Annotated in this window: 179 protein-coding genes and 3 CRISPR repeat arrays (1 of these 182 cut by a window edge); of the genes, 104 read left to right on the plus strand and 75 right to left on the minus strand. The window is 68.7% G+C overall.

The genetic code is table 11. The features are described 5' to 3' along the window. Positions 1–9 carry the 3' end of a DUF885 family protein gene (locus PW843_03760; protein ID MDE1145719.1) on the plus strand. It extends 1,818 nt beyond the left edge of the window, so 9 of the gene's 1,827 nt are visible here — the last part of the coding sequence; its start codon lies off the left edge, out of view; the stop codon is at positions 7–9. A gap of 118 nt (positions 10–127) precedes the next feature. Then, positions 128–1,576 carry a hypothetical protein gene (locus PW843_03765; protein ID MDE1145720.1) on the plus strand — a complete coding sequence of 483 codons (1,449 nt, stop codon included), beginning with the start codon at positions 128–130 and terminating at the stop codon, positions 1,574–1,576. An 89-nt stretch (positions 1,577–1,665) separates the two neighbouring features. Here PW843_03765 and PW843_03770 read toward each other — a convergent pair whose 3' ends face one another. Continuing rightward, complete coding sequence (locus PW843_03770; protein ID MDE1145721.1) at positions 1,666–3,357, minus strand: methyl-accepting chemotaxis protein; 1,692 nt, start codon at positions 3,355–3,357, stop codon at positions 1,666–1,668. A 469-nt stretch (positions 3,358–3,826) separates the two neighbouring features. Between PW843_03770 and PW843_03775 the strand changes: the two genes are divergently transcribed. The 7 genes from PW843_03775 (at position 3,827) to PW843_03805 (ending at position 11,765) form a co-directional block, all read left to right on the plus strand. After that, positions 3,827–5,143 carry a proline--tRNA ligase gene (locus PW843_03775; protein ID MDE1145722.1) on the plus strand — a complete coding sequence of 439 codons (1,317 nt, stop codon included), beginning with the start codon at positions 3,827–3,829 and terminating at the stop codon, positions 5,141–5,143. Positions 5,144–5,248: 105 nt separating this feature from the next. Further along, on the plus strand, positions 5,249–6,529 hold the full coding sequence (locus PW843_03780) for a lipoprotein-releasing ABC transporter permease subunit (protein ID MDE1145723.1): 1,281 nt from the start codon (positions 5,249–5,251) through the stop codon (positions 6,527–6,529). After that, the gene (locus PW843_03785; protein ID MDE1145724.1) at positions 6,522–7,265 is read left to right on the plus strand and encodes an ABC transporter ATP-binding protein; all 744 of its coding nucleotides are present in this window, start codon (positions 6,522–6,524) and stop codon (positions 7,263–7,265) included. The genes PW843_03780 and PW843_03785 overlap by 8 nt, the downstream gene beginning before the upstream one ends. Next, complete coding sequence (locus tag PW843_03790) at positions 7,262–8,170, plus strand: hypothetical protein (GenBank protein ID MDE1145725.1); 909 nt, start codon at positions 7,262–7,264, stop codon at positions 8,168–8,170. Before PW843_03785 ends, PW843_03790 begins: the two co-directional genes overlap by 4 nt. Before the next feature lie 132 nt (positions 8,171–8,302). After that, positions 8,303–9,268 (plus strand): retropepsin-like aspartic protease, encoded by a 966-nt coding sequence (locus tag PW843_03795; GenBank protein MDE1145726.1) that lies wholly within the window; start codon positions 8,303–8,305, stop codon positions 9,266–9,268. Positions 9,269–9,309: 41 nt separating this feature from the next. Beyond that, on the plus strand, positions 9,310–10,332 hold the full coding sequence (locus PW843_03800; GenBank protein ID MDE1145727.1) for an aspartyl protease family protein: 1,023 nt from the start codon (positions 9,310–9,312) through the stop codon (positions 10,330–10,332). A gap of 134 nt (positions 10,333–10,466) precedes the next feature. Next, positions 10,467–11,765 carry an MFS transporter gene (locus PW843_03805; GenBank protein ID MDE1145728.1) on the plus strand — a complete coding sequence of 433 codons (1,299 nt, stop codon included), beginning with the start codon at positions 10,467–10,469 and terminating at the stop codon, positions 11,763–11,765. 5 nt (positions 11,766–11,770) lie between these two features. On the opposite strand, the gene PW843_03810 is transcribed toward PW843_03805, so the two are convergent. From PW843_03810 to PW843_03835, 6 genes are all read right to left on the minus strand, one after another. Next, entirely contained in the window at positions 11,771–12,052 is a 282-nt protein-coding gene (locus PW843_03810; protein ID MDE1145729.1) for an XRE family transcriptional regulator, read from the minus strand. Between the two features lie 123 nt (positions 12,053–12,175). Beyond that, positions 12,176–12,820 carry a class I SAM-dependent methyltransferase gene (locus PW843_03815; GenBank protein ID MDE1145730.1) on the minus strand — a complete coding sequence of 215 codons (645 nt, stop codon included), beginning with the start codon at positions 12,818–12,820 and terminating at the stop codon, positions 12,176–12,178. Between the two features lie 7 nt (positions 12,821–12,827). Beyond that, positions 12,828–14,228 carry a HAMP domain-containing sensor histidine kinase gene (locus tag PW843_03820; GenBank protein MDE1145731.1) on the minus strand — a complete coding sequence of 467 codons (1,401 nt, stop codon included), beginning with the start codon at positions 14,226–14,228 and terminating at the stop codon, positions 12,828–12,830. Beyond that, positions 14,213–14,887, minus strand: a complete 675-nt coding sequence (locus PW843_03825) for a response regulator transcription factor (protein MDE1145732.1) — start codon at positions 14,885–14,887, stop codon at positions 14,213–14,215. Before PW843_03825 ends, PW843_03820 begins: the two co-directional genes overlap by 16 nt. 228 nt (positions 14,888–15,115) lie before the next feature. Then, the gene (locus tag PW843_03830; protein ID MDE1145733.1) at positions 15,116–16,609 is read right to left on the minus strand and encodes a Do family serine endopeptidase; all 1,494 of its coding nucleotides are present in this window, start codon (positions 16,607–16,609) and stop codon (positions 15,116–15,118) included. 131 nt (positions 16,610–16,740) lie between these two features. Further along, positions 16,741–17,484 (minus strand): DUF2076 domain-containing protein, encoded by a 744-nt coding sequence (locus PW843_03835; protein ID MDE1145734.1) that lies wholly within the window; start codon positions 17,482–17,484, stop codon positions 16,741–16,743. Positions 17,485–17,696: 212 nt separating this feature from the next. On the opposite strand from PW843_03835, the gene PW843_03840 reads away from it, so the two are divergent. The 5 genes from PW843_03840 (at position 17,697) to PW843_03860 (ending at position 23,927) form a co-directional block, all read left to right on the plus strand. Then, complete coding sequence (locus tag PW843_03840) at positions 17,697–18,473, plus strand: RluA family pseudouridine synthase (protein MDE1145735.1); 777 nt, start codon at positions 17,697–17,699, stop codon at positions 18,471–18,473. Between the two features lie 887 nt (positions 18,474–19,360). Beyond that, positions 19,361–20,389 carry a glycosyltransferase family 2 protein gene (locus PW843_03845; protein ID MDE1145736.1) on the plus strand — a complete coding sequence of 343 codons (1,029 nt, stop codon included), beginning with the start codon at positions 19,361–19,363 and terminating at the stop codon, positions 20,387–20,389. A 5-nt stretch (positions 20,390–20,394) separates the two neighbouring features. Next, entirely contained in the window at positions 20,395–22,122 is a 1,728-nt protein-coding gene (locus PW843_03850) for a hypothetical protein (GenBank protein ID MDE1145737.1), read from the plus strand. A gap of 35 nt (positions 22,123–22,157) precedes the next feature. Beyond that, positions 22,158–22,673: a molybdopterin-guanine dinucleotide biosynthesis protein B gene (mobB, locus tag PW843_03855; GenBank protein ID MDE1145738.1), complete on the plus strand. Its 516-nt coding sequence runs from the start codon at positions 22,158–22,160 to the stop codon at positions 22,671–22,673. A gap of 15 nt (positions 22,674–22,688) precedes the next feature. Beyond that, positions 22,689–23,927 (plus strand): molybdopterin molybdotransferase MoeA, encoded by a 1,239-nt coding sequence (locus PW843_03860; GenBank protein MDE1145739.1) that lies wholly within the window; start codon positions 22,689–22,691, stop codon positions 23,925–23,927. Positions 23,928–23,929: 2 nt separating this feature from the next. Here PW843_03860 and PW843_03865 read toward each other — a convergent pair whose 3' ends face one another. The 6 genes from PW843_03865 to hexR all read right to left on the minus strand — a co-directional run bounded on the left by PW843_03865 (position 23,930) and on the right by hexR (position 29,021). Beyond that, entirely contained in the window at positions 23,930–24,268 is a 339-nt protein-coding gene (locus PW843_03865; GenBank protein ID MDE1145740.1) for a hypothetical protein, read from the minus strand. Further along, complete coding sequence (locus PW843_03870; protein MDE1145741.1) at positions 24,265–25,308, minus strand: M4 family metallopeptidase; 1,044 nt, start codon at positions 25,306–25,308, stop codon at positions 24,265–24,267. Before PW843_03870 ends, PW843_03865 begins: the two co-directional genes overlap by 4 nt. A gap of 139 nt (positions 25,309–25,447) precedes the next feature. Next, on the minus strand, positions 25,448–26,053 hold the full coding sequence (mobA, locus tag PW843_03875; protein MDE1145742.1) for a molybdenum cofactor guanylyltransferase MobA: 606 nt from the start codon (positions 26,051–26,053) through the stop codon (positions 25,448–25,450). Positions 26,054–26,065: 12 nt separating this feature from the next. Next, positions 26,066–27,355, minus strand: a complete 1,290-nt coding sequence (locus PW843_03880; GenBank protein MDE1145743.1) for a glycerate kinase — start codon at positions 27,353–27,355, stop codon at positions 26,066–26,068. Continuing rightward, positions 27,352–28,083, minus strand: a complete 732-nt coding sequence (locus PW843_03885) for a YbhB/YbcL family Raf kinase inhibitor-like protein (GenBank protein MDE1145744.1) — start codon at positions 28,081–28,083, stop codon at positions 27,352–27,354. Before PW843_03885 ends, PW843_03880 begins: the two co-directional genes overlap by 4 nt. A 95-nt stretch (positions 28,084–28,178) precedes the next feature. Then, positions 28,179–29,021, minus strand: coding sequence for a transcriptional regulator HexR (gene hexR / locus PW843_03890; protein ID MDE1145745.1), 843 nt, complete (start codon positions 29,019–29,021; stop codon positions 28,179–28,181). A gap of 711 nt (positions 29,022–29,732) precedes the next feature. On the opposite strand from hexR, the gene PW843_03895 reads away from it, so the two are divergent. From PW843_03895 to PW843_03920, 6 genes are all read left to right on the plus strand, one after another. Next, positions 29,733–30,065 (plus strand): hypothetical protein, encoded by a 333-nt coding sequence (locus PW843_03895; GenBank protein MDE1145746.1) that lies wholly within the window; start codon positions 29,733–29,735, stop codon positions 30,063–30,065. A 204-nt stretch (positions 30,066–30,269) separates the two neighbouring features. Beyond that, positions 30,270–31,340 carry a radical SAM protein gene (locus PW843_03900; GenBank protein ID MDE1145747.1) on the plus strand — a complete coding sequence of 357 codons (1,071 nt, stop codon included), beginning with the start codon at positions 30,270–30,272 and terminating at the stop codon, positions 31,338–31,340. Then, on the plus strand, positions 31,324–32,544 hold the full coding sequence (locus PW843_03905) for a radical SAM protein (protein MDE1145748.1): 1,221 nt from the start codon (positions 31,324–31,326) through the stop codon (positions 32,542–32,544). The genes PW843_03900 and PW843_03905 overlap by 17 nt, the downstream gene beginning before the upstream one ends. Next, on the plus strand, positions 32,528–34,492 hold the full coding sequence (locus PW843_03910) for a RiPP maturation radical SAM C-methyltransferase (GenBank protein ID MDE1145749.1): 1,965 nt from the start codon (positions 32,528–32,530) through the stop codon (positions 34,490–34,492). The genes PW843_03905 and PW843_03910 overlap by 17 nt, the downstream gene beginning before the upstream one ends. Before the next feature lie 10 nt (positions 34,493–34,502). Beyond that, positions 34,503–35,735, plus strand: coding sequence for a radical SAM protein (locus tag PW843_03915; protein ID MDE1145750.1), 1,233 nt, complete (start codon positions 34,503–34,505; stop codon positions 35,733–35,735). A gap of 215 nt (positions 35,736–35,950) precedes the next feature. Further along, positions 35,951–36,736 (plus strand): retropepsin-like aspartic protease, encoded by a 786-nt coding sequence (locus PW843_03920; GenBank protein MDE1145751.1) that lies wholly within the window; start codon positions 35,951–35,953, stop codon positions 36,734–36,736. Positions 36,737–36,808: 72 nt separating this feature from the next. Here PW843_03920 and PW843_03925 read toward each other — a convergent pair whose 3' ends face one another. Genes PW843_03925 through PW843_03955 form a run of 7 tightly spaced genes read right to left on the minus strand, consistent with a single transcriptional unit; the run spans position 36,809 to position 57,437 of the window. Beyond that, on the minus strand, positions 36,809–37,054 hold the full coding sequence (locus tag PW843_03925; GenBank protein MDE1145752.1) for a hypothetical protein: 246 nt from the start codon (positions 37,052–37,054) through the stop codon (positions 36,809–36,811). Positions 37,055–37,073: 19 nt separating this feature from the next. Then, the gene (locus PW843_03930) at positions 37,074–40,943 is read right to left on the minus strand and encodes an amino acid adenylation domain-containing protein (protein MDE1145753.1); all 3,870 of its coding nucleotides are present in this window, start codon (positions 40,941–40,943) and stop codon (positions 37,074–37,076) included. Further along, positions 40,936–45,606, minus strand: a complete 4,671-nt coding sequence (locus PW843_03935; GenBank protein ID MDE1145754.1) for a beta-ketoacyl synthase N-terminal-like domain-containing protein — start codon at positions 45,604–45,606, stop codon at positions 40,936–40,938. The genes PW843_03930 and PW843_03935 overlap by 8 nt, the downstream gene beginning before the upstream one ends. Next, on the minus strand, positions 45,603–50,015 hold the full coding sequence (locus PW843_03940; protein MDE1145755.1) for an amino acid adenylation domain-containing protein: 4,413 nt from the start codon (positions 50,013–50,015) through the stop codon (positions 45,603–45,605). The genes PW843_03935 and PW843_03940 overlap by 4 nt, the downstream gene beginning before the upstream one ends. Then, the gene (locus PW843_03945; protein ID MDE1145756.1) at positions 50,005–53,451 is read right to left on the minus strand and encodes an amino acid adenylation domain-containing protein; all 3,447 of its coding nucleotides are present in this window, start codon (positions 53,449–53,451) and stop codon (positions 50,005–50,007) included. Before PW843_03945 ends, PW843_03940 begins: the two co-directional genes overlap by 11 nt. A gap of 4 nt (positions 53,452–53,455) precedes the next feature. After that, positions 53,456–57,199 (minus strand): AMP-binding protein, encoded by a 3,744-nt coding sequence (locus PW843_03950; GenBank protein ID MDE1145757.1) that lies wholly within the window; start codon positions 57,197–57,199, stop codon positions 53,456–53,458. A gap of 40 nt (positions 57,200–57,239) precedes the next feature. Continuing rightward, complete coding sequence (locus PW843_03955; GenBank protein MDE1145758.1) at positions 57,240–57,437, minus strand: MbtH family NRPS accessory protein; 198 nt, start codon at positions 57,435–57,437, stop codon at positions 57,240–57,242. A 216-nt stretch (positions 57,438–57,653) separates the two neighbouring features. Here PW843_03955 and PW843_03960 point away from each other — a divergent pair, with 216 nt between their 5' ends. From PW843_03960 to PW843_04005, 10 genes are all read left to right on the plus strand, one after another. After that, a complete protein-coding gene (locus tag PW843_03960) occupies positions 57,654–57,941 on the plus strand; it encodes a hypothetical protein (protein MDE1145759.1) in 288 nt (95 codons plus the stop codon). Positions 57,942–58,147: 206 nt separating this feature from the next. Then, positions 58,148–59,251 carry a 2,3-diaminopropionate biosynthesis protein SbnA gene (sbnA, locus tag PW843_03965; protein MDE1145760.1) on the plus strand — a complete coding sequence of 368 codons (1,104 nt, stop codon included), beginning with the start codon at positions 58,148–58,150 and terminating at the stop codon, positions 59,249–59,251. After that, positions 59,244–60,284, plus strand: coding sequence for a 2,3-diaminopropionate biosynthesis protein SbnB (sbnB, locus tag PW843_03970; GenBank protein MDE1145761.1), 1,041 nt, complete (start codon positions 59,244–59,246; stop codon positions 60,282–60,284). The genes sbnA and sbnB overlap by 8 nt, the downstream gene beginning before the upstream one ends. Then, a complete protein-coding gene (locus tag PW843_03975) occupies positions 60,284–61,573 on the plus strand; it encodes a pyridoxal-phosphate dependent enzyme (protein MDE1145762.1) in 1,290 nt (429 codons plus the stop codon). The genes sbnB and PW843_03975 overlap by 1 nt, the downstream gene beginning before the upstream one ends. Before the next feature lie 5 nt (positions 61,574–61,578). After that, positions 61,579–63,462 carry an asparagine synthase (glutamine-hydrolyzing) gene (gene asnB / locus PW843_03980; GenBank protein MDE1145763.1) on the plus strand — a complete coding sequence of 628 codons (1,884 nt, stop codon included), beginning with the start codon at positions 61,579–61,581 and terminating at the stop codon, positions 63,460–63,462. 4 nt (positions 63,463–63,466) lie between these two features. After that, on the plus strand, positions 63,467–64,141 hold the full coding sequence (locus PW843_03985) for a hypothetical protein (protein ID MDE1145764.1): 675 nt from the start codon (positions 63,467–63,469) through the stop codon (positions 64,139–64,141). 26 nt (positions 64,142–64,167) lie between these two features. Continuing rightward, the gene (locus tag PW843_03990) at positions 64,168–65,076 is read left to right on the plus strand and encodes a 3-hydroxyacyl-CoA dehydrogenase family protein (GenBank protein MDE1145765.1); all 909 of its coding nucleotides are present in this window, start codon (positions 64,168–64,170) and stop codon (positions 65,074–65,076) included. A 55-nt stretch (positions 65,077–65,131) separates the two neighbouring features. Beyond that, positions 65,132–65,404, plus strand: a complete 273-nt coding sequence (locus PW843_03995) for an acyl carrier protein (protein MDE1145766.1) — start codon at positions 65,132–65,134, stop codon at positions 65,402–65,404. Positions 65,405–65,406: 2 nt separating this feature from the next. Continuing rightward, on the plus strand, positions 65,407–66,582 hold the full coding sequence (locus tag PW843_04000; GenBank protein MDE1145767.1) for an acyl-CoA dehydrogenase family protein: 1,176 nt from the start codon (positions 65,407–65,409) through the stop codon (positions 66,580–66,582). After that, complete coding sequence (locus tag PW843_04005; protein ID MDE1145768.1) at positions 66,579–67,775, plus strand: hypothetical protein; 1,197 nt, start codon at positions 66,579–66,581, stop codon at positions 67,773–67,775. Before PW843_04000 ends, PW843_04005 begins: the two co-directional genes overlap by 4 nt. Positions 67,776–67,987: 212 nt before the next feature. On the opposite strand, the gene PW843_04010 is transcribed toward PW843_04005, so the two are convergent. Further along, positions 67,988–68,566 carry a methylated-DNA--[protein]-cysteine S-methyltransferase gene (locus PW843_04010; GenBank protein ID MDE1145769.1) on the minus strand — a complete coding sequence of 193 codons (579 nt, stop codon included), beginning with the start codon at positions 68,564–68,566 and terminating at the stop codon, positions 67,988–67,990. A gap of 354 nt (positions 68,567–68,920) precedes the next feature. Here PW843_04010 and cas3 point away from each other — a divergent pair, with 354 nt between their 5' ends. The 9 genes from cas3 (at position 68,921) to cas2e (ending at position 80,874) form a co-directional block, all read left to right on the plus strand. After that, positions 68,921–71,638 (plus strand): CRISPR-associated helicase Cas3', encoded by a 2,718-nt coding sequence (cas3, locus tag PW843_04015; GenBank protein ID MDE1145770.1) that lies wholly within the window; start codon positions 68,921–68,923, stop codon positions 71,636–71,638. Between the two features lie 61 nt (positions 71,639–71,699). Then, a CRISPR array of direct repeats spans positions 71,700–72,094; the repeat unit is 28 nt; unit sequence CGGTTCAGCCCCGCATACGCGGGGAAGA. A 153-nt stretch (positions 72,095–72,247) separates the two neighbouring features. Continuing rightward, complete coding sequence (locus tag PW843_04020) at positions 72,248–73,447, plus strand: IS256 family transposase (GenBank protein ID MDE1145771.1); 1,200 nt, start codon at positions 72,248–72,250, stop codon at positions 73,445–73,447. Between the two features lie 50 nt (positions 73,448–73,497). Next, a CRISPR array of direct repeats spans positions 73,498–74,503; the repeat unit is 28 nt; unit sequence GGTTCAGCCCCGCATACGCGGGGAAGAC. Between the two features lie 225 nt (positions 74,504–74,728). Continuing rightward, positions 74,729–76,333 (plus strand): type I-E CRISPR-associated protein Cse1/CasA, encoded by a 1,605-nt coding sequence (gene casA, locus PW843_04025; protein ID MDE1145772.1) that lies wholly within the window; start codon positions 74,729–74,731, stop codon positions 76,331–76,333. A 35-nt stretch (positions 76,334–76,368) separates the two neighbouring features. Continuing rightward, positions 76,369–77,064: a type I-E CRISPR-associated protein Cse2/CasB gene (locus tag PW843_04030; protein MDE1145773.1), complete on the plus strand. Its 696-nt coding sequence runs from the start codon at positions 76,369–76,371 to the stop codon at positions 77,062–77,064. A gap of 2 nt (positions 77,065–77,066) precedes the next feature. Continuing rightward, on the plus strand, positions 77,067–78,149 hold the full coding sequence (gene cas7e / locus PW843_04035) for a type I-E CRISPR-associated protein Cas7/Cse4/CasC (protein MDE1145774.1): 1,083 nt from the start codon (positions 77,067–77,069) through the stop codon (positions 78,147–78,149). A 3-nt stretch (positions 78,150–78,152) separates the two neighbouring features. Further along, positions 78,153–78,980 (plus strand): type I-E CRISPR-associated protein Cas5/CasD, encoded by an 828-nt coding sequence (gene cas5e / locus PW843_04040; protein MDE1145775.1) that lies wholly within the window; start codon positions 78,153–78,155, stop codon positions 78,978–78,980. Further along, positions 78,977–79,642 (plus strand): type I-E CRISPR-associated protein Cas6/Cse3/CasE, encoded by a 666-nt coding sequence (gene cas6e, locus PW843_04045; GenBank protein MDE1145776.1) that lies wholly within the window; start codon positions 78,977–78,979, stop codon positions 79,640–79,642. Before cas5e ends, cas6e begins: the two co-directional genes overlap by 4 nt. A 7-nt stretch (positions 79,643–79,649) precedes the next feature. Then, the gene (cas1e, locus tag PW843_04050; protein MDE1145777.1) at positions 79,650–80,591 is read left to right on the plus strand and encodes a type I-E CRISPR-associated endonuclease Cas1e; all 942 of its coding nucleotides are present in this window, start codon (positions 79,650–79,652) and stop codon (positions 80,589–80,591) included. Further along, a complete protein-coding gene (gene cas2e, locus PW843_04055) occupies positions 80,572–80,874 on the plus strand; it encodes a type I-E CRISPR-associated endoribonuclease Cas2e (GenBank protein MDE1145778.1) in 303 nt (100 codons plus the stop codon). The genes cas1e and cas2e overlap by 20 nt, the downstream gene beginning before the upstream one ends. A 79-nt stretch (positions 80,875–80,953) precedes the next feature. Continuing rightward, positions 80,954–82,267: direct repeats of the CRISPR family, unit length 28 nt; unit sequence GTGTTCCCCGCAGGCGCGGGGCTGAACC. 126 nt (positions 82,268–82,393) lie between these two features. Here the strand turns inward: cas2e and PW843_04060 are convergent. Then, the gene (locus PW843_04060; GenBank protein ID MDE1145779.1) at positions 82,394–83,833 is read right to left on the minus strand and encodes an amidohydrolase family protein; all 1,440 of its coding nucleotides are present in this window, start codon (positions 83,831–83,833) and stop codon (positions 82,394–82,396) included. 395 nt (positions 83,834–84,228) lie between these two features. Between PW843_04060 and PW843_04065 the strand changes: the two genes are divergently transcribed. Further along, on the plus strand, positions 84,229–86,571 hold the full coding sequence (locus PW843_04065) for a TonB-dependent receptor (GenBank protein MDE1145780.1): 2,343 nt from the start codon (positions 84,229–84,231) through the stop codon (positions 86,569–86,571). A gap of 136 nt (positions 86,572–86,707) precedes the next feature. Here the strand turns inward: PW843_04065 and PW843_04070 are convergent, their stop codons facing one another. Next, positions 86,708–87,940, minus strand: coding sequence for a lipase family protein (locus PW843_04070; protein ID MDE1145781.1), 1,233 nt, complete (start codon positions 87,938–87,940; stop codon positions 86,708–86,710). 271 nt (positions 87,941–88,211) lie between these two features. Between PW843_04070 and PW843_04075 the strand changes: the two genes are divergently transcribed. Continuing rightward, on the plus strand, positions 88,212–89,423 hold the full coding sequence (locus tag PW843_04075) for an MFS transporter (GenBank protein ID MDE1145782.1): 1,212 nt from the start codon (positions 88,212–88,214) through the stop codon (positions 89,421–89,423). 147 nt (positions 89,424–89,570) lie between these two features. Here the strand turns inward: PW843_04075 and PW843_04080 are convergent, their stop codons facing one another. Next, the gene (locus PW843_04080) at positions 89,571–90,290 is read right to left on the minus strand and encodes an SDR family NAD(P)-dependent oxidoreductase (protein MDE1145783.1); all 720 of its coding nucleotides are present in this window, start codon (positions 90,288–90,290) and stop codon (positions 89,571–89,573) included. A gap of 136 nt (positions 90,291–90,426) precedes the next feature. Between PW843_04080 and PW843_04085 the strand changes: the two genes are divergently transcribed. From PW843_04085 to PW843_04095, 3 genes are read left to right on the plus strand one after another with little or no spacing between them, the layout of a single operon-like run. After that, positions 90,427–91,263: a DUF1445 domain-containing protein gene (locus PW843_04085; GenBank protein MDE1145784.1), complete on the plus strand. Its 837-nt coding sequence runs from the start codon at positions 90,427–90,429 to the stop codon at positions 91,261–91,263. A 2-nt stretch (positions 91,264–91,265) separates the two neighbouring features. Continuing rightward, positions 91,266–92,123 (plus strand): phytanoyl-CoA dioxygenase family protein, encoded by an 858-nt coding sequence (locus tag PW843_04090; protein MDE1145785.1) that lies wholly within the window; start codon positions 91,266–91,268, stop codon positions 92,121–92,123. Next, positions 92,124–92,927: an SDR family NAD(P)-dependent oxidoreductase gene (locus PW843_04095; protein ID MDE1145786.1), complete on the plus strand. Its 804-nt coding sequence runs from the start codon at positions 92,124–92,126 to the stop codon at positions 92,925–92,927. 283 nt (positions 92,928–93,210) lie between these two features. Here the strand turns inward: PW843_04095 and PW843_04100 are convergent, their stop codons facing one another. Continuing rightward, positions 93,211–94,665, minus strand: coding sequence for a glutamine synthetase family protein (locus tag PW843_04100; protein MDE1145787.1), 1,455 nt, complete (start codon positions 94,663–94,665; stop codon positions 93,211–93,213). Next, the gene (locus tag PW843_04105; protein MDE1145788.1) at positions 94,665–95,987 is read right to left on the minus strand and encodes an aromatic ring-hydroxylating dioxygenase subunit alpha; all 1,323 of its coding nucleotides are present in this window, start codon (positions 95,985–95,987) and stop codon (positions 94,665–94,667) included. The genes PW843_04100 and PW843_04105 overlap by 1 nt, the downstream gene beginning before the upstream one ends. Before the next feature lie 293 nt (positions 95,988–96,280). Between PW843_04105 and PW843_04110 the strand changes: the two genes are divergently transcribed. Further along, a complete protein-coding gene (locus PW843_04110; protein ID MDE1145789.1) occupies positions 96,281–96,883 on the plus strand; it encodes a TIGR00730 family Rossman fold protein in 603 nt (200 codons plus the stop codon). A gap of 168 nt (positions 96,884–97,051) precedes the next feature. On the opposite strand, the gene PW843_04115 is transcribed toward PW843_04110, so the two are convergent. The 4 genes from PW843_04115 to PW843_04130 all read right to left on the minus strand — a co-directional run bounded on the left by PW843_04115 (position 97,052) and on the right by PW843_04130 (position 101,117). Next, on the minus strand, positions 97,052–98,524 hold the full coding sequence (locus PW843_04115; GenBank protein ID MDE1145790.1) for an aldehyde dehydrogenase family protein: 1,473 nt from the start codon (positions 98,522–98,524) through the stop codon (positions 97,052–97,054). Then, complete coding sequence (locus PW843_04120; protein MDE1145791.1) at positions 98,521–98,937, minus strand: DUF3830 family protein; 417 nt, start codon at positions 98,935–98,937, stop codon at positions 98,521–98,523. The genes PW843_04115 and PW843_04120 overlap by 4 nt, the downstream gene beginning before the upstream one ends. Before the next feature lie 14 nt (positions 98,938–98,951). After that, positions 98,952–100,148 (minus strand): cystathionine beta-lyase, encoded by a 1,197-nt coding sequence (gene metC, locus PW843_04125; GenBank protein MDE1145792.1) that lies wholly within the window; start codon positions 100,146–100,148, stop codon positions 98,952–98,954. A gap of 186 nt (positions 100,149–100,334) precedes the next feature. Next, positions 100,335–101,117, minus strand: a complete 783-nt coding sequence (locus PW843_04130) for an SDR family NAD(P)-dependent oxidoreductase (GenBank protein MDE1145793.1) — start codon at positions 101,115–101,117, stop codon at positions 100,335–100,337. 245 nt (positions 101,118–101,362) lie between these two features. Between PW843_04130 and PW843_04135 the strand changes: the two genes are divergently transcribed. The 5 genes from PW843_04135 to PW843_04155 all read left to right on the plus strand — a co-directional run bounded on the left by PW843_04135 (position 101,363) and on the right by PW843_04155 (position 107,874). After that, positions 101,363–102,598 (plus strand): FAD-dependent oxidoreductase, encoded by a 1,236-nt coding sequence (locus tag PW843_04135; protein ID MDE1145794.1) that lies wholly within the window; start codon positions 101,363–101,365, stop codon positions 102,596–102,598. A gap of 10 nt (positions 102,599–102,608) precedes the next feature. Then, a complete protein-coding gene (locus PW843_04140; protein MDE1145795.1) occupies positions 102,609–102,911 on the plus strand; it encodes a 2Fe-2S iron-sulfur cluster-binding protein in 303 nt (100 codons plus the stop codon). Positions 102,912–103,113: 202 nt separating this feature from the next. Beyond that, positions 103,114–104,121: a 2-oxoglutarate and iron-dependent oxygenase domain-containing protein gene (locus tag PW843_04145; GenBank protein ID MDE1145796.1), complete on the plus strand. Its 1,008-nt coding sequence runs from the start codon at positions 103,114–103,116 to the stop codon at positions 104,119–104,121. Next, positions 104,105–106,216, plus strand: a complete 2,112-nt coding sequence (locus PW843_04150; protein ID MDE1145797.1) for a hydantoinase/oxoprolinase family protein — start codon at positions 104,105–104,107, stop codon at positions 106,214–106,216. The genes PW843_04145 and PW843_04150 overlap by 17 nt, the downstream gene beginning before the upstream one ends. Further along, positions 106,213–107,874, plus strand: coding sequence for a hydantoinase B/oxoprolinase family protein (locus PW843_04155; GenBank protein MDE1145798.1), 1,662 nt, complete (start codon positions 106,213–106,215; stop codon positions 107,872–107,874). Before PW843_04150 ends, PW843_04155 begins: the two co-directional genes overlap by 4 nt. Positions 107,875–107,899: 25 nt before the next feature. Here the strand turns inward: PW843_04155 and PW843_04160 are convergent, their stop codons facing one another. Next, on the minus strand, positions 107,900–108,874 hold the full coding sequence (locus PW843_04160) for a LysR family transcriptional regulator (protein ID MDE1145799.1): 975 nt from the start codon (positions 108,872–108,874) through the stop codon (positions 107,900–107,902). Positions 108,875–109,047: 173 nt separating this feature from the next. Here PW843_04160 and PW843_04165 point away from each other — a divergent pair, with 173 nt between their 5' ends. The 5 genes from PW843_04165 (at position 109,048) to PW843_04185 (ending at position 113,524) form a co-directional block, all read left to right on the plus strand. Continuing rightward, a complete protein-coding gene (locus PW843_04165) occupies positions 109,048–109,839 on the plus strand; it encodes an SDR family NAD(P)-dependent oxidoreductase (GenBank protein ID MDE1145800.1) in 792 nt (263 codons plus the stop codon). Further along, positions 109,817–111,397, plus strand: coding sequence for an allantoinase AllB (gene allB / locus PW843_04170; GenBank protein ID MDE1145801.1), 1,581 nt, complete (start codon positions 109,817–109,819; stop codon positions 111,395–111,397). The genes PW843_04165 and allB overlap by 23 nt, the downstream gene beginning before the upstream one ends. A gap of 212 nt (positions 111,398–111,609) precedes the next feature. Next, positions 111,610–112,173 carry a peroxiredoxin gene (locus tag PW843_04175; GenBank protein MDE1145802.1) on the plus strand — a complete coding sequence of 188 codons (564 nt, stop codon included), beginning with the start codon at positions 111,610–111,612 and terminating at the stop codon, positions 112,171–112,173. 162 nt (positions 112,174–112,335) lie between these two features. Beyond that, positions 112,336–112,899, plus strand: a complete 564-nt coding sequence (locus tag PW843_04180) for a sigma-70 family RNA polymerase sigma factor (protein MDE1145803.1) — start codon at positions 112,336–112,338, stop codon at positions 112,897–112,899. Further along, on the plus strand, positions 112,892–113,524 hold the full coding sequence (locus PW843_04185; protein MDE1145804.1) for a hypothetical protein: 633 nt from the start codon (positions 112,892–112,894) through the stop codon (positions 113,522–113,524). The genes PW843_04180 and PW843_04185 overlap by 8 nt, the downstream gene beginning before the upstream one ends. A 31-nt stretch (positions 113,525–113,555) precedes the next feature. Here the strand turns inward: PW843_04185 and PW843_04190 are convergent, their stop codons facing one another. From PW843_04190 to PW843_04240, 11 genes are all read right to left on the minus strand, one after another. Beyond that, a complete protein-coding gene (locus PW843_04190; GenBank protein ID MDE1145805.1) occupies positions 113,556–114,059 on the minus strand; it encodes a LuxR C-terminal-related transcriptional regulator in 504 nt (167 codons plus the stop codon). Positions 114,060–114,297: 238 nt separating this feature from the next. Continuing rightward, positions 114,298–114,741: a hypothetical protein gene (locus PW843_04195; GenBank protein MDE1145806.1), complete on the minus strand. Its 444-nt coding sequence runs from the start codon at positions 114,739–114,741 to the stop codon at positions 114,298–114,300. Between the two features lie 13 nt (positions 114,742–114,754). After that, on the minus strand, positions 114,755–118,030 hold the full coding sequence (locus PW843_04200; protein MDE1145807.1) for a winged helix-turn-helix domain-containing protein: 3,276 nt from the start codon (positions 118,028–118,030) through the stop codon (positions 114,755–114,757). 130 nt (positions 118,031–118,160) lie between these two features. Continuing rightward, positions 118,161–119,018, minus strand: a complete 858-nt coding sequence (locus PW843_04205; GenBank protein MDE1145808.1) for a glycosyltransferase family A protein — start codon at positions 119,016–119,018, stop codon at positions 118,161–118,163. A gap of 26 nt (positions 119,019–119,044) precedes the next feature. Next, positions 119,045–119,971: a hypothetical protein gene (locus tag PW843_04210; GenBank protein MDE1145809.1), complete on the minus strand. Its 927-nt coding sequence runs from the start codon at positions 119,969–119,971 to the stop codon at positions 119,045–119,047. A gap of 23 nt (positions 119,972–119,994) precedes the next feature. Continuing rightward, a complete protein-coding gene (locus PW843_04215; GenBank protein ID MDE1145810.1) occupies positions 119,995–121,203 on the minus strand; it encodes a hypothetical protein in 1,209 nt (402 codons plus the stop codon). Continuing rightward, positions 121,200–122,135, minus strand: coding sequence for a glycosyltransferase family 2 protein (locus PW843_04220; GenBank protein MDE1145811.1), 936 nt, complete (start codon positions 122,133–122,135; stop codon positions 121,200–121,202). Before PW843_04220 ends, PW843_04215 begins: the two co-directional genes overlap by 4 nt. Further along, positions 122,132–123,313 (minus strand): hypothetical protein, encoded by a 1,182-nt coding sequence (locus tag PW843_04225; protein ID MDE1145812.1) that lies wholly within the window; start codon positions 123,311–123,313, stop codon positions 122,132–122,134. The genes PW843_04220 and PW843_04225 overlap by 4 nt, the downstream gene beginning before the upstream one ends. Next, complete coding sequence (locus PW843_04230) at positions 123,306–124,109, minus strand: hypothetical protein (GenBank protein ID MDE1145813.1); 804 nt, start codon at positions 124,107–124,109, stop codon at positions 123,306–123,308. Before PW843_04230 ends, PW843_04225 begins: the two co-directional genes overlap by 8 nt. A 599-nt stretch (positions 124,110–124,708) precedes the next feature. Then, positions 124,709–125,692 (minus strand): hypothetical protein, encoded by a 984-nt coding sequence (locus PW843_04235; protein MDE1145814.1) that lies wholly within the window; start codon positions 125,690–125,692, stop codon positions 124,709–124,711. Positions 125,693–125,975: 283 nt separating this feature from the next. Beyond that, complete coding sequence (locus PW843_04240) at positions 125,976–128,534, minus strand: excinuclease ABC subunit UvrA (protein MDE1145815.1); 2,559 nt, start codon at positions 128,532–128,534, stop codon at positions 125,976–125,978. 165 nt (positions 128,535–128,699) lie between these two features. Between PW843_04240 and PW843_04245 the strand changes: the two genes are divergently transcribed. The 3 genes from PW843_04245 to PW843_04255 all read left to right on the plus strand — a co-directional run bounded on the left by PW843_04245 (position 128,700) and on the right by PW843_04255 (position 133,000). Beyond that, on the plus strand, positions 128,700–129,230 hold the full coding sequence (locus PW843_04245; GenBank protein ID MDE1145816.1) for a sigma-70 family RNA polymerase sigma factor: 531 nt from the start codon (positions 128,700–128,702) through the stop codon (positions 129,228–129,230). Between the two features lie 135 nt (positions 129,231–129,365). Further along, a complete protein-coding gene (locus PW843_04250; GenBank protein MDE1145817.1) occupies positions 129,366–130,340 on the plus strand; it encodes a FecR domain-containing protein in 975 nt (324 codons plus the stop codon). 194 nt (positions 130,341–130,534) lie between these two features. Further along, the gene (locus tag PW843_04255; GenBank protein ID MDE1145818.1) at positions 130,535–133,000 is read left to right on the plus strand and encodes a TonB-dependent siderophore receptor; all 2,466 of its coding nucleotides are present in this window, start codon (positions 130,535–130,537) and stop codon (positions 132,998–133,000) included. Positions 133,001–133,022: 22 nt separating this feature from the next. Here PW843_04255 and PW843_04260 read toward each other — a convergent pair whose 3' ends face one another. Then, positions 133,023–133,517: a RidA family protein gene (locus tag PW843_04260; protein ID MDE1145819.1), complete on the minus strand. Its 495-nt coding sequence runs from the start codon at positions 133,515–133,517 to the stop codon at positions 133,023–133,025. Between the two features lie 25 nt (positions 133,518–133,542). Further along, complete coding sequence (locus tag PW843_04265; GenBank protein MDE1145820.1) at positions 133,543–135,132, minus strand: FAD-dependent oxidoreductase; 1,590 nt, start codon at positions 135,130–135,132, stop codon at positions 133,543–133,545. Between the two features lie 343 nt (positions 135,133–135,475). Between PW843_04265 and PW843_04270 the strand changes: the two genes are divergently transcribed. Beyond that, positions 135,476–137,890, plus strand: coding sequence for a TonB-dependent receptor (locus PW843_04270; protein ID MDE1145821.1), 2,415 nt, complete (start codon positions 135,476–135,478; stop codon positions 137,888–137,890). Here PW843_04270 and PW843_04275 read toward each other — a convergent pair. Continuing rightward, entirely contained in the window at positions 137,887–138,837 is a 951-nt protein-coding gene (locus PW843_04275; protein ID MDE1145822.1) for a zinc-binding alcohol dehydrogenase family protein, read from the minus strand. The genes PW843_04270 and PW843_04275 overlap by 4 nt on opposite strands. Before the next feature lie 110 nt (positions 138,838–138,947). Further along, positions 138,948–140,141, minus strand: a complete 1,194-nt coding sequence (locus PW843_04280; GenBank protein ID MDE1145823.1) for a cupin domain-containing protein — start codon at positions 140,139–140,141, stop codon at positions 138,948–138,950. Positions 140,142–140,280: 139 nt separating this feature from the next. Here PW843_04280 and PW843_04285 point away from each other — a divergent pair, with 139 nt between their 5' ends. Continuing rightward, positions 140,281–141,135, plus strand: a complete 855-nt coding sequence (locus PW843_04285; protein ID MDE1145824.1) for a LysR family transcriptional regulator — start codon at positions 140,281–140,283, stop codon at positions 141,133–141,135. Between the two features lie 134 nt (positions 141,136–141,269). Then, on the plus strand, positions 141,270–141,557 hold the full coding sequence (locus tag PW843_04290) for a hypothetical protein (protein ID MDE1145825.1): 288 nt from the start codon (positions 141,270–141,272) through the stop codon (positions 141,555–141,557). Positions 141,558–141,640: 83 nt separating this feature from the next. Here the strand turns inward: PW843_04290 and PW843_04295 are convergent, their stop codons facing one another. From PW843_04295 to PW843_04310, 4 genes are all read right to left on the minus strand, one after another. Beyond that, a complete protein-coding gene (locus PW843_04295) occupies positions 141,641–143,515 on the minus strand; it encodes a peptidase M61 (protein MDE1145826.1) in 1,875 nt (624 codons plus the stop codon). A gap of 108 nt (positions 143,516–143,623) precedes the next feature. Further along, complete coding sequence (locus PW843_04300) at positions 143,624–144,676, minus strand: NAD(P)-dependent alcohol dehydrogenase (protein MDE1145827.1); 1,053 nt, start codon at positions 144,674–144,676, stop codon at positions 143,624–143,626. Between the two features lie 266 nt (positions 144,677–144,942). Continuing rightward, positions 144,943–145,866: a LysR family transcriptional regulator gene (locus tag PW843_04305; protein ID MDE1145828.1), complete on the minus strand. Its 924-nt coding sequence runs from the start codon at positions 145,864–145,866 to the stop codon at positions 144,943–144,945. A gap of 68 nt (positions 145,867–145,934) precedes the next feature. Beyond that, positions 145,935–146,948, minus strand: a complete 1,014-nt coding sequence (locus PW843_04310; protein ID MDE1145829.1) for a LacI family DNA-binding transcriptional regulator — start codon at positions 146,946–146,948, stop codon at positions 145,935–145,937. Positions 146,949–147,056: 108 nt separating this feature from the next. On the opposite strand from PW843_04310, the gene PW843_04315 reads away from it, so the two are divergent. From PW843_04315 to PW843_04360, 10 genes are all read left to right on the plus strand, one after another. Next, positions 147,057–148,169: a Gfo/Idh/MocA family oxidoreductase gene (locus PW843_04315; protein ID MDE1145830.1), complete on the plus strand. Its 1,113-nt coding sequence runs from the start codon at positions 147,057–147,059 to the stop codon at positions 148,167–148,169. Positions 148,170–148,185: 16 nt separating this feature from the next. Next, positions 148,186–149,247, plus strand: a complete 1,062-nt coding sequence (locus PW843_04320) for a sugar phosphate isomerase/epimerase (GenBank protein ID MDE1145831.1) — start codon at positions 148,186–148,188, stop codon at positions 149,245–149,247. A 37-nt stretch (positions 149,248–149,284) separates the two neighbouring features. Beyond that, positions 149,285–150,262, plus strand: coding sequence for a sugar phosphate isomerase/epimerase (locus PW843_04325; protein ID MDE1145832.1), 978 nt, complete (start codon positions 149,285–149,287; stop codon positions 150,260–150,262). A 60-nt stretch (positions 150,263–150,322) separates the two neighbouring features. After that, positions 150,323–150,952 carry a glutathione S-transferase N-terminal domain-containing protein gene (locus PW843_04330; GenBank protein MDE1145833.1) on the plus strand — a complete coding sequence of 210 codons (630 nt, stop codon included), beginning with the start codon at positions 150,323–150,325 and terminating at the stop codon, positions 150,950–150,952. A 93-nt stretch (positions 150,953–151,045) separates the two neighbouring features. Then, positions 151,046–151,984, plus strand: coding sequence for a DUF2268 domain-containing putative Zn-dependent protease (locus PW843_04335; GenBank protein ID MDE1145834.1), 939 nt, complete (start codon positions 151,046–151,048; stop codon positions 151,982–151,984). A gap of 98 nt (positions 151,985–152,082) precedes the next feature. Continuing rightward, positions 152,083–153,540 (plus strand): efflux transporter outer membrane subunit, encoded by a 1,458-nt coding sequence (locus PW843_04340; protein ID MDE1145835.1) that lies wholly within the window; start codon positions 152,083–152,085, stop codon positions 153,538–153,540. Between the two features lie 2 nt (positions 153,541–153,542). Further along, positions 153,543–154,736, plus strand: a complete 1,194-nt coding sequence (locus PW843_04345; GenBank protein ID MDE1145836.1) for an efflux RND transporter periplasmic adaptor subunit — start codon at positions 153,543–153,545, stop codon at positions 154,734–154,736. Beyond that, positions 154,733–157,870, plus strand: a complete 3,138-nt coding sequence (locus PW843_04350) for an efflux RND transporter permease subunit (GenBank protein ID MDE1145837.1) — start codon at positions 154,733–154,735, stop codon at positions 157,868–157,870. The genes PW843_04345 and PW843_04350 overlap by 4 nt, the downstream gene beginning before the upstream one ends. 162 nt (positions 157,871–158,032) lie before the next feature. Beyond that, the gene (locus tag PW843_04355) at positions 158,033–158,716 is read left to right on the plus strand and encodes a response regulator transcription factor (GenBank protein ID MDE1145838.1); all 684 of its coding nucleotides are present in this window, start codon (positions 158,033–158,035) and stop codon (positions 158,714–158,716) included. 1 nt (position 158,717) lies between these two features. Further along, positions 158,718–160,088 (plus strand): ATP-binding protein, encoded by a 1,371-nt coding sequence (locus PW843_04360; protein MDE1145839.1) that lies wholly within the window; start codon positions 158,718–158,720, stop codon positions 160,086–160,088. A 121-nt stretch (positions 160,089–160,209) separates the two neighbouring features. Here PW843_04360 and PW843_04365 read toward each other — a convergent pair whose 3' ends face one another. Then, on the minus strand, positions 160,210–160,926 hold the full coding sequence (locus PW843_04365) for a DJ-1/PfpI family protein (GenBank protein ID MDE1145840.1): 717 nt from the start codon (positions 160,924–160,926) through the stop codon (positions 160,210–160,212). A 100-nt stretch (positions 160,927–161,026) separates the two neighbouring features. Here PW843_04365 and PW843_04370 point away from each other — a divergent pair, with 100 nt between their 5' ends. Further along, the gene (locus tag PW843_04370) at positions 161,027–161,980 is read left to right on the plus strand and encodes a GlxA family transcriptional regulator (protein ID MDE1145841.1); all 954 of its coding nucleotides are present in this window, start codon (positions 161,027–161,029) and stop codon (positions 161,978–161,980) included. Positions 161,981–162,121: 141 nt separating this feature from the next. Here PW843_04370 and PW843_04375 read toward each other — a convergent pair whose 3' ends face one another. The 3 genes from PW843_04375 to PW843_04385 all read right to left on the minus strand — a co-directional run bounded on the left by PW843_04375 (position 162,122) and on the right by PW843_04385 (position 166,115). Beyond that, complete coding sequence (locus PW843_04375) at positions 162,122–163,576, minus strand: aldehyde dehydrogenase family protein (GenBank protein MDE1145842.1); 1,455 nt, start codon at positions 163,574–163,576, stop codon at positions 162,122–162,124. Between the two features lie 5 nt (positions 163,577–163,581). Further along, positions 163,582–164,967, minus strand: coding sequence for an MFS transporter (locus PW843_04380; protein MDE1145843.1), 1,386 nt, complete (start codon positions 164,965–164,967; stop codon positions 163,582–163,584). A gap of 230 nt (positions 164,968–165,197) precedes the next feature. Beyond that, positions 165,198–166,115, minus strand: coding sequence for a LysR family transcriptional regulator (locus PW843_04385; GenBank protein ID MDE1145844.1), 918 nt, complete (start codon positions 166,113–166,115; stop codon positions 165,198–165,200). A gap of 194 nt (positions 166,116–166,309) precedes the next feature. On the opposite strand from PW843_04385, the gene PW843_04390 reads away from it, so the two are divergent. The 8 genes from PW843_04390 (at position 166,310) to PW843_04425 (ending at position 176,074) form a co-directional block, all read left to right on the plus strand. Further along, positions 166,310–166,681: a winged helix-turn-helix domain-containing protein gene (locus tag PW843_04390; protein ID MDE1145845.1), complete on the plus strand. Its 372-nt coding sequence runs from the start codon at positions 166,310–166,312 to the stop codon at positions 166,679–166,681. Next, the gene (locus PW843_04395) at positions 166,678–167,397 is read left to right on the plus strand and encodes a M24 family metallopeptidase (protein MDE1145846.1); all 720 of its coding nucleotides are present in this window, start codon (positions 166,678–166,680) and stop codon (positions 167,395–167,397) included. Before PW843_04390 ends, PW843_04395 begins: the two co-directional genes overlap by 4 nt. A 155-nt stretch (positions 167,398–167,552) precedes the next feature. Beyond that, complete coding sequence (locus tag PW843_04400) at positions 167,553–169,502, plus strand: methyl-accepting chemotaxis protein (GenBank protein MDE1145847.1); 1,950 nt, start codon at positions 167,553–167,555, stop codon at positions 169,500–169,502. Positions 169,503–169,759: 257 nt separating this feature from the next. Next, complete coding sequence (locus tag PW843_04405) at positions 169,760–171,841, plus strand: methyl-accepting chemotaxis protein (protein MDE1145848.1); 2,082 nt, start codon at positions 169,760–169,762, stop codon at positions 171,839–171,841. A gap of 171 nt (positions 171,842–172,012) precedes the next feature. Beyond that, positions 172,013–172,684, plus strand: a complete 672-nt coding sequence (locus tag PW843_04410; GenBank protein ID MDE1145849.1) for a hypothetical protein — start codon at positions 172,013–172,015, stop codon at positions 172,682–172,684. Next, complete coding sequence (locus PW843_04415; GenBank protein MDE1145850.1) at positions 172,590–174,089, plus strand: S9 family peptidase; 1,500 nt, start codon at positions 172,590–172,592, stop codon at positions 174,087–174,089. Before PW843_04410 ends, PW843_04415 begins: the two co-directional genes overlap by 95 nt. A 261-nt stretch (positions 174,090–174,350) precedes the next feature. Beyond that, positions 174,351–175,076: a glycosyl hydrolase family 28-related protein gene (locus PW843_04420; GenBank protein ID MDE1145851.1), complete on the plus strand. Its 726-nt coding sequence runs from the start codon at positions 174,351–174,353 to the stop codon at positions 175,074–175,076. Further along, positions 175,040–176,074, plus strand: coding sequence for a hypothetical protein (locus PW843_04425; protein ID MDE1145852.1), 1,035 nt, complete (start codon positions 175,040–175,042; stop codon positions 176,072–176,074). The genes PW843_04420 and PW843_04425 overlap by 37 nt, the downstream gene beginning before the upstream one ends. Before the next feature lie 56 nt (positions 176,075–176,130). On the opposite strand, the gene PW843_04430 is transcribed toward PW843_04425, so the two are convergent. After that, on the minus strand, positions 176,131–177,354 hold the full coding sequence (locus PW843_04430; GenBank protein MDE1145853.1) for an MFS transporter: 1,224 nt from the start codon (positions 177,352–177,354) through the stop codon (positions 176,131–176,133). A gap of 246 nt (positions 177,355–177,600) precedes the next feature. Between PW843_04430 and PW843_04435 the strand changes: the two genes are divergently transcribed. Then, positions 177,601–178,212 carry a TetR/AcrR family transcriptional regulator gene (locus PW843_04435; protein ID MDE1145854.1) on the plus strand — a complete coding sequence of 204 codons (612 nt, stop codon included), beginning with the start codon at positions 177,601–177,603 and terminating at the stop codon, positions 178,210–178,212. 201 nt (positions 178,213–178,413) lie between these two features. Here the strand turns inward: PW843_04435 and PW843_04440 are convergent, their stop codons facing one another. The 3 genes from PW843_04440 to PW843_04450 all read right to left on the minus strand — a co-directional run bounded on the left by PW843_04440 (position 178,414) and on the right by PW843_04450 (position 183,375). Next, the gene (locus PW843_04440; GenBank protein ID MDE1145855.1) at positions 178,414–181,521 is read right to left on the minus strand and encodes an efflux RND transporter permease subunit; all 3,108 of its coding nucleotides are present in this window, start codon (positions 181,519–181,521) and stop codon (positions 178,414–178,416) included. Further along, positions 181,518–182,651, minus strand: coding sequence for an efflux RND transporter periplasmic adaptor subunit (locus PW843_04445; protein MDE1145856.1), 1,134 nt, complete (start codon positions 182,649–182,651; stop codon positions 181,518–181,520). The genes PW843_04440 and PW843_04445 overlap by 4 nt, the downstream gene beginning before the upstream one ends. A gap of 97 nt (positions 182,652–182,748) precedes the next feature. Continuing rightward, positions 182,749–183,375 (minus strand): TetR/AcrR family transcriptional regulator, encoded by a 627-nt coding sequence (locus tag PW843_04450; protein MDE1145857.1) that lies wholly within the window; start codon positions 183,373–183,375, stop codon positions 182,749–182,751. A 249-nt stretch (positions 183,376–183,624) separates the two neighbouring features. On the opposite strand from PW843_04450, the gene PW843_04455 reads away from it, so the two are divergent. Together PW843_04455 and PW843_04460 are read left to right on the plus strand one after the other, a co-directional pair. Further along, the gene (locus PW843_04455) at positions 183,625–185,103 is read left to right on the plus strand and encodes a TolC family protein (protein MDE1145858.1); all 1,479 of its coding nucleotides are present in this window, start codon (positions 183,625–183,627) and stop codon (positions 185,101–185,103) included. A 371-nt stretch (positions 185,104–185,474) separates the two neighbouring features. Then, positions 185,475–185,954 (plus strand): hypothetical protein, encoded by a 480-nt coding sequence (locus tag PW843_04460; GenBank protein ID MDE1145859.1) that lies wholly within the window; start codon positions 185,475–185,477, stop codon positions 185,952–185,954. Positions 185,955–185,977: 23 nt separating this feature from the next. Here the strand turns inward: PW843_04460 and PW843_04465 are convergent, their stop codons facing one another. The 5 genes from PW843_04465 to PW843_04485 form a co-directional block, all read right to left on the minus strand. Beyond that, the gene (locus PW843_04465) at positions 185,978–186,889 is read right to left on the minus strand and encodes an alpha/beta hydrolase (GenBank protein ID MDE1145860.1); all 912 of its coding nucleotides are present in this window, start codon (positions 186,887–186,889) and stop codon (positions 185,978–185,980) included. Positions 186,890–187,089: 200 nt separating this feature from the next. Beyond that, complete coding sequence (locus tag PW843_04470) at positions 187,090–188,628, minus strand: cation:proton antiporter (protein MDE1145861.1); 1,539 nt, start codon at positions 188,626–188,628, stop codon at positions 187,090–187,092. Between the two features lie 40 nt (positions 188,629–188,668). Continuing rightward, complete coding sequence (locus PW843_04475) at positions 188,669–189,037, minus strand: cupin domain-containing protein (GenBank protein ID MDE1145862.1); 369 nt, start codon at positions 189,035–189,037, stop codon at positions 188,669–188,671. Positions 189,038–189,054: 17 nt separating this feature from the next. Continuing rightward, complete coding sequence (locus PW843_04480; GenBank protein ID MDE1145863.1) at positions 189,055–189,339, minus strand: helix-turn-helix transcriptional regulator; 285 nt, start codon at positions 189,337–189,339, stop codon at positions 189,055–189,057. 19 nt (positions 189,340–189,358) lie between these two features. Continuing rightward, entirely contained in the window at positions 189,359–190,483 is a 1,125-nt protein-coding gene (locus tag PW843_04485) for an FAD-binding oxidoreductase (protein ID MDE1145864.1), read from the minus strand. 281 nt (positions 190,484–190,764) lie between these two features. Between PW843_04485 and PW843_04490 the strand changes: the two genes are divergently transcribed. The 4 genes from PW843_04490 to PW843_04505 all read left to right on the plus strand — a co-directional run bounded on the left by PW843_04490 (position 190,765) and on the right by PW843_04505 (position 196,633). Continuing rightward, on the plus strand, positions 190,765–192,978 hold the full coding sequence (locus PW843_04490; protein ID MDE1145865.1) for a TonB-dependent receptor: 2,214 nt from the start codon (positions 190,765–190,767) through the stop codon (positions 192,976–192,978). Positions 192,979–193,011: 33 nt separating this feature from the next. After that, positions 193,012–194,622 (plus strand): serine hydrolase, encoded by a 1,611-nt coding sequence (locus tag PW843_04495; protein MDE1145866.1) that lies wholly within the window; start codon positions 193,012–193,014, stop codon positions 194,620–194,622. Continuing rightward, positions 194,619–196,130 (plus strand): M81 family metallopeptidase, encoded by a 1,512-nt coding sequence (locus tag PW843_04500; GenBank protein ID MDE1145867.1) that lies wholly within the window; start codon positions 194,619–194,621, stop codon positions 196,128–196,130. Before PW843_04495 ends, PW843_04500 begins: the two co-directional genes overlap by 4 nt. A gap of 119 nt (positions 196,131–196,249) precedes the next feature. Then, on the plus strand, positions 196,250–196,633 hold the full coding sequence (locus tag PW843_04505; protein ID MDE1145868.1) for a VOC family protein: 384 nt from the start codon (positions 196,250–196,252) through the stop codon (positions 196,631–196,633). 86 nt (positions 196,634–196,719) lie between these two features. Here the strand turns inward: PW843_04505 and pyk are convergent, their stop codons facing one another. The 11 genes from pyk to PW843_04560 form a co-directional block, all read right to left on the minus strand. After that, the gene (gene pyk, locus PW843_04510) at positions 196,720–198,138 is read right to left on the minus strand and encodes a pyruvate kinase (GenBank protein ID MDE1145869.1); all 1,419 of its coding nucleotides are present in this window, start codon (positions 198,136–198,138) and stop codon (positions 196,720–196,722) included. Between the two features lie 210 nt (positions 198,139–198,348). Beyond that, complete coding sequence (gene fabI, locus PW843_04515; GenBank protein ID MDE1145870.1) at positions 198,349–199,140, minus strand: enoyl-ACP reductase FabI; 792 nt, start codon at positions 199,138–199,140, stop codon at positions 198,349–198,351. Beyond that, a complete protein-coding gene (locus PW843_04520) occupies positions 199,137–200,366 on the minus strand; it encodes an acetate/propionate family kinase (GenBank protein ID MDE1145871.1) in 1,230 nt (409 codons plus the stop codon). Before PW843_04520 ends, fabI begins: the two co-directional genes overlap by 4 nt. A 6-nt stretch (positions 200,367–200,372) precedes the next feature. Continuing rightward, positions 200,373–201,335 (minus strand): phosphate acetyltransferase, encoded by a 963-nt coding sequence (locus tag PW843_04525; GenBank protein MDE1145872.1) that lies wholly within the window; start codon positions 201,333–201,335, stop codon positions 200,373–200,375. A gap of 37 nt (positions 201,336–201,372) precedes the next feature. After that, the gene (locus tag PW843_04530; GenBank protein ID MDE1145873.1) at positions 201,373–201,840 is read right to left on the minus strand and encodes a hypothetical protein; all 468 of its coding nucleotides are present in this window, start codon (positions 201,838–201,840) and stop codon (positions 201,373–201,375) included. A gap of 42 nt (positions 201,841–201,882) precedes the next feature. Further along, the gene (locus tag PW843_04535; protein MDE1145874.1) at positions 201,883–204,183 is read right to left on the minus strand and encodes a DUF3141 domain-containing protein; all 2,301 of its coding nucleotides are present in this window, start codon (positions 204,181–204,183) and stop codon (positions 201,883–201,885) included. A 368-nt stretch (positions 204,184–204,551) separates the two neighbouring features. Then, positions 204,552–205,925, minus strand: a complete 1,374-nt coding sequence (locus PW843_04540; protein ID MDE1145875.1) for an efflux transporter outer membrane subunit — start codon at positions 205,923–205,925, stop codon at positions 204,552–204,554. Beyond that, positions 205,922–207,004 carry an HlyD family secretion protein gene (locus PW843_04545; GenBank protein ID MDE1145876.1) on the minus strand — a complete coding sequence of 361 codons (1,083 nt, stop codon included), beginning with the start codon at positions 207,002–207,004 and terminating at the stop codon, positions 205,922–205,924. The genes PW843_04540 and PW843_04545 overlap by 4 nt, the downstream gene beginning before the upstream one ends. Beyond that, a complete protein-coding gene (locus PW843_04550) occupies positions 207,001–208,626 on the minus strand; it encodes an MFS transporter (protein MDE1145877.1) in 1,626 nt (541 codons plus the stop codon). Before PW843_04550 ends, PW843_04545 begins: the two co-directional genes overlap by 4 nt. Next, a complete protein-coding gene (locus PW843_04555; protein MDE1145878.1) occupies positions 208,623–209,081 on the minus strand; it encodes an ester cyclase in 459 nt (152 codons plus the stop codon). Before PW843_04555 ends, PW843_04550 begins: the two co-directional genes overlap by 4 nt. Positions 209,082–209,381: 300 nt before the next feature. After that, the gene (locus tag PW843_04560; protein MDE1145879.1) at positions 209,382–211,148 is read right to left on the minus strand and encodes a hypothetical protein; all 1,767 of its coding nucleotides are present in this window, start codon (positions 211,146–211,148) and stop codon (positions 209,382–209,384) included. Between the two features lie 291 nt (positions 211,149–211,439). Between PW843_04560 and PW843_04565 the strand changes: the two genes are divergently transcribed. From PW843_04565 to PW843_04645, 17 genes are all read left to right on the plus strand, one after another. Beyond that, positions 211,440–212,633 (plus strand): NAD(P)/FAD-dependent oxidoreductase, encoded by a 1,194-nt coding sequence (locus PW843_04565; protein MDE1145880.1) that lies wholly within the window; start codon positions 211,440–211,442, stop codon positions 212,631–212,633. Between the two features lie 114 nt (positions 212,634–212,747). Beyond that, positions 212,748–213,269: a hypothetical protein gene (locus PW843_04570; protein MDE1145881.1), complete on the plus strand. Its 522-nt coding sequence runs from the start codon at positions 212,748–212,750 to the stop codon at positions 213,267–213,269. Between the two features lie 348 nt (positions 213,270–213,617). After that, entirely contained in the window at positions 213,618–214,334 is a 717-nt protein-coding gene (locus tag PW843_04575; GenBank protein MDE1145882.1) for a gluconate 2-dehydrogenase subunit 3 family protein, read from the plus strand. Between the two features lie 67 nt (positions 214,335–214,401). After that, positions 214,402–216,174, plus strand: coding sequence for a GMC family oxidoreductase (locus PW843_04580; GenBank protein ID MDE1145883.1), 1,773 nt, complete (start codon positions 214,402–214,404; stop codon positions 216,172–216,174). Between the two features lie 5 nt (positions 216,175–216,179). Continuing rightward, positions 216,180–217,484, plus strand: a complete 1,305-nt coding sequence (locus tag PW843_04585; GenBank protein MDE1145884.1) for a cytochrome c — start codon at positions 216,180–216,182, stop codon at positions 217,482–217,484. Between the two features lie 552 nt (positions 217,485–218,036). Next, on the plus strand, positions 218,037–219,749 hold the full coding sequence (locus tag PW843_04590; protein ID MDE1145885.1) for a GspE/PulE family protein: 1,713 nt from the start codon (positions 218,037–218,039) through the stop codon (positions 219,747–219,749). Beyond that, positions 219,746–220,960, plus strand: a complete 1,215-nt coding sequence (locus tag PW843_04595) for a type II secretion system F family protein (GenBank protein MDE1145886.1) — start codon at positions 219,746–219,748, stop codon at positions 220,958–220,960. The genes PW843_04590 and PW843_04595 overlap by 4 nt, the downstream gene beginning before the upstream one ends. After that, the gene (gene gspG, locus PW843_04600) at positions 220,944–221,396 is read left to right on the plus strand and encodes a type II secretion system major pseudopilin GspG (GenBank protein ID MDE1145887.1); all 453 of its coding nucleotides are present in this window, start codon (positions 220,944–220,946) and stop codon (positions 221,394–221,396) included. The genes PW843_04595 and gspG overlap by 17 nt, the downstream gene beginning before the upstream one ends. A gap of 11 nt (positions 221,397–221,407) precedes the next feature. Continuing rightward, positions 221,408–221,824 (plus strand): prepilin-type N-terminal cleavage/methylation domain-containing protein, encoded by a 417-nt coding sequence (locus tag PW843_04605; GenBank protein ID MDE1145888.1) that lies wholly within the window; start codon positions 221,408–221,410, stop codon positions 221,822–221,824. A 5-nt stretch (positions 221,825–221,829) separates the two neighbouring features. Next, the gene (locus PW843_04610) at positions 221,830–222,252 is read left to right on the plus strand and encodes a type II secretion system protein (GenBank protein MDE1145889.1); all 423 of its coding nucleotides are present in this window, start codon (positions 221,830–221,832) and stop codon (positions 222,250–222,252) included. Positions 222,253–222,278: 26 nt separating this feature from the next. Then, positions 222,279–222,950, plus strand: coding sequence for a prepilin-type N-terminal cleavage/methylation domain-containing protein (locus tag PW843_04615; protein MDE1145890.1), 672 nt, complete (start codon positions 222,279–222,281; stop codon positions 222,948–222,950). Beyond that, positions 222,950–223,951 carry a PilN domain-containing protein gene (locus PW843_04620; GenBank protein MDE1145891.1) on the plus strand — a complete coding sequence of 334 codons (1,002 nt, stop codon included), beginning with the start codon at positions 222,950–222,952 and terminating at the stop codon, positions 223,949–223,951. The genes PW843_04615 and PW843_04620 overlap by 1 nt, the downstream gene beginning before the upstream one ends. Positions 223,952–223,954: 3 nt before the next feature. After that, positions 223,955–224,581 carry a GspMb/PilO family protein gene (locus PW843_04625; protein MDE1145892.1) on the plus strand — a complete coding sequence of 209 codons (627 nt, stop codon included), beginning with the start codon at positions 223,955–223,957 and terminating at the stop codon, positions 224,579–224,581. Next, positions 224,547–225,254, plus strand: a complete 708-nt coding sequence (locus PW843_04630) for a hypothetical protein (GenBank protein MDE1145893.1) — start codon at positions 224,547–224,549, stop codon at positions 225,252–225,254. The genes PW843_04625 and PW843_04630 overlap by 35 nt, the downstream gene beginning before the upstream one ends. Beyond that, entirely contained in the window at positions 225,251–227,566 is a 2,316-nt protein-coding gene (gene gspD / locus PW843_04635) for a type II secretion system secretin GspD (GenBank protein MDE1145894.1), read from the plus strand. The genes PW843_04630 and gspD overlap by 4 nt, the downstream gene beginning before the upstream one ends. Before the next feature lie 9 nt (positions 227,567–227,575). Then, complete coding sequence (locus tag PW843_04640; protein MDE1145895.1) at positions 227,576–228,403, plus strand: hypothetical protein; 828 nt, start codon at positions 227,576–227,578, stop codon at positions 228,401–228,403. 8 nt (positions 228,404–228,411) lie between these two features. Next, entirely contained in the window at positions 228,412–229,188 is a 777-nt protein-coding gene (locus PW843_04645) for a prepilin peptidase (protein MDE1145896.1), read from the plus strand. A 4-nt stretch (positions 229,189–229,192) separates the two neighbouring features. Here PW843_04645 and PW843_04650 read toward each other — a convergent pair whose 3' ends face one another. Beyond that, the gene (locus PW843_04650) at positions 229,193–230,536 is read right to left on the minus strand and encodes an LLM class flavin-dependent oxidoreductase (GenBank protein ID MDE1145897.1); all 1,344 of its coding nucleotides are present in this window, start codon (positions 230,534–230,536) and stop codon (positions 229,193–229,195) included. Positions 230,537–230,686 lie beyond the last annotated feature (150 nt).

Here is a 230,686-nt window from a genome sequence, read left to right on the forward strand (position 1 = left end):
AAGGCCTGACCCTGCCCATTTGATGCAGGGGGTGCGCGCAAAAGTGCCAGCAAGGTTGGCCTAGCTGGTTCGTGAAAGCGGTGGGGACCTGATAGTCCCCGCCGTTTTCGTTTCCCCGAGTTACCCGATGCGCTCACCTGTCCATCTGTTCCTGGCCACGGCCCTTGCCCTGCCGGTTGCCACTTTTTCCATTCCTTCCGCATGGGCTCAAGCCGCCCCGCCAGTTGCTGCCCCCGCCGATGGCACCGCCGCCCAGGCCGTGTCGGACGAGGCGGACAAGCCCCAGGGTGTCGCCGGGATATATGTATGGGACGGGCGGCGGCGGAAGGGTGAGTCCCGGCCGTCCGACGTTTCCGGCGGCACATCCGATGGTGATGGCGCCACCAACGTCACCATCAAATCCACCACGCCGGAAATCAGTGGTGTCGTCGTGCGGGGGGCTGGAACGACCTATACGATGTTCGGCAGCCACATCAGCCTGAACGGTGACAGCGCCGGCGCCGTCCCCCGGCTGGGGGCGGGAGCCGTGATTGAGGATGGCGCCACCCTGGTCGTGCATCGGGGGGACATAACCACCGAAGGGCTGATCCGGCCCGCCGTCCTGGTCGGTGCGCACGGCGTGCTGAGGGTCAATGGTGCCACGCTGACGGCCAGGGGCGGCAAGTTGCCGGCCGGTTACCAACCGCGCGACGGCGTCGCCGCGGCCCAGCCGCCGGCCGACCTGCATATCGGCGGCACCGCCCGGACCGTTCTGCTGGGCGCCGGTTCTCAAAGTTATTTCGATCACACCATACTGGTGGCTAACGGTTGGGGCGCCCTGTCGACCGAGGATGCGGGCGGTCCCACCTATATCGAGGCGACGGACTGCACCATCCAGGTCGGTGGTCCCGGATACGGTCTTTATCTGGCGGACCAGGGCCGGGCGATGCTGACGCATACCAGCATCAACGCCCAGACCTATGGCGCGGTGATGGCCGGCGCGTCGGCGATGGCTTTCGATGACGTCACGGTCAATGCGTCGGGCAACGCCATCCTGGTGCGCGGCGGTGCGGCGGACGGGGTGCCCACCTTGACCGTCAAGGGCGGCACGCTGGAATCGGGGCGCGAGGCCATCCTGCTGCAGGGGGCCAACCTGATCCTGAGTTTGGATGGCGCCACCTTGAAACCCTGGAATGGCGTGCTGTTGCACACGGTCGCGGCACCCGGCGCCCTGGCGGGGGCGCCACACGTGGTCGCCGCCGCTGATCGGGAGGGCGCCGCCGTTCCCGGTGTCACCGTCCTGCTGACCCACATGATCGTGAAGGGCGACATCGTGCATGAGGATACCGCCCGGCCCATGATGGTGCAGATGCAGGACACCATCCTGAAAGGCCGTATCCAGGCCGCCAGCCTGCGGTTGGGGCCAGGGGCCCGCTGGGTGGCCACGGGCGATTCGGCGGTCACCTTGCTGGGCACCATTCCGGAAGGCGGCCTTGACGTGGCCACCGGCATCACCGTCACCGCGACCAGCGCGGATGGCAGCGTGCCCAAGGGCACCTACAAGGCGACCAGCGGCGGCACGCTGATCGTCCATTGACGCGAAAGAAGAACGGCCCGGAACACAGGGCGTGTCCCGGGCCGTAAATCATGACAGTTTGACATCAATTCCGGCGAACCGGTCGGCCCTTAGGCCGCGCGGGCGTCCACCAGGAACTGTTCCACCAGGCCGCGCATCTTCTCGGCCTCGCGGGCCATGGAGGTGGAGGCGGTCAGCACGTCGTGGGCGGAATGGCCCGTCTCATCCGCGGCGGTGGAAACGCCCTGGATGTTGCGGGTGACGTCGTCGGCGCCGGCGGCCGCCTGCTGCACGTTGCGGGCGATCTCCTGCGTCGCCGCACCCTGTTCCTCCACGGCGGAGGCGATGGTGGTGGCGATGCTGTTGATGTTCTCGATGGTGCCGGAAATGGCGCCGATGGCGCTGACCGCCTCGCGCGTGGCTTCCTGGACCTGGGCGATCTGGGTGCTGATCTCCTCGGTCGCCTTGGAGGTCTGGTTGGCCAGGCTCTTCACTTCCGACGCCACGACGGCGAAGCCCTTGCCGGCCTCGCCAGCGCGCGCCGCCTCGATGGTGGCGTTCAGCGCCAGCAGGTTGGTCTGGCTGGCGATGTTGGTGATCAGGCCCACGATCTCGCCGATCTTCTGGGTGGTCTGCTCCAGCCCGGCGACGATGGCGCCGGTGTGGGTGGCCTGGCGCACGGCGTCGCCGGCGACGGTGGCCGACTGCGCCACCTGGCGGCTGATCTCCTGAATGGAGGAGCTGAGCTCTTCCGCGGCGGCGGCGACCGTCTGCACGTTGGCCGAGGCCTCGGTGGCGGCGGCGGCGACGGCGGCGGACTGGCGGGTGGTCTGCTCGGCAGAGGACGACAGCGAGCTGGCGGTGGCCTGCATCTCCGTCGCGGCCGAGGCCACGGCGCCGATGACGTTGGCGGCCTGGGTGTCGAAGGCGCCGGTCAGGTTGTCCAGGGCCGTGGCGCGGGCGACGCGGGCCTTCTGTTCCTTTTCCTGCTCGGTGCGCAGGCGTTCGGTCTCGCGGGCGTTGTCACGGAAGACCAGGGCGGTCTTGGCGATGTCGCCAACCTCGTCACTGCGCTCCACGCCAAAGACCTCGATGTCCAGGCGGCCGTGGGCCAGGTCCTGCAGGTTGTGCACGATGCGGTTGATGGGGGTTACCAGGCCGCGGCGGGCGATCAGCATGCCGACGACGATGCCGACGACGATGCCGACGATGGCGACGATGGCGATCATCCAGGTCAGGTCGCGCGCCACGGACTGTGCTTCCTGGGCGACGGTGGTGCCATCATTGTCCAGCGCGTCCTGCAACACCTTGATCTTGGCGGACAGGGTGTTGGACACGGTGCGGGATTGCGCCACCTCATCCAGGATTTCCTGGCGGGCGGCCTCATTCTTCAGATCCGCATGCTTGCGGCTGGTCGCCATGGTGGAGGCGAATTCCTTCTTGTACAGCTCGAAAGACGCCTTCACCTCGGCCAGCATGGGCTGGTACTTGGGCTCCGCCTGCTTTTCCAGCATATCCGCGAACTTGCCGAATTCAACCACGCGGCCTTCCGTGTTCTTCGCCACCTCGTCCGTGTCCGCCGGGTTGGCGGCCATGCGGTATTCGCCGCGGTTCATGTAAATGACGTTGGCGTTCAGCTGCGCCGCCTGATGCAGGTTGCTGCCCATCACATCCAGGCGGTGCGTCGCGACCGACAGTTTCGACATGCCGATGTAACCGGCGATGCCGATGGCGACGGCGACGAGCGCCATGACGAGAATGACAAGGTTGATCTTGGTTATGATCTTGGCGTTGGCCAGCATGATGGCGGTCCTTTGGCGACGGGCTATCCCGACCTGATAACAGCGATTGGTTAAGGGCGCGTAAAAACCACGGCAGAATTTCGCCCGTCAACGCGCGCAGCCCGGCGATTATTGCTGGGCAGGTATAATCTCGACCTTTAGTTAATTTGCGCCAGCTTGGTTACTGGTGCAAAAAATGGAACTTTATGACCGGGCGACGAAATAACAGATCTTGCTGTTAACATTACTGCGATCGGAAGCTTTCCCATGGCGGGGATGGGAAAGTGCATCGCTTTCAATTTAAGAAACGACCGGAAATACACCGAATAGAATGTGGGTGGATTATGGTTAGGTAGGCCGTGTCGCCGAACGGGGATGCGGGCCGCGCCCTTTTCCGCCCGGTCCGCCACTGGCATGGACAGGGGTGCCGTCATTGCCTAAAGTCGCCGCTCCATTTCCGGATTTCAGTATAAGGCGACGGGTCCCCGCGATGCGCTCCTCCCAGTTCTTCCTGCCCACCCTGAAGGAAACCCCGGCGGAGGCGCAGATCGCCTCGCACCGGCTGATGCTGCGCGCCGGCATGATCCGGCAGACCAGCGCCGGCATCTATGCCTGGTTGCCGCTGGGCTGGAAGGTCCTGCGCAAGATCTCGCAGATCGTGCGGGAGGAGCAGGACGCCGCCGGCGCCCAGGAACTGCTGATGCCGACCATCCAGTCGGCGGATCTGTGGCGCCAGTCGGGCCGCTATGACGATTACGGCAAGGAGATGCTGCGCATCACCGACCGCCACGACCGTGAATTGCTGTACGGTCCCACGAACGAGGAGATGATCACCGACATCTTCAAGACGTTCGTGCGCAGCTACAAGGATCTGCCGAAGAACCTGTACCACATCCAGTGGAAGTTCCGGGACGAGATCCGCCCCCGCTTCGGCATCATGCGCGGCCGTGAATTCCTGATGAAGGACAACTACTCCTTCGACCTGGATGCGGAGGGCGCCAAGCTGTCCTACCGTAAGATGTTCCTGGCCTATCTGCGCACCTTCGCCCGCATGGGCCTGAAGGCGATCCCGATGCGCGCCGACACCGGCCCCATCGGCGGCGACCTGTCCCACGAGTTCATCATCCTGGCGGAAACCGGCGAAAGCGGCGTGTTCTGCCACAAGGATTGGCTGGAACTGGACGTGCTGCAGAACGCGCCCGAGGCGGGCAGCGACCTGAAGGACTTCTTCGCCAAGTACACCAGCGTCTACGCCGCGACGGATGAGAAGCACGACGCCGCCACCTGCGAGGTGCCGGAAGACCAGCTGGTGTCCGCGCGCGGCATCGAGGTCGGGCACATCTTCTATTTCGGCACCAAGTACTCCAAGCCCATGGGGGCGGTGGTGACCGGCCCGGACGGCGAGTCGGTGGCGGTGGAGATGGGCAGCTATGGCATCGGCGTGTCGCGCCTGATGGGCGCCATCATCGAATCCAGCCATGACGACAACGGCATCATCTGGCCGGACGCGGTGGCGCCCTTCCAGGTCGGCCTGATCAACCTGAAGGCCGATGACGCCGCCTGCACCACGCTGTGCGACGACCTGTACGCCAAGCTGAACGCCGCCGGCGTGGAGACGCTGTACGACGACCGCAATGAGCGGCCGGGCGCCAAGTTCGCCGACATGGACCTGATCGGCCTGCCGTGGCAACTGACCGTCGGCCCGCGCGGCCTGAAGACCGGCGTGGTCGAACTGAAGCGCCGCGCCACCGGTGAGAAGCGCGAGTTGTCGGTCGAGGCAGCACTGGCCGAACTGATCAAGGCCTGACGCCCGAAAAAAGGGCGCGTCCATCCGCGGATGGACGCGCCTTTATTCCGCCCAGAATTGCGCGCATTGCCCTAACTTCCATCCCCTGGCCGCCGGTCCCCCCGCATGATCTTTTCCGCCTTCGAACGCATGGTCGCGATGCGCTATCTCCGGGCGCGCCGGCAGGAGGGGTTCATCTCCGTCATCGCCGGCTTCTCCCTGCTGGGCATCGGCCTGGGGGTCGCGACCCTCATCATCGTCATGTCGGTGATGAACGGCTTCCGGACGGAGTTGCTGGGGCGGGTGCTGGGGCTGTACAGCCATCTTGAGGTGCAGTCCCTGCTGGGCCCGTTGCCGGAGAACGACGCGGTGGGCCAGCGCTTGCTGCAGCTGCCGGGGGTCACCGCCATCATGCCGACGGTGGAGGGCCAGGCCCTGATCACCCAGGACGGCACGGCCACCGGCGCCTATGTCCACGGCATCACGCCGGCGGACTTCAAGCGCCGGCCCATCGTCTCCACCCACATCATCGAAGGGGCGGCGGAGGCCTTCGGTGCGGCCACCGGCGCCACGGGGGACGAGGCCAACCTGGGCGACGGCATCGCCATCGGCAGCCGCATGGCCCGGCGCCTGAACCTGCATGTGGGCGACCAGTTGCGCCTGGTCAGCCCGCGCTTCAACCAGACGGCCTTCGGCTCCATCCCCCGCGCCCGCACCTACCCCATCGCCGCCATCTTCGATGTCGGCATGTACGACGTGGACAACAGCCTGGTGTTCATGCCGCTGGCGGCGGCGCAGACTTTCTTCGGCGTGGCCAACGGCTACACCTCGCTGGAGGTGTTCGTGCAGGACCCCACGCACATCGACCCGTACCTGAAGGCGGCGACCCAGGCGGCGGGGCAGGAATACCGCATCTTCGATTGGCGCCAGCGTAGTGCTGCCTTTGTCAGCGCCATCGACGTGGAACGCAACGTCATGTTCCTGATCCTGTCGCTGATCATCCTGGTGGCGGCGTTCAACGTCATCAGCAGCATGATCATGCTGGTGAAGGACAAGGGGCGCGACATCGCCATCCTGCGCACCATGGGCGCCAGCCGGGGCATGGTGCTGCGGGTGTTCTTCCTGACGGGTGCCAGCATCGGCACCGTCGGCACCCTGTTCGGCGTCATCCTGGGCGTGCTGTTCACCCGCAACATCGAGGCTATCCGCCAGTTCATCCAGGCCATCATCGGCCGCGACCTGTTCAACGCCGAGATTTACTTCTTCACCCAGATCCCGGCCAAGCTGGATTGGGTGGAGGTGGCGCAGGTCGGTTTCATGGCGCTGGCCCTGTCCTTCGCCGCCACCATCTACCCCTCCTGGCGGGCCGCCCGCCTCGACCCGGTTGAGGCCCTGCGTTATGAGTGAGACGTCCGTGCTGAGCCCTGCCGTCCCCGCATCGTCTGTAGGTGAGACCGTCCTGGAACTGTCCGGCGTCGTCCGCCGCTTTCAGCAGGCGGGGGCGGTGCTTGAGGTGCTGAAGGGCGCGGCCTGCGCCGTCCGCCGGGGGGAGATCGTGGCCCTGGTCGGGCCCAGCGGTGCCGGCAAATCCACCCTGCTGCACATCGCCGGCTTGCTGGAACGCGCCGACGGCGGCGTCATCCGCATCGACGGCCGCGACGCCGCCAAGCTGGACGATGCCGGCCGCACCGCCCTGCGGCGCGAGACCATCGGTTTCGTCTATCAGTTCCACCACCTGCTGCCGGAATTCAGCGCGGAGGAGAACATCGTCCTGCCGCAGATGATCGCCGGCGCATCCAAGGCCGCCGCCCGTGCCCGTGCCCAGGAACTGCTGGGCCTCGTGGGCCTGTCCGCCCGCGGCAGCCACCGTCCGGCCCGCCTGTCGGGCGGGGAGCAGCAGCGCGTGGCCATCGCCCGCGCGCTGGCCAACAAGCCCCGCCTGCTGATCGCGGACGAACCCACGGGCAATCTGGACCACCACACCTCCGACGATGTCTTCGCCCTGCTGACCGGCCTGGTGCGGGGCAGCGGTGCCGGCCGTGAGGGCTTCGGCGCCCTGGTCGCCACCCATAATCTGGACCTGGCGGCGCGCATGGACCGGGTGATCGAGTTGCGCGACGGATTGCTGGTGGACCGGCCTTGAGCCAAGTCCGGATCGACCTGCCGCCCGGCTTCGATCCGGATGCCGCCTGGCGCTACCACGGCCGTGACTGGTACCGCGACCGCGCCGCCCCGGCGGAGCGGGTGGCGGGACATGCCTTGACCAAAGCCCTGGCATTCGACGGCCATCCCTACCTGCTGACCCTGACCGCGTCCGGCCCCACCATGGTGATGGGCATCGACAGCGATGATCCCCTGATCGTGGCCCGGGCCGAACGGGTGGCCTTGCGCATGCTGGGCCTGACGCCGGCCCTGGCCGACGCCGCGACGGGGTTGGAGGCGCGCGCCGACCATGATGCGGAGACGGCGCGCCTGATCGGCAACCGTCGCGGCTATCGCCCGCCGCTGTCATCCACGGTGTTCGAGGCGCTGGCCTGGGCCATCATCGGCCAGCAGATCAACCTGACCTTCGCGTCCGACCTGCGCCGCCAGCTGATCCTGCTGGCCGGGCGCCCGCATCCCTCCGGCATGGTGGCGCATCCGGACGCGGCGGCGGTGGCGGTGATGGATCCGGAGGCGCTGACCGCCCGGCGGTTTTCCCGCTCCAAAGCGCGCTACCTGATCGACGCCGCCAAGGCTGCGGCGGAGGGGCGGCTGGACCTGGACGCCCTGGAGCGGCTGGACACCGACCCGGCCGGCGAGGCGGATGCGGAGGCGGCCCTGCTGGCGCTGCGCGGCATCGGCCCCTGGACCGCCAATTATGTGCTGATGCGGGGATGCGGCCTGCCGGACCGGGTGCCGGTGGGTGATGCCGGCCTGGCGGCGGCGTTGCAGCGTTTCCACGGCATGGACCGGCGCCCGAGTCCCGATGAGCAGGCGGCGCTGATGCGGCCCCATGCCCCGTGGCGCAGCCTGGCCACCGCCCATTTGTGGGCCAGCCTGGGCTGAGCGGAACGGGTCGATCTGACCATCCGGTCAATTTCGCCGCACTTTGGAATTGTAACCGGCGCGCGCTTGCAGGGTTTCGGGCGGCCTTGCACTATAAGGTCCAACGGTTCAACCCAAAGGGGCCTTGGCGCCATGCGTTCCACTCTTTTCGCGGCGGGTTTCCTGGGGTTGGCATCCCTCCTTCCGGTCGGTGCCGCCTTGGCTGGTGTTGCCGATTGCCGCCCCAACCCGGTGGGCGAACTGCCGGTTCACCTTGAGCATGGCCTACCCATCGCCGAGGGCGTGCTGGACGGCAAGCCGGTGCGGGCGTTGGTCGATACCGGTTCGGCCCGGCACATGGTGTCGCTGGCGGCGGCGGAACGGCTGGGGCTGGATTTCCAGAAACGGTTGGCCCCCGGCGTCAATCTGGGGCAGGGGGATTGGGTCAAGGCCGGCAGCATGCAGGCCGACCTGAAAGTGGGGCCGTGGGAAGGCCACCGCTTGCGGTTGCAGGTGGTGGACGCCGGTGATTTTGGCGCCGGGGTGGACATGGTGCTGGGTCAGGACATGTTCGTGCAGACGGACGTGGAATTGGACCTGGCCAACGGCGTCATCCGTTTCTTCAAGCCCGAAGGTTGTGAGGGCGTGCCGCTCGCCTATTGGTCCAAGACCTATGCCGAGGCAACCTCACGGTCCCGGGCCTTTGGCGGTTTTTCCTTGAGCCGGGTGCTGGTGACGCTGAACGGCCTGGATTTCTGGGCGCGGCTGGACACGGGCGTGACCGCCAGCGCGGTGCAGACACGCCTGGCCCACCGTGTCGATGTGCGGGAGGATGCGCCCGGGTCGGCGCCCGGACCCCTGCGGCATGACATCGGCCGCACGCCGGTACCCACCTGGATCGGTACCTTCGATACGTTGGCCGTGGGGGATGAGACCATCCGCAACGCCCGCCTGTCCGTGGGCGATTACTACAATCTGGGTGTCAGCCGCGATGGCAGCCTGAACATGGTGCTGGGCATGGATTTCATCCTGTCGCACCGCATCTACATCGCCAACAGCCAGGATAAGATCTATTTCACCAATGTTTCCAAGCCGGTATTCACGCCGTCGGGGACGTGAATCCGGACTTTTCATTTCGAATAGGCTGATTGGGGGGCCATATGCGGGGTTGGGTTGGGCGTGCCTGCGGGCGCGGGTTGCTGGCGCTGGTGGGGCTGGGCATGGGGACGGCCTGGGCGGGGGCCGAGGATTGCCACCTGAACAAGGTGGCCGAACTGCCCATCCGGCTGGAACAGAACCAACCCATCGTCGAGGGCAGCATCAACGGCAAGCCCATCCGCGCCCTGCTGGATACCGGTTCCTACCGGACCGTCCTGACCAGTGCCGGTGCGCAGCGCCTGGGCCTGGACGTGACCAAGCATTACTCGGCGGGCAAGGCCGTTGGCGTCGGCGGTGAGGTGGGCATCGGTTCCACGCCGGTGGATGAGTTGGTGGTCGGCAGTTGGAAGATGAAGGATCTGAAACTTCAGGTCATCGGCACCGGCAATGTCGGGCCGGGGGTGGAACTGATCCTGGGGCAGGACATCTTCAGCCAAAGCGATATCGAGCTGGACTTCGCCGGCGGCATGGTCCGCTTCTTCAAGCCGGAGGGCTGCGACGGCGTTCCCCTGGCCTATTGGGCGCGAACCTATGCCGAGGCGGTGATGCGCATGCCCGAAGGCGGCCGTCGCACATCCACCGAGCTGCGGGTCGCGCTCAACAGCTACGGGTTCTGGGCCAAGCTGGACACGGGCGCCACCGCCAGCAGCGTGCAGCTTCGCGCCGCCCATCACGCCGGGGTGCACGAGGACGATCCTGGCGTGGTTCCCAGTGGGGCCAGCCACGGCGTGGGGGCCAAGAGCATTCCAACCTGGGCGGGGACCTTCAATACCTTCACCATCGGGGATGAAACGGTGCGCAATGTGAAGATCCGCTTTGGCGACTTTTCCGCCGGCGACGATCCCGAGCGCGAAGGCAATCACGACATGCTGTTGGGGGCGGACTTCATCAAGACGCACCGCATCTACATCGCCAGCAGCCAGAACAAGATCTTCTTCACCAACGTCGGCCATCCGATCTTCGCCGCCGTGCCCAAGGCGCCGACCCCCAGCGCCGAACCGGCGGCGGAGGGGGCCCAGGACTGATCGTTTCGGTTCCCGGCCATACGCTTCAGGCGGAAAACAACCGCCGGTGACTGGTGGCCCGCCGCCCGCCGTGGCAGGGTGGCGGCCGCGCAGCCTTCTGCCGCTGCGCCGGGCATGAACGGCTGGACGGAACGATGACTCAGGATGTGATGGCGGCGGCGACACCCCGGGACCGCTGGTCCCAGGTCATGACGGTGGTGCGGGTCGCCAGCGGCAACTTCCTGGAAATGTACGACTTCATGGTGTTCGGCTATTTCGCCGGCGCCATCGGCCAGGCCTATTTCCCGGGCGAAAGCGATACGGCGCGCCTGTTGGCCAGCCTGGCCACCTTCGGTGTCGGTTTCCTGATGCGGCCCATCGGCGCCCTGCTGCTGGGCGCCTATATCGACCGCAAGGGCCGGCGGGTGGGCCTGCTGCTGACCCTGGGCCTCATGTCCATCGGCACCATCACCGTGGCGGTGATGCCCGGCTACGCCACCATCGGCCTGCTGTCGCCGCTGCTGGTCTTGCTGGGCCGCCTGGTCCAGGGCCTGTCGGCGGGGGTGGAACTGGGCGGCGTCTCCGTCTACCTGTCGGAAATCGCCACGCCGGGCAACAAGGGTTTCTATGTCAGCTGGCAATCGGGCAGCCAGCAGGTGGCGGTGATGGTGGCGGCGTTGATCGGCGTGGCGCTGACCTTCTGGCTGCCGCCGGACACCATGCAAGCCTGGGGCTGGCGCATCCCGCTGGTGGTGGGCTGCCTGATCGTGCCCTTCCTGTTCCAGATCCGCCGTTCGCTCCAGGAAACCGAAAGCTTCAAGGCCCGTCGGCATCATCCGACGGTGACGGAGATCTTCCGTTCGCTGGCCGCCAACTGGGGCGTGGTGCTGACCGGCGTGGGCCTGGTGATGATGACCACCGTGTCCTTCTACTTCATCACCGCCTACACCCCGACCTTCGGCCGCAAGGCCCTGCACCTGACCGACATGGACAGCCTGCTGGTGACCCTGGCGGTGGGGGCCAGCAACCTGGTGCTGCTGCCCCTGTCCGGCGCCTTGTCCGACCGGGTCGGCCGCCGGCCCCTGCTGGTGGCCTGCACCGTGCTGGCGCTGGCCACGGCCTATCCGGCGCTGTCCTGGCTGGCCTCGGCCCCCAGCTTCGGCCGCCTGCTGGTGGTGGAACTGTGGCTGTCGCTGCTGTACGCCAGCTACAACGGCGCCATGGTCGTCTATCTCACGGAAATCGTGCCGGTGGCGGTGCGCACCTCGGGATTCTCCCTGGCCTACAGCCTGGCGACGGCCGCCGGCGGCTTCACCCCCTTCATCAGCACCTACCTGGTGGACAGCAGCCACGACGCCGCCATGCCGGGATTGTGGCTATCCGCCGCCGCCCTGTGCGGCCTGATCGCCGTGCCGGTCAGCGTGCGCTACGCCAAACGGCATGCGGAGGGGTAGGGGACTCAGGCCGTTTCCAGGATATTCATCTCAATGCGCAAACCGGCGGCGCTGGCCATGTTGACCAGCGCATCCAACGCGAACAGGTCGATTTTCCCCCGGATGAGATCCGAGATGCGCGGCTGGGTCACACCGAAGACCTTGGCGGCTTCCGTTTGGGTCATGCCCTGGCGGACGATGTGGTCCTTCAGCGCCATGGCCAACCTGGAACGAAGCCTCATGTTCTCCGCCTCCGCCGGGGTGTCTTCGATTGCGTCCCAGACGCTGGAGAAGCGTTGCGTGGTCATGTCCGTTTGCCTTTCCGGTTCTTGGCCTTACGCCGTTTGATCTGTTCAACGAGAGCGCTGTAGCGGTTCTTCGCGATCTCGACATCCGCCGGATTGGTCTTCTGGGTCTTTTTCTGAAGGCGTCTATACAGAATTTTGTATAATTCGGCAAGGCCGCGCCCGCGCCAGCCACACCGTGCGCCGGCCGCAGTCCGGATCCTCCGCCCGGTATTCGACGACATCGAAACCGTGGGTGTGCAACAGGGTGCGATATTCCGCCGGATCCAGGCTGGCGTGGTACAGCGCCTCGCCGGCGTAGGACCCCATGGCCTCGCCGTGGCGGGGGCCGGCGGTGAACATCAGGGGCGCGCCGGGTTGGGCGTGGCGTTGGAAGACCGGGAACATGGCCCGCTGGGCGTCGAAATCCAGGTGGAAGAAGCTGTCCCAGGCCAGGATGCCGGCGAAACGGGTTCCCAAATCCAGGCCGCGCATGTCGCCCACGCGCCAGTCCTGATCGGGCATGCGGGCGCGGGCGAGGTCAACCAGGGCGGGGGCGGCGTCCACGCCGGTGACGGCGCGGCCCTGCGCCCCCAGATAGGCCGCGATGGGTTGTCCACCGCCGCAGCCGAGGTCCAGGATGGCGCCGCCGGGCGGGGCCAGGGCCAGGAAACGGTCCAGCCAGGGGCGTTCCATCAGTGGGCGGCGGCCGTGTTCCGCCTGCCGGTCGGCCTCCCACGCCAGGCCGTGGCGTTGGTACAGCGCGATGATGCCCGTCCGGTCGTCGCCCATGGTCCCCTCACGCCAGCGGCAGCAGCAATTCCGCCTTCAGGCCCGGGTTGTTGTCGTCCAGCACCAGGGTGCCGCCATGGCGCTGGGCCACCGCATCCACCAGGCTGAGGCCCAGGCCGCTGCCGGGGTGGGCCTGGTCGCGTTCCAGCCGGAAGAAACGCTCGCGCACCCGGGCGCGGTCTTCCACCGGGATGCCGGGGCCGGTATCGGCCACCGTCACCCGCACCTGGCCGGGGCCGCCGGGCGCCACGGTCAGGGTCACGCGGCCGCCTTCGGGTGTGTACTTCAGGGCGTTGTCCAGCAGGTTGACCAGGGCCTGGGACAACAGCTGGCCGTTGCCCTGCACCGTGGCGGCGGCCTCGGTCGCCGTGACCGACACCGTGAAGGCGATGCCCTGGGCCTCGGCCACGGCCTCATACAACTCACCGGAACTTTCCGCCAACTGGTCCAGGCGGACGGGGGCGATGGGCAAGCTGCCGCCGGACTCGACCTCCGCGATGGCCAGCAGGGCGCGGAAGGTGGCCAGCAGGTGGTCCACCTCCTCGATCGCGGCCTCCAGCACCTCACGCGGGTTTTCCACCGTGTCGTGCATCAGGGCCAGTTCCAGCCGGGTGCGCAGGCGCGTCAGGGGGGTGCGGAGATCGTGGGCGATGCCTTGGCTGACATGGCGGATGCCGGCCACCAACGCCTCGATCCGGTCCAGCATGGCGTTCAGGGTGTGGGCCAACTGGTCGAACTCATCCCCGCTGCCGGTCAGGGGCACGCGGCTGACCAGCATGCCCTCGCGGATGGCCTCTGCCGTGCGGGTCACACCATCCAGGCGGCGCAGCCAGACGCGGCTCATGGCCAGGCCGCCGGTCAGGCCCAGCACCAGGGTCAGGCCCATGCTCCAGCCGATGACGCGCTCCAGCCGCTCGCGCAGCACATGCACCTCGCCCAGGTCGCGGCCCACCAGGACATGGTATCCACCGGGCAGGGCCGCGATCAGGGCGCGCACGTCGCCGGGGCGGATGGCGCCGGTCTTGGGGTCCTTCACCGGCAGGTTGACCCAGCCGGGCCCTTCCGCGCCCTTGGGCCAGAACTGGTTGCCGGCCAGGGTGGAGCTGTTGGGGCTGGACAGGATGTAGAGGGCCGAGGCGTTGCCCATGCCGCGCTCGTTCACCGCCTCCGCCAGGCCGGCCATGCCGCCGGCGCGATAGCGGTCGGCCAGCAATTGCATGTCCTCGCGGATGGCGGTGTCGGCCTGGCCCGCCAGAAAGCCGGCGGTGGACCAATAGATCAGCCACAGCACCAGCAGGACCGAGCCGACGAACAGGCCCAGATAGACCAGGGCGAAGCGAAAGGTGGTGGCGCGCAGCAACCGGCCGAGGGAGCGGTGCCGGCCGGCCGCCTTCAGGGACGCAGGCAATATCCGGCCCCCCGCACCGTCTGGATCAGGGGCGGCTCAAAACCCTTGTCCACCTTCTGGCGCAGCCGGGCGATGTGCACGTCGATGACGTTGGTCTGGGGATCGAAGTGATAGTCCCACACCTGTTCCAGCAGCATGGTGCGGGTCACCACGCTGCCGGCGTTGCGCATCAGGCATTCCAGCAGCTGGAACTCACGCGGCAGCAGATCGATGGTCTTGCCGGCACGCTTCACCGTGCGCGCCAGCAGATCCATTTCCAGATCCGCCGCCACCAGCTTGGTGGCCTGGGTCTGGGGGGCCGCGCGGCGGCGGCCCAGGCTTTCCAGCCGGGCCAGCAACTCGGAAAAGGCGTAGGGCTTGGTCAGGTAGTCGTCGCCGCCGGCGCGCAGGCCGGTCACCCTGTCCTCCACGCTGCCCAGCGCGCTCAGCACCAGCACGGGCGTGTCGTTGCCGGCGGCGCGCAGCAGGCTGACCAGGGACAGGCCATCCCGCCCCGGCAGCATGCGGTCCACCACCAGGGCGTCGTAATGCTCCGCCCCCGCCAGGTACAGCCCTTGCGTCCCGTCGGGCGCATGATCGACCGCGTGCCCCGCCTCTTTCAGGCCTTTCAGCATGTAGGCGGCGGCCTGGGCGTCGTCCTCGATGACTAGGATCTTCATGGGGCAAACCCTGGGTTGGGGGCTGCCGGCGGCGTGGGACATTCCCCGCGTCGCCGGAGGCCGGGCGACTGCCGGCCCGGGCCGGGAGGCCCGTGAGCCAAGCCGCCGGAGGGCGGCGCCCGGCGCCTGAGGGCCATGATAATAAAGGCCGGGCGGGGGGTGACCCGCCGCCCGGCCCTTTTCGTCCTGGGGGAAATCCCCCGGGCGAGGGGCCCGGGGAAAGAGGCATCAGCCCTTGGGCGTGATGGGTAGGGGCAGGAACATCTGCTGGTCGGCGCGCTTGACCAGCAACAGGATGGACTTGTGATTGTCCTTCTTGGCCTTTTCGATCTGGGCGGTGATGTCGGCGGGGGTTTTCGCCGGCTCATTGTTCACGCTGGCAATGATGTCGCCGGGGCGCAGGCCCAGATCGTCCTTGCCGGGATCGACGATGACCACGCCCTGGGCGTCGCCGTCCAGGCCCAGCTTCTCGCGGGTGCGGTCGTCCAGCTTGCTCAGCTTCATGCCCAGCACGGTGGTGTCGCCGCCGCCCTTGCCGTCCGGCGAGGCCGAAGCGACGGGGCTGTCCTTGTCCTGGTTGGGCGCCTCGCCCAGCTTGACCGACACGGTGATGACCTTGCCGGCGCGCAGCACGCCCAGGTCCACGGTCTTGCCCGGTTCGATGCCGGCGACGTTGCGGGCCAGGTCGCGCTGGTTGTCGATGGCCTTGCCGTTGATGCTCTGCACCACATCGCCCTGCTTCAGGCCACCCTTTTCCGCCGGGCTCTTGGGCGAGACGGCGTTGATGATGGCGCCCTTGGGCTCCTTCAGGCCCAGGCTGTCGGCGATGTCCTGGGTCACGGCCTGCAGGGTGACGCCCAGATAGCCGCGCTCGATATGGCCGGTGGCCTTCAGCTTTTCGATCACCGGCTTGGCGACGTTGGATGGGATGGCGAAGCCGATGCCGACCGAGCCGCCGGTGGGCGAGAAGATGGCGGTGTTGATGCCGATGACCTCGCCATTGGCGTTGAAGGTCGGGCCGCCGGAATTGCCCTTGTTGATCGAGGCGTCGATCTGCAGGAAATCGTTCAGGTTGGCGGGGTCGATGTCACGGCTGCGGGCCGAGACGATGCCGGCGGTGACGGTGCCACCCAGGCCGAAGGGGTTGCCCACGGCCACCACCCAGTCACCGGGGCGCATCTTGTCGCTGTCGCCGAAGGACAAGGCCTGCAGCGGCTTCTTGGTCTCGACCTTCAGCAGCGCCAGGTCCGAGCGTTCGTCCTGGCCCACGATCTTGGCCGGCACGTCGTCGGCCTGGTCCTGGAAGTGGACCTTCACCTCGTCAGCACCCTCGATGACGTGGCGGTTGGTGACGATGTAGCCGCTGGGGTCGATGACGAAGCCGGAACCCAGGGCGGATTCGACGCGCGGCCGGCCGTTGCTGCCCCGGCCGCCGGGGACGGCGTCATCGGGGAAGCCGAAGTGGCGCATCATGTCCTGCAGTTCCTGCGGGACCTGCGGGGCGGTCACCTTGTGCGCGGCGGTGATGGTCACCACCGCCGGTGCCACCTTCTCCACCAGGTCGGCGAAGCTGGGCAGGGCCGCCGGGCTGGCGGCGCGCGCGGTTTCGGCGGCCGGCGGGGCCACCAGGGCGGTGCCGGTCATCAGGCCGATGGCCAGCAGCGACATGGCCAGGCGGGGAAGGCGCTTCTTGGCGGGGGTGGTGGTGGGCAGGGAGGTCATTCTTGAGCTCGCTTTCACGTCTTCTTTGTCTTTAGGCCCGGTCGCGGGACTTTAGCGGGATTAAAAGGTATTTGTCAGGGAATTGGGGCCGTATTGCGGTTCCGGCCCCGAAAAGCCGTACAGGCGGGCGTTCAGGTGTCGATGGAGCCGTCATCGAAACCGCCGTCATCGAAGGAATTGTCGGTCTGGTAGTCGGCGTCCTGGTAGCCGCCATCCTGGCGACCCTGGTCGAAGGAAGTGCGGTCAGTACTACCGCCGCCTTCGTTGATGATGGTCTCATTCACCGTGGTGTTGTTGACGACGGTCTCATCGATGCGGTCACCGCCGCCGCCCCAAGGGCTGCCGCCGAAGCCGCCCCCCAGGCCCCCGCCATGGCCGCCACGGAACAGCGACTCAACCGCGTCGGCCGCCAGCACGCCGCCGGCGACGCCGGCCATGGTCTCAAACATGCCGCGCATGAAGCTGCGCGGCTGGGCATAGACGGGCGGGGCGCCGTAGGCCGGCTGGCCATAAGCGGGCGGTTGCTGGCCGTAGGCCTGCTGCTGTCCATAGGGCGGCTGGGGCTGCGGCTGATAGGATTGCTGCCCCCACGGGCCGTTGGACTGGCCGCTTGCCGATTGATCGGAACCGCGGAAGGGTGGCGGTGCCGCGGTGCTGCTGCGGGCGTTTTCCTGCAGGTCGGCCAGCCGCCGCTGGGCATCGACCAGGGCCTCCTGCTGGGCCAGCAGCGCCTGGGCCATGATGTAGGGCAGGGTGGGCTGGCGCGACAGGGCGTCGCCGACCAGGCGGTCCGATTCAGGGTCGCGCGGCATGCCGTCCAGTCGGGACACACGCGCCAGCAGGGCTGTCAAATCTTCGCGGTCCTTGGGGGTCATGATGATCCTCGAACGCTTTCCTTGGGTGAAGGGGATATCGCAGTAACATGGGTCGATATCCGCCGGCCGCAACGAGGATGATCATGGCCGGGCCAGACTTTCCAGCCTATGGAGCCCGGATTAAGTTTTTTTCATGCGCTGAAGTGCTTAAAGGGATAAGACCCCTCTCCATTCGAGACCTTGAGGGGCCCGTTCGAGGGTGCCGCCGTTCCATGGCCATCATGCTTCCCCTGGCGCCCCCCGCCTACACGCCCGAGCAGATGCGGGCCCGCGTCCTGCATCAGGACGGCGACGTGCTGATCGTGGACAAGCCCTATGGTTTGCCCGTGCATTACGGCACCAAATCCACCGACCATCTGGAACGCTACCTGCCCTGGCTGGTGGCGGAGGATGCGCCGGCCCCGCGCCTGGCCCACCGGCTGGACAAGGACACCACCGGCTGCCTGGTGCTGGGCCTGAACGAGGCGGCGTCCACCCGGCTGGGCAAGCTGTTCCTGGCCGGCCGGGTGGGCAAGCGCTACTGGGCCGTGGTCAAGGGACGACCCGACGGGCCGGAGGGCCGTATCGACCTGCCCCTGATCAAGCGCAAGGTGCCCGGCTGTTCGCGCATGATGGTGGAGGATGAGGGCAAGCAGGCCGTCACCGAATGGCGGGTGATGGCCAGCGGCGCGGATGCCGACGGCCAGGTCCTGTCCTGGCTGGAACTGACGCCCCGCACCGGGCGCATGCACCAGCTGCGCGTCCATTGCGAGGCCATGGGCTGGCCCATCCTGGGCGATCCCATCTACGGCCGCGACTGGCGGGTGGAGGGCGGGCGGGACCCTGCGCCGGCCATTCCCCTGCACCTGCATGCCCGCTGGGTGGCGCTACCGTGGGGGCCGGCGGCGGAATCGCTGCTGACGGCCACGGCACCCTTGTCCCCCCACATGGCGGCGACGTTGGAGCGCCTGGGGTTCCCGGTCGAATCAGCCGGCCCGATTCAGGGTTAACAGGCGGCGACGGGTTGGTGCCGTCTGCGCCGTATAAAGCGCTGTCCCGGTGGTTGGAACGGCACTGGGCCCCGAAAAAGGAAAAGGTCGGTGGCAGAACGCCACCGACCCATCAAGGCTTGGAAGGAATTCAAGACAGGACGGAAGCGAAGGGCGCCGTCATGGCTTGGTAGATCCGTTGCCGCGGCGGAACCGGCCAGGAACTCCGGTCCCGTCGCCACAGGTACGGGGGAACGTCAACCGGGCAGGGTGGTCTAGAACCCGAGCCCGGGGTGTTTCCGGCGCCGCACCCGCCCCAACCAGGTTGGGGCAGAAGGGGCGGGCATCCGCTCGGTCTAGAAGCGGGGCGCCGGTGCCACCAGCCAAGGAGGCGGCGCCGCGGGCGGGGGGTTGGGGCTCCCGTCGTTGGCTGTTGCCGTCTCCATCGGCTGGCGACGAACGGACAGTGCCACGCCAAGCTGACCGCATCCTGACAGCGATGCGCGGAATGTCGATTTCCGGCGGCCGTCACATTTTTGCCCCCGAGCCTCATTTTCCGTCCCGGTGCGACATCCTGCCGCCACCCCGGGAACCCCGCGCCGTCGCCACCGTTGTTGTCGCAACGTCGCCCAGGGTTTCGGCCGCGCTCGCGCGATCAGCCGTAGACGGGGCGTTAACCTTCTTCACCCTAAGATGGGCTGATGGGCGCCGCGAGCCCGTGCGTCCGGGCGCTTTCGTTTTGAATTTTGCTGTGACAAGGACGTTTTCGCCCTTTTTGCGTCCATTTTCGTGTCCACGATCCCTTCCGCATCGCCACGGATGATGCGATAGAGTTTTTCCGGGCGGACACCGCTTGGGATCATCCCGCTCAGGACCACGTCGTCAGATATCGAGTCAGATACCGTCCCATGTTGACCTCTCTCTCGGCCGCCTCCGGATCCCACGCCCAGCCGGCATCCACGCTGGTGGGCAAGCGCCTGTCCATCGTCATCCCCATGCATAATGAGGAGGCCAACCTGGCCGCCTTGTTCGAGCGGCTGATCCCGGTGCTGGACGGCATCGGCATGCCGTTCGAGATCATCTGCGTGGATGACGGTTCGCGTGACGGCACCTTCGCGGCATTGGTCTTCCACCAGGCGCGCGAGCCGCGGCTGAAGCTGTTGCGCCTGTCGCGCAACTTCGGGAAAGAGGCGGCGATGTCCGCCGGCCTGCGGCACGCCAACGGCGACGCCGTGGTGCTGATGGACGGCGACCTGCAGCACCCGCCGGAGACCATCGTCACCTTCGTGGAACAGTGGCACCAGGGCATGCAGATGGTCTACGGCGTGCGCGCCAGCCGCCTGACCGACCCCTGGACCCGCCGCTTCCTGACCAAGATCTATTACCGCCTGCTGGACAATTTGTCCGAGGTGACGCTGCCGCGCGGCGCCGGTGACTTCCGCCTGCTGGACCGCAGCGTGGTCGATGCCCTGAACGCCATGCCGGAGCGCAACCGCTTCATGAAGGGCCTGTTCAGCTGGGTGGGGTACCGCCAGCTGGCGATACCGTTCGAGGTGGCGCAGCGCCACGCCGGCACCTCCACCTTCAATTTCTGGCGCCTGCTGCGCTTCGGCCTGGACGGCGTGGTGTCGTTCAGCAACGTGCCGCTGCGCATGTGGTCGTGGCTGGGCATCGCCCTGTCGGTGCCCTCCTTCTTCTATGGCCTGGTCATCATCACCAAGACGCTGCTGTTCGGCGTCGATACGCCCGGCTACGCCTCCACCATGGTGGCGGTGCTGTTCCTGGGCGGCCTGCAGCTGATCGGCCTGGGCGTGCTGGGCGACTATCTGGGCCGCGTCTTCACCGAGGTGAAGGGCCGGCCGATGTACCTGGTGAACGAGAAGGTGGGCTTCGGCGAGGCGGTCGCGCGTCCGGCCCCGGTTGGGGAGCAGTCCTGACCCCCATGCCGCTCGCCCGTGTCCCCCATGCCCCTGTGACCGACGTGCGGACGCCTGAGATTCTGGGCGGGGCGGCGGCCGACCAGACGCCGGGCGTGAAGCCGGCCTGGTGGCGCCTGTCCGTCTGGGACGCCCTGTTCTGGCTGGCCATGCTGGCGGCCGTGGCCATGGTGGCCGTGGGCTTCCAGGATTTCGGCATCACCTTCGATGAACCGCTGCACGTGGAATACGGGCAGCGCGCGCTGGAATGGTACGCCTCGCTGGGCCGTGACCGCGCCGTCCTGGAATTCCAGAACCTGTACCTCTACGGCGCCCTGTTCGATACCATCGAGGCGCTGGCCGAAAACGTCCTGCCGCTGGACGTCTACGCCACCCGCCGCCTGGTCGGCGGGCTGACGGGCCTGCTGGGCGTGCTGGCCGTGCGCCGCATCGCCCGCGACATCGCGGGCGGGAAGACGGGCGACCGTGCCGGCCTGATCGCCGGCCTGTGCCTGATGCTGATCCCCGACTGGTGGGGCCATTCCTTCGCCAACCCCAAGGACGTGCCCTTCGCCGTGGCCGCCGCCTGGACCCTGTCCTGGCTGGTGCGGGTGGGCAAGACCATGCCCAACCCCAGCCGGGGCTCGGTCGCCATGCTGGGCGTCTGCTTCGGCATGGCCCTGGGCATCCGGGTCGGCGGCGTGCTGCTGGCCGGTCCCATCGCCCTGGTGATCTTCGGCGAGATTTTCCGCCGCATCCTGACCGGCGCCGCCCCGCGTGAGGTGTGGCGCGCCACCTGGCGCCTGGCGGGCAGGCTGTGGTTCGCCGCCCCCATCGCCTATCTGGTCATGCTGGCCTTCTGGCCGTGGGCCCAGGTGGATCCCCTGCGCCACCCGGTGGAGGCGCTGGCTGAGTTCTCGAAGTTCCCCATGGACTTCACCTTCACCTTCGCCGGGGTCCAGGTGCGCACCACCAACCTGCCCTGGTGGTACCTGCCGGTCGGCTTCGGCGTGAAGCTGCCGGAGATCGAACTGGTCGGCCTGGCCGCCAGCGCCGCCTTCGTCGTCATGGCTTTCGCGCGCCAGCCCCTTACCGGGCGCGCCTGGGCCGGCGTGCTGCGCCTGGACGTGCTGGCACTGGCCACCGCCCTGTTGCTGCCGCCGGTGGCGGTGGTGGCGACGGACGCCGTGCTGTACGACGGCATCCGGCACATGCTGTTCCTGATGCCGCCGCTGGCGACCACGGCGGCGCTGGGCCTGAACGGCCTGCTGACCCTGGCGCTCCGCCGCTGGCCCCGGCTGCCCGGCCTGCGGGCCGGCATGGGCGCCTTGCTGGCGGCCTGTGCCGCCATCCAGGTGGCCTTCATGGTCCATTTGCACCCCTATGAGACCATCTGGTTCAACCGTTTCGCCGGCGGCGTGCACGGTGCCGGCCCGCGGTTCGAGTTGGACTACTGGGGCAGTTCCCTGTCCGACGCCGCCAAGCGCCTGACCGACACCATGGTGAAGCTGGAGGGGGCGGCCGCCTTGACCCAGCCCTACCGCATCCGCGTTTGCGGCCCGCCCACCTCGGTGTTCCACTACTTGCCGCCGGCGTGGAAGCCCACCCGGCGCAATACGGGGCCGGTGGATTTCTACTTTGCCTTCACCCGCTGGGCCTGTAAGGAGATCCCGGCCGGCCAGGACATCGTGCGCATCGAGCGCGATGGCGAGGTGCTGGCCTATGTGCGTGATTTGCGGGAGCCGCCCCAGTAAAGCGGGCGCCTCGCTCTAGGGAAAGGATCGCCCTGATGAAGCTGTTCGGCCTCGCCGGGTGGAGCGGTTCGGGCAAGACCACCCTGCTGACCCGCCTGATCCCGGAACTGACGGCGCGCGGATATGGCGTGTCGACCCTCAAGCACGCGCACCACGATTTCGACGTGGACCAGCCGGGCAAGGACAGCTATCGGCACCGCGCCGCCGGCGCCACCGAGGTGCTGGTGGCCTCGGCCAATCGCTGGGCCCTGATGCATGAGCATCGCGGCGCGCATGAGCCCACCCTGGCCGACCTGGTGTCCAAGCTGTCGCCGGTGGATCTGGTGCTGGTGGAGGGGTTCAAGCGCGATCCCATACCGAAGCTGGAGATCTGGCGGGCGGAAAACGGCAAGGCGCCCTTGCACCCCGACGACCCCACCATCGTGGCGCTGGCGGCCGACCCGCTGCCGGTCGAGGCGCCGGGCCATCTGCGCCTGTTTGCCCTGGACGCGGTGGCGGACATCGCCACCTTCATCCTGGCCCATGTCGGTCTGCCGCCGCAGGCGGGCTGAGCGGTCATCCATCCCATGTCCGACACCCCCAACGACTGTTATGTCCCCTCGGGTCTGCTGACCGTCGACCAGGCGCGCGACCGGCTGCTGGCCGGCCTGGCGCCGGTGACGGCGGTGGAAAGCGTGGGCTTGGCCGATGCCGACGGCCGGGCGCTGGCGCATGACCTGGTGGCGCCGCACGATCTGCCGCCCTTCGCCCAGTCGGCCATGGACGGCTATGCCCTGGCCCACCGGGATGCGGGTGGCGGGACGCCCGTGCGATTGCCCCTGTCCGGCCGCGTGGCGGCGGGCGATGCGCCGGGTGTGCTGACGCCCGGCACGGCGGTGCGCATCTTCACCGGCGCCCCCCTGCCGGCCGGCGCCGATACTGTGCTGATGCAGGAAGACGCGGTTCTCGAAGACGGCGTCCTGGTGGTGGGGCCCGGCCTCGCCGCCGGCCGCAATTGCCGTCTGGCGGGCGAGGATGTGGCGGCCGGCGCCGTGGCGCTGCCGGCCGGCCGCCGGCTGACGCCCGCCGCGCTGGGCCTGGCGGCGGCGCTGGGCCGGCAAACCCTGGCGGTGCGGGCGCCGCTGACGGTGGCGCTGGTGTCCACAGGCAATGAGGTGCGTCCGGCGGGCGCCGCCTTGGGTCCCGGCGCCATCCACGACGCCAACGGACCGATGCTGTCGGCGCTGCTGCGCCGCCTGGGCTGCCGCGTTGTCCCGGCCGGGATCATCGGTGATGATCTGGGCGCCCTCACCACCCGCCTGGCCGGCCTGAAGGCCGACCTGATCCTCAGCAGCGGCGGCGTCTCCGCCGGGGAGGAGGACCACGTGAAGGCGGCGGTCACGGCCCTGGGCGGCATCGACTTCTGGCGCCTGGCGCTGAAGCCCGGCAAGCCCCTGGCCTTCGGCCGGGTGGGCGCCACGCCCTTCCTGGGCCTGCCCGGCAACCCCTACGCCGCCTTCGTCGCCTTCCTGGCGCTGGGCCGCCCCCTGGTACAGCGCCTGGGCGGCGAGACCGTCAGCGACACGCCCGCCTTCACTGCGCGCGCTGGCTTCACCTTGAACCGCGCGCCGGGCAAGCGCGAATACCTGCGGGTGACCCTGGCGTCCGAGGGGGGCGTGACCGTGGCCCATCTGTCCGGTGCCACCGGCAGTGCCGCCCTGTCCTCACTGGCGGGCGCCGACGCCATCGCGGTGGTGGCCGAGGGCAATGCCGGCGTCCGTCCCGGCGATCCGCTGACCGTGCTGCCCCTGCACGGGGTGTTCTGACGTCACGGTGCCTTCCTGTGGCGCAGCACCCAGCCGGCCAACTCATCCAGTTGGGCCGGATGGCCGTCGCCGTCGCGGAAGCGCAGGGTGGCGCTGTGTTCGGGCCAACGCACCACCAGTTCCGTCTCCACCGCGTCGGGGTGGCCGGGGCCGGGGAAGCGCGTGGGCTGGGCCCCCACGTTGGCGGCCTGCACCAGGTCCCGCAGGGCCGCCTGCTCCTCAGCCGGCAGGTCGGTCACCGCCATGGCGATGCGCGGCCGGGCCATGGGGAAGGCGATGCCGCCCTGGCGCTGGCATTCGATGGTGACGATGGGCGGCTGGGCCACCGGGTCGCTGTTCACAGGCCCACTTCCTTCCAGGCCGCGTCCACCGCCGTCGTGGCGGCGGCCCCGTATTTCCTGGCGACATCGCGCGTGGCGGCGGCGGCCTCCGCGAAATCGGACGACGCCTTCAGCCGGGTGGTCAGCACCTCATACCAGATCGGGCCCGCCACCTCCCACGCCTTGCCGCCGATCTTGGTGGCCGCCAGGTAGAAGGCGTGGTTGGGGATGCCGGAATTGATGTGGACGCCCTGATTGTCGTCCGACCCGCTGTAATAATCCTTCATGGTGGCCGGCTGCGGGTCCTTGCCCAGGGTGGGGTCGTCATAGGCGGTGCCCGGCGCCTTCATGGACCGCAGGGCGGTGCGGTTGGTGCCGGCCTTGGGGATCAGCAGGCCCTCGCCGATCAGCCAGTCGGCCTGGTCCGCCGTCTCGCCGGCCGCATACTGCTTGATCAGTGATCCGAAGACATCGGACATGGATTCGTTCAGGGCACCTTGCTGGGCATTATAGTCCAGGCCGGCGGTGAATTGCGTGACGCCATGGGTCAACTCGTGGCCGATGACGTCCAGGCACTTGGTGAAGCGGTCGAACAGCTGGCCATCGCCGTCGCCATAGACCATCTGCTGGCCGTTCCAGAAGGCGTTGTCGTAGTCGGTGCTGTAATGGACGCTGCTGTCCAGGCGCATGCCCTTGTCGTCCACCGAATTGCGCTTCAGCACGTCGAAATAGAAATCATAGGTCTGGCCGGCATAGGCGTAGGCCTCGTTCACCGCCACATCCTTGCCGTCCGGCTGTCCCTCCGACCGCACCAGCGTGCCCGGCAGGGTACTGCCGTGCTTGGCGTCGTAGACGGTGCGCCGCTTGGTGCCCGTGCCCAGGCCGGCGAAGGCGAACTGGTTCATGCTCTCGCGCATGCCGCGCAGGCGGCCCTGGTGATACAGGTTGCGCAGGGCGCGCTGGCGCAGCGTCGGGTCCTGGGCATGGGTCGCCACATGTTCCATGATGTGCGGCGGGATGATGAAGCAGACATGGGGGGCGCAGCCGGCGTGTGTGCACATGGGCGGCAAGCTCCTGCGGGGAGGCGGATCCCAAGGGTCGCACCGCACCCGGACGGCGGGAATAGTCGCCTAGGGCCTAGTCACGGACGATCCACAAAGGTTGCGACAATCTTCACCACTTCCCCGATGCTTTACACCTTCAGGCGAAGGCCTGCGCCGCCGTCAGATCTTCCGGCGTGTTGACGTTGAAGAACGGGTCCACCGGCACGGCGGGGAAATCGGCCTCCGCCACCGGGTGGCGGGCCAGGAAGGCGTTGACCCGGCGCATGTCCTCCACCGCCAGCGCATGCCGCAGGTCGGCCGCCAGCGCCACCGGCCACAAGGCCACCACCGGGTGCCGCCGCCCGGCGGAGGCGGCACAGGCGATGCCGTTCCGGGGGGCGATGGTCGCCAGCCTTCCCGCCAGGTTCCAGGGCAGGAAGGGGCAGTCGCCGGGCACGCTCAGCACATAGGCGTAGCCGCCCTGGTTCACCGCGTGCTCCAGGCCCGCCAGCACACCCGCCAGCGGCCCCGGGTGCCCCGCCACCGTGTCGGGCAGGATGGGCAGATCGAAGCCGCGATAGCGGGCGGGGTCGCCGTTGGCGTTCAGCGCCATATCCGTCACCTGCGGGGCCAGCCGGTCGCGCACGTGGGCCAGCAGGGGCCGCCCCGCCAGGGTCAGCAGGGGCTTGTCCACCGCCGCCGCTTCACTGCCGCCAAAGCGGCGGGCCAGGCCGCCGGCCAGGATCAGGCCAAGGATGCGCATGGGGCCGGGCTTTCAGGGAATGTAGAGGGCGCGGAAGTCGTTCACGTTGGTGCGGGTGGGGCCCGTCACCACCAGGTCGTCCAGCGCCTGGAAAAAGCCGTAGCCGTCGTTGTTGGCCAGGAAGGCCGCCGCATCCATGCCTAGGCTTCCCGCCCGTTTCAGCGTGTCGGGACGCAGCAGGGCGCCGGCGTTGTCCTCCGTCCCGTCTATGCCGTCGGTATCGCAGGCCAGGCCCCAGATGGCTTCGCCGGCGGCGGCCGACTCCTTCAGCGCCAGGGCCAGGCCCAGCAGGAACTCCACGTTGCGGCCGCCCCGGCCCTGGCCGCGCACGGTCACGCTGGTCTCCCCACCCGACAGCAGGACGCAGGGGCGGGGCAGGGGCTGGCCGTGGCGCAGGCAGCCCCGGGCGATGCCGGCGTGCACCTTCGCCACCTCCGCCGCCTCGCCCTCCAGGTCATCGCCCAGCACCAGGGGCGTGACGCCGGCGGCGCGCGCCACCTCGGCCGCGGCGTTCAGCGCCTGGATGGGTGTTGCCGCCAGGATGTGGCGGGTGTGCGGCAGGCTGCCGGGCTTGGGCGATTCATTGGTCGGGTCAAACAGCGCCGCCGCGATGCTGGGGGCCGGGGTGATGCCGTACTTGGCCAGCACGGCGCGGGCGTCGGCCAGGGTGGTGGCATCCGGCACGGTGGGGCCCGACGCGATGGTGCCGGGATCGTCGCCCGGCACGTCGGATACCGCCAGGGTCACCACCGGCGCCTTGCTGGCGGCGGCCAGGCGCCCGCCCTTGAAGCGCGACAGGTGCTTGCGCACCGTGTTGATCTCGCCGATGGCGGCACCGCTGCGCAGCAGGGCCTTGGTCAGGGCCTGCTTGTCGGCCAGGCTGACGCCAGGGGCCGGCGCCACCATCAGTGCCGACCCGCCGCCCGACAGCAGGCACAGCAGCAGATCGTCCGGCGTCAGTTCTGCGGCCAGATCCAGGGCCCGGGCGGCCGCCTTCATCCCCGCCTCGTCCGGCGTGGGGTGGGCGGCCTCGATCAGGGTGATGCGCTTCAGGTCCAGGCCGTGGTGATAGCGGGTGACGGCCAGGCCGGACAGGGGGGCCTCGCCCCAGGCCTGTTCCGCCACGGCGGCCATGGCGGCCGCCCCCTTGCCGGCGGCGATCGCCAGGGTGCGGCCCTTGGGACGGGGCAGGGCCCCGGGCGTCAGCAGGCGGGGCAGGATGTGGTCGGCGGAAACGGCGTCCAGGCCCGCCTGGAACAGGCGGCGCAGGAAGGCGGCGGGATCTTTTGCGGCATCGGTCATGGCTTTGGGGCGTCTCCCGATGGTTGTTGGGCTTGGGACGCGGGTGCGGGCGCGGCTGGCGCTGCCGCCGGGGCCGCGTCCGGCCTGTTCTCCGGTGGCTTGGCCTCCACCTTGGACGGAAGGGCCTTGGCCTCGCTACCCTTGCTTTCGCCCGACTTACCTTCTGGGGGCTTGCCCTCGGTCGGCTTTTTCCCGGCCTCTTTGCCGTCCCCCTCTTTCTTCCCGGCGTCCTTCTTGTCCGGCGGCGCGTCCACGCGGGTGCCGCGCGCCATCATGCGCCCCTTGCCCAGGGCGTGGGACAGCACCAGGGTTTCCAGCGACCCTGCCCGCTGGTTGGGGCTGAGATCCAGCGTGGCCTGGTTCAGGGCATAGATGGTGAAGGTATAGTGATGGGTTTCCCCCGCCGGCGGGCAGGGGCCGCCATATCCCGGGGCGCCGTAATCGTTCTCGGACTGGACGGCGCCGGCGGGCAGGGCCTTGCCGTCCGGCTGGCCGGCACCGGCGGGCAGGCTGTGGACGCCGGCCGGAATGTTGAACACCAGCCATTGGCGGAAGCCCTTGCGGCTTTCCACGTCCATCATCACCAGGGCGAAGCCGCGCGTCGCCGGGGTTTCGCCGCCCCAGCGCAGGGCCGGCGATCGGTTGGCGCCGCCGCAGCCGTCGGCGTTCCAGGCCTGGGCCGCCGCCAGCTGGCCGTCGGCGCCCACGTCCGGGCTGTTGATCCACATGTCGGCGCGGGCGTCGCGGGCCCCGAGACAGGAACCGAGGGCGAGAAGGGCGGCGGCGCAAAGGGCCGTCCGCTTTCTTCCACCGGCCGGCATGGTCAGACCTGCTCGGCCAGGCGGCGTTCGCGCAAGGGGCGCTTCACCCTGGCCAGGTTCTCGCCCAGCGCCGTGCCGTGGCGCAGGGCCACCGCCACCTGCAGCACGTCGATCACCGCCAGGTGCGACAGGCGCGAGGTGCGGGGGGTGTAGATGCTGGTGTCCTCATCCACGTCCACCAGCAGGGGCACGGTGGCGCGTTCGGCCAGGGGCGATCCGCCCGAGGTGATGGCCACCACGGCGGCCCCGCCGTCCAGCGCCAGGTCGACCGAGCGCAGCAGCTCGCGCGTGCGCCCGGTGTGGGAAATGGCGATGACCGCCCCGTCGGCACCCAGGATGCTGGCCGCCATGGCCTGCACGTGCACGTCGCTGTGGGCGATGACGGGGATGCCCAGGCGGAAGAACTTGTTCTGCGCGTCCAGCGCCACGACGCCCGAGGCGCCGAAGCCGTAGATCTCGATGCGCCGGGCCGCCGCCAGCAGGTCCACCGCCCGGCCGAGGTTTTCCGTGTTCAACTGGTTGCGCATGCGGGAAAAGGCGCTGATGGCCCGGCCGATGACCTTGGCCGCCACCTCCGCCACCGGGTCGTCGGGCATCAGGTCCGCGTCCACGAACGGCGTGCCGGTGGCCAGATCCTGCGCCAGGCGCAGCTTGAAGTCCTGGTACCCGCTGCACCCGATGGACCGGCAGAAGCGCACCACGGTGGGCTGGCTCACGTCCGCCTCGCGCGCCACCTCCGCCACCGAGGCGGTGACGACGGCATGCGGCCGCTTCAGGACGATTTCCGCGATCTTGCGTTCCGATGGCCGCAGGCCTTCCATCATCCCGCGTATGCGACCCAGCATGAACTAACCCCCGACCCTGCCGATGATGGAAACCCCGGGCCGATCCGGCCGCCCGGGCCATGGTGGCAGGCGGTCCTGGGCGGCGGGTGGTTTCCGTGCTTGTAGTGAAATTACGTAAATGCCGCGATCCTGTCACGCTCACAGTGTGCATGGTGGAGAGATCGGGCCGTCGGTGTACCCCAGCCAAGGCCGGGGTGGCGCCCTAAATCCACGGTTTTATTGGATGCGCGCGGACTATCGCCCAGGCCGGGTCCCAGTCGAATTGGTGTATCTACTAAAAGTTGTTCATCGGCTTTCACCAGCCATTACCACTTGATCTGCGGCCCGAAAGTCGTGCCGCCGACCTGTATTCCTCTGCGTGTTCGATATGCATAGGTTTATATTTTAAATATCGGCGATATATTTGATTCCTATATGGAAAGATACCCCATTCGTTCGATACAAATGTATGCTTCAGAGTCATTAATTTTTTAATTCAGTAATATTTGTTAACGGATGTTGGAATGTATTTTCAAATGACGGGCTTGTGACTCATAAATCCATTAACATCATGGACTTATAAATCATTCGTATAGGAATAATCGGCCTGCATACCTAGAAAGCGCATGCGCTTTATTATTGGTCTGTCAATGCTTGCATTAAAGCAATGGCAGGCATAGGGTGCCGTTGCTCGTGCACAGGACTGCGTTTTCCTCAACTGGGAGAAGCAATATGCCTGATTCGAAGCTCAACCTTCAGTTATCAAGCAAGATTGAAGATCTGAAAGGCGTCCGCCTGGCCGGTGTGTCCAAACCATTGGACCAGCTGACCGTGGCGGAATTGGTGGCCTTGCGTCCTGGCGGCGGCGGCACGGAAGCCGCCGACAGTTACAGTGTCAACGCCTTCACCGACAACGTCTCGGTGTCAACATCCTCCCTCGTCGACCAGATCGGCCAGATCGCCAAGGAAAGGGCGATGCGGGCCGAGGTGGAAGATGTGAAATTGGGGTCCTTGCGTCAGCGGCTGGGAACGGTCGCGACAACCGTGGTCAAGGCCAAGGGCTGATCCCGCGTCTCGGGCCACTCGCCCGAAAACACCCGCGACGGCCGCGGAAGACGGCCCGCGCTTTTCATCTGCCAAACGCAAAACGTCCTGGAAACACGAGGTCGAGCGTGGGTTCGCGCTCGCGCGGCCTGCGTTCGACCTTTCCTATCCAACCTTGTCCTATTCAACCTTGGGCCCGTGGCCCCACCTGACGGAGGGCGCATCATGTGGATGTCCGACGGTGACCTGCTCGCCTTGCAGCGGCAGGGGGAACATCACATCGGGCTTAGCCTGACGGCCGCCTGTCCCATGACGTGCAGCCACTGCGCCGCCGCTACGGTGCCGGCCCGCGACCATGCCAAGGTGGGCATGGCCGCCGACCTGGTCGCCCGGTTCTGCGGGGAACTGCCGGCGCTGGCCGCCCGGGGCGTCACCCGTCTCAGCCTGACGGGGGGTGAGCCCATCCTGGCCCTGGGTGCGGTGGCCGACCTGTCGCGGGCGGCGCGCGCCGCCGGTGTCGCCACCACCGTGGTCACGGGCCTGTTCTGGGCCACCAGCGCCGCCTCGCGCCGCCGCATCATCGCCGCCCTGCCCGACGTGGATTGCTGGAACATCAGCTGGGACCGCTTCCATGCCGCGTATGTGAAGCTGGCGCATGTCGTGGCGGCCGTGGGGGATCTGCGCGCCGCCGGCGTCCGTGTCACCCTGCGGGTGGCCACGGCCGGGGAGGATGATCCCCATCTGGCCGCCCTGGCGCGGGCGCTACCCGACACCGAAATCGCCGTGCAGCCCATCCTGCCCGTGGGGCGCGCCGCCGTCGACACGCCGCCGGCCACGGGGGCGGAGGAGGCGCCGCGCTGGCCCTGCCTTTCCACCGGTCCGCTGGTCATGCCCGACGGCACCGCCCGGCCCTGTTGTTCCGCCATGATGGAGGAACCGGACCATCCCTTCGCCGCGCGCACTGCGCGCGACGGGCTGGTGGCCCTGCACCGCGCCTGGCTGGACGATCCCCTGCTGCTGCTGATCCGGGCGCTGGGTTTCCGGCCGGTGCTGCGCCTGCTACGGATCCTGGCGCCGGACCATCCGCTGCTGGCCGGCACCGCGCCGCATCCATGCGCCGTCTGCGCCACCCTGTTCCGCGACCCCGCCCTGGCGGGCCGGCTGGCGGACGCGGCACGGGCGCCCGCCCTGGCCGCCCAGGTGCGGGCCGCGGCCACCGTGATTTTCCCTGCCCCACCCACCCCGTCCCCATCGCCTGTTTCGTCCAAGGAGAGCCGCCATGCTCACGCCTCCTGAACCCCTCTCCGGCCTTGCCCCTCCCGGCTTGCCGGCGGCGGACATGCCCGATCCGCGCACCACCATGACATTGACCGAGCTGGCTGACTTCCAGGCCATCGCCGGGCACCACATCACCTTCAGCCTGACGCTGGCCTGCCCGTTGCGCTGCACCCATTGCATCGTCAGCGCCTCGCCGGACCTGAAGCACACCACCATGCCGGTGGCGGTGGCCCAGGCCTACGCCGACCAGATGCCGGCGCTGGCGGCGGCCGGCATCCGCAGCCTGAGCTTCACCGGCGGGGAACCCTTCCTGGCGCGTGAGCAGGTGAAGCTGCTGACGGAAAGTGCCGCGGCCAATGGCATCAAGTCCGGCGTCGTCACCGCCGGCCATTGGGGCAAAAGCCCGACGCTGGCCCGCCGCCTGGTGGAAGAATTCCGGGGCATCACCAACTGGGACATCTCCATCGACAGTTACCACCTGGACTGGATCGAGCTGGGAACCGTGGTGAACGCCATCGAGGCGGCGCGCGACGCCGGCCGGCGGGTCACCGTGCGTTACAGCTACAACGACCCGCCCACCGACGCCGACCGTGACATCTGGGCCGCCATCCACGACATCGCCGGCGTGGAGATCGCCTCGCAACGGGTGCGGACGGAAGGGCGGGCCCGCGACCTGGCCCTGGAGGCGCCGCACCGCTATTCCCCCTGGGTCAAACCCTGCCTGACCCAGGGCATGGTGGTGCGTTACGACGGCAGCATCGCCCCCTGCTGCCTGAACCTGGTGGAGGCGCGGGAACATCCCTTCCAGTTCGGCGACGCCCGGACGCGGCCCCTGGCCGACCTGCACCGCGATTTCCTGTCCCATCCGCTGTTGCAGCTGATCCGCGTCCTGGGCTTCTCGGAAGTGTGGACCTGGCTGCGCGATGACGGTCTGGACGCCCTGGTGCCGGAGGAATTGCCGGACGATTCCTGCGACCTGTGCAGCCTGCTGATGCGCAAGCCGGCCGTCGCCGCCTACCTGGCGGAACGGGCGGCGCGGCCGGAGGTGGAGGCCCGCATCGCCTTGCTGGCCAGCCGGGTGCTGGGCGAACACACCATGGCGCTGCACCTGGTCCGCCGCTGGCGGGAGGCGCCGGACAGCCGGCCGCCCGGCTTCGCGGATTTCGATGACTATGTCGCGGCGGTCGCCGGGGAGGAGGTGGGCCATGCCCGTGCCAACTGAAACCCTGGCGGATGACGACGGCGGTGCGGTGGACATCATCTTCGCCGCCATGCCCTGGGCCACCACCACCCGGCCCTCCATCGCGCTGGGCATCCTGGACCGGCTGTGTGACGAGGCCGGGGTGCGCTGCCTGTCCCTTTTCCCCAACCTGGACATGGCGGCGCTGATCGGCCTGGACGCGGCCCGGCCCATGGCGGATGAACGCGCCCTCTATGGCCTGGGGGAGCATCTGTTCGCCGTCGACCTGTTCGGGCGCGAGGCGCTGGACAGCGACGGCTTCCTGGAACTGATGTGCCGGCTGCCCCTGCCGCCGCCTTATAACGACCTGGCCTATGTCCGCCGCCTGCGGGATGAGGTGGTGCCCGTCTTCCTGGATGGGGTCGCCGCCCGCATGCTGGCCAGCGGTGCCGCGGTCTACGGTTTCACCGCTACCTTCAACCAGGTGATGGCCAGCCTGGCGATGGCCCGGCGCATCAAGGCCGTCCGTCCGGACGCCGTCATCCTGGCCGGCGGCGCCTGCTTCGATGGCGAGATGGGGCAGGAATACCACCGCGCCCTGCCGCAGCTGCTGACCCATGTGTTCATGGGCGAGGCGGAGGAAAGCTTCCGCGAGTTCCTGGCGCGATGGAAGGCCGGCCAATCCACCGCCGGCATTCCCGGCGTCACTTATGTCGAGGACGGCGACCTGCGCCTGGTGTCGGGTCACGCGGTGGAGGACATGGACGCCAGCCCCATGCCCAACTACTTCCCCTTCTTCCAGGAAGTGGCGGCCATCCGCGCCCGCACCGGCATCGAACTGACGGTGGAGGCCCTGCCGTTCGAAGGGTCGCGCGGCTGCTGGTGGGGGCAGAAGAACCATTGCGTCTTCTGCGGCATCAACAAGGACCTGCTGGGCTTCCGCGAGAAATCGGTGGACCGGGTGGTGGATGAGATGCTGGTGCTGACCCACCTGCACGGCGTGCCCAAGCTGACGGCCACGGACTGGATCATCTCCCGCAAGTCGCGCACCGAGATCCTGGAACGCCTGCGCGGGCAGGACCTGGATATCGAGGTGTTCTATGAGACCCGGTCCGACCTGGCGAAGGATGAAATCCGCCTGCTGCGGGATTCCGGCGCGCTGCGGGTGCAGCCGGGCATCGAATCCTTCTCCACCCCCGTATTGAAGCTGATGCGCAAGGGCACCACCGGCATCCGCCAGATCCGTTTCCTGAAATGGGCGCGGGAGTACGGCGTGAAGGCCTCATACAACATCCTGTGCGGTTTCCCCGGCGATGCGCCGGACTGGTACCTGGAGATGGCGGACGTCATCGAACAGGTGCCCCATTTGCAGCCGCCCACCAGCAACGCCAACTTCGTGGAATTGCACCGCTTCAGCCCCTTGTTCATGCGGCCGAAGGATTTCGGCATCCATGAGTATGAACTGCGGGTCGATTACCGCTTCAACTTCCCCCAGGGATTGGTCGACCCGCTGAAGGTCGGCTATTTCTTCGAATACCGGTCGGACATGATCGCCGACCCCACGCAGTACATCGACCGGGTGCGGGCGGTGATCCGGCCGTGGATCGAGAACTGGGAAGGCCGGCGGCTGCCCCGGTGCGACTACCTGATCGGGCCCGAATTCGTGCAGGTGCACGACGGCCGCCCGGTGGCGGGCGAATCCCCTGAGGCGCGCACCCTGATCCTGCGCGGCCTGGCCAAGGACGCCTTCCTGCTGCTGGACGACGTGCGCACCGACCATGAGCTGGCCACGCTGCTGGCGGCCAAGTATCCGCGCCAGGTCGCCGACGGCGTGCTGGCCCGGACGGTGGAGGAGTTCATCGCCAGCCGCCTGGTGCTGCGCGAGGGCAACATGCTGCTGGCCCTGCCCATCGCCATCAAGCCGCGCGGGACGCGCGACCTGGAAACCTATGTCGTCGGGGCCGCGCCGGCGGCCCTGGCGGCGGAATAGGGGGTGCCCCATGGCCGCCGCCGTCATGACCGGCCAGGCCAGCGCGGAGGCGTTCACCCGCTTCCAGCGCCTGGCCTGGACCAACCTGGTGTTCAGCGTGACGCGGCGCTGCCCCCTGCGCTGCGCCCACTGCGTCACCGCCAGCGCGCCGGACGCCGCCTTCCCCGTGCTGGACGTGGATGAGGCCGGGCGCTGGGCACCGGACTTGGCGGCGCTGGCGGCGCTGGGTCTGCGGACCGTCACCTTCACCGGCGGGGAACCGACCCTGGCCCTGCATCCGGTGGCCACCCTGGCGCGGGCGGCGCGCGCTGCCGGCCTGCGCACGGCGGTGGTCACGTCCGGGTCCTGGGGGGCCAGCGCGCCCTTGACCGGCCGGGTGATCGGCCTGCTGGGGCCAGCGGTCGATGCCTGGGATTTCGGTTACGACGCCTATCACGCCCGCCACCTGGCCCTGCCGGCTTTCATCCGCGCGGTGGCGGCCGCCTGTGACACGGGGGCCGAGGTGGCCGTGCGGCTGTGCGAGGCCGACGCCGTCTCCACCCAGGCGGTCCTGGCGGCGCTGGAGGGGGCGTTGCCGACGGCGGTGACGGTCATCGTGCAGCCCACCCTCGCCGTTGGGCGGGGGGCGGACCTGGTGCCGGACGGGGTGCTTGAACCGGCCGGCGGCGACGGCCCGTTGGCGCCATGCCTGTCCACCGGTCCTTTCGTGCGGGAGGATGGCAGCGTCGGGCCCTGCTGCGCCGCCCTGGGATATGGCGCCCGCGGGCGTCACCCTTTGGAATATGGCGGTCCGGGTGGCCTGGTGGCGGCCTGGCGCCGGTGGCGGGCCGACCCGCTGTTGCGCTTGCTGCGCCTGGCGGGGTTCGCCCTGCCGTTGCGCTGGCTGGCGGAGGAAGGGTTGCTGGACCCGCAGGCGTTGGCCGGCGGCCATGTCTGTGAGGTTTGCCAGGGGCTGTGGGACGATGATGGTCGCGTCGCGGCGATGTTGCGGCGGCGCGCGGAAGATCCGAAGCTGCTGGCATTGCTGGACGGGCTGGAGATCGCCCTGTTCGGCGCGGTGTGGTCGGAGACGGCGGCGGTTCCTCCGCCCCAGGGGGAAAACCGTGCAAGAGGCCTGTTTTGCCGAGGCGTGAGCCGTGTGACCAGACCCTGCTGCGCACCGTGGTGCGTGGCGAGGTTGCCGCCCCCGGGCCGCGCTATGCCCTGGCCCGCGCCATCGCCCGGCGGGATGGGGGGGCGCTGATCGCGGCGGCCCGGGACGAGGTCACCCGCCCCCTGATGCACCCCCTGGACCGCCTGCGCCTAGCGGAGGCGGTGGCGGAGCATGACCGCCCCCTGGCCGAACATGTGTTCCATGGGACCCGGCCTGCCTGGCCGCGCGCCGTCGCCGTCCGGTTCCAGGCCGCGCTGGCGCTGGCGGAATCGGGCACAGCCGTGGCGGATGGGGCGGTGGATTTGATGCCGGGCCAGGCCCTGCCGATTGTCGAGGCGACGGTGGACGGCCAGCGGGGCGTCTTCATCGTCGATACCGGCGCGCCGCACAGCGCGCTGTCGCGGCGCTGGTGCGTGGACCGGGGATTGGCCTGGAATGGCGCCGTGTCCCACCCCGTGGACGATGGCGCCGGCACGCGCATCCCGGCGGAGGCCGTGCGCCTGGGGCATGTGGCGGCCGGCGGCCAGGCGCGGGACGTGCCGGCGGTGGTGTTCGACTTCCCCCCGGGTCTGGCGGTGGCCGGCATCCTGTCACCCCTGGACGTCTTCGGCGGCCGGCCGGTGCGGCTGGATTTGCGCGCGCGCCGGCTGGTGGTGGGCGAGGCCACGGGCGACGCCGGGGCCGGTTTGCCCTTCACGGCGCCGCTGCATTGGCGGGGCGGCGTGCCGCTGGTGGCTGCCCGGGTGGCTGGCCGGCCGGGTTTCCTGATGGTCGACAGCGGCGCCGGCGGCGTCGTCCTGTGCCGGGCGTACGCGCGCATCTCGGGTTTGCACACGCCCCAGGCGACCACCACCATGTCGGCCGCCGGCGCCCTGGCGGTGGGGGTGGGTTTGCGGGCTGGCATCGCCGTTGGCGGCAGCGCCGAGGTTCAGGCCGATATCGCCTTGAAGCCCTGCCGCACCGTGGGGCCCGCGGCACCGGTTCTGGCACTGGACGGCCTGCTGGGTGTCGGTTGGCTGGGTGGCCGCATCCTGGACTTCAGCCGGGATCGTCTGTCGCTGGGCTTCGACGAAAGGGTGCCGGCAGCATAGGGGAAACGGGAACGTCCGCCGCCATCATAGCGGCGCTTGAGGCCGGCGCGGGCATCGCGTGATCTTCCACCGTCAGCCGGCCGCCGCCACCAGGAAGGGCCGCAGGGCTGCGGCCAGGGCGGGGGCATGGGCTTCCGCCATCATGGTCACATGGTCGCCGCCGACGGGCACCACGGTGCAGGGCGGGTGGATCAACGCCTGCCAGCCGGGGTCGATTTGTGCGGCGCCGTTGGCGCGCAGCAACACCGTGGGTGCTGTCAGGGGGCCGGGTGTATGGCGTTGGCGGGCCCGCTGCTGGGCGCGGCCCACGTTCAGCATGGCGCGCAGGATGGCGGCGTCATCCGGCAGGCCGGGGTATGCCCGCGGCGCGGAACGCCCGTGCCACCGCGACGATCTGGTCATCGGGAGGCAAGGTTGGCAGCGTCTCCCCCAACGGGATGGGCCGGCCGGTGAAGCGGGCGTAGGCATCGGCGGCCGCCTGCAGGGCCCGGCCCGTTTCCTCCCGCCCGTCGCCGTCGTCCCCGTCTTCGCGCGTTTCCGGATGGGGTGGCGCCGGGTCGAACAGGGCCAGCAGGGCGATTTCCTGCCCGTCGGCGGCCAGGCGCCGGGCCATTTCGCAGGCGACCAGGCCGCCGAAGGAATGCCCGCCCAGCAAATAGGGTCCCTGGGGCTGTACCTGGCGGATCAGCGCGATGTAGGCGTCGGCCATGGCCCCGACCTCGTCCAGCGGGGTACCGCGCCCATCCAGGCCCGATGCTGGAATGGCATAGACGGAGAGGGGCGGCGCCAGGTGGCGGACCAACGGGACATAGTTGAACACGGTGCCGCCGCCGGTGTGCACCAGGAACAGCGCGCGTGGCGACGGGCCCGTCCACAGGCGCACCAGGCCGGGGTCCGGCGCCTCCGCCTGGCGGACGGTTGCCGCCAGGTGGGCGATGGTGGGGTTGGACAGCAAGGCGCCCAGCGGCACCTTGCGCTCCAGCGCCTGTTCCAGTCGCGTCAGCAGGCGCATGGCCAGCAGCGAATGCCCGCCCAGTTCGAAGAAGCTGTCGGTCACGCCCACCTGGTCGCATTCCAGCAGTTCGGCCCAGACCTGGGCGATGCGCAGTTCGATCGCATCGCGCGGCGCCACGAAGGCGCGGCCGGCGGACCGGTCAGTGGCGGAGGGGGCGGGCAGGCGGGCCCGGTCCAGCTTGTGGTTGGCGGTCAGGGGCAGGGCCTCCAGGAATACGACAGACGTGGGCACCATGGCGGCCGGAAGGCGCTGGCGCAGATAGTCCTGTATGTCCCGGACGCCGGGGTTGGTGCCGCCGGCCGGCACGACATAGGCCACCAGCTGTGGCCCCGTGCGCTCCTCCTTGCGGGCCAGCACCGCGCAGGTGGCAACGTCGGGACTGGTCCGCAGACAGGCCGCGACCTCCGCCGGTTCCACCCGGGTCCCCATGATCTTCACCTGGTCGTCCATCCGGCCCAGGAACTCCAGTTGCCCGTCCGCCCTCATGGCGCCGCTGTCCCCCGTGAGGTACAGCCGGTCGTCCGGATCGATGGAGAAGGGGTTGGCGACAAAACGCTGCGCCGTCTCATCCGGCGCGTCCAGATAACCCAGGCTGCGGAAGGGGGTGCGCACCGCGATCTCGCCCGGTTCCCCCACGCCGCACAGGCGCCGGTCGCCCGTCAGCACCAGGATCTGGGTCTGGGGCAGCGGATGGCCCAAGGGCTGGATGCCGGCCAGGGGCGGTTCCGCCACCACGGCGCAGCACTTGGCCAAGGTGGTCTCCGTGGGGCCGTAGAGATTGACCACCCGGCTGGCCGGGAAAGCCCGTCGCCAACGTTCAACCAGGGAGGCGGCAAGCGGTTCGCCGGCGAAGAAGGCGCACCGTAGCGTGGAGGGAAGTTCCGGCTTTGCCGGCGGGGCGTCCGCCAGCCAGGCGTCGGCGATGGCCGGCACCGTGTGCAGGGTGGTGATGCCCGCCACCGCCAGCCAGACCGGCAGGTCCGGTCCCGCCACCGCCATGTCGGCCGGTGGCAGCACCAGTTCCGCGCCGGATGTCAGCGGCGTGAACACATCCCGCAACACCACGTCGAAGGAAAGGCCGGTCAGCTGGGCGCAACGGTCGCCGGGCCCGATGGCGAAAGCCTTCCGCTGCCAGTCCAGGAAATGCGCCAGTCCGCCGTGCGTGCCGCGCACCGCTTTGGGGGTGCCCGTGCTGCCGGAGGTGAAGAAAAGATAGGCGGGTTCGTCCAACCCTGCCGCCAACCCCGCCGCCCCGGTGGCCATGGCGGTGACCGGGGACGGAAACGGGGCCCCTGTTTCCTCCACCGCGAGGATCGTCAGGTCCGGCACTTCCAACAGCCAGGCGTCCTCCCCCCTCTCGGGGCCCGCCCGCAGCAGTCGGCGGGCGCCGGCGCGTGTCAGCATGGCCTGCTGGCGCTCCGGGGGCAGGTCCAGGCTCAGTGTCAGCAACACGCCACCGGCCCGCAGGACGGCCGCCATGGCGACGATCAGGGATGGGGAACGGGGTCCGCGCACCGCCACCACTTCCCCCTTGGCCAAACCGGAATCACGCAGCCTTGCGGTGATGGCGTCCATCCAGGCGACCATCGCGGCGTAGCTCAGGGTTTCCGTCCCCTGCCGCAGCGCCGGGGCATCGGGGGTCAGGGCGGCCCAGCGGGCGATGGTGTCCGGCACGCTTTCCTGGGGTGGGGCCGGAAGGGGGGCCGTGGTGTCGGGCGGCAGGGCCGCCGGTGCCGGCCGGCTGAGGTCGTAGGCGGCCAGGGGCCGCGCCGGATCTTGTGCCGACTGGGCCAGCAGGTGGGCCAGTTGCGCCAGCAGGATGCGCATGCGTTCCGCCGAATAGGCGGCGGCGCGGTAGACCAGGCGCAGTTCGGCCGTGCCCTCCCACTCCGTGACGTACAGGGTGGCGGCGAAGTCGGACCGCACGACTGCCGGCGGCTCGAACGCCGCCCGCAGCCCCGGCAATTCCAGCGTCCGGGGGGGGCTGGGCGTGAAGTTGAACAGGAGGTCGAACAGCGGGTGGGTGTCCGCCGCGCGGTCCGGCATCAGATCCCGCACCACCTGTTCGAACGGGACCTCGCCGTGTTCCAGCCCCTTCAGCAGCACCGCCTGCACCTCGGCGAGCGCCTCCCGGAAGGTGATGTCCGCCGTGAGCCGGACCCTCAGGGCCAGCGTGTTCAGGAACAGTCCGATCAGCGGTTCGCTTTCCATCCGGACGCGCCCCGCCACGGGGGTGCCGATGACCAGATCCTCCCGACCCGTCAGGCGCAGCAACAAGGCCAGGAAGGCGGTCAGCAGCACCGCATAGGGTGTGGTTCCGGCCGCCTTCGCCCGCGCACGCACCGCCTCCATCACGGCACGGTCCAGGGTCAGGGTCTGTACCGCGCCGGTGCGGTCACGCGGGTCGGCGCCGTGTGTCGCCTGGTCGGGACGCGGTGCCAGGGGGGGCGGCGCATCGGCCAGCTGCCGGCGCCAGTAGTCAAGGCTGGCCGCCAGCCCCCCCGCCGCCATGCGTCGGCGCTGCCATGCGGCAAGGTCGGCATAATCCAGCGCAAGGGCGGGCAGGGCCGGCGTTTCGCCCCGCACGTGCGCGGCATAGCCGGCCGCCAACTCCTCCAGCAGGATACCGATGGACAGCCCGTCGGACGCGATGTGGTGGTGGCTGAAGATCAGCAGGTGATCCTCCGCCGACAGGCGCACCAGGATAAGCCGCAGCAGCAGGTCACGGGCCAGGTCGAACCCCCGGGCCGCTTCCTCCCGGTAAATCCGGTCGCATTCCGTGCCCGCCGCCGCCGGGTCCAGGGATGACAGGTCGATCCGCCGGATGGGTACCGGGCCGGCGGGGTCCAGGGTCTGCGCCGGCTGCCCGCCTGGCGCGCTGAACCGCGCCCTGAGCGTGGCATGGCGGGCGATGATGCCGTCGCAGGCGCGCGACAGGGCCTCGACGTTCAGCGTTCCGGTCAGCCGTAGCGCGCCGACGATGGCATGGGCGGGATCGGCGGGGGACAGCCTGTCCAGGAACCACTGCCTTTCCTGGGCGAAGGACAGGGGTGGTCCTTCGGGGCCGTCCGGGCCGCGCGGTCCCGGGGCGTCCACCGGTGGCGCCGGCCGGGCCGCCCCGGACAACTGACGCATCAACTGTTCGCGCAACGCCGGGGAAAGGTTGCGGAGGGCGGGAAGCAGGTCAGTCATGGGCGAACGCCGGGGCTGGGGATACGGCAGGCGGGGGTGACGCGGACGCCGTTTCCATCTCCGCCAACAGGCGGGCCAGGACGTCGGACGGCAGGTGGCGGGCGCGGGCTTCCAGCACGGCCAGACCCTGTTCCTCGACGGTGGGCGCGCGCAGCAGGGTGGCCAGCGACAGTTCCACCCCCAGCCTGGCCGTGATGCGGGCGTTGAGCTGCGTGGCCAACAGGGAATGGCCGCCCAATTCGAAGAAGTTGTCGTGCACGCCGATGGGGGTGACGTTGAACAGGTCGCTCCAGATTTCCGCCAAGGTCGCTTCCAGTTCGCCGCGGGGGGCCGTGTAGGTGTTGCGCAGGTCGGCGCGGGCATGCGCCGCTTGCGGTGCCGGCGCCGGTTTCGTCCGCGCCACCCACTGCCGCAACCGCGCCTTGATGTCACCGCTGGACACCACCACCGGGCCGGTCAGCCCGGCCGCCAGGATGCGGCTGGCGGCGTCCACCCCTTCCTCGGCGGCCATGTGGAAGATATTGACGGTGGCGCCCAGGCCGGCGATGGCGGGTTCGGTGTCGCCCAGCCGCCAGCTGTCCCAGTCCACGCTGGTCCAGCGGCCGGTGGCGGCGGCATGGGCGTCCAGGAACAGGTTGGCGGCGGCGTAGGCGGAAAAGCCCAGTCCACCCAGCACGGCGGCCAGGGAGGACATGGCCAGCCGGCAATGCAGCGGGCGGTCGGCCAACAGCCTGTCCAGCACCAGCAGGCCTCGGGCCTTGGCGTCGAACTGGGTTTCCGCCTCCAGCACCGTGGACTCGCCGATGTCGCGGAAGGCCTCCACGCCCACCGTGCCGGCGCCATGGATGACGCCGTCCAACGTGCCGAAATAGTACTCGCTCATCTGCAGCACGCCGGCCATGGCCTGCGTGTCGGTCACATCGGCGGCCAGGGCCAGCACTTCCGCCCCCTTGGCCTCCATGGCCCGGATGCGGCGGATGCGGGTGGCCGTGGCATCCGCCGGCGGGTGTGCGGCCAGCCAGTCGTCCCAGGCGGCGCGGGCGGGCAGCGCCGTGCGGCCGACCAGGACCAGCCGCGCCTGTACAGCCGCCGCCAGATGCTCGGCCAGCACCATGCCCACCCCGCCCAGGCCGCCGGTCAGCAGGTACACGCCCCGCTGCCGGAAGGGTGATGCCGCCGGTGCGGGCAGGGGAACCGGCTCGTAATCGCGGATCCAGCGCCGGCCGCCCCGTCGCGCGACCATGACGTCCAGGGCGGCCGCGCCCAGTTCGGCCATGACGGCATTTGCCGTGTCCTCCACCGCGCCTTCCGGCGCCGGCACGTCGATGCACCGGCAAATCAGGCCCGGCCGTTCCTGCGGCGCCACCAGGACGGGGCCCAGCACCGTCGATTTTTCCGGACGCAAGCCGGGCGCGCCGGCGGGATCGGAACCGTTGGGGTCGAACAGGCCGTCCGCGATCACGTCGATGCGGAGGCCGGCCCCGGCGGGAAGGGCGCGCAGCAGGTGCATCACGCTGTGGAAGCCCGGTGTCTGCTGGGCGTCGAACCGGGCGACATCGATCACCCCCGTCGCCGGACCCGTCAGCAGCCAGAGATGCGCGACGCGCCGGGGCTGGACGCCCCGCTGTTGCAGGGTCGCGACCAGCTGGTCGTAGTCATCGCCCGTTCCGGCCCGGATCACCGCCTCGTCCCCGTCCAGGGCAAAGGCGGCGCCCGCATCGACCGTGATCACCCGGCAGCCCCTGTCGCGCAGACGTTCCGCCAAGGCGGCGCCGATGCCCAGGCGGTCGCGGAAGACCAGCCAGGGCCCGTCCAGGGCGCCGGTGTCGTCGGGTTGGGCCACCGCCGGCTTCCAGTAGGGCAGGGACGTCCACTGGGCGACATCGGGGCGCCGTTCCGCCGGCCCCTCGGTCGCGCCGGCCGGCTGGAGGACGGGGGGATCTATCCAATAACGCTGCCGCTCAAAGGGATATGTCGGCAGCGAAAGGCGCCGGCGCCCCTCGCCGGCCAGCAGCCGGGCCGCGTCCTGGCCGGCGCCGCCCAGCCAGGCCTGGCCGATTGCGCGCAGCAGGACGTCCCATTCCGGCTGGCGGTCATAGGACCAGCGCATGGTGGGGGCGATGCGGTTGGCGCTTCCCGGATGAGCGGCCCGTTCGGCCAGGGCGTGCGCGGTCAGCGACTGTCCCGGCCCCACCTCCAGCAGGATGCGGTGGGGATCCCGCAACAACTCGGCCAGCACGTCCTTCAGGCGCACGGTGCGGCACAGGTGGCGGGCCCAATACAGGGGGTCTCTCGCCTGGGCGTCCGTCAGCCGGGTGCCGGTGACGCAGGAGACGACGGGGATGCGCGGCGGGCTCAGGCGTACCCGTCCCAGCACGGCGGCCAGGTCGGGGACGATGGGTTCCAGCATGGTGGAATGATAGGCATGGGTGCTGCGCAGCCGCTGGGCGGCGATGTCGCGGCCGTTGAGCGTCTCCTCCAACGCTGCGATGGCGGCTTCCGGGCCCGAGACGACGCTGAGGCGCGCGGTGTTGACGGCGGCCAGGTCGGCACCCGGTGGCAGCAGCGGCCGCAGCGCGTCTTCGCCCAAGGGGACGGCCAGCATGGCGCCGGGCGCCACGCGGGTGGCGATCAGCGTCGCGCGCGTCGCCACCACGGCCAGCGCGTCCTCAAGGCTCAGGATGCCGGCGACGCAGGCGGCGGCGAATTCTCCGATGCTGTAGCCGGTCAATACCGCCGGCTCCAGGCCCCAATGGCGCAGCAGTGCCGCCAGGGCGTATTCGGCCACGAATATGGCGGGTTGCGCCGTTTCCGGCCCTTCCGCCGGCGTTTCCGCCCGACCGCCCCGGCCCAGCATGGCGCGCAGATCCAACCCAATCGCCGGTGCCGCCGCGGGGGGTGGGTCGATCACCGGCCGGGCGGGATCGCGGCCGGGATACAGGCTGGCGCGGATGTCGCCGGGCAGGTGGGCCCGCAGCGCCGCCGCGCATCGGTCCACCGCCGCGCGATAGACCGGCTCGGCGCAATAAAGCTCCCAGCCCATGCCGGGGTAATGATCCCCCAGGCCCGGGAAGAGGAAGGCGATTTCCGGTATGGCATCCGGCGCCACACCATCGGCCTGCCGCCGCTTGTCGCGCAGGGCCTGGGCGGCGTCCCCCGGGGTGGCGGCCACCACCGCGCGCCGGTGGGCGAAGGGCCGCCGGCCCAGGCGCAGGGTGTGCGCCACATCGGCCAGGGACAGGGTCGGGTGGCTTTCCAGGTGGTCGGCCAGGCGTGCCGACGCCGCATTCAGCGCCGCGGGGGTGCGGGCGGACAGGACCAGCAACTGGGCGGGCGCGGTGGTCGCGGCCGGGGGTGACATGTCGGCCGGCGCTTCCTCCAGCACCACATGGACGTTGGTGCCGCCGATACCGAAGGAGCTGACGCCGGCCCGCATGGGGCCGTCACCGACATAAGGCTCACAGGTGGTGGGGACGCGGAAGGGCGTGCGTTCCAGCCCCAGGCGGGGATTGGCCGCCTGGAAATGGGGGCAGGGCGGTATGGCGCGGTGGCGTAGGGCCAGCACCGTCTTGATCAGTCCGGCGATGCCGGCGGCGGCGTCCACATGGCCGATGTTGCCCTTGACCGAGCCCAGGGCGATCGGGCCGGGGGCGTCGCCGAAGGCCTCCGCCAGGGCCGCCACCTCCACCGGGTCGCCCAGGTTGGTGCCGGCCGCGTGCGCCTCCACCAGCGCGATGGTGGACGGCGCCACATCCGCCACGGCCATGGCCTCCGCGATCACCCGGGCTTGCGGGGCGACGCCGGGTGCCGTGTATCCCACCTTCTCCCGGCCGTCATTGTTCACCGCCGACCCGCGGATGACGGCATGGACGGTGTCACCGTCGGCGCGGGCGTCGGCTAGGCGCTTCAGCATCACCACGCCAGCGCCGTCGCTGGAAACCGTGCCCTGCGCCGCCGCGTCAAACGGCCTGCAATGGCCGTCGGGGGACAGGATGCCGCCCTGTTCGTAGCGATAGCCGCCGATCAGCGGAAGATGGATGGAAACGCCGCCGGCCAGGGCCGCGTCGCTTTCCCGGCACAACAGGCTCTGGCAGGCCAGATGCACCGCCACCAGCGAGGTGGAACACGCGGTGCCCACACTGATCGCCGGCCCGCTCAGCCCCAGCAGATAGGCGACACGGGTGGCGAGGAAGGTGGGATCGTTGCCGATGGCCATGGGGAAGGCGCCGGCGCGCCGTATCAGGCCGGGATCCGGCCACAGGTTCTGCAGCAGATAGGTGCTGAGGATGCTGCCGGCGAAGACGCCGACCGCCCCCGGCAAGGCCCCGGGCTCATACCCCGCATCCTCCAGCGCCGCCCAGGCGCACTCCACGAAGACGCGTTGCTGCGGATCCATCAGTTCCGCCTCGCGCGGGCTGATGCCGAAAAAGGCGGCGTCGAAGCTGTCGGCCTGGGCCAGGACGCCCTTGGCCGGAACATGGTCGGGCCGGCGGATCAGGTCGGGCGCCACGCCGGCGGCCAGCAACTCCGCTTCACTGAAGCGGGTCAGGGTGTCGCGCCCGTCCCGCAGCAGCGTCCAGAAGGCGTCGGGCGTGTCGGCCCCGGGCAGGCGGCAGGCCATGCCCACCACGGCGATGGCGTCATCGGGCGGGGGCGTGGTCATGACCGGCCCCCTTCCGCCGCGCGCCGCGCCCGGCCGGCCAGGGCCGCCCGGCGGTCCGCCGCCCGTGTCTGCGCCTGGACGCTTCCGGTGCCGGTCGTTCCGGCACCCAGTTCTTCCAGCCGGGCGGCCAGGCTTTCCACCGTGGGGCAACGGAACAGTTCGGCCACCGGCACGGCCAGCCCGGTTTCCTGGCGCAAGCGTTCCTGCACCTCCAGCAACAGCAGGGAATGGCCGCCAATGTCGAAGAAATTGGCGTCGCGTCCCACCGCGGGCAGTTTCAGCACCCCGGCCCATAAGGCGGCCACCAGGCTTTGCGTCGCGGCCACCGGCTGGGCGCCGGCGTTTCCCCGTTGCCGTGCCGCCGCGGCGCACAGCGCCCGCCGGTCCAGCTTGCCGCTTGCCGTCAATGGCAATTGGTCCAGCAACACCAGGCCGGCCGGCATCATGTGCTCCGGCACGTGCTGCCGCAGGAAGGCGCGCAGCGAGGCTTCGGTCGCCTGATCGCCGCCTTCGCTCCAGCGGTCACCATGGTCGAACGTCCGGTGGAATGGCGACGGGGTGGGGGACGGTCCGTGGTGGGGCGAGTCATGGCGGAAGGCGACGGCATCGCCGTTCCGGCGGTGCAGCCGGCCTTCCACGAAATAATCGGTGTGCAGCCGGTCGTCGGCGAAGGTGGCGCCGCAGGCCGCGTCGATCCAGTCGCCCGCCGCCACCGCGACCCCATCCGCCCCGATGGGAAAGAACACCGGCAGCCAGCAATGTTCATGTGCCAGGATGTCCAGCAGGGGCCCGCCGCCCGTATCCAGGCACAGCCATACCAGGAAACCGTCGACGCGACCCTCGCGGGTAAGGGTGAAGCGGTTCTGATGCCGATATTCCGCCGCGACGGGCTGACGGTAGTCGAAATCCTCAAAAGGTTGCGGTTCGGCCAGCAGATCGGCGGCGCTGAGGCCGCGGGCGCACAGGCGCAGGTCGAAGGCGCCACCCATGTCCTTGAAGATCCGTTGGGCGTACCGATTGCCCAGGGGGCCGAAGCCCCGATGCCGCAACAACGGCTCGGGCAGTTGGACGGGGGCGTACAGCGTGGTGCTGCGTGCCGGGATCATACCCGCGTCGGGGGTCAAAAGGGGGCGCACGCCGTTGATGATGACGGCCGCGCCCTCGCTGCCGCCGATGGCGCCGACGATCTCGGATACGCAGACATCAGCCGGTTCCGGCAGTTGCGTGGTCATCGCGTCGCCATGGATGACGGTGATGCGATCCTGCAGGCCCAGCGCCCGCACGTGGGCCACGGCGCGCTGGTAGGTGGCTTCCAGCTTTTCCACCGCATAGACGTGGCGGGCGCCGGCCTCCACACAGAACCGAGACAGCAGCGCTTCCGGCCCAGGCCCCACCTCCAGCACCACCCGACCCGGAACCTGCCGGGCGATGGCGGCGCGGTAGCTGTCGTTGCGCCGTTCGTCCCGGATCATGGCGTGGTAGGCCATCTCGTCATAGACGAAGAACTCCGCGATGGAGGGCCACCATTCGACACCCCCATCGGCGGATGCGGGACGGGGAACGGTGGCGCGGGGCACGACGCCCGCGACCAGCCGCCGGTCCGCACCTTCACCTTCGACGACAACGGCCGCCTCCGCCACGCCGGGATGGCCGCGCAATGTGGCCGCGATCTCCCCCGGTTCCACGCGGAAGCCGCGAATCTTCACCTGCTCATCCGCCCGCCCCAGATAGTCCAGGCCGCCGTCGGGCCGTTGGCGGACGATGTCGCCGGTACGGTACAGCCGGCCCCCGGGTATCGCCCCGAACGGGTCGGGGATGAAGGCCGCCGCCGTCAGGTCGGGCCGGCCGTGGTAGCCGCGGCTGACGCCCGGCCCGCCGACATGCAATTCACCGCTCACGCCCGGCGGCACCGGGTTCAGATCGCCATCCAGCACATAGACGCGGGCGTCGCCGATGGCGCGGCCGATGGGGGGACGCCCCCCGCCCGCCGTCACCGCCGCTGCCGTGGCGCAGACCGTGATCTCCGTCGGGCCGTAGGCGTTCAGGAACAGCCGGCCGGGCGCCCAGCGGTCCACCAGGTCGGCGGGGCAGGCCTCGCCGGCGCACACCAGCGTGACAAGGTCGGGCAGGGCGGCAATCGGTGACGTTGCGGTGGGCAGGCGGGCCAGCACCGATGGCGACAAGGTCACCGTGGTGACACACCGGTCCCGCAGCAGCGCCACCAGATCCGCGGAGGGCGCCAGCAGGTCGCGGGGGGCCGTGTGCAGGCAACCGCCGGCCAGCAGGGTGGTGAAGATCTCGGAAACGGAGGCGTCGAAGCTGAAGGCCGCGGCCTGCAGGACCCGGCTGTCCGGCCCCAGGCGAAACAGCGCGATTTGCGCCCGCGCCAGGTGCAGCAGGTTGGCATGGCTGACCACCACGCCCTTGCGCCGGCCCGTGGAGCCGGAGGTGTAGATCAGGTAGGCGGCCGCGCCCATGTCGGGGCCGTCGTCCCGACTTCCGCCCGCGTCCGGTCCGTCAGCGGCCGCTTCGATATCGGCGCGCAGGACGGTCACCGTCCCCAGGCCCGCCAAGGTGCCGGCGGTATCGGCATCGGCCAGGACGGCGCGGGCGCCGCAGTCGGCCAGCAGTTCCCCCAGCAGGGCGGCGGGAAAGAAGGGATCCAGCGGCACATAGGCCGCCCCCGCCTTCATCACCGCCAGCACGGCGGCGATGCGTGTGGCCGACGGGCCCATGCACACCGCCACGCGGTCCTCCCGCCCGACACCCAGCGCCACCAGCCGGTTGGCCAGCCGGTCGGCCTGCGCGTTCAGGTCCTGGTAGCTCAAGACGACATCCGGACCGGCCACGCCGTTGGCCGCATGCGCCACCGCCGGCGCATCGGGCGTCAGCCGGGCCTGCCGTTCGAACAGGCGGGACACGGGTGCGTCGGGCAGCGGTGGGGCCGGGGGTACAGGGTCGACGGTGGCCGGTCCGCTCCAATCCTCCAGCAGGCGTCGGCGCTGGGACGCGTCCAGCGGGTCCAGCGCGTCCAGCGGGCGGCTGCCGTCGCGGACCATGTCCGCCAACAGTGCCCGCAGGGAGGCCAGCAGGCCGCGCATGGCGTCATCCTCGAAGCGGGCGCGGTCATAACCCACGCCCAGCCGGGCACCGTCACGTACCACCATGGTCACGGTCAGGGGGAAATTGGACCGTTCGAACAGGCTGGTGCCGGCCACCGACAGACCGCCGCCGGTCAGCGGGGGCGTGGCCGGCAACTCTTCGAACACCAGCAGGCTATCGACCAGCGCCTGGCCGCCGGGCACCGCGCTCCAGCCCTGGATGTCGGAAAGGGCCGTGTGCTCGTGGCGCCGCATTTCCAGCTGCCGCTGCTGCAGGGCGCGAAGCCAGTCGGCCACGGCGGCGGTCGGCTCCACGTGCACGCGGGACGGCAGGGTGTTGACGAACAGGCCCACCATGGTCTCGATACCGGGAAGTTCGGGCGGCCGGCCGGCGACGGTGGTGCCGAAGACGACCTCCCGGCGGCCCGCTCCACGGGAAAGCAGGACGGACCAGGCCCCCTGCACCAGCGTGTTGAGCGTCACGCCCCAGGTGCGGGTGGCCTGGCGCAGGGCCGCGATCTCATGCGGCGCCATCTCCAGGAATTCCAGCCCATAGCCGCCGGGGCCGTTTGGCGCGGGGCCGAAATCCAGGGGCGTGGGGGTGTCGAATCCTGCCAGTTCCCGGCGCCACCAGCGCTCCGTATCCGCGACCGGCTGGGCGCGCAGCCAGGCGATGAAATCACTGTAGGGCCGTGCCGGTGCCAATGCCGGTACCCGGCCGGCCACCAGGGCGTCATAAAAAGCGAAGACCTCGCCCAGCAGCAGGGGGACCGACCAGGCGTCCAGGATGGCGTGATGCCAGGTCCACAGCAGGGTGTGCCGCTCCTCCGCGAGGCGCAGCAGGGCCAGGCGGGTCAGGGGCGCGCGGGTGGGATCGAAGCCGGCCGCCCGGTCATCCGCCGCCAGCCGGTCCAGTGCCGCCGCCTGTTCCGAGGGGCCAAGGTCGCGCCAGTCCTCCGCCGCCAGGGTCAGGCGAACCTGGGTACCGACCACCTGCAAGGGTTCGGGCAGGCCGCGCCAGGCGAAGGCCGTGCGCAGCACGTCATGCCGTTCCAGCACCCCATGCCAGGCGCGGCGGAACAGCGGCCCATCCAACGGCCCCTGAAGCACCACCCGCAGTTGCTGCACGTACAGTCCAGGATCGCCGTCGGTCCGGCTGTCCTCGGCGATCCCGTCCGACGCACTTGGGGAGGGGTCGGCCAAGGAACCGGCCAGGGTGTGGAACAGCATGCCCCGTTGCAGGGGGGAGACGGGGTAGGCGCGCGGCGTCTGGGCGGCGGGCGCGGGCGTCATCGTATCAAAGGTCATCAAAGCGAACCTGCTGCAAGGCGCGTTCGAGAAGCCCGCCGTCCACCAGCACGGACGCCAGCGGAAGGATGGAGGCAGGGGCGGTCGGCGAATCCGCCGCGATCGTCAGGCCGGGGAGGGCCGCCAGGGCGGCCACCGTGCGGTGCAGGAACACATCGCCCGGGCGTACCGCCAGCCCCTGGGCCCGGCACCGGGCGGACACTTGGATGGAGCGGATGCTGTCCCCACCGATGGCGAAGAAGTCGTCGGTGACCCCCACCGAGGCCAGGCCCAGCACGTCGGCCCAGATGGCGGCCAGCTTCACTTCCTCCGGGGTGCGGGGCGGCACCCGGGGGGCTTCGTCGGCCCGCCACGGCGGCTCGGGCAGGGCCTTGTGGTCCAGCTTGCCGTTGGCGGTCAGCGGCAGGGTCGCCAGGGTGACGAAGGCCGCCGGCACCAGGGACTGCGGCAGGTCGGCGGCCAGGAAGGCCCGCAAGGCCGCCTCATCCGGCGCGGGGCCCGGGGCGGGAACGATGTAGGCCACCAGTTGCCTGTCGCCCGCCGGGTGGGGGCGGGCGCGGACCACCGCCTGCGCCACGCCGGGATGGCGGCGCAGGGCCGTCTCGATCTCCCCCGGTTCGATGCGCAGGCCGCGTAGCTTGATCATGTCATCGACGCGGCCCAGAAAGTCGATGCGCCCGTCCGCGCGCCGCCGGGCCAGGTCGCGGGTCTTGTAAAGACGGGCGCCCGGTGTGGGGGAGTGGGGGTCCGGTATGAAGGACATGGCCGTGCGGGTGGGATCCCCGCGATAACCCAGGCCGACCCCGATGCCACCGATGTACAGCTCCCCCACCACCCCCGCCGGAACGGGGGCCAGGTTGCGGTCCAGCACGTGCGCCGTCATCGCCCGTATCGGTTGGCCGATGGCGGCGATGGCGACGGCGGCGTCGGCCGGCGACAGGCGGTCGATACGGTCATGACACTGGTCGTCGGAGCATTCGGTCGAACCGTAGGTGTTGAGCAGCGGCACCGTGGGATACAGCGCCAGCCAGCGCCGGCACAGGTCGGTCGGCAGCGCCTCGCCGGTGGGGACCATCCAGCGCAGCTTGGGCAGGGGCGGCGGTCCCGCCGGCCGTGCCGCGGCCTCCGTGATCACCGCGTGCAGCATGGAGGGCACCAGTTGCAGGGCGGTGACGCCCTGGTCCGCCGTCTCTTCCAGCAGCCGGGACGGATCCTCGGCGGCCTCGTCGGCCACCACAGCGACCCGGCCGCCCACCGCCAGCGGCGCCAGGCACTGCCAGACCACGACGTCGAACGACGGCGGGGCGTTCTGCGCCAGGACGCCGTCGGCGCCGAACTCCAGATCCTCCAGCTTGGCCAGGACATGGTTGACCATGCCGCGATGCGCCACCATCACCCCCTTGGGGCGGCCGGTGGAACCGGATGTGTACATCACATAGGCCAGGTCGTCCGGCCTGCCGCCGGCTGGGCGCGCCGCCGGCGGCACTTCCCCGGCCAGGGTCGCCGGATCGTGCAGGGCCGGTGGATGGGCGGCCCATTCCTGCTGTGCCAGGGCCGCCGCCAGCGCCGGATGCAGCGCCTTTTCCGCCAGGACGAAAGGGGCGCCGCTTTCCGCCAGCACCTGGGCCAGGCGCGAAGGGGACTGGCGCAGATCCATCGGCAGGAAGGCGCCCCCGGCCTTGTGCGTCGCGACCAGTGCTGTGACGAAGTCCGGTCCGCGGGGCAGGGCCACCGCCACAAGCGTTCCGGGACCGACGCCCCGTGCCGCCAGGCCGGCGGCCAGCGCGTCGGCCCGGCGGTCCAGATCGGCGTAGCTGAGCGTCGTCGCGCCCATGCTGACCGCGATGGCCTCACCCCGCCGTTTGGCCTGCGCCTCGAACAGGGCGCAGACGGTGTCCGCCGGGGGCGGTGCCGGTAGGGGGCCGATACCGGCGGCCAGGGCGGCGGCCGTGGCCGCGGGGCTTAACAGCGACAGTTCGGCCACGGGCCGGTCCGGCTCCGCCACCACGCGCTCCAGCAGTGTCTCGAAGCTGTCGGCCATGCGGGCGACCGTCGCTTCCTCGAACAGGTCGGTGGCGTATTTCCAGGCCCCGACCAGCCGGCCGCGCTCATCTTCCTTCATCTCGAGATTCAGATCGTACTGGCCCTCCTGCTGGGCCAGGACCATGGGATGCAGCACCAGGGGTCCGAAAGGCACGTCCGCCTCGTCCGTCGAGGGCAGCATGGCGCGCTGCAGTTCCTCGAAGCGATGGAGGCGCTGCAGGACAAAGGTGGTCTGGAAGATGGGTGATCGGCTGAGGTCGCGCGCCGTCTGCAGCCGATCCACCATCTGCGACAGGGGCAGGTCCTGGTGTTCCAGCGCGCCCAGAACACCGGCCTGCGCCTGCGCCAGCATCTGGCGGAAGCTGGGGCTGCCGGAAAGATCCGCCCGCAAGGGCACCATGTTGACCAGGTTGCCCACCAGGTCCGCCAATCCGGGCTGGCGCCGGCCCAGGGTCGGGATGCCCACCATGATGGCGTCCTGGCCGCTGTAGCGGTGCAACAGCACCTGGTAGGCGGCCAGCAGGGCCATGAACAGCGTGGCCCCCTGGGCCTCGGCGAAGCGTTTCAGCGCCTGCGTCGTCCCCGTCGCGACATGACGGGTCAGTGTGGCGCCGGCAAAGCTGCGCACAGGCGGGCGGCCCCGATCAGTCGGCAGGTCCAGCACGGGCAGTTCGCCGGCCAACGCGTTGTGCCAATACGTCCGGTGTGTATCCCAAGCGCCTGTTTCCTGCTGGCGGCGCTCGGCCCGCACCCAGTCCTCGAACTCCACCGCCATCGGCGGCAGGGCCGGGGCGTGGCCGGCGGCCTCGGCCGCGTAGGCGTCGCGCAGTTCGTCCATCACCGCCACCAGGGACCAGAGGTCGCACAGGATGTGCGGCAGGGAAATCAGCAGCACCGCGTCCAGCGCGCCGCGGCGCAACAGCAGGACGTCCATGGTCGCGTCCTCATCCAGGCAGAAGGGCCGTGCGGCCCGCGCCCGGATCGTGGCGTCCACCCGCGCGGCGTCCCACCCGGCGGCGTCGGTCACCTCCAGCCGCACGGCGTGTCCTGGCCGGGGGCGCTGGCGGATGCCGTTCGCGTCCTCGCGGAATTCCATGCGAAGGCAGGCATGCCGGTCGGACAGGATCCGCAGGGCGCGGCGCAGGGCGCTTTCGTTCAGTGGCCCGCCGACACCAACCGGCAGCACCACATTATAGGCGGGGCTGTCGGGTGCCAGCTTCCACAGGAACCACAACGCCTCTTGCCCATGGGATAGGGGGAACCAGCCGTCATCGGTGCTGCCCAGGCGGGCGCGGACCAGCGATTTCAGCTTTTGCTTCAAGGCGTCGCGCGCCTGGTCCTTCAGGTCCGTGACCGCGGGCATGGTCTTGATGATGGGGTCGCGCGCGTCCATGGCCTCACTCCGCGTCCGACAGCTGGGCGACCAGGCTGGAAAGCTGTTCGTCGGTCAGGGTGTCGATCCGCGCCAGCAGGGCCAGTTCGTCATGGGCGGCCGGCGCGGGTGCGCCCATGCCGCCAAGGCCGGCGATGTGGTCGGCCAAACCGCCGATGGTCGGATGGTCCCACACCAGGGATGGCGCCAGTTTCACCTCGAACTGGCGCTCCACCGCCCCGACCATCAGAACAGACGCCACGGAATCGAGACCGAAGCCGCTGAAACGGTCCTGCGGGCGCATCCCGTCGCGGGCGTGGCCCGTCTTGTCGGCGATCCAATCCATCAGGAAGTCCTGGATCTCTTGCGTCCGGCTGCGGCGCACCTCCACCCGCGGCGTGTCGGCCTTGGGTGCGGGGGCCGCGGCCGGCGTCGATTGGGCATCCAAGGCCCGGGCCGGCAGGATCAGCGGATCGGGGGCCCAGTCCTCACCCATCATGGTCTGGTGGGGATCGCCGATGGCGTCGTCGTAACCGGCCACCAGGTCACGCGCCGCGTGCGCGTCAAGGAACACGGCCTGCGCCGCGGACAGGCCCAGCGCCTTCGCCAGCCGCCGTTCGAAGCGCAGGCGCGCCCATTCCGCGGCCCGCGCGTCCGGCCGGGCGGCATGGCGCACCGCCGCCAGCAGGATGGCATAGGTCGCCACCTCCCCCGCCTGCAGGTAGGCCCACTGCCGGGCGGCGGCGATGTCGGCGATGCGGCGTTGCGGGTCCTCGGCGTGCCGGCGGATCGCCTCGGCGGCGTCGCGCAGCTGGTTCGCCAGGGCGGGCTGGTTCAGGGGGCCGGCCAGGAAGCCGCACAGCGCCTCCGGCGTTTGCAGCAGGCGCGAGCCCACATGCATGTTCATCGGCTCCGTCGGCCCTTCGAAGATGCGCAGCACGCGCGCATCGCGCAGGATCTGGGGGACGATGTTGGTTTCGATAAAGCCGCGCCCGGCCATTTGCTGCACCAGCTGGTCGGCGGCGCGCCAGGCGAATTCCGGTCCCGCCGTCTTGCATGCGCAGAACAGGTCCGGCGGCACCGGCAGGTTTGCGTCCAACCGGTCGCCCACCAGCGCCACCAGCGCCTCGACCGCCGCCGCCGCCGCCGTCAGGTCGCTCAGCCGCATCAGGATGGCGGGATTGTCGATCAGGGCCCCGGTGGCGACGACGCGCCGTTCGCCGTGGCGCACCATCAGTTGCAGGCAGCGCTTCATCACCCCGAGGCTCAGGGCGGCGATGGCGAAACGGCCGAATTCCATGGTGTCCATGGCGACGGCCATGCCATCCCCCGGGCGGCCCAGCATGTCCTCCGGCGCCACCCTCACACCTTCCAGGCGGACCTCGTTCTGCACCATGGCGCGCAGCCCCATGGTCAGGGCTTCCGGTCCCATGCGCAGGCCCGGGCTGCCCTGCCGCACGATGAAGCCGGTGACCCCTTGCGTTCCGTCGCCATCATCCACGCGGACGAAGGTGTTGATGACGCCCGCCCAGGCGGCGGACCCGCTCCACAGCTTGGTGCCGTGCAGCCGCCAGCCACCGGCCCCGTCGGGCAGGCCGACCGATGCCAGGTTGCGGATGTTGGAACCGGCGTCGGCCTCGGTCATGGCGAAGGAGGCCAGCTGCCGGCCGGCCGCCAGCATGGGCAGCAAGGCGTCACGGGCGGCGGGCTGGGCATGGCGCAGGATGGGGCGCACGCCCAGCGCGTTGTTGACCGCGACGAAGGAGGCCAGCGTGGTGTCGATCGCGGCCAGCTGCTGCAGGGCGGCGGCCAGCGACCGGTTGCCGAGCGCCAGCCCGCCCAGGGCCAGCGGCGCCTGGAGGCCGAGGATTCCCCGGTTGCCGAGATCCAGCACGACGTAGGGCGGGATGGAACGCCGTTCGTCCATCAGCCGGGAATTCAGCCGGTCGGCCGCGTAGCCGCGCAGCCAGTGCGTCAGCGCCGTTACCCGATCCTGTTCCCCGCTGTCGCGGGGCGCGGGCGACGGGGTGACCGGGGATGCGAGGGGGGACGGGGCGGGTTCGGTCGCCCGATGCAGCCGGGGTGCCACCAGCGTGGCGACGGTGGGCAGCGTGCCGTCCTCGAAACCCTTGCGGCAGGCGTGGCGCTGCTTCTTGCCGCTGTGTGTGCGGGGAAGGCCGCGCGGCTTCAGCAGCAGCACGGCGCCCACCTCCAGGCCATGCCGCTCGGCAACGGCGGCAACCACCGCCCGGGCCACGCCCTCACCATCCAGGCCGCGCAGGGTGCTGCGCCGCACTTCCTGCGCCACGACCAGGAAGGTCTCGCCACCCCGGTCGATGGTGAAGGCGGCCGCGCCCCCCGGTTGCAATGCCGGATCGGCCGCTTCCGCCGCCAGTTCGATGTCCTCGGCGGCGTGGTTGGCGCCGCGCACGATGATCATGTCGTCCAGGCGGCCCAGCACGAAAAGTTCGCCGTCCAGCACGCCACCCAGGTCGCCGGTCCGCAGGAAGGGGCCGTCCCCATCGGCCAGCCGGGCGCGGAACTTGGCCTCCGTGGCGTCGGGCCGTCCCCAATAGCCGCCGGCGATGGACGGGCCGGCTAGCCAGATCTCACCCAGTGCGCCCTCGGGCTGCGGCGCCCGGGTCTCGGGATCGACGATCACGATGCGGGTTTCGACCGCCGTGCCGCCGCTGGACACCAGGGCCCGGCCCGTTTCCACGGGCACGGGTTCCAGGCGTCCCCCCTGGGGAGACAGGCGGTCGGCCTGCACATGACGCACCGTCGGGCGCCGGTCCGGGCCGCAGCCCGTGGCTACCAGCGTTGATTCCGCCAGGCCATAGCCGGGGCACAGCGCCTCAGGCCGCAGGCCGGCACCGGCATAGACCCGCGCGAAGGCCGCCAGGGTCTCGGCCCGCACCGGTTCGGCGCCATTGACGGCCACGCGCAGCGCGGACAGGTCAAGGTCTCCGCCGTAGCCGGCCGGAATGTCGGCGCAGGCCTGGTAGGCGAAGTTGGGCGCGCCTGTGTGGGTGATGGCGTGGCGGGACAGCGCCTCCAGCCAGGTCAGCGGCCGTTGGGCGAAAGCGCCCGGCGGCATCAGAAAGCCCCGGCATCCGACGTACAGCGGCTGCAGGCAGCCAAAAACCAGGCCGAGATCGTGGTAGTGGGGCAGCCAGGACAGCGTACGGGCCTGCGGCGTGATGTCGAACTGGCGGGCGAAGTCGGCGGAATTGGCCATGATGTGTTCATGGCGGATGACGACACCCCGCGGCGCCGATGTCGAGCCGGAGGTGTACTGAAGATAGGCGACGGCGTCCGGGGCCGGGAAGTTGGCCCACGCGGCATGGGGCGGGGCGTTGTCGGCCGGCGTGGGCGTCAGCCAGCGGATGCCGGGCAACTGCGCCGCGGCGACGGGGTGCAGTTCCGGCGTGGTGATGCCGACCATGGCCCCTGAATCGGTTGCGACCGCGTGCAAATGGTCCAAGGGGCGCTTGGGGTTGGGATAGCGGGTGGGAATGGCGACGGCGCCGGCGTAAAGGCAGCCGAAGAACGCGGACAGGAAGTCGGAACCCGCCGGCAGCACGATCATCACCGGTGTCGCGACGTCCTGAAGGACGGCCGCCGTGGCCCGCGCGGCCCGGTCCAGGCGCGCGCAGTCCAACTGCTGTTGTTCCCGGCCCTCGGTGGACAGCAGTGTGTAAAGCGGGAAATCCGGCGTTTCGGCGGCACGTTGGCGGAGCAGGGACACGAAGGTGGGTGCTGCAATCACGGCGTGTAATCTCCAGGGGGCGGCGGACCGGCCGGATTGATCAGCGGGCGCTCAGGGGGCGCAGATCGGTCCAGACAGTGGCGATGTGGTCCAGGCAGGTCCGGCGGTCACCCGAGGGACCATCCTTGTGCCAACCAGCCGGCGGGGCCCGGTGGGCGGGCCACAGCGCGTATTGGCCCTCGTCATTGACGACAACCTGGACGGTCCCGTCCTGCCAGCTTTCTCTCGTCCCATCCATGGGCCACCTCTTTTGCGGGTAAATTTCCCTGACGAAGACGCGCTTGTGCGCCCAAATCACGTACCATTGGCGCTATATGCACGTAGTGCGATTAGCTGTAACGTAACCGCAATTATAGCGTATTGACGCTTCATGGCAACGCATATAATGTCCAATCGTTATGAAATGCACTTATAAAGTGTATAATTTCGTAACGATCCCTACAGGAGGATGACCATGAGCGTTGAAGCGCAACTGAAGGAGCGGGCTGCGGCCGAGAAGGCCAAGGCCAAGGCGGAATACAAGGAAACCGCGAAGGCCGAGGAGAAGGCCAAGCTGAAGGCGGCTTACAAGGCCGAGTACAAGGACAAGTACAAGGCCACCGCCAAGGTGGAAGAAAAGGCCAAGGCCAAGGAGACCTACGCCGAAGCCCTGAAGGTGGAGCACAAGACCGCCGCGAAGGCGGAGCACAAGCTCCCCAACAAGGAGAAGGCGCAGGCTGCCGCGCTGGCCGCCGGCGTCTGAGCCGATACCGGCTTCGGCCGGTATCGGGGCGGGGCCCCCCGGGCGCCCCGCCCAACTTTCACCCCTTCCCGGATGCGCGACAGGACGTACGGGTCCGCCGGCAGCTTCCGTCCCCTTTGCCTGGCCCCCTGGCGCGGCCATGGGAAGGACGGGGGCGTCTTTCCGGTACCCCATGTGTTCTGCCGACAGGAAAAGGCATTTGCCCCATGCCCATCGTCAGCAGCCCGCTCGATCTGATCTTCCACGACCTGTTCATGCAGGTGCGGGGTGTCGCGGAGCCGGCACGCCTTTATCTCAAGCTGGAAGGCTATAACGTCACCGGCTCGATCAAGATCAAGCCGGCCCTGTTCATGGTCGCGGATCTGGAACGGCGGGGCCTGTTGCGGCCCGGTGAATCGACCTTGGTCGAATCCTCTTCCGGCAACCTGGGCATCGCGCTGGCGCTGATCTGCAGCCTGCGCGGCTACCGGTTCATCTGCGTCACCGACCCCAACGTCTCGCCCATCAACCGGCGCAGCATCGAGGCCTATGGTGGCCATGTCGAGGTGGTGACGGAGAAGGATCCCCAAGGCGGCTATCTGCAAAGCCGTATCGCCCGCATCAACGCCCTGGTCCAGGGCAACCCCGATCACGTCTGGCTGAACCAGTACGCCAATCCCTTCAATGCCCGCGCCCACGCGGACTGGACGGCCCGGGCCATCCTGAACGATCTGCCGGGTGTCACCCGGCTCTATGTCGGGTCGGGGACCACGGGCACCGTCATGGGGCTGGCCGGCTGCTTCGCCGAGTTGTCGCCGCAGACCGAGGTGGTGGCGGTGGAGCCGGAGGGATCGGTGACGTTTGACCAGAACCGCAAGGGGCGGCGCCTCATTCCCGGCATCGGCACCAGTCGCCGGCCCGAACTGGCCGACGAGCGCCTGCTGGGCCGCATCGTCTACGTCTCGGAACGGGACACCGTCCGCATGTGCAACCGGCTGGCGCACCGGAACGGCTTGCTGCTGGGCGGATCCAGCGGTTCGGTGCTGGCAGCGGTGGCCATCGATGCCGAGTCCGGCCTGCTGCAACCCGGCGACACCGTCGTCGCCATCGCCCCCGACCTGGGCGACAAATATCTGGAAACCATTTATGCGCCGGAGTGGGTGGCCGCCGCCTACGGGGCCGATACCCTGGACACGCCAGCCGCTACTCTGCATCCCCCCCTGGTGGATGAACCGCTGGAGGCTGTCCTGGCCCGCCATGCCGCGTTGCTGAGCCGGCCGGGCACCACCACCCGTCGTCACCTCATGCTGGCGCAGGCCCACGATGCATAAGGGCGGCGAGGGGTTTCACGTCGTCGGGGCGGCCGCCGTTGAGCGTATCCTGGCGTCCAGGCGCGGTGCCGTGATGGATGCGGTGGCCAACGCCTACCTGGCGCATGCGGCGGGGCGGACAGTCAACCCGGATAGCCATTTCCTGCGTTTTCCTGATCGCCCGAGCGCCCGCATCATCGCGCTGCCGGCCCGGCTTGAGGCGACGGCGGGCATAAAGTGGATCGCCAGCTTCCCGGAAAACCGTGACCATGATCTGCCGCGCGCCTCCGCCGTGGTGATCCTGAACGACATGGTGACGGGTTTCCCCCAGGCCTTGCTGGAGGGGTCCGGCATCAGCGCCGCGCGCACCGCGGCGTCCGCGGCGCTGGCGGCGGAAAGGCTGGCCGGGGGGCGTCGCGCGCAGGCGCTGGCCGTCATCGGCGCCGGTCCCATTGCCGCCACTGTGCTGGATTATCTGCAGGCCGCCGGCTGGGCGGTGGGGGAGATCCGCGTCCATGACCTGGTGCCCGCCCGCGCCCAGGCGCTGGCCGACCGGGCACTCGACACGGGCGCCGCCGTCGCGGCCAGGGTCGCCGCGTCCATTCCGGCCGCCGTGGATGGCGCGGACCTGGTGCTTTTCGCCACGACGGCCGGGGTCCCGCACCTGCAGGACCCGGGGCTGTTCACCCGGCGCCACACGGTGCTGCACCTGTCCCTGCGCGATCTGGCGGTTCCCGTCATCCTTGCCGGACAGAACGTGGTTGACGACATCGACCATGCGCTCAAGGCGCAGACCTCCGTGCATCTGGCGGAGCAGGCGACCGGCGGTCGCGGCTTCATCGCCGGCACGCTGGCCGACCTGCTGGCCGGCCGCCTGGCACCGGATGCGGCGCGGCCGCGCTTCTTCTCCCCCTTCGGGCTGGGGATCCTGGATCTGGCGGTGGCGCGCCTGGTGCTGGAAGAGGCGGTGGCCGCCGGCGAGGCCCTTGCGGTCGATGGCTTCCTGCCGTCGTCCACGGCCGACAGCGGCCTGCGGCAAGGCGGTGTCCGGTGATGACCTGGCGCGCCACCTGTGTGGAGTGCGGGGCCACGCGCGCCTGGTCCCATCCCCAGGCGGCGGGGGCGGAGCAGTGTTCCTGCCCGGCGGGCGGCAACCTTGCCCTGATGCCGCCGCTGGGGCCGGCGGCCCGGTCAGCGCTATTGGCCGCGATCGCCGACGGCGACGCCACGCATTGGCGTTACGCCCCGCTGCTGCCGGCACCCCGTCCCACGGCGGGCGGGCGGGCGGGGATCCGCCTGCCGGTGGGATGGACGCCCCTGATTGATTGCGGCGTCCAGGGCGCCTCCGGTGGCGGTGTGCGTCTGCTGGTAAAGGATGAGACCCGCAATCCCTCGGGATCGTTGAAGGATCGCGCCAGCGACGTGGTGGTGGCCGCCGCCCGGGCGCGGGGTGTCACGGCCTTCGTGGCGGCATCGACCGGCAACGCGGCGGCGTCCCTGGCGTGCATCGGTGCCGCCGCCGGGGTTGCCATCACCATTCTCGTGCCCGCCACGGTACCGCCGGCCAAGCTGGCGCAGATCCGCGCCTATGGCGCCACGGTCCGCCGGGTGGCCGGCAGCTATGACGACGCCTGGGAACTGGCGGCCCAGGTGGCGCGCCACACCGGCCTGCACAACCGCAGCACGGGCATCAACCCGGTGACGCGCGAGGGCAAGAAGACGTGCGCGCTGGAAATCGCCGAGCAGATGGGCTGGCAGGCGCCGGACTGGGTGGTGGTGCCCACCGGTGACGGGAATATCCTTTCCGCCATCTGGAAGGGCTTTTGCGAATTGCGGACGCTGGGTCTCATCGGCACCTTGCCGCGGTTGGTGGCGGCGCAGGCCGCGGCTTCCGACGCCATCGCGCGCGCCCATTGGGGTGCCGGGGGTGCCGGGCTGGACCCGGCCATCGCGGTGGATGCCAAATCGGCCGACACCCTGGCGGACAGCATCAGCGTGAGTTGGCCCCGCGACCGTGCCGCCGCGCTGGCGGCATTGCGGGACAGCCGTGGTTTGGCGGTGACGGTGACGGAGGCGGAAATCGTGGCCGGCGTGCGCGCGCTGGCCTCGCGCTTCGGCCTGTTTGTCGAGCCGTCCAGCGCCGCCGCCTTCGCCGCGTTCGAACGCGTGGCGCGCAGCGGCCATTTTGAAGCCGGCCAGCGCGTGGTCTGCCTGGCCACCGGCACCGGTCTCAAGGATTTGCGCGCCGTGGCCGCCGACACGGATGAGGCGGCGCTCGTGGCCGCCGGTGACTGGCGCGCCGTGGCCGACGCGTTGCCGCTTGCCACCGGCACCGGGGGCTGACGGTCATGTGCGGCATCTGCGGCATCTTCCATATGGGTGATCGCCGGCCGGTAGCGGCCGGCCGGATCAGCCGCATGGCCGACACGTTGATCCATCGCGGGCCCGATGAGGGGGGAATTCATGTCGAGGATGGCCTGGGCCTGGGTTTCCGCCGGCTCAGCATCGTTGATCTGGCAGGCGGCAGCCAGCCGATCACCAACGAGGACGGCAACCTGGTCCTGGTCTGCAATGGCGAGATTTACAACCACGGGGAACTGCGGGCGGACCTGATCGCGCGCGGGCACCGCTTCCGCTCCGGCAGCGACGTGGAGGTCCTGCTTCATCTTTATGAGGATCTCGGCGAGGCCATGGTGGAGCGGCTGGAAGGCCAGTTCGCCTTCGCCCTGTTCGACCGCGCCCGCCGCCGGCTGGTCCTGGGGCGTGACCCCTTCGGCGTCGCCCCCCTGTTTTACGCGCAGATCGATGGCGGCCTGGTGTTCGCTTCGGAGATCAAGGCCATACTGACACATCCGGCGATGGAGCGACGGGTGGACCCGGCAGGCCTGGACCAGGTGCTGGGCCTGCCCGGCCTGGTGAGTCCGCGCACGCTGTTCCAAGGGGTCTCAAGCCTGCCTGCCGGTTTCTGCCTGACGGCCGACACCCTGGGCGTGCGCCTGCGTCGCTATTGGGACATGGACTACCCGCCGGACGGCCCTGCCCAATTTGATGGATCGGATGAGGCGTGGCGCGAGGCGTTGGACACTGCCTTGCGGCATGCCGTGCGCCGCCGGCTGCAGGGGGAGGTGCCGGTGGGCGCCTATCTCAGCGGCGGGCTCGATTCATCCCTGGTGGTGGCGTTGATGCGGGAAATCGGCGGCGCGCCCGTGCGCACCTTTTCCATCGCCTTCGGCGACCACCGGCTGGATGAGCGGCGGTTCCAGCGTGAGGTCGCGGCGCGGCTGGACTGCCGCCACACCGAGATTGAACTGGACCCGGCCGGCATCGGCGCCCTCATGCGCGACGTGGTGTGGCAATGCGAATGCCCGGTGCGGGAAACCTATAACGCCGCCTCCCTGGCCCTGTCGGCGGCCGCACGGCGTGCCGGCGTGCCGGTGGTGCTGAGCGGCGAGGGGGCTGATGAGCTTTTCGCCGGCTATGTCGGCTACAAATATGACGCCTTCGGTCCCCGGAGATCGCCGGCATCGGAACGGGAGTCCGTCTTGCGCGAACGCCTGTGGGGGGACGCTACGGTCTTCTATGAGCATGACCTCGCCGGGCAGGAGGGACATCGGCTCGCCCTTTATGCCCCGGCCTTGCGTGAGCGGTTCCGCGACTTCGCCATCGGTGTCGATGCGCTGGTGCCGGGGGAGCGCCTGAGGGGACGGCACGTCCTTCATCAGCGCTCCTACCTGGATCTGAAGCTGCGCCTGGCCGACCACCTGGTGGGGGATCACGGTGACCGCATGCTGTTGGCCAACGCGGTGGAGGGCCGCTTCCCTTTCCTGGACCTGGATGTCGCGGAACTGGCGCGCCTGATGCCGCCGGATCTCAAGCTGCGGAACTATCAGGAGAAATTCATCGTCAAGCAGGTGGCCCGTCCCTACCTGCCGGCGTCCATCGTCGAGCGGGAGAAATTTGCCTTCAGCGCGCCGGGCGGTGCCGCCCTGCTGCACTTGGGGGAGGAATGGGTGGAGGATCTGCTGTCGCCCGCCACCCTGGAACGCCAGGGCTATTTCGATCCCGCGGCGGTGGCGGCCCTGCGTCGGCGCTGCGTGTCCGCGGGATCGGGCGGTGCCACGGGCCAGCCCGTCCACGCCCTGGCGGGGACCAGCGAGGCGGATCTGCTGATGGCGGTGTTGACCTTCGGGATGTTCCTGGAGGTCTTCGACATGCCGAACCTGGGGGGCTGATTGCATGAGCACCATCCTTGATCACCGGCTGCATGCCGCCCCGACCCTCGGCGGGACGCCCTTGGTCATCGTTTTCAGCGGCCCGTCGGGTGCCGGCAAGTCCACCCTGATCGACCATGTCGCGGCCGGGCTGGGGGGCGGGGCGCGGCTGCATTTCGACCACTACATCACCTTGGGCAACGATATCGGCGTCATCCGCGATTGGCTGGCGGACGGGGCGCCGCCCGACGCGATCACGGCGCCAGGCCTGGCCCGGGACATAGCGGAACTTGTGGCGGGGCGGCCCATTCCGGCCTGCGATGGCCGGCCCGAGGTACAGCCGCACGCCGTGGTCCTGGTGGAGGAGCCCTTCGGCCGGGCCCGGCGGGAAATGGCCTCGCTGGCCGGCCTGGCGGTGCACATCGACGTTCCGGCCGATGTCGCGCTGGCCCGCCGGCTGCTGCGGGCGGTGGAGGCCGGGGGCGATGATCACGCGGCCCTGGTGGGGGATGTCGGCGGCCAGTTGCGCGCCTTCCTGGCCGTCGGGCGCGAGGCGTACGCCGCCGCCGATCGCGTGGCCCGGGCCGCCGCCGACGTGACCTTGGACGGGCTGCTGCCGGTGGAGGCACTGGCGGAACGCCTGCTGGCGCAGATCCGCCACCGGCGGGGTGAAGACGGGAACACGGGCGACCGCGCCTAGACAATCGACAAGCAGGGAAAACTGAGATGGACACGAATCAAGTGGGCGATATCCAGGCGGCGGCCTCCGTGCATGCCGTTCCCGCCGGCTTCCGCCGCGTCGGCGTCGTCGGCGCCGGCGTCATCGGCACCGGCGTGGCGCACCTTTTCGCCCAATCCGGCCATGACGTCATCCTTGTCGACACCGCGCCGGCACAGCTTGACCGGGCGGTGGGCCATATCCGTGAGCACGCGCGCCTCTACGGTTTCCTGATGAAGGACGGCCCGGCGCCGGACGCCGTGGTGGCGCGCATCAATGCCGGCACGGACCACGCGGCCCTGGCGGATGCGGATTTCATCATCGAGAACATCGTGGAGGACTGGGAGGCCAAGCGCCAGGTCCATGCCATCATCGACGGGCTGGCCGGTCCCCAGGTGCCGGTGGCGGTCAACACCTCCGCCGTCCCCATCACCAAGGTCGCGGGCGTGGGGGCGCATCCCGGCCGGGTGGTCGGCATGCACTTCATGAACCCGGTGCCGGTCATGCCGGTGGTGGAAATCATCCGCGCCGCCCATACCGACCCCCGCACGCTGGCGGCGGCGCAGGCGCTGGTGGCCCAGGCGGGGCGGCAGTCCATCGTGGTCAACGACTCCCCGGGCTTCGTCACCAACCGCGTGATGATGCTGATGGTGAACGAGGCCATGTACCTGGTGCACGAGGGCGTGTCCGATGCGCCCGATGTGGACCGGCTGTTCAAGACCTGCTTCGGCCACAAGATGGGTCCGCTGGAAACGGCCGACCTGATCGGCCTCGATACCGTCCTGAAGTCCTTGGAGATGCTGTACGCCGAATTCAGCGACAGCAAGTACCGGCCTTGCCCGCTGCTGCGCCACCAGGTGTACGCCGGACGCCTGGGACGCAAGAGCGGCCAGGGTTTCTACACGTATCGCGCTTGACCTCGGCCGCGCCGGACGGGCGTGGCCCAACCTTATCATTCCCGGGGAAACCATCATGCATGACGTTCATTCCGCCACCACCGACACCGTCGCCCGGATCACCGGTTTCATGGCGCGGGCCCTGGACCATGGCGCCATCGATGCCGAGACCGACATTTTCGCCACCGGGCTGGCCAACTCGCTGTTCGCCATGCAACTGGTCCAGTTCGTGGAGCGCGAGTTCGGCATTGAGATCGGCGCCGAAGATCTGGAACTGGAGAATTTCCGCACCATCCGCCGCATCGCCGCCCTGGTCGCCCGCAAGCGCCAGGCGGAGGTGGCGGCGTGACGATGTCCTTTCCGGCCGTTGCCGATTTGCTGCCCGACGCCTTTGAGCCGGTCCGGGCGGCTTGGCGGGAAACCGCCTCCCGGCACGTCGCCCCGGCCGCGGCCGCCATCGACCGGGATGAGCGCATCGGCCCCGAGGTTGTCGCCGCCTTGCGCGCGGCCGGCGCTTTCGCCAGCGGCTTTCCCGCCGCGTACGGCGGCCTGGCCGATCCCGGCGACGGCCCGGCCGCCCAGATGCTGCGCCACGGGCTGATGCACGAGGCGCTGGGTACCGCCAGCGCCTCGGTCCAGGGCTTGGTGAACGTGCATCACATGGGGGGCAGCGCCATCGCCCGATGGGGGACGGCGGATCAGAAACGCGAATGGCTGCCGCTGCTGACCGCGGGCACGCGGCTGGCGGCCATCGCCATCACCGAGCCTGAGGTGGGAAGCAACGCCGCCGCGGTGAAGACCTGGGCGGCGCCTGACGGCGACGGCTACGTGGTCGACGGTCACAAGAAATGGATCACCTGCGGACAGTCGGCCGACCTGTTCGTGCTGATCGCCGGTTCCGACGCGGGGCCCGTCGCCTTCATCCTGCCGCGTGAAACGCCGGGACTGGAGATACGCCCCATCACCGGCATGCTGGGCTGCCGCGGCTATATGATGGCGGAACTGGTGCTGGATCGCTGCCGTCTGGGAACTGAGCTGATGCTGGGCCGGCCGGGCTTCGGCGTCAGCCATGTGGCGTCCATCGGGCTGGATGCCGGCCGCTACAACCTGGCCTGGGGCTGCGTCGGCCTGGCGGGCGCCTGCCTGGCGGCGTCGCTCGATTATGCGCGGCATCGCCAGCAGTTCGGCAAACCCATCGGCGAACACCAGCTGGTCCAGCGCCTGATCGCCCACATGGCAACCGACATTGAGGCGTCGCGCCTGCTGTGCTGGCATGCCGGCATCCGGCGCGGCATGGGGCATGAGCATGCGGCGCGGGACACGGTGACGGCCAAGTACCACGCTTCCACCATGGTCAACCGGGCGGCCTCCGACGCCCTGCAGATCCATGGTGCGCAGGGGTGCGGGCCGGAACTGGCCCTTGAGCGTTATTTCCGCGACGCCCGCATCACGGAAGTCATCGAGGGCACGACCCAAATCCTGGAAGGGGTCATTGCTCGCCACTATTACCAGGCGGTCCCGCGATGAGCGATCAGTCCACCAGTTTCGACCTGACCGGCTTCAATGAGTTCGGTGTCCGGGCCGTCCTGGACGGCCTGGGGGTCATCCGGGGACAGGTGTCCCGCTTCGACTACGATCCCGCCAGCCGTCGCCTGGCGGTCGATCTGACGGGTGAGGGCGTGGCGGCGGAGGTGGGGCGCTTCCTGGATGGAATGCGCAACGTCCATCGCTTCACCGCACGCAAGGTGATCGGCGGCCACGCCGGCACCGTGCGGCTGGACCATTCCATCGATCCGGAACTGGCGGCCTCGCCCGACCTGCACGTCATGGGGCCCGGCCTGTGTTCGCTGCGCGGCGGACTGCTGGCCCTGTTCCGCTATTTCGAAGCGGAAATGCGGGCCCTGGCGGATGTTTTCGGGGCGGAAGACAGCCACCATCCCGTCATGCTGCCGGGGGCCCTGCTGGCGGAAATGGGGTATTTCGGCCACTTTCCCCACCATGTGACCTGCTGCTGCCATTTTCCGGACAGCCTGCCGGTGCTGGAGGCGGTGGCCGCCGGCGCCGACCGGCCCTGGCCGGAATTGGCGGCGGATTACCAGGCGCGGCTGACGGCACCCAGCCATGTGCTGACGCCCGGCGTCTGTCTGCCCTGCTACCCCCAGCAACGGGGCCTGAGGCTGGCGCCGGGGGCGGTGCGCACGCTGACCATGCAGAACCACGTCTTCCGCTATGAGGCGGGAAACTTCCGCCCGCTGGCCCGGGGGTGGGATTTCACGGTGCGCGACATCGTCTTCTTCGGGGCGACCGCCGACCTTGAAGGCCTGCGCCGCCAGGTCATGGACCGGACCCTGGCGATGTGCGCCGCCCTTGACCTGGATGTCACGCTGGAGCTGGCCAACGATCCCTTCTTCCTGGACGCCAGCAGGGACAAGGCGGTCTATCAGCGACTGGGTGACGTGAAATATGAACTGCTGGCCAGCCTGCCGGGGCGCGACGGTGGGCTCGCCATTTCCTCGTTCAACCTGCACCGCGACTATTATACCCGTCTCTACGACATCGGCCTCGAAGGTGGCGGGGGGGCGGAGAGTGCCTGCATGGGTTTCGGGCTCGACCGCTGGCTTTATGCCTTCGTGGCGCAGAAAGGCCTGGACCCGCAGGGGTGGCCGCGTAGCGTGACGACCGCGATTGATGCCGTCACGGCCAGGCAATCACGCTTCTAGAGCGGAACGCGATCAGGTGGCATCACCTGATCGTGTAAATCCGCTCTATCATGAACAGCTTAAGAGCAAGAAGCGATCATGCCTGATCGCATCTTGCTCTAGGCAGAGGTTCCGGGCTTTGGTCCAGGGCGCCCCGCTGGTGAAATAGGGCCACGGGCGCCAGCGGCCGATGACGACACCGCCGTCCTGCCGCTGGCGCGCCGATCGATAGGTCAGAAGCCGAACGTCCCCTGGGGGGAAGGGGCGTCGGGTGCCTTCACCAGCGTTTGCACCCCTTCCAGGTGCAGCATCTTCACCTTGGTGGTGGCGCCGCCCGGGGCCGAGAAGCCGCCGATCTTGCCACCGGCGGCCAGGACGCGGTGGCAGGGGATGATCAGGGGCACCGGGTTGGTCGCCATGGCCGCGCCGACGTCGCGCGCCGCTTCCGGGCCGGCACCCAGCTCCGCCGCCAGGGTGCCGTAGGTCGTGGTCCGGCCATAGGCCACCGTGCGCAGGGCGGTATAGACGCGGACGAAGAAGTCCGACTGCCCGCGAAGATCGACCGCCACGCCGGTGAAATCGATGGCCTCGCCCCGGAAATAGCGGACCGCGGCGTCCATCACCGTCGATACTTCCGGCGGCGGCATCTCCTCCACCGCGCCGGGCACGCGGCGGTGCCGCCAGCGCCGGATATCACCGCCGTCTTCCGCCGGCAGCTGGAGGCAGGCGATCCCGGCGTCGTTCCAGGCGATGGCGCAGCGGCCCAGCGCCGTCTCGAACGTGGTGAACTTCTCGGCAATCAAGCTGACCATCTTGGAGCCTCCTTACTGCGTGTCAGGCGTCGGCGCCGGCCATTTCTTGACAGGCCCCGGAAGGTTATCGACCATCCTGCCAAGGTTCCCGGCGCGATGCTGTGTACCCAGTCATGCCGCACCTCGCCATCCAGGTGATAGATGGAACGGGGAGGGCAGCAGGACCGCCGCGCGGTCAAAGCCGCTGCCCGTCCGGCGGCATGTAGACGTTGTCGGCCATGGTCAGCTTGCCCGTGTCGTCGAATATCGGCACCTTGTTCTTCTTCAGCGGGGATGGGCGGTCCCCTGGCTCATCCGGATATCCGGGCCACCGGATCGCGGTCGGTGAATTGACTCAGGGGTGGGGGGCCGTCTTTGGAAACCGCGATCCCAACCTTCGTCAGGGCGTACTGGGGCAAGGCCCGGCCCATGCCGGGTGCCGCGCGATCATGGCATCCGCTGGCCTATCACAGCCTGGACGTGGCGGCGGCGCTGGGCGCGCTGCTGGACCTGCGGCCCGCCTGGCTGCACGCCATGGCGGCGGCCTTGGGGGTGGATGCGGCCGCCTGCCGCCTGCGCCTGCTGCTGGCCGCGGCACTGCACGACATCGGCAAGTTCGCGGAGAACTTTCAGCAGAAGGTGCCGGACCTTCAGCGTGCCCTGCTGGTCGAGGTCGGGCGGCAACCGGTCCCCTGCCCCGCCAGTGACGGCCATGGTGACATCGGCCAGGGGCTGTGGCGGCCGCTGGCCAAACCACGGGGACTGTTGCCCCTGACCCCGTGGGTGCTGGCGGCCGTCGCCCACCATGGCGCCCCCACCGTGTCGGCGACGCCCAATAATGCCATCAGGCCGCCCAGCCTGGACGATGCCGGCGCTTGCGTGGACGCCGTTGTCGCCCTGCTGGGCCGTCCCGACTTCGCCGACCCCATGCCCGAGGAGATGGGGGCGGAGGTGTGGCGGGTGGCGGGCCTGGTCATCCTGGCCGACTGGATCGGGTCGAACCAGGCCTGGTTCCCCTATGCCCCGCCGGACCTGGCCCTGCCGGCCTATTGGGACCGGGCCCGGCACCAGGCGCGCCTCGCCGTCCGGGCGGCGGATTTGGCGGAGGCACCCATCGCCGCCCGTGTCCTGCTGGCCGACCTGCTGCCGGGCAGCGACGCCACCCCGCTGCAACAGCAGGCCGAGCGCGAACCCAGCCCCGACGGCCCCACGCTTTATATCGTGGAGGACCTGACCGGTGCCGGCAAGACGGAGGCCGCCCTGCTGCTGGCCCACCGCCTGATGGCGGACGGCCGGGCGGAGGGGCTGTACTGGGCCCTGCCCACCATGGCCACCGCCAACGGCCTGTACCGGCGCCTGGCCGACAGCCACCATTGCCTGTTCCGGCAAACGGGGCAGGGGGGCCGGCCGTCCCTGGTGCTGGCGCACAGCGCCCGGGACCTGAACACCGCCTTCCAGCTGTCCATCGCCGCCCCCGGCCGGGCGGATTACGCCGATGCCCCCAATGCCGCCGATCAGGACCGCAGTGCGGAGGCCCACTGCGCCGCCTTCATCGCCGACGATGCCAAGAAGACCTTCCTGGCGCAGGTGGGCGTGGGCACCCTGGACCAGGCGTTGCTGGCCGTCCTGCCGGTGCGCCACCAGGCGCTGCGGCTGGCTGCCCTGTCCCGGCGGGTGCTGGTGGTCGACGAAGCCCACAGTTACGACCCTTATATGAACAGGGCGCTGGAACAGCTGTTGCGCTTCCACGGCCGGCTGGGCGGCAGTGCCGTGGTGCTGTCCGCCACCCTGACGGCGGCGCAGCGCCAGGGGCTGGTGAATGCCTATGCCGGCCGCACCGTCGCCCTGTCCCGCCAGGATTTCCCCCTGCTGACCCGCGTGCGCGCCGGTGCCGCCGTGGAGGTGCCGGTGGCGTCCGGCCGGGGCACCCGCCGCGACCTGCCCGTGCGCCGCCTGGACACGGCGGAGGCGGCGATGGCCGCCCTGCTGGACGCGGCCGCCCAGGGGCATTGCGCCGTCTATATCCGCAACACGGTGCGTGACGCGCTGGCCGCCGTGGACCATCTGCGGCGCCATGCAGCCCAGGCCAGGGGTGGGGCCGGCGTCGCGGTCGACCTGTTCCACGCCCGCTATTGCCTGGGCGACCGCCTAGCGCGGGAGGGGGCGGCGCTGGACCGGTTCGGCAAGGCGTCCACGCCGGCCGCGCGCCGGGGCCGCATCCTGGTGGCCACCCAGGTGGTGGAGCAGAGCCTGGATCTGGATTTCGATTTCATGGCCACCGACCTGGCGCCGATGGATTTGCTGATCCAGCGGGCCGGGCGCCTGCACCGCCATGCGCGGCCGGGCCGCCCGCCGCCGGAACTGTGGGTGGTGGGGCCGCCGGCCGTGCCCGACGCGCCCGCCACCTGGTACCAGACGCCGTTCCCCTACGCCGCCAAGGTCTACCCCGACGCCGTCCAACTGTGGCTGACCCAGCGCACGCTGGACGCCCTGGGCGGGCTGCCGCTGGACAGCCGCAGCCCGCGCGCCCTGATCGAGCCGGTGTTCGGCGCGACAGGGGCCGAGGGCGCCCCCGCCGTGTCCGCCGCCCTGGCCCGCGTGGGCGAGACCGCCGCCGGGCAACGGTCGGCGGAACGGGGCATCGCCCGGCTGAACACCCTGGACCCCGACCGGTTCGACCGGGGGGCCGCCGCCTGGGACAGCGACATCGAAACCCCCACCCGCCTGGGCGACCCCACCCTCACCCTGCGCCTGGCCCGCTGGCACGACGGCCACCTGACGCCCTGGTGGCAGGACGCGCCTGGTACCGGTACCATCGCCGATCCGGTCCCGGCCGGCCGCACCTGGCGCCTGTCGGAACTGACGGTGCGGGCCGGCCTGCTGGAGGTGCCGCTGGCGCCCGACGCGCAGGCGCAAGCCGCCATCGACGCCGTCCGCACCCGTTGGCCGGAAGACGCCCCACCCATCCTGGCACTGACCCCGGCACCCGACGCGCCGCCGGATCAAGACCTGTGGACCGGCCGCTGGCGCGACCGCCAGGGGCATGAGCAGACCGTGCTGTACGATGCCGCAACGGGCTTGCGCGTGCCGTGAGGGTGGGGTCCTGCGGGGGCGGGGAAGACGACAGGGTGATGGTGCCCAGGCCGTCGTACACCGGTTCAGCCCCGCATACGCGGGGAAGACTAGGGCGGAGTCAATCACCCGAACGGCTACCGCGGTTCAGCCCCGCATACGCGGGGAAGACATGCGTTCCTCGTGTTAGGGAGGTGGTCTGCGCGGTTCAGCCCCGCATACGCGGGGAAGACTCGCTGAACGACCATCCAGCGGTGCGGCAGGCCGGTTCAGCCCCGCATACGCGGGGAAGACGCGCTGAACGACCATCCAGCGGTGCGGCAGGCCGGTTCAGCCCCGCATACGCGGGGAAGACGCGCCAAGGCGCTCGCCACGAAGGATGGCGGCCGGTTCAGCCCCGCATACGCGGGGAAGACTGACGCGCCCTACGCGTTGGCCTCCATAAAGACGGTTCAGCCCCGCATACGCGGGGAAGAGGTCACGTCCCACTGCGTGGTGTAGGAGCGCCTCCGCCGTGTCAGGCGTGGAGGCCGGCATAGCCGGCTGGAAGGCCTGACACGGCGGGCGGTCATCGCGGTTCTTCGGTAGAGTTTGGTCACCACAACACATCCCCAACCGAGGGTGACCACGATGACCGACCCGATGATGGCGCTGCGCGTGATGCTTGAAAAGGGCGCAGACGCCGATGTCCTGAGACAGATGATCGGCTTTGCCGCCGAGCGACTGATGGAACTGGAGGTTCAGGAGTTGACCGGTGCCGGCCACGGCGAACGGTCGGCCGACCGCCTGGTTCAGCGCAATGGCTACCGTGACCGCGATTGGCATACCCGCGCCGGCACGGTGGAACTGCACATCCCCAAGCTGCGCAAGGGCAGCTACTTCCCAGGCTTCCTGGAGCCCCGCCGCATGGCGGAGAAAGCGCTGACCGCCGTGATCCAGGAGGCCTACATCCAGGGCGTCTCCACCCGCGCGGTGGACGACCTGGTCCAGGCCATGGGCATGACCGGCATCTCCAAGAGCCAGGTCAGCCGGCTGTGCGAGGAGATCGACGGCCGGGTTAAGACCTTCCTGGAACGGCCGCTGGAAGGCGACTGGCCCTACCTGTGGATCGACGCCACCTATGTGAAGGTCCGCCAGAACGGCCGCATCGTCTCCGTGGCCGTCACCATCGCCGTGGCGGTCAATACCAACGGTCGGCGAGAGATCCTGGGCATGGACATCGGCACCTCGGAAGCCGAGACCTTCTGGGTAGAGTTCCTGCGCAAGCTCAAACGCCGCGGCCTGGGTGGCGTCAAGCTGGTCGTCTCCGATGCCCACGAGGGCATCAAGGCCGCTGTCGCCCGCGTATTCCGTGCCACCTGGCAGCGTTGCCGTGTCCACTTTATGCGCAACGCCTTGGCCCACGCCGGCAAGCAAGGCCGCCGTGTGGTGGCTGCCTTCATCGGCACCGCCTTTGCCCAGGATGACGCCACCGCCGCCCGGACCCAGTGGCGCCAGGTCGCCGATCAACTCCGACCCAAGGTCGGCAAGCTCGCCGCCCTGATGGACGAGGCCGAGGAGGACGTCCTGGCCTTCATGTCCTTCCCCGCCGCCCACAGGGCAAAGCTGCACAGCACCAACCCCATCGAACGCCTCAACGGCGAGATCAAGCGCCGTACCGAGGTCGTCGGTATCTTCCCGAACGAGGACGCCATCACCCGCCTGGTGGGTGCCGTCCTCATGGAGATCAACGATGAATGGGCAGTTCAGCGCGGTCGCTACATGACCCTGGAAACCATCGCCGCCGTCGGCGATGATCCAACCATCATGCTGCCCACTGTCGCCGCATGATCGTCCCGGCCAAACGCGCCGGAGACCAAAATGACCGGGCGCTTCTTACACCACGACCTGGGACACGATCGGGGAAGACGATGCGGACCCCGCCGGGATGGTTTCGGGAGTTGGTTCAGCCCCGCATACGCGGGGAAGACAAGGCGGCCAATTCCTGCCCCGACGGGAAAAACGGTTCAGCCCCGCATACGCGGGGAAGACCGGGGACCGTCACCGCCCCCTGGTGGACCCAGCGGTTCAGCCCCGCATACGCGGGGAAGACTGCGTTCCAGGCCCGGAGAGTTGGCGCATGTCCGGTTCAGCCCCGCATACGCGGGGAAGACGCGACCAAGAAATCTATCTGATCGATGCCATGCGGTTCAGCCCCGCATACGCGGGGAAGACCTTGGCGGGATCGCTCAGGTCGGGGGTGATGTCCGGTTCAGCCCCGCATACGCGGGGAAGACGGGTGGTGCATGACAGCTTGCAGGGCCTGCGCCGGTTCAGCCCCGCATACGCGGGGAAGACTGGATGAAGGTGACCCGGCATGGTCTGCCCGCCGGTTCAGCCCCGCATACGCGGGGAAGACGCGAATTCGCCAATCCCTACGCCCGGTTCAGCGGGTTCAGCCCCGCATACGCGGGGAAGACCCGTCGACGCGACCGGTCCGGAGACCCCGAGGCAGTTCAGCCCCGCATACGCGGGGAAGACACCTAGGCGTGGCCCTGCCGCCCGACCGAGAGCGGTTCAGCCCCGCATACGCGGGGAAGACGTGCCGTTGCACTCCATGAGGGTGGCGAGCCCCGGTTCAGCCCCGCATACGCGGGGAAGACCCGTTGGGATTTTTTCTCTGACTCCGTTTGACCGGTTCAGCCCCGCATACGCGGGGAAGACCACGCCGTGACATTACTGCTCACCCTCAAGCCCGGTTCAGCCCCGCATACGCGGGGAAGACGGCCGGGATTTTAATCTCAAAGAAAACAAGGTCGGTTCAGCCCCGCATACGCGGGGAAGACTTCCTCGCGCGAGGTAACCTCCGCTAACGCCCCGGTTCAGCCCCGCATACGCGGGGAAGACTCTAACTGGAGGCTATTGATCCATAAGCCTTTTTACAATGTCCAAGAATCCACCGGTTGAATCGCCGGTTTTTGACGGGCCGTTTTCGGCATGCCGGGCCCCGATGTTTCGGCGCCCGCGATGGAAAAACAGCGGCGCTGTTCTTAATGGTTGTATATCGAAAGGGCGGCATTCATAAATGCAAACATATTGACCGTTGATTGGCTAATTAGGCGGCAGTTATAAATGTCCCTCAACCTCATCACCGATCCCTGGCTGCCCGTCCGGCGGCAGTCCGGCGCGCGGGCGCGGGTCAGCCCGGCGGGGGTGACGGAGGGGTTGGGGGATGACCCCATAACGGCGCTGGACTTCCCCCGCCCGGACTGGAACGCGGCGGTGACGGAATGGCTGGTGGGGGTGCTGTTCCTGGCCCTACGGCCGGTGGGGGAACGGGCTTGGGCGCTGCGGTTCCGGGCGCCGCCGGCGCCGGGGGAACTGGCGGCGGCGCTGGCGCCCTGGGCGGTCCACTTCGACCTGGGGGCGGACGGGGCCGGCGGTGCGCGCGCCTTCCAGGATAGTGATGCGCTGGCCGGGGCGGAGGTGCGGCCGCTGTCGGGCCTGCTGATCGACGCGCCGGGCGAGAACACGGTGAAGAACAACGCCGACCTGTTCGTGAAGCGGCGGGAGGATCTGGCGCTGTGCCTGCCTTATGCCGCTGCCGCCCTGATCACCCTGCAAACCTATGCCCCCTCCGGCGGGGCCGGCCATCGCACCTCCCTGCGCGGCGGCGGGCCCCTGACCACCCTGCTGGCCCCCGGTGTGCGGCGGGAGGGTGGGGCGGAGGTCGCCACCCTGTGGCACCTGCTGTGGGCCAATGTGCCGGACGGCGCTTACGCCTCGGTTGAGGAACTGGCGCCGGCCCGGGTGCTCCCCTGGCTGTCGCCCACCCGCGTGTCCGACAAGGGCCAGGTCACCACGCCGGACGACACCAGCCCGGCCATGGCCTTCTTCGCCTGCCCCCGCCGCATCCGCCTGGTGTTCGGCGACACCGACGGCGACTGCGGCCTGGGCGGTGGGCACGGGCCCATGGTCACCGGCTATCGCACCCAGAACTACGGCGCCAGTTACGCCAGTGGCTGGCAGCACCCCCTGTCGCCCTACCGGGAGGACAAGAAGGCCGGCCTGCTGCCCCTGCATCCTCAGGCGGGCGCCAGCGATTATGGCGACTGGCTAGCGTGGTGGGGCCTGCGCGGCGCCCCGGCCCAGATGGTGGCGCTGTGGCAGACGCGGCGGGATTTCGTGGAGGACCAACTGGGCCATGTGGGCGTGCGCGCCCTGGGCTTCGACATGGACAACATGAAGGCCCGCCAGTGGCTGGAGATGCGCCTGCCCTGGGTGCCGGTGCAGGGCGACAAGGGCGAGGCCCTGCGCGCCGCCCTGCTGGCGGCGGCCGACACGGCGGAGGCCACGGCCCAGGCGGTGCGTTTCGCCGCCAAGCTGGCGCTGCACGGCCAGCGCCAGGGCCACGGTTACCGCCTGCCGGAGAATTTGCCACTGGACGCCCTGCCGGAACCGGCGGAACGGCTGTGGCGGGAGACGGAGGGCGCCTTCCGCACCCTGGTCGATGCGCTGTGCCGGCGGCACCGCGACACCGACCTGGCCCCCGATGCCGACCTGCGCGAGGGCTGGACCAAGACCCTGCGCGCCGCCGCCTGGCGGATATTCGATGACACCGTGGACCTGGACGGCCTGACCGACCAGGTGCCCCACCGGCTGCTGTTCGCGCGCGACGAACTGGGCAAGCGCCTGCTGCGGGCGGGCGGCATGGGCCTGCGCAAGGCGCGGGGCTGATCGATACGGGATAACAAGAAAAGGGAACACCGCCGTTGACCGCACCCCCCGCCACGCCATCCGCCCCCTCGGCCGCGTCTCCACCCGCCGGCGATCGTCCGCGCGACCTGTTCGGCCTTTACAAGCCGGTGTTCCAGGACTGGTGGGACGGCCTGACGGACGCCGCCAACGACCACACCAACCCCCAACGGGGGCCGCTGGCCCGCCTGCGGCGCCTGGGCATCTACGACAGCCCGACCGGCCCCCTGCCGGACGTGGCCACCGCCTTGTCCGAGGGTGCTTTCCAGCATCTCTACAAGGCGGTGCGTGGCCGGCAGCCGCGCGCGGAGGAGGGCGGAAAGCGCCTGTCCGATGACCAGGAGGAAAGCCTGGTGGTGGTGGCCGCCACCCTGGCCCATGTGCGCGGCCACCGGCCGGGCAGGACCGCCGCCCTGCTGGGCGGGCCGGAGGATGGGCCGCCACGCCTGCTGGCCGAGGCCCGTTTCCTGCGCCTGATGCGGGTTGAAACCGCCGCCGAACTGATGGACCAGGCCCGCCGCCTGGTGGCCCTGCTGGGGCGTGAGGCGCCGGTGGGCGATTTGGGCGCCAGCCTGTTCCTGTGGCGCGTCCTGCCCAAGGTGCGGCGCGACTGGGCCCGGTCCTACTACGGCCTGGACCTGGCCGGCCACGGCGCCGCCAAGCCCGGCCCCATTCCCCCCTCTCAAGACGCCCCCGAACCCGGAGCCGCCTGACCATGCCGCGTTTCCTGCAACTGCACCTGCTGACCACCTATCCCGCCGCCAACCTGAACCGGGACGACACCGGCCGGCCCAAGACCGTCACCTTCGGCGGGGCGGACCGGCTGCGCATCTCCTCCCAAAGCCTGAAGCGGGCCTTCCGCACCTCCGCCATCTTCGCCGATGGTTTGCCGGGCGCCTTGGGCACCCGCTCCCAGGCCTTCGCCGGCGCCCTGGTGGATGCGCTGGTCGCCAGCGGTCTGGAACGGGAGGAGGCGGTGACCCGGGCGGAAACCGTGATCACCGTGGCCAAGCTGGGCAAGGTCAAGAAGGGGGCGCCGGCCCAGACGGAGCAGCTGGTGCATTTGGGCCCCGAGGAGCTGGACGCCATCGTCGGCCTGGCCGAACGCCTGGCCCAGCCGGACGGGCTGGAGGAGAAGTCCATCCTGGTGCTGAAGGACAAGCCGCGCGCCGCCGACATCGCCATGTTCGGCCGCATGCTGGCCGACAACCCCGGCTATAACGTCGAGGCGGCGGTGCAGGTGGCCCACGCCTTCACCACCCACCGCGCGGTGGTGGACGACGATTATTACACCGCCGTGGACGACATCAAGAATGCCGACCAGACGGCGGATCGCGGCGCCGGCTTCATCGGTGTGCAGCAGTTCGGCGCCGGCCTGTTCTACCTTTACATCTGCATCGATGCCGGCCTGCTGCTGGACAATCTGGCGGGTGATGCCGGCCTGGCCGCCGACGCCGTCGCCGCCCTGGTGAGTGCTGCCGCCATCGTCAGCCCCAGCGGCAAGCAGGCCAGTTTTGCCAGCCGGTCCAAGGCCCGCTACGCCCTGCTGGAGGTGGGGGATGAGGCGCCGCGCAGCCTGGCCGGCGCCTTCCAGCTGCCGGTGGGCGCCCGCGCGGGGGAGGCCGACCAGTACCGGGATTCCATCGCGCGCCTGACCGACCTGCGCGACGGCTACAAGCGCGCCTATGATGAGGAATGGATCAGCCACGTCATGGATGTGGATCGCCCTGACGGTGGCCGGCTGGCCGATCTGGTGGCCGCCGCGCGGGCCGCCGTCACGGCCCAGGCCGGCGGCTGAACCATGGCCAACCGGGATTTCCTGGTCTTTCGTCTGCAGGGGCCCATGGCCGCCTGGGGTGCCGTGGCGGTGGGGGAACGTCGGCCCACCTGGGACCTGCCGTCCAAGTCCGCCGTCCTGGGCTTGGTGGCGGCCGGCCTGGGCCTGACGCGGGGCGATGCGCCGGGCCATGCGGCGCTGGAGGCCGGCCTGGGGTTCGCCGTCCGCCAGGACGCCGCCGGCCGGCCGCTGCGCGACTATCACACCGCCCAGGCGCCCAAGGCCCGGCGCAACGCCCAGTGGCGCACCCGCCGGGATGAACTGGCCGGGGACAAGGACGATCTGAACACCGTGCTGTCCGAACGCCTTTACCGGCTGGAGGCGGCGGCCACCGTGGCGCTGTGGCGGCGGGGGGATGCGGGGGCGGCGCCGGCACTGCCCGATCTTGCGGCCGGCCTGGTCCGGCCGCGCTACACCCTGTTCCTGGGGCGCAAGAGCTGCCCGCTGGGCCGCCCGCCCCGCCCGCGCACCGTGGCCGCCGACGGCCTGCTGGCGGCCTTCAGCGCCTATGACGCGGCGGAGGGTGCCGCCGGCCTGCACCTGCCCCTGTGGCTCAACCGTGGGCGCCCGCCGGCCGACGCGCCGCGCGATGTCTGGTTCGAGTGGCACGCCGGCCTGGCGGCGGAGGAAAGCCAAGTGCTGGCCGGTGATGACGGGCAGCACCGCCAGCGCCGCGACGCCGTGGCCGACCGGGCCCGCTGGCAGTTCACCGACCGGCGGGAGGGCCGCCTGGTGTGGCGGGCGCCCGTCATCGGCGAAGGGGCGGTTGTGGGTAAGGGGGACACGCCATGAGTTTCATCACCCGCGCCCATCTGCGCCAGGACACGCCGGCGGTGCGCAACCTGGCCCGCCTGCTGCTGGACCAGAGCGATGCCGACAACGGCCACCGGCTGGTGTGGACGCTGTTCGGCGAGGATCCGGACGCCGCCCGTGATTTCCTGTACCGCGAGGCGGAGCCGGGGCATTTCCTGGTGGTGTCGTCCCGCCCGCCCCAGGCCAGCACCGACATCTGGGCGCTGGAGACCAAGGCCTACGCGCCCGCCCCGCCGGAAGGGGCCGCCTATGCCTTCACCCTGCGCGCCAACCCGGCCGCCAGCGTGGCGCGGCCGGGTGCCCGCGGCCTGCGGGTGGACGCCGTCATGCACGCCCGCACCCAAAAGGGCGGGCCCCTGACGGTGGAGGAGAAGGAGGCGGCGGCCCTGGCCTGGCTGTACGCCCGCGCCGACCGCCTGGGCGTGGCCTTTGAGGCCGAACGGTGTGCGGCCGCCGGCTATCGCAAGGTGACGGTTCCCCGCAAGGGGGCGCCACCCGCCCAGTTCGCCCTGGTGGATTATGACGGCGTGCTGCGGGTACGGGACCCCGGGCGCCTGGCCGAGGCCCTGCGGGGCGGGGTGGGCCGGGCACGGGCCTACGGCTGCGGCCTGCTGCTGCTGCGCCCCTTGCCGGCGATGTGAGGCGCCGATGGCCGAGGCGCCTTATGTCCCGCTGCGTCCCATCCCGCTGAAGGAACGGTCGGCCATCCTGTTCCTGGAATATGGCCAGCTGGACGTGCTGGACGGCGCCTTCGTCCTGGTGGACCAGAACGGCACCCGCATGCAGATACCGGTGGGCGGCCTGGCCTGCCTGATGCTGGAACCGGGCACGCGGGTTTCCCATGCCGCCGTGGTGCTGTGCGCCCGGGTGGGCTGCCTGCTGGTCTGGGTGGGGGAGGCCGGGGTGCGCCTCTACGCCGCCGGCCAGCCGGGCGGGGCGCGGGCCGACCTGCTGCTGTTCCAGGCCCGGAACGCCCTGGATGAGGGCGCGCGCCTGAACGTGGTGCGCGAGATGTTCCGCCGCCGCTTCGGGGAGGAGCCGCCCGAGCGCCGGTCGGTGGACCAGTTGCGGGGGATGGAGGGTGCGCGGGTGCGGGCCACCTACCAGCTGCTGGCCCAGCGCCACGGCGTGACGTGGAAGGCCCGCCGGTATGATCAGGAGGATTGGACGGGCGGCGACCTGCCCAACCGTTGCCTGTCGGCGGCCAACGCCTGCCTCTATGGCCTGTGCGAGGCGGCGATCCTGGCGGCGGGCTATGCCCCGGCCATCGGTTTCCTGCACCGGGGCAAGCCACAAAGCTTCGTCTATGACGTGGCCGACCTTTACAAGTTCGACACGGTGGTGCCGGCGGCCTTCCAGGTGGCGGCCCGCATCCTGAAGGGCAAGGGCGGGCAGGAGCCGCCGGAGCGCCAGGTGCGCATCGCCTGCCGCGACCTGTTCCGCCGCACCGGCCTGCTGGAACGCGTCATCCCCGACATCGCCGCCATCCTGGCGGCCGGCGGCCTGGCCCCGCCGGAGGATGCACCCGAGGCGGCCGACCCCGCCATCCCACCGGAGGAGGGCAGCGGCGATGATGGTCATCGTGGTTGAAAACGCCCCGCCCCGCCTGCGTGGGCGGCTGTCCCTCTGGCTGGCGGAGGTGCGCGCCGGCGTCTATGTCGGCGTCTACTCCCGCCGGGTGCGCGAACGCATCTGGGAAGAGGTGGGCCAGATGATCGGCGAGGGCAACGCCGTCATGACCTGGGCCGCCCCCACCGACAGCGGCTTCGCCTTCGCCGCCATCGGCGCCAACCGCCGCGAGCCCGTGGACATCGACGGCCTGACCCTGGTCAAGTTCCGCCCCCCGACCGACCCGGATGCACCGCCGTTCTGACCCGGTTTTGGGACGCCAAAAAGTTGGTGGATTCTTTGACATCGTGAATCGTAAGCTGAATCAATGGCCTCCAGTTGGAGTGTTCCCCGCAGGCGCGGGGCTGAACCGCCAACCTCTTCGATCCAGTATCAGGGGCCGGGGTGTTCCCCGCAGGCGCGGGGCTGAACCGTCGTCCAGCAGCAGTTTTGTGCCGCGCCGGCCGTGTTCCCCGCAGGCGCGGGGCTGAACCGCACCTGAAATTAACATCAAGAGGACGTTATGTGTGTTCCCCGCAGGCGCGGGGCTGAACCGGCCGTAACACCACTTCAGTGATGTACTTTTCCGTGTTCCCCGCAGGCGCGGGGCTGAACCGATCATAGACGCCGGGGCCGATGCCGGGCACGAGTGTTCCCCGCAGGCGCGGGGCTGAACCTGCATGTTGATCACATAAAGCCGCGTAGCCGTTGTGTTCCCCGCAGGCGCGGGGCTGAACCGCGCATGGGCGGCGCGCCTTGGATGACGGGAGAGTGTTCCCCGCAGGCGCGGGGCTGAACCGGATAGAACCGGCGCGCAGGCCGTCAAGAAGAGCGTGTTCCCCGCAGGCGCGGGGCTGAACCGGCTTGGTATCGGGTTAGGATCAGGAGGGTTCTGTGTTCCCCGCAGGCGCGGGGCTGAACCGGTGTAATGCGCATACCGCGTGTTGTCCACGTTGTGTTCCCCGCAGGCGCGGGGCTGAACCGGCGCGTCACCCTGAACCATCATCTGGAACTCTGCGTGTTCCCCGCAGGCGCGGGGCTGAACCGCTTGATCTGGACGTATTTTTGCTGTTCGGACAGTGTTCCCCGCAGGCGCGGGGCTGAACCGTGTGACCGACGCGGCAACGCGGTCCATGGTGCGTGTTCCCCGCAGGCGCGGGGCTGAACCGCCGTCGTCTGGTGGCGCTGGGCTTCCGCAACCGTGTTCCCCGCAGGCGCGGGGCTGAACCGCGAATGCTAGCGTCCGCAGCTACCGCCCAGCTGTGTTCCCCGCAGGCGCGGGGCTGAACCGGCGTTGCATCCACCGACCTCTTCGGGCCGGACGTGTTCCCCGCAGACGCGGGGCTGAACCGGCTGAACGCCACGCCTGGGAGCAGATGCTGGAGTGTTCCCCGCAGGCGCGGGGCTGAACCCGGCGGCGCAAGAGATATGGCCTACCTTTAGTCGTGTTCCCCGCAGGCGCGGGGCTGAACCGGGCCTTGATAGGGCTGTCCCCATTACCCTCCCGTGTTCCCCGCAGGCGCGGGGCTGGACCGTGGGGCCGCGACCTTGAGATGAGGGACACCATGGTGTCCCCCGCACGCGCGGGGCTGAACCGACCATCCCCGGGCGGTTCTATGCGCCCCATCAGTATTCCCCGCAAACGCGGGGCCGATCAGGTGTTGAGGATGATCGCCAGATGGACCCCGGTCTCGGGTCCCATGGTCTGGGACGGGGCGCTCATTTCCACTCGGGCGGCCGACATTTTCAACGCGGCGATGTCCTGCCCGGCCGTCAACCGGCCCTCATGAAAGCGCGTAATACGCCTTCATGAGGGCTTTTCGGCTTTCGATTCCGCTTTCCCGCTCCGGCGACAGGGCTGTGCGGTCTGAGAAAAGGGGGGCGGTGACAGGCGGGGTGGCCGTCTTCCCGTCCTGGACCAGGGGGCGGCCGTTGATGAGAAGCAGTCGGACATGCCGCTGCTGCGCCCGTCCCAGCAGCAGGGACAGCACGTCGGAACGGGATGGGATGGCGTCCTCCGCCATGGCGGCGAAATCGAGGCCGAGGAGGTCGGCGGGCGCGCCCACGGTGATCCGGCCGCCACCGTCGTCGCCGACGATGGAGCGGCGGCCCGTCTCCCACGCGCCCTTCAGCACGTCGGTCGCCGACAGGGGGCGCGCGTCGCCGGCGGTGGCGCCGGCCAGGTGATAGGCCAGGCGCAGTTCGCGCAGCATGTCTTCGTCATCGTCCAGGCTCATGCCGTCCAGGCCGAAGGCCAGGGGTGCGCCCGCCGCCCGCAAGGCCGCCATGGGCGGCAGGCCGGAGCGCAGGCGCAGGTTGGAGGACAGGTTGAGCACGACGGTGACGCCCCGGTCGGCCAGCAGCGTGCACTCCTCCGGCCGCAGCCAGACGCCGTGCGCCACCGTCAGGCGCGGCGACAGCAGGCCGATCCCGTCGAAATGGCGGATGATGCCGTCGGGATATTGCCGGTCCGCCCAGGCCCGCTGGTGCCGGGTTTCCAGCAGATGCATGTGGACGCGCCGGTCCTCTTGGGCGGAGGCCTGGGCGATGGCGGCCAGCGTGGCGGGCTGCACCCATTGTGGCGCCACGGGATGGAATTGCAGGCTGAACAGCGCATGCTCGAACGCGCGGGCCTGTTCCATCAGGGCGACGTTGGTGGCGCGGTCGCGCATGCCGGCCTCGCGGCCCCGCAATTCCTCAAATTCCGCCGCGTCCATGTGGGCGGCCAGGGGTTCCAGGCCGCCGTAGACGACGGGATTGGCATCGAAGAACGGCCAGCAGAACGCCACCCGGACACCGGTATCCCGCGCCGCCCGCGACACCGCCTCGGCCTCCGCCAACAGGGCCCGGCCGTCCTGGGTGTTGTGGCAATGGTTGACGATGCCGATGCCGGACCGGGCCATGCGGGTGAAGGCGGTGACGGCGCAGGCGTAGGGATCAAGGTAGGGCTGGCGCCCCAGGTCGGGCAGCCAGGTCTCCAGCGGCTGGTCATCGGCGCCGAAGGCCAGCGTCCGCAGGCCCCGGCCGTGGTCATGGGCGTTGGCCAGGGCGGGGGTCAGCAGCAGGCCGGCCTCCTCCGGGGAGAGTCGGTCGCCGGTGATCGGGCTGATACCGCGGATCCGGCCGTCGGCGGCGATAGTGATGGCGTGCGGCCCCTCCGGCGCATGGCCGGCCGCGCGGATCAGGCGCCCGGCCCGGACGGTCACGACGGCGTCATCTGGCATGCCCACTCCATTTTATTTCCATGCGCGCCGGCCGCTTTTGGCGCGGGGGTGGGCAAGCTTATCGGAATTGGCCCGGGCGGCGGTTGCCAGTTCCGCAGCGCCGCTGTGCGGCCCCGGCAACGGCTGGTGACCGCACAGTTTTAGCACCAGGGCTGTTCCCTTCTTGCAATGGCGTTGCCGGCTATTTCCCGGAACGATGGGGGCGACTGGGATCGGGATGCCGGCCGACCAAAGGTTCACCGACTTTGGTGAAATCCGGTAAAACCTGAATCTTGGCACAGGGGCGCAAAGTAACAAGCGTCGTACCGATGATCGATGCGGGATGTTCGTCGATCATTGGTTGAAATACCAAAAATAAAAGGGAGCTTTAATGTTTCAGGTAAGGGGGACACTTGATGTCTGATTCCAATAAGCAAACCAATAAGCCGCGGTTGCGCGGCATGGGCGTTGGCTTCCTTGCTCTGTCCTGCGCCGCCGTGGCCCTGGTGGCCGCCGCCCCGGTCGCCCAGGCCCAAACCCAGCCGGCCGCCGATGCCGATGGCCTGCAAGAGATCATCGTCAGCGCGCAGCGGCGCGAGGAAAGCATCAGTAAGGTGCCGCTGTCCGTCGCCTCGCTCAGCCAGCAGCAGATGGACCAGGAAGGCATCCGCAAGATCGACGACATCGCGCGGGTGACGCCGGCCCTGCGCTTCGTGCCGGCCTCGGGCGTCACCTCCAACAACGGCAGCAACATCTACATTCGCGGCCTGTCCTCGGACGTCGGCTCGGCCACCACCGCCATCTACATCGACGACACGCCCATCCAGATCCGCAACGTCGGTTATTACGGCGGCAACCCCTATCCCAAGGTGTTCGACCTGGAACGGGTCGAGGTGCTGCGCGGGCCCCAGGGCACGCTGTTCGGCGCCAGCGCCGAGGGCGGCGCCGTGCGGTTCATCACGCCACAGCCCAGCTTCGACAAGCTGGAGATCTATTCCCGGGCCGAGGTGGCCTCGACCTACAACGGTGCCGCCAGTTATGAGGCCGGGTCGGCCGTCGGCGGGCCGATTTCCAACACCCTGGCCGTGCGCGCCAGCGCCTGGTACCAGCACAGCGGCGGCTACATCGACCAGGTGCAGCAGGGCACCAACACCGTCACCAATAAGGACGTCAATTCCGACGACACGCGTGAGGCCCGCCTGGCCCTGGCCTGGAAGCCGATCGAAGGGCTGACGATCACGCCCAGCATCTATTACCAGCTGGAAAAGTCCAACGCCCGCAACGACTACTGGGAAGGCTACGGCAACACCGGCGACAACGATTACAAGACCGGCGTCGCGGCGCTGGAGCCCAGCCGGGACCGCTTCACCACGCCCGCCCTGGGCATCAAGTATGAGCTGGACGACAATATCGAGATCATCTCCAACACCTCATACTTTGAGCGCCAGCAGGACCAGACGCTGAACTACGGCACCTATTTCTCCTTCCTGCGGTCGGGCAACCCGTTCGGCACCTACACCAACAAGGACCTGGCCAACGCCAACGACTACCTGACCCTGAACCAGCGCAACCTGACGCAGGAACTGCGTGCGCAGTCCTATGACAACAAGTGGGTGGATTGGACGGCGGGCCTCTATTACTCCCGCACCCGGCAGTACTTCACCAACTACACGGGCTCCGGCCGCACGCCCGGCGTGCTGGTCAACGGCTATCAGCAATATGACAACCGCTACAGCTACGTCGACCTGGTCGCCGCCAACGATCACCAGTACGCCGGCTATGGCAGCGTCGACATCAAGCCGATGGAGGACCTGAAGATCACCCTGGCGGTACGCTACACCCTGGACCAGTTCGATTTCACCGACACCAAGGACGGCCCCACCAACGCCGGCGTCCGCACCACCACCCGCGTGGGCCAGGACGAAGGCGCATGGACGCCCAAGGTCGGCGTGTCCTATCAGCTGGACCAGGACCACATGCTGTACGCCTCGGCCACCGAGGGCTTTCGCCCCGGTGGCGCCCAGGCCCAGGTGGCCAGCGATTTCTGCGCCAGCGACCTGAAGACCCTGGGCCTGACCTCCAGCCCCACCGGCTATGACTCCGACAAGCTGTGGTCCTATGAGGGCGGTTCCAAGAACAAGCTGTTCGACGGCCTGCTGAGCCTGGACGCCAGCGGCTACCTGCTGAAATGGAAGAACATCCAGCAGGCCATCCGCCTGCCGACGTGCAGCTTCTCCTACATCTCCAACCTGGGTGAGGCGACCGGCAAGGGCATGGAACTGTCCGCCGCCATCCACCCGATGCACGGCCTGACGTTCGGGACGGAGGTGGGCTACACCCACATCACCTACGACCAGAACATCTATGGCGGCAACAACCTGCTGCTGCGGGAAGAGGGGCAGCGCATCGGCGGCCCGCTGTGGTCCGGCCATGTCTTTGGCGAAGGGGAGATGCCGGTCACCGAGACCATCACCGGTTATCTGCGCGCCGATTACAGCTTCGCCAGCAAGAACATCCAGCAGGCGACCCAGGGCACCTACGGCTACGACGCCGGCCTCTACGCCCTGGGGGCCACCAACTACCTGTCCCTGCGGGCCGGCGCCCGCTTCTCCGGGGTGGACCTGTCCCTGTTCATCGACAACGTCACCAACTCCAGCGACGTGCTGTCACGCAACCACGACGGTGTCGGCGGCACGCTTTACTACGATCAGAGCTATCGTCCCCGCACGATCGGCCTGACGGCGCAGTACCGGTACTAAGGCCGGATAAGGCAAGGGCGGCGGCATCCAAACGGGTGCCGCCGCCCTTCGCGTTTCGGGACCAAGAAACAGCGGCATGAGATCCTCCCTCATGCCGCTGTAGGCCGCGACCGAGGCCGCCCGGCGCTTGAGGGAACTAATCGTTGAACGGCACGCCAGGTGTCGGCGCCTGGACGGGGCCAGGCGGCGTGATTTCCGCGCAGTTGCCCTCAGGTGTTTCGCCCTTCAGCAGGGCCTGGACGAAGGGCAGGCTGTCGGCCAGCGAGCCGTTGACGGCGCCGTTGTGGCTGAGGCCGGGATAGGTGTGCCATTGCACATTGCTGCCGGCCAGGCACATGGCCTTGACGGCGTTGAACTGGCCCGCGGTGCCCGCCATGCCGTCGGCCAGGCCGGTGCCGGCGAAGATGGGCACGGTCATCTTTGCGACCGGGAACTGGAAGTTGGCCTCCATGTCGCCGTCCAACGGCTTCAGGTCGGCGACGAAGGCGTCCTGGCCGCTGATCCCCTGCTGCTTGGACAGGGCGAACAGATCGTGCAGGCAGGACGTGCGCGCGGCGTTCAGCAGGGCGCGGCCCTTCGCCGTCACGAAGTCGGCCGGGTCCAGTTCCGGGTGCAGGGCGCGGTCGATGCCGGCGATGCGCAGCATGGCGAAACCCGGATCCATCTGCTTGGGATCGGTGTACTGCTCCGGCTTCTTGACGAAGCCCTCACCCTGCGGGCCGGCGAAGGTGACCACCAGTCCGGTGGCGACCGTGCCCAGGACGTGCAGGTCGGGCGCGTAGTCCGGCACCAAATATGTGGCGCCCAGGGCGGCCCCCGATCCCTGCGACTGCCCGGCGATGACCACCTGGTTGCGCAGCAGGTCGGGCTTGGCCTTCAGGGCGGCGCGCACCGCGTCCAGGATGGAATAGCCTTCGGACTTCCACAGCAGGTAGGGGTGGACGCCCTTGGTGCCCAGGCCTTCATAGTCGGTGGCGACGATGGCGAACCCGGCCTCCATCCAGCGTTGCAGATAGGCGACGTCGCGCGCCGGCTGGCCCCGCCACGACGGCGCGCAGACATCGGCGAAACCGGTGGTGCCGTGCGCCCAGGCCAGCACCGGCCACCCCCCCTTGGGCGGGGTGCCGTCGGGCAGGTAGATCAGGCCGGACACGGGCACGGTGCCGCGGTCCACGCCGCTGGTGGCGGTGTACAGGAAACGGACCGCCTTGCCCGCCAGTTTGGGGCGCGACAGCGTGGCGGGGAACGTCTCCTCCCGCAGGGGCAGGCCAGGCTGCGCGATCGCCCCATCCCAGCGGTAAAAGGCGGAAACGCCGCCGTCGCCGTCGATGTCGCTTTTCACACCTTGCGCCAGGGCGGTCCCCGACATCAGCGTCAATGAAAAGTAGAAGAGAACGCGCTTGGAAATCCTGAACATGCCCTGTCCCATCTTTTTGTCGTGATGACGGAGGGTGTACAGCCTATTGCCGGCGATTCCATTTGGCCCGTGTCAATTTTTACAATGCCCCGTTGCCGGGAAGACAACACCGCCGAGGTGTTTGTTTTTGTGAACGGCCCGGTGCTAATCCCGCACCCGTATTGCGTCCGGGCCCCCGGCGGCCCACTGTTAGGCCCTGGGCGAACGGGAGAACGGCGTGAACATGGGCAAGACGGTGAAAGAGGGCGGGTGGGGGCCCCTGACGATCCTGGTGGTCTACGGCATCGGCCTGGGCGCCATGTCGCTGGTCGGTATCCTGTCGCCGCTGGCGGTGCGCATCACGGCCGACCTGCGGGCGCCGGCCGCCGCCATCGGTTTCACCATCGCCTTGTTCTCCCTGCCGGCGGCCGTGATGGCCATGGTGGGCGGCGGCATCGTCGACCGCATCGGCCCGCGCCGGGCCCTGATGCTGGCCGCCCCGGTGTTGGCCCTGGCCGACGCGCTGGTCTTCCTGGCGCGGGATTTGTGGCTGCTGGACGCGGGCGTCCTGCTGGCCGGTGTGGGGTACCTGGGCGTGCTGAACGGCGGGGCCGCCATGCTGATCGGCAGCCTGGACGGGCCTTTGCGCACCCGGGCCATGGCGTGGTGGTCGACCTACGCGCCGGTGGGTTTTTCCCTGGGCCTGCTGGTGGCGGCCCCCTTCACCACCGCCGCCGACTGGCGCCTGGCACCGGCGCTGCATGGCGCCTTCATGGTGGTGTGCTGCGTCGGCACCCTGTTCCTGCCCCGGGTGGCGCCGCGCACGGCGGAGGGGGCGCCGGTGCGCGAACAGATCGCCCGCCTGTTCGCGGCCCTGCGTCATAAGGACGTGCTGCTGCTGGCCGTCAGCACGGCGATGCCCAGCATGATCTCCTACGGCACCAGCCTGGTCGCCGCCACCTACCTGGCCAAGGTGCACGGCGTGTCGCTGGCGGCGTCGGCCAGCATCGTGGCCGTGGCCAAGATCGCCGCCGTCCTGCTGGGCGGCACCGTCACCGGCACCTTGCTGGCCCGGGATTTCCCGCCCCGCACGTTGTTCACCGCCATGGTTGGGGTGGGCATGGTGGCGCAGTTCCTGTTGTTCTTCCCCGGCAGCCCCTTGCCGGTGGCGGTGCTGGGGCTGATGGGCTGGCTGTTCACCTTCGGCGCCCTGTCGGGCGTCTGTATGGCGGCCATGCCGCGCCTGGCCGGCAAGGCGCTGGGCGGCGGCACGATCGCCGGCACGGTCAACCAGTTCGTCTCGCTGGCCTCTTTCCTCACACCCACCCTCTATTTCGCCCCGTCCGGCTGGGGCGGCCATGTCGCCATCGCCCTGGCCGGGCTGGTGGTTGCCCTGGTGGCCCTGCCGGGGGTGGTGGGCCGGCGGCGCGGGCCGGTAACCGCTCCCGTTTCCTGATGCTCAAAGGGCGGCATGAGATTTTGTCTCATGCCGCTTAGGCCGCGACTGCGGCCGCCGCAGGTTTCCGGGGAACGAAGTGGACTGGAAACCGAGGATAGCCCGAGCCCGCGGATGCGGGCGCCCGGCGCCTGAGGGAATTTTCAATCAAACCGCCGTGTCGCCGCCGTCCACCGGGATCATGGCGCCGGTGACGTAGGACGCGGCGGGTGAGATGAGATAACGGATGAGCGATGCCGCCTCTTCCGCCCCGCCATGGCGGCGCAGGGGGATGCGGCCGTCCACCGCCGCCCGGCGCCTTTCCGCGTCCGTTTGTCCCGACCAGAACGCCCGCGTCTGGGCCGTATCCACCCAGCCGACCAGGGCCGCGTTCACCCGGACGCCCTGGGGCCCCAGCTCCGCCGCCAGGCTGCGGACCAGGCCGGCCAGGCCCGCCTTGGTGGCCTGGTAGGCATGGGTGTCGGGCTGCCCGCGCAGCGTGGCGGTGGAGGAGATGAAGACCACCCCCGCCTGGCCGCCGGCGCGCAGCAGGTCCAGCGTCGCCTGCACTGCCAGGAAGGGCAGGCGCAGATTGACGGCCGCCGCCTCGTCCCACATGGCCGCCGTCCACTGGCCCACGGGCGCCGCCTGCACCAGCGACGCCGCGATGATGACGGCATCCAGCGCCGGCTGATGCCCCGCCACCGCGCCGGCGATGATGCCCGGTGCCGCCGGGTCGGCCAGCGCGGCGGGGATGTACAGGTCCCAGGGGCCGTTATCCTCCGCCGCACTATCGGCCATGGCGACCCAGTCGCCGTCGGCCCGGCACGCCTGCGCCACGGTGCGGCCGAGGCCGGTCGAACTTCCGATGATCAAGACGCGCGCCATGGCTGGTCCTTGCTGCCGCTGTGCCTGCCGGCCACCACATACCCCCCGGGTGCCCGGTGCCCAGGGCCGGTTCGGCAACGGCCGGGGCGAAAAATAGCAACTCCCGGCAACACCCCCGCTGGATATGATCGGGGGCATGAGCTTCTTGGCCAATCCTGACGCGAATGCCGGCATGTTCGACGTGCCCGGCGCGTTCGACCCCACCGATCCGGTTTCCGTCCGCCGGGCCATCCGGGAACGCCGCTTCACCGGCTTCACCAACCTGGTCGCGCGCACGGTGGTGCAGGGCAACCTGGTGGCGGTGCCGGCGGAATACGCCGACGCGTTCGAGGCCTACTGCCGCGCCAACGCCCAGGCGCTGCCTATCCTGGGGCGCAGCGCGCCGGGGGAACGCACCATCCCCTTCCTGGCGCGGGACATGGACATCGCCCGGGACACCGGCGGCTACATGGTGTTCCGCGATGGGGAGCTGGTGGACACGCCGGTCGACGCCTCCGCCGCCTGGCGGGACGATCTGGTGGCCTTCGTCCTGGGCTGTTCCTTCTCGTTCGAGGCGCTGTTGCAGCGCCACGGCGTGCGGCTGCGCCACCTGGATGAGGGCAACGTGTCGGCCATGTACGTGACCGACCGCGACACGGTGCCGGTCGGCCCCTTCGGCGGCAAGCTGGTCGTGTCCATGCGGGCCCTGCTGCCGGCCGATGCCATCCGGGCCACCATCCTGTCGGCCCGCTATCCCGCCTTCCACGGCGCGCCGGTGTCGCTGGGCCTGCCCGCCGACTTAGGCATTGAGGATTTGGGGGCGAGCTACGGCGGCCACGGCCTGACCCGGCTCAACCCCGATGAGGTTCCGGTTTTCTGGGCGTGCGGCGCCACGGGGCAGATCGCCGCCCGCGCCGCCCGCCTGCCGATCTGCATCACGCACTACAAGGCGCACATGGTCGTCACCGACCTGCCTTTGCCGAAGGAAGATTGAGGATGAACGTCGACGATTTCGTGTCGCACTACCACGAACACGGTTACGCGGTGGCCCCCGGCCTGCTGGCGGGTCCCGTCCTGGATGAACTGCTGGACCTGACGGCCCGGATCGAGGCGCGGGCCGCCGACAGTGTCGATGACGACGCCTGGTTCGATTTCGACATCGACACCAACGGCCGGCGCGCCATCCAGCGCATCAAGAAGCCCAACCGCATCGATCCGTTCTACGCCAGCCTGGCGGGCCATCCCAAGATCGTCGCGGTGCTGGAACGGCTGATCGGGCCCAACATCCGCCTGAACCACACCAAGATGAACATGAAGTCGGCCAACGGCGGGGCCGCCCTGGAATGGCACCAGGACTGGGCCTTCGCCCCCCACACCAACATGTCCACCTGCGTCGCCTCCATCATGCTGGACGGGGCGTCGGCCATGAACGGCGCCATGCAGGTCATCCCCGGCAGCCACAAGGGCCCCTTGCTGGACCACCATGATGAGGAGGGGTATTTCGCCGGCGCGGTGGACGTGGGCCAGGTCGCCCTGGACCAGGCCGCCCTGCTGGCCGGTCCGCCCGGCACCGTCAGTTTCCACCACCCCATGACCCTGCACGGGTCCAGCGTCAACCGCTCCGGCATGTCGCGGCGCATCCTGTTCTATGAATACGCCGCGTCCGACGCCTTCCCGCTGTTCTACAAGCTGGATTGGGAGGAGTATGAGTCCCGCCTCGTCGCCGGCCCGTCGACCAGCGAGGTGCGGTTCGAACCGAACCACGTGAAGCTGCCGTTCCCCTCGCGCGCCGGCAGTTCCATCTACAAGATCCAGGCGGAATCCAAGCGCCGCTATTTCGCGGAGGCCCAGTAAGTGGCGGCCCAAGGGACGGCAAGAGAGCGGCCCGTCGCCTTCGTCACCGGCGCCAGCGCCGGCACCGGCGGCGACATCGCCCGGGCGCTGGGGCAGGCGGGCTATGATGTCGCCGTCGCCGGCCGGCGGACGGAGGCCTTGCGGGACCTGGCCGGTGAACTGCAGGCGTCCGGCGCCGACACGCTGGTCCTGACGGTCGATGTCCGCGACGCCGCCGCCCTGGACCAGGCCCTGGGCGCGTTCCTGGAGTGGTCGGGCGGCCGGGTGGACGTGGTGGTCAACGCCGCCGGCACCACCGGCCCGCTGTCCCCGCCCATTGGCGAGTTCAGCGTGGATGACTTCGACAACGTCATCGCCACCAACCTGCGCGCGCCGTTCATCGTGCTGTCGCGCCTGCTGCCGGTGATGCGGGCGGCGAAGGGCGGGCGCATCGTCAACATCGGCGGCAACCACGGCATGCGCGGTCGCGCCGGCCGGTCCAGCTACAGCGCCTCCAAATGGGGCCTGCGCGGTCTCAGCCGCAGTGCCGCGCTGGAGGCCGGGCCCGACGGCGTCACCGTGAACTACATCGCCCCCGGCCCCGTCGCCGTGCCGCGCATGAAGGCCGCCTGGCGCGCCAAGGCCGAGCAGGACGGCGTCAGCGAGGATGAGGCGCTGACCCGCTATGTCGCCAACATGGGCATTCCCCTGGGCCGCCCCAGTGAGCCGTCGGATGTCGTCGCCATGGTCATGTACCTGGTGGGCCCCGGCGGCCGCAACATCACCGGCCAGGAACTGGTGATCGACGGCGGGGCGACTCTTTAGAGCAAGATGCGATCAGGCATGATCGCATCTTGCTCTAAAGCTGTTCATGATAGAGCGGATTTACACGATCAGGTGATTCCACCTGATCGCGTTCCGCTCTAGTTCGGGTTCCCTCAGGCGCCGGGCGGCGGCATCCGCCGCCTGGGCTTCCTCGATTTTCAGTCCGCTACGCTCCCCAAAAATCTCCGGCAGACGCGGTCGCGTCCTAGGAAAACAAAAGTGTGGTGCCAATAAAGAAAAACGCCCCGATCCAGTGGTCGGGGCGTTTTTCTTTGGGCGGTGGTCAGAACAGGTCGAAATACTCGCGGTGTTCCCAGTCGGTCACCGTGCTGTTGTAGCGGGCGACCTCGGCGCGTTTGATCATCAGGAAATGGTCGACGAAGCCGTCGCCGAAGCCCTGGCGCAGCAGGGCGCTGGCGTCCAGCAGGGTGAGGGCGGTTTCCAGGCTGGTGGGCAGGGTGGTGGCTTCGGCCATATAAGGGCTATCGACGGCGGGGGGCGGTTCCAGCCCGGCCTCGATCCCGGCCAGGCCGGTCAGCATCTGGGACGCCAGGTAGAGATAGGGGTTGGCGGCGGGCTCGCCGATGCGGTTCTCGATGCGCGTGGCGGTGGCCGCCCCCCGCGCCAGCACGCGCAGCAAGGCGCCCCGGTTGTCCTCCCCCCAGGCCACCCGGTCGGGCGCCAGGCTGTTGGCGCGGTAGCGCTTGTAGCCGTTGATGGTGGGGGTGCTGAAGGGCGTGGCGGCGGCGGCGCCCTGAAGCAGGCCGGCCAGGAACTGGCGGCCCGTCGGCGACAATACCGGCCGGCCCTCGGCATCGGCGAAGGCGTTGGCGCCGGTCCGGCGGTCGCGCAGCGACTGGTGCAGGTGCCAGCCGCTGGACATGGCGTTGGGCAGGTGGGGCCGGCACATGAAGCTGGCGTGATAACCGTGGCGCCGGGCCACCTGCTTCACCGCGTTGCGGAACAGGATCATGTCGTCGGCCGGCTGGATGCCGCTGCCGGGGCTGAACACGAACTCGCACTGGCTGGGGCCGAACTCCAGTTCCAGCGAATGCAGGGGCAGGCCCAACGCCATGCAATCGCGGCGCAGGATGTCCAGGATGGGCTCGATCTGGTCGAAGCGCTGTTCGGTCAGGTAGGCGTAACCCTGGTGCAGCAGCGCGACCTCCGGCGGCGTGCCCGGCTGGCCGGCATCCTCCGGCGCCAGCTTGGGATCGACCAGCCGGGTCAGGTAGAACTCCACCTCCAGACCGCTGACATAATCAAAGCCGCGCTGAGCCAACCGGTCGGCCGCCGCCTGCGCGATGCGCCGGGTGGACGAGACCACCGGCCGGCCATCGGCGTGGTACAGGTCGCACAGCATCCAGCCCGTGCCCGGCGCCCAGGGCAGGCGGCGAAAGGTGGCGGGATCGGGCACCATCACCACGTCGCCGCCGCCCTGAAGGTCGGCATCGCCGATGCCGGCCCCGGCCGTGAACACCGGCGCCACCGTGCGGTGGGCGGTGTCCTTCAGCAGCAGGGTGGAGGTGATGGCGCAGCCGTCGCGCATGGCCCCCGGAATGGCGCCGGCCAGCAGGGTCTTGCCGCGCAGCAGGCCGTGCATGTCGGGGAAGGACAGGCGCACCATGTCGATGCCGCCGCCATTGAGGCGGGCCAGCACCTCATCCGCCTGGCGCCGCTGGTCCCCGTTCCACAGGCCATGGCGTTCGATGAAGTGGCGTTCAATAAGAGGGGGCATCACGCGGTCGCCTTCATCGCCGTCCACGGGGCCTGCGCCCGGCGGCGCGCGTCGGTCCGTTGCCAATAGGCCTGGATGTCCTCACCGGCCTTGGCCACGCCGTCGACGGTGGCGGGGCCGGTGATGGATGCCGCCGCCGCACCATCCACGGCCAACAGCGGCGCCTCCCCCTGTTCCACCCTGCGGATCTGGTTCATCAGCAGCATGCGGTAGGCGACGATGGCCTTGTCGGTGGTGCCCAGATGTTCGCGCGTGCGGTCCTGGATGGCTCCCTGGCTTTCCACCGCCCACTGGTCGTGGACGTTGATGTCCTCCCCCATGCCGGTGTAGGTGCGGCTACGCTGTTCCACCACGTCGTAGCCATAGTCGTTGTGGCGGCCCAGGCGCGGCTTGTAGTCGGGCAGGGTGTAGAGTTGCAGGCGCTGGCGGCGCATCTCCGCCTTGTCGACCGCTTCGGCGAAGCCGGTGAAGACGGCGTACCAATAACAGCTGCGGTCATCCACCGGCACGTGCCACTGGGTGATGGTCATCGTCTCCGACAGGGGGATGACGAAGGCCTGGGGGAACATCAGGTTGGTGACGCGCACATGGGTGTCGCCGGTGTTCAGCGGCCGCAGCGACGTCAGGCGCAGGCCGACGTCGCTTTTCTCCACGCTGATGTCGGGGTTCTCATACTCCCGCAACACCTGGGTCATGGTCATGTCGCTGTCGGCCGACTGGGCGCGGAACTGGCGGCCGTAGCTGGCGGCCGCGTCCTCATCCTCGAAGAAGCGGTGCAGGAAGCTGGCGTGGGCGGGATCGATGCCGACCTCCAGCGCCTGCAACCAGTTGCAGTCCAGATAGCCCTTGAAGGCGAAGACGTGGCTGTCCGGCGCGATGAAGCAGTCCAGGGCGGGGAAGGCGGGGGCCGCGCCCTCGCCCAGATAGCCGAAGATGATGCCGCTGCGCTCCACCACCGGATAGGCCCGCTGGTGGATGCGGCTGCACAGCTTGCTGCCCGTGGGCTCGCCCGGGGTCTCCAGGCAGTTGCCGTTGACGTCGAACAGCCAGCCATGGAACAGGCAGCGCAGGCCGCCGCCCTCCAGCCGGCCGAAGGCCAGGTCGGCGTTGCGGTGGGGGCAGTCACGGTCCAGCAGGCCCAGGCGCCCGCCTTCATCCCGGAACAGCACCATATCCTGGCCCAGCACGCGCACCGCCTTGGCGGGGCGGGGGCCCTCCAACTCCTCCACCAGGGCCACCGGCTGCCAGTAACGGCGCAGCAGCGTGCCCAGCGGCGTGTCGGGGCCGGAGCGGGTGATCAGCGCGTTTTGCTCGGGAGTCATGCGGTTGCTCCTGTTCTTTCTGGATGCGAGGCGGCCGTCACCACCCGCGCGCGTTCGTGATCGCGCGCGGGTGGTCTGTCTGTCGGGGGTGTTGCTGTAGCGGACCCGTTGCCAATGATCGCTGGGCGTCCGGCGCCCGCGTTGTTTGCCCGCATTATGCATTGCGGCCGGCTTTGGGCCCGTTGCCCAAACGGCGCCGCGGCGGTGCCAAAACAAACCAGCCGGCGCGTTGTGCGGGGGCCCGCCTTGCCCTATCCTGCAACCCATCGGGCAATAGGGGACATCTCACTGAAATGATTGCGGAAACACCCGTCGCCGGCACGCGCGCGCTGAAGAACATCGCGATCTTCTGCGGCTCCAACACCGGCCTGGGCGACGCCTACAAGGATGCGGCCGCCCAGTTGGGCGCCACCCTGGCGCGCCGGGGCATCGGCATCGTCTATGGCGGCACCCACAAGGGCCTGATGGGCATCCTGGCCGACGCCGCGCTGGCGGAAGGCGGGCACGTGCACGGCGTCATCACCCGCCGCCTGTTCGAACGCGACCATCTTCATCCGACGCTCAGCCTGCATGAGATCGTGGACGGCATGCGCGCCCGGAAAGAGCGCATGCTGGGCCTGGCCGACGCCTGCATCGCCCTGCCGGGCGGCATCGGCACGACGGAGGAGTTCATGGAGGCCTGGACCCTGAACCAGCTGGGCGATGTGGACAAGCCGGTGGGCCTGCTGAACGTCGGCGGTTATTTCGACGCCTTCATGGCCTTCATCGACACCATGATCGCCCAGCGCTTCCTGCCGCCTGAACACCGCCAGGGCATCGCCCTGGCCCCCGACGCCGACGGCCTGATCGACCAGTTGCTGGTCTTCCAGAAGCCGACGGTGGCGAAGTGGCTTTGATCAAAGCCAGCACCTCCAAAGCAGTGGCATGAGAAGTCTCATGCCACTGTAGGCCCCGACCGGGGGCGCCGGAAGTTTTCGGGGAACGAAGTGGACTGAAAACTGAGGATAAGCCAAGCGACCGGATGGTCGCGCCCGGCGCCTGAGGGAACCGCGATAGCGACGCGCTCAGCGCGTCGCTATCCAGAGACTCTTGGTTTCCAGGTGCTCTTCCAGATGGGCACGGCCGTATTCGCGGCCGTAGCCGCTGGCCTTCACACCACCCGACGGCATGGCCGGGTCGATGGCGTTGTAGCAGTTGACCCAGACCGATCCCGCCCGCAGGCGCCGGCCCAGGCGGTGCGCCCGGCCGACATCGCGGGTCCACACCCCGGCGCCCAGGCCGAAGGGCGTGGCGTTGGCGCGGGTCACCACTTCATCCTCGGTGGTGAAGGGCAGGGTGGCCAGGATGGGGCCGAAAATCTCCTCCCGCACCGCGCGCATGTCGTCGCGGGCGTCCACCAGCACGGTGGGCGGGAAGAAGAAACCCTGGTCCAGGCCGCTGCCGGTCAGGCGGGCGCCGCCGCTGATGGGCGTGGCGCCGGCCGCGATGGCATCCTCCATGTGGCCGCACACGCGGGCCAGTTGCCGGGCGTTGACCAGGGGGCCCAGGTCGGTTTCCGGATCCATGCCGTCGCCGATACGCAGGGTGGCGGCGACGCGCGCCACCTGTTCCGCGAACTCCCGATGCACGGCCTGCTCCACGAACAGGCGGGTGCCGGCGCTGCACACCTGGCCGGAATTGGCGAAGGCGGCGATGACGGCGGTGCGGGCCGCGGCCTCAAGGTCGGCGTCGGCGAAGACGATGTTGGGCGACTTGCCGCCCAGTTCCAGTGACAGCCTGGTCAGGTTGGCGCCGGCGGCGGCGGCGATGGTGCGCCCGGTGGCATCGGACCCGGTGAAGGCCAGCTTGTCGAGGCCGGGGTGGCCCGCCAGGGCGGCCCCAGCCTCGGCACCCAGGCCGGTGACGACGTTGAACACGCCGGGCGGAATGCCGGCTTCCTCCCCCAATCGCGCCAGCATCAGCGGCGCCAGGGAGGCGTCCTCCGCCGGCTTCAGCACCAGGGTGCAGCCGGTGGCCAGCACGGGCCCCAGCTTCAGGACGGATGCCCACAGCGGGCCGTTCCAGGGGATGATGGCGCCGCACACGCCCACCGGCTCGCGCAGGGTGCAGGCGAACATGTCGGGATCGGATGTCTGGGCGGTCAGCCCCTCGATCCCCCGGCTCATGCCGGCGTAATAACGCAGCAGGTCGACCAGCAGGCCCACGCTGCCGCGCGTGTGGCGGATGGGCGACCCCATTTCCAAGGTGTCGATGCGGGCGAAATCCTCCGCATCCCGTTCCAGCAGGTCGGCCAGGCGCAGCAGCAGGCGCTGCCGGTCGGACGGCGAGAAGCGGGGCCAGGCCCCATCCTCGAACGCCGTGCGCGCCGCCGTGACGGCCGCGTCCACGTCCATTGCCGTGCCGCGCGCGATGGTGGCCAGCAGTTGGCCGTTGGCGGGGTTACGCGTCTCGAACGTCTGGCCGTCGCTGGCATCGCGCCAGCGGCCGCCGATGAACAGGCCCTTGGGCCGGCCGTCCAGGAAGGGATGCAGGCTCATGCGCGGACCTTGAAGGCGATGGGCTGCGCCCCTTCCCACAGCACGGTGCGGCCCAGGACGGGCAGCTGTTCCAGCCCGTCGATGATGGTCAGGAAGTGGTTGCCGGCCAGGGGCCCCAGCCTGCTGGCGAAGGCGACACCGCCATAGGCCAGCAGGATTTCTGTCTCGCTGAACCCGCCGGGATAGAAGATGAACTGCCCGGGTGCGGGGTGGCGGGTGGCGTTCTCCCACGGCAGGTCATAGGGATTGTCGCCCATGGGGATCCAGCAGCCTTCGCCACTCCACCGCACGTGGATCAGCTTTTCCTCGTAAGGCAGCATGGTCAGGAAGCGGGCGCAGGTGACGGGCGCCAGTTTCTCCTCCAGCTTCGCGGTGAAGCGGTGGCCGCCGGCGGTGATGTCGATCAGGGTCATGGGCTTATCCTCAGTCAGCGTGCGGCGGCCAGACGATTGAACCCGCGCTCCAGGTCGGCGATCAGGTCGGCCGGATCCTCCAGCCCGACATGCAGGCGCAGGGACGGGCCGGGCGCCTCCCACGTCACGGCGGAGCGCAGGTCGGACGGGTATGTCGGCACCACCAGGCTTTCATAACCGCCCCAGCTGTAGCCCAGCTTGAACAGGTCCATATGGTCCAGCATGGCGGCGAACTGCGCATCGGTGCAGGCGTTCAGCACCACGCCGAACAGGCCCGACGCGCCGTCATAGTCGCGCTTCCAGATGGCGTGGCCGGGGTCGTCGGGCAGGGCCGGGTACATGACCCGCGCCACCTCGGGCCGCTGTTGCAGCCATTGGGCGACGTGCAGGGCGGATTCCTGGTGGCGTTTCATGCGCAGGCCCAGGGTGCGCAGGCCGCGCAGGGCCATGTAGACGTCGTCCGGCCCGCCACAATAGCCGGAACCCGAGGCGGTTTTCTTCACGGGGATGAACGCCTCCTCCGTGCAGACGGCGATGCCCAGCATCAGGTCGGAATGGCCGGAGATGTACTTGGTGGCGGCGTTGACCGACACGTCCACGCCGTGTTCCAGCGGCCGGAAGCACACGGGTGAGGCCCAGGTGTTATCCATGATGGTCTTGACGCCACGCGCCCGGCACAACTTGGTGATGGCCGGCACGTCCGTCATCTCGAACGTCAGGGAACCGGGGGATTCCAGGTAGACCACCTTGGTGTTGGGCTGGAACAGCGCTTCGATGCCCGCACCGATGGTGGGGCGGTAATAGGTGATCTCCACCCCGAACTTGCGCAGGAAATCCTCACAGAAGGCGCGCGCGGGCCCGTACAGGCTGTCGACGATCAGCAGATGGTCGCCCGCCGACAGGAAGGCGGTCAGCGACGCGCAGATGGCGCCCAGCCCGCAGGAGGTGGTGACGGCGCGGTAGCCGCCCTCCAGCAGGGTCACCGCATCCTCGAACGCGCGGGTGGTTTCGGTCCCCTCGCGCCCGTAGGTGAAGCCGACATAGGCGCCGGACGCCCGGTCCCGCCGGGTTTCCAGCAGCGCCTCGACACTGTCGAACAAAACGGTGGAGCAATGGTAGACGGGCGGATTGACCACGCCGTGATTGGCCTTCGGGTCGCGCCCCGCGTGCAGGATCTGCGTGTCCCGCCGAAAGCCGGTCAAATCGGTCATCTTCTTAGGCCTCCTTAATTCGCGTGGCCTTCGATCTTGATCGATCAAAGGCCCCCTAAAGCGCCGGGCGCCGGCATCCGCCGGCTTGGGCTTCCTCGATTTCCAGGTTCGCCTTCGGCTCCCCGGAAATCTCCGGCGGACGCGGTCGCGTCCTACGGGGGCATGAGGCTTCGCCTCTTGTCCCTGCTAAATCACCATGCCGGCATCGACCACGATGTCCTGGCCCGTCATCATACGGCCGCCCGGGCCCAGCAAATGCAGCATGGCCGCGGCGACATCGTCCTCGCTCACCAGCCGGCCCAGGGCCGTGCCGGTGGTGAAGCGCTTCAGTGGCGCGTCCTCCGGCTCGCCATTCGCTTCGGCCGATTGGCGGAACAGGCGGCGCAGGCGCTCGCCATCCACCCCGCCGGGGGAGATCATGTTGACGGTGACGCCGTGCGGGGCGGCGTCCAGGGCGGCGGACCGCACCAAGCCGCGCAACGCCCATTTGGAGGACGCGTAGACGGAAAAGCCCGCCACGCCCTTGTGGCCGTAGGTGCCGCCGATGACGATCACCCGGCCGCCGCCGCGCGCCACCATGCCGGGCAGGGTGGCCGTCATGCCGTTGATCACGCCCAGCACGTTGGTGTCGAAGCAATGGCGGTAGGTCTCGGCCCCCATCTGCCAGAGGGGCGCCTTGGGGGAACTGACGCCGGCGGCGCAGAGGGTGATGTCCAGCGGGCCGAGATGGGCCTCGGCTTCAGCGGCGGCGGCGCGCATGGCCGCCTCATCCGTCACGTCGGCGCTGATGGCGCGGGCCGTGCCGCCGAGGGCTTGCAAAGTTTCGACCGCTGCGGCGCCCGCCTGCGGATCGCGGCCAATGACGGCGACGGCGCAGCCGGCCCCCACCAGGGTGCGCGCCAGCGTCAGGCCCAATCCCCGGGTTCCCCCGGTGACCAAAGCGACCTTGCCCGTTAAAGCCCGTTCCATGCGTCCGACCCGACTGCCCTGTTTCCTTGAGATGATCACTAAAGCGCATGCGGGCCTGCCGAAAGTGATCATTTGGCCACGGCGGCGGTAGAAAAAAGCACCGCTTGGGCCCCTTGCGTTGCCGTAATCATCAACAGCGCCGTCCTTCGGGGCCACCGGAGGGGCGCCACGCGAGAGATTTTGAATGAGCCGACGCGGCGCGGGCGCCATCCGCCCGCGACGTCCGGCCGCGCCATGGGGGCGACATGCATTACGACATTTTGATCGTCGGCTCGGGCCACGGCGGCGCCCAGGCGGCCATCACCCTGCGCCAACGCGGCTACACCGGCAGCATCGCCATCATCGGGGATGAGCCGGATTTGCCCTATGAGCGGCCACCCCTGTCCAAGGACTATTTGTCCGGCGCCAAGCCGTTCGAGCGCATCCTGATCCGCCCGCCCGCCTTCTGGGAGACGCGCGACATCACCCTGCTGCGCGGCCGGCGGGTGGTGGTGGTGGACCCGGTCGCCCATGCCGTGACCACGGGCGACGGCGCCGTCGTCGGCTACGGCCAGTTGATCTGGGCGGCCGGCGGCCATGCCCGGCGGCTGGACTGCGCTGGTGGTGGCCTAGCCGGCATCCACACCGTGCGCACCCGCGCCGATGCCGACGCCATGCGGGCCGAACTGCCGGCGGTGGAGCAGGCGGTGGTGATCGGCGGCGGTTATGTCGGGCTGGAGGCGGCGGCCGTGCTGCGCGCCGCCGGCAAACGCGTCGTGCTGCTGGAACAGCAGGATCGTGTATTGGCCCGCGTGGCCGGGGAAACGCTGTCCCGCTTCTATGAGGGCGAACACCGGGCCCAGGGCGTGGACATGCGCCTGGGCGCCCGGGTCGATGGTTTCATTGGCGACGGCCGGTCGGTCACTGGGGTGCGCCTGGCCGATGGTGAATTGATCCCGGCGCAGATGGTGGTGGTGGGCATCGGCCTGGTGCCGGCGGTGGCACCGCTGCTGGCCGCGGGCGCGATGGGTGGTGATGGGGTGATGGTCGATGCCCATGGCCGCACCTCGCTGCCCGACATCCACGCCATCGGCGACTGCGCCCTGCACCCCAACGCTTACGCCGGGGGCCGGCATATCCGCCTGGAGTCCGTGCAGAACGCCACCGACATGGCGGTCACCGTGGCCAAGGCCCTGACCGGGGCGGCGGAGCCTTATCGGGCTGTGCCGTGGTTCTGGTCCAACCAGTATGACCTCAGGCTTCAGACGGTGGGCCTGTCGGCTGGCCATGACGCCGCCGTCCTGCGGGGCGACCCGGCGGCGCGGTCCTTCGCCATCGTCTATTTCCGCGCCGGCCGGGTGGTGGCGCTGGATTGCGTCAACGCCACCCGCGACTACACCCAGGGCCGTGCCTTGGTGGAGGCGGGTTGGCACGGCGATCCCGCCCTGGTCGCCGACACCACCGTGCCGCTGAAGGACCTGGCGGCCCGATCATCTCATTAAGGATAAAAGCATGCCGATCATCACCGTTGTCACCCGGGACGGCACCGGCCGCGCCGTCGACATGGAAGTGGGCGCCACCCTGATGGAGGGCCTGCGCGACCATGGCTTCGATGAGGTGCTGGCCATGTGCGGCGGCTGCTGTTCCTGCGCCACCTGCCACGTCTATGTGGAGCCGGCGTCGCCGCCGTTGGAGGACGAGGACGATTTGTTGGCCGGGGCCGCCCACCGCCGCGACAATTCCCGGCTGTCCTGCCAGATCATCTTGAGCGCCGATCATGACGGCCTGCGGGTGGCGATCCCGCCGGAGGATTAAGCCGCGCTGTAGCGTCACCACCCACGACAACCCTGGCGGGATGGTGGTGCGGATACAGTGAACATTCGGCCACGGCGTTGTCCGGAAAAAGCACCGCTTAGGCCTTTGGTGTTGCCGTAATCATCATGGGGAACCGGTCACCTGCCTTCGGGACGTGATGTGGCTGGACAGGGTTGGCAGACAAAAAGTCACGGAGATTGGAATGAGCAGAAGCGAACGAAGCGCGGACGACATCGCCGCCGCCAGCGCCATTTCCCTGGATGAAGTACCCTTGATCGACTTCGCGCCCTTCCTGACGGGCGATGCCCAGGCGCGCCGCGATGTCGCCGCCCAGATCGCCCATGCGTGCGAGGAGATCGGCTTCTTCTACCTGTCGGGCCATGGCGTGCCGCAGGCGACCATCGACGCCATCTTCGGCCAGGCCGACGCCTTCTTCTCGCTGGACAAGGCGGACCGCCGTGGCGCCATGGCCACGCCGGAATGGTACCGGGGCTGGATCCCGGCGCCGGAGGCGCAGCCCCTGTCACGCAATACCCGCATGTTCGAACAATACCGCCTGCAGCATGAATGGCCGGCCGACCCGCGTGACATGCAGCACGCCGACATCTTCGACAAGCTGAACCGCTGGCCCCAGGGCATGCCGGCCTTCAAGAACGCGGCCGACGCCTACCTGGCCGCCATGCTGTCCTTCTCGCGCGAACTGCTGCGCGCTTTCGCCCTGGGTCTGGGCGTGGCGGAGGACCGGTTCGACGATTGTTTCCACCAGCCGGCCTCGCAACTGAGCCTGAACTATTATCCCAAGTTGCCGATGGACGCGCAGGATGAGGTGTCCAACATGGTGGCCCACACGGATGAGGGGCCATTCACCGTGCTGGCGCAGCAGGGCGTGGGCGGGCTGGAGGTGAAACGCCGCGACGGCGTGTGGATCCAGGCCCCGCCGGTGCATGGCGCCTTCACCATCAATGTCGGCGACATGATGATGTGGTGGTCCAACGGCCGCTTCCTGTCCAACTATCACCGCGTCCGCAACCGGGGCGGGGCGCGGCGCTTCTCCGTGCCTTATTTCGCCAATCCCGACCGCGACGTGGTGGTGGCGCCGCTGCCGGAACTGGTGGCCGGCGCGCCGAAATACGCCCCCGTCCGCGTCGCCGACCATCTGGCCCGTTTCTATTCCACGCTCTCCAAGAATCCCCATGACATCTACAACTGAGCGCCCCTCCACCCGTCCCGGGGCCCGCATCGGCGCCGACATCGGCGGCACCTTCACCGACATCGTGCTGGAGGTGGGGGGCCGCCGGCATTCCACCAAGCTGCTGACCACCTATGACGCGCCGGAACGGGCATTGCTGGACGGCGTCCGGCTGCTGCTGGATGAGGCCGGCGTGGTGCCGCGTGACGTATCGCTGGTGGTGCACGGCACCACGCTGGCGACCAACGCCCTGATCGAACGGCGCGGCGTTGCCACCGCCCTGCTGACCACCGAGGGTTTCCGCGACGTGCTGGCGCTGGGCAGCGAAAGCCGCTTCGACCAGTACGACATCGGCATGGAACGGCCGGAGCCGCTGGTGCCCCGCCGCTTGCGCGTCGGCGTGGCGGAGCGCCTGGACGCCCGGGGCCAGGTGCTGGTGCCGCTGGACGAGGGGGCGGTGCGCGCCACCGCCGCCCAGTGGCGCGCCCAGGGCATCCGCAGCGTCGCCATCGCCTTCCTGCACAGCTACGCCAACGACCGGCATGAGCGGCGGGCGGCGGAGATCCTGAGGGAGGAGATGCCGGGCGTCAGCCTGTCGCTGTCGTCCGAGGTCTCGCCCGAGATGCGGGAGTATGAGCGGTTCTCGACCACGGTCGCGAACGCCTATGTCCAGCCGCTGGTGGACGCCTATCTGCGTCGCCTGGATGAAAAGCTGAAGGTCATGGGCATCGGCTGCCCGCTGTATTTGATGCTGTCGTCGGGCGGCCTCACCACCGTGGACGCCGCCGCGCGCTATCCGGTGCGGCTGGTGGAAAGCGGGCCGGCGGGCGGCGCCATCTTCGCGGCCTCCGTCGCCGCCGAACGGGGTGTCGCCCAGGTGGTGGCCCTGGACGTGGGTGGCACCACCGCCAAGATCTGCTTGATCAATGACGGCACGCCGCAGACCTCGCAAGTGTTCGAGGTCGGCCGCGCCCATCGCTTCCGCAAGGGCAGCGGCCTGCCCCTGCGCATCCCGGTGGTGGAGATGGTGGAGATCGGCGCCGGCGGCGGCTCCATCGCCGCGGTCGACAATGCCGGCCGTTTGGCGGTGGGGCCGCACAGCGCGGGCTCCGAACCCGGGCCGGCCGCCTACGGCCGGGGCGGCACCCGGCCGACGGTGACGGATGCCGACATCACCCTGGGCCGCATCGACCCGTCGCGCTTCGCCGGCGGCAAGGTCACGCTGGACGCCGCCGCGTCCGCCACCGCCCTGGCGGGCCTTGGCATCTGGGATGGCAAGGCGGAGACCCTGGCCATCGGTGTCAGCGAGATCGTGGATGAGACCATGGCCAGTGCGGCCCGCGTCCACGCGGTGGAGCAGGGCATGACCCTGGACGACCGCACCCTGATCGCCTTCGGCGGTGCCGCGCCCCTGCACGCCGCCCGCTTCGCCGAAAAGCTGGGCATCCGTGAGGTCATCATCCCGTCCGGCGCCGGGGTGGGGTCCGCCATCGGCTTCCTGCGGGCGCCGGTGTCGTATGAGATGGCGCGCAGCCTGACCATGCTGCTGGACGCGGTGGACTTCGACCGGCTGAACACCCTGCTGGACGGCATGACGGCGGAGGCCCGCGCCCTGGTGGAGGCCGGCGCCCCCGGTGTGGCCCAGGTGGAACGGCGCACCTGCCTGGCCCGCTACAAGGGCCAGGGCTACGAGATCCCGTTCGAAATCCCGGCCCGGCCTTTGGAGAGTGGGGACGCCGCCCTGCTGCGCGCCGCGTTCGAGACGGCTTACCGCACCCAATATGGCGGCGTCACCCTGGACCTGCCCATCGAGATGCTGACCTGGCGGGTCACCGTCGGCTCCCCCGCGTGGAAACCGCACGACACCGTGGCCGTGACCGCCACGCGCGATGTGGAGGTCACGGAGCGGCGGGCGGTGATCGACCCCGACAGCGGCGTGGCGCTGCCCTTCGCCCTGGTGCGGCGTGAGGCCCTGCGCCCGGGCGACCGGGTCCAGGGCCCCGCCCTGATCACCGAACGCGAGACCACCACGGTCGTCTCGCCCCGTTTTGACGCCTGGATGGACGCCAACGGCTATCTGGTCCTGACCCGGCGCGATGAAGAGGTATCGCCATGACGGCGGCGTTGAACGAACTGCGCACCCAGGTGATCTGGACCCGGCTGATCTCCATCGTCGAGGAACAGGCCCAGACCTTGATGCGCACCGCCTTTTCCACCACGGTGCGCGACGCCGGCGACCTGTCGGCCGCCCTATTCGACCTGGACGGGCGGCTGATCGCGGAGGCCGTGACCGGCACGCCGGGCCACGTCAATTCCATGGCCGCCGGCGTGCGCCATTTCCTGGACAGGTTCCCCGTCGCCACCATGGCGGAGGGGGACCACTTCATCACCAACGACCCCTGGCTGACCGCCGGCCACCTGCATGACGTGACGGTACTGTCGCCGGCCTTCCACCAGGGGCGCATCGTCGGGCTGTTTGGCGTCTGCTGTCACCAGGTGGACATCGGCGGCCTGGGGCAGGGGCCGGACGGCCGCTCCATCTTTGAGGAAGGCTTGCAGATCCCCCTGATGAAGCTGGCCAGCCGGGGCGTGCTGAACCAGGATCTGCTGGCCATCCTGTGCCTGAACGTGCGCATGCCCCTGCAGGTGCGGGGCGACGTGCTGTCCTACATCTCCAGCAATGAGGCGGCGTCCCGCCGGCTCAGCGCCATGCTGGTGGAATTCCGGCTGGCGGACCTGGGCGGCGTCGCCGACTACATCGTCGCCCAGTCGCTGGCGGCCACCCGGGCGGAGATCGCCAAGCTGCCCCGGGGCAGTTGGACCAGCGAACTGGTGATCGACGGTTACGACCACCCCATCACCCTGCGCGCCCGGCTGACCATCGAGGCCGACCGCATCCTGGTCGATTATGAGGGTACCGACGCCTGCGTGCCGCGCGGCATCAACGTCGTGCTCAACTACTGCCGCGCCTACACCATCTTCGGCCTGCGCTGCGTCATCTCGCCGGAGGTGCCGAACAACTATGGCGCCCTGCTGCCGTTTGAGGTGGTGGCGCCGGAGGGCAGCATCCTGAACGTCCAGCGGCCCTGGCCGGTGGCCGCCCGCCACGTCATCGGCCAGATGCTGCCCGACGTGGTGTTCGGCTGCCTCTCCCAGGCCATTCCGGATCGGGTGCCGGCGGAGGGCAGTTCCTGCCTGTGGAGCGTACAGCTGCGCGGTCGCCACCCGGCAGGCGATGCCCAGGGGGGCGACAGCTTCGACGCCATCTTCTTCAACAGCGGCGGGTCGGGCGCCCGGCCGTGCCAGGACGGCCTGTCCGGCACCGCCTTCCCCAGCGGTGTGCGCGCCATGCCGGTGGAAATCACCGAGAACAGCGCCCCCATCGTCATCTGGCGCAAGGAACTGCTGACCGACAGCGGCGGCATCGGCGAGCGGCGCGGCGGCCTGGGCCAGCGGGTGGAGGTCGCCATGCGTGACGACAGCGCGTTCGAGGTGCTGGCCATGTTTGAACGGGTGGACCACCCGGCGGCGGGCCGCGACGGTGGCGGCGACGGGTCGCACGGCGTGGTGCGGCTGGCGTCGGGTAAGGGCATGCAGGCCAAGGGCCTACAGCAAATCCCCGCCGGCGACAGGCTGGTGCTGGACATCCCCGGCGGCGCCGGCCTGGGCGCCCCCACCGCCCGCGCGGCCGCCCTGGTGGCGCGCGACGTGGAGGAAGGCTTCGTCTCGGCTGAGGCCGCCGCCCGGGACTACAACGGCGGCACGGGCGTCTGACCCGTGCCGCCGTTGGTTCCACGCGTCATGCCCCCGCCTGGTCGGTGTAGGGCACCGTGTCATCTTCCGGTGAGTAGTCGCCCAGGGTGGGCAGCGACCGGCAGTCGTTGAGTTCCCGGGCCATCTGCTCGGCGAACTTGGCGGCGGCCAGGGGCAGGGGGCGGCCCTTCAACTGGCCCAGCACCATGGGGCCATAGGTGCGGTCCAGGTCGCTGATGCGGCGGACGGCGTAGCGCGGATCGTTGCGCCACAGGTCGGCACCGATATCGATCTGGAAGGCGATCAGGTCGGACACCGCGACCAGGTCGCCCAGCAGGTCGAAGCTGTTGGATTCCACCCCGATCGACAGCTTGGCGGAACTGGCGGCCAGCCGGCTTTCGATGATCTCGCGTCCGCCGAACGATGATTCCGGCATGGCGGTCTCATACTCCGCGCACTCGCGCAGGCGGACCACGTCCTTGGCGGCCAGCGGGTGGTTGGCATTCATGATGGCGACCAGCCCCTGGCCGATCGACATGATGGGGTGCAACTCCGGATGCCGCAGCGGCCGGAAGATCAGCACCAGGTCGATTTCGAACGCGGTCAGCTGGCGCATGGCCGTGGAATGGTCGGTGACCGTGATCTTGAAGCGGACGTTGGGGTGCTTCTTGCGGAAGGCCGCCACCTGGCGCAGCACGAAGCCGCGCGCCACCGCCTGGCTGCACGCCAGCCGGATTTCGCCGCGCTGCAGGCCGGCCAGTTCCTCGATCTCCGAATAGACGCGGCGCAGTTCGGCCGATTGCGAGCGGATCCAGCGGATCAGCACCTCACCCGCCGCCGTCAGGCGGACGCCGGAGGAGTGCCGCTCGAACACCGGGGCGCCCAGATCGTGTTCCACGTCCTGGATGCGCCGCAGCAGGGCCGAGGGGGTGACGTTCAACCGCTCCGCCGCCTGGCGCACCGATCCGACGCGCGCGACTTCATTGATGTAGAGCCAAATCCTTTGATTCCGCAGTGCCATGGCGGTCCTGTTCCATTTTTGGCTACGCCCTACCCCAGCTTTAGCACAACTGCGGCAACGGCATATCTTTTATGTCAATAGGTACGGGAATGTTGAATTCTGAACCATATGCCCAGACTGAACCAAAAACGCGCAAATATCCATGCCTGCTTTCGGCAATACAGAGGAATAAAATGGATCTGTCTCTCAAGGGAAAGAAGATTCTAATCACGGGTGCCGGCAAAGGTATGGGGCCGGAGATTTGTTCTTCCTTTGCCGAAGAGGGTGCTGATATTGCGATTTTAGGTAGAGACATGGCCGCTTTGGCGGAAGTGTCTGCCACGGTGGACGGGCTGGGCGTCCGGTCGCTGGTGCTTTCGTGCGATGTCATGGACGCCCCGCAATGCGACGATGCCGTCGCGGCAACGGTGGCCCATTTCGGTCACGTGGACGTCCTGGTCAACGTCGCGGGTGGCACGGGGCCGGTGGGCGCCACGGCCTGGGAAACCAGCCCGGAAGCCTTCGATGAGATCATCCGCCTGAACATGGCCGGGTGCTTCCACATGATGCGTGCCGTCCTTCCCGGCATGGTCGCGCGGCGCTATGGCAAGATCGTCAACGTCGGCGGTACCTTTGGCCTGCGCGGGCGTGCCGGTCGCATGGCCTATTCCGCCTCCAAATGGGGCCTGCGCGGCATCACCAAGTCCACCGCCATCGAGGCCGGGCCGCACAACATCAACGTCAACATCGTCGCCCCCGGCATGGTGGACGGCCCGCGCTTCCGCACCAAGGTGATGCCCGCCGTGGCCAAGGCCCGCGGCCTGACGGAGGAGGAGGTGATCGCCGAGCATGCGGCCGAATACGCCCTGCGCCGCATCAGCACGGCGCGCGACGTGGCGGCGGCCTGCCTGTTCCTGGCGTCCGACGTGTCCAAGCAGATCACGGGCGTCGACCTGCCGGTCGATGGCGGCTGGGCCGCGCTTTGATAGGTCCCCTCAATCGCCGGGCGGCGGCGTCCGCCGCCTTGGCTTCCTCACTGCGCCCTGCGGTGCTCGTTCCGGCGGACGCGGTCGCGTCCTACGGCGGCAAGGGCAAACGTCGCTGGTCACCACCCCTGGGAAAAGCATCATGAAGGCAGACATCGTCATCAACGGCGCCACGCTGGTCACCGACAGCGCCATGGTCCAGGCCTCCATCGCCATCAAGGACGGCGCCATCCTGGCCATCGGCTCGGCCGACGCCATGCCGCCGGCGGCCGAGGTGGTGGACGCCACCGGCAAGTACATCCTGCCCGGCGCCATCGACGCCCATGTGCATTTCCGCGACCCCGGCTACACCCACAAGGAAACGTGGGAAACGGGCACGGCCAGCGCCGCCATGGGCGGGGTCACCACCGTGTTTGAGATGCCCAACACCAACCCGCCCACCGGCACGGTGGCGGCGCTGAACCTCAAGCTGAAGTCCGCCGAGCAGGCCTATGTCGATTTCGGCATCTACGGCCTGCTGGGCGAGGAAAACCTGACCGAGCTTGAGGCCCTGATCGAGGGCGGCGTGGCCGGCTTCAAGTGCTTCATGGGCAACACCTTCGGCAACTTGCCGTCGCCGCCCACCGGCGCCATCCTGGAAGGGTTCGAGATCGTGGCCAAGCACGGCTACCGCATCGCCCTGCATGCCGAGAACGCCTCCATCATGGCGCGCCGGTCCAAGAAGCTGCGTGAGGCCGGCCGCTGCGACCCCCTGGCCCACTTGGACGCCCGTCCGCCGGTGGTGGCGACGGAGGCGGTGGCGCGCGCCGCCATCCTGGCGGAATGGACTGGCGCCCGCATCCACATCCTGCATGTGTCGTCCGGTGACGAGTTGCGCCCCCTGCGGGAAGCCAAGGCGCGCGGCGTGGACATCACGGCGGAGACCTGCCCGCACTACCTGCTGCTGGATGAACGCGCCTATACCGAGAAGAAGTCGCTGATCCGCGTGAACCCGCCGGTGCGGGAGAAGACGCACCAGGACCAGCTGTGGACCGCCGTGCGCGACGGCACCATCGACATGATCGCCACCGACCACGCCCCGCATTCCCATGAGGAAAAGCACAAGGACGACATCTGGACGACGGATTGCGGCTTCACCGGCGTGCAGACGCAGATGCCCCTGATGCTGACCCAGGTATCGGCCGGCCGCCTGTCGCTGACCGATTATGTGCGCATGACCTCGCTGGCCCCGGCCAAGGCCTTTGGCCTGTATCCGCGCAAGGGCGCCCTGTTGCCGGGGTCGGACGCCGACCTGGTGGTGATCGACATGGAACGCGAAACCCAGGTGGACTCCGCCAGGCTGAAGTCCAAGGGCTCCAGCACGCCGTTCCAGGGCACCGCCACCAAGGGCGCGCCGCTGCACACCCTGGTGCGCGGCCGCTTCGTGATGCGCGACGGCGCCCTGGTGACGGAGGCCAAGGGCCACGGCCGCAACGTGCGCCGCATCCAGCAGATGCCCACACCCACGCCCCGCAATGTCCACACCACAACGGCGGCCATCCTGAAGAAGCGGGGGTGATGGGTTCCGCCTGATAGCCCCCAACGTTCTTTCCCTGTCCTGTGCCGGTCCGGCCGCCCTGGGGCCGGCACCGGCCGGAATAGGCCATTCAACAAAATATTCGCACCCCCGCGCGTTTTTGCGCGCAACCTGCGGGGCCGTCGCGGCGAACCAATGATCAGGGCCATCGCAAGGGGGCCTGACGGAATGCCTTCAATCGACGGAGCTGATTCATGAAAGTCTTCAAGGGTGCGCGCACGATCCTCGCCATCGCGGCGGCCGTGGTCGTGGCGGGGGGTGCTTCCATCGCCGCAGCCGCGCTGCCGCAGGGCGCCACGGCACCCGACTTCCAGCTGCAGGGCGCCCTGGGGGGCAAGCCGCTGACCTTCTCGCTGCGCCAGGCGTTGGCGCAGGGGCCGGTCGTGCTGTATTTCTTCCCGGCGGCCTTCACCAAGGGCTGCACGATCGAGGCGCATGACTTCGCCGAGGCGACGGACGATTTCAAGAAGCTGGGCGCCACCGTCATCGGCGTCACCGCCGGCAATGTCGACCGCGTGGCCGAGTTCTCCAGCGTGGAATGCCGGGACAAGTTCGCGGTCGCGGCCGACCCCGACGCCAAGGTCGCCATCGAATACCAGAACACCATCCAGGCCGACGGCCGCGTCATCTCCGACCGGACGTCCTATGTGATCGCGCCCGACGGCAAGATCCTGCTGAGCTACACCGACAAGAACCCCGACGCGCACATCGAGAAGGCGATGGAGGCCGTCAAGGCCTACGCCAAGGCGGGCAAGTAGGCCTTCCTGTTCCTGGCGGCGCTCTGGGGCGGCCGCCAGGAACGCCGATTGTCGTGAACGTCGCGGGCGGGCGGGCGGGCGTATAAGCTGTCGGGGCAAGGGGGCGCCGCCCCCATCGTCCTCTCCATTTCCGGGGCCGACATCCGTGAGCACCGCACACCCGTGAGCGCCGCCCCGCCGCGTGCCGAGTGGCCGGCCCTGATGGCGCGCGCGCAGGCGGGCGACCAGGCGGCCTATGGGCGGCTGCTGAAGGCGATGCTGCCCCTCATCCAGTCGCTGGCCCGGCGGAAGGTCGGCGATGACGGCCTGGTGGACGATGTCGTGCAGGACGCGCTGATGACCATCCATGCCGTGCGCCACACCTATGACCCGGCCCGGCCGATCCTGCCCTGGGTGGCGGCGATCGTGTCGGCCCGCGCCGTCGATGCCCTGCGCCGGCGCGGACGGCACCGCCGGCGAGAGGTCCAGGACGAGGGCGCGCTGCTGGCGGCGGTCGACGCCGGCGCCTTCGCGCGGGTGGAGGGGGGGGGGGCACGGCGGGAACTGGATGGCTTCCTTGGCCGCCTGCCGGCCCGGCAGCGCCAGATCGTCGAACTTGTCCATTTGCGGGAGATGAGCCTGGTTGATGCCGCCGGCGCCAGCCGCCTGTCCGTATCCGCCGTCAAGGCGCTGCTGCACCGCGCCGTCACCCGGCTGCGCCAATTCGGGATCGATGACCATGGCTGACCACGACGCGCTGATCGACCGGCTCAGCCGGGCCGCCCGGCCGGTCAGACGGCCGCTTCCCGCCGGGCTGCGCACCGCCGCCTGGATGGCGGCGGCCCTGCCGTGCGGCGCCCTCGCCACCCTGGCCCTCCACCGGGTGGCGACGGATTGGTCACGGCCCGGCGGGGGCTGGGCCGCACTGCAACTGGCCCTGGCGCTGGCCGCCGGCGGGCTGGCCATCCTGACGGCGTTCGAATGGAGCATCGCCGGGCGCCGGGCCGTGGCCGGCAAGTGGGTGGCCCCCGTCATCGCCGCCTGGCTGGCGACCAGCCTGGGCAACGTGGCGATGTTGCCCAGCCCGATGGGAGTGATCGGTGCCCGAAGTTACTGTTACGTGTTCATGGTGGTGGCCAGCCTGCCGATGATCGTCCTGTACGTCGCCAGCCTGCGGCGTACGCGTACGCTCTACCCCGACCGCTGCCTGGCCGCCGCCGGCCTGGGCATCGCCTTCATGACGGCGGCCTTGCTGGCCCTGTGCCACCCGGTGCGGGGGCATCTGTGGGATTTCCTGGCGCATCTGGCCGCCGGCGCCACGATCATCGCGATCACGGTGGCGGGCGGCCGCCGCTGGGTGGCGGTGCGCTGAGCGCCTGGCTTGGGTTCGCCTTCCAGGCGCCTCAGCAGAGTCCGGGCACGCGGCCCCAGTGCGCCACCTCGGTGCGTCCCCGGGCGGGGGCGGGCCGGTCCGCGCCGGAGGGGGCGGCGGCGGGTTGGCCCCGGATGATGATTTCCTGAAGCGTATGCACGCCCAGCTTCTCACTGGCCCGTTCGCGGTGCTTCTGCACGGTGCGGGGGCTGATGTCGATCAGCCGGGCGATTTCCTTGCTGGTCAGGCCGGCGGCGACGTAGCGCACCACCTCCGCCTCACGCGGGCCCAGGGCATCCCAGGCCAGCGGCGGCGGCGTCTGCCTGGCCTGCCGGGCGACACCACTGGCATAGGCGATCAACTGCGCGGTGGAGGCCAGACCCGCCTTGCGCATGATGTTGGAGCGGTGCTTGCGGATGGTCAGCTCCGACGCGCCCAGGGCGGCGGCGATCTGCGAACTGCTGAGGCCCTGTCCGGTCAGGTCCAGGACTTCGCGTTCCCGGGGGGTGAAGGGCGTGGCGATGGAGGGTGTCATGGCGGCTGGCTCATGGGCGGTTGTGGTCACCGCGGCGCCTGGCGCCAACGGCCCACACACCCTGCCAGCAAGCGGAAGAATTCTTCCTTCTGTTATTCTTCTGACGTGTAACTTATTGATATATATAAGGAATGATTTGCGGTAGCTTCCGACTTGTCTGGAAGGAAAACGGCCCGAGGCTTTAGAAAGCCCGGGCCGCTACTCATCGCATCTGTTCGGTAACTTTGACCGAATTCGGTTACACAATGCCGCCGGTGTTAATAACCTCTGGATCCGAGGAAATCATATCGCCAATAGCGTTGCCGAGCATGTCTATTGGAATAGCATTGAAAAGAACTTCTCCAACTGCAGTGAAGTTCCTGTTTTGTTGCGTATTGTAAATTGTAATAGTGGTTGTTGTAACGTCTGGAGGGGGCATTAGGTCCGTATAATCTTCTCCCTGACTATTCGTGTAATAGGTAATAGTTGGATATTCAAATTTAAATTTCTTTGACGTTTCTTCATCTAGTTCGAACGTCATATGTCCAATACCAGACGTGGCGCCGATCGAAAATGACTTAGAATGTATGTGATTATAGTACCATATGTATTTTGGATTCTTCCGGCTCTTGCTCTTTGGATCTTTTATGATGCGAACGGTAAAGTAAATCCTTCCATCCGGACAATCGCCTCTTGATGTCATTATTAGTCACTCCTTAGGGTGTGGTTGTAGATTGAAGATACTCAGTGCCCCGATATCCCATGGTACTCAGGATCCGGCTTCCAGCCTCGGCCATCGCTTGGTTCCCGCTGCATCGATTGGCACGGACCCAAGGATCAAGAATGCGAAAATCTTTACTTAATAAAGCCATTGTCTTGAGTGCATCAACTACGTTCTGGCAGACTTTCTTTGCTTCTGTATTTTCTCCGCGTGTAAGAAATATATTAGAGCTTGCGAGTAATATATTGGAAAATAGAATTGTTCTTAGTTTGTCTTTGTGATCTCGCTCATACGATCCTCGAACAATGTTGGCTGCTTCTTCTATTTTCTGGATGGCAGAATTTAATTCTTTCGTTGATGTTAAGATGGTGCCGTGCAGCATGAGAGCTTCGGCTTTTTGGCGCTGTAATTGATCATCTGCCGGGTTGACGCGAAGCATCTGATCAACAGTTGTCTCTATATTAATTATATCTGGTAAGGCGCTTTCAAAGTTGCCACCAGCTAAGTCCGCTCGCGCTTTTAGAAGACGGATTTCTGTTCGAGTGATTTGCCAGCGTCGGTTCTCAGGTTCTCTATGCAAACAATCGTCAATTTGCGCCATAGCTTGGCCTAGGCTTACAATGGCGGGTGCTGTCTTGCCTTGGGCTTCCAGAAGGGAACTTTTCAATCGACCGGCGGCCGCCAAACGAAATAACCAGACCGCTGCGTCTGGCTGTCGGCGGTGCACCTCGTCCAGGACTTCGCGTTGTTCATCATAAAGGTCGGTTGCTGCTTCCAATTGCCCTCGTTCAGACTGCGCTTCTGCCAATAAGGAGAGGCTGTTCGCCAAGTCGGCTGACAGCGAGATATTATCGGGATGAGCCATTATTGCTCGTCGTTTCAAGGCAATGGAGTCGTTGAGATTATCCGTTGCCATGTCGTCTTCGCCTTCGCGCAAATGCGCAGTGCCAAGGCTGCTCAGTGCGTAGGAAAGCTCAATCCAGGCATTTGGCTCGTTTGGCTCAAGGCTCATTCGGCGTTGGGCAAAATCCCGATATTGCGTGAAACGACGCATCGTTTCATCAAGTCGCCCTTGGTCCAATGCGATTTGGCCATACCAAAAGGCGATTGACCCCGCAGTCTTCAAGGTCTCGCCATCATGAGCCCTTTCCGCTAAGTTGGCTTGCAATAAGCTTTCTGCTTGGCCCAACGCCTTAAGGGCAATATCCACGTTGCCGCGTGAGCGATTGACATCGGCCAAAGTCTGCAGCGCTTTGGCTTGGCGCAGGCGAGCCTCACTTGGGATGCGTCCCGGGTCGTCTACGGTAAGATAGCCCAGGGCCTTCTGCGCCACGCCGTCCAGCACGTCCAGGCGGCCCAGGGGTTGCAGCTTTTCGGCCAGGTCGCCCAGCATGTAGTCGACCAGTTCTTCCGCCCCTTGCAGGCGCTGGGCGGCCACCGCTTCCGCCCGGCTGGCGCGCAGGCCCAGGAAGGCGGCCACCAGGGCGATGGCGGCGAAGCTGACCATCGCGCCCAGGCGCAGGCGGTCTGCCCGCTTGGCCTGGCGGGTGGAGGCGGTGACCAGGGCCTTGACCTCGGCGCTGACGGGCACGGTGGCGCGGCTGACCAGGTCGCGCGCCTCTTCCAGCGGCTTGCCCCGGCGCAACAGGCGGTCGGCGCGGCGGCCCTCGTTCAGCCACTGTTGCGCCAGCCCTTCCAGCTGGCTGCGGGCGCGCAGGGCCTGGCGGTGTTCGGCGATCCAGGTCACGGCCCGGGGCCATTGCCGCAGCAGGGCCTCATGCGCCACGCCGAACACGGCCTGGGTTTCCGACACCTGGCTGACGAACAGCCGTTCGTCCACCAGGGCGCGCACCAGGGTGCGCTCATCCTCCGTCGCCAGGTTCGACCAGGCGGCGCGCAGGCCGCGCACCGTGTCGTCGGCGGCGCTGACGGCCACCATCAGGGAGAAGATGCGGGGCAAGGCGGCCTGGGCGGCGGCGGGCAAGGTGGCCAGCGTGGCCTCCGCCCGGCGGCCGATCGCGCCCTCGATACCGCCCAGGCCGCGATAGGCCGCCAGGGTCAGCTCCCGCGTCGGGCTGCGCAGCAGGTAGAGCTGCTGCAAGGTGTACTGCAACAGGGGCAGGGCGTCCGGGCTGTCGGCGGCGGCGTCGCACAGCAGATCGTCCAGGCGCTCATTGCCGTCCGGGTCGCCGCCGAAGCTGAGGCCGGCGATCTCCGCCGGCAGGCGGATCATCTGGCCGATCTCCGCCCGGCTGGGGGGCAGCAGGTCGAAATGGCCGCCGGCCGCCTTGCCTTCCATCAGCAGCGGCTCTTTGGCCAGGTCGGGATAGAAGTCGTTGCGGCAGGCGGCGATGACCATGACCTGGCCGCCCCGCGCCAGGCGGTCCAGCGCCGTCAGGAACTGCCGCCGTTGCAGGCCGCTGGCGAAGGCGGCGCTGAACAGCGCCTCCAGCCGGTCGATGAACAGGATGAAGCGGTCGCCGGCGGTTTCCGGCGCGTCGGTCGGCCGGGTTCCGTCCCGGGGGGCCTGGCCCTCTTCGATCAGGCTCTGGCCCAGATGCTCGGCACTTTGCCCGGCGTAGAGGGGTTCGCCGTCCCGGTCCAAATCCAGCAAGGCGCCGCCCAGGGCGGTGGGCAAGGGCACGGCGCCGATGCCGCCCAGGTCCAGGATTGTGGCCCCTGTGATCCGGGGCGTGGCGCCGTCGCGCATCAGGGCGGGCAGCAGGCCCGCCTGGACCAGGGAGGTCTTGCCGCTGCCGCTGGCGCCCAGGATGAGGACGAAGGCGCGCCCGCCATTGGCCTGGCTGGCCAGCAGGTCGCGCAGGCGGGTGACGGCGACGTCGCGCCCGAAGAAGACGGACGAATGGGTGGCTTCGAACGACGCCAGGCCGACGTAAGGCGATTCCCGCGCCCAGGTTTCCGGCGCCAGGTCGGCGTCGCGGTGCGTCGCCATGATCACCGGCGCTACGGTGCGGTAGCCGCGCTTGCGAATGTTCTCGATGTAGCGGGGTTCGGTGGCGCTGTCGCCTAGGGCTTTGCGCAGCTGGGTGATGGCCTTGTGCACCTGGTTCTCGCCGACGGCGATGCCGTCCCAGCACAGGTGCAGCAGGTCGTCGGCGCTCAATATCTTGCCGGCGTTCATGCACAGCGCCATCAGCACGTCCAGGGCGCGCGGCTCAACCGGGATCTGGGCAGCCTCATCCTCGCGCCACACGGCACATGCCTGCGCGTCCACCTGCCAATCACCGAATTGAAAGCGCTTAACCTTCACGGGCCATCCTCTGGCTTCGGCAAAAACGGTTTTCCCGGTACCTGTCTCAACCGTGTGACTGCGGCCACGGCCACGCCCCCTACCGGGGCGCATATATAACCGCATGCCACAACCTCCGCGACAAAACTATTCAAAAGGCGTAAGCGGGCGCTGAAACCGGGTCCCGCTCCGCACTTGTCCGGGTGGTCCTCCCGGCCTGGAACGCCGCACAGACGCCCGAGAATGCGGCCGGGTGGGCCAAGACGGCGGACGCTTCGACCTCGGCCTCGACCATCACCGGCCGCGTGCCGGCGGCGTAGTCCTCCCGGTACTGGATGGTCAAATCCTGTAGCCGCATCCGCATGTCTGATTCGTAGTTCGTCCGGGGATGGGTGGTCAGCGACGCGCCGTGGGTGCGGCGCAGATAGAGGAACTCTTCCAGGACGGTGGTGGCGAAGCCCGCCGCCTGCGCCCGGATGACGAATTCGGTATCGGCGCCGCAGGGCCAGGCGCGGAAGGCGCCCAGCCGATCCCAGATGTGCCGCCGGGCGACGAACTGGCCGTCCGTGCCCTTGCGGCGGTGGCCCTTCTCGGGGCGGTAGTCGGGCAGGGCCGGCACGATGGATGTCGGCCGCAGGGCCTCATCCGTGTACACGCTCCATGACATGCTGAGGTCGGCGCCGGCCTCCAGCGCCTCGATGTGGCGGCGCAGATAGCCGTCCAGCATGACGTCATCCGCGTCGAAGCGGGCGATCACCTCGCCCTCGGCGAACCGCATCAGGGTGTTGAAGGTGACGTACGTGCCGCGGTTGCGCGGCAGGTACACCACCCGCAGGTCCGCGTACGGCGCCGTTCCGACATAGTCCAGCGTATCGGCGCAGCCATCGATGCCCAGCAGCACCTGCAGGCGCCACCCCGGCGGCAGGGACTGCGCGAACACGGCGTCCAGGCAATCGCCCAGCCAGCGGCGCGCGTCAAAGGCGGCGATCAGGACGGATAGGGTCTTCAAGGCTGTCCCCTCATCTGGATGGGCGGTCAGTGCGCGCAGGTCGCCAGTTCGGCCTGGGTCGTCAGGTCGCGCAGGCCGCGCCGCAGGAAGGCGAACCAAGGGGCTCGGGGCGGGTTCTGGCCGTAAAAGGGCGTCAGGTTCAGGTCGATGATGGTGTGCCGGGTGCCGTCGTGGATGACGTCCAGGCAGAAATAATCGAAGGGATACCGGCCGATGAACCCGGCCAGCTGCCGCCACAAATCGCGGGGGAAACCGCCATGGTCGTCGGTCAGCGTGTCCAGCCGGCGGCGGTCGATGCAGACCCATCGGTCCTCCGGCCGCTCATCCTCTTTCTTGATCAGGTCCGGGCTATGGGCCCGGATGCAGACCAGCGCGTCACCACAGCCGTAGATGCGGTACAGCGTGTCGTCATGGGCGATGAAATTCTCGATCACCAGGCCCGGATGGTCCCACCAGGCGGGTGCGATCTCATCCCGCCGCATCAGGCGATAGTCGTCCCAGCCGCGGATGGGGCAATCGACCTGCAATGAGAACAGCGGCTGCAGGTCGGGCGGCAGCGCGCGTTCCGCCTTGCCGCCATAGTTCAGGTCGGTCTTCACGAACAGGAACTGGTCGTCCGGCCCCTGGCGATCGGCCCGGGCGCAGCGCAGGCCGGCGCGTTCCAGCATGGTGTGCAGGGTGCGCTTGCGCATGTCCGCCAGGCCGGCGTTCAGCACCCGGATGCCCCGCCGTGCCAGTTGCCGTTCCAGTTCGGGACGCCGGCGGGGGAACAGGGCGGCGTGCGACAGGCAATTGTGGAACAGCACCGTGTTGATGCTGGGCCCGCAGGCCGCGTCCAGCACGTCCCACCCGTCCTCCCACTGCGCGGCGCAATGCGCGGACACCAGGTGGCTGATCAGATAGCCGCGCCACGCGTTCCACTCATAGACCAGAAGATTGCCCAGCTTTTCCATACGGATCTGCCTTTATCGGACGGTCATCGGCGCAGGTCGACCAGGGTCGCCGTCTTGGCCGTGGTGGGGTCGAGGCGCAGGTCGGCCAGGGTGACCGCCCGCACATGGGTCGTGCCGCTGCCCGGGTCCTGCTTCATGTGCCGGCGCAGGCGCTCCGCCATGCATCCCAAGTCCGTCGCGCCGTCGCAGACCACATGCAGGCCCAGCCGGTCGCAGCCGTCCGGCCCAAAATCCAGCACCGCCTGCCAGGCGGTGCACCCCTCGGCCACGGCGGCGAAACCGCTGTCGTCGTGGGTGATCTCATAGAACCGGAAGGAACGTGGCCGGCGGCCCCGGACCTCCAGCAGCCGTTCGCCATCTCGTGTCACGACGCGGCCGAAGTCGCCCTGGCTGTAGCGGAACAGGGGGAAGCGCTCGCGCCAGGTGTTGGTCACCACGATTTCGCCGAAGCCGTCCGCGTCGGGCTCATGGATTTCCACCAGCACCCGTGGCAGCACGGTGAACAGGCCCGGTGTGGCGCTGGCGTCGCACACCCCCCAGATGCCGGTTTCCGCCGCCCCGTACATCGACCAGATCTGCCGGATGCCGAAGGTGCGGCACAGGCGTTCGCGCACGGAATCGCGCATCAGTTCGCCGGCGTACAGCAGGTTCTGGAACTGGGGCGGGGCCTGGCCCGATTCCTCGCACCAGTTGGCGAACAGCGTCAGGATGGACGGCGTGCCCGCCAGGTGGGTGGGCTGGAACAGGTCCGCCGCCGCGCGCATGTCGCTGTAGGGCGACTGCGCGCTCATCGGCAGGGTGGTGGCGTAGCATCGCTCCAGCAAATCATCGATGATGGCGGCGGTGCGGTAGAGGCCGGTGTAGGCGAACAGGTTCAGCACCACCGAGCTGGGTGCGAACACCCCCCGGGCCAGCAGATGCTCGGCCAGCGCCTGCCGCTGGGCGTGGTTCTCGGCGATGTCCACCGGGAAGATCAGCGGGCCGCTGGTGCTGCCGCCGGAGCGCACCAGGTACACCCCGCGCGCCTCCCCGGCGGGGGAGAAGCCGTCCAGGGCCGCCAGAAGGTCGGCCTTCTGGCACACCGGCGCGTCCTGCCAATGGTCGTAGCCGCGATAGAAGGTGCGCCAGAAGGGATGGTTGCGTGCGACCTGGAACGCCTGTGCCATCTGGCGGGCCACGGGGGCGGCGCTTTCATGGCTCTCGCCGGCGATCCAGCCTGCGTCCGGGCTCATGCCGCCCTCCCCAGCAAGGGCAGGTCGATGTCGAAATGCGCCAGCAGGGTGCCGTGGGCGGCGCGGAACGCGTCACGCTGGGCATCGTCGGGCAGGCTTTCCAGCGCATAGGCCAGCCAGCGCCGGCCCAGGGTGTGGCACAGGCGACGGTCGTCGGCATCAAAGCTGTGGCGGAACCGCTCCAGGCTGGGCGGGACCTGCAATTGCCGCCAGTCGCCGCAGCGCCGGTGCGACAGGCTGTCGGGCAGGATGCGGTAGCGGATCAGCGGTTCGGCCAGCAGGCCCACCGGGGCCATGGCCGGGGCGCCCGCGCGTCTGACGACGCGCTTGGCGACGCGGTACCAGAAATCGATGTTCTCATTCACATGGCGGCCTTCGGCGAAGCATTCCTCACCGATGGCGCTGCGGCGGGCGGCCACGTTGCTGGCCCGCCCCATGAAAAAGTCCGGGTGGCTGGCGGTGGCCGTCACACGCGGCAGGTGGTGCAGCGCCCCGTCCAGCGGCACGGCCTCGGCCCCCAGGGCGGCCATGTCGGGGAAATATTCCCCGTCGGGCGCGGTCTCGAACCCCAGGACCAGCAGATCCAGGGTGTGGGCGTGCATGCAGCGCAGGATTTCGCTGCAACTATCCTCACGCCAGCGGTCGTCGGCATCCAGGAAGGCCAGCACCGTGCCGCCGGCCCGCTTCAGCCCGCGATTGCGCGCGGCGCTGGGGCCGCCGTTGACGGGCAGGCGCAGCAGGTCGGTGCGGGCGACACCCGCCTGGGCCAGGCGCAGCAGGCCGGCCTCGGCCCGTGCCGCGCTGTCGTCGGTGGAGGCGTCGTCCACCACGATGACCTCGAACGGCAGGTGCGTCTGGCGCGCCAGCGAGGCCAGGGCCTCCCCGATATAATCCTGCCGGTTGTACAGGGGGATGACGACCGACAGGCTCATGATGCCACCGTGCACCGATAGAGTTTGCCCCGCTGCTGATGCAGGTTGATCACCGCCTCGTCCGATCCGCGAAAGACGCCGTTGCCGTAGCAGACGGCATCGCGGCACAGCAGCATGCCCACCATGTGGATGGGCCGGGCGAAGTCGGAATCCATGAAATCCAGCTGTTCCAGGTAGGGCTGGAACATCAGGTGCGGCCAGTCGCGCCGCACCCGCTGCGCCCAATCGGCGGCACTGCATAAGGAGCGCACCAGTGAGCCGATGCCCCGCCCGCCGCTGTTGGGCTTGGCGATCCAATCGCCATCGCGCAGCAACAGCCGCTCCGCCTCCACGGCCGAGCGGGCGCAAAGCGACGGGATAAGGTGCGGCCGCAATTGCGCGTAAAGTGCCGCCGGCATGGCGTCGCGCATGATGGCCTCATCCGACAGCACCGCCAGCACGCGCTTGTCATGCACCAGGATCAGGGTGCGCACGTCGTTGAAGTAATCCGCGCGGGTGGCCAGGTGGGCCATGACCTCGGGCGCCATCAGCGGCAACTCATCCCGGTCCAGTTGCAGGATCAGATGGTCCAGCGGCCGTCCTTGGGCGTGCGGGGCGGCGTACAGGCCCCCGTCACGCACCGTCAGGTCCCGGGGCCGCACGGCGACGAAGCCGACGCCGGTGCGCGTCAGGTGCTCTGCCAGGCAGTCGACCTCGCCGCTGGGTTCCTGGCCGTGCACCAGGGCCACGGTGTCGCCGGGCCGGTAGGGCGCGCACAGATCGTCCCAGAAATCCGCCTGGCCCTGCGACCAGGCGCGGCTAACCATCCAGCCGTTCAGGGGATAGCGCGCGCCGATTTCGCAGATGCGTGCCGTGCCGTCCCGGTCCAGGATGAAATCCGGCCGGTACCAGCCCACGTGATAGGGCCGGGCCGCCGCCATTCCCAGGATGCGTTCCAGGTCCGGCGACAGGGCGTAGATGGCCCGGATGCGGGCGTCGATGAAATACCGCTGCACCACCGCCCTCAGGGCCGTGTCGATCAGGCCGGTCAGGGCGCGCATCTGGTCGCGGTAGGCGGCCGGGAGGACGACGGCGCGGTCGGAACAGACCTCGCCATGGCGCAGCCCCCCCACCATGGGAAGTGCCGCCCCCATGGCGCCGCTGGCTTCGACCAGGGTGGGGTGGCGGCCGTCAGTCATGGCTGGGGAACAGCGTCCGCAGGACGGCGGCCTTCTTTTGCAGATACTGGCCGACGATGCCCGCCAGGTCATAGGCCGCCCAATCGACCTGGACTGCCCGCGCGTAATGCTCCAGGGCGTTCACCGCGTGGAAGAAGTGGTTCTTCTCCGTGCCGCCGCAGTGCACGGCGATCCAGCGCAGGGGGCGGGCGGTGTCGTCCTCGGTGTAATGGTAATGTTCGATCAGCCACTGCTTGAACAGGGGCAGGATGAACTCGACCTCGCCATGGGTGTAGATCTCATGCGCCAAGGTGGTCAGCAGGCCAAGCGCGATATCGGGTTCGCGCAGGGACATGTGGTCCTTCCATGTCTTGAAGTCCGCCGCGGTCCGGTCGATATAGCCGGTCCGCAGCCAGGCATCGTCACCGGTGATGGCGGTCGCCATGGTGAAATACATCTTGGAATGCAGGATCTTATGGGTCACCGCCAGGTCTTCGTCGATGATCCGGTGCAGGGAAACCAGGGTCCGCAGCAGGGCCTGTTCGTCCAGCACCGGTTCGCCGCGATGCAGCTTCAGGGTCAGCCGGTTGCTGATGCCCGCCACCGTCATGGCGCTGTTGTTGGTCTGGCCCCAGCTCGCGAAAAACCGGCGCAGGGTTTCCGCGTCCTGCACCCGCGAGGTCAGGCTGCGAAAGCCGTTTTCAATTACCGCGAATTCCGCCGGATGGTTCGCGAAGCCTTGCAGCAACGGCCCCCGAAACGGCCCGTCGGGCATTGATCGCAGCACGGGCAGGATGTTGCCGGCCAAGGTTTCCATATGAAATTCCCCCGAAAAACAGGTGTTGTATTGCGCCGATGCGTGATTGGCGTTCTTTTGTTTTTGATGAAAAGCTAATTTTTATTGGCCTGTCTCAGGTTCGATTTATGAAATCATAAAACATGACAACCACCCGTCTGCGTGCTCGAAAAATACATCAAGTACTCGAAGCATTATTTTAAAATTCTCCGGCATGTATTTTCAGATTCTTAGTTTATATTTCTGGCATCATATAAGATGGCGCATTTTTATAAATGCCACCGATTGCGTACATTGCTGAAAGATCGGACCGTCCGGCCTGCCGAACGGCAGCCGGGGCCGTTGGCCATCCTGATCGCGATGCCGTCAGGATGGCGCCCAGACGCCCATGGGCGCAGGCTCGGGTGTGGGTTGAGGTTCTACGTCGCCAGCGTCAGAGATTGAGGGCCAGGCGGGGTGATCGGCTGCGGAAACAGCACGAGGGGGATCCGGTCGCCGGCACGACCCGCGACTGACGGCACCCTGGCCTTCACGCCGCTGACGTTGGGGATCGCCTGTGGCGCCCCAACGTCAGCTTTCGCGCACCGCCCACCTGGTGCTGGGCGCGCTTACCGAGGTGATCACGCCGCTTTGGGCGCCCAGTACATGAAGCCCATGCCCTCGCCCGTGCCGGCCTCCGTACGATAGCAGGGCACGTAATCGACCAGGGTCATGGGTGCCCCGATCGATTTCATGGCCACCACCACCGGCGCGTACAGCTTGATCTCCGAATTGCCGGATTGGTAGGAACGGTCGTCCACCGCCTCCAGCGCCGCCAGGTCACCCCGGCCGAGATGGCCGATGATGTCGCGGTCGAACGCCTCATCACAGACGAAGTGCGACAGCCCGCCGGACGCGATGACCGCCACCCGCAACTTGCTGTCCCAGCTTTCAATCGCCTGGGTCAGCGCGCGGCCGAAGGCGACGGCCCGCGCCATCGACGGCTGGGTCGGGGCGTAGAAGGTGTTCATCAGCACCGGCACGTGGGGCGGCGGGTTGTCCGCCATGACATGGCGATAGATGAAGCCGAAGGCGTGCGGCACGATGGGCTTGTTCTCCATCCACCGGTTGGCCGGCCAGGCGATCAACTCAGTCAGGTCGAAACCGGCCTGGCCGATGTCGCGCAGCAGATGATTGGCGAGGTCGGGCAGGGCGGCATGGGTGACGGCCTGGTCGGGTCCGTAGACCGGGCGCTGGGGCGGGCCGTTGTAAATCTCCTGCCCCGAATAGATCGCGATGGACGGTGAGATCTCGGTGAAGATCTCCTTCTGGTCCTTGCCGATGATGACCGCCACGTCCACCCGCGCCGCCTCATAGGCGCGGGCCATTTCGGCCAGGGCCGCCGTGCAGCGGGCGGAGCGGGCGTTCAGTTCCTGCGGCGTCAGCAGGGCCTCGAACCCCTCATCCTTGCGATGTTCCGCCAGCTCCGCGAAGGTCCAGGTCCGGTTGCGATAACTCAGCGCGTCCTTCCTGCGGTCGCGCAGGCCATCCTCGGGCCAGGTTTCACCCGGTTTGCCCAACATGCCGCTGTGGGGTATCGCCATGCCGAAAACGATCTGCGCCATAGGACCATCTCCATCCCTGATTTTTCGTGAGCCGGGGACGGTTTCGGGCATTCGGATCGATCCCGTGCCGTCCCAGGGGTGGGGTAAGACTTCCCATCCCTAGGCGGCCCGTCGCTTGACCTGGGTCAAGCCAGCGCCAGACCTGATAGGCCCGGGCGCGGAATCAATATCCCTGGAGGCCGGCGACTGCCGGCCCCGGAGTGAGCACCGCAGGGCGGAACGAGGAAGCCAAGCCAGCGGATGCTGGCGCCCGGCGCTTGAGGGGGCCTTTGATCGGTCAAGATCAAAGGCCGCGCGTATAAGGGCGCAGGTGGGGGGCCGTCCGGCTGTCGGGGGATGCCGCCACCGCCGCCGGCGTGCCGGCGGCCACCACCCGGCCGCCCTCGTCGCCGGCACCGGGGCCGATGTCGATCACCCAGTCGCTGGCGGCCGCCACGCCCATGTCGTGGTCCACCACGATGACGGTGTTGCCGGCCGCCACCAGGGCGTCCAGCTGGACCACCAGCCGGTCCACATCCGTGGGATGCAGGCCGGTGGTGGGCTCATCCAGCACGTAGAGGGCACCGCCCTTCTGCGCCCGCTGCAGCTCGGTCGCCAGCTTGATGCGTTGCGCCTCCCCGCCGGAAAACTCCGTCGCCGGCTGGCCCAGGCGCAGATAGTCCAGGCCGACCTGGCGCAGAACCTCCAGCGACCGGCGCACGGTGGGCACGTCCTGGAAGAAGTCGAAAGCCCCCGCCACCGTCAGGCCCAGCACGTCGGCGATATTCTTGCCCTGATAGGTGATCTCCAGCGTCTCGTCATTGTAGCGGGTGCCGTGGCAGAGGGGGCAGGGGGCATAGACGCTGGGCAGGAACAGCAGTTCCACCGTCACCGCCCCCTCGCCCTCGCACCGGGGACAGCGGCCCTTGGCCACGTTGAAGGAAAAGCGGCCGGCGTCGTACCGGCGCCGCCTGGCTTCCGGGGTGGCGGCGAACAGTGCGCGCACATGGTCCAGCAGGCCGGTGTAGGTGGCGAGGTTGGAGCGTGGCGTGCGGCCGATGGGCTTCTGGTCCACCTGGATCAGGCGCCTGATGCCGCCGAGGCCCCCGTCAAGCCGGCCTTCGGTCGCGGCCGCCGGCTCCTGTTCCAGCATCGCCTCTGCATCGGCCGGCTCATCCTCCACCGCCACGGGCGCGCCCAGGGCCTGGCCCACCAGTTCCACCAGCGCCTGGCTGACCAGGCTGGACTTGCCGGAACCGGAGATGCCGGTGACGGTGGTCATGACGCCCAGGGGAAAGGCGCAATCGAGGTCGGCCAGGTTGTTGCGGGTGACGCCCGCCAGCCGTAGCCAGCCCTTGGGCGCCCGGCGGGATCCCTGATGGGCCTGCCCATCCGCGAACAGATGGCGGGCGGTCTGCGACGCTGCCACCTGGCGCAGCCCCTGCGGCGGCCCGCTGTAGAGGATCTGGCCGCCGCCCTCGCCGGCGGCGGGGCCGACATCGACGATCCAGTCGGCATGGCGCACCACGTCCAAATCGTGTTCCACCACGAACAGGGAATTGCCCACCGCCTTCAGCCCGTCCAGCGCCCGCAGCAGCGCCTGGGTGTCGGCCGGGTGCAAACCCGCCGACGGCTCATCCATCACATAGACCACGCCGAACAGGTTGGAGACCACCTGCGTGGCCAGGCGCAGGCGCTGCAATTCCCCGGGCGACAGGGTGGGAGTGCTGCGCTCCAGCGTCAGGTAGCCCAGGCCCAGATCCAGCAGCACGGCCAGGCGCCGGCGCAAATCGGCGGCGATGCGCGTGATGACGATGGCCGTTTCCGGCCGCGCCCGGCGCAACCGGTCTAGCCTGTCCGATCCCTCCTCCGCATAAGGTGCGAAAAGGGCGGATATGCGCTTCAGGGGCAGGCGACCCATGTCGGCGATGTCCAGCCCCTCGAACGTCACCGACAGCGATTCCGGCCGCAACCGTTTGCCGTGACAGGTGGGGCAGGGGCTGCTGACCATGAAGCCGGCGGCGCGCTTCTTCATCATGGCGCTTTGCGTGGTGGCGAAGCTGTGGGTCACGTGCCGCCGCGCGCTGGAGAAGGTGCCCATGTAGTTGGGCTCCAGCCCCCGCCGAACGGCCTCCTTTACCTGGGCGGCGGTGAAGCCGGGGTAGACCGGCACCTCCGGCTGTTCGTCGGTGAACAGGATCCAGTCACGGGTCTTTTTCGGCAGGTCGCGCCAGGGGGTGTCGACGTCGATGCCGAGCGTGATCAGGATGTCGCGCAGGTTCTGCCCGCCCCAGGCGGTGGGCCAGGCCGCCACCGCCCGCTCGCGGATGGTCAGCGACGGGTCGGGCACCATGGACGCCTCGGTCACCGCATGCACCCGGCCCAAGCCGTGGCAGGTGGGGCAGGCCCCCTCCGGCGTGTTGGTGGAGAAGGCCTCCGCCTCCAGGTGCGGCTGGTCCGGCGGATAATCGCCGGCGCGGGAATACAGCATGCGCAGCAGGTTGGACAGGGTGGTGACACTGCCGACGGAGGACCGCGCCGTGGGCGACCCGCGCTGCTGTTGCAGGGCCACCGCCGGTGGCAGGCCCTCGATCATGTCCACGTCCGGCACGCTCATCTGGTGGAACAGCCGGCGGGCGTAGGGCGAGACGGATTCCAGATAGCGGCGCTGCGCCTCCGCATACAGCGTGCTGAACGCCAGCGAGGATTTGCCGGAGCCGGAAACGCCGGTGAACACCACCAGCGCGTCGCGTGGGATGTCCACGTCGACGTTCTTCAAATTGTGCTCCCGGGCACCCCGGACGCGGACGAAGCCGGTGGTGCCGCTTGCCGCCACGTCTTTGGAATCAAGGTGCTTATCCATCGCTGTCTCCTCGGCCATGGGCCCCAAGGTGCCACAGGTCATGGCTGTCCGGGATGCAACAATGGTCGGGGGGCTGAATGCGCGGCACCGCGGGTAATTGATAACGGATCGCAAATGTGGCATGTCGGCCCCGTCGGAATGCATTCATCGGGGCGGATTGGTGCTGTGGCGTTGACAGGCGACCAAGGCAGGCTTGACCTCTACCTAGCCCACCGGGCGGCGTTGATTGATTACGCCACGCCCATCCTGGGGGAACGGTCGCGGGCGGAGGATGTGGTGCAGGAGGCCTTCCTGCGCTTTGTGCCCCGGGGTGCCGCCGCCAATGAAAACGGGGGCGGCAAGGGTGTCGCCCAGCCGCTGTCCTACCTGTACCGCATCGTCCGCAACCTGGCCTTCGATGTCGTGCGCCGCCGGCGCAACGAGGCTCGGCTGAATGAGGAGGCCGAGTGGTGGATGCTGCCGGCCGAGGCCCGCCCGCCGGAGCGGGAACTGATCCACCAGCAGAACCTGGAACGGGTGGAGGCGGTGCTGGCGGCCCTGCCGATGCAGGCGCGGCTGGCGGTGGAGATGAACCGCTTCGGCGGCTATACCCTGCATGAGATCAGCGCGCGCATCGGTGTTTCCCCGCCCACCGTCCACCGCATGGTGCGCGACGGTTTGCTGAAGATCGCCATGGCGATGGCGACCGACGCGTGATGGGTGTATCCCGTGGAAAATTTCCCCCCGCCGTTCGTTTATGACCATGCGGGGAGACGGGGGTGCTGTTCCGCATGATCGCGCCCCCTCAAACCCTTACGGGCGCTGTGACCGGGCCCAAACGAAGCGATGGCGATGACCGCAGGCGACAAACCCGACCGGGCGTTGGAGGAGGCGATGGACTGGCTGCTCGAGGTGCAGTCGGCCCCCGCCGATCCGGCCGTGCGCGCCCGCTTCGACGCCTGGCTTGCCCGTGATCCGTCGCATGCCGGCGCCTGGGACCGTGCGCGGCATGCCTGGACCATCGTCGGCGACGTGCCGCCCGCCCATGCCGATGTGGCGCGCGCGCATACCGGGCGTTCCCGGTGGCCTGTGGTCAATCGTTATTGGGGCGGCATCGCGGCAGCGGCCGTGGCGGCTTGCCTGGTGCTGGCCATCGCCGCCTCCCCCTCCGGCCTGGTGGCGCTTCGGGCTGATTACGCCACCGGCACGGCGGAGACGCGGGTGGTGGCGCTGGACGATGGCACCAAGATTCATCTGGGCCCGCACAGTGCCATCGATGCGCATGTCGGTGCCGACAGCCGCACGGTGGCGCTGCTGGCCGGCGAAGCCTGGTTCGAGGTGGTGCACGATGCCGCGCGACCCTTCACCGTCAGGGCCGGCGGGGTCGATATCCAGGACATCGGCACCGCGTTCGAGGTGCGCATGACCGGGGCGGATACCCGCGTGGCGGTGGCCCAGGGGGTGGTGCAGGTGCGGGCCCAAGGCCAGGGCGGCGCCGTTGATGCCCGCCTGATGGCCGGCGACAGCCTGGCCGTGGATGGATCCACTGGGCGAGCCGAGGCGGGCCGGGTGCCGGTGGACGACGTGGCCTTGTGGCGGGATGGATGGCTTGCCACCAACAACATGACGGTGGCCGAGGTGGTGGAGCGGCTGCGCGCCTACCAGCCCGGCTGGATCATGATCACCGATGACGCGCTGGCCCGCCGCCGGGTGACGGGCCTGCTGGACCTGCGCAAGCCTGAGGCGGCCATGCAGGCGCTGGTGGAGGCCGGCGGCGGCCGGGTGCGCCGGGTGACGCCGCTGCTCTACGTCCTGTCCGTTTCCTGAAAAAGAAATTTTCCGAACTTTCTCAGGTAGTTGGCGGGAATCCCAAGAATCTTTCGCCAGCGTCGTGAAAAGTTTTTTCGACCTCCACGTCTCTCATCTTGAAAACGCGACTTGCTCGCAATTCGCGAAAAAAGATGGGGTCGATTAAGATGGTTTCAGGTTCCGTGTCCGCCGGTACGGCCCGGCGTAAATCCATGTCCCGTACGGCGCTGCTGCTGCTGGCGACGACGGCGCTGGCCCCCCTGTCGGTGGCGACGCCGGCGCTGGCTCAGACGGGGCAACAGGCCCAGACCGCCCCGGGCGCCCGGCATTTCGACATTCCCGCTCAGGCGCTGGCGACGGCGGTCAACGCCTTCGGCCGCCAGGCCGGCATGCAGGTTACGGCCGAGGCGGATGTGGTCGCCGACGTGCAGGTGCCGGCGCTCAGCGGCGACTATCAGCCGGCCGACGCGCTCAACCGCTTGCTGGCCGGCACCGGTGTCACCTGGCGCCAGGCGGGCGGCACCTTCGTGCTGATGCGGGCGCCGCAGGCATCGGGCGGGGTGCTTCAGCTGGGCGCTGTGCGGGTGCAGGGTGACAGCGGCACCGCCCCCCGGGGTGGCAATTTGCGCGGCCCCAGCGGCGACCCGGTCGCCCGGCGGCTGAACCCGCAGACCACCATCGGGTCCAAGGACGCGGTCAACCAGCGGGAAATCCCGCAGTCGGTCACCGTCATCACCCAGGATGAGATCCAGGCGCAGAACATGGTGACGGTGGACGACGTGATCCGGTCGACGCCGGGCATGCTGGTCACCACCGTCAACCCCAACGACACCACCTATGTCGCCCGCGGCTTCCCCATCACCGCCTTCCAGATCGACGGCGTGCCCACCGCCATTCCGGCCGGCGGCGCCGGTGTGGCGGCCGACAACCTGGCCATGTACGACAGGGTGGAGATCCTGCGCGGGCCGGCCGGCCTGTTCAACGGCTTCGGCGGCGACGGTGGCGTCATCAACCTGGTGCGCAAACAGGCGCCGGACACCTTGCAGGCCTCCGCCGTCTTGTCCGGCGGCACCTACGACACCCTGCGCGGCCAGTTGGACGTCGGCTCCCCGCTGAACGAGGCCGGCACCCTGCGTTTTCGCGCCGTGGGGTCGGAGCAGTACCAGGACCTCATGCAGGACACGACCTGGCAGCGTGACCGCCAGGCCTACGGCACCTTGGAGGCCGACCTGACGCCCACCCTGACCGCCCGCGCCGGCATCAGCTATTCCGACACCAACGGCCGGCTGATGTACGGCATCCCGTACACCCAGGATGACACCTTCGCCTCTATTTCCCGCTCGGCCTATCTGGGGGCCGACTGGAACCACTTCCACAATGACCGCCTGGGCGAATTCCTGGAATTGTCGCAACAGTTCGACAGCGGGTGGGACATCAAGGCGTCGTACGAGCATCACCGCCTGAACACGCGCTATCTCGACGGCATCGCCGACCTGATCTACGACGCGGCCACCAGCACCGGCGAGATGTATGACTACAAGTACAACCAGACAGACAACCAGCACGCCGTCGATGTCTACGCCTCCGGCCCGTTCACCCTGTTCGGCCGGGTGCACAAGATCACGGTGGGCGCCAACTACCTGCACGATTACACCCAGGGTGATGGCTTCCTGTACAACACCGCCACCGGGTACGACGCCTACGGCAGTGTCTACAACATCAACGTCTACGACAATTCGCTGTACGCCCCGGTCTCCGGTTTCAACGGCGGCGACCAGTACCAGAACGCCACGACGACGGAGCAGGTCGGAACCTACGGCAACGTCCGCCTCAGCATCACCGACGCGCTGACCCTGGTGGGCGGCGGCCGGCTGACCTGGTGGAATTCCCGCAACGTCGTGCCGGACGATGCCCATCTGAACGCCTATGGCGCCAGCAACACCGACGATCACCTGGGGCCGAAGTTCTCCCCCATCGCCGGGCTGATCTACGATTTGGACCAGACCTACACGCTCTACGGCAGCTACACCTCGATCTACAAGCCGCAGACCGGCGCCTACACCGTGTCGGGCGGCCTGCTGCGGCCCATCGAGGGCGAACAGTATGAGATCGGCGTGAAGGGGGAGCATTTCGGCGGCCGCCTGACCACCTCCATCGCCCTGTTCCACACGGAAGAGACCAACAACGCGGTGCAGGACCCGACCAACCAGGCCTTCGTGCTGCCGTCCGGCAAGGTGCGCAGCCAGGGTGTGGAATTGCAGGCACACGGCCAGATCCTGCCGGGCTGGACCATGCTGGTGGGCTACACCTATGACGATGCGGAGCGCGCCGCCGACAATTCCGACAACAACTTCGCCGTCGGCCTGACGCCGCACCATTTGTTCAAGCTGTCGACCGACTACACCCTGCCGGGGGATCTCAGCGCCTGGTCTGTCGGCGGCACCTTGCATGCCGAAAGCAACTCCACCTGGTCGTGCTGCAGCGGGGCCACGCTGTTGCACAAGCCGGGCTACGCCACCACCGACCTGCGCGTGTCCTACGCCTTCACGCCCAAGGTCTCCCTGAGCGCCAGCGTCACCAACCTGTTCGACCGGTACTACATCGATACGGCCGGTGGGGCGGAAAACACCCTGGGCGACCCGCGCAAGGTGCTGTTCACCCTGCGCGCCGCCTACTGACGCCTTCCGGCATTGGCGGTGGTCAATGCCCGGCGGGCGGTACCTTGGCGGCGGTGAACTCGATCTCCACCAGGGCGCCGGGCAGGACCAGGGCCGCCACCTTCACCGTGCTGCGTGCCGGCTTGTTGGGCTGGGCGGCCGTGCCGAAATACTGGGTCCAGGCGGCCTGCAGGCCGGCGAAGTCGATGTCGCCGCCCTTGTTGGGGTCGCCGGCCAGGAAGACATGGGCCTGCACCACGTCGCCCAGGCCATAGCCCTGGCTTTCCAGCGTGGCCTTCAGCTTGCCCAGCACGCTCAGGGTCTGCGCCTGGGTATCGCCATAGGCCTGCACGCTGCCCTTGGGCGCCTGGGCGTCGATCACGGCCGGCAAGGCGCCGCTGAGGTACAGGGTGGTGGCGCCGGCCGGTACGCTGACCGCGGTGGCGATGGGGCTTTCGGCGGTCTGGACATGGACGATCTGGGCCCAGGCGGGCGTGGCGGCCAGCAGCAGGGCGGCGGCCAGGAGGGTGGGGCGCATATGAGGTCTCCTCGAAGGTTTTGGTTCAGCCGTGACGGGTGGGGGCGGCCGGCGCGTCGGCCGCCACGCGGTGGGCCAATTCGGCCACGGTGCGGTGGGCGGCCAGGACACCACCCTCCTGCCAGCTGGGCAACTGGCTCAGATGCGCGCCGCTGAAATAGGTGCGGCGGTCGGGCTGGTTCAGCAGGGCATAGGCGGCGGGGTCGTTGCCGTCCTGGTCCCAATGCAGCCAGGGGCCCAGATTGAACGGTACTTTCAGCCAGTTCACCACGATGGCGTGGGCCAGGTCGCGGCCATGGCCGGGGTGCAGCCGCTCCACCGAGGCGCGCGCCAATTCCGTTTGCTCCGCCAGGCTGTGCTTCTGGAAGGCGGTGGCCGTCTGCCCGGCGTTGTATGTCGCGACCAGCAGGCCCTTTTCCCCCTGGAAGCCGCCGCTGGGATACCAGATGAGGGAGGTCTCACCCCCGGTGTATGAGATGCCGCCGTAGATCTGTTCCTTCTCCCAGAAGCGCGGGGATTCGAAGGCGACCTTGTTGGCGGCGTCGTAGACCGCGCCCTTGATGGCGGCCTTCACCGGGGCGGCGAAATCGGTATCGATGCCGGCTAGCACGGGTAGGGGGATGGTGACGACGGCGTAGTCGGCCGCCACCTCCCGCCGCTGGCCGCTCAAGCGGTCGCGATAGGCGATGCGCACGCCGTCGTCGGTGTTGCGGATACGCTCCACCACTGCGTTCAGGGTGACGGGTTGCTTCAGGGCCTTGGCCAGCGCCGCCGGGATGCGGTCCATGCCGCCCACCGGCTGGAACATGGTGGCCTGCATCAGGATGTTTTCCTCAAACAGGATGGCGGGGGCCACCGTCTCCTCCCCCAGCAGATCCGTCAGGGGCAGGGGTGCCACGCGGCTGCCCACCTGGTCGGCGGCACCCGGCGGCTGGACGTAGCCGGACCGGTCCGTGCCCGCGAACCCATGGTCCGGCGTCAGGTCGCCGTAGGATTTCAGGAAGGACAGCAGGCGGTCCCTGTCCTCGGCCGTCAGGTCCTGGTCCAGGGCGCCGCGTTTGGTCGCCTTGGCCAGCAGTTCCGACAGGCCGCCGCGCACGTCGTTCACCGCCTGGCGCTGGCGGATGGGCCGGCCGCCATTGGCCTTGGCCGTCTGCACGTAGGCGCTGCGGCTGGCGTTCACCTCCACCTCCAGCGGCACCTTCAGCGTACGGGCGTAGTCCAGCAGGCCCTGGTGGTGGCTGGGGATGCGGGCGGGGCCGGCGTTGAAGTACAGGCCCGGTGACAGGCGCGCCACCTGGTCGGCCTCCCCCACCTGTTCGATGCGGGTGCCGTCGCGCACCGACCAGGTGCGCCCGCCCACCCGGTCGCGCGCCTCCAGCACCACGACGTCGAAGCCGGCGCGTTCCAGTTCATAGGCGGTGACCAGGCCGGAGATGCCGGCCCCCAGCACGGCCACGCGGCGGCCATGGCCGGTGGCGGCGGGCAGGGCCGGCGGTCCGGCATAGGCGGCCGGCACGGTCAGCAGGCCCAGCGCGTTCATGGTGGAATATGTGGCGGCATAGCCGCCCCAGCGGCCCACGCGGGCCAGCAGGTTTCGACGGGTGATGGCCATTCGATGATCCCTTTGGCGACCGCACCAGATGCCGTGCGGCCTTGGGGGCGACAGTGGGGCCAGGGATTTCAAGGCGGTATTGAATTTATTTAAAGACGTTATCCGGTGGCATGAAATGATTAATTTTCTAAAATATACAATAGCCGAGCCTGGGCTAACGTGCGCCACGAATGCTTATAACAATAACGGCGATCTTTTGGCTGCCGCAAATCTCAACGATTGATTGCGCATCAATTTACATATTTGGCGATCGAATTTGTGCGATGCGGCATGCGCTGACACCACTGGACTACCGATGCCGGCCTTGAAGGGCGGCAACCAAACAAGAAAATCCGGGGGTCTCATGCCGTCACGCACACTCTCTGCCCGCCATTTGGCGGGAGCCAGCCTGCTTGCCCTTTCCTGGTCGTTCGCCGCCCCCATCACGGCCCACGCCGCCGCACCGGCGCCAGAGCCGGCGGCCGACGACCTGTCCGAAATCATCGTCACCGGCACGCGTGAGATCGGCAAGCGGGCGCAGGACAGCCCGACCAGCATCGAGGTGCTGGGGGCGGAGACCTTGCAGGCCACCGGCCAGACCAATGTGCTGGATGCCCTGCGCAGCACCCTGCCGTCCTTCACCGCCGACCAGTTCGGCGGCGACGTGGGCAACCTGGTGCGCTCCGCCCGCCTGCGGGGCCTGAGCCCCGGCCAGACCCTGGTGCTGGTGAACGGCAAGCGGCGGCACAACTCCGCCAACATCTATGCCGACGGCGGCCCCAACGGCGGGTCCAACCCCGCCGACCTGGATTTCATCCCGCTGGACGCCATCGACCATATCGAGGTGCTGCGCGATGGTGCGGCCGCCCAGTACGGGTCGGACGCCATTGCCGGCGTCATCAACATCATCCTGAAAAAGTCGGACAGCGGCACCCACGCCTCCATCCTGGGCGGCATCACCGGCAAGGGTGACGGCGGCACGGCCCAGGGCTCCGTCTCCCACGGGTTTGACCTGGGCGACGGCGGTTTCCTGAACGTCACCGCCGACTATCGCCATCACGACTTCACCAACCGCACGGGCGACGACCCCCGCGCCCCCGCCGGCACCACGGTGCAGGGCCGTATCTACGGCGATCCGCTGAGCGACGTGGTCAATGTCGGCTATAACGCGGAGGCGCCGCTGACGCCCAGCGTCACCTTCTACAGCTTCGGCACCGCCAGCCACCGCTCGGCGGAATCGTATGAGAACTGGCGCACCGGCAGCAGCATCCCCACCCTGTGGCCCAGCGGCTTTTTCCCGGAGGAAACCTCCAACGAATACGATGTGGGGTTCACCCTGGGGGCCCGCGGCGACAACCTGGCCGGCTGGCGCTGGGACCTCAGCAGCACCTATGGCCATGACTGGCTGAAGATCGGCGTCATCAATTCCGGCAACGCCAACCTGGCCAACCCCACCAGCGCCTTCTACAACCCGACCTACGCCCACCAGACCAGCTTCAACGCCGGCCAGCTGGTCTCCACCCAGGAGACCACCAACCTGGACCTGGTGCGCCAGTTCGATGTCGGCCTGTTCGCCACGCCGGTGAATGTGGCCTGGGGCCTGGAACACCGCTATGAGGCGTACGAGGTGGTGGCCGGCGAATACGGCAGCTACGCCGCCGGCGGCTCATCCTCCTACGCCGGCTTCACGCCGACCGACGCGCACACCGCCGACCGCAACAGTGCGGCCGCCTACATCGACCTGTCGACCCAGCTGGTGCAGAACTGGCAGTTCGAGGTGGCGGGCCGTATCGAGCACTACGACGATTTCGGCGAAAGCGAGAGCGGCCGTATCATCAGCCGCTACGACTTCACCCCCTGGCTGGCCGTGCGCGGCGCCGTCGGCAGCGGCTTCCGCGCGCCCACCCTGGCGCAGGAGTATTTCTCCGCCCTGAACGTCAGCCCGACCTCCGCCTCCCTGCAACTGCCGGTGAACTCGCCGGGCGCCACCCTGCTGGGGGTGCAGCCGCTGAAGCCCGAGACCTCCACCGAATACAGCGCCGGTATCGTGCTGGAGCCCATCCATGGCCTGCACGCGACCCTGGATTTCTACCAGATCGAAATCCAGAACCGCATCATCAACTCCGGCGCCTTGACGGGGGCGTTGGCCCAGTCCGCCATCCTGGCCAACGGCGCCACCCTGCCGGCCGGCATCTCCGCCGCCAATACCGCCGTGACCTTCTACCTGAACGGCGTCGACACCCGCACCCGGGGCGCCGACCTGAACCTGGACTACACCACCGACTTCGGCGCCGCCGGGTCGATCAAGTGGACACTGGCCGGCAACTACAACATCACCAGCATCCTGAAGCAGCAGGCCCCGCCCGCCGCCCTGGCCGGTGTCGCCATCCTGGACGCCACGGCCATCACCTCGCTGACCTCCTACGATCCGCGCAGCAAGATATCGCTGGGCGCCAACTGGAACCTGGGTCCCTGGGACGTGACCCTGCGGGAAACGCGCTGGGGCCACAGCTATTACGTGGCGCATGACTACAGCACCGCCGGCGCCTATGTGCCGCGCGCCGTCAGCCCGGCGTTCCTGACCGACCTCAACATCGGCTATCGCGTCACGGACGGTTTCAGGGTCGATCTGGGGGCGCAGAACCTGTTCGACCGCTATCCCGCCAAGACCGACCCGGCCACCCGCTGGTTCGGCATCAACGTCGACACCTATCCCCAGAACAGCCCCTATGGCTTCAATGGCGGCTATTATTACGTGAAGCTATCCGCTGATTTTTAAGGAATGAAGACCACCCGGGCGTCACCGGGTTCGTCCCAGGCCTGTGTCACCTCGGACAGGGGCACGGGCCTGGTGGCGACCTGGAGACCGGCGGGAACGGCGGCCTTCAGCACCCCGTCGATGGCCGCCAGGATGCGGTCCATCGGCACGCTGTTCAGGCCGCTGCCCATCAGCACGATGGCGGAGGACCGCAGGGCGGCGGCGGGCAGGGTGATGTCGCCGCCGCTGATCGACCCCACCTGGACGAAGCGGATGGGCACGCCCTCCGGTCCCGCCTTGGCGCCGGCGGTCAGCAGCAGTTCCGCACTGCGGCCCCACAGATAATCGATCACCACGTCCACGCCGGCGGCGAACTGTTCCTGGAAACGCCGCTCCACGGCGGCGTCGTCCCCGGTCAGGGGGATGACGATGTCGGCGCCCAGGGCCTTCAGGCTTTCCAGCACGGCGGCATTGCGGCCGGTGGCAATGACTTTGCCGGCCCCCAGATGCTTGGCGATCTGCACCGCCAGGCGGCCGGAGGCGCCGGTGGCCCCGTTCACCAGCACCGTTTCACCCGGCCGCAAATGGGCCCGCTCCACCAATGCTGCCCAGGACGACATGCCGGGAATGGCGATGGCGGCGGCGGTCACGTCGTCCAGACCGTCGGGCAGAGGCAGGCAGTGCGTGGCCGGCACCACCGTCCGTTCCGCCATGGCGCCGTTGGGGGCATCGGGCAGGGCGAAATAGACGCGGCGGCCGTCCTCCAATGTGCCCACGCCGTCGACGCCGACGATGAAGGGCAAGGTGGCCTTGGCGCTGTAATGCCGGCCCGACGCCCGGCCACGCACCAGTTGGCTGAGGGCGGCGGCGGTGACGGTCACCCGCATCTCACCGGCCTGGGCCACAGGCTCGGGGGCATCGCCGTAGATGGGGCTCTTGCCGGCTTCGGTCACCAGGGCGGCTTTCATCGTCTCATCCTCTCAATATGTGTATTTCGCACATAATTGAGCGGTGACCGAAGCGAGTCAAGCGGATATGTGCATCATGCACATATCCGCTTGGGGGCGCTGGACGGCCGTCAGGCCTGCTTCATGCGCGTCAGCGTCTTGTCGGCCACGCCGGTGAAGTTGTTGGACAGCAGGTAGCGTGGGCTGGACTGCACCCATTTGTCCAGGTCGATCTCCTCGAACTTGCCGGCATCCCAGGTCTGGACGATTTCCAGATCCTCGGTGCCGACGTTGCGGATGGCGTGGCCGAAACCCTGAGGGATGTAGGCGACGTCGCCGGGGCCGAACTCCGCCACCTTGCCGCGCCCGCCGGAGCCGAACAGCGCCACCTGGCCCTTGCCGCGCAGGTAGTAGTGCCATTCGTTGGCGTTGACGTTCCAGTGCAGCTTGCGCATCGCGCCGGGCTTCAGGGTCATGATGCCGCCCGACATGGTGTGGGATGCCGGGAACTCATCCACCGTGGCCAGGCGGAAGGTGCCGCCGTCGAAGTCGCGCACGGCGCGGGGATCGTTCATGAGGCGGAACTTGTGGGTGGATTCCTTGGGCCATGGCGCCTCCAGCGCGTCGGCCGGTTGCAGGATGGCGCCCTTCTGGATGTAGACCTCGCCCTTGGGGAAGGCGTCGAACAAATCCTTGGGGAAGCCGAACTCCAGGGCCAGCATCTCCTTCGGCGTCACGTCCACCCAGTCGGTGATGGAAAAGGTGCCGTGTTCGGAAAAGGCGCCGTTGTCGAACGACAGGATGAAATGACAGGGCTTGTCGCCGATGGTCTGGATGGAATGGCCGTGGCCCTTGGCGAAGTACCACAGGTCGCCGGGGCCGAAATTGTTGATCTCACTGGCGCCCGACGGCTCGATCACCACCGTCTGGCAGCGGCCCTCGATGACGAAGGCCCATTCCGCCGCGATGGCGTGCCAGTGCAGTTCGCGTGAGGCGCCGGGGTCCAGGAACATGTGGACGCCGGCGATGCCCTTGCTGATGGGGAACTGGTGGACCGTCGCCTCCTTGGCCCAGCCACCGGATGTCACCTTGGGCTTGTTGCCATCCAGCGAGAATTTGAAGTCCGGCATCTCCTCCACGTCCTTGGGGTCGTGGTAGGCGACCGTATCGCCCTCCGGCAACGGCACGGCCTGACGGGCGTAGCCGCCGTCACCGCCGCGCGCCATGAACTTGTCGGTGGCCTCCGCCACGCTGCTGAAGCTGACCATGCCGCTGGCGCCGATGGCCGCGGCCTCCAGAAAGCCCCGCCGGGTGCTTTTGAACATTCGAACCCTCCCTGTGTCCGTCACCGCCAGATGTCGTGCCCTGCGGTGATTTGTCTTTGTGCCCAACTATTGACGGGGCGAAAGGGAATCGGAATGCTCGGTTAATAGATAACAGTGATCGGCGATACCGATAGCAATCATGCTTGATCCGCTGCACCTGCGAACCTTTGTCACCATCACCGAGGTGAAGAGCTTTTCGGAGGCCGGGCGACAGCTGGGCTTGTCGCAATCCAGCGTCAGCGATCATGTCAAACGGTTGGAGCAGTTCGCCGGCCAGCGGCTGTTCGACCGGGACACCCATTCCAATGCCCTGACGGACCATGGCCGGGCCATGCTGGAATTCGCCCGGTCCATCCTGGACACCACCGCCCGCGCCCGCCGTCATTTCGCGCAATCCACCCGCCGCCGCCTGTTTCGTTTCGGCGTGTGTGAGGATCTGACCACCGGCTGGCTGTGTGACCTGGTGCGGCCTTTCGCCGTGACCCATCCCGACGTCGATATCGACTTCACCATCGCGCTCAGCCGCACATTGACGGAGATGTTCGATGAGGGCCGGCTGGACATGGCGCTGTGCAAGCGCTGGCCGGAGGGTGACCGTGGCCGCCTGGTGTTCCGCGACCGCGTGGTGTGGACGGCGGCCACGGCCCAGCCGGTGTTCCGCGACGGAGAGGCGCAACTGGTGCTGTACCCGCCACCCAGCATCACCCGCTTCATGGCGCTGACGGCGCTGGAACGGGCGGCCACCCCCTGGCGCATCGCCTGCACCAGCGGCGACCTGAACGGCCTGGCCATGGCAACCCGCATCGGCCTGGGCATGATGGCCCATTCCAGCCGCCTGATCCCCGAGGGGCTTCAGGCCTGTGATGCCGACCCCCGCCTGCCCGACCTGGGCCAGGTGGAATTCGTGCTGCTGGAAAAGAAGGCCGGCGACCGCAAGTTCCTGACGGAGATGTCGCAGGCTATCGCCGTCAAGGCGGCGGCGGAGGCGGCGTGAGCTTGTGCGCGGTTTCCGCCTTTCACCGTATGCTCTGCCGGTCCGTAGGGTTCTAAGCTGATTGAAGGTCGGAAAATTGACCTGATGTCACTGGCTGGGTATCGTGTACTTGAGTTTATTGCGCGCGGGTTATCATGCAAAACGCCAAAGCTCACGAAACCACCGTTGTGGTCAGCATGCCGGACGATCTTAAGGTCGCCCTGGATGCGGAAGCGGCACGCAAAGACGTCAGCGTCTCCGACGTTGTTTTGGAGGCTGTGCGGCAGCGCCTGAACGTGGCGGCCCCCCCGCAAGCAGATGATGACGACCGTAAGGCGGCCTTCGCCCGGCTGCGTTCGTTTGCCGGTGTTGGCGTCGCCGCTGTCGGGCCGCAAGGCGACGCTGATATCATGCGCCGTATCCAGGAAATCCGGGAAGACTGAAAACGGCAATGGCCAAGCCGGGGATCGGGCAGGGTCTTTAGAGCGGAACGCGATCAGGTGATTCCACCTGATCGCGTTCCGCTCTAATCCTTCAATGGCGCCAGTAGCGCCGCCATCCGGTCCGGTCTGCCCTTGGCCCGTTCCAGGCGCGGATACCGCAAGCCGCCGGCATAGTCGATGCGGGCGGTGACCGCCTGGCCATCGACCTCCAGACCTAGGGTGACGGGGGTGATGGCGGCGTTGCGCACCGCCTGGGTCAGCGCCTCGGCGGTGTAGGGTGCCCCGTTCACCGTCTGGATGCGGTTGCCGATGCCGACGCCGGCGCGGAAGGCCGGGCCTTGCCAGGCGACGGTGCGGACCACGCCGCCCTTGCCGACCGACAGGCCGATGGCGTAGCCCAAATCCAGGGCGCCGCCGTCCACCTCCGCCTGGCGGAAGGCCTCGGTGGGCGTGTCGGTGAAGACCAAGCGGTAGCCGGCGCGCGCCAGGCCGTCCAGCAGGCCGGCATCGTCGTGCGTTTCCAGCCGGTGGGTGAAATAGGCGGCCCAGTCGTAGGGGACCAGGGCGTTCAGGGCGCTGCAAACGTCGTCGAAGGTATAGGGCCGGATGAGCTGGCCGCCCACGGGTGCCGGCGGGCTGGCGAAGAAGCTGCGGGCGAAATCATCCAGGCTCTTGGTTCCGCCGCTTTTCTCCCGCAGCAGCATGTCGACATCCAGCCACAGTAGCACGCCCTCGGGATAATAATCCTCCCGCCGTTGCCAGTCGCGCCACGACACGGCGTGGCCGATGTCGAACAGGGGGTCGTTGGTGCTGTCGCCCAGCGACTTCCAAGACCGGCCGGGCCGCGCCTGCATGGCGGCGGCGTCCAGCGCCAGCATATCCAGCGTGTCCTGGCCGCCGCGCAGGCCGGCGCGCGCCGCCAGCACATGGCCCCAGTACTGGGTCAGCCCCTCATAGACCCACAGCAGGCCGTCGCGCGTGGGGGTGTTGAAGTCGGCCGCCGCCATGTCCGCCGGCTGGCGGTAGCGGCCGTTCCAGGCATGGACGTATTCGTGGGCGATCAGGTCCAGGTAGGTCAGCTGGTGGGCGGCGTCCGTGAAATAGCCCGGCGACAGCATGTTCTCGCCCGAGCGCAGATGCTCCACCCCGCCGCCGGATTGCATCAGGTCGGTCAGGGTGACGATGGCGTCGTAATGGTCGTAGGGCGCGCCGCGGAACAGGCGGCGCGTCTGTGTCACCAAGGCGCGCAAGCCCGCCAGCTGGTCCGGCGTGACGGCCAGGCTGTCGGGCCTATCGGCCAGCAGGTCCAGGCGGACAGGGGCGCCGTCGCCGCCGAGGTCGGCCTGGGCGACATGGCGGCCGGCATAGACCGGGCCGTCCACCAGGGTTTCCAGCAAGGTGGGGGCGTAGGTGATGGTGTCGCCATCCGTGCCCTGCCGGTCCAGGGCGCCGACGGCCTGGAAGCCCGGCGGCAGGCGCAGGCTGGCCGCCACCGTCAGGTCACGGACAGGATGGCCCGCCGGGTACAGCAGCATGGATTGCCACTGCACCGTCAGCAGGTCGCGCGTCATGGCCAGGGCACCGGTGCGCGTGGGCGACAGATACTGGAAGTCGGCGGTCACGGCCAGGGCGCCCGCCGGCACATCGACATGGAAGGCGTGGACGTCCACCGGATCGCGCTGCCAGGGAAGCCGCTTGCCATCCACGGTGATGACCAGGCCCGCCAGGTCGGCCACGGCCACGGTGGGGGCGTGGCTGGCGGTTTCCCAGCGGGGATACAGCAGCGTCAGTGGGCCCGGACCCGCCACCGGGATGGTTTCATGCACCGTGAAGATGCGGTGCGCGGTATCGGTCGCGTCCACCGACAGCGTCAGGGCGTCGGACGTATCGGCCCAGGCCCCGTGGCACAGCGCGCCCAGGGCGGCCGACAGAAGAAGAACGCGCCGCTTCAGACCCATGATGATGAACGATGCCCCACCGCTTCAAACAGTGGGGTCGCTGTGCCAGGCCGGGGGCGCCCGTGTCAATCGCGGCCGTCACAGCCGCCCCCGGTCCCGGAACCCGCGTTAGGCGGGTACGCTCAGCGAAGCCATATCGATCACGAAACGATACCGCACGTCGGCGCGCTCCATCCGTTCGAACGCAGTGTTCACCTCATCCATGCGGATGATCTCGCAGTCCGGCAGGATGTTCTTCTCGGCGCAGAAATCCAGCATCTCCTGGGTTTCCGGGATGCCGCCGATGGGCGACCCCGCCAGCCGGCGGCGGGCCATGACGAAGGGGACGGTGCTGGGCGCCTCCAGCGGGCCGATCTGGCCGACGATGACCAGGGTGCCGTCCACGTCCAGCAGCGACATGTAGGGGCCGACATCGTGCTTCACCGGCACCGTGTCGATGATCAGGTCCAGGCTGGACTGGGCCTGGGCCATGGCGGCGGCGTCGGTGGAGGCCAGCAGGCGGTTGGCGCCCAGGGCCAGGGCGTCCGCCTCCTTGTCCTTCGTGCGGCTCAGCACCGTCACGTCGGCGCCCATGCCCGCCGCCAGCTTGACCGCCATGTGGCCCAGGCCGCCCAGGCCCAGCACGCCGACGCGGCTGCCGGGGCCGACCTTCCAGGTCTTCAGCGGCGAGTATGTCGTGATGCCGGCGCACAGCAGGGGGGCGGCGCGGGACAGGTCCAGCCCGTCCGGCACGCGCAGGGCGAATTCCTCACGCACCACCAGGTGCTTGGAATAGCCGCCGTAGGTGGGCTCGCCCGTCAGGCGGTCCTGGCCGTTATAGGTCTGGGTATTGCCCTGGCGGCACAGCTGTTCCTCGCCCTTGCGGCACTGGTCGCATTCCTGGCAGCTGTCGACCAGGCAGCCGACGGCGACCGCGTCGCCCACCTTGTGGCGGGTGACGGCGCTGCCGACCTCGATCACCCGGCCGACGATCTCGTGCCCGGGCACGATGGGGTATTGGCTCCAGCCCCAGTCATCGCGGGCCTGGTGCAGGTCGGAATGGCAGATGCCGCTGTAGAGAACCTCCATCACCACGTCGTTGGGGCGCGGGGTGCGCCGGGCGAAGGTGAAGGGTGCCAGCGGCGCGTCGGCGGATTGGGCCGCATATCCCATGGTCAGCATAGTCAACTCCTTGGATCTGCCGCGTCCTGGCCCCTCACGGGCTGCGGCGGCCCGTAGGAAGGCATCGTTCGGGGACGCTGACTATGCCCAAAGTCCGCAAGAGCTTATGAAGTAGAAGATACAATATGCCGTGTTCTCCGGCTGTTCCCTCAAGCGCCGGGCGTCGACATCCGCCGGCTTGGCTGATCCTCGGTTTCCAGTCCGCTAACGCTTCCCGGAAACCTCCGGCGGACGCGTCGCATCCTACAGCGGCATGAAGCCATGCTTCATGCCGCCGCGTCGGTCCAGCGCTGGCGCGACAGCCGGTCGGCCAGGAACGTGGCCAGCGCCTCCACCTTGGCGGGGCGGTTGCGCAGGCTGGGGGTGACGAAATAGACGCCGCCGGACGGGAGCTTCCACTGCGGCAGGATGGTCACCAGGCGGCGGTCGGCCAGGTAGGGGGCGGCGATGAACTCCGGCAGTTCCGCGATGCCGATGCCCTCCAGCACGGTGGGCAGCAGGGCATCGACGTTGGTCACCCGCAGGGGGCCGGTGGGGGCCACCGTCGCCTCCTGCCCATCGGGGCCGGTGAAACGCCACACGTCCTGGCGGGCGCGGTAGGCGTAGCCCAGGCAATGATGGGCGCGCAGTTCGTCCGGATGTTGCGGCAGGCCATAGCGCGCGATGTAGCTGGGGGCGGCCACGATGCCCCGGCCCATGGGGCACAGGCGGCGCGCCACCAGGGACGAGGCGTCCTCCATCACCGCGATGCGCAGGGCGGCGTCGAAACCGTCGCCCACCAGGTCCACCTGGGCGTCGCTCAGGTGCAGATCCACCGTCACCTGGGGATATTGCCGGAAGAAGGCCGGCATCAGCGGCGCCACCCAGCGCAGGCCGAAGGACATGGGCACGGCCAGGCGGATGGTGCCGCGCGGGGTGGTGGACAGTTCGCGGGCGGAATTCTCCGCCTCCTCCGCCTCGGCATAGACGCGGGCGGCGCGCTCCGCCACCGTACGGCCCAGGTCGGTCAGGGCCAGGCTGCGCGAGGTGCGGTTGAACAGGCGGCCGCCCAGCCGCTCCTCCAACCGGCTGACGGCCCGCGACACGGTGGCGACCGAGACGTTCAGGGCGCGGGCCGCCCCGGCGAAGGACCGTTCCTCCGCCACCTTGGCCATCATGGCCAGCCCTTCGAAATCCGGTAACGACGACATCGTCCAATCCGCAACGGTGAAGCCCCATCCTTTCTATTCTGGTGGGGCGCGCTGCGGTGAGCGATTTTTTATTCGGGGACTGGCCCCGTGCTGCCCCGCACCACCAGGCGGTGGGGCAGGGTGATGGAGCGTGCCGCCGCCTGCCGCCCGGCCAGGATGTCCAGCAGCAGGCCCACGGCGGCGCGGCCGATCTGTTCCATCGGCTGGCTGACGGTGGTCAGCGCCGGGTCCAGGTAGCGGGCGTAGCGGATGTCGTCGAACCCCACCAGCGACACCGCGTCCGGACAGCGGCGGCCCAGCCGGCGCAGGGCGGCCAGGGCGCCCATGGCCATCTCGTCACTGAAGCAGAACAGGGCGGTGGGGCTGTCGGCCGCCCCGTTCCCCAGCAGGCTCAGCGTCTCACGCTCGCCGGACTCGACGGAGAAGTCGCCGGTGGCGATGCGCAGGTCCGCTTCCGCGCCGTGCGCTTTCGCGGCGGCATGGACGCCGGCCAGGCGGTCGCGGCTGATGGGGCTGTCCAGCGCGCCGGTGATGACGCCGATGCGGCGATGGCCCAGGCCGTACAGATGGCCCATGGCCTCGGCCGCGGCGGCGGCGTTGTCGATATGGGCGCCGGACACGCCCAGGTCGGCGCTGAACTCACAGCCGTTGACCACCGGTGCCGCCGCCCCCTGGCGGGCCACCAGGTCGGCCAGGGCGTCGGGCAGGCGGTGGCCCAGGAAGACCAGGCCGTCGGCCTCCTTCCGGCGCAGCATGGCGGCGTATTGCTCCTCCCGCTCCGGCGCGTTGCGGGTGTCACCCAGCAGCACGGAATAACCGGCGGCCTGCGCCGCCTCTTCCGCGCCGCGGATGACGCTGGAGAAGAAGGGGTTGGAGATGTCGGGCACGGTCACCACGATCTTGGCGCTGCGCAGGGTGCGCAGGCTTTTGGCGGCGTGGTTGGGCTCATAGCCCAGGGCATCCACGGCCACCAGCACCCGTTCGCGCGTCGCCTCGCTGACGATTTCGGGATTGCTCAGCACGCGGGAAACGGTGGCGGTGGAAACCCGGGCCTTGCGGGCGACGTCTTGGATGGTCGGCATGATGGGGGCGAGGGTGCTGTCGAAAGGGTTCCGCTGGCAAGGGTTGCGACCGTGGGGCGGCGCTGTTATTCAATGTAAACGATTTCATGAACGGGAAAGGCGCCGAAGATGTCCGACGGACCGCTGCGTATGGCCATGGTGGGCGGTGGCCCGGGCGCCTTCATCGGGCCGGTGCACCGCATGGCGGCCGAGCTGGACGGCCGCATCCGGCTGGTGGCAGGGGCCTTCAGCCGCGACGCGGACAAGTCCAGGGCGGCAGCGCTGGGCTATGGCATCGACCCGGCCCGGGCCCATGGCGACTATCGCCGGATGCTGGCGGCGGAGGCGGCGCGGCCGGACGGCGCCCGGCTGGTGGCCATCGTCACCCCCAACCATCTGCACTTCCCCGTGGCCAAGGCGGCGCTGGAGGCCGGTTTCCACGTGCTGAGCGACAAGCCCGCCACCGCCACCCTGGAAGAGGCGGTGGAACTGGCGCGGGTGGTGGCGGACAGCGGCCGGCTCTATGGCCTGACCTACACCTACACCGGCTACCCCATGGTGCGTGAGGCGCGGGCCCTGGTGGCGCGGGGCGACCTGGGCGCCGTGCGCAAGGTGGTGGTGGAATACTCCCAAGGCTGGCTGTCGGACGCGGTGGACAGTGCCCAGGCCGCCTGGCGGGCGGACCCGGCGCAGTCGGGCCTGGGTGGCTGTATCGGCGACATCGGGGTGCACGCCTTCAACATCGCGGAGTTCGTCAGCGGCCTGGCCGTCACCCGGCTGAACGCCGACCTCAATCATGTGGTGGCCGGCCGGTCACTGGATGACGACTGCAACATCCTGCTGCGCTTCGGCGATGGCGTGCCGGGGGTGCTGGTTGCCTCCCAGGTGGCGGCGGGCGACCGCAACGGCCTGCGCCTGCGCGTCTATGGCAGCCGGGGCGGGCTGGACTGGTGCCATGGGGCGCCGGACGTGCTGACGCTGAACTGGCTGGACCGGCCGACCCAGGTGCTGCACGCCGCCAGTCCCTACCTCACCCCGGCGGGGCGGGGGCCGGCGCGCCTGCCCACCGGCCATCCGGAGGGCTTCATCGCCGCCTTCGCCAACATCTACCGCGACTTCGCCGACGCCATCGCCGGCGGGGCGACCGGGGCGCCGGTGCCCACCATCCAGGACGGCGTGCGCGGCATGGCCTTCGTGGCGCGGGCGGTGGCGGCCAACGGCGCCGGCTGGGTCGATCTGTGAAGGGGGCATGACGGCGATGCGCACGATCAAGGGGCCGGGCATCTTCCTGGCGCAGTTCGCGGGCGAGGCCCCGCCCTTCGACACGCTGGACGGCATCGCCGGCTGGGCGGCGGGGCTGGGATATGCGGGCGTGCAGCTGCCCACCGGGCCCGGCGGCCTCATCGATCTGGAAAAGGCGGCGGAAAGTGCCGTTTATTGTCAGGAAATCACCGGTAAATTGGCGGCCCACGGCCTAGTGGTGACGGAACTGTCCACCCATCTGCAAGGCCAGCTGGTGGCGGTGCATCCGGCCTATGATGCCCTGTTCGACGGCTTCGCCCCGCCGGCGGTGCGGGGCAAACCGGCGGCGCGCCAGGCCTGGGCGATGGAGCAATTGACGCTGGCCGCCAAGGCCAGCCGCAATTTGGGCCTCAGCGCCCATGCCACCTTCTCCGGCGCCTTGGCCTGGCCATACATGTACCCCTGGCCGCAGCGGCCGGCGGGTTTGGTGGAGGAGGCGTTCGCCGAACTGGGCCGGCGCTGGCGCCCCATCCTGGACGCCTTCGACGCGGCCGGGGTGGACCTCTGCTTCGAACTGCACCCGGGGGAGGATCTGTTCGACGGCGCCACCTTCGAGCGTTTCCTGGATGAAGTGGGCCAGCACGCCCGTGCCAATATCCTCTATGATCCCAGCCACTTCGTGTTGCAGCAGCTGGACTACCTGGCCTTCATCGACCGCTATCACGCCCGCATCCGCGCCTTCCATGTGAAGGATGCGGAGTTCCGGCCCGACGGCCGCGCCGGGGTCTATGGCGGCTATCTGCCGTGGGTGGAGCGGCCGGGGCGTTTCCGCTCACTGGGCGACGGGCAGGTGGACTTCAAGGCCATCTTCGCCAGGCTGGCCCAGTACGACTATCCCGGCTGGGCGGTGCTGGAATGGGAATGCGCGCTGAAGCATCCGGAGCAAGGGGCGGCCGAGGGCGCCCCTTTCATCCGCGACCACATCATCCGCGTCACCGACCGCGCCTTCGATGATTTCGCGGGCGCTGGCGTTGACCATGCGCTGATCGACACGCTGCTGGGCACGCGCCCGGTGTAAAGAACCAGAATAGCGAAGAAAAACAGAGGAAACGGGCATGCTTCACCTTCCATCCTATGCGCCCCGGCGCCGCGCCTTCCTGGCGGGCGCCCTTGCCGCCGGTGGCCTCAGCGCCCTGGGCGCGCGGGCGGCCGCGACGCCTTTCTTCAAGGCCAAGGGCCTGCCCATCGGCTTGCAGCTCTACACCCTGGGTGACGCGGCGCGCAAAGACCTGCCCGGAACCCTGAAGGCGGTGGCGGACATCGGCTATCGCTCGGTGGAACTGCCGGTGTTCTATGACCGCACGGCGGCAGAACTGGCCACTGCCTTCAAGGCGGCGGGGCTGGTGTGCGAAAGCGCCCATGTGCCCGTCCACCCCTACGGCCCCGGGCCGGCCCCCAGCCTGGCGGGCGACCTGGACGCGCTGATCGCCGACGCCCACACCCTGGGCCTGAAGTTCATCGTCATGCCCATGTTCCAGATCCCGGAGCGGCTGGACATGAAGCCCCGGCCGGGGGAGGATTTCGGCGACGCCCTGGCCCGCGTGGCCGGCCAGTTCACCGTGGATGACTGGAAGGCGACGGCCGCCTTCCTGAATGAGAAGGGCGCCGTCCTGAAGCGGGGCGGTGTGCAGATGGCCTACCACAACCATAATTTCGAGTTCGCGCCGGTGGGCGGTACCACCGGTTACGACATCCTGCTGTCGGAGACCGACCCCGACCTGGTGAAGATGGAGATGGACATCGGCTGGGTCGGGGCGGCGGGCCTGGATCCCCTGGCCCTGCTGAAGGCCCACCCCGGCCGCTTCCGCCTGATGCACCTGAAGGATATCAAGGCCAGCACCGTGCCCAACGCCGCGCTGAAGATGGACCCGGTGGAGGTGGGCGCCGGCACGCTGGACTGGCACGCCCTGCTGCCCGCCGCCGTGGCCGCCGGCGTCCGCCATTTCTATGTGGAGCAGGAGCCGCCGTTCACCCGCCCACGCCTGGATGCCGTGCGCGACAGCTTCCAGTACCTGGACCGGCTGACGGTTTGATTGTCCCGGTGACAAGGCCGGACGTGCCTTGATGGGGTGGGGGCCTTAAGCTGTCACCCCATGACCATCCTGACCCTGATCGGCCGCGCCACCTCCATCAATGTGCGCAAGGTGCTGTGGACCTGCCGCGAACTGGATTTGCCGTGCCGCCTGGATGAGGGGCCGGCGGATCCGGCACGGCGGGACGCCTTGCTGGCCCTGAACCCCGCCGGACAATATCCGGTGCTGCTGGACGACAGGCTGGCGGCGCCGCTGACCCAGTCCAACGCCATCTGCCGTTACCTGGCCACGCGGCAGGGGCGGGACGATCTGCTGCCGGTGGCTCCCGGCGCCCGCGCGGTGGTGGAACAATGGATGGACTGGCAGGCCACCGACCTCAACGGCGCCTGGCGCTATGCCTTCATGGCCCTGGTGCGCCGGGCGCCGGGCTTCGGCCATGCGGCGGACGTCGCGGCCAGCGTTGCGGCCTGGAACGCCGCCATGGTCCTGCTGGACCGGCGTCTGGCGCAGACCGGTGCCCATGTGGCGGGGGCCGCCTTTACCCTGGCCGATATCGTGCTGGGTCTGTCGGTCAACCGCTGGCGGCTCAGCCCCATCGCCCGGCCGGCCCTGCCGGCGGTGGAGGATTACTGGCGGCGGCTGGGTTCAAGGCCAGGTTTTGCCGATCACGTGGACAACGGCGTGCCCTGACACCTCCGAAAGCGACCCTGGCGGCCGGGGCGGTTCCGCGCCATCATCCGGCCCCAAGAAACGCCGGACAAGAAACGCGAAAAAGGGGGCTGCATGCGGGTTTTGGCTTTCATCGGGCTTGCGCTGGCGGTCGCGGCCGGTCCCGTCCGGGCGGCCGAAGGGGGCGCCGGCCCGGCCATTCATATCGAGGATGTGGTGGACTTCTACCGCGTCTATGATTCGGGCCACGGCGCGCCCACGGCCGAGGCCTTGCAGGGCTATCTGGACCACGGCAGCGACGGGCTGCACCAGTTCGCGCAGTTGCGCCAGCTGACCGGCCCGTCCATCGCGGCGGCCATGGCAAAACAACCGAAGATCTACGCCGACGCCAAGACCTGCCTGGATCTGCTGCCGGCGGTGAAGCGGCGCCTGGGTGTGGCGCTGCGCCGCCTGGGGGACATCTATCCGGCGGCGCGCTTTCCCCCCATCACCATCCTGGTGGGGCGTGCCAATTCCGGCGGCACCACCAGCCCGTCCGCCGTGCTGATCGGGCTGGAGGCGCTGTGCAGTGCGGGCTGGATGGACCCCAATCCCGAGAACCGCTTCGTCCATGTGGTGGCGCATGAGTACGCCCACGTGCAGCAACCGGCCAGCGATGTGGAGCCTGAGCATCCCACCTTGCTGTTCGCCGCCCTGCTGGAAGGCGGGGCGGAGTTCATGGCGGAACTGACATCCGGCGATGTCGGCTACGTCACCCTGAAGGCCTGGACCAAGGGCCGGGAGGCGGAGATTGAGACCCAGTTCGCCACCGACCGGGACAAGACCGACCTGGCCGCCTGGCTGTACAACGGTATCGGCACGCCGGAGCGGCCGGGCGATCTCGGTTATTGGGTGGGGTACCGCATCGCCAAGGCGTTCTACATCCATGCGGCGGACAAGCGCCAGGCCATCGCCCGGCTGCTGACGGTCAATGCCGATACGGCCAAGACCTTCCTGGACGACAGCGGCTGGGCGCCTGGCATTTCCTTGCCTGACCGGGTGTCGCCGCCGTGATTGGCGGCGATCCTGGTAAATTAAGCAAAGTTAACAATCCGCCCACGCTGGCTCAATGCGCTGGGGCCTAGCGTCCGGCGCCAAGGTGCCCTTGTTGGATGACGACGACGACGATGTCCCCACCGTTCCCCTTCCGCCCCTCACGCCAGGCTTTCCTGGCCGGCGTGGCCCTGCTGGCGCTGGCCGGCTGCTCCGTCGGACCGGATTACCAGCGGCCCCAGATCGCGGCCCCGGATGCCTGGCGCCCGGCAGACGCCCCGCCGTCGGCCGATGCCAAGCCCGCCCCCAAACCTGCCACCGACCCGTGGCCGGCGACGGACTGGTGGAAGGGGTTCGGCTCGACCCAGCTTGACGCCTTTATTGCCGAGGCGGAGTCCGCCAACGACGATTTGGCCGTCGCGGTGGCCAAGGTGCGCGAGGCCGACGCCCAGGCGCAGGTGTCGGGGGCGGCGCTGCTGCCCAGCGTTGGGCTGGACGGCAACGGGCAGCGCGACCGGGCCAAGAATTACCTGGGCGTGCCCAAGACCGGCAACAGCTATAGCCTGGGCCTGAGCGCCAGTTACGAGCTGGACTTCTGGGGCAAGAACCGGGCGACGGCCGCCGCTGCCATCGCCACGGCGGACGCCAGCCGGTACGACCTGGCCACCGTGCGCCTGACCATGCTGAGCGATGTCGCCACCAGCTATTTCCAGTCGCTGGAACTGCGCGAACAGGTGCGGGTGGCCGAGGACAACCTGGCCAATGCCCAGTCGGTGCTGGATGGCCTGCGCCGGCAGGCGGACGCCGGCATCGTGACCGCCCTGGACGTGGCGCAGCAGGAAACCACCGTCTCCACCCTCAATGCCGCCGTGCCGCCGCTGCGCAAGCAGTATCGGCAGTCGGTGGATGCCCTCGCCATCCTGCTGGGCCGCATGCCCGAACAGATCGAGTTGGCCGAGGGCGACACCCTGGCCAGCCTGTCGCTGCCCGAGGTGACGCCGGGCCTGCCCTCGGAACTGCTGGCCCGCCGGCCGGATGTGGCGGAGGCGGAATCGCAGCTGATCGCCGCCAACGCCAACATCACCGTGGCGCGCGCCGCCTTTTTCCCCAGCATCGACCTGACGGCGTCGGGCGGCTACGCCAGCGGCGCCCTGTCGAAACTGTTCGACCCCGCCAGCGGCCTCTTCACCCTGGCCGCCGGCCTGACCCAGCCCATCTTCGAGGGTGGCGCGCTGGAGGGGCAGTACGCCAACGCCCAGGCCAAGTATGACGAGCTGGTGGCCACATACCGCAAGTCCGTCCGCTCCGCCTTCGCCAATGTCGAGGACGCGCTGACCGCGGTGCGCGAGACCACCGAGCAGTTGGCGCGCCAGGAACAGGCCACGGCCACGGCCCGCCACGCTTATGAGCTGGCGCAGGCCCAGATGGCGGCGGGCACCATCACCATTCTGACGGTTCTAAACACGGAAACCGCGCTGTTCACCGCCAATGATGCGCTGGTGCAGGCACGGTTCGCCCGCCTGCAGGCCCTGGTCGGCCTGTACAACGCGCTGGGCGGCGGCTGGAGGCAAAGCTGAAAATGAAGAAGTTCCCCGCAAAGATGCGCATCAGCCGTACGCGCGCCGTCATGGCCGGCCTGGGCGGCGTCTTCGTCCTGGCGCTGGCCGGGGCTGAGTTGCTGCCGACCGAGCATTCCAACGCCGCCGCCCCGCCCAAGGGGCCGAACGCCGTGGACGTGGACACCGCCGTCGCGACGGCGGCCGACACGCCCGTCTACCTGGCGGGATTGGGCGCCGTCCAGGCGCTGAACACGGTGACGGTCACCAGCCGCGTGGACGGCGCCCTGGACCGGGTGTTTTTCACCGAAGGCCAGGTGGTGAAGCCCGGCGACCTGCTGGCGCAGATCGATCCGCGCACCTACCAGGCGGCCTACGACCAGGCGGTGGCGACCAAGGCCAAGGACGCGGCCCTGCTGGCCAACGCCAAGGTCGACCTGGAACGCTATGCCAAGCTGGCGCCGCAGAACCTGGCCAGCAAGCAGACCGTGGACACGCAGAAGGCCTTGGTTGCGCAGTATGAGGCGCAGCTGAAGGTGGACCAGGCGGCCATCGACAACGCCAAGACCCAGCTGGACTACACCCGCATCACCTCGCCCATCCAGGGGCGGACGGGCATCCGCCAGGTCGATCCCGGCAACAACCTGCACGCCACCGGCACCACCGGCATCGTGGTGGTCACGCAGCTGCAGCCCATCTCCGTCATCTTCACCCTGCCGGAAGAGGATCGGCTGGCCGTGGCCCAGGCCATGCACGCCGGCCCCTTGCAGGTCAACGCCGTGTCTCGTGACGGCAAGACGGATCTGGCCACCGGCACCGTCATGCTGGTCGACAACCAGATCGACCAGACCACCGGCACCATCAAGCTGAAGGCCAGCTTCCCCAACACGGACGAGCACCTGTGGCCGGGTGAGTTCGTGAACGTGAAGGTGCTGAAGCAGACCCGCCAGAACGCGCTGACCATCCCCACCGCCGCCATCCAACGGGGCCCGAAGGGCCTCTACGCCTATGTCGTGAAGCCCGACAGCACCGTGGAGATCCGCCCCGTGAAGACGGCGGAGGATACGGGTGGCGTCACCGTCGTGACCGACGGCCTGAAGGCCGGCGAACGCGTGACCATCAGCAACGCCTATCGCCTGCAGGACGGCGCCAAGGTCAGCTTCGGTGGCGGTGAAAAGGCCGCGGATGCCAGCCCGGCGGGGAGTGCCAAGCCATGAGCCTGTCCAGTCCCTTCATCCACCGGCCCATCGCCACCTCGCTGCTGATGCTGGGCGTGCTGCTGGTGGGTCTGGTGGCCTATCCGCTGCTGCCGGTGGCACCCCTGCCGCAGGTGGACTTCCCCACCGTGGTGGTCACCGCCACCCTGCCGGGCGGCAGCCCGGAGACCATGGCCTCATCCGTGGCGCAGCCGCTGGAATACCAGTTCGCTGAAATCCCCGGCCTCAGCCAGATGACGTCCGTCAGCACGCAGAACACCAGCCAGGTGACGCTGCAGTTCGACCTCAGCCGTAACATTGACGCCGCCGCGCAGGACGTGCAGACGGCCATCGACGCGGCCGGCGGCCAGTTGCCCAAGAACCTGCCGTCGCCGCCGACATACCGCAAGGTGAACCCGGCCGACGCCTCCGTCCTGGTCTATTCCGTCCATTCCGACAGCCTGCCCCTGACCCAGGTGGACGATTACGCGGAAAACGTCATCGCCCAGCGGCTGTCGCAGATTCCGGGCGTGGCCCAGGTCAGCATCGGCGGCCAGCAGAAGCCGGCGGTGCGGGTGCAGGTGGACCCGGCCAAGATCGCGGCCCTGGGCATCCAGATGGAGGATGTGGCCACCGTCATCACCAACGCCACGGTGAACGCGCCCAAGGGGTCCATCAACGGGCCCGCCCACAACTTCGTCATCTATACCAACGACCAGCTGCTGAAGGCCGAACCCTGGAACGACGTCATCGTCGCCTACAAGAACGGGGCGCCGGTGCGCATCCGCGATATCGGCGTGGCGGTGGACGGGCCGGAAAACAACCAGCTGATCGCCTGGCAGAACAAGGGCGAGGGCATCCTGCTGCAGGTGTTCAAGCAGCCGGGCGCCAACATCATGGACATCGTCAACAACGTGGAAAACGCGTTGCCCGGCGTCATGTCGGCGGTGCCGCCCTCGGTGCGCATGGACAAGGTGATCGACCGCACCACCACCATCAAGGCCTCGGTCGCGGACGTGCAGTTCACCCTGCTGCTGACCATCGCCCTGGTCGTGCTGGTCATCTTCCTGTTCCTGCGCAACCTGTGGGCCACGCTGATCCCCGGCGTCACCGTCCCGCTGGCCCTGTTCGGCACGGCGGCGCTGATGTACCTGCTGGGCTTCAGCCTGGACAACCTGTCGCTCATGGGCCTGACCATCGCCGTCGGTTTCGTCGTCGACGACGCCATCGTGATGGTGGAAAACATCTATCGTCACCTGGAGGAGGGGGAGACCCCGGTCCAGGCGGCGCTGAAGGGCGCCAGTGAGATCGGCTTCACCATCATGTCGATCAGCGTGTCGCTGGTGGCGGTCTTCATCCCGCTGCTGCTGATGGGCGGCATCGTCGGCCGCCTGATGCGCGAATTCGCCATCACCGTCACCATGACCATCGCCGTGTCGGCCTTCGTCTCGCTGACGCTGTCGCCCATGATGTGCTCCCTCTTCCTGAAGGATGAGAAGCACGCCAAGCACGGCCGCGCCTACCTGTTCATCGAAGGCTGTTTCGACTGGCTGGTGGCCAAGTATGGGAAGGGCCTGGACTTTGTGCTGCGGCACCAGTTCCCGACCCTGATGGTGTTCTTCGCCACGGTTGCGGCCACCGTCTTCCTCTATATCCAGATCCCCAAGGGCTTCTTCCCGCAGCAGGACACCGGCATCATCTCGGGCATCGCCGACGCCTCGCAGGATGTGTCCTTCACGGAGATGGTGCGCCTGCAGCACCAGCTGATGGACATCGTCGCCCAGGATCCGGACGTGGCCGCCTGGGGCACCTCGGTGGGCGGCGGGTCCCGCCCCATCAACAACGGCTTCGTCGTCATCGGGCTGAAGCCGCGGGATGAGCGGTCGGCCTCCGCCGACCAGATCATTGCCCGGCTGCGGCCCAAGCTGGCCAAGGTGAAGGGCGCCACCCTGTTCCTGCAGGCGGCCCAGGACCTGAACGTGGGTGGTCGTACCTCGCGCACCCAGTACCAGTACACCTTGCAGGACGCCAACCTGGTGGAACTGAACGAGTGGGCGCCCAAGCTGCTGGCCAAATTGCAGGGCCTGCCGCAGCTGCGCGATGTGGCCACGGACCAGCAGAACAACAGCACCACGCTGAACATGGTGATCGACCGCGACCAGGCCTCCCGCTTCGGCATCCAGCCGGCGCTGATCGACAGCACGCTCTACGACGCGTTCGGCCAGCGCCAGGTGGCGCAGTACTTCACCCAGCTGAACAGCTATCACGTGGTGCTGGAGGTCACGCCCGGCATGCAGGCCGACCCGGCCACCCTGAACAAGCTGTACATCACCTCACCCCTGACGCAGCAGCAGGTGCCGCTGTCGACCTTCGTGAAGTTCGACACCGACCACGTCAACTTCCTGTCCATCACCCACCAGGGCCAGTTCCCGGCCGTCACCCTGTCCTTCAACCTGGGTGCCGGCGTGTCCCTGGGCGAGGCGGTGGACGAGATTCAGAAGGCGTCGGCGGAACTGGGCATGCCGTCCTCCGTTTCCGGCACCTTCCAGGGCACGGCCCAGGCCTTCCAGTCATCGCTGAAGACCCAGCCCTACCTGATCGCCGCGGCCTTGGTGGCCGTCTACATCATCCTGGGCATGCTGTATGAAAGCTACATCCACCCGCTGACCATTCTCTCCACCCTGCCGTCGGCGGGCGTGGGGGCGCTGCTGATGCTGATGATCTTCCACTATGACCTGTCGGTCATCGCGTTGATCGGCATCATCCTGCTGATCGGCATCGTGAAGAAGAACGGCATCATGATGGTGGACTTCGCCATCCAGGCGGAGCGCCAGCAGCACATGGCGCCCATCGAGTCCATCCGTCAGGCCTGCCTGCTGCGCTTTCGCCCCATCATGATGACCACGATGGCGGCCCTGCTCGGCGCCCTGCCGCTGTGGCTGGAGAACGGCACGGGCTCGGAACTGCGCAAGCCCTTGGGCGTCACCATGGTGGGCGGCCTGATCCTCAGCCAGATTTTGACCTTGTTCACCACGCCGGTGGTCTATCTCTACCTGGACCGGGTGAACGAGTGGCTGGGCCGCCATGGCATCAAGCGCCGGGAGATCCCGGAGAATGAGCCGGGCGACAGCCATGGCCATGAGGTGGCGCATTGATCAAAGGCCCGGGATGCCAGCGGCATGAGAATTTGTCTCATGCCGCTGTAGGATGCGACCGCATCCGCCGGAGGTTTCCGGGGAGCGGAGCGGACTGGAAACCGAGGACAAGCCCAAGCCGGCGGACGCCGGCGCCCGGGGTTTGAGGGGGCATTTGATCCGATGAAGGTTCTGCTGGTTGAGGATAACGAACGGGTGTCGCGCTTCGTCGTGAAGGGCCTGCGTGAGGCCGGACACACCGTGGAACATGTCGACAATGGCCGGGACGGCATGTTCCTGGCCACGGGTGAGCCGTTCGACGTCATCGTCATGGACCGCATGCTGCCGGGCGATGTGGATGGCCTGACCATCATCGAAACCCTGCGTAAGCTGGGAACCCAGACGCCCGTCCTGATCCTGAGCGCGCTCAGCAGCGTGGATGAGCGCATCAAGGGCCTGCGCAGCGGCGGTGACGATTACCTGACCAAGCCCTTCGCCTTCGGTGAGTTGCTGGCCCGGCTGGACGCCCTCATGCGCCGGTCACCCACCGGCACGGCGCCGGAGACCAGTCTGACGGCGGGGGATTTGCGCATGAACCTGCTGTCGCGCAAGGTGACGCGGGGGGACCGCCCCATCACCCTGCAGAACCAGGAGTTCAAGCTGCTGGAATACCTGATGCGGCACGTGGACCAGGTGGTCACCCGCACCATGTTGCTGGAGGCGGTGTGGGGATACCACTTCGACCCCCAGACCAATGTGGTTGACGTGCACATCAGCAAGCTGCGCCAGAAGATCGATTGCGAGCCGGAGACGCCGCTGCTGCGCACCGTGCGCAACGCCGGCTACATGCTGACCACGGGCGGTTGAGGTGGCGGGGAAGGCGTCCATCCTGCCCCTGCGGTCCTCCGCCTTCACCCTGGCGCTCAGCTATGTGTTCCTGGGCGTGGTCAGCCTGGTGCTGTTCGCCGTGCCGCTGGGCTACGCCTGGCGGGTCACCATCGATGAGGGCCGCACCGAAATCCTGGAAGAGGACGCCCGGCGTTTCACCGAGGTGTTCCGCCAGCGGGGGCCGCAGGGGCTGGCGGACTTCCTGAATGAACGCATCGCCATGCAGATCGCGGGTGAGCGCATCTTGCTGTTCAGTGACCGGTCGCATGTGCTGCTGACCGGCAATCTGCCGGCCTGGCCCGAGAATATTCCAACCAAGCCCGGCCTTTTCACCGTGCCTGTCACCATCGGTGGCCAGACGGTGGATCTTCGCCTGATCCACGTGGCGCTGGCGGGGGGATACAACCTGGTGGTGGCGCGGGACTATTCCCGCTTCCGGCCCCTGGAGACCGGCTTCTGGTACAGCCTGTTGGCGGCGGTCAGCGTCCTGTCCCTGTTGGGCCTGATCGGTGGTTTCGTCATCCGCCGGGCGGTGCTGCACCGTATCGACAGTCTCAGCAGTTCCGCCACCGGCATCGTCCAGGGTGACCTGTCGCGCCGCCTTCCCACCAGTGGCGGCCGGGATGAATTCAACACCCTGACCCGCACCATCAACGGCATGCTGGACCAGATCGAACAGCTGGTGCACGGCGTGCGCAATGTCTCCAACGCTATCGCCCACGATCTGCGCACGCCGTTGGCGGAGTTGCGGTCGCGGCTGGAGGAATTGAGCGTCACCCGGCCGCCGGCACCTGAGACCTTCGCCGAGATCGACGGGGCGGTGGCCGATGTCGACCGCGTCATCGGCATCTTCAACGCCCTGCTGCGCCTGGCGGAGATCGACACCGGCGCCCGACGCTCCGGCTTCGTCGAGGTCGATGTGGCGGAGGTGGCGGCCGGGGCAGTGGATTTCTACCTGCCGGCGGCGGAACTGAAGGGCATCGCCCTGACCTTCCGGGGCGAACAGGGGGCCGGCACCGTGCCGGGGGACCCGGTGATGCTGGCCCAGGCGGTGGGCAACCTGATCGACAACGCCCTGAAGTTCACGCCCGAGGGCGGCGCCATCACGGTGGCGGTGGCGCGCCTGCCCGACGGCGCCACGGAGATGGTGGTGGCCGACGACGGCCCCGGCATTCCCGATGCGGAAAAGCCCCGGGTGACGGAACGCTTCTACCGTGGCGACACCGGGCGGGGCACGCCCGGTGTCGGCTTGGGTCTCAGCCTGGTCAGCGCCGTGGCCAAGGTGCACGGCGGTGCCCTCGACCTGGCTGACAACCACCCCGGCCTGCGCGCCCGCATGATCCTGGGTTAGATTTTCTAGGGCTAGGTCCTCCCGCCCTCAAGCGCCGGGCGCCAGCATCCGCTGGCTTGGCTGATCCTCGACTTTCAGTCCGCTTCGCTCCCGGAAAGTCTCCGGCGGATGCAGTCGCATCCTACAACGGCAGGAGAGTTCCTCTCACGCCGTTGGCGACGATCCTTTCCAGCGCCTCGAACCGGGGCGCCAACAGGCGGTCGTAAATCTCCTCGACCCGTGCCCGCACCTCATCGCGTGCCAGTTCCGGCCGGCCGCCGGGGAAGGGCGGGGCGGGCGCGTATTCCAGCATCAGCAGCAGGGCCTCGGCCGCGTCCTGGCCCACCACCTCCGCCGCCACGGTGAAGGCGAAGTCCAGGCCGGCGGTGACACCGCCGCCGGTGATGATGTCGCCGTCGCGCACCACCCGCGCCGGGTCGGGGATGGCGCCGAACAGGGCCAGCTTGTCCCGCCACGCCCAATGGCAGGCGGCCCGCCGCCCCGTCAGCAGCCCGGCCGCCGCCAGGATCAGCGACCCGGTGCAGACCGAGGTGACATAACGGGCGCCCGCCGCCAGGCGGCGGATGTGGGCCATGGTCTCCGCCTCCTCCATCACGGCGGCGACGCCGAAGCCGCCGGGGATGAACAGCAGGTCGCAGGTGTCGATATCGGCCAGCGATTCCGTGTCGGCGAAGGCAAGCCCCTCGCCTGAGGTCACCGTGCCGCCGGTGGCGGAGGCCACCCGCACCTGCGTGCCGGTCAGGCGGCTGAACACCTGGTGCGGGGCGGTGAAATCCAGCTGGGTCATCAGCGGAAAGACGAATTCCACAATGGTGAAGGGGCGTTGCGGCTGGTCCATGGGGTGGCTCCTGCGGTCTGGTTGGTGCGTGAACCATCACGCTGGACGGGCGCTGGCAGCAATGACATAAAACCCACCTTTACTGCCAAGGGTTGCCCGCATGCCGCGCACCATCGCCTTCCTGGCCTTCCCCGGTTTCCAACTGCTGGATGTCAGCGGCCCGCTGGCGGCGTTCGAGATCGCCGGCCGGTACGCGCGCCAGCCCTATGACATCCGAATCATGGCCCTGCACCCGGGGCCCGTCGCCAGTTCATCGGGCGCCTGCCTGCTGGCGGAGAGGCTGGTGGACGCGGGCGCCATCGACACGCTGCTGATCTCGGGTGGCGATGGCATCAACGACGCCTGGCGGGATGAGGCGCAGGTGGCTTACGTCCGGTCGGTGGCAGGGCGGGCGCGGCGGCTGGCCAGCGTCTGTTCCGGCACCTTCCTGCTGGCGGCGGCGGGTTTGCTGGACGGGCGGCGGGCCACCACCCACTGGTGCCGCACCGTGGAATTCGGCCGCCGTTTCCCCGCCGTGACGCTGGAGGCCGACCGCATCTTCATCCGCGACGGCGCCTATTGGACCTCCGCCGGCATCACCGCCGGCATGGATCTGGCGCTGGCCCTGATCGCCGAGGACCATGGCGAGGCCATCGCCCGCCGCACCGCCCGCCAGCTGGTGATGTATTACCGCCGCCAGGGCGGGCAGTCGCAATTCTCCGCCCTGCTGGACATGCAGCCGGTGGGCAGCCGCTTCGGCACCCTGCTGGCCTGGATGCGGGAGAACCTGGAGCAACCCCTGAAGGTGGAACACCTGGCCGACCGCGCGGCCATGAGCCCCCGTAACTTCGCCCGCGCCTTCGCGGCGGAGGTGGGGGTGACGCCGGCCAAGGCGGTGGAGCAGCTACGGCTGGAAACCGCCCGCGCCCGGGTTGAGGAAGGACCGGAACCCATAGACCGTATCGCCACCGAAACGGGTTTCGGCGATGGCGAGCGCATGCGCCGCGCCTTCCTGCGCGCCTACGGCGTCGCCCCCCAGGCCATCCGTCGCGTGGCGCGGGGGATGGCGGCGTGAAGGCCAAAAACCAGCGGCAAGACCCTCTTGCCGCTGTAGGTCCCGACCGGGACCGCCGGAAGTTTCCGGGGAACGTAGTGGACTGGAAACTGAGGATCAGCCAAGCCGCCGGATGGCGGCGCCCGGCGCTTGAGGGGACAATCAAGCCACGTTGATCAGCATGGCGCGGCTGTGCTCGGCCACGCCCCATTCCGCGTAGTCCATGCCCAGGCCGGACTGGCGGGCGAAGGGCATGGGCAATTCGGCGGAGAAGGCGCCGTGTTGGTTGATCCAGGCGCTGCCCACGTCCATTTGCTCCGCCAGGGCGACGCCGGCCGCGATGTCGCGGGTCCAGGCCGATCCGCCCAGGCCATAGTCGCCTTGGTTGGCCAGGGCCAGCGCCTCTTCCGTTGTGTCAAAGGCGATCAGCGGCAGGGCGGGGCCGAACTGTTCCTCATCGACCAGGCGGATACCGGGGCCCACGCCCTCGATGATCGCCGGCCGCAGGAAAAAGCCGGGGCCGTCGATGGGGCCGCCGCTCAAGATCCGGCCGCCGGCCGCCCGCGCCTCGGCCGTCAGGTCGAGGATGCGCTGGTACTGCGCCCGGTTTTGCACCGGGCCCATGTGGTGGGCCGGGTCCCAGCCGGGGCCGACGCTGGTCCCCTCGGCCAGGGCCACCAGCCGGTCGCGCAGGGCGTCGTGCACGTCGCGGTGGACCAGCAGGCGTTTCACCGCCGCGCAGAACTGGCCGGCCCCGGCGAAGGCGGTGCCGAACACCATGGCGGCGGTGCGGTCCAAATCGGCGTCGGGCAGGACGATGGCGGCATCGTTGCCGCCCAGTTCCAGGGTCAGGCGCTTCAGGGTCGGGGCGGCGGCCACGGCGATCTTGCGGCCGGTGATGGTGGACCCGGTGAAGGACACCTTGGCCACCAGCGGATGGCTGGTCAGCACCTGGCCCACGTCACCGTCGCCCGCCACCACGTTGAAGACGCCGGCGGGGAAGACATTGCGGCCGATGCGGCCCATCAGCAGGGCGGTCAGCGGTGTGAAGGGCGACGGCTTCATCACCAGGGTATCGCCGGCCAGCAGGGCGTTGGCCACCTTGGCCAGGCCCAGCACCACCGGCCCGTTCCACGGCGCGATGGCGGCGGCCACGCCCAGCGGGCGGTGCACCAGGCGGGCGCTACCGCCGCTGGACTTGGTGTAGTCCCGGTCGGGCAGCACCTGCCCCGCGATGGTGCGGACGTAGATGATGCCGACCGTCACCTCCGACAGGGCGCGGCGCAGGGGTTTGCCCGTCTCCGCCGTCAGCAGGATGGACAGGTCCTGCTTGGCGGCCTCCAGCGCGTCGGCATAGGCCAGCAGGCGGTCGCGCCGGTGTTCCCAGCTGGTGCGTGACCAGGCGGGGAAGGCGCGATGGGCCGCCTCGATGGCGGCTTCCGTGCCGGCGGCGTCGGCCACCGGCGTGGTCGCCACCACGGTTTCGCTGGCCGGATCCAGGACGGGCGCCCGGCCGGCGGCCGGCGCGTCCGCCCCGTCCACGGTCATGGCCAGATCCAGGCGCGCCACCCAGGCGGCGGGATCCGCAGGTGCTGCGGCGTAGAGGGCGTCCGTCATGGGGATCAGGCCTTGACCGTGTTGCCGGGAACGGCCTCGGGCTTGGCGGCGTCCCGGGGGTAGAAGTGCAGGCAGAAGGCGCTGAGGGCCACGAATACCAGCGATCCGCCCAGGCACAGATAGATGCCCAGGATGGCGCTGGGCGGCTGCGCCACCGGCCCGCCCTTGGAGGCGACATAGCCCATGGCGCCCAGCACGATGCCGGTCATGGAGGCGGCCAGGGCGAAGGATGCGCGCTCCACCACCGTGTAGACGCCGGCGAACACGCCCTCGCGGCGCAGGCCGGTGCGGCGGAAATCCTGGCCGATGGCGTCGGGCAGCAGCGCCTGGCCGATCAGCAGCATGCCGCCGGACGCCAGGCCGTTGGCCACGCCCAGGCCCAGGATGGTGGTCAACGGCGTTTCCGGCGTGCACAGCAGCCAGGGCAGGGTGGTGACGGCCAAGCCCACGGCGCCGATGTAGTAGGCGGCATAGCGGCCGTAGCGCGCGGTCAGCTTCACCCACAGCGGCTGGGTCACCAGCATGGCGATGGACTTCGCCAGGAAGAAGTAGCCCAGCACCTTGTAGGACTGGTGCAGGATCTGGGTGAACAGGAAGGGGGTGATGACCGTGGAGACCGCCACGTACAGCAGGCTGGTCATCTTCACCCCCATCAGGATGGCGAAGTGGTGGTTCTGGAAGGCGGTGCGGAACTGCGCCACCACGCCCATGCTATGGCCCTCCACCCTATCGGTGTACTTGGCCTTGGCGGTGGCGAAGAAGCAGGCGAGGCCGGTCAGCAGCACAATGAAGGCCAGGACGCCGCCCATGACGGCATGGCCCGGCAGGCCGCCGCCGAAACTGGCGATCAGCAGGGGGGCCACGAAGGACCCCATGACCTGGCCCAGGCTGGTGGCGCCGACGCGATAGGCCATCAGACGGGTGCGCTGGGTGGGGTCGGTGGTCATCTCTGCCGGCATGGCCAGGTAGGGGATGACGAACAGGGCGTAGCCGGTGGCGTTGGCCAGCAGGGCGACGGCCGTCACCGTCGTCAGCATGCCGGGCGACAGGTTGACCGGCAGGCGGAACAGCAGCCAGAAGGTGAGGGCGGACACCAGGGTGCCGGCCAGGATGAAGGGCCGGCGGCGGCCCCAGCGGCTGCGCGTCCGGTCGCTGACCACGCCGATGATGGGATCGACGATGGCGTCGTACAGCTTGGAGGCGCCGAACAGCAGGCCGGCGGTGCCGGCGGCCAGGCCGACATTGTTCACCAGGTAGCCCAGCAGCAGAACGCTGCTGGCGGAATAGATGGTGGCCATGGAAAAGGTGCCCACGGCCCAGCCCAGGGTGAGCGCCAGGGACAGCGGTTCCCGTCCCCCCAATGCCGACTCAGCGGAAGATGTGTTTGCCACGGGTGCCCTCTTGTCCTGTTCACGCCCGATTGTAGGTCGCTTTGACGAGCGGGCGAGCCGCACCGCCAGTTTGATCGCCTAATGATTATTCTTATCGCCCAACTGCCAGGGGGCCTCAGCCGTGGCCGATTTCCCACTGAACGGTTCGATATATAGCGCGACCAGGGCCAGGGGCGCAGCCCCCCGTGTTAACGGCACGTGACGTAAAGGCGCGGGGGAGAGGCGGGGCGTCAAATGCCCGTGCGGGCAGCGGCCAGGTCTTTTTCCAGGTCGGTCTTGCGTGCCATGTCCAGCAGGGCCGCTGCCATGGGCGGTGCCGGCACGCGGTTGGACAGGACCAGGCCGATGGACTGGCTGTGCACAGGGTCCACCAGGTCGATGGCCACCAGGTCGGGCGCGCCGCCAAAAACATAGAAGAAGGTGTGGGGCACGATGCTGGCCCATTCCCCATGGCGCAAATGGGAACAGACGCCCAGGAAGGAATTGCTGACGATGCCGGGCTTGATCGCGACCCCGATGCTGGCCGCCACCCCATCGATGATGCGGCGGTTCTGCATATCCTCGCTCAGCAGGCATAGCCGCTCGGTCGTGGCCTCCGCCCAGGTGATGGTCTCGCGGTTGGCGGCCGGGTGGTCGCGCCGCACGACCAGGACATAGCGTTCCCGGTACAGCGGCACGCGCCGTACGTTCTCCAGCACCTCGTTTTCCAGATAGGTCATGCCGCCATCGATCTCGAAGGCGTCCAACCCGCGCTGGATGGCGTGCGAGGTCATGGAACGGATTTCCACCATGGCCGCCGGGTGGGCCTTGGAAAAGCGCGCGGTCAGGAAGGACACGGTGGGCATGGCGGCAGGGATGACGCCCAGGCGCAAGGTGCCGGTCAGGCCCCGGCGCAATCCCGCCAGATCATCGCGCAGGCTGTTGTAGTCGGTCAGGATCTGCCGGCCCCAGGCCAGCAGCTTTTCCCCCTCCGGCGTTAGGCCGACGAAGCGGTGGCTGCGCACCACCAGGCGCACGTCCAGATCCTCCTCCAGCTTCTGGATGGCGGCGGACAGGGTGGGCTGGGCGATGTTGCAGGCCTCCGCCGCGCGGGCGAAATGGCATTCCCGGGCCAGGGCCACGAAATAGGACAGGTGACGCACCAGCATGGGCGGAGAACTTTCCCGAGGACGATCGTTATTCCCATATAACTATAACGATGATGCCGCATAAGGCCCGTGCGGCTCAATATCCCATCCAGACCGGCGGCATTGCGGTTATCGCTATTCCTGTTTGGACATAGCGATTAGGATGGCGCCCTATCCATCCCCCGCATGGGATGGGTGCCGAAGGTTGGATCACGATGCCGACGCTCAGCCTGCGCATACGCCTGGACCCCGATGGCCGCATCGGGCCGGGCAAGATCGAACTGCTGGAAAAGATCGCCGCCTTCGGCTCCATCGCTGCGGCCGGCCGCGCCATGGGCATGTCCTACCGCCGCGCCTGGGAACTGGTGGAGGAACTGAACACCCTGTTCGGCAGCACGGTGGTGGAACGGCAGATCGGCGGCAAGCAGGGCGGCGGCGCCCGCCTGACCGTGCTGGGCCTGGCCCTGATCTCACGCTTCCGCGCCATCGAACAGGCGGCGGCTGAGGCCGCGAAGGTCCACCTGGCGGCCTTGCAGGGCGAGGTGGACAAGGCGCATCCGCAAGCAGAAGAAGGAAAACCCGCGTGACCGTTCCGCCTGTTTCCGCCAGCATCCCCGCTGGCCGGCGCCTGGCCGCCCTGATCGCGGCGGAGGAAAAGGCCATGGCCCTGCTGGACGTCATCGAGGCGCGCGGCCTGATCGCGCCTGGCCGCACCGAGCGCGCGGTGGAACAGGACATCTATGCCCTGGCGGAAACGGAATTCGGCGTGGCCAAACATTGGCACAAGCGCATCGTGCGTGCCGGCGCCAACACCACCTGCGTCTTTTCCGACAATCCGCTGGTGCTGACCATCGGCGCCGACGACACCGTGTTTGTCGACCTGGGCCCGGTGTTTGAGGAGTGGGAGGCCGACGTGGGCCGCACCTACGCCCTGGGTGATGATCCGGAGAAGCACCGCCTGGTGCATGATCTGGAACGGATGTTCGATGTGCTGGCCCGCCATTTCCATGACCATCCCGACATCACCGGGGCGGAACTGTATACCCACGCCCAGAAACTGGCGGATGCGGCCGGCTGGGTGTTCGGCGGCGCCATCGCCGGCCATCTGGTGGGGGAATTCCCCCACGCCCGCCTGCCCGGCGACAAGGAACATTACCGCGTCAGCCCCGCCAACCCCACCCGCATGCGCGACCTCGACGCCCTGGGCCAGGAAAAGCACTGGATCCTGGAAGTGCACCTGGTGAACCATGCGCGCACCTTCGGTGGTTTCTATGAGCGCCTGCTGTTGCCGTCGGTTGTGTGACGGGCGCATCACAAACCTTTCGCACATGCAAAACTTTGACGTTTAATCGCACTTCGATCTGCACTAGTCTTATGTCCAAAGGGGTTCGGCCTTGAGCCGCCCTATAAACAGACATGCAGATGCGAGGGGCGATGAACTCCATTCGGTATACTGGCATGACATCCGCCGCACAGCCGGCGAAACGAACGAAGTTCGTCTATAGAATCGTGGCCTTCACGGCCGTATTCGTGGCGCTTGCCTTCAGCGCTCTAGGCTACCTCATCTACTCAGTTTCAAGTGATACTTTAACGGCGCAAATCAATACTCAGATCAAGACGACGGGCGAGTCGGCGGCGGACGGCATCCAAAAGTGGTTGATGGGCCGCGTCTCGCTGGTGCGGAACCTGGCGGATGAGGTGGCGGTGACCGACCCCGGCCACGTCAAGGATCTGCTGAACGGCCCCACGCTCAGCGGCATCTTCAGCCCGGTCTATTACGGCGACAATGCCGGCGTCTTCACCATGTTCCCGGCCCTGGACCTGCCGCCCGGCTACGACCCGCGCCAGCGCGGCTGGTACAAGGCGGCGGACGCGGCGCGGCAGACCATCATGACCCAGCCTTATGTCAGCGCCTCGGGCGGCAACCTGGTGCTGACCATCGCCAGCCCGGTGATGAAGGGCGGCGCCCTGGCCGGCGTGGCCGCCGGCGACCTGGATCTGGTCATGATGAAGACCTTCCTGGCGTCCTTTGACCTGGGCGGCAACGGCCAGGTGTTCCTGATCGACGGTGACGGCACGGTGCTGGTCCATGCCGACAAGGACCGGGTGATGAAGAAGCTGGCCGACGGGTTCGTCATCCAGGACCATCTGGGCCATGCGCCGGAACAGGCGGGCGACACCCTCACCTCCTTCTATCCCATCAAGGACCTGCCCTCGGCCAAGTGGTACGTGGGCGTCACCATGGACGCGACCAAGGCCTTCGGGCCGTTGCGGTCGCTGCGCACCCTGATCCTGGCGGCGACCGCGGCCACGGTGGCGGTGCTGGTGGTTCTGCTGGGGGCGCTGATCTACCGCATGGTGGCGCGGCCCATCAACCAGATCACCCAGACCATGACGGCGCTGAGCGAGGGGGCGATCGACGTCGCCATGCCGGCCCTGGACCGGCGGGATGAAATCGGCGCCATGGCCCGCGCGCTGGAAATCTTCAAGCGCAACGCGACGGAGGTCACCACCCTGCACCTGGAACGCACCCAGATACAGGAGGAGACGGAGCGGCAGCGCCGCGCCGTGGCGGAACGGCTGGCCAATGATTTCGAGGCCAACGTCTCCACCGTCCTGCGGCGGGTGGCGCACAGCAGCGGCCAGGTGGACGCCGAAAGCAACCATCTGGCGGCGGGGCTGCAGACCGCGCGGCAGAGCAGCGACGCCATCCGCGCCGCGACGGATGAGACCTCCACCAGTGTGGAGACGGTGGCGGTGGCGGCCGAACAGCTGTCGTCCTCCATCGGCCAGATCGCCACCCGCGTGACCCAGAGTGCCGAGATCGCGACCGATACCGCCACCCGGGCCGAAACCGCCCGCCGCACCATTGAGCATCTGGCCGGCCAGATGGAAAAGATCACGGAGATCGTGAACCTGATCACCCAGATCGCCAGCCAGACCAACCTGCTGGCGCTGAACGCCACCATTGAGGCGGCCCGGGCGGGGGAGGCCGGCAAGGGCTTCGCGGTGGTGGCGTCGGAGGTCAAGAACCTGGCCAACCAGACCGCCAAGGCGACGGAGGACATCACCGCCCAGATCGAGGCGACGCAACAGGCCAGCGGCCGCGCGGTGGCGGAGGTGCGCTCCATCGCCGAGGTGTCCTTGCGGGCGCAGGAGGTGGCGGCCGGCATCGCGTCGGCGGTGGAACAGCAGGGGGCGGCGACGCGGGAGATTTCCCAGAACGCCACCATCGTCGCCCGCGGCACCCGCGCCGTCACCACCAACATCCACGCCGTCAGCGACGTGGTGGTGGACAGCGCCGACCGCGCCAGCCACGTGCTGGGTACGGCCGGCGAGTTGGCGCTGCAGCTGAAGGCCCTGGACGAACAGGTCAGCCGCTTCGTCACCGCCGTGCGGGCGGCGTAAGGTCAACCCACTGGCATGGGTTCAGCCCATGCCAGTGTAGGCCCCGACTGGGGCCGCCGGAGTTTTGCGGGAAGCTTAGCGGACTGCAAAACGAGGATCAGCCAAGCGGCCGGGTGGCCGCGCCCGGCGCTTGAGGGACGGTATGGATCGTTTCGGAAAAGTTACACGAAGGGTTGTTTTTAAAAGTTAACTTGGGTGCGGCGGGCGATTTGGCACACTCGGTGGCGGTATAGCCTTCCGAATAGGGGTCGCCGCCTGTGCCCATCGTCAAGAACCTGTCCCTGCGGTTGCGCATCGTGCTGCCGCTGCTGGCCGTTACCGTGCTGGGCGTGGCTGGCCTCATCGGTTATGCGGTCCAGGTGCAGGTCACGGCCAGTGAAGGGGCGGCCCGTCGCCTGATGACGGAGATGGCGGCCAGCCAGTCCCGCCAGATCGTCGGTGTGATTGACGAGGCGCTGGCCGCTGCCCGCACCGATGCCGCCTGGACCGCGTCCCTGATCAAGGGCGGCGACCTGGATCGCGCCGCCTTTGGCCGGGCCCTGAACCAGATACTGCACGCCAACCCCGCCGTCACCGGCGTCTATGCCGGGCTGGAGCCCAACGCCGATGGTGGCGATGCGCGTTACAAGGGCACGGATCTGGGCGACAAGGACGGGCGGCTGATGCTGTACGCCTTCCGCCGTCCCGATGGCACGACGGGCGTGGAAACCACCCCCATGACCGGCGATCCGGCGGAGGAGAACTGGTACCACCGCCCCCTGCGGGACGGGCGGGAGACGGTGACGCCGCCTTATTTCTATGAGGTCGGCCATACCCAGGTGCTGATGACCACGGTGGTGGCGCCCGTCGTCGTCGATGGCAAGGCGCTGGGTGTCGCCACCGCCGACCTCAGCTTGAAGCGCATCCAGGCCGATGTGGGGGCGTTGCGCCCGTGGGGCGACGGCTACGCCCTGCTGTTGTCAGGGGATGGCCAGTGGATCGCCAACCCCGATGCCGCCGTGCTGGGCAAGCCGGCGCAGGCCGGGTGGGCGCGGGGCCTGCTGGCTGCCGTCGCCGATGGCGGGCCGCATGAGGGGGCCTTCGTCGATCCCGTGACGAAGGCGGAAATGACGGTGGTGATGGTGCCGGTGCATTTCGGCCGGGCGGGCGAGGTCTGGGGCTTCGCCGTGGCCGCCCCGCGCGCCACCATCCTGGTGGAGGTGTGGGCCACCCGCGACCGGTTGATGGTGGTGGGCGGCCTGGTTTTGGCTGTGGTCTGCGGCCTGGCGACCCTGATCGGCACCAATCTGTCGCGGCCCTTGCAGGTGATGACGGCGGTCATGGGCCGGCTGGCCGGCGGCGACACCGGGGTGGCGGTGCCGTCCCGCGACCGGGGGGATGAGATCGGCGCCATGTCGCGCGCCGTCCAGGTGTTCAAGGAACAGTCCATCCACATGGCGGAGATGCGGGAGCGGCAGCAGGCGCTGGAAGCCCGCGCCGCGGCGGAACGGCGCCAGGCCACCCTGGACGTGGCCGGCAATTTCGAAAGTGAGGTCGCGGGCCTGGTGCGTGCCTTGGGATCGGCGGTGCGGACCATGACCGGCGTGGCCGACGGCCTGAACCGCACGGCGGCGGCCGTGGTGCGCGAGGCCGACGAGATGCAGGGGGAGGCGCAGCAGGCCTCCGCCAACGTGCAGACCATCGCCGCCGCCACGGAGGAACTGTCCGCCGCCAGCGATGAGATCGCGTCCCAGGCCGTCCGCGCGGCGGAGATCGCGGCCGAGGCGGTGGGCCAGGCGGAACGCAACGGCGACCGCATGCGCCGGCTGGACCAGGCGGCCCAGCGCATTGGCGAGATCGTGGGCATGATCGAGGCGGTGGCCGGCCAGACCAACCTGCTGGCGCTGAACGCCACCATCGAGGCGGCGCGGGCGGGTCCGGCCGGCAAGGGCTTCGCCGTGGTGGCGGGCGAGGTCAAGGCGCTGGCGACCCAGACATCCCGGGCCACCGGCGACATCGCCCAGCAGGTGGGGGACGTGCAGACGGCGACGGTGGAGGCGGTGGCCGCCATCGATGCCGTCATCGCCACCGTCCGCACCATCAGTGAGATCGCCGGCCGCATCGCCGGCGCGGTGCAGCAGCAGGGGGCGGCCACGCTGGAGATCAGCCGCAACATCCAGCAGGTGTCCATGGGAACGGCGGCCGTCAGCCAGCGCATCACTACCGTCAGCGGCGCCATGGCGGCGGCGGGCGACGGCGCTGGCCAGGTGTTGCAGGCGGCCCAGGACCTGTCGCGGGACACCCAGGGCCTGGACCGGCAGGTGGAAAGTTTCCTGGCTGCCGTCCGCGCCGGTGGCTGAGGCCCCCGGGGTCGAGGTTCAAAGCGGCCCCATCCGCAGCCCATATATTGGATATGGACGGCGGGCCCCCATCCGGTCCAGGCTGTCGCCAGTGCCGGGAGCGGGGCCTGGCGTTTCCGTGCGTCCCTTGGGATGCGCCAAAGAACAAAGCAGATGGGACTTCGATCCGACATGACTTCACGACTGCACCGCGCGGCGCTGGCGCTGGCCCTTTCCGTCTCCGTGGCACCCTGCGCCCTTGCGGCCAACACCACGCCGGAGGCGGTGGCCCCCACCCGGACCCTGACGGCGCGCGACGCCTTCGCCCTGTCGCAGGCCAAGGACGTGCAGATCAGCCCGGACGGCAAGCGCATCGCCTATACCCGTTCGTCCGAAGACATCATGACCGACAACGCCCGCAGCGAGGTCTGGCTGGTGGATGTGGCCAGCGGCCAGCAGACGCCGCTGGGCGTGCCGGGCAGCGGCCGGGCGCGCTGGTCGCCCGACGGCACGCGCCTGGCTTATGTCGCCAAGGGCCCGGGCGACAAGCCGCAGATCTGGGTGCGCTGGCTTTCCGGCAACAGTGCGGCCATCACGGCCCTGCCGGAGGCGCCGTCCGATATCGCCTGGTCGCCGGACGGCAAGCAGATCGGCTTCACCATGTTCACGCCGGAGGAGGGCGCCAGCCTGGGCTCTCCCCTGGCCGCCCCTGAGGGCGCCAAGTGGGCCGATCCCATCAAGGTCATCACCAAGATCAACTACCGTGCCGATGGCGAGGGCGTATGTGCGCCCCGGCTTCAACCACATCTTCGTGGTGCCGTCCGACGGCGGCGCGCCGCGCCAGCTGACCAACGGCCAGTATGACGACGGCGGCGCCCTGTCGTGGATGCCGGACGGCCACCACATCCTGTTCAACAGCAACCATGGCAAGGATTGGGAACGCGATCCGGAGAATTTCGACGTCTTCTCCGTCGACACCACCAGCGGCGCCCTGACCCAGCTGACCACCCGCCACGGCCCGGATGGGGAACCGGTGGCCTCGCCCGACGGCAAGCTGATCGCCTATGTCGGTTTCGACGACAAGCTGATGGGCTACCAGAACGACGTGCTGTCGGTGATGAACGCCGACGGCAGCGGCGTGCGGGCCCTGACCGCCAACTTCGATCGCGACCTCGGCAGCCCGCGCTGGGCGGCGGATGGCCGTTCCATCTATGCCACGTACACCGACCGGGGCGTCACCAAGGTGGCCCGGGTCACCCTGGACGGCAAGGTCACCACCGTGGCGGAAGGTTTGGCGGGCAGTGAGCTGGACCGGCCCTATTCCGGCGGCGGCTACAGCGTGTCCAAGGATGGCGTGGTCGCCTTCCCCTGGGGTGACACCACCCGCCCGCCGGACGTCGGCATTTCCAAGGGTCCGGGGGAGCAGAAGCGCCTGACCGACCTGAACGCCAGCCTGTTCGCCGGCAAGGTGCTGGGCACTGTGGCGCCGCTGCCGGTGAAGTCCTCGGCCGGCGGCCTGGCCATCGACGCCTGGATGGTGACGCCGCCGGACTTCAACCCGGCCAGGAAGTACCCGTTGATCCTGGAAATCCACGGCGGGCCCTTCGCCAGCTACGGCCCGGTCTGGTCGACGCAGGACCAGCTGTACGCCGCCGCCGGCTACATCGTCGTCTATGCCAACCCGCGCGGGTCAACCTCGTATGGCGAGGATTTCGCCGACCAGATCCACCACAACTATCCCTCCCAGGATTATGATGACCTGATGAGCGTGGTGGACGCCGCCATCGCCAAGGGATCGGTGGACGCCGATAATCTGTTCGTCACCGGCGGGTCCGGCGGCGGCGTGCTGACCGCCTGGACCGTGGGCAAGACCGACCGCTTCAAGGCGGCGGTGACGCAGAAGCCGGTGATCAACTGGACCAGCGAGGTCCTGACCGTCGACGGCTTCAGCTTCATGGCCAAGTACTGGTTCGGCAAGATGCCGTGGGAGGACCAGGAGCAGTACTGGCGCCGCTCGCCTCTCAGCCTGGTGGGCAACGTCAAGACGCCCACGGCGGTGATGGTGGGCGAGGAAGATCACCGCACGCCGCCCAGCGAGGCGGAGCAGTACTACGCCGCCCTGCAATTGCGCAGTATCCCCACGGCCCTGATCCGCGTGCCGGGCGCCAGCCACGGCGGCCTGGCCGAACGCCCGTCGCAACTGGTGGGCGAGACCAACGCCATCCTGGCCTGGTTCAAGAAGTACCGGACGGATGTCGAGGCGAAATAGGCCTGCTCAGCGAGCGGTACGACGGCTTCAACATGATTGTGGAAGCCGTCGTAATGCCTTTTTGGGGGGGCTGACGGCTAGCTTCCTGGGAACAGGGAGCTCGCCGTGTTCAGGCCATCGTGGGAGGTCGATGGGCTTAAAGGGCCTAACACGGCAGATCGTTCTTGCCCCTTCCTCCTCAGGCCGACGGGCGTGATGTCTTTACTATTGCCGAGAGTCACGCCACCATAACGATAGTTATGTCGGTCACGGGTGACAAAAATGACAATAATTTCTAGAGTATTTCTCGCTATTATTGCGTTGATCTCGCTTTCCGGGGCTGCATTTGCGCAGGGTGTTACCTCGTTCAATGGCCGCACGGGTGCCGTGGCGCCGCAGACGGGTGATTACGGCATCAGTCAGATTTCGGGGGTTCCCAGCCAGAGCCAAGCCTCGGGTTGGCTGGACAGTGCGTTCTGTGGCACGGTGGGTTATGTACTCGCCCGTACTACTGGAAGCTGGGTCTGTTCTCGCAACATACCGCTGAACGTGGTGTGGTTTGGGGCCGACGCAGGAGGCGTGGCCGACAGTACGACGGCCATTCAAACCGCCATGAATGCCGCGTCTACAATTGGGGCCTGCGTTTATGTTCCCAATGGAACCTATCTTGTCTCCTCCATAACGTGGCCAGGTCTTTCTTCAACAACGTATCCTTATTTTGCACGCCCATGTTTGTATGGAGATGGCCCAGGCAGTCGTATTCTCCAATTATCTTCCTTCAAGTCGAACAACGCACTTGTTATTGGGAATGGTACGCTAAATGACAATGGTGATGGTTACGTTCATGATATAGCTATCGAATCACAGGTAAAGAAAGATAGTGGCGCTTATATTTATGCAAAGGGGGCCGCTCGGCTGAAATTGCAAAATATATATATATGGAAGACAGTAATGCTTGGAATTGCGTCGTCGTGGATGGTGTCGATTTTCATGCCTTGTCAAACCTGAAGTGCTACACGCCAGCAGGCGATGCTATATATGCATATGATGGTTTTGATTGTGGATATACACCCATATCAAAAAGCGTAAATGCACCCACTGCGAGCGGAAGTAACGTAATTCATCTCTCCAGTACGTCCGGAATTTCGGTGGGCATGTCTGTATATGACATCAATGCGGGGCCGAATACGGCATTCAGCGGCACTGTTCAAAGTATAGTTACAAACACAAGTGTTACAATGACGGGAAATTGGTCATATCCGAATCCCATTGTCTCCGGCGATACGCTCGTATTTGGTGCGAGTTGTGGTGGAACTGGACTGGTAATTGACGGCGATACCACGCTGATGGGTGGCTCCAGGTATGGTATTACATTATCCGGTGGTCTGGGTGGAGTCTATATTTACAGTTTGCACGCATATTCATTCGCCAGTCACGCAATATATGTCGACACTCTTAGTGCGAATGGCATTCCGAATCGTGAAATCTTCCTCGGGCAATTTACTGACATCGATTCAAATAAGGGTGCAGGATTATACGTAAATAATAACTCTATAGGCGTTCTTCAGATTAATGGTGCGTGGATTGGTGCTTCCGGATCTGACGCGGTATTCATTGCGCAACAACATACAACTCAGAATCCTGTTGATACGGGTGCTCTCGTTTACATTGCGAATTCGAGAATCAGCCAGAGCAACGGAAGTTGCTTGCGCTATGCGGATACCGGGACACTTGTCTTAACAGGAAACGTAATGAGCTGGTGTTACGGGGCCGGGGGTGATGGACTATCCGTCACGTCTAATGATAGCAGGCCCAAGATCACGGCTACGGGAAACGTATTCCAGTCCAATAACCACTACGGTGTTTATATATATGGTACGGCTCCAGCCTCCATGGTCTGGGTTGGCAATCAGTGGAGTGGCAATACTGGAGGGACTCAGGCTGGCATTGTACCGAGCGCCAACGTGTCGTGCATTGGTAATGTTGGTGGCGGCACGGGCTGTTGACGGCGTCCTAATGGTAAAAAAGCCCCGGCTCGGTTGTTCAGGCCGGGGCTGTTTCTTCAATGGCCGCGCGCAACACCGGTGCCGGTGCGATGCCCGGCGGGGAAGCCGTGGGGCCGCGCCGTCCAGGCCAGGGCGAGCCCCGCCAGGATCAGTGCCAGCATTGCCCAAGGGAAGGACACGGGGCCCCAGGCCTGCAACAGCACGCCACCCGCCAGGCCGCCGCCGGCGATGGCGCTGTTCCAGGTGACGACGTTCATCGACAGGGCCACGTCGGCGCCGTTGCCGGCGCTGTCGGCCAGCGCGGTTTGCAGCAGGGTGGCGGCACCGCCGAAGCTGAGGCCCCAGACGGCCGTGCCGGCATACACCACGGCCGGCGATCCGCCCCCCAGACCGAAGGCCAGGGCGACCAGGGCGAAGGCGCCCAGGCTGGCCAATACGGCGCCGCGCAAATGACGATCGACCAGGCGGCCGGTGATCCAGATGCCCGCCAGGGCCGCGACACCGAACACCAGCAGCACCAAATCCACCCGGTCACCCAGGCCCGCCGGGGCGACGAAGGGCGCGATGTAGGTGTAGAGGATGTTGTGCGCCAGCATCCAGGCCATCACCACGCCCAGCACGGGACGCACGCCCGGCGTGGCCAGGACCCGGCGCAGGGCCATCCGGGCGCCCTTGGCCTGCCCCGGATAGTCGGGCACCGCCAGCAGCACCCAGGCGACCAGGACCAGTGTCAGCAGCGACATGAGGCCGAAGGCCAGGCGCCAGCCCACCAGGGTGCCGGCCCAGGTGCCGAGCGGCACGCCCAGCGACAGGGCGATGGGCGTGCCCACCATGGCCACCGCCATGGCCCGGCCCTGCTGGTCCGGCCGCACCATGCGGCGGGCGTAACCGGCCAGCAGGCTCCACGCCAAACCGGCCGACATGCCGGCCCCAAAGCGCGCCGCCAGTGTCAGGACGAAGCTGGGCGACAGGGCGGTGATGGAATTGAACACCAGGAAACCGAGGATGGTCATCATCAGCACCGACCGCCGGCGCCACCCCTTCGTGGCGACGGTCAGCGGAATGGCCGCCAGTAGGGATCCGGCGGCGTAGGCGGTGATGGTCTGCCCCGCCAGCGATGGTGAGACGCCTAGGCCGGCGGCCATCTGTGGCAGCAATCCGGCGGGCAGGGTTTCGGTGGCGATGCAGATGAAACCGGTCATCGCCAGGGCTAGCAGGCCGGCCAGGGGCAGGCGGCCTGCCGCCGTTGCGGTCCGGCTACCGGGCGTTCTTGCGTCCATGATGTTCTATAATCCCGCTATATATGGATTGATCGGTCCGTAAATAGCGGAGCACAGGCATCTTGGCAAGAATTTATGGAACGACTAATCTACAAGTCGGCGACATGGATCATCCATGTCGCGCTAGGACGCGACGGCGTCCGCCGGAGCGTTTTGGGGAGCCGAAGGCGGACTGAAACGCGAGGAAGCCCCAAGCCGCCGGATGGCGGCGCCCGGGGTTTGAGGGCGGCTGTAAGGAGAACACCCATGGCGCGTACGGGACGGCCCCGCGAGTTCGACAGGCAAAAGGCGATCGAGGCGGCGATGACCCTGTTCTGGGAACAGGGGTATGAGCCGACCTCGCTGGCCCAACTGAAGGACCGCATGGGCGGCATCTCGCCCGCCAGCTTCTATGCCGCCTTCGGCTCGAAGGAGGCGCTGTTCCGCGAGGCGGTGGCCCGCTACCTGGAGACACACGGGACGGCGACGGCGGCGCTGCACGACCCATCGCTATCGCCCCGGCAGGCGGTGGAGGGGGCGTTGCGCCGCTCCGCCCGCATGCAGACCGCACTCAGCCACCCGTCCGGCTGTTTGATCGTGCTGGGGGCCAGCAACTGCTCACCGGAGAACCGGCATGTGGAACAGGTGCTGGCGGACGAACGGGCGCGCAACCGTCAGGCCATCGCCGGCCATCTCGCCCGTGCCGTGGCCATCGGCGACCTGCCGCCCACGGCGGACACCGCCACCCTGGCGGCGGTGTTCAACACCTTCCTGCTGGGCCTGTCGTTGCAGGCGCGCGACGGGATGACGGCGGAAAGCCTGGATGCCGCCGTCACCGGCCTGATGCGCCTGTGGGATGACGCGGCACGCGGCGCCTGAAAGGAAAACGCCCTCCCGGTGGACCGGAAGGGCGTTTTATGCATGCGGCATTTGATCGTGACCGCTCAAATGCCCCTCAATCGCCGGCGGTCGCATCCGCGACCTTAGGCTTCCTCGTTCCGCCCTGCGGTGCTCACTCCGGGGCCGGCAGTCGCCGGCCGCCAGCAGCACGAGTCCAAGTCTCGTGCTGCTGGTATAGGCTCACTCCGCCGCCTGCACCTCCAGGCGATGGGGCGAGGCGTGTCCGATCTCGGTCGCCTCACCCGCCTTGACCTTGAACCACAGGGCGTAGAGGGCCGGCAGGAACACCAGGATCAGCACCGTGCCCACGGCGGTGCCGCCGATCAGCACGTAGGCCATCGATCCCCAGAACACCGACTGGGTCAGGGGGATGAAGGCCAGCACGGCGGCCAGCGCCGTCAGGATGACGGGCCGCGCCCGCTGCACCGTCGCCTCGATCACGGCATGGTAGGGCGACAGCCCTTCCTCCTGGTTGGTGTGGATCTGGCCGATCAGGATCAGGGTGTTGCGCATCAAGATGCCCGACAGACCAATGAGGCCCAGGATGGCGTTGAAGCCGAAGGGCTGGTGGAAGATCAGCAGGACGGGTACGGCACCCACCAGGCCCAGGGGTGCGGTCAGGAACACCATGCCCATGGCGGCCAGCGACCGCGTCTGCAACACCAGGACCAGCAGGGTCAGGGCGATCATGACCGGGAAGATGGGGGCCAGGGCGGCGTTGGCCTTGCCCGCCTCCTCGATATTGCCGCCCATCTCGATGCGATAGCCCGCCGGCAGGTTGGCGATGATGGGGGCCAGGGCCTGCTGGATGGCCATGGAGACCGGCGGCGGTTGCAGGGCGTCGTCGATGTCGCACTGGACGGTGACGGTGGGCACCCGGTCGCGGCGGCGCAGGATGGGGTCCTCCGCCCGCACCTCGACATGGCCGATCTGGCTCAAGGGCACCAGGCGACCGTCGGCGCTGGTCAGGGTCATGTCGGCCAGGCGGGCGGGGTCCAGGCGGTTGGGCCCGGCGCTGCGCGCCGTCACCTGCACCACGCGGATATCCTCGCGCACCTGGGTCACCGGGGCGCCGGTCAGCAGGAACTGAAGCTGCTGGGCCGCGTCACTGGGGTTCAGGCCGATCAGGCGCAGGCGGTCCTGGTCCAGCACGAAGTGCAGGGTGGGGGCGCGCTCACCCCAATCCTGGTTCACCTGGCGGGTGTCGGGATTGGCGCGCATGACGGCCTGCACCTGGTCGGCGATGCCGCGCAAGGTGTCCACGTCCGGGCCCATGACGCGGAACATGACGGGGAAACGCGAGGGCGGACCGAACACCAGTTGTGAGACGCGCACCCGCGCCTCCGGCACCAAACCGTCGGCGATGGCCTGGCGCAGGTTCAGTTTCAGCCGGTCGCGCGCCTTGTCGTCGGGGGTCAGCACGATCAGCTTGGCGAAGGACGGGTCGGGCAGTTCGGGATTGTAGGACAGGAAGAAGCGCGGGGCGCCCTGGCCGACATAGGTGGAGACGATCCGGGATTCCGGCTGTTGGCGCAGCCAGTCCTCCACCTTCTTGGACGCCGCACTGGTGGCCTCGATGCTGGTGCCCTCGGGCATCTGCACCTCCGCCATGATTTCCGGCCGGTCGGACGTGGGGAAGAACTGCTGCTTGACGAAGCCCATGCCGAAGCCGGCCAGCAGGAAGACGCCGACCACGGCCGCGGCCACCCGGCCCCGGTGGTCCACCGCCCAGGTTACCAGGCGGCGCAGTTGCTGATAGCGCGGGGTGGCGTAGATGGCGGCGTGGCCGCCCGCCACCGGCGTGATGTTGGGCAGCAGCTTCACGCCCAGGTACGGGGTGAACACCACGGCCACCACCCATGAGGTGATCAGCGCGAAACCCACGATCCAGAAGATGTTGCCGGCATACTCACCGGCGGTGGAGCGGGCGAAGCCCACCGGCGTGAAGCCGATGATGGTGACCAGGGTGCCGGACAGCATGGGGGCGGCCGTATGGCTCCAGGCATAGGCGGCGGCCTTCAGGCGGTCGTACCCTTCCTCCAGCTTCACCACCATGATTTCGATGGCGATGATGGCGTCGTCCACCAGCAGGCCCAATGAGATGATCAGGGCGCCCAGGGTCACGCGGTCGAAGGCGCGGCCCGTCACCATCATGATGACGAAGACGGCGGCCAGGGTCAGCGGCACGGCGGCGGCCACCACGATGCCGACGCGCCAGCCCAGGCTGGCCAGGCTGACGACCATCACCACGCCCAATGCCACGAAGAACTTCAGCATGAACTCATCCACCGACTCGTGGATGTTCACCCCCTGGTCGCTGACCTTGCTCATGGTCAGGCCCAGGGGCAGGTCGGCGGCGATCTTCTGTTCTTCCGCGTCCAGCGCCGTGCCCAAATCCAGGCCGTTCCAGCCTTCCTGCATCACCACACCCAGCGCCAGGGCGGGGTCGCCGTTGTTGCGGATCAGGAAGGTAGCCGGGTCTTCATACCCCCGCTTCACCTCCGCCACGTCCGACAGCTTGAAGGTGCGGCCGTTGGCGACGACGGGGGTGTCGCGGATCTTCTCCAAATCGTCATAGGCGCCGTCCAGGCGGATGAAGACCTGGGGGCCGTCGGTGTCGATGGACCCGGCCGGCGTCACGCTGTTCTGGTGGGCCAGGGCGTCGAAGATGTCGCGGGCGCCGATGCCCAGGGTGGCCAGGCGGGCGTAGCTGAAGTCCACGAAGATGCGCTCGGGCCGCTCGCCCAGGATGTCCACCTTCTTCACGCCCGGCACATGCAGCAGGCGCTGGCGCAGGGTTTCCGCCTCACGCGTCAGCTGGCGGGCCGGCATGCCCGGGGCCTTCACGGCATAGACGGCGAAGTCGGTGTCGGAATACTCATCATTGACGAAGGGACCCAGGGCGCCGGTGGGCAGGGTGCGCGCCTCATCCCCCAGCTTCTTGCGCGCCTGGTAGAACTGTTCCGGCACGGCGGACGGCGGGGTCTTGTCCTGCAGCGACAGGGTCATCAGCACCATGCCGGGCCGGGTGAAGGTTTCCACCTTGTCGTACCAACGCAGTTCCTGCAGGCGTTTCTCCAGCGGCTCCGCCACCAGATCCTGCATTTCCTGGGCGGTGGCGCCGGGCCAGACGGCGCTGACCGTCAGCACCTTGATGGTGAAGGCGGGGTCCTCGGCGCGGCCCAGCTTCAGGAAGGCGAAGCCGCCGGCCACGGTGATGGCGATCAGCAGGAACAGGGTGATGGCGCGTTCACGGACCGCCAGGGCCGACAGGTTGAAGCCGCTCATTTCGACGCTTCCTTTTCCAAGGCGGCCTGCACCTGGGCCATGCGCACCTTCTGCCCCTCATGCAGGAAGTGCCCGCCCAGGGACACCACCCGTTCACCGGGCTTGAGGCCGCTGGCCAGCACCGCGTCCTCCGCCCCCAACTGGTCCACCCGCACCGGGCGGAAGCTGACGGTGGCCTGCGGGCCGTTGCCCTGGGGGACCAGCACCCAGACACCCGTGCCTTTGCCCTCGTCATTCAGGGCACCCAGGGGGACGGAGACGGCGGCGGCGTCCGGGGTCCCGCCGTCGGCCAGGTGCACGGTGACCGTGGCGCCCAGCGGCGCCTGGGCCGCCGCACCGTCCAGGACGTAGCGCGCCTCATAGGTACGGGTCTGGGCGTCGGCCGAGTCCGACAGCTGGCGCAGGGTGGCGGTGCTGCGCACCGTGCTGCCGTACAGGGTGGCGGTGGCGGTGGAGCCCATGGCCGGCCGCACCGTTTCCGTCAGGTTCACCGCCGCCTCGCGCGGCCCGGCATGGGCCAGGCGCACCACCACCTGGCCGGCGCTGACCACCTGGCCCGGTTCGGCCAGGGTTTCCATGACGGTGCCGTCGGCATCGGCCAGCAGGTCGGTGTAGGCGCCGTCGTCCTGCGCCACCTTCAACTGCGCTTGCGCTGCGTCCATCTGCGCCTTGGCGCTGTCGGCGGCGGCCTTCTTCTGGTCGTAGGCGGATTTGGAAACGGCACCGCTGGCCACCAGGGCGCGGTAGCGCACCTCGTCCGCCTCGGCCTGGGTGTAGTTGGCCTTGGCCATGGCGACCGCCCCCACCTGGGCGTTGACGGCATGGACATAATCGGTGCGGTCCAGGCGCATCAGCGGCTGGCCGGCCTTCACGGTCTGGCCGGCATCGACCAGGCGCTGGATCACCTTGCCGGCGACGCGGAAGCCCAGATTGCTTTGCACCTTGGCGGTGACCACGCCGACGAAGGCGCGTTCGGAGCGTACGGCGGGGGTGGCCTGGGCGGTGCGGACCAGCGGCTCTATCACGCGCGGGTCGGTCGGCGGCTTGTCACAGGCGGTAAGGGCGGTGCCGGCCAGGGCGACGAGCGTCACCAGGGGGACCAGCCGGCGGGCGGAAGTTGGCAGGCGCATGGGGGCGCTCCATCGCAAGGGGAGCCCCGAATTTAATGACGAGTGACGAATTCGTCAATCCGTCACTCGTCATTCGTTACCTAGCGCAAACCACATATCAGGGGCGCAGGCTGCGCAGCACCAGGCCAGCCACCGCCCCGGACGACGCGTCCAGCATGTCCAGCTTTTCCTCCAGCATCATGGGATGGGCGAAGGGCCACAGCGTTTCCTCCACCGCCAGGCAGACCTCCTCCAACGGGGTCTCGACCTCGAACTCCCCAGCCTCGCGCCCGGCGACGACCAGGGTGCGGACGATGGATTGCAACTCTTCCTCATAGGTCGTACCGGAACTCCAGTCCTGGGCCACGGCGGTGACGACGATGTCGTGCAGCTTGCGTTCCTGGAAAAACAGATCGGCGCCGGCCCGCGCCAGGGTGGGGTAGATGCGGCGCAACCGGTCGGCGGCAGGCGCATCCTCCGCCACGATGGCGTGCAACTGCACCGTGATGGCGTTCAGGCACTTGGCGCAGATGGCTTCGCCGATGGCCTGCTTGCTGTCGAAGAACTTGTAGATATAGGCGGTGGACAGGCCGATGGCCTTGGCCAAATCCGCCACCGTGGTCTTGGTGTAGCCGTAGTGGCGGAAATGCTGGTCGGCGGCATCGACGATCTGCGCCCGGCGCTCATGGTCGATGGGGCCGCGCTGACCGGCGGTGACGGAGGTGGAACGCGCTTTGGCGGTCATGAAGCGTTACCCGCAACAGATGTAAACAGGGGGATGCCTTGTCCAGGGCTAAGGCGCTGCCCTTATTCCTGGCCGGCGGTCCATGCCATCATATAGGCGCACAGCCATGCCGGCCCCGCATATGCGGAATGGCATGCGCGGCCTGGGGGTGTGGGTCCCTGTATAAGGGCATGGTGACGCATTGACAATATCGTCACCATGACGTTATGCAACATAATTATCAGTCTTCAAATGATTGGACCCCTACCGATGAGCCCGCTCCGCCCCGCCCACGCCACCCTCCGCCACCGCCTGCGCGTTGGCCTGACGATGGCGGCACCGTTGGCGCTGCTGCTCTCGGGTTGCGCGGCGGTGGGTCCTGACTTCCAGGCGCCCACCGCCAAGCTGGACCCTTTCCACAATGAGGACGCCGTGGCGGCGCGCGCCGCCAAGACACCGGCCCCGCCGCTGGACACCTGGTGGGAAGGCTTCAACGATCCGGTGCTGACCCGCCTGGTCACCCGCGCGCTGGACCAGAACCTGGATCTCGCCGCCAGCATGCAGCGGGTGGAACAGGCGCGCGCCGTGGCCAAGGGGGCGGGCGCCAAGCTGATGCCCAAGGGCGGCCTGGACGTCTCCATGGAACCCATCCACCAGTCCGTCGAAAGCCCGCTGGGCGCGCTGGGCAATGCCGTCGCCGGCCCCGGCTTCGATCCCAACCAGACCGTCTATGACGTGGGCGTTTCCGCCAGCTGGGAAGTCGACCTGTTCGGCGGCCTGCGCCGGGGGGCCGAGGCGGCCGACGCCGAATTCCGCGTGGCCGAGGCCCTGCACGCCGGTGAGCGTGTGTCCGTCGCGGCGGAGGTGGCCGACGCTTATCTTCAGGTGCGTGGCGACCAGGCCCGCATCGCTGTGGCCGAGGAACAGGTGCGCACCGACCAGCACCTGCTGGATCTGGTGAAGGAGCAGTTCAGCCGCGGCATCGTCACCGACCGCCAGATCGCCCAGGCGGAGGCGCTGCTGTCCCACGCCCGCGCCTCCTTCCAGCCGCTGCGCATCGACCTTGAGATGCAGTTGAACAAGCTGGACGTGCTGATGGGCGCGCAGCCCGGCACCTATGCCGCCGAACTGCGGGCCGTGGCCGACATCCCCGCCGTCCCGGCGGTGGGCGGCGGCGACCAGCCGGTGGACATGTTGCGCCGCCGTCCCGACATCATCGCCGCCGAGACACGCCTGATGGTCACCAACGCCCGGATCGGCCAGGCGGTGGCGGAATATTATCCCAAGCTGTCCCTGTCCGGCGTGGTGGGCTTCGAAAGCCTGGCCGCCGGCGACATGTTCCAGGGCAACACCTTCCAGCCCCTGGCCGTGTTCGGCCTGCGCTGGCGCCTGTTCGACTTCGGCCGCGTGGACGCCGAGGTGGAACAGGCCAAGGGGGCCGATGCCGAGGCGCTGATCCGCTATCGCCAGTCGGTGCTGCGGGCCGCCCAGGACGTGGAAAACGCCTTCGTCGCCCTGGTGCAGTGGGAGGCGCACGCCGACGAACTGCGCCGTGAGGTCGATGCCCTGACCCGCGCCCGCGACAGCTCGCAGGAAGCCTATCGCGGCGGCCTGATCGCCCTGACCGACGTGCTGGACGCCGACCGCCAGCTGCTGGCCGCCCAGGACGAACTGGCCCGCACCCGCGCCGACGCCGCCCGCGCCGCCGTCGCCTCCTTCCGCGCGCTCGGTGGCGGCTGGAAGGCTTGAGTTAGGGGCTTGTGATCACGGTGGTCGTGTTCGATCACCGTGACCGTCAACCAGGACGTTGTGGTGATGCGATTGATGGGGAGATCGTCGTCGACCATCGCCAGGGCGTCGCGCGCCAGCGTTACCGATATCGGAATTCGGTTCCTTCCGGTAAGCCGATGTGCCGTTTTGCAGAAATTATTGCTGGATCAATGGTTTGCCGGCATTCGGCGTCGAGGCGGCCTGCTTTGGCTCGGCGGAAATAACACGCATGGCGTGCTGTCATTGGAATAAATTCTCTACAAGATAGCTAAATACAACTATCAGTCGAACTTCATATGCGATAAAACCAGCCGGCTTCAGTCCGCCTTCACCCCCTTAAGGAGGTTCGCATGGCCATTGTCCCTGCTGGTTTCGACAAATTGTCGGCATTGGGTAAATTGAGCACGGACACGGTGATCACGTCCGGATTGGGCAATTGCATAGGCATCGTCTGTATCAACACCGCCAAGCAATCCATGGCGATCGCCCATTACAACACCCTGTTCACCGACGGGCTGATGCTGAAAGATGCCGCCCGCGTTGCCGCTTCCCTGACCAAATTGCGGAGATGGCTGGAAGGCCAGACCACCGCCACGAGCTTCCAGATCGGCGTCGGGGGCTGCTGGTACGACGTGGCCGCCTCAAACGAGCCCATGCGCCATGCACTGTTGGTGGGGCTCACCAACGTATTCCAGAACGAGCCGACGGTATGGGGACAAACCGTCCGTTATGTCGGCGGCCGTCTGGAGGGCAGCCCCAACGCCGACTGGGTCAACAATCTGGACTGGTCCAAAGCCGGCACCAGCATTCCCTATTCGCAATTGCGGTGACCGCGCGTGGCGGCACCCGCTGGTCAGCTACAAAAAAACGCCAGGAATTCGGACAGCACCTCTTGCGGCCGTTCTTCCTGTAGTGTGTGGCCGCAATCCAGCGCGCGGCCGCGCACGTCGGTCGCCTTGTCCCGCCAGGTGGCCAGCACGTCGTACAACTGACCCACCGTGCCCTGGGCGCCCCATAGCGCCAGCAGGGGGACCGTCACCCGGGCGTTGGCATCCTCCGCGTCATGGCGCAGGTCGATGGTGGCGGCGGCGCGATAATCCTCGCAGATGGCGTGGCGGGTGGCCGGGTCCCGGTAACAGCGCAAATATTCGGCGAAGGCCGCCGGCTCCGTGGCGCCGGGCGTTCTGCACTGTCCGTCGATGTGGGTGCGCAGGAAGAATTCCGGGTCGGCGGCGATCAGCCGTTCGGGCAGGGGGGCCGGCTGGATCAGGAAGAACCACCAGAAGTACCGGGTGGCGAATTCCTGGTTGGTCTTGGCGTACATGGTGGCGGTGGGGGCGATGTCCAGCAACGCCAGGCGGCTGACGGCATCCGGGTGATCCAGCGCCATGCGGTGGGCGACACGCGCCCCCCGGTCATGCCCCGCCACGGCGTAGCGCTCATGACCCAGGACCCGCATCATTTGAACCTGGTCCAGCGCCATGGCGCGCTTGGCATAGGCGGCGTGGTCCGGCCCGCCCTCCGGTTTGGTGCTATCGCCATAACCGCGCAGGTCGGGTGCCACCACGGTGAAGCGCTGCGCCAGCGCCGGCGCGATCTTGCGCCAGGTGACGTGGGTCTGCGGATGACCATGCAGCAGCAACAGCGGGGGCCCATTTCCGGCCGTCGCCACCCGCAGGGTGACGCCCGTGTCCACGGTGACATCGGCCAGGCGGAATCCGGACAGGAAGGGGCTGTCGCCCCGCTGGGTGATGGTCGTGCTCATGGGGCTCAGCATGCCTTGGTATGGGCGCCGGCGGTGATGCAAGGTCGGCATAAATCCATAAGGGGCGTTTGTTCCCTCAGGCGCCGGGCGCCGCCATCCGGCGGCTTGGCTTCCTCAGTTTTCAGTCCGCTACGCTCCCCAAAAACTTCCGGCGACCGCGGTCGCGGTCTATGGCGGCGGCAGGCGAAGCCTCCCACCGCCTAGCCTTCCTTCAGTTCCAGATCCTCCGGCATGGCGGCGGCCAGTTCGGCCCAGTCCAGTTCCTGTTCCAGGGTATGATAGACGTCGTCGTCGATGCGGCCGCCGCGGCGCAGGTCGGTCAGGGTGCGGCGCTTGGCGGCGATGGTGTGGCGGCGCAAATGGTCGCTCTCGTTGGCTTCACGGGGGTGCTGGTCGTCCTGGATGGCGTCGCGGTCGCGCTGATAGGTGTCGCGCATCTGCCGGGCGGCGTCGCTGTCCTTGCCCTCCAGGCTGGCCAATGCCGCGTCCAGCAGGGCGTGGCGGGCGAAGACCAGGTCGCGGGACAGGCTGTCGTCGGCGGGGAAGCGCAACAGGCGGATCAGCGGGCCCAGGGTCAGCCCCTGCACCACCAGCGTGCCCAGCACCACGGCCAACGCGCACAGCAGGATCAGGTCGCGCTCCGGAAACCCCTCGGGCAGGGCCAGCGCCGTCGCCAAGGTGACCAGGCCGCGCATGCCGCACCAGGACACCACCAGTCCTTGCGACAGGCTGGGCGGCTGGTCGTACCAGCCCCAGCGGGCGATCAGGTGGACCAGCCGGTTGTACAGCATGACGCAAATCAGGCGCGCCACCACCACCACCGCCAGCACCACGCCGGCGAAGCCCAGCGCCCGGCCCAACTGGCCGTCGCCCAGGTGGCTCAGGATGGTGCGGGCCTGCAGGCCGGTCAGCAGGAAGGCCAGGATGTTCAGCAGGAAGACCACCGTGCCCCACACGGCGTAGGTGTTGACGCGATCGCGGGCCCGCTGGCGATAGGGCATATGGTGGGCCAGGGTCATGGCATTGGCGACCGTGGCCAGGATGGCCGACAGATGCAGCCGGTCGGCGATGACCCAGACGGCGAAGGTGCCGGCGAAGCTGGCGATGGTCCCGCCCAGCGTGCTGTCCAGCGGCCGGGACAGCACCAGGTAGGCGCGTCCCGCCAGGTAGCCCAGCAGCAGGCCGCCGGGCACCGCCAGCGCCAGCTCCGGCGCCAGGTGCTTTAGCCCGCCGCCACCGGCCAGGCCCACCGCCGCGCTGAAGATCAGCAGGGCCACGGCGTCGTTCAGCAGGCTTTCGCCCTTCAGCACCATGACGGTGCGGCGGGGCAGGGTGAAACGGCCCAGGGTGGAGATGGCCGCCGCCGCGTCCGGCGGTGCCACGATGGCGCCCAGCGCCAGGGCCGCCGCCACTGGCATGCCTGCCAGCGCCACGCCGGCCCAGGCGACGGCGGCCGTGGTCGCCACCACCGCCATGCCCGCCAGCGCCACCAGCGGTATCCACAAGGGACGCAGGGAGCGGGGCGGCAGGTCGTAGGCCGCATCCAGCAGGGTGGGGGCGATGAACAGGGTCAGCGCCAGGCGCGGGTCCATGGTGATGCCCGGTGTCCAGGGCAATGCCGCCACCAGGCAGCCGGCCAGCGCCAGCAGGGCGGGGTAGGGCACGGCCAGCCGGCGCGACACCCGCACCAGCAGGATGGCCGCCACCACCAGCATCAGCATGCTCTCAAACAGCGCCACCCGGGCCCCCGCCGCTTAACCCATGGGCCAAGTTATCATTTCAGGCGGGTTCTTCCGCCGCCGATTCTTCCGCCAAAGTGATCAGGTCGCCCTGAAGGTTGGTGTCCTCGCTGGAACAGACGGCCAGCACCAGGGCCTGGTCGCACTCCTTGGCCAGGTAGGCGTGGCCCATCATGCTGTCGATGTAGATGCCCTGGCCGGCACGCAAGCTGACGGGGGCGTAGAATTCCAGCTGCACCTCCACCGTGCCCTCCAGCACGTAGATGAACTCCTCCCCCTTATGGCGGACTAGGTCGCCGAACTCCGCCAGGGTGTGGGCGTGGATGCGCGTCAGGATGGGCACCATGCGTTTCTGCCGCAGGTCGGTGCACAGGTATTCATAGTCGTAGTTGCCGGTGCGGATGCGCACGCCGTTGCTGTCGGCCGTCAGGCTGCGCCGGCCGGTGATGACGGGCGGGGCGGCATCGCCGGCGGGGGGGTCGCCTGGCCCTGGCCCTGGGCCAGGAATTCGGCCATGCCCAGGCCCAGCCGCGCCGTGAACTGCTCCAGCTTGTCGTAGCTCAGCGACAGCTTGTCCCCTTCCACCTTGGCCAGGGTGGACAGCGGAATGCCGACCTTGTCGCTCATCTGCTTCAGGGTCCAGCCGTTGCGCTGGCGCAGCGCCCCGATCAATTGGCCCAGGGTGGCGTTTTTCTTCATGTTGTTGCCCATGCGGCTGGTCCCGATCTTTTCACTTCAGCCGGTTCGGCAGCACGTTGTCCAGCACCAGCCCCTCGGCCAGGATGTCGTCCGGCACGGCCCGGCCCAGCACCAGGCTGGCCGCCAGCCGCGCCAGGGCCGGCGCCATCTGGATGCCGTAGCCGCCCTGGCCGGCGCACCAGAACAGGCCCTTCACTTCCGCATCGAACCCCACCACCGGCTGGCGGTCGGGCACGAAGGTGCGCAGGCCGGCCCAGCGATGGCTGACATGGCGGACGGGTAGGTCCAGCGCCTGCTGCACCCTGTCCACCGCGATGGCCACGTCCAGCTCATCGGGCTGGGCGTCGCAGGGCGCGCTGGGCGTCTCATCCGCCGGGGAAAGCAGCAGCTTGCCGGCGTCCGGCTTCATGTAGAATTGCTCGTCCGTGTCGAACACGCCGGGCCAGCGGTTCACGTCGCCGCTACCCGGCGGCGGGTCCACCAGCAGGGCGGTGCGCCGCAGCGGCGCCAGGCCCAGCGGGGCGGCGCCGAACGCCTGGCCCACCCTCTCGGCCCAGGCGCCGGCGGCGTTCACCACCATGGGGGCCGCCACGGTCTTCCCGCCGGTCTGCAGCACCCAAAGGTCACCCTGGCGCTGCGGCGCGGCCGCCGGTGCCTCGGTCAGCAGGGTCACGCCCTGCCGCCGGGCCAGGCGCAGATAGCCCTGGTGCAGGGCGTGGACATCGATGTCCATGGCGCTGCCTTCCCGCGCCTTGGCGGCGGCGGCGGCATAGCCGGGGCGCAGCAGGGGCATCCAGGCCAGGGCCTCATCCACGGCCAGGGGGACCACGCTGTCGCCGATCTCCTCCAGGAAGGCGGCCAGGCGGGGCGCCTGTTCCTCGGTCGCCACATACAGCAGGTCGCGCGGCGACAGCAGGGGATGGTCGGCGAAGCCCTGGGGCGGGGTGTCGAAAAAGGCCCGGCTGGCGCGGGTCAGGGCCCGCACGTCCGCCCCGCCATAGGCCGGCGCGTACAGGGCCGCCGAACGGCCGGTGGCATGCACGCCCGGCCTGTCCTCCGCCTCCAGCACCGCCACGCGCACCCGCCCGCCCAGTTCCGCCGCCAGCGAGGCGCCGGCCATGCCGGCCCCGATGATGATGACGTCGTAGCTGTCCACTCCCCGCACCCCATGAACGAATTCTCTATACGGAGAAAAATCTCACACGATCAAGGGACTGTCCAGGGCAAAGCGGTGGTGAGACCGGTTCTCGTGGCGTTCTCGCCGTGGGGGGAATGGCATTTTATGGCGCTTTTTCAATTAATTGCCCGTCTTTCGGAAATCTTTAATGGAGAATATTTCTCCATAAAGAGAATAGTTTCTTGACAGGAAACGCCGTCGATGCGGAATATCCCACCCAAGCCATAATAGAAAGCGGGAGAGCTTCGATGGGCGAGGGCATGGGGACGGGTACACGCCGGGGCTGGGCCCGCGGCGTGGTGGTTGGCACGGCGGGTTTGGCGCTGATGGCGCTGGCGCCTGCGGCCGGGGCGCAGACGGCGGCCGCCGATGACGGTGGCGGACTGCAGGAAATCATCGTCACGGCGCAAAAAAGGCAGGAAAAACTCTCGGATATTCCACTGGCCATGTCGGCCTTGTCGTCGGACACGCTGAACAAGCTGGCGGCGACGCAGTTTCGTGATTTCGCCAGCGTGGTGCCGGGGCTGAACTTCACCAGCAGCGGGCCGGGCGAGACGCAGTTGAACCTGCGCGGCGTCACCACCGGCACCAACACCTCGCCCACCGTCGCCGTCTATGTCGACGACGTGCCCTACGGTTCCAGCACCGCCTTCGTGGGGGCGGCCCAGATGGCGCTGGACGTGGGCCTGTTCGACCTGGACCGGGTGGAGGTGCTGCGCGGGCCCCAGGGCACGCTGTACGGCGCCAGTTCCATGGGCGGCCTGCTGAAATACGTGACCCACGCGCCGGAACTGGACCGCTTCGGCGGCGCCGACCAGCTGGGCGTGTCCACCACGGCGCACGGCGGCACCGGCTTCGACGTCAACTCCGTCATCAACGCGCCGGTGGTGGACGGCAAGGTGGCGGTGCGGGCCAGCGGCTACTACAACCGCGACGCTGGCTACGTCGACAACATCGCCCTGGGCCAGCATGAGGTGAACGAGGCCGAGATCTACGGCGGGCGACTGGACGTGCTGGCCAAGCTGACGGAGGCCCTGGATGTCCGCCTGACCGGCTTCGCCCAGGACATCCATCGTGACGGCACGCCGACATACGACGCCAGCATGGCGACCGGCCAGCCCATCACCGGCTATTACCAGCAAAGCCGCCTGCTGCCCGAGGGGTTTGACCAGCAGGTCCGCGTGGTCAGCGGCACGGCGAACTACGATCTGGGGGAGGCGACGATCACCTCCATCACCAGCTACCAGTCGAACAAGAGCACGCAGACATCGGACATTTCCGCACTGTACGTGCCGCTGTTGAGCGCCTATGGCCTCAATTTGGGTTCGACCGGGTTGGACAAGGTGTCCAAGACCGACAAGTTCACCCAGGAACTGCGCGTCGCATCCAGCGGCAAGCACTTCATCGACTGGATGGCCGGCGGTTTCTATACGCATGAGGACAGCGACCAGACACAGTCGGTCCCGTCGTACGACACGGCCGGTCAGCCCTCGGGCGTCAACCTGCTGTACGCCAACCTGCCCAGCACGTACGAGGAATACGCCTTCTTCGGCAACGCCACCGTCCATGTGACCGACCGGTTCGAGGTCGGCGGCGGCGTGCGGTATTCCAACAACAACCAGAAGTTCCAGCAGATCGCCACCGGCATGCTGGCCAGCACCTATCCGTCGGCCACATCCAGCGACAGTGTGGCGACCTACGTGGCCAACGCCCGCTACAGCCTCACCGACCAGATCTCGGCCTACGCCCGGGCTGCCAGCGGTTACCGCCCCGGCGGCCCCAACTTCGTCGCCAACGATCCCGCCACCGGCAAGGCGTTGGCCGCGGCCACCTTCGCGGCCGATACGCTATGGAGTTATGAGGCGGCCCTGCGGGCGGAGACGGAGGACAAGCGTTTCAGCATCGACGCCGCCCTCTATCTCATCAACTGGGACAACATGCAGGTGGCGGCCATCCGCAACGGCCTGGGCGTCATCGCCAACGCCTCCTCCGCCCAGATCAAGGGGGCGGAGCTGACCTTGGCGGCCAAGCCGGTGCGTGACCTGACCCTGACTGGCACGGTCAGTGTGGCGGACGCGGAGTTGGCGGAGGACGCGCCCGACCTGGGCGGCCTGAAGGGCGACCGTCTGCCCGATACGCCCAAGCTGGCCGCCACCTTGCTGGCCGACTACGGCTTTGACGTCGGCAATTATCGCGGCGGCGTGGGCGCCACCGTGCGCTACGTTTCGCAGCGCGTGTCCGGCTTCAACGAAAGTGCGGGCCAGCCGCAGTTCCACCTGCCGGCCTACGCCACGCTGGATTTGCGCGCCAGCCTGGGCTTGGACGCGTGGGATGCGCAGCTTTACTGCCACAACCTGCTGGACCGGCGGGGCCTGCAATCGGCCGACACCACCCTGTCGGTGGCGGGCGGTCCGGCGCGGCTGACCCTGATCCAGCCGCGCACCGTGGGCCTGACCCTCAGCACCCACTTCTGATCCGGTACGACCAAAGCTTTGGAAGGCGACAGCATGAGTGAGACCGAGATGAAGGCCGCCGTGGACCCGGCGGCGCTGGACGCGATCTTCGCCGATCTGGACCAGGGCCATCTTCCGGGTGTTGCGGTGGGGGTGGCGCTGGACGGCGTGTCCCTCTACCGCAAGGGTTTCGGACTGGCCAGCCTGGAACTTCCCGTGCTGCTGTCGCCCACCATCCGCATGCGCATCGGGTCCACCACCAAGCATTTCGGCGCCCTGGCCTACATGCTGCTGGTGGAGGAGGGGATGGCCAAGCTGGACGACCCCGTCACCAAACACCTGCCGGAGATGTCGCCGGTGGCCGACGGCATCACCATGCGCCAGCTGATGAACCATGTCAGCGGCCTGCGGTGCAGCCTGGAACTGTCCCTGCAACTGGGTGGCTTGGGGCGCTATGCCTCCACCGCCGACTGCATGCGGCTGATGGCCGACGATGACGACGTCAATTTCAAGGCCGGTGAGGAGTGGTGCTACAACAACGGCGGCTACGTCCTGTTGAGCTTGGCCATTGAGCGGCTGTCGGGGCAGAAGCTGGGTGACTTCCTGCGCGACCGCCTGTTCCGGCCCCTGGGCATGAACGACACCCTGCTGCGCCTGGTGGACACCGACTATGTGCCCAACAGCGCGTCGCTGCACATGGTGGACGGCAAGGGCGGTTATTACCGCCAGCCCATCGGGGCGGAAATCGTGGCGGAGGGGGGCATCGCCTCCACCGTCGATGACATGCTGCGCTGGCTGAAGCATTTGCGGGGCGCGCTGGCGGGCAATCCCGTCGTGGGCACGGCGGAGACCTGGGCGCGCATGGTGGAACCGGCGGTGCTGGCCAACGGCTATGCCACCGGCTATGGCCTGGGTCTGATGCACACGCCCTATCGCGGGGCGCGCACGGTGCATCATGCCGGGGGCGTCATGGGCGGTTCCTGCCAGATGATCACCCTGCCGGACCATGGGCTGGACGTCATCGTCATGGCCAACCGTGCCGGCCTGGATCCCATGGACCTGGCCGCCCGAATCATCGACGCCTGCGTCCCGAACCTGGCCCCGAAGGCGGAGGCCTACGACGGCCCCATCCCCAGCGGCAGCTATCACGACCCGCGCACCGGCGGCGTGTACGGCCTGCTGCGGCATGAGGGCAAGGCGCTGATCAGCATGAGCGGGACGGGCGTACCCCTGGCCCGGCACGACGATGGCCTGTTCCGCGCCACCATTCCTGTCTTTCACCTGGCGCTGGACTTGCCGGCGGAGCAGACGGCACCCAAAACCCTGCGGGGGACGGAATGCGGGATACCGACGGAATTGGTGCTGCTGGAACCCGATCCCGGGGCTGACCTGCGCCCCCTGGCCGGTGCCTACCTGGCGCGGGCCTCCGGCACCCATGCGGCGGTGGAGACGGACGGGGACGGCAAGACCGGCCGCCTGATCCTCAGCGGCCGTTTCGGTACCCTGCGGCACAGTCTGGTCAACCTGGCGCCCGGCCTGTGGGATGCCAAGCCGCTGGACCTGCCGGTGCCCATCGTCGGCGGCCTGATCGCCTTCGACGACCAGGGTTTCACCTTCAACAGCGGCCGCACCCGCCGCCTGCGCTTCCGGAAGGCCGCTCAATGACCGCCGATACCAAGACCGGCCCCCTGACCGTTTTCGTCGCTGCCCTGGTGCATGAGACCAACAGCTTTTCCCCCTTGCCGACCAGCCTGCGGTCCTTCGACAACGACTTCCAGCATCGGGCAGGCGATCCCGCCACCCTGGCCACGGCCCGACAACTGCCGGCCTTCGGCGACCTGTTCACGGTGGCTGCCGGGCATGGTGACCGGGTGATCGACGGCCCCGCCGCCGGCGCCCAGCCGTCGGGCGAGGTGCCGCGCCCGGTCTATGAGGGCTTGCGCGACGGCCTGCTGGCCGATCTGGCCACGGCCATGGCGGTCCAGCCCATCGACATGGTGGTGCTGGTCCTGCACGGCGCCATGGTGGGGCAGGATTATCCCGACTGCGAAGGCGACCTGCTGACCCGGGTGCGGGCCCAGGTAGGGCCCGACCTGCCGGTGGGCGCCATCCTGGACCTGCACGGCAACGCCACCCAGGCCATGGTGGACAGCGGCGCCGTCATCCTGGCCTGCAAGGAATATCCCCACACCGATTACCTGGCCCGCATGGGGGAACTGTACACTATCCTGTCGGCCACGGCGCGCGGGGGCCCCAAGGCCCGCACCCTGATCCGCCGCGTGCCGGTGCTGGGCTTGTTCGGCACCACCGAGCAGCCCATGCGCGGCTTCGTCGACGGGCTGGCGCGGTATGAGGGGCGGGACGGCGTGCTGTCCGTCTCCATGATGCACGGCTTCATCTGGTCGGACACGGAACACACCGGGGCCGCCGCCCTGGTGGTGACGGACGGCAGCGACGCGGCCGCCGCCGACCGCGCGCTGGCCGCCATCGCCGCCGATTTCCAGGCCATCGCGACCTCCGGTCCGCTGCAACAGCGCCTGCCCCTGGAGGCGGCGCTGGGCCGGGCGCTGGCGCTGGTGGATGGCCGGCCGGCGGGACGTCCCGTCATCCTGGCCGACAGTTCCGACAATCCCGGCGGCGGGGCCGCCTGCGACAGCACCTTCGTCCTGCGCGCCCTGATCGACCGGGGCGTCCAGGACGTGGCCCTGGGCATGATCTGGGACCCCCAGGCCGCCCGGATCGCAGCCGACGCCGGCGTTGGCGCCCGTCTGCCCATGCGCATCGGCGGCAAGGTCGGCCCGCTGTCGGGCGATCCGGTGGATCTGGAGGTCGCGGTGCTGGCGGTGCGGGACGATGTGCACCAGCACGCCCTGGCGGACAGCGGCGAACATCTGGGCCTGGTGGTGGCCCTGCGCGCCGGCGGCATCGACATCGTGGTCAACAGCACGCGCCAGCAGGTCTATACCCCGGAATGCTTCACCGAACTGGGCATCGACCTGACGGCCAAGGCCCTGGTGGTGGTGAAATCCACCCAGCATTTCCGCGCCGGCTTCGACCCGATCGCCGCCGCCACCGTCTATTGCGACGCGCCGGGGTCGCTGAACCTGAACCTGGCGGCCTTGCCCTACCGTCACCTGCGCCGGCCCATCTGGCCTTTGGATCCCTTGCCTTGAGGCGAGTGGCAGATTGTTTCTCAACTGCAAAAGTCAATGATCATATGGGATCATTGTTGAGTTTTGGGGGGTGTTTATAGTCAGGCCATCCTATGGGAAATACAGAGGGAGGGATGACCATGGCGATCTACACTCACGTAGCCGTCGGCACCAATGACCTGGGCAAGGCCCGCGGTTTTTATGACGCCGTGCTGGGCAAGCTGGGCCTGAAGCGGGTGGCCGATCTGGGCGACAACGGCTCCATCTGGGGCGAGGACAAGCCGTCCTTCTTCGTGCTGAAGCCGGCCAACGGCCAGCCGGCCACGGTGGGCAACGGCGTCACCGTCAGTTTCGAGGCGCCGAACCGCGCCGCCGTCGATGCCTTCCATGCCGAGGCGCTGGCACAGGGCGGCGTCTGCGAGGGCAAGCCCGGTCCCCGCGGCTGGGCGCCCGACGCCTATGCCTCCTACGCCCGCGACCTGGACGGCAACAAGCTGGCTGCTTACGTCTTCAAGCCGGAATAAGTAGCCGGCACCAGCAAACAAAAACGGCGCCGCAGTGATGCGGCGCCGTTTTCTTTTCAGCAAAACAGATACTTAGGCCGCGCGTATCACGCCCCGATCTGCAACAGACGCAGGTTGTTGGTGGTGCCGGCCTGGGCGAAGGGGATGCCGGCGACGACGATGATCTGGTCGTGCAGCTTGGCGAACTCCGTCGCCTGGGCGACCGTGGAGGCGACCTGGACCATCTGCTCGTAGCTGTGGATGTCGTCGGACAGATAGCTGTGGGTGCCCCACAGCAGGCAGAGGCGGCGCGACACCGCCTGGTCGGAGGTGATGGCCAGGATGGCCACCTCCGGGCGCTTGCGGGCGATGCGGCCGGCGGTGGTGCCGCTGGAGGTGAAGGCCACGATGACGGGGGCGTGCACCGCCTCCGCCAGGTCGGCGGCGGCCGCGGCCACGGCGTGCGGCGGGGTCTGTTCCTCACCCGGCTCAGAGGCACGGATGAGGGAATGGTACAGCTTGTGCTTTTCGGTGGTGGCGATGATGCGGTCCATCATGGTCACGGCTTCCAGCGGGTACTGGCCGCTGGCTGATTCCGCCGACAGCATGACGGCGTCGGCGCCGTCATAGATGGCGGTGGCCACGTCCGACGCCTCGGCCCGGGTGGGGGTGGGGGTGTTGACCATGCTTTCCAGCATCTGGGTGGCGACGATCACCGGCTTCACCGCCAGGCGGCAGGCGCGGACCAGTTCCTTCTGGCGGCCGGGCACCTCATCCTGCGGGATTTCCACGCCCAAATCGCCGCGGGCCACCATGATGCCGTCGGACAGGCGGATGATGTCGTCGATCTGCTCCAGCGCCTGGGGCTTCTCGATCTTGGCCATCAGGCCGGCGCGGTCGCCGATCAGGCCGCGCGCCTCGATCATGTCGCTGGGCTTCTGCACGAAGGACAGGGCCACCCAGTCCATGCCCAGGCTGAGGCCGAATTCCAGGTCGGCGCGGTCCTTCACCGTCAGGGGCGACAGGTTCAGCAGGGTGCCCGGCAGGTTGACGCCCTTGCGGTTGGAGATGACGCCGCCGACGACCACTTCGGCGGTCATGACGTCGTCGCCCAGGCTGGTGACCTTCACCCGCACGCGGCCGTCATCGATCAGCAGGTGGTGGCCCGGCAGGACGGCGGCGAAAATCTCCGGATGGGGCAGGGGGATGGCGTCGCGGTCGCCGTCCACACCCTTCAGGACGAAGCGGATGGTCTCGCCGGCGGCGACGACGATCTTGCCGTCCTTGATGGTGCCGACGCGGATCTTGGGGCCCTGCAGGTCCTGCAGGATGCCGATGGGGCGCCCGACTTCCTTTTCCAGCGCGCGGATGGCGGCATGGACCTTGGCGTGGTCCTCATGCGTGCCGTGGCTGAAGTTCAGGCGGAAGGTATCGACCCCGGCCAGGAACAGCGCCTTCAACTTCTCCGGCGTGTTGCTGGCGGGTCCGACGGTGGCGACGATCTTGGCTCGGCGGTGGCGACGCATGGTTATTTCCGGCCCCTTTGAGGGCCGCCCCAGAAGTGAGAAGGCCGTTATGGTTTTACGCGGCCGGCAATCGTTGGTCGTGCCAACGGTTGCCGGCCGGGTCGGGCGCGATGGTACCCGCTTCCCTGCCGGACAACAACATGGGGATATGCGAAATTCAGGTTAAAGGCTGTAATTTTACTACATCGTTCGGATCAGGGGCGCCCCCCATCACCCGATGATGTTCATGCCACCGTCGATATACAGGGTGCTGCCCGTCAGGCGCCGCGCGAAGGGGGAGGCGAGGTAGGCGCAGGTGTAGCCCACGTCCATGATATCGACCAATTCCCCAACCGGCGCGCGGGCGATGGCGTCGTTCAGCAAATGGTCGAAGTCCTTCAGGCCCGACGCGGCGCGGGTCTTCAGGGGCCCGGGCGAGATGGCGTGGACGCGGATGTGGCGGGGCCCCAGCTCATACGCCAGGTAGCGGCAGGACGCCTCCAGCGCGGCCTTCACCGGCCCCATGACGTTGTAATTGGGTACCACGCGGTTGGCGCCGTGATAACTCATGGCGAACATGGTGCCGCCCTCCGCCATCAGGGGGGCGGCCAGTTTCGCCATGCGCACGAAGGAATGGCAGGAGATGTCCATGGCCTTGGCGAAACCCTCGGCCGAACAGTCCAGCAGCCCGCCGCCCAGATCCTCCTTGGGCGCGTAGGCGATGGAATGGACCAGGATGTCCAGCCCGCCCCACTGCTCGCGCACGGCGTCGAACACGGCCTCCAGTTGGCCGGGCACGCTGACATCCAGCGGCAGGAACAGCCGGGCGCCCACCTCGGTCGCCAGCGGTTCCACGTGCGGCTTGGCCTTGTCGTTCAGGTAGGTGACGGCCACGTCCGCCCCCACCTCGTGAAAGGCCTTGGCACAGCCATAGGCGATGGACATCTCGTTGGCGATGCCCACCACCAGGGCACGGCGGCCGGCCAGGATGCGGTTGGCGGAGGGGTGTGAGGCCAGGGTCATGGTGTCGCTCCCGTCAGCAGGCGCCGCGTATGGCGGGCGATCATCAATTCCTCATCCGTCGGCACGATCCAGGCGGCGACCTTGCTGCCGGGCGTGCTGATGCGGGCGGTGTCGCCGTTGGGGGTGGCGGCGGGGTGGGCGTTGGCTTCCCCGTCCAGGTCCAGGCCCAGCCAGGCGGCATGGCGACAAACCGCCGCACGCACGCCGGCGCTGTGCTCGCCAATGCCGGCGGTGAAGACCAGGGCGTCCAGCCCGCCCAAGGCGGCGGCCAGGGACCCGATCTCCCGCCCGATGCGGTAGGTGAACAAATCCACCGCCAGCCGGGCGCGGGGATCGTCGCTGGTTTCCAGCGTGCGCATGTCGGCGGAGATGCCGGAGACGCCCAGCAGGCCGGAGCGCTGGTACAGCAGGCGCTGGATGTCCCGGGACCCCATGTGCATCTCATCCATCAGGTACAGGATGACGCCGGGGTCCAGGGTGCCGCAGCGCGTCCCCATGGGCAGACCCTCCACCGCGGTGAAGCCCATGGTGCTGGCGACGCTGCGCCCACCATCGATGGCGCACAGGCTGGCGCCGTTGCCCAAATGGGCGACGATCACCTTGGAATCCGCCAGCCCCAAATCGGCCAGGTGGGACGCGATGTACTCATACGACAGGCCGTGGAAGCCGTAGCGGCGCACGCCCCGGTCGGTGATCTCCGCCGGCAGGGCGAAGGCTTGGGCCAGGGGCGCTTGCGTGGCGTGGAAGGCGGTGTCGAAGCAGCCGACCTGGAACAGGCCGGGCGTACTGGCCAGGATGCTGCGCGCCGGCGCCAGATTATGCCCCTGGTGCAGGGGCGCCAGCGGCACCAGGGTTTCCAGCTTATCCAGCACGGCGGCGTCCAGGGCGGCCGGGGCGGTGAAGTCCACACCGCCATGGACGATGCGGTGGCCCACCGCCTCCACCGCGTGGCCTTCCAGATGGGTGTTGATGAAGTCCATCAGGAAACGCGTGGCCTCGTCATGGTCGAAGGCGCCGGCCTCCAGCCCCGTCCAGCGCCGCTCCCCCACCAGGTCGCCGGCCGGATGGCGGGCGATGAAATGGACGCTGTCGGTGTGCAGCCCCTCGATCTGGCCCTTCAGGAACAGCTGCAACTCCCGCACCTCATCCGCGAACAGCGAGAACTTGATGCTGGAGGAGCCGGCGTTGATGACGATGATGGCGTTGCTGATCTTTCTGCGGCGCATGGGGCCTTACCCCACAGCCTTGGCGGCGGTGGTCCGCCGGTGCTGCGCGATCAGGGACGCCACGGCGCAGGACGCCAGGCGCGCCGGCACGCTGTCGGCCCTGCTGGTCAGGATGATGGGGACCCGGGCACCCAGCACGATGCCGGCGGCATCCGCCCCCGCCAGGAAGGTCAGGCTTTTGGCCAGCATGTTTCCGGCCTCCAGATCCGGCACCAGGATGACGTTGGCATGGCCTGCGACGGGGGAGGTCAGGTGCTTGATGGTGGCGGCTTCCGGGCTGATGGCGTTGTCCAGCGCCAGGGGACCGTCCAGGATGGCGCCGGTGATCTGGCCGCGATCCGCCATCTTGCACAGGGCGGCGGCCTCGATGGTCGACGGGATCTTCGGATTGACCGTCTCCACCGCCGACAGGATGGCGACCCGCACTTCGCCGAAGCCCAAGATCAAGGCCAGGTCGATGGCGTTCTGCACGATGTCCACCTTGTCGGCCAGGGTGGGCGTGATGTTGACGGCGGCATCCGTGATGATCAGCGGGTCGGCATGGCCCGGGATATCCATGATGAAGCAGTGGCTGAGGCGGCGGGCCGTGCGCAGGCCGGTCTCGCTCTTGACCACCGCCCCCATCAGCTCATCGGTGTGCAGGCTGCCCTTCATCAGGGTTTCGGCCCGGCCCTCGCGCACCAGTTCCACCGCCCGCTGGGCCGAGGCCACGCTGTGGGCCGTGTCCACGATCTCAAGTCCGCTTATGTCCAGGCTGGACTGGGCGGCCACCGCCTGGATGCGGTCCTTGGGCCCCACCAGGATGGGGGTGATCAGGCCTAGGCGGGCGGCGTCCACCGCCCCCTCCAGCGAGCTCAGGTCGCAGGGGTGGGCCACTGCGGCCAGGGTGGGGCCGGCCTGATGGGCGGCGGCGATCAGCCGCTGGTACTTCTTGTGGGTCACGTGCGCGGATGTGGCCGAACTGTCCATGGGTCTCTCCCGTGTCACTCTTCCAAACGGGACGGGTTCAGGCCGTCCAGGAAATGTAGATGCCGATGTCGCCGGAAATGCCGCCGTCCTTGAAGCTGACCACTTCGGCCGACAGGCCGTAGCCGCGGGGCTTCAGTTCCGCCGACCAGAACTCGTACAGTCCGCGGGCGAACCCCAGCAGCGTGTCCGGCCAGTTGTCTTCCAGCACGTTGATCTTGCGCCCGCCGTCCGCGCACCATTCGCAGGGGAACTGCCCCAGCATCAGCTTCTTCTCGCCGTTCTCGGCCGCGTGCTGGACGCGGGTCATGACGGTGTGGATGAAACCCGGCGTCAGCGTGCGTTCCATGAAGGCCGCACGCTTGGCCTTGTCCTCCTCCTCCTGGACGGACAGCCGCCGGCGGGCCTCATCCGCCCGCGCCGCGGCCTTGCGTTCGATGATGGCGCGGATTTCCGCGGCGGTGGGCAGGGCTATCGGCGCTTCGGCCGTTTGGGACTGCGTGCTCATCAAGGCTCTCCTTCACCGGTGGGGGAGGGGGAACGCGGGGGTTCAGGGGGTGGCACGCTTGCGGGCCGAGGGGCGCGGGGCCGGCTTCGGCGCGGGCGTCGCCTGGAACAGGGCCTCCACCCGGGCGAAGCGTTCGGCCATGGCCGGCGGCAGCGCGTCGCCCGCCGCCATCACGTCGCGCAGCACCCCCAGCGCCCGTTCGCGGGCGGCCGGGTCGGCGGGCAGCAGGTCGGGCAGGCCGGCCAGGGCTGCCTCCGCGTCCCGGTGCAGCAGCAGGTACTGGTCGCGCACCAGGGCCTTGAAACGCTCCAGCGTGATGGCGCCGCCATCGGGGGCCTGCTGGCGGATCTGGCGCAGCAGGGTGAAGCGGCGCTCATCCGCGCCGGCGTGCGGATCGGCCAGGGCGACGTACAGCAGGCCGCGCATCACCGCCTCCACCACCGCCTCCTGCTCCGTCCGGGGGACGATGGGTTCCTCCACCGGGGCGGGCGTCTCCAGCGCGTGGTGTTCCTTCACCTTCGGCTCCAGCCCCAGCATGGATTGCAGGACGGGGGAGCCATAGAGGTTCAGGAACAGGTTCTCCGTCGTGCGGTCGCGCAAATCCTTCCAGGTGTCCAGCGCGTGGACGATGCCGTCGGACACGGCCTCCTGCACCTTCAGGAAGGGGTTGTCGGCCGACACCGGCCGGCGGTGGGTCCGCGCCCCTTCCGCCAGCTTGGCGACCGGCGCCATCAGCGGGTTCTTGTCCGAGAAGATCTCGAACCGCAGACGGTTGGGGTGCAGGCGGCGCAGCAGGGCCGCACTTTCCTCGCTCGACAGGCCCTTCACCACCGGCTGCAGCAGGGTGCGGTACAGCGACTTGTTGATGTCGGACATGCGGGCGACAGCGGCAAAGCGCTGGTCGTCACGGGTGTCGTTGCCGCCCAGTTCGCGGATGTCGTCCAGGCTGCGCCGCTCGAACCGGGTCAGATAGTCGCCGGCCACCAGGTCGGCGTGCGCCACCCCTTCCTTGGGCGTGAACACGGCCTCATACAGGCCCGGCGGCAGGACGTCGATCAGGTCCATGGTCCGGGTGAACTCGTCATGTTCCTTGGTCGCGACCTTGGCGGAGACGAAGATGCCCAGGTGGCCGATGCTCTGGTGCAGGGAATAGACGACGGTCTGGCCGCCGGCCGCCAGGTCGGCGTCGGTGTCGTACAGGTCCAGCAGCCAGTCCAGCGCCTGCTGCGGCGGGGTGATGTCGTCGCCCCAGGAACAGAAGACGATGATGGGCGACTTCACCGCCCGCAGGTCCAGGCGGGTGTCGTCCGACAGCACCATGCCGCCGGTGGACAGGCGGTTGCCCAGGAACAGCTCATCGGTGATGTACTGCATCTCGCCCGCGTTCAGCAGGACGGGGCTGCCCCACCACTTCTCGAATTCCAGGAAGCGCTGGGCCTCGGTGTCCACCTTGGAATAGACGGTGTAGTTCTTCTTCCACAGGGTGTTGGCGGGGTTCATGTTCTCGAAGTTGGCGACCAGCGCCGCGCCGTCGAAGATGCCGTGGCCCAGATCGCCGCTCAGCGTCGTCAGCCAGGTGCCGCCCAGCAGGCCGCCCAGGTAGCGCAGCGGGTTCTTCTCATGCACGCCCGCCCAGTAGGACAGGGGCGCGCCGGCCAGCACGATGGGGCCGACGATGTCGGGCCGCATGGCCGCCATCATCATGATCTGCCAGCCGGCCTGGCAGTTGCCGATCAGGCAGGGCTTGCCCTCGGCGTCCGCATGCAGTTCGCCGACCTTCTCCACGAACGTCGCCTCGGCGCGGCAGACATCCTCCACCGTCTGGCCGGGCACGGGCTCGGGCAGGAAACCCACGAAATAACAGGGGTGGCCGTCGCGCAGGGCCACGCCGATCTCACTGTCGTGCTTCATGCCGCCGATGCCGGGGCCGTGGCCGGCGCGGGGGTCGAAGACGACGAAGGGGCGCTTGTGCGGGTCGGTCACGGTGTCCGCCGGCGGCTGGATGCGCACCAGGCAGTAGTTGACGGGCCGGGGCAGCTGCCGCCCGTCCAGCACCAGTTCGTAACCGAAGCTCAGGACGTTGGGCCAGGGTTCGGCGATGTGCTCGAAATGGTCGTTGCCGCGCTGGCGCAGCACGTCCAGGAATAGCAAGGAGCGCTGGGTCGCGTCCACCCAGTATTCCTGCGCCTGCCGCGCCAGGCCGAGTGCGGGTGCGAAGGCGGCGGTGGGCCAGAGGCCGCCCCACGGCGCGCCCAGGCCACCGATCTTCCCACCGATTTCTTCTTTTTTCTGGGTGGTGGGTGCGGGTTTCTGCGCCGTTGCCGATGGAATCGCCGTGTCCATGCTGCCTCCTTAAGGTCAGTCAAGAATACTGATGGGCGGGACTATATCGGAATAATGTGAAAAGTATGCCACTTCCGGCACGCTTTCCCGTTAGTTCCGCCAATGAACTATCCGGCTTTATTTACCGATGTTTGCGTAATCTGGAATGACTTAGGTCAACTATTGAACGTTTTTGGCTCGACCCTATCCGGGTGCGGCCGTCTGCCGCCCCCGGGGGCCCCGCGTGCGATGCAGCATAATTCAATATCCGCATCAGTGACTTATAAAACCATCTGCCCCTGAGGGCGTAGCCAGGTCGGCTGGATCCGGGGACCGCCGGCGCGATTTTTCCGACGTTACGGCACCTATTAACTGTGAGCCGATGGCGCTTATGGCCGCACGTCCGGGGCCGGCATCCAGCCGCCGCCCAGGGCCTGGGCCAGGGTGATGGCGGCGTCCAGGCGGTCGGCGCGCGACTGTACCAGGGCCAGTTCGGCCGACAGCAGCCCCCGCTCCGCGTCCAGCTGTTCCAGATAGGGGGAATATCCGGCGCGATAGCGGTTGGTGGCGATGGCCAGGGTGCGGGCCAGGGCGTCGCGCTGGCGCAGCAGCGCCTCCTCCTGCTCCGCACTGCGCTGGACGGTGGCCAGCGCGTCCTCCACCTCGCGGAAGGCGGTCAGGGCGGCCTTGCGGTAGCCGAAGGCGGCCGCGTCGCGCCGGGCGGCCGCCGCATCCTCCTGCGCCCGCAGGCGGCCGCTGTCGAACAACGGCGCCAGCACGCCGCCGCCCAGGCTGAAGACGTTGATGGGGTCGGTCAGCAGGCTGGACACCACGGTGCCGCCCACGGCGCTCAGCTGCACGTCGGGCATGAAGGCGGCCCGCGCGGCATCCAGCGAGCGGTCGGCCGCCACCACCTGCTGTTCCGCCTGGGCGATGTCCGGCCGGCGGCGCAGCAGGTCGGACGGCAGGCCGGCGGGCACGGAGGGCGGCGCCAAGGTGGCCAGGTCGGCACCACGCCCGATGGCGCGCGGGTTTCCGCCCAGCAGCAGGCTCAGGCCGTCTTCCTGCCGGGTGATGGCCAGTTGGGTGGCGGGGATCAGCTGGGCCGCCGCCTCATACTCCGCCTGGGCCTGGGCCAGATCCAGCTGGGCGGCGTAGCCTTGCTCCGCCCGCCGCCGGGCCAGGTGCAATGACGCCTCCCGCGCCGCCAGCGTCTGGCGCACCACGTCCAGCCGTGCGTCCAGCGCCCGCAGGCCGATATAGCCGGCGGCGGCCGACGCGGCCACGGCCAGGCGCACATTGTCATGGGCGGCCTGGGTCGCCAGCAGGGCTGCCCGTGCCGCCTCACCGGCATCGGCCAGGCGGCCGAACAGATCCAGGTCATAGGACGCGGTCGCTTCCCATTGGCCGGCGGTCTGCTGCTGGGGCTGGCCGAAGGCGTCGACGTCGCGCTGCCGTCCGCCGGTGGCGGCGAGCGTCACGTTGGGCAGGCGCTGCGCCTCCGCCAGACGGTACTGCGCCCGCGCCTCGGTCACGCGGGATGCCGCCACCATCACGTCGGTGTTGTTGGCCAATGCGGCGTCCACCACGCGGGTCAGGGCCGGATCACCGAAGGCCTGCCACCAGGCGGCGTCCAGACCGCCGCCCGGCGTGTCGGGGCCGCGCCAGGCGGCCGGTGGCGCCACGTCCGTGGTCAGGGGCGCTTCCGGCCGGGGGCCGCTGCACGCGGCTAGAAGCAGCAAGAGGGCGGCATAACGCTTCATCGTTTCGAATCCGTATCAACCCGCGTTTCCACCGACATGCCGGGCCGCAGGCGGTCGGCCAGGGGCTGGTTCGGGTTGATGGCGATGCGCACGCCGATGCGCTGCGGCACCTTGATGAAGTTGCCGGTGGCGTTGTCGGGTTTCAGCACCGCGAATTCCGATCCCGCCGCCGGCGACAGGGTTTCCACCGTGCCCGCCAGTTCGGCACCCGACAGGGCGTCGACGGTGAAGCGCACCGGCTGGCCGGGCGCCATGCGGGCGGTCTGCGCCTCCTTATAGTTGGCGATGATCCAGCGGTCGGCGGGCACCAGCGACAGGAACTGGGTGCCGTTGGTGACGTACTGGCCCAGGCGCACGCCCACCTCCCCCACCTGGCCGTCCTCGGGTGCGTAAATCACCGTATGCTCCAGGTCGATCTCCGCCAGGGTCAGCTGTGCGGCCGCCGCCTCCACCTGGGCTTCCAGGCCGCCCCGGCCCACGTCCACCGTGCGCACGTCCTGGTGCGCGATCTCACCGCTGGCCTCGGCCTGGCGCACCTGCGCCTCGGCCTGGGCCAGGGCCGCCTGGGTCTGGTCGCGTTCGCGGATGGAGACGGAACCGTCGCGCACCAGATCCATCACGCGGGCCATGTCGGCCTTGGCGCGTTGCAGTTGGGCCCGCGCGTTGGCCAGGTTGGCCGTCTGGCCCTGCACGGCGGCGCTGCGGGCGGCGTGGGCCTGTTCGCTGTTGGCCAAGGCGGCGCGCTGGGCCGACAGGGTGGCGCGGGCCTGGTCCACCCGCGCCCTGTAGATACGGTCGTCGATGCGGGCCAGCACCTGGCCGGCGTGCACATGGGCATAGTCGCCGATCTCGACGGCCACGACGTAACCGCTGACCTGCGGGGCGATCACCGTGGTGCGGCCCCGGATATAGGCGTTCTCCGTCGCCTCCACCGTGCCGGCGAAGGGCGGCAGGCGCCAAGCCGCCAGCAGGGCCGCCACGGCCCCCAGCGTCAAGGCGACGATGACCAGCACCACGGCCACGCTGTGGCGGGGTGGGTGCCAATGGTGATGGGCGGTTTGCGCGTCCGACGCTGTCATGGGCGGCTTCTCCGGCCAAGGGTGGTGATCAGGGTGGCGTAGCCGACATACAGGGCCGTGCCGACGGCCAGCGCCGCCACGAACAGGAAGACATCGTTGAAGGCCAGCACGCTGGCCTCGCGCGCCATGGCCTGGCCCAGCAGGCCGCCGCCTTGTGCCGTCCGCAGGGCAGCGTCGGGCAGGGCGCCGGCCAGGGCGGATGTGCCGGCCGCCAGGCGCTGCACCACCTGGGGGTCGGCCGCGATCAGATGTTCCGACAGGGTCTGGGCGTGCCAGTGGGTGGCCGCCACCTGCAAACTGCCCAGCAGGGCCGATCCCGCCAGGCCGCCCACGTTCTGGGTGATGCTGAACAGCACCATGAAGGTGACCAGATGGTCCGGCCCCTGCCGCACCATGCGCAGGAAACCCAGCACCAGGGCCGGCCCGATGAACAGGGTGGTGCCGAAGGCGATCAGCGCCTGGCTGAGGTACAGTTCCGGCGGCCGGGTCAGGTTGGTGGCGTCGCTGTCCAGCCAGGCACCCGCCGCAATGATCAGGCCGGCGGCCATCACCTGGAAGGGCAGGCGCTTTTCGGACAGGGTCAGGGCCGCCGTCGCCGTGCCGCCCAGCATGGCCAGGACGACGAAGCCGAACAGGGTGCGCAACTGGTCGTTGGTCAGGCCGCCCGCCGTCAGCAGGCCGACCGCGCCATAGGTCTGCTCCGCCAGCGCCACCCGCACCAGCAATGCCGCCGCCGCGAACCGCGCCATGTCCAGGGTGGTCAGCCAGCGCACCTGCACCAGCGGCGTGGCCCGATAGCGTTCGATCAGCCAGGCGGTGGCGAACAGCGGCACCGCCGCCGCCAGGGCCCAGCCCAGCCAGGCGGTGTCCGTCCACCACAGCAGCCGGCCTTGTCCCAGCACGCCGCAGACCAGCACCAGGCCCGGCAGCAGCAGGCCGATGGTGACGAAATCCAGGGGGCGGAAGGCGGGGCTGCGCTCACTGGGTGGCAGGGGCAGGGCGGTGATGGCCGCCAGCACCGCCAGCGCCAGCCCGATCTCCATCAGGTGCAGCCCCTGCCATTCCTGCAAAGCCAGCATCTCCACCGGTACCAGGCGGGCCAGCGGCGTGCCCAGCTGGGTCAAGCCGATGCCGATGACCAGCGCCAGGGGCCGCAGCCGGACGGGGAAGGCCTGCAGCAGGTTGTAGACCGTCATGGTGGTCAGGCCGGCGGCGGTCATGCCGCTGACGCAGCGGATGACCACGGCCGCCGCGAAGCCCGGATGGATGAATTGCAGCAGGCCGGCGGCCAGGTAGGCCAGCAGCAGGGCGCGGGTGACGGCGGGAATCCCGAACTGCTGGCGCGCCCGCACCAGCGTCAGGTTGGCACCGGCGTTGAAGGCGACATACAGCGCCGGCAGCCAGCTGGCCTGGTCGATATAGACGCCCAGCGCGCCCGTCAGGTTGGCCAGGTTGACGTTGACCAGGGCGTTGCCCAGCGTGGCGGTGACGCCCACCAGCACAGCCACCGCGGCGTACCCCAGCCGCCGGAGTGTCGGATGGCTGGGGGCCGCTGGCGACCCGGGAAAGGCCGGCCGCTCATTGGGGGCGAACTGGTAATCCTGATCGGTGGACGCGCTCATGCCGAGGCCCCGCCTGAGGTTCGCAACTGCCTCAGCATCAAGGCGGTATCCAGGTGCAGACGGTAGTCGACGATCCAGCCCCGGTCCCACCGGCATACCGCCAGGCGCAACACATTAAACGGCCGGCGCAACGATGCCGGGTCCGGGTCTTCGCCTTGGGGGGGCGAGGGCGCGCCGTGGGCGGTGCCGGTCAGCCGCGCGATGGAACAGCTGTGCAGGCCGTCATGGCTGCTGAACAGCTCGACATAGGGGGTGGTGTGCAACCGGGCGTCGGGGAAGGTGCTGCAAAAGCCCATGACCTGTTCGATATGCTGGCGCTTGCCCACCGGGCCGAAATCGCCATCGCCATGGGCGGTCATGGCCTCATCCAGGAACTCGGCGTAGTCGTCCCACCGCCGCTCGTTCCAGGCGCGATCAAGGGCCCGCATCCGATCCAGCGTGCGGCGTACGGCCATGTCATGCCGGCGCCTTGGCGCGTGATGTCCCAACCCAGCACCCCATCTTCCGCCCCCTCCGGCAGCCACGGGGCCAATGGTAGGAAGGGGCGGGTGCCGGGCGGTAGTGAGGACAGCCGCGCTTACTGTTATATGCGCGGCATTTGAACGTGACCGTTCAAAATGCCGCCCCTCAAGCGCCGGGCGCGACCATCCGGTCGCTTGGCTTCCTCAGTTTCCAGTCCACTGCGTTCCCCGGAAACTTCCGGCGGACGCCGTCGCGTCCTACAGCGGCACGAGCCACTCGTGCCGCTGCTGGTATTAGCCGGCGTGGCTGCCCGCCCGCGGGGCGGGACGCAGCCGGTCCAGCAGGGCGCGGAAGCCCGCTCGTTCCCGCCAGACGTCGAACCGGGAATCGGTGCGCAGCCAGACGGTGGACAGTTCCCGCCGGTCGATGGCGCGGTTCAGCGCCGCCAGGCCCTGCACCTCATCATTCAGGGATGCCGCCAGGGTGGCGTGGGCGAAGGCGGTGGCCCCGCCGGTGTCGCCCGCCGCCAGCAGGCGCCAGCCCCGCTCCGGCTCGCCCAACCAGGCCTTGATCTCGGCCTGGGCGAACATCAGGTCGGGATGCCGTGCCGTCGCCTGGCCCACGGCGGCCAGCAGCGCGCCAGCGGCCGCCGCCTCCTGCGTGAAGATGTGGGCCAGCGCGCGATAGACCAGCACCTCCGCCGGCGCCTGTTCCATTGGGGCGGGCGCCTGGGTCAGCAGGGCGAAACGGCGCGCCTGGTAATGGCAGGCGGCCTCCGCGATGTCCTGCTGCACTGAGAAAGGCTCGATCGCCCGGGCCTGGCGGAACAAATGCTCCGCCTCGTCATGGCGTTCGAAGATGGTCAGGAGCGTGCCGTACAGCCGGGCCGCACGGGCGTGGTCGCCCAGGCGCAGGGCCTGGCGGAAGTCGGCCTCCGCCCCTTCCGCGTCCCGGTCCAGCCAGGCGGTGATGGTGGCGCGGGCCGCGTGCGCCTCCACCGACTGCGGGTCGGCCACCAGGGCGCGGCGCACGGCGGCCTGGGCCGTGGCTTTCGCGGTGGCATGATCGATCAGGCCCAGGCGGAACAGGTCGCACTGGCAATCGGCGATGCCGGAATGGCCGCGGGCGTAGTCGGGGGCGGTGTCGGCCACCCGCTGGAATATCTCCTGCGCCTCATAAAGCGACGCCGGCGTCTGATGGTCCAGCAGCTGGCGGGCGCGGTAGACGCGGGCGTGCGCCTCCAGCAGCAAGGGTGCCGGGCCGACGCGGGCGGCGCGCATGGCGGAATTGTCCAGGCGCACGCGGCTCAGCACCGTGGCGGCGATGCGTTCCTGCAAGCGCATGCGTTCATGGTCGGGCGCGTCGAACCGGTCGGACCAGACGACGAAACCCTGGGGGTTCGATACCTCCACCGTCACGCGCAGGGTGTGGTCCTGCCGCCGCACCGTGCCTTGCAGCACGGCGTCCACGCCCAGTTCCCGGGCCAGCGTGGGAAGGGAATAGCCCTTGTCCTGCGCCTGGAAGGCGACACTGCGCGAGGTGACGCGCAGGCCCTGGGCGCGGCCCAGCGCGTAGATCAGCTCATCCGTCAGGCCGTCGGCGAAGCTTTCCTCATCCCCGCCGCGGCTGAGCGCCCGCAGGGGCATGACGGCCACGGCCGCACCGGGGCCCTGCGTGAACAGGGCGGCCGGGGGCGTGGCGTCGACCGTGACCACGGCCGGCGCGTCGTTCGCGCCGAACACCGGCACATACCCCCCGGTCGGCAGGGTGACGACCACGGGATCGTGCCGACCGGGTCCGGCGTAGTGCTCCTCCAGCTTGCGGCGCAGGCGCCGGGCCTCCACCCGCACGGTGCTGTCGATGCGGGGATCATAGGGCGGTTCGCGGCCGTAGATGGCATTGCCGATCACCGCCTCTTTCAGCGCGCTTCCGCGGCCGTCCAGCGTCTCCTCCACGACGAAGCGCAGGAAGGTCAGCAGCCGTTCCGAACCGGCGAAGACCGGGCTGGTGCACAGCCGGTCGATCTGTTCGCGCACAGCCCAGGGCGATGGCGTGTCCAAACGCGTTCCTCAAAAGTCAGAAAAGGGGAATGGCTGCCGGGATGGGCCCGGTCGTTGCGCAATTTATGCGGGCGCGGGGGCGGCCCGGTCAAGGCGGGGCGGTGATATGGCGCGGGCCTAACGGTTAGCTGTGATGGCGCTAACGGGGGTGCTGCGTTCCGGGCGGCTGCCACCCCCGGTGGTCACCAGGCGGACAGCCGCGCCACCGGGTGCGACCCGGCCGGTGGCACGCTGATACTGGTTTCCGTGGGCGCCGGAAAAGGCGTTGTCGCGGGGACCAGGATGCACGGCATGAAGAAGACGAAGGTTATCATCGCGGGCGCGGGGCCTGTCGGCACGGTCGCGGCCTATTACCTTGCCCGCCACGGGATTGAGGTGGTGTTGCTGGAGGCGGGCCCGGACTGCGCCATGGACCTGCGCGCCTCCACCCTGCACCCGCCGACCCTGGAGATGCTGGACACCCTGGGCATCACCCCGACCCTGCTGGAACGCGGCCTGAAGGCGCCGGTCTACCAGTTCCGCGACCGGGGCAGCGGCGATGTCTATGCCTTCGATATGTCGGAACTGTCGGACATCACGCGTTATCCCTTCCGCGTTCAATGTGAGCAGTACCATTTGTCCCGCCTGCTGGCGACCAAGCTGGAGAACGAGCCGAACGCGGAGGTGCTGTTCAACCACCGCCTGGTGCATTTCGAACAGGACGCCGACGGCGTGACGGTGACGGCGGAGACGCCCATCAGCCTGGAAAAGGTGCGGGGCGACTACCTGATCGGCGCCGACGGCGCCAGTAGCCTGGTGCGCAAGTGGCTGGGCGTGGAGTTCGACGGGTTCACGTATCCGGAAAAGTTCCTGTGCCTGACGACGGAAACCCCGCTGGAGCAGTACATCGACGGCCTGTGCCACGTGAACTACGTGTCGGACGCCACCGAATGGCTGGTGCTGCTGCGGGTGCCGTCGCTGTGGCGCATCCTGGTGCCGGCGGGCGATGTCTCGGACCTGGCGCTGGTGTCGGATGAGAAGAAGAACGCGGTGTTCGGCGGGCTGATCGGCCTGACGGATGAGGTCAAGACCCACCACCGCACCATCTATCGCGTGCATCAGCGGGTGGCGCAGTCGTTCCGCCAGGACCGGGTGATGATCATCGGCGACGCCGCGCACCTGAACAACCCGATCGGCGGCTTCGGCATGAACAGCGGCATCCACGATGCCTTCAACCTGTGCGCCAAGCTGGTCGCGGCTTACAACGGGGGCGACGCCGACGCGCTGCTGTCGCGGTTCGACCGTCAGCGGCGGACGGTGACGCACGACTTCACCCAGGCGCAGACCATCAAGAACATGGAGTTCATGCGGGAAGGCCAGGCGGCCGGCCATCGCAAGCGCCATGCGGAGATGGAACGGCTGGTCAACGACCCCGTCGCCCGCCGCCAGTACCTGATCACCCAGTCCATGTTCGGCAGCCTGAAACAGGAAGAGGGCATCGCCTGATCCAGAACCGCCACCCTGTCCTTGCGACGCGTTAGCCGTTCGCGGCTAACGCCTCTTTCCCCCGGATGGTGGTATGCTCCACCCGGGGATCGGGGCACGTTGGGGGACGGGGCGATGGACATTCCGTGGATACAGATGTCGGGCGCCATGGCGGGGGGCGTCGTCGGCGGCTTTTCCGGTTTCATCGCCAACACCTTCCACGATTTGCGCGCCCGGCGCCGGGCCAAGCGCAACATCGCCTGCGCCCTGATCGGTGAGATCGGCGCCCTGTCCCAGCATATCGAGGAAAACTACCTCTCCATGCTGCGGGCCGACCTGCCGGTGGCGGGCCAGGACCTGGAATTGCCCGCCGTCCTGCACCATCATTTCCGGGGCGATCGCGACTACATGCCGGTTTTCCGTTCCCTGGGCGGTGCGGTGGGCCTGCTGTCCACGCCCCTGCCGCGCGAACTGGTGTCCTGGTACACCAGCCTGGCGGCCGGCCTGGAACGGGCCCGCGCCCTGCACGAACTGTCGGGCCAGCGCGATCCGGAGATGGTGGCCTTCGCCGTGCGCCTGGCACGGCTTCAGGATGCGTCCTTCATTGATCTATTGGCGCGATCCCGGACCCTTCTGGCCCGTTTGGGCGAAGTGTGAAACGGGCGGGTGTCAGAACAGTTCGGCGTGTCCAAAGGGACCACGTTCGCCAATCGCGCGTATTTCCATAAATTTTTTTTAGTCGTGGAAACCGGTGACTTCGGCTTACGGTCAAACCGTTCCCTATGTCGAGAGTTTTGGCAGACTCATCAATCGTGATACGGGGGCGGACCTCATCCAATAATGGATGAAATGCCGAAGGCAGGTTCGCACCCCGCATAAAAGGAACAAACGGGACAGCGGTGTCCCCGGCGATGGACCCATCCGATGGGATGGTGTCCAAAGCCTTCCTTTTTGCCCGGTCGCCCCTATCATGTGGGTGGGCGTCGAAAAGTGGAGATGACGGGCATGGACCGCCGTTCTGTTTTCAAATCGCTTGCCGGCCTGGCGGCCTTGGGTGCCGCCCCGTCGGCCGCCACGGGTGCGGTGATTGGCAAGCACACCATCCTGGACCCCGGCCTCAACCCCGAAAGCCTGCCCCAACCGGCGCTGACCGGCGGCTTGGCCTTCCTGACGGTGGCCGAGGCGCGCACCGTGGGCGCCGTGTTCGACCGGCTGATCCCGGCCGATGAGTTGAGCGTGGGCGCCACCCAGGCGGGCTGTGTGGAATTCCTGGATCGCCAATTGGCCGGCGATTACGGCCGGGCGGCGACGCAATACCGCCAGGGGCCCTTCGTCAAGGGCACGCCGCAGCAGGGGCCGCAGTTCCAGCAGACGCCGGCGGAACGCTACCGTGCCGGCCTGGCGGCGCTGGACGCCTATTGCGCCCAGGCCCAGGGCAAGGCCTTCGCCGATCTGACACCTGACCAGCAGGACGCCCTGCTGACGGATATGGAGGGCGGCAAGGTCGACTTGGGCGGCACGGACGCCAAGGCCTTTTTCGAGCTGATGTTGCAGAACGTGCGCGAAGGCTATTTCGCCGACCCGATGTACGGCGGCAACAAGGACATGGCGGGCTGGAAGCTGGTGGGCTTTCCCGGCGCCCGCTACGACTATCGTGACGTGATCGGCAAGCGCGGCCAGAAGCTGGACCTGCCGCCGGTCAGCCTGCTGGACCGCGGTTAGGCCCGCAACCGCATCCTCCCAACACGAACGACCGGCGCGGCTACGGGCGGCGCCTGAAGGTGGAATCATGGCACAACAACGGGCGCGTGTGGACGCCGTCATCGTCGGCCTGGGCTGGGCCGGTTCCCTGATGGCGGAGGAATTGACGCGGGCGGGCTTGACGGTGGTGGCCCTGGAACGGGGCGCCTGGCGCGACACCACCACGGATTTCCCGCCGGCGGTGGATACCGATGAACTGCGCTGGTCCACCCGTCGCGGCATGCTCCAGCCCCAGGCGGTGGAGACGCTGACCTTCCGCAACCGGCCGGACCAAGGCGCACTCCCCTTGCGCGACTGGAACTGTTTCCAGTTCGGCTGGAACGTGGGCGGGGCGGGCACCCACTGGAACGGCATGACCTGGCGGTTCAAGCCCTATGATTTCCAGCCCCATACCCTGACGCGCCGCCGTTATGGCGACAAGAAGCTGGCCGACGGCCTGCAGGTCCAGGACTGGGGCGTCAGCTATGATGACCTGGAACCTTTCTACGACCGGTTCGAACGGCTGGCCGGCACCTCGGGCAAAGCCGGCAACATCCAGGGCCAGGCGCAGCCGGGCGGCAACCCGTTCGAGGGGCCGCGCCAGCGCGACTACCCCCTGCCGCCGCTACAGCGCACCCGTGCCTGCGACCTGTTCGATGCCGGGGCCGCCAAGCTGGGCCTGCATTCCTTCCCCGTGCCGGCGGGCAACACCTCGGGCGCCTACGTCAACCCGCTGGGCGTCCATATGGCGCCCTGCACCTATTGCGGCTATTGCGAGTTCTTCGGCTGCGGCAACTGGTCGAAGTCCAGCCCCCAGGCTTGCATCCTGCCGGCGCTTAAGCGCCGCCCCAACTTCAGCGTCCTGACACAGTCTGAGGTGCTGAAGGTCAATTTGGCGGCGGACAAGAAGACGGCCACCGGCGTCACCTTTATCGATGCCGCCGGCCGCCTGTGGGAACAGCCGGCCGATATCGTCGTCATCTCCGCCTACCAGATGGACAATGTGCGGCTGATGCTGCTGTCGGGCATCGGCAAGCCGTATGACCGCGCCAGCGGCACCGGCGTGGTGGGGCGCAACTACGCCTATCAGACCATCTCCGGCGCCAGTGTGTTTTTCGAGGATGAGCACCTGAACCCCTTCATCGGGGCGGGCGCCCTGGCGCAGGCGGTGGACGACTACAACTCCGACAATTTCGACCACACGCACCACGATTTCATCGGCGGTGCCAACATGCTGATCCATTCCACCAACGGCCGGCCCATCGGCATGGGTGGGGCGGTGCCGCCGGGCACGCCGCGCTGGGGCAGCGATTGGAAGAAGGCCTACCGCGACAGCTACCAGAACAGCAATTCCGTCTATTGCCAGGGCACCAGCTACGGCCATCGCGACGTCTACCTGGACCTGGACCCCACCTACACCGACCGCCACGGCATGCCGCTGCTGCGCGTGACCTTCGACTGGAATGAGAACGACGCCAGGATGGCGCACTTCATCGCCGACCGGGCGGTGGAGATGGGCCACGCCATGGGCGCCAAGGTCGTTTCGCGGTTCGAGCCGACGGCCAAGGCCTTCAGCCCCATGGACCAGTTGTCGTCCCACACCACCGGCGGTGCCGTCATGGGCGCCGACCCGACCACCAGCGCCCTGAACCCGTATCTGCAAAGCTGGGACGTGCACAACGTCTTCGTGGCCGGCGCCTCCTGCTTTGCCAATAACGGCGGCTGTAACCCCACGGGCACGGTGGCCGCCACCACCCTATGGGCGGCGCACGCCATCAAGGAACAGTACCTGAAGAACCCGGGCCCCCTGGTGAAGGCGTGATGGCCATGCGCAAGAAGACGATCCTGGGGTTGGGCCTGCCCTTGCTGGCCATCGCCGTGGCGGCGGGCGGCTTGCTGTACCGCGCCAATGATGCCGCCCGCGACCGCGTGGCGGATGATAGGCTGAAGACGGCGGACGCCGCCCCGCCGGATGCCGCCGCCATCCAGCGCGGTGCCTATGTCGCGGCCACGGCCGATTGCGCCGCCTGTCACACGGCGCCGGGCTCGGCCCAGGCCTTCGCGGGCGGCTATCCGCTGAAGACGCCGTTCGGCGTGCTGATCTCCAGCAACATCACGCCGGACCGGGAAACCGGCATCGGCGACTGGACGGAACGCGACTTCTTCCGCGCCGTCCGCCATGGGCAAAGCCCGCACGGGCCCCTCTACGCCGCCATGCCCTACAACGCCTATGTCAAGCTGACCGACCAGGACATGCACGACCTGTGGGCCTATATGCGCAGCCAGGCGCCGGTGCATAACCACATCGTCAGCAACCAGTTGCCCTTCCCCTTCAACATCCGCCTGCTGAACCTGGGCTGGAACCTGCTGTTCTTCGACAACCATCCCTTCCAGCCCAAGGGCGAGCAGTCGGCGGAATGGAACCGGGGTGCCTATCTGGTCGATGGGCCCGGCCATTGCGCCGCCTGCCACACTGCCAAGAACCCGCTGGGTGGTGACAGCAGCGCCTATCTGCAGGGCGGTCCCCTGCAAGGTTGGTACGCGCCGGAGATCGCCAACAACCCCCATGTCGGCCTGGGCGCCTGGACGGTGCCGGAAATCGCCCAGTACCTGAAGACGGGCAGCAACGGCCGGGCCGTCGCCTCCGGCCCGATGGCGGAGGCGGTGGAGAATTCCACCCAACACCTGACCGACGCCGACCTGGTCGCCATCGCCACATATCTGCGCACCGTGCCGGGATCCAACACCCAGGCGCCGGGGCCGCTGGCGGCGGATGACGCCCGCATGCGGCGCGGCGCCCAGGTCTACGCTGTCAATTGCAGCGCCTGCCATGAGGGCCGGGGCCAGGGCGTGGCGGACATGGTCACCGGTTTCGCCGGCAACCCGGCGGTGCAGTCCGCCAACCCCGACAGCCTGGTGCAGACCCTGCTGAAGGGCGGGCGTGGGGCGGTGACCGAGGCTAACCCGACGGGTGCCGGCATGCCGGCCTTCGGCTGGAAGCTGAACGACGCCGATGCTGCGGCGGTGCTGACCTTCATCCGCAACAGCTGGGGCAACGCCGCCGCCCCCGTGACCGCCGATCAGGTGGCCGCCACCCGGGCCGCGCTGGGGGCCCCGGCGGTGGTGAAGTAAGCGTTTTTAAAAGACGAAAACGGTTCAGTAATGCCCAGGCCCGCGTCATGCGCGGGGTGGGCATTCTTTTTGTGTTGGGGAATCGACGTTTTGTTGAATGCCTTGACTTGAGTGCATCCGCATGCGGGTGGGTAAAAGTTAATAAATTTCAAAATAATCCGTTTCAGTCCAGCTCTCTATAGAGATTAGCTGCGCGCCATCTTGATAAAGATCAAATCTAAAATTTTAGGAATATTTCGAGCGCGGGAAAGCCTGGCACCTTGCCCCGGCATAGGTCATGCTTAGATGAAAGTGGTAGGATAAACGGCGAAGCACGCTGTTTGGGGAATGTTCATGGGCTATGGGGGCCTATGAATCTCTTTTAGATCATGTAGTTGATCCTAATCGCTCGACGGATTTGGCCTGGGCTAACTCTTCGGAGATATGCGGCTAGGTCTAGGTCGTTGGCGATAAATTAACCTTTATGGCCTAGAACTTCACATCGGGACGCACTACAAATCCGCAGCTCATTTTAAAAGGGTATATTACGTGACCCCGATCCATGATTCAGCTTTGCGTGTTGTTAGCGATACCAACGCTCCAGCCGGCATCCATGATGATGCCCTGGGCCGGGTGCTGTCGGTGCTGGCGGCGCAAGGTCAGATGGCGCCGGGGGCCCTGGGCCGGGCGCAGGCGGCGGGCGGCCGGGTGGACCGGCGGCTGGTGGATCTGGGCCTGGTGTCCGAAGACCATATGGCGGCGGCCTACGCCCGGGCCCTGGGCCTGGCGCTGTGGCCGGCCGACCATCTGCCCGAGGCCGCGGTCATGGTGGACACGGCCAATCTGGGTTTTCTTAAGACCAACCAGATGCTGCCGCTGACCGCCGACGGGGCGGAGGCGGTATTCGCCATGGCCGATCCGCTGGACCGCCAGGCGCTGGGGGCGGCGTCCTTCCTGGCCGGCCGGCCGGTGCGGGCGGTGGTCATGACCGGCACCGCCATCGCCGCCGCCTTGGACCGGCTGTACGAGGTGGGGAACCCCACCGCCAACGACGACGACCTGCCCGACCTGCTGGAGGGCGATGCCGAGCGCCTGCGCGATCTCGCCAGCGAGGGGCCGGTGGTGCGCCTGGTGGGCAACGCCATCCAGGCGGCCCTGGCGGCCGGCGCCACCGACATCCATGTCGAGCCCATGGCCGACCGGCTGGTGGTCCGTCACCGCGTCGACGGCATCCTGCGTGAGGCGGAGGTGCTGCCCCGCCGTGTGGCCCCCGGCATGATCACCCGCATCAAGGTGATGGCGGGCCTGGACATCGGTGAACGCCGCCTGCCGCAGGACGGCCGCATCCGCCAGACCCTGCAGGGCCGCGAGATCGATTTCCGTGTTTCCACCACCCCCACCGTGCATGGCGAGGATGTGGTGATGCGCATCCTGGACCAGCAGACGGCCGGCGGCACCTTGGACACGCTGGGCCTGCCGGCCGACGTGGCGGGCCCGCTGGCCGCCGAACTGAACCGGCCGCACGGCATCGTGCTGGTGACCGGCCCCACCGGCAGCGGCAAGACCACCACCCTGTACGCCGGCCTGCGCGGCATGGACGCGGTCCGCCGCAAGATCCTCACCGTGGAGGATCCGGTGGAATATCTGCTGGACGGGGTGAACCAGACGCAGGTGAAGCCCGGCATCGGCCTGACCTTCGCCCACGCCCTGCGCAGCTTCCTGCGCCAGGACCCGGACGTGATCCTGGTGGGTGAGATGCGCGATGCGGAAACCACCAAGGTGGCGGTGCAGGCGGCCCTGACCGGCCACCTGGTGCTGTCCACCCTGCACACCAACGATGCGGCCGGTGCGGTGCCGCGGCTGGTGGACATGGGGGTGGACCCCTATCTGCTGGCCTCCACCCTGAACGGGGTGCTGGCGCAGCGGCTGGTGCGCACGCTGTGCCCCAGTTGCCGCCAGCCCTATGCCCTGTCGGCGGACGCGGCGGTGGCCCTGGGCCTGCCGGCGAAGATGGTGACGGTGTACCGGGCGGTGGGGTGCGCGGCCTGCAACGGCACGGGCTATCGCGGCCGCATGGCCATCGCCGAATGGCTGCCGGTGAACGACCAGGTGCGGGCGCTGGTGCGCCGGGGCGCCTCGATCGGCGGAGATCGAGGCGGCGGCGGTGGCCACCGGCGGCATGGTGCCGCTGTACCAGGACGGCCTGTCCCGCGTGCTGGACGGCGACACCACGCCCGAAGAAATCCTGCGCGTCACCAAGGCGGATTAAGTGGCGGATTGAGATGATGATGGCCAGTTTCACCTACCGATCCGTCGACGCCGAAGGCCGCGCCCGTCGTGGCACCATTGAGGCGGCCAACCGCAGCAGTGCCGTGGACCAATTGATGCAGCGCGGCCTGACGCCGCTGTCGCTGCGTGAGGCCGGGGCCAGGAAAGGCCTCAGCCTGGGCCGTGGCCGCGACCTGAACCGGGCCGAACGGCTGTCTTTCGTGCGTGACTTGGCCAACCTGGTGTCCGCCGGTTTCGCGCTGGAGCCCGCCTTGGGCCTGGTGGCGGACCAGATGCCGCGCCCGGCCTCCGCCGCATTGGTGGGCCGCCTGCGCGAACGGGTGCGGGCCGGTGAAGGCCTGGCCGCCGCCCTGTCGGCCCACGCCACCGTCTTCCCGCCGGAGTTCGTCGGCCTGGTCGCGGCGGGTGAGCAGGGCGGGTCGCTGGCCGCCGCCCTGGGCCACCTGGCGGTTCTGGAGGAAGAGCGCACCCATTTCCGCCAGCGCCTGATCAGCGCCATGGTCTATCCCGCCTTGATCGCGCTGCTGACCCTGGCGGCGCTGGCGCTGATGGCGGGATATGTCCTGCCGCAATTCCAGGATCTGTTCGCGGGCAGCAAGGCCAAGCTGCCGGCCGCCACGGCCGCCGTTCTGGCCATCGGTGATTTTCTGGGCAATTTCGGTCCCGGCATCGTGGCCGGCGTGGTCCTGACCCTGCTGCTGATGGCCCGGGCCTACCGTCAGCCCGACATGCGCCTGCGCATGGACCGGGTGTTGCTGGCGGCCACGGGGCCGCTGGGCCGGTTGATCGGCGATGCCCAGCTGGCGCTCTACACCCGGACCCTGGCCAGCCTGCTCAGCGGCGGCGTGCCGCTGGCGGCGGGCCTGGCGACGGCCGGTGGTTGCCTGTCCAACCGCGCCCTGGCGGGGGCGGCCGACCGGGTGCGCATCGCCGTGCGCGGCGGCAGCGACCTCAGCACGGCGGTGCAGGGCGAGCCTTTGTTTCCCCGCCGCCTGTCGCGCATGCTGGCCATGGCCGAACAGACCGCCAGCCTGCCGCAAGCCCTGCTGGATCTATCGAAAGTGTTGGAGCGTGAGAGGGGTCTAGCACTGGATAGGGCCTTGTCTTTGGTGACGCCCGTCCTAACCCTTGTTCTCGGCGGCATGGTCGGTGGGATCTTCGCCGCCCTGATCGCGGGGATCCTCAGCCTGAATGACATCGCCATCTGACAAGACCGACCTGAACCGTCCTGACCGTCGCCGAACCGCAGGCTTCACCCTGGTGGAGGTGCTGGTCGTCCTGGTGATCATCGGCCTGCTGGGCCTGCTGGTGGCACCCAACCTGGTGGCCCGCTTGGGAAAAGCCAAGGGCGAGGCGGCGCAGGCCCAGATCAACACCCTGGTCGCCGCCGTCGACCTGTTTTACGTCGATGTCGGCCGTTACCCCACCAGCCAGGAAGGGCTGGAGGCGCTGATGACGGCCCCGGCTGGCGACGCCAACTGGCGTGGCCCCTACCTGCGCAAGCGTCAGGCCCTGATCGACCCCTGGGGCAACCCCTATCGCTACAAGGCGCCGGGCGACCACGGCGCCTATGACCTTTTCAGCTACGGCAGCGACAACGCCCCGGGCGGCGAGGGCGACGCCCGCGACGTCACCAGTTGGTAGGCGCGGCCCGCGTGCGCGCCGGTTTCACCCTGGTGGAAACCCTGGTGGTGCTGGTGATCCTGGGCATCCTGGGGGCCGCCTTGGCCGTCGGCATCCAGGACCGGTTGCCGGGCCTGCGCTTCAGCGCCGCGGTCGGCGCGCTGGAGGAGGAGCTGCGCAACCGCCAGGTGGAGGCGATGGTGACCGGCCGGCCGGTCGTCTTTTCCCTGGCCGACCTCGGCCATCCCGACCGGGGGGCCGCCGGCCGCCGCCTGCGGCGCATCGCCGCCGTGCGGCTTCGCATCGATGGTGCCGACGCCACCCATCCCGGCCAGGTGGTGTTCCTGCCCGGCGGCTGGTCGCCCGGCGCCCAGGTTCAGTTGGTCCAGGACGGCCGCAACGCCACCGTGCGGGTGGACTGGCCCCTCGGCACCGTGCATCGGGAGTAGGGGGCATGCCGTCTTTACCCAGGCCGTCTGGCGTCGCCGGTTTCACCCTGCTGGAAATGCTGATCGCGCTGGCCATCTTCGGCCTGGGCACCGCCTTGCTGATGCAATCCGCCTGGTCGGGGGCCTGGGCGGCGCGCCAGGCCTGGACCGAGACGGCGGCGCTGCGCCTGGCCCAGTCGGCCGCGGCGGAGGCCGGCGTCGCGCGGCCTATCACGCAAGGGGTGCTGGACTTCACCGAAGAGGGATTGCCCTACCGTGTCAAAATTGTGCCCCTTGGCGTTTCCGGAACCGGTGACCTGGACTTTCGGGTAGAGGTTCGGGCATCGCCCCCCGCCAGCAACCCGGATGCCGCCATTGCGGCGGGCGGATCGGCGGGCCCTGTTCTGGCGACCGTGACCAACCGATCCGTGGCGGACAACACGCGATGACGGCAACAGCCAGGCCCCCGATGATGATGCGCCGTGACGCGGATCGGGGGAGCACAGGCTGTGAGGGTTGCCAAGCGGGCATGACATTGGTCGAGGCGCTGGTGGCCCTGGCCCTGTTGGGCATGCTGGCCATGGCCGCCGTGGGCCTGCTTCCCCTGATGAACCGGATGGCCGACCGCAGCGGTGCCCTGCAACGCCAGGCGGCCGATTTGGGCCGGGTGCACGACTTCACCCGTTTCCTGGTGGCCAACGCGCTGGGCCTGGGTGACCTGGGCACGGCCGGCCCTGACATGGCGCCGCTGGCGCATGAGCCGGGCCGGCTGGAGGTGGTGGCACCCCTGCCGGCCGGCCTGGGTACCGGCGGCCTCTACCGCATCGCGCTGACCGTGGAGGGGGCGCCCGGCCACCAGTCCTTGCAGCTGCATGTCGCCGCCCTGCGGCCGGACGGGCCGCCGGCCGCCGACGGCGTGCTGATCGCGGGCGCCAGCCGCATCGCCTGGTCCTATTTCGATGCGGCAACCCATGCCTGGGTCGATCGCTGGTCCGATCCCGACACGGCGCCGGCCCTGGTGCGCCTGGATGTGGAGATGCCGGACGCCGGCCGGTGGCCGCCCATGATCGCGGCACCGCTGGTGCGCGGCGGCGCCCTCTGTTCCTTCGACACCGTGCTGGGCGCCTGCCGCCCCGGGGGGGTGTGATGACCCCGGCCCGCCGTTTCAAGCGCCTGCTGGTGCGGACCATGGACGGCCTGGTCGATGGCGTGGCGGCGGCCTTGCCGCGCCGCTTGTGCGCTTTGTTGGGCCTGGCGGTGCCGGCCTTTGCCTTGCCGCCGGGCGGCACCGGCGTGACGGTGGGGACGGAGGCGGGGCCGGTGCGCCTGGTGCTTGATCCGCAGGACGTGCTGGCCGTGGACGTGCCCTTGCCCAAGGGCGGGCTGATGGCCGGCATGGTCGATGCCCGGGGATTCGTGGAGATGCAGGCCCATCGTTTCATGCCGATGCGCCCCGACCTGCTGGCTTGGGATGTGGTCATCCTGGAAAACGCGGACGGGAAAAAGGGCGATGGCGTCGCCCGGGTGCACATGGTGCGGCGATCGGTGCTGTCGGCGGCGCAGGCCACGGCGGCGCGCATGGGCCTTCAGGTCCGGGGCGTGACGGCGGCGGTGGCGGTGGGGCCGCCGCCGGAGTTCCTGCGTTTCGACCGGGCACGCGTGCGGCGCCGCGCGGTGGCCGTGGCGGTGGCCGCTTGCCTGTTCTGGCTGGCCCTGCCCATCCCCTTGGTTATCGCCATCCGGGTGCTGGACCGACAGACGGCGACGGTCGAGGCCACCTTGGCCGCGGTCGCCAAGGATGCGCGGGGCGTGCAGGACATGCGCGACCGCATCGCCTTCCTGGCCCCCGATGCCGCCGCCACCGCCGTCCTGCTGGCGCAGCCGGGGCGGGGCCAGGTGCTGGACGAACTGGCCTACACCCTGCCGGATACGGTGTGGGTGCGGGACCTGGTCGTGCGGCCCGGTGGCATCGAGGTGCAGGGCCGCGCGGCCGATTTGGCCGACGTGCTGGCGCGGATGCGTGCCGCCAGCCCCTTCACCGATGCCCATTTCGTGGAACCGGCGCAGGTGGCACCCGCCCCGACGCCCCCCGGCATCATGCCGAAGGACTTCACCCTGGCGTTCTCCCTGGTCGGCGGGGGGGACTGACCCATGGCGTCCACCACCCTGCGTCCCGGTTTCGTGCTGCTTGTGGCGGGCTGCCTGCTGGCCGTGCCGCCCTATTTCTTCCTGGCGCCGCTGGCGGAGGGGGTGCAGGACGCGGCCGCCCGCCGCGTCGCCCGCCTGTCGCAGCTGGATGAGGCCCGCACCCTGCTGGCCCAGCGCGATGATCTGGCCCGGCGTGCCGGCGTGCTGGACCGGGGCTTGGTGGTGCGTACCCTGCTGCGCCACGGGACCGACCTGCCCGCGGTGCAGGCGGATGCGGAGGCGGAGGTGCGCCGCGCCGTGCAGCAGGCCGGTGCCACCGTGCGCACCCTTTCGACGCAGGTGCGGCCTGGCCGCGGGGCTTACCGCCGCCTGACCCTGACGCTGGCCGCCGATGGCGACGCCGTCGCCGTGACCAACGCCGTGGCCGCGCTGGACGCCGTGATGCCGCGCCTGCTGGTGCGGTCGCTGCACATCCACGCCACACCGCCGGCCACCGTCACGGTGCCCACCGGTCCCGCCTTCGGCCGGGTGGCGCCGCAGGCCAGGCCGGCGGTGGAGAGTGAACCCGTCACCCTGGAGATGGAGATCGACATCTATGCCGACTTGGCCGGTTCCCGGGCTGCTTCCTGAGCGTCCCGCCTGGGCGCTGGCGGCGCTCGGCCTGGTGGTCGGTGCCGGCGTCGCCCTGTTCGTGGTGCTGGACGCGTCGGACCGCACGGCGCGGGCCCTGGCGCCCCTGCCGCCCATACCGGCGCTGGCGGGCCCCACCCCCATGGGCCTGTCGGCGGATGAGGGGGAGGCAGCACGCCGCCCCCTGTTCACGCCCGACCGCCGTCCGCCGGCCACGCCCCTCGGCCCCGCGTCAGCCGATGGTCCGGACCTGCAAGTGACGGGCGTGGTGACCGGCGGGGGTGGCGGGGCCGCCACCGGCGTGGATCACCACGGGCAAAAGCCGTTCAGCGTGCGCCTGGGGGATGAGATGGAGGGCTGGATCGTGGACGCGGTGACGCGTGACGGCCTGCGCCTGCGCCGGGGCGTCAGCGTCCGCGATTATCCCCTGGCGGTGCCGCCGCCACCCGCGTCGCAGGCGCGGCCGACCTTCCAACCGCCATCGCAGGCGTCGGGCAGGGTGTCGCCCGGTGCCCCGCCCACGGCCCCTGCCATGCGCCCACCCCCAGGCCCCAACGGTCAGCCGCCGGATCCAGGGCAGTTGGACGCCCAGCCCAATCACCCGCCCTCCCGCACACCTTCCCCCGACGGCCCACCCCCCAACACCCCGCCCAAGGCGACCCCCCAGCCATGAGCCAGCACCTCTCCGCCTCACGGATTTCGTCTCGCGCCGGTCGCTGGGGCCGCGCACTGTTTCTTGCCTGCCTGACCCTGGCCGGCTGTGCGGACAGCCCCACGTCGCGGCTGGGCACGCCGCTGCCCACGGCACCGCCGCCGTCGCCCGCCCCGGCCAGCAGCATCATCGGCCCTGACACGGCGCCGCCGCGCGTGCCGGCGCAGGAGGTGCGGGGCAGCGGGCAGTTCGTGCGGCAGGCGGCCCCGCCGGTATCCGGCCTGGGCGGGGCGGTGGCGGCCGGCGAGGGCGAGCCGGTGGAGATGAACTTCGTCAACGCCGATGTGCGGTCGGTCCTGGATGCCGTGCTGGGCGGCATGCTGGGCCTGAACTACACCATCGACCCCAAGGTGCAGGGCCAGGTCACCATCCGCACCACCCGGCCGTTGGCGCGGTCCCAGGCCCTGGGCGCCGTGGACGCGGCCTTGCGGGCGCAAGGCTTCGCCATCGTTGGCGGGGACGGCTTCTACCAGGTGGTGCCGGCGGCCGAGGCCGCCAACCAGGCGCCGGTGCAGACGACGTCCGCCGCCGAACGGACGGCGGGCTTCAGCACGGCCATCGTGCCGGTACGCCGCGTTTCGGTGGCGGAGCTGGACAAGATCGTGCGGCCGCTGACCCGGCAGGGCTTCATCCAGCAGGCCGATTCCGGCCGCAACATCTTCATCGTCAGTGGCACGGCGCATGAGATCGACAGCTTCACCCAACTGGTCGCCAGCTTTGATGTGGACTGGCTGGCCGGCCTGTCCTTCGCCCTCCATACGCTCCAGGCGGTGGATCCGGCACGGCTGGAGGCGGAACTGCGCCGCGTGCTGCAACTGGAGAACGGCCCCTTGCAGGGCATGATCGACTTCGTGCCCATCGCGCGGCTGAACGCCCTGCTGGTGGTGGCCAAGCGGCCGGAACTGCTGCCCACCGTGGCCGGCTGGATCGAGCGGCTGGACCGGCCGGGCCCCGATGGCGGCAAGGTCGTGCATTTCTATGAGGTGCAGAACGGCAGCGCTGCGGAATTGGCCAGCGCCCTGACCCGGCTGATCACCGGCCGCGCCGACCCGCAGCAGTCGGCGACGGAACAGACGGGCAAATCCTCATCGCGCGCAGGCACCATCGGCGGCAACAGCCGCACGGGCAGCAGTGGCAGCAGTTCATCCACCAGCATCATGGGTGGTCCGCCCAGCGGCAGTGTCGCCACCGGCGCCTCCGGCTCCGCCGCCAGCGCGCCGCCCAGCCCGGTGACCAGCGCCACCACGCCCATCACCGGCACCGGCGGCGACACGGGCGGCGGTGACGACGGCCTGTCGGAACTGAAGGGCGTGCGGGTGGTGGCGGATGAGCGGCGCAACGCCCTGCTGATTTTTGGTTCCGGCACGCAGTACGCCCTGCTGGAACAGGTGCTGACCCGCCTGGATGCGCCGCGCGAACAGGTGCTGATCGAGGCCACGATCGCGGAGGTGACGCTGAACAACCAGCTGAACTTCGGCGTGCAATGGTATCTGGACCGGGGCAGCAGCACGGGCGGCTATTCCACCGCCGCCGGATCCACGCTGGCGCCCAGCTATCCCAACTTCAACTACACCTTCCTGACGCCCAGCACGCGCGTGGTGCTGAACGCCCTGTCCAGCGTGACCGACGTGCAGGTGCTGTCGGCACCCCGCCTGATGGTGCTGAACAATGAGACGGCGCGCCTGCAGGTGGGGGACGAGGTGCCGGTCGTGGTACAGTCCGCCACCAGCACGGTGACCAGCGACAGCGCCGTGGTGAATTCCGTCGAATACCACGACACCGGCGTGATCCTTGAGGTCACCCCCCGCATCAACCGAAGCGGTGCCGTGGTGATGGACGTGAATCAGGAGGTCAGCACGGTGGCCACCACCACCACCTCGGGCATCGACAGCCCCACCATCCAGCAGCGCAAGATCACCAGCGTGGTCAACGTGCAGGATGGTGAGACCGTGGCCCTGGGCGGCCTGATCAGCGACAGTTCCAGCAAGGGCGGCAGTGGCATTCCCTACCTGCGCGACATCCCCGTGCTGGGCAAGCTGTTCGGGACGGACACCAATGCCAAGACGCGCACCGAACTGCTGGTGTTCCTGCGTCCCGTCATCGTGCGCGACGCCACCCGGGCGCGCGAGGTCACCGACGCGCTGCGCGCCAGCATGGGCCGGCTGGAGGTTTTCGCCGGCAGCACCGGTGGTTCCCTGGGCGCCTATCCCGGCGCCCCCATCACGGTACCGGCACCGGCCGCCACCTCCTCCACCCTGCCGCCGGTCCAATGAAGGCATGACTTGATGGTGTTTCCGGTGGGAAAGGGCGGGGAAGGCCAGCGCGGCTACGCGTTGCTGCTGGTGCTGTTCCTGCTGGCCATGGGCACGGCCGTGGGCTTGGTGGTCATGGGCAACGGCCTGTCGGCCCGAAAGCTGGCGCGGGTCGCGTCCATCGGCGTCGGGCGGGACCAGCGGGCGGCGGCGGCCACCTGGTCCGCCCTGGATACCCTGCTGGAACGGGGCGACGGCGACATCCCGCCCATCCGCCGCCTGGTGGTGGACGGCCAGGCGCTGACCGTGACGGTGGTGCCGGAAAGCGGGCGCATCGATCTGAACGGCCTGTCGCGCCAAGCCCTGGGCGAGGCCATCCACGCCCTGGGGTTTCCCGAAAGCGCGGCGGTGAAGGCGGCCGATGCCATCACCGCCTGGCGCAACATGGATCCGCCCGACGCCCGCACCCCCGGCCTGAACCTGACCATCGATCCGCTGCGCGCCTTGTGGTCGCTGGACGACCTGGACGTCATCCCCGGCCTGGACCCGGCGGTTGCCGGTTGCCTGCGCCGCTGGGGCACGGTACATGCGCGTGGCGGTTTTCGCGGCGTGGCGGCCTTGACCCGCCGGCAACGGGTGGGCGACGCGGACGGCCCCATGACCCTGGTGTCCGGCGGCATGGTCCGTGTGACGGTAGCGGAGGAAGGGGCGCCCCAGGTGATGCGCAGCATTCTTCTCTACCGGGGTGTCGGGCGGCAGGCGGCGGGGGCGGCGCGGGGTGATGAATCGCCGTGGCTGCCGCTGGAATGGCTGCGGCCCACGCTGGCGGGCCGCGACGCCTGCCCGGTGGCGGATTGAGGGGATTGATGGATTTGCCTGCCGATAGCCTGTGGACCGCCCTGTCCCTGATGGGCGCCGCCTTGCTGGGCCTGGTGGCCGGCAGCTTCGCCATGGCCCTGGCCTGGCGCCTGCCGCGGGGGGAGGACTGGGCGACCGGCCGGTCCCGCTGCCCCGCCTGCGGCACGCTGCTGGGCCCGCGCGACCTGGTGCCCGTCTTTTCCTGGTTGGCGGCGGGCCGGCGGGCGCGCTGCTGCGGCGCGCCCGTTTCCCCCGCCTATGCGGTGGGGGAGGCGATGGCGGCCCTGGCCTTCATGGCGGCGGTGGCCCGCCTGGACTGGACGCCGGAGGTGGCGGCCCTGGGGTTGCTGGCCACCCTGCTGCTGGCCAGCGCCGTCATCGACCTGCGCCACCGCTATTTGCCCGATGGCCTGACCCTGGCCGTGGGCATCCTGGGGCTGGGCTGTTCCCTGGCCGGCTGGACCGTGCCGCCGGTGCAGGGGCTGGTGGCCGCCCTGGGCGTGGCGGCGGTGCTGCTGATCGTGCGCTGGGCGCTCGGCCGTCGGCTGGGGCGCGTGGCCCTGGGCCTGGGCGACGTGAAGCTGTTCGTCGCCGCCGGATTCTGGATCGGCGTCCCCGGCATGCCCTGGCTGGTGCTGGCTTCCGCGGGCGTGGGGCTGGCGGCCTACCCGCTGTGGTGGGTGGCGCGGCGCCATTGGCGCGCAGGCGCTGAGGGCGGTCCCGAAATGCCTTTCGGTCCCGCCATCGCATTGGCCCTCTACGTCCTGGTCCTGCTGACGATGTGAGGGCTCATTCCGCCGCCTGGGCCGCGTTCCGGGCGGCGGTGTACCGGTTTTCTGGCACGGGCAGGCCCAGATGGCCGCGCAGGGTGGTCGCGGTGTAGTCGGTGCGGAACAAACCGCGCGCCTGCAGGATGGGCACCACCCGCTCCACGAACAAATCGAAGGCGCCGGGCTTGGAGACGTGGATGTTGAAGCCGTCCGCCGCCCGGCCCAGGAACCAGCGTTCGATCTCATCCGCCACCGTCTCCGCCGTGCCGACGAAGCCGGACCGCCAGCGGCCGAAGCGCCAGGCGGCCTGGCGCAGGGTCAGCCCTTCGTCGCGCGCCACCTGGATGATGCGCTCCGCATGGCCTTTGTAGCCGTTCAGGCTGACATGGCTGAGGTCGGGGAAGGGGGCGTCCAGCTCATACTGGCGGAAGTCGTGATAGTTGAAGGGCCGGCCCAGCTGGACCAGCAGCTTGTCCAGGTCCAGTTGCCCCTCCGCCTCTTTCGCCAGGCGCTGGGCCTCCGCCACCGTGTCGGCGATGGTGATGGTCAGGCCGGGGAAGACGAAGATCTGGTCGGGGTCGCGGCCCAATGCTGCCGCCCGCGCCTTCAGGTCGGCGTAGTAGGCCTGCGCCGTCTCGAAATCCTCGGCACTGGCGAAGGTGGCATCGGCGATGCGGGCGCCCAGGTCGCGGCCGGTGCCGGAATCGCCGGCCTGGAAGATGACTGGGTGGCCCTGCGGCGACCGGGTCAGGGCCAGCGGCCCCGCCACGGAATAGAAGCGGCCCTTGTGGTTCAGCGCGTGCTGGCGGGACTTGTCCAGGAAGACACCGCCGGCCTTGTCGCGGGGGAAGGCGTCATCCTCGTAACTGTCCCACAGGCCGCGCACCACCTCCACGAACTCTGCGGCGCGCTGATAGCGTTCGCCATGGTCCAGATGGTGGTCGCGGCCGTAATTGCGGGCGGCCCCCTCCAGCCCGGTGGTCACCACGTTCCAGCCGGCGCGGCCCCGGCTGATGGTGTCCAGCGAGGCGAACTGGCGGGCGACGTTGTACGGCTCCCAATACGACGTGGTCAGCGTGCCCACCAGCCCGATGCGGCTGGTGGAGACGGCCAGCGCCGACAGCAGGGTCAGCGGTTCCAGCCGGTTCAGGAAGTGTGGTGCGCTTTCCGGCGTGATGTAGGGGCTGTCGACGATGAACACCAGGTCGAACTTGGCTGCCTCCGCCTTGCGGGCGTTCTCGACGTACCAGTCGATGTTGACGCTGGCGTCGCCGGGCAGGGCCGGATCGCGCCAATTGTCGTGGTCGGTGCCGACGCCGGCCAGGATGGCGCCCAGGCGCAACTGGCGTTTGGTCTCAGCCATGGTCTCAATCCCCTCGAATTTCAGCGCGCCGGATGTGCCGGGCCGTCGGGGTCCAGGCTGGCCGGCGGCGCGTCCGCAATCCAATTCGAAGTTCTGAAGAGGCTGTTTGGCCCCGCGCATGAATTGGCCATGCGCACGATGGCTGGCCCA

The organism is Azospirillaceae bacterium, from assembly GCA_028283825.1.
In the GTDB taxonomy this organism is placed as follows: Bacteria; Pseudomonadota; Alphaproteobacteria; order Azospirillales; family Azospirillaceae; genus Nitrospirillum.

Excerpts from the sequence above, each read along its gene's own strand:
- PW843_03835 (MDE1145734.1), bottom strand. The coding sequence starts at position 17,484 with ATGACCCCCAAGGACCGCGAAGATTTGACAGCCCTGCTGGCGCGTGTG.
- PW843_04645 (MDE1145896.1), top strand. The coding sequence starts at position 228,412 with ATGGATTTGCCTGCCGATAGCCTGTGGACCGCCCTGTCCCTGATGGGC.
- PW843_04375 (MDE1145842.1), bottom strand. The coding sequence starts at position 163,576 with ATGACGGACGCCCTCTACGCCGCAGCACCTGCGGATCCCGCCGCCTGG.
- PW843_03795 (MDE1145726.1), top strand. The coding sequence starts at position 8,303 with ATGCGTTCCACTCTTTTCGCGGCGGGTTTCCTGGGGTTGGCATCCCTC.
- PW843_03775 (MDE1145722.1), top strand. The coding sequence starts at position 3,827 with ATGCGCTCCTCCCAGTTCTTCCTGCCCACCCTGAAGGAAACCCCGGCG.
- PW843_04120 (MDE1145791.1), bottom strand. The coding sequence starts at position 98,937 with ATGACCCTGATCGACATCACCGCCGGCGGCCACCGCTTCACCGCGAAG.
- cas7e (MDE1145774.1), top strand. The coding sequence starts at position 77,067 with ATGCCGCGTTTCCTGCAACTGCACCTGCTGACCACCTATCCCGCCGCC.
- PW843_04225 (MDE1145812.1), bottom strand. The coding sequence starts at position 123,313 with ATGACTGACGGCCGCCACCCCACCCTGGTCGAAGCCAGCGGCGCCATG.
- PW843_04390 (MDE1145845.1), top strand. The coding sequence starts at position 166,310 with ATGCCGACGCTCAGCCTGCGCATACGCCTGGACCCCGATGGCCGCATC.
- PW843_04330 (MDE1145833.1), top strand. The coding sequence starts at position 150,323 with ATGACCATCCTGACCCTGATCGGCCGCGCCACCTCCATCAATGTGCGC.
- PW843_03905 (MDE1145748.1), top strand. The coding sequence starts at position 31,324 with ATGCTCACGCCTCCTGAACCCCTCTCCGGCCTTGCCCCTCCCGGCTTG.
- PW843_04115 (MDE1145790.1), bottom strand. The coding sequence starts at position 98,524 with ATGAGCCTGCATCCCTTCCTGGACGGCCGGCCCAAGGGCCTGTTCATC.
- PW843_04085 (MDE1145784.1), top strand. The coding sequence starts at position 90,427 with ATGAGCTTCTTGGCCAATCCTGACGCGAATGCCGGCATGTTCGACGTG.
- PW843_04060 (MDE1145779.1), bottom strand. The coding sequence starts at position 83,833 with ATGCCAGATGACGCCGTCGTGACCGTCCGGGCCGGGCGCCTGATCCGC.
- PW843_04135 (MDE1145794.1), top strand. The coding sequence starts at position 101,363 with ATGCATTACGACATTTTGATCGTCGGCTCGGGCCACGGCGGCGCCCAG.
- PW843_04595 (MDE1145886.1), top strand. The coding sequence starts at position 219,746 with ATGATGATGGCCAGTTTCACCTACCGATCCGTCGACGCCGAAGGCCGC.
- PW843_04530 (MDE1145873.1), bottom strand. The coding sequence starts at position 201,840 with ATGAGCACGCAGTCCCAAACGGCCGAAGCGCCGATAGCCCTGCCCACC.
- allB (MDE1145801.1), top strand. The coding sequence starts at position 109,817 with ATGGCGGCTGGGCCGCGCTTTGATAGGTCCCCTCAATCGCCGGGCGGC.
- PW843_04525 (MDE1145872.1), bottom strand. The coding sequence starts at position 201,335 with ATGGACAGTTCGGCCACATCCGCGCACGTGACCCACAAGAAGTACCAG.
- PW843_03815 (MDE1145730.1), bottom strand. The coding sequence starts at position 12,820 with ATGGGCGACGACCGGACGGGCATCATCGCGCTGTACCAACGCCACGGC.
- PW843_04075 (MDE1145782.1), top strand. The coding sequence starts at position 88,212 with ATGGGCAAGACGGTGAAAGAGGGCGGGTGGGGGCCCCTGACGATCCTG.
- PW843_04500 (MDE1145867.1), top strand. The coding sequence starts at position 194,619 with ATGACCGCCGATACCAAGACCGGCCCCCTGACCGTTTTCGTCGCTGCC.
- PW843_04280 (MDE1145823.1), bottom strand. The coding sequence starts at position 140,141 with ATGTTCAAAAGCACCCGGCGGGGCTTTCTGGAGGCCGCGGCCATCGGC.
- PW843_03805 (MDE1145728.1), top strand. The coding sequence starts at position 10,467 with ATGACTCAGGATGTGATGGCGGCGGCGACACCCCGGGACCGCTGGTCC.
- PW843_04440 (MDE1145855.1), bottom strand. The coding sequence starts at position 181,521 with ATGAGCGGCTTCAACCTGTCGGCCCTGGCGGTCCGTGAACGCGCCATC.
- mobB (MDE1145738.1), top strand. The coding sequence starts at position 22,158 with ATGAAGCTGTTCGGCCTCGCCGGGTGGAGCGGTTCGGGCAAGACCACC.
- gspG (MDE1145887.1), top strand. The coding sequence starts at position 220,944 with ATGACATCGCCATCTGACAAGACCGACCTGAACCGTCCTGACCGTCGC.
- PW843_04080 (MDE1145783.1), bottom strand. The coding sequence starts at position 90,290 with ATGGCGCGCGTCTTGATCATCGGAAGTTCGACCGGCCTCGGCCGCACC.
- PW843_04370 (MDE1145841.1), top strand. The coding sequence starts at position 161,027 with ATGCCGCGCACCATCGCCTTCCTGGCCTTCCCCGGTTTCCAACTGCTG.
- PW843_03940 (MDE1145755.1), bottom strand. The coding sequence starts at position 50,015 with ATGACCTTTGATACGATGACGCCCGCGCCCGCCGCCCAGACGCCGCGC.
- PW843_03935 (MDE1145754.1), bottom strand. The coding sequence starts at position 45,606 with ATGACCACGCCCCCGCCCGATGACGCCATCGCCGTGGTGGGCATGGCC.
- PW843_03915 (MDE1145750.1), top strand. The coding sequence starts at position 34,503 with ATGGCCGCCGCCGTCATGACCGGCCAGGCCAGCGCGGAGGCGTTCACC.
- PW843_04615 (MDE1145890.1), top strand. The coding sequence starts at position 222,279 with ATGCGCCGTGACGCGGATCGGGGGAGCACAGGCTGTGAGGGTTGCCAA.
- PW843_03840 (MDE1145735.1), top strand. The coding sequence starts at position 17,697 with ATGGCCATCATGCTTCCCCTGGCGCCCCCCGCCTACACGCCCGAGCAG.
- PW843_03960 (MDE1145759.1), top strand. The coding sequence starts at position 57,654 with ATGAGCGTTGAAGCGCAACTGAAGGAGCGGGCTGCGGCCGAGAAGGCC.
- PW843_03975 (MDE1145762.1), top strand. The coding sequence starts at position 60,284 with ATGACCTGGCGCGCCACCTGTGTGGAGTGCGGGGCCACGCGCGCCTGG.
- PW843_04190 (MDE1145805.1), bottom strand. The coding sequence starts at position 114,059 with ATGACACCCTCCATCGCCACGCCCTTCACCCCCCGGGAACGCGAAGTC.
- PW843_04490 (MDE1145865.1), top strand. The coding sequence starts at position 190,765 with ATGGGGACGGGTACACGCCGGGGCTGGGCCCGCGGCGTGGTGGTTGGC.
- PW843_03990 (MDE1145765.1), top strand. The coding sequence starts at position 64,168 with ATGGACACGAATCAAGTGGGCGATATCCAGGCGGCGGCCTCCGTGCAT.
- PW843_04010 (MDE1145769.1), bottom strand. The coding sequence starts at position 68,566 with ATGGTCAGCTTGATTGCCGAGAAGTTCACCACGTTCGAGACGGCGCTG.
- PW843_04435 (MDE1145854.1), top strand. The coding sequence starts at position 177,601 with ATGGCGCGTACGGGACGGCCCCGCGAGTTCGACAGGCAAAAGGCGATC.
- PW843_04400 (MDE1145847.1), top strand. The coding sequence starts at position 167,553 with ATGACATCCGCCGCACAGCCGGCGAAACGAACGAAGTTCGTCTATAGA.
- PW843_04545 (MDE1145876.1), bottom strand. The coding sequence starts at position 207,004 with ATGACAGCGTCGGACGCGCAAACCGCCCATCACCATTGGCACCCACCC.
- PW843_03825 (MDE1145732.1), bottom strand. The coding sequence starts at position 14,887 with ATGAAGATCCTAGTCATCGAGGACGACGCCCAGGCCGCCGCCTACATG.
- gspD (MDE1145894.1), top strand. The coding sequence starts at position 225,251 with ATGAGCCAGCACCTCTCCGCCTCACGGATTTCGTCTCGCGCCGGTCGC.
- PW843_04295 (MDE1145826.1), bottom strand. The coding sequence starts at position 143,515 with ATGGGTCTGAAGCGGCGCGTTCTTCTTCTGTCGGCCGCCCTGGGCGCG.
- PW843_04480 (MDE1145863.1), bottom strand. The coding sequence starts at position 189,339 with ATGGGCAACAACATGAAGAAAAACGCCACCCTGGGCCAATTGATCGGG.
- PW843_04450 (MDE1145857.1), bottom strand. The coding sequence starts at position 183,375 with ATGACCGCCAAAGCGCGTTCCACCTCCGTCACCGCCGGTCAGCGCGGC.
- PW843_03895 (MDE1145746.1), top strand. The coding sequence starts at position 29,733 with ATGCCTGATTCGAAGCTCAACCTTCAGTTATCAAGCAAGATTGAAGAT.
- PW843_04140 (MDE1145795.1), top strand. The coding sequence starts at position 102,609 with ATGCCGATCATCACCGTTGTCACCCGGGACGGCACCGGCCGCGCCGTC.
- PW843_03885 (MDE1145744.1), bottom strand. The coding sequence starts at position 28,083 with ATGTGGATCAACAGCCCGGACGTGGGCGCCGACGGCCAGCTGGCGGCG.
- PW843_04460 (MDE1145859.1), top strand. The coding sequence starts at position 185,475 with ATGGCCATTGTCCCTGCTGGTTTCGACAAATTGTCGGCATTGGGTAAA.
- PW843_03800 (MDE1145727.1), top strand. The coding sequence starts at position 9,310 with ATGCGGGGTTGGGTTGGGCGTGCCTGCGGGCGCGGGTTGCTGGCGCTG.
- PW843_04250 (MDE1145817.1), top strand. The coding sequence starts at position 129,366 with ATGACCGCAGGCGACAAACCCGACCGGGCGTTGGAGGAGGCGATGGAC.
- sbnB (MDE1145761.1), top strand. The coding sequence starts at position 59,244 with ATGCATAAGGGCGGCGAGGGGTTTCACGTCGTCGGGGCGGCCGCCGTT.
- PW843_03870 (MDE1145741.1), bottom strand. The coding sequence starts at position 25,308 with ATGTGCACACACGCCGGCTGCGCCCCCCATGTCTGCTTCATCATCCCG.
- PW843_04630 (MDE1145893.1), top strand. The coding sequence starts at position 224,547 with ATGCCGACTTGGCCGGTTCCCGGGCTGCTTCCTGAGCGTCCCGCCTGG.
- PW843_04455 (MDE1145858.1), top strand. The coding sequence starts at position 183,625 with ATGAGCCCGCTCCGCCCCGCCCACGCCACCCTCCGCCACCGCCTGCGC.
- PW843_04065 (MDE1145780.1), top strand. The coding sequence starts at position 84,229 with ATGTCTGATTCCAATAAGCAAACCAATAAGCCGCGGTTGCGCGGCATG.
- PW843_04265 (MDE1145820.1), bottom strand. The coding sequence starts at position 135,132 with ATGGCCATCACCCGTCGAAACCTGCTGGCCCGCGTGGGCCGCTGGGGC.
- PW843_03985 (MDE1145764.1), top strand. The coding sequence starts at position 63,467 with ATGAGCACCATCCTTGATCACCGGCTGCATGCCGCCCCGACCCTCGGC.
- PW843_04410 (MDE1145849.1), top strand. The coding sequence starts at position 172,013 with ATGACTTCACGACTGCACCGCGCGGCGCTGGCGCTGGCCCTTTCCGTC.
- PW843_03880 (MDE1145743.1), bottom strand. The coding sequence starts at position 27,355 with ATGACCGATGCCGCAAAAGATCCCGCCGCCTTCCTGCGCCGCCTGTTC.
- PW843_03770 (MDE1145721.1), bottom strand. The coding sequence starts at position 3,357 with ATGCTGGCCAACGCCAAGATCATAACCAAGATCAACCTTGTCATTCTC.
- PW843_04305 (MDE1145828.1), bottom strand. The coding sequence starts at position 145,866 with ATGTCGTCGTTACCGGATTTCGAAGGGCTGGCCATGATGGCCAAGGTG.
- PW843_04175 (MDE1145802.1), top strand. The coding sequence starts at position 111,610 with ATGAAAGTCTTCAAGGGTGCGCGCACGATCCTCGCCATCGCGGCGGCC.
- PW843_04100 (MDE1145787.1), bottom strand. The coding sequence starts at position 94,665 with ATGCCCCCTCTTATTGAACGCCACTTCATCGAACGCCATGGCCTGTGG.
- PW843_04335 (MDE1145834.1), top strand. The coding sequence starts at position 151,046 with ATGCGGGTTTTGGCTTTCATCGGGCTTGCGCTGGCGGTCGCGGCCGGT.
- PW843_03845 (MDE1145736.1), top strand. The coding sequence starts at position 19,361 with ATGTTGACCTCTCTCTCGGCCGCCTCCGGATCCCACGCCCAGCCGGCA.
- PW843_04355 (MDE1145838.1), top strand. The coding sequence starts at position 158,033 with ATGAAGGTTCTGCTGGTTGAGGATAACGAACGGGTGTCGCGCTTCGTC.
- PW843_03920 (MDE1145751.1), top strand. The coding sequence starts at position 35,951 with ATGCCGGGCCAGGCCCTGCCGATTGTCGAGGCGACGGTGGACGGCCAG.
- PW843_03850 (MDE1145737.1), top strand. The coding sequence starts at position 20,395 with ATGCCGCTCGCCCGTGTCCCCCATGCCCCTGTGACCGACGTGCGGACG.
- PW843_04230 (MDE1145813.1), bottom strand. The coding sequence starts at position 124,109 with ATGGAAACCTTGGCCGGCAACATCCTGCCCGTGCTGCGATCAATGCCC.
- PW843_04445 (MDE1145856.1), bottom strand. The coding sequence starts at position 182,651 with ATGCGCCTGCCAACTTCCGCCCGCCGGCTGGTCCCCCTGGTGACGCTC.
- cas1e (MDE1145777.1), top strand. The coding sequence starts at position 79,650 with ATGGCCGAGGCGCCTTATGTCCCGCTGCGTCCCATCCCGCTGAAGGAA.
- PW843_04145 (MDE1145796.1), top strand. The coding sequence starts at position 103,114 with ATGAGCAGAAGCGAACGAAGCGCGGACGACATCGCCGCCGCCAGCGCC.
- PW843_04290 (MDE1145825.1), top strand. The coding sequence starts at position 141,270 with ATGCAAAACGCCAAAGCTCACGAAACCACCGTTGTGGTCAGCATGCCG.
- PW843_04235 (MDE1145814.1), bottom strand. The coding sequence starts at position 125,692 with ATGGCGCAGATCGTTTTCGGCATGGCGATACCCCACAGCGGCATGTTG.
- PW843_04165 (MDE1145800.1), top strand. The coding sequence starts at position 109,048 with ATGGATCTGTCTCTCAAGGGAAAGAAGATTCTAATCACGGGTGCCGGC.
- PW843_03910 (MDE1145749.1), top strand. The coding sequence starts at position 32,528 with ATGCCCGTGCCAACTGAAACCCTGGCGGATGACGACGGCGGTGCGGTG.
- PW843_03785 (MDE1145724.1), top strand. The coding sequence starts at position 6,522 with ATGAGTGAGACGTCCGTGCTGAGCCCTGCCGTCCCCGCATCGTCTGTA.
- PW843_04430 (MDE1145853.1), bottom strand. The coding sequence starts at position 177,354 with ATGGACGCAAGAACGCCCGGTAGCCGGACCGCAACGGCGGCAGGCCGC.
- PW843_04520 (MDE1145871.1), bottom strand. The coding sequence starts at position 200,366 with ATGCGCCGCAGAAAGATCAGCAACGCCATCATCGTCATCAACGCCGGC.
- PW843_04090 (MDE1145785.1), top strand. The coding sequence starts at position 91,266 with ATGAACGTCGACGATTTCGTGTCGCACTACCACGAACACGGTTACGCG.
- PW843_04570 (MDE1145881.1), top strand. The coding sequence starts at position 212,748 with ATGGACATTCCGTGGATACAGATGTCGGGCGCCATGGCGGGGGGCGTC.
- PW843_04300 (MDE1145827.1), bottom strand. The coding sequence starts at position 144,676 with ATGCTGACCATGGGATATGCGGCCCAATCCGCCGACGCGCCGCTGGCA.
- PW843_04565 (MDE1145880.1), top strand. The coding sequence starts at position 211,440 with ATGAAGAAGACGAAGGTTATCATCGCGGGCGCGGGGCCTGTCGGCACG.
- PW843_04155 (MDE1145798.1), top strand. The coding sequence starts at position 106,213 with ATGACGGCGGCGTTGAACGAACTGCGCACCCAGGTGATCTGGACCCGG.
- cas6e (MDE1145776.1), top strand. The coding sequence starts at position 78,977 with ATGAGTTTCATCACCCGCGCCCATCTGCGCCAGGACACGCCGGCGGTG.
- PW843_04580 (MDE1145883.1), top strand. The coding sequence starts at position 214,402 with ATGGCACAACAACGGGCGCGTGTGGACGCCGTCATCGTCGGCCTGGGC.
- PW843_04585 (MDE1145884.1), top strand. The coding sequence starts at position 216,180 with ATGCGCAAGAAGACGATCCTGGGGTTGGGCCTGCCCTTGCTGGCCATC.
- pyk (MDE1145869.1), bottom strand. The coding sequence starts at position 198,138 with ATGCGTCGCCACCGCCGAGCCAAGATCGTCGCCACCGTCGGACCCGCC.
- PW843_04610 (MDE1145889.1), top strand. The coding sequence starts at position 221,830 with ATGCCGTCTTTACCCAGGCCGTCTGGCGTCGCCGGTTTCACCCTGCTG.
- PW843_03830 (MDE1145733.1), bottom strand. The coding sequence starts at position 16,609 with ATGACCTCCCTGCCCACCACCACCCCCGCCAAGAAGCGCCTTCCCCGC.
- PW843_04495 (MDE1145866.1), top strand. The coding sequence starts at position 193,012 with ATGAGTGAGACCGAGATGAAGGCCGCCGTGGACCCGGCGGCGCTGGAC.
- PW843_04240 (MDE1145815.1), bottom strand. The coding sequence starts at position 128,534 with ATGGATAAGCACCTTGATTCCAAAGACGTGGCGGCAAGCGGCACCACC.
- PW843_04325 (MDE1145832.1), top strand. The coding sequence starts at position 149,285 with ATGCTTCACCTTCCATCCTATGCGCCCCGGCGCCGCGCCTTCCTGGCG.
- mobA (MDE1145742.1), bottom strand. The coding sequence starts at position 26,053 with ATGCGCATCCTTGGCCTGATCCTGGCCGGCGGCCTGGCCCGCCGCTTT.
- cas2e (MDE1145778.1), top strand. The coding sequence starts at position 80,572 with ATGATGGTCATCGTGGTTGAAAACGCCCCGCCCCGCCTGCGTGGGCGG.
- PW843_04310 (MDE1145829.1), bottom strand. The coding sequence starts at position 146,948 with ATGCCGACCATCCAAGACGTCGCCCGCAAGGCCCGGGTTTCCACCGCC.
- PW843_03780 (MDE1145723.1), top strand. The coding sequence starts at position 5,249 with ATGATCTTTTCCGCCTTCGAACGCATGGTCGCGATGCGCTATCTCCGG.
- PW843_04005 (MDE1145768.1), top strand. The coding sequence starts at position 66,579 with ATGAGCGATCAGTCCACCAGTTTCGACCTGACCGGCTTCAATGAGTTC.
- PW843_04365 (MDE1145840.1), bottom strand. The coding sequence starts at position 160,926 with ATGGACCAGCCGCAACGCCCCTTCACCATTGTGGAATTCGTCTTTCCG.
- PW843_04505 (MDE1145868.1), top strand. The coding sequence starts at position 196,250 with ATGGCGATCTACACTCACGTAGCCGTCGGCACCAATGACCTGGGCAAG.
- PW843_04345 (MDE1145836.1), top strand. The coding sequence starts at position 153,543 with ATGAAGAAGTTCCCCGCAAAGATGCGCATCAGCCGTACGCGCGCCGTC.
- fabI (MDE1145870.1), bottom strand. The coding sequence starts at position 199,140 with ATGACCCTGGCCTCACACCCCTCCGCCAACCGCATCCTGGCCGGCCGC.
- PW843_03930 (MDE1145753.1), bottom strand. The coding sequence starts at position 40,943 with ATGACTGACCTGCTTCCCGCCCTCCGCAACCTTTCCCCGGCGTTGCGC.
- PW843_04105 (MDE1145788.1), bottom strand. The coding sequence starts at position 95,987 with ATGACTCCCGAGCAAAACGCGCTGATCACCCGCTCCGGCCCCGACACG.
- PW843_04130 (MDE1145793.1), bottom strand. The coding sequence starts at position 101,117 with ATGGAACGGGCTTTAACGGGCAAGGTCGCTTTGGTCACCGGGGGAACC.
- PW843_03765 (MDE1145720.1), top strand. The coding sequence starts at position 128 with ATGCGCTCACCTGTCCATCTGTTCCTGGCCACGGCCCTTGCCCTGCCG.
- PW843_04385 (MDE1145844.1), bottom strand. The coding sequence starts at position 166,115 with ATGCTGGTGCGTCACCTGTCCTATTTCGTGGCCCTGGCCCGGGAATGC.
- PW843_04320 (MDE1145831.1), top strand. The coding sequence starts at position 148,186 with ATGCGCACGATCAAGGGGCCGGGCATCTTCCTGGCGCAGTTCGCGGGC.
- PW843_04110 (MDE1145789.1), top strand. The coding sequence starts at position 96,281 with ATGATTGCGGAAACACCCGTCGCCGGCACGCGCGCGCTGAAGAACATC.
- PW843_04550 (MDE1145877.1), bottom strand. The coding sequence starts at position 208,626 with ATGAGCGCGTCCACCGATCAGGATTACCAGTTCGCCCCCAATGAGCGG.
- PW843_03995 (MDE1145766.1), top strand. The coding sequence starts at position 65,132 with ATGCATGACGTTCATTCCGCCACCACCGACACCGTCGCCCGGATCACC.
- PW843_04650 (MDE1145897.1), bottom strand. The coding sequence starts at position 230,536 with ATGGCTGAGACCAAACGCCAGTTGCGCCTGGGCGCCATCCTGGCCGGC.
- PW843_04000 (MDE1145767.1), top strand. The coding sequence starts at position 65,407 with ATGTCCTTTCCGGCCGTTGCCGATTTGCTGCCCGACGCCTTTGAGCCG.
- PW843_04270 (MDE1145821.1), top strand. The coding sequence starts at position 135,476 with ATGCCGTCACGCACACTCTCTGCCCGCCATTTGGCGGGAGCCAGCCTG.
- PW843_04535 (MDE1145874.1), bottom strand. The coding sequence starts at position 204,183 with ATGGACACGGCGATTCCATCGGCAACGGCGCAGAAACCCGCACCCACC.
- PW843_04215 (MDE1145810.1), bottom strand. The coding sequence starts at position 121,203 with ATGAGCCCGGACGCAGGCTGGATCGCCGGCGAGAGCCATGAAAGCGCC.
- PW843_04420 (MDE1145851.1), top strand. The coding sequence starts at position 174,351 with ATGACAATAATTTCTAGAGTATTTCTCGCTATTATTGCGTTGATCTCG.
- PW843_04185 (MDE1145804.1), top strand. The coding sequence starts at position 112,892 with ATGGCTGACCACGACGCGCTGATCGACCGGCTCAGCCGGGCCGCCCGG.
- PW843_04070 (MDE1145781.1), bottom strand. The coding sequence starts at position 87,940 with ATGTCGGGGACCGCCCTGGCGCAAGGTGTGAAAAGCGACATCGACGGC.
- metC (MDE1145792.1), bottom strand. The coding sequence starts at position 100,148 with ATGACCGATTTGACCGGCTTTCGGCGGGACACGCAGATCCTGCACGCG.
- PW843_04625 (MDE1145892.1), top strand. The coding sequence starts at position 223,955 with ATGGCGTCCACCACCCTGCGTCCCGGTTTCGTGCTGCTTGTGGCGGGC.
- PW843_04540 (MDE1145875.1), bottom strand. The coding sequence starts at position 205,925 with ATGAAGCGTTATGCCGCCCTCTTGCTGCTTCTAGCCGCGTGCAGCGGC.
- PW843_04415 (MDE1145850.1), top strand. The coding sequence starts at position 172,590 with ATGGCGAGGGCGTATGTGCGCCCCGGCTTCAACCACATCTTCGTGGTG.
- cas5e (MDE1145775.1), top strand. The coding sequence starts at position 78,153 with ATGGCCAACCGGGATTTCCTGGTCTTTCGTCTGCAGGGGCCCATGGCC.
- PW843_03860 (MDE1145739.1), top strand. The coding sequence starts at position 22,689 with ATGTCCGACACCCCCAACGACTGTTATGTCCCCTCGGGTCTGCTGACC.
- PW843_04255 (MDE1145818.1), top strand. The coding sequence starts at position 130,535 with ATGTCCCGTACGGCGCTGCTGCTGCTGGCGACGACGGCGCTGGCCCCC.
- PW843_04150 (MDE1145797.1), top strand. The coding sequence starts at position 104,105 with ATGACATCTACAACTGAGCGCCCCTCCACCCGTCCCGGGGCCCGCATC.
- PW843_04555 (MDE1145878.1), bottom strand. The coding sequence starts at position 209,081 with ATGGCCGTACGCCGCACGCTGGATCGGATGCGGGCCCTTGATCGCGCC.
- PW843_04260 (MDE1145819.1), bottom strand. The coding sequence starts at position 133,517 with ATGCGCCCCACCCTCCTGGCCGCCGCCCTGCTGCTGGCCGCCACGCCC.
- PW843_04350 (MDE1145837.1), top strand. The coding sequence starts at position 154,733 with ATGAGCCTGTCCAGTCCCTTCATCCACCGGCCCATCGCCACCTCGCTG.
- PW843_04020 (MDE1145771.1), top strand. The coding sequence starts at position 72,248 with ATGACCGACCCGATGATGGCGCTGCGCGTGATGCTTGAAAAGGGCGCA.
- PW843_03900 (MDE1145747.1), top strand. The coding sequence starts at position 30,270 with ATGTGGATGTCCGACGGTGACCTGCTCGCCTTGCAGCGGCAGGGGGAA.
- PW843_04465 (MDE1145860.1), bottom strand. The coding sequence starts at position 186,889 with ATGAGCACGACCATCACCCAGCGGGGCGACAGCCCCTTCCTGTCCGGA.
- PW843_03810 (MDE1145729.1), bottom strand. The coding sequence starts at position 12,052 with ATGACCACGCAACGCTTCTCCAGCGTCTGGGACGCAATCGAAGACACC.
- hexR (MDE1145745.1), bottom strand. The coding sequence starts at position 29,021 with ATGCTGGGTCGCATACGCGGGATGATGGAAGGCCTGCGGCCATCGGAA.
- PW843_04340 (MDE1145835.1), top strand. The coding sequence starts at position 152,083 with ATGACGACGACGACGATGTCCCCACCGTTCCCCTTCCGCCCCTCACGC.
- PW843_04285 (MDE1145824.1), top strand. The coding sequence starts at position 140,281 with ATGCTTGATCCGCTGCACCTGCGAACCTTTGTCACCATCACCGAGGTG.
- casA (MDE1145772.1), top strand. The coding sequence starts at position 74,729 with ATGTCCCTCAACCTCATCACCGATCCCTGGCTGCCCGTCCGGCGGCAG.
- PW843_03955 (MDE1145758.1), bottom strand. The coding sequence starts at position 57,437 with ATGGATGGGACGAGAGAAAGCTGGCAGGACGGGACCGTCCAGGTTGTC.
- PW843_04210 (MDE1145809.1), bottom strand. The coding sequence starts at position 119,971 with ATGGAAAAGCTGGGCAATCTTCTGGTCTATGAGTGGAACGCGTGGCGC.
- PW843_04315 (MDE1145830.1), top strand. The coding sequence starts at position 147,057 with ATGTCCGACGGACCGCTGCGTATGGCCATGGTGGGCGGTGGCCCGGGC.
- PW843_04275 (MDE1145822.1), bottom strand. The coding sequence starts at position 138,837 with ATGAAAGCCGCCCTGGTGACCGAAGCCGGCAAGAGCCCCATCTACGGC.
- PW843_04160 (MDE1145799.1), bottom strand. The coding sequence starts at position 108,874 with ATGGCACTGCGGAATCAAAGGATTTGGCTCTACATCAATGAAGTCGCG.
- sbnA (MDE1145760.1), top strand. The coding sequence starts at position 58,148 with ATGCCCATCGTCAGCAGCCCGCTCGATCTGATCTTCCACGACCTGTTC.
- PW843_04220 (MDE1145811.1), bottom strand. The coding sequence starts at position 122,135 with ATGAGCCTGTCGGTCGTCATCCCCCTGTACAACCGGCAGGATTATATC.
- PW843_03925 (MDE1145752.1), bottom strand. The coding sequence starts at position 37,054 with ATGCTGAACGTGGGCCGCGCCCAGCAGCGGGCCCGCCAACGCCATACA.
- PW843_04575 (MDE1145882.1), top strand. The coding sequence starts at position 213,618 with ATGGACCGCCGTTCTGTTTTCAAATCGCTTGCCGGCCTGGCGGCCTTG.
- PW843_03945 (MDE1145756.1), bottom strand. The coding sequence starts at position 53,451 with ATGGACGCGCGCGACCCCATCATCAAGACCATGCCCGCGGTCACGGAC.
- PW843_04195 (MDE1145806.1), bottom strand. The coding sequence starts at position 114,741 with ATGACATCAAGAGGCGATTGTCCGGATGGAAGGATTTACTTTACCGTT.
- PW843_04620 (MDE1145891.1), top strand. The coding sequence starts at position 222,950 with ATGACCCCGGCCCGCCGTTTCAAGCGCCTGCTGGTGCGGACCATGGAC.
- asnB (MDE1145763.1), top strand. The coding sequence starts at position 61,579 with ATGTGCGGCATCTGCGGCATCTTCCATATGGGTGATCGCCGGCCGGTA.